Raw genomic sequence first — 230,686 nt, 5'->3', positions numbered from 1 at the left:
TTTCCTGCCTGCTGCTGTTGCATCGCTTCAAGTATCAACGGATGCACCAGCGCTGCGGCAATCGCCATGCTGACAAAGGGGTTACCGCCAAATTTTTTCCCGGCGCTGTAGCCGAGCAGAATCGGCAAGAAGTAAAAGAGTCCATCACTGGCAACAAACAGCACTTTGTAGCTGCCGCTGCTCGCGTCCATCACACCGAGCACCAGTGCCAACGCCAGCAGTCCCTTGATGATGCCTGTCGCAATCATCACACCAATAAAGGGTGTAAAAATGCCGGAAACCAGATCGATAAAACGGGCAAACAGGTTTTGTGGCGTAGTGTCCTCCACGTTATCGGCATGGTCGAGGGCATAGCGTGCCGTTAACGCGCGGTAGACCTCCGCAACCTGGTTGCCGATCACCACCTGATACTGTCCCCCGCTCTCCACCACCATGATCACACCAGGATTATTTTTCAACTCGGCGGTATGCGCTTTTTGGCTCTCTTTTAATTTGAAGCGCAGGCGCGTTGCGCAGTGCATCACGCTGATAATGTTGTCTTTTCCCCCCACGCCAGCCACAATGTCATCTGCCAGTTCCTGATATTGCATCTTCCTTTCTCCTGCAAAACGCCTCGAATTTCGCGCAAAAAAAAACCTGAGGCGCGCCCTCTGCTATCGAGAAAGGGCGTGCCTCAGGTTTTGCCTGCCGAACAGTAACAATCCTTAATGACGGTTATCTTGCTGAGCATTGCCAAAAAGTAGCAAGCAGTTTTCAAAAATCGCGCTGAAATGTGTGAAGCGCGTCAATTATTGTTCAGGAGTGCAGCGCATGCCCGGCACGTTGTAATGCTGACAAAGCGAGGGCAGATAGCATCACACCAATCAAAATTAACAGTTTATAGCTCAGCGCGTTCAGCAGCAGAATACCCAGCACGCCGCCGAACAGGAATGCCATCACCGTGAAGAAGTGCAGTTTTAAACGCTCGATATAGAGCGGCGCATCTTTCGGGGATTCTTTACGGCGTAGCACATCAAACAACATGGCCAACTCAATGCCAATGTCGGTAGCGGTACCGGAGACATGGGTGGTGCGCACGCGTGCGTTGGAAATCCGGGTCACCACGGCGTTTTGTAATCCCATCAAAAAACTCAAACTGAGCACCAGCAATACGCCCGATTCACTAAAGCTGAACCAACTCTCAATGACGCCCAGCGCGAATAATGCCACGCCTTCCAGCAGGATGTTGATGGCATAAATCCCGCGAATTTGTCGCCTGCGTCCGGAGTTGATAATCAGGGTCGAGACAGAAGAACCCGCTATAAAGAGCAGCACGATGAGCAGGAAGAACAATCCGACATGCAGATTTGCTTTCGCCAGATGATCGGAAAGTGACGAGACGTTGCCCGTCATGTTGGCAGAGAAAAAACCGACGGTTTCAAATGCAGCTGTGTTCAGCGCGCCCGCCACAGCCGCCAGCGTGCAGGCGAGTCGGGTATCCGTATTAAAAGTGCGCGTGTTTTCGGAGGTGATCAGCATGGCTATTCCCGACCCTGGCAAAGGGGAATATCTTCCTCCTGCGGGCCGGAATTCTCAAGCCTCAGGCAAAAGACACCCTTTACTAACCGGGCATAACAGGGAGTTATGAGCGAGGGATACAGTCAGTGTAGGTATTAATCGACATGGGTTCGATTAAACCCGTATTGCGTAAGCCGATGATGAAACTGAACATTATTCTCACAATTCAGTTTCGCGTAAATCGATCGCTTATAGTGACTGATGGTTTTGTTATTCAGTCTGACACGCAAGGCTATGTCCTGCTGACTGCTGTATCGGGCAAGCCATTTCAGCATGTGAAATTCTTGCAGCGAGAGCGAGGGAACACGGCTGCGTGTTGATGTATGCGGTCTCTTCTCAGCAAGTGTATTGACGTTTTGAACAATGCTGGCTAATGAGGATTTTTTTGTCAGAAATAAAACCGAGTGAAATTCATGGGCAAGAAAATTAAGCAGCGCAGCATCATTAATGTCGGTCAGTACCAACACGCGGATACTAGGATAAAGTGCCTGCAACAGGCGTAAAAACGCATAGGAAGATTCAATATCATCCGCTTCGGTTTTTAACTCAATAATCATTACTTCGATAGATTGATCGATTAATATTTTTTTTGCATCACTTAAAGATGAGCAGGATAAGAATTGATAACCTGCAGATATTAATAGCTTTTCTAAGCCAAGTGCGGCCCATAAATTGGCTTCAACATTTAATATTTTCATGTTTATTACTTAAACAATTAAAAAACCATTTAATCGTGATTAGTGGCTATTTTAAATCGGACAACATTTCTTTTTTTGTGCGATAAAGACTACAAAATATTAATTATCCCGTGCTGGCGAAGCCGCAATTGCGCACTAAAATTATGGAGTGACTAGCTAGTCCTTATCTCTCACGGAACATTGATATGAGGTCTTCCTATGAAACAACAGAGCTACAGAGGCGGTGCAGGGAATTTTGCTAACGATCCGGCACGCGCAAGAGAAGCTGGTAAAGCGGGAGGCAAAGCCAGTGGAGGCAACTTCAGAAACGATCCTGAACGCGCCGTTGAAGCGGGTCGGAAAGGAGGCAAGATAAGTCGCCGTCCTCCAACAAAGTCTGAGTAAAGCGCTTTAGGATTTGTTCTGCCAGGGACTGGCATCTTCTCTTAATTGATCCGCCCGATGCGACCTGGCCTCAGCCCTGTCGGCCACTGCCCTTCCTGTTTTTCCATACTAAATCCAATCGCCACCGCTTTGCCTACCAGATTACGCTCAGGGACAAAACCCCAATAGCGGCTGTCATAGCTGTTGTTACGATTATCCCCCATCATAAAATAGCTATCCGCCGGCACCACCCACTCTCCAGTCTGCTGACCTGGTTGATGGAAAAACGCCGATGATGAAACAGTCAATTCAGGCTTCTGCAAAATGCGATGCGTCACCCCCACCAGCGTTTCAGTGCCCATCAGTAGACGCTGTTCAGAAGGCTTTTCCTCGCCAATTGGTCTGGCATAAAAGCCCGGATGCATTCCGGCAGTCTCGACGAACTCGCCCGCTTTGAGCGCACTGTAATGAATGGCTAGCGCTGGTGCACAAGATTGATGGTCCTGGCAAAAAGAGAAAACAGTGAGCTGTTGTGAGGCTGGATTGAAGATGACTTTGTCACCGGGCAAACCGATCACTCTTTTAATGAACAACTGCGTTTCGTCCTGAGGAAACGTAAATATCGCAATATCACCACGTTTAGGGTGTCCGGTGGCAAGCAACGTTTTCTGATTGAATGGATTTCGCAGCCCGTATGAATATTTATCTGCCAGCACCCAGTCGCCGGTGAGTAGAGTTGGCATCATGGATCCAGAAGGAATGCGAAAAGGCTCCCAGCCAAAGGCCCGAACCAGTAACACGATGACCAGTAACGGAAAGAGCGATGCGGGCGTATCCAGCCAACTCGGGAGGCGCTGAGTTTTACCCTGCTGTATGAGCGAAGATTCTGCCTGGTTTTTCTCAACGGTGATGCGCGTCAAAGCCCAAAGCCTGTATGTCCAACTCAGGCCGCTAAAAACCACAGCAATGGCCAGTATCAGGGCGAAGATGTTCATCATAAGAGGGTTCCAGCGCTGCCGCGTTATTCATCCGCATCAATCATTGCGGCTCGTTAATTTGCGCCGTCAATATAAACCAAATGTTAGGTTATCGCTCTCCTATCTGTGCTTTACGGCTCGCTTAATATGATGCGAATGGTGAGGCTTGAGTTATAGGCTTTTCAATGCCATATTCTTTTCAATAATGTGGCTTGCTTAATCTACATAACTTAATAGGGAGTGATAATGTCCACCGAAGAGAGAATAAAGGAACTTGAAGAAACGGTTCAGCGTTTAAAAATCGAAACTGAGGTGTTACGTGAACTGATGATTAAACAGGTCGCGGTGAATAACATCACCTTCAAAGGGAAATATGATGAAGTCATTATTAATATGGCTAAAGAGTATGAAGAGCGCGGACTGGAAGTTGACCGTAACCGAGCCATGCATGAAGCGATACGGCAATACATTAAAGATGATGCATCATCCAATGATTGAAATGCTGTACCGCAATAATACCCTTGCAAATTACGCAAAAGAGCCGCTTACGCGGCTCTGAATTGAGAATCAGATCATCGGTTTTTGATCATCAGGTAGATCACGATCGTCAGTCTCATCACCCTCTTCATCGGGTAAGGGTAAATCGTCGCCAGGCAGCGGCTTAACATCATCTGGATCTGGACGTTCTGACATATATACCTCCATTCACCCTGATTGGGTATAAGTAGTTTAGTGGGGTGATGATTGATACGGTGTAGAAAATACGCGATTTTGTGAATCAAGCGTAGGATATTTTATAAAATATTTTAACCACTAGAAAATCTTACTTTATAAACTACATGCTTCGTTTATTTCGAAATTACAGGGTAATTAATCAAAAATTTCAATTGATTAACACACTCTATAATTAGAGAGATGTTTTTTAAATGTCGGGTGCGATTAATTGTCAGCGAGGCTATTTATCCTGATAAGGATCCTGCTTGTGATCTTTACTATCATCGCGCGTGCGCGGAATCTCTCCATGATCTTCAGGGTTGTCTTTTGCTGGATGGTCATCCTCTTCATACGCATTGCCGACATTGGGGGCGACTTCGGGAAGTCCCTTATGCACATCCCCTTCTTTATTACGTTGTTCATTCGTATGATGTTCTTTCATAATTAACCTCATATTTAATGTCTTTCTTATTGTAGTCTAATTTTAACGACAGGAAATGAATACTGAACCCCTAAGCCATTCATTATTAAAACTGGTAAATTTTTCCGCTCACCTACGGTTTCGCTTACTTCAGCTTTTTAGACAGATTAATCCGTAATTTCGAAAACACGCCTCTTATTCAAGTCACTAACCCAAATTCACATCGGATAGTGTGCCATACTCTCACTACCCAAATTAATTGGAAAATAACATGTTTCACTTTGTTATCGCCCTCTTCAAGAGCCCTGAGTCATTGCTACAAGTGATGAGCCAGCAAGATATGAAAGAATCCATTCAGGAGGGTGACAGGATCATTATTGATGAAGACGGCAACGCTTCGGTTAATCCGTTAAGTCCCAAAGTTCAGCGCGATTTTGCCCATCATGTCAAAACCTTGAAGGATATCTAAATGGGAACGGCAATATTTATGGTGCTGATGGTGTGTGGCTATTGGTACACCAGCCGGGACATGTCGAGTCGCTTAAAAATAAAGCGTTCCTTTGGCTGGGATGTTTACTTTTTAATTGCCCTTTATGGTTGTATTTTTGTCTTACAGGGCGTGTTTGCCACCGGGATTGTCTGGCTGATATTACTCGCCGCTTCCGCGATCAATAATACTTTTGCACTTACCCGCCTGGTGCATGCTCGTTGGCATGTGGATTTTATGACCTGGAGCTTCCTGGGTATTCAGGCACCGGTCGTGATTATGCTCGCCTTTGCCGTGCTGTTTTGTGTGTATCGCTCAAACTGGGCTGGCAGCGCGCGATTAACCGCCAGCAGCCGCCGCGACCTCTATCAGCGATTGTCACGTTCGAACGGTATTGAACAGATTTTGTTGCAGTGTATGGAAGAAGGTGAGTTAGCCTGGATAACGCTAAAATCCCGACGCATCTACATCGGCATGATTCATGCCGCCACCTTCGAATATGCCAGCACGGCTAATATTGTATTAATACCGATGCTCAGCGGTTATCGCGATTCACTTACGCTAAATCTCGCCGTTGAGCACAATTACAGCCGTTGGTATCATCAGCACCGGATTGATTTCATGTCGAAACCCAAAACAGCTTTAGCGTTTCGTAAAGTGATTATGGTGGAACAAATCGAGAGTCTGTCACTATTTGATCCCGCCAGCGCCAGTGCTCTGGCAATGGGTGAGGCAGGAACCGATGAAGTCAGGACAGACGCATCACCCTAACTTCCAGCGTAACCAATTATCCAGTTCGCTTTCAGGTAATGGGCGGGAATGAAAGAACCCCTGCGCCTGATCGCAACCGAACTCTTTTAACGCTTCGAGCGTCTCAATATTTTCCACGCCTTCCGCTAACACCACATAATCCAGTTCTTTGAGCATAGCGATAATGCTGCGGGTGATGATGCGTGACGCGGTATCTGTGGCAAGTCCGCCGACAATCGAACGGTCGAGTTTGACCACATCCAGAGGCATTTTTCGCAGATAACTGATATTGCTGTAACCGGTGCCGAAATCATCCAGCGCAATACCAAAACCGCGCAGTTTCAACATTTCCAGTCCCTTAATGGCCGCCGCGCTTTCGATGATGCGCTCAGTTTCCAGGCACTCAATGCCGAGCAGATTCGTCGGCAGACGTGCCTTGATCATCTTATTCTCGAGCCTGTCAGCAAAACTTTCCTGGCTAAAGTCGCGCACGCTAACGTTCACCGTGACAGGCAACTGGATACCTTGCCCGTTGAGCCGTTTCAATCGCTCAATGGTTTTATCAATGACCCATTCGGTGATCTCTTGCAGCAACGTGGTTTGTTCCGCGAGCGGGATGAAAACTGAAGGAGAAAGTTCACCTCGGGTGGGATGGCGCCATCGGATCAGCGCTTCGAGCCCAATCGGTAAACCGCTGCTCAGACAGATTTTCGGCTGGAACACCAGATACAAGCCATGATTGTGCCGTACAGCAGTGGCCAGGTCGTTGACGAGAGTAAAGTCATCCGTACGCCGCTCATCGTTTTCCTCACTGAAGTTCATACACGGGATCCCGCGACAAATGGCTTCATGCAAGGCACTAACGGCTCGACGCAGCGCTTCCTGAGCGGAAATTTCTGACGGCGAAAAGAGGGTTTCACCAGTATGTGTCGCTAAATCGACCGATAAACCTTCGCCAATCTCGGCGCGTACGCCTTCCATGCGTCGCGCAACCCACTCGGCGCACAATGGACTTTCTTGATGAGTTAATAGCGCAAACCGCCCGGTTGCCACGGTATAGAGCAGTTCATTTTTGCCGGGACGCAGACGTAGCGGCAGTAACGTTGCCATATCTTTGAGGAGCCCTTCGACAGGTGCCATGCCCAACGAACGCGCCAGCTCATAGGCTCGCGGCATATCGATGCAGTCGATCAACACCAGTCGATACCGCGTGTTATCACCCGCATTACGCAAGGCTTGCAGGTCTCTAATCAGTTGCTGTCGGTTAGGCAATCCTGTAACCAAATCGGTAAAACCGACAGAATGCCAGGCTTCAAGAAAGGAAATTACCAGCTGTGATAGCAACGTCATCGTCGCCAGCTTTTCAGCGCTAAAGGTATGTGGTTTGCTATCCACCACGCACAGCGTGCCTAAGACCAGCCCTTCCTGGCTCTTTAGTGGCACGCCCGCATAAAAGCGAACAAAAGGTTCACCTATAACAAAAGGATTGACGGAAAAACAGGCGTCCAGTTGAGTATCGGGCACCACCAGCGGTTGATCCCCCTCGACCACGTACTGACACAATGAATCGGCACGCAACGTTTCACCGACGTTAAAGTTGTGCGCAGCTTTGATGTATTGGAAATCATCGTCAAGGACAGAGATGAAACTGCTGGGAACATCCAGCGTTTTACTGACCAAGTCAGTGAATTTGCTCAGTACATCGTCACGGCAGATATCCGGATTCCGAAGTGCCTGGAGCGTGATGCAGCCTGGCTTCAATTCGTTAGTTATGCTCATTTGCACACGCCCATTCCATTGGCACGGATAGCAATGCTGAACTCAAAAGAATAACTTCATAATCATTAAGGAGAATATCCGCCATTTTGCGTCTATTTTGCTCATTATTAACCGGTGAATATCACCATATTATGCCCGCCATCACGGTTTGTCATGCTGAAATATCTTTACAAAAAGCTTACATGAAAACTGAGTAAAGGGATCCTTCACCCCATTCAAGCGAAGCGTAAATTGATAACAAGGATTACGGCTGCCCAGAGATCTTATCAATAGCGCACACATTAATAGGATTTAATGATTACCGCATAAAATTCAGTCTGTTGTCCGTAATTCAACAAGCACAGAAAACAATCAAATAAGCGATGCATCACGGCATATATATTCCTGTCATATCGCTAAGTCGGTCCAGGTTTTCTCTTGATGATGCGTTTCGCTTATTAGCTTCATCTCTCAATCGAGGGATTATTTTATTTTAGCTGAGCTTTCAAATGCCGAACTTTCAACACCCTGCTCTGGGGAAATCCAGAAATATTACTCTGCAACGATTATTAAGCCGCTTCGCAGGGTATTTTTTCTTTAGTCTATCTTTTCCTCAACACATCACGCCACCCTGTCACGCTGTAGCAGGCTTAAACGGCTAAGAGGTGGAGATGCTGTACAGGGTCACGGCAAACTTCCCAACATTTCCCCTTCCATCTTTTCCGGACGCAGCGTAATCTATATGCAAAACGACTACGTTTCATATACGGATCGCATAATGGGTATCGTAAAAATTTCTGATCTGATGCATGAGAATCTGCGTATCGCGAGCACGGCGTTAAGCCGTTCCATCAATGCGCAGGCAGAACACTGGATGAAGATTGGCATGCTGGCTGAGCTTTATCCTGACCTCAACCTTCAGGAACTGACGCGCCTGTTGATGCGTGTCGAACGTGACGGCGGCGCAGATTTAGCGCAGCTGCTTGACCAGCCTACATTAACCTCGCAGGGAATCGCGCAATGACCATCAAACTACATTCCGCTGAAGAAATCGAACTGGCACGCGCTGCCGGACACGCCGCGGCAAAAGTGCTGGAAATCATCACCCCTTACGTCAAACCCGGCGTGACCACAGATGAACTGGACGCCATTTGCCATGACTATATTGTCAATGAACTGAAGGTTGTTCCCGCGAATATTGGTTATCACGGCTATACACGCACCACCTGTACCTCGGTAAATCACGTGGTGTGCCATGGCATTCCAGGTGAGAAGAAGCTCAAGAATGGCGATATCGTCAACATCGACGTCGGCATCATCAAAGATGGCTGGTACGGTGATACCAGCCGCATGTATTACGTGGGTGAGCCATCGGTGCGCGCTAAACGTCTGGTCGATATCACCTACGAATCGATGGTGGCGGGCATTAAAGTCGTCAAACCCGGTGCGACATTGGGTGATATCGGCGCCGCGATCCAACAGGTGGCGGAGAAAGCCGGATTTTCAGTGGTGCGTGAATATTGCGGTCACAGTGTTGGTGAGATTTATCACGACGAGCCTCAGATTCTGCACTACGGTACGCCGGGCACAGGGATTGAGCTGCAGGCAGGCATGATCTTTACCATCGAGCCAATGATCAATGCCGGCAAAGCAGGCACCAGTGTTTTATCTGATGGCTGGACGGTGGTGACAAAAGATCGCTCGCTGTCGGCGCAGTGGGAACACACTCTTGCTGTGACCGAGACCGGCTTCGATTTGCTTACGCCATGGCCTGAAGGCACAGGCGATTACGCAGCAATAGAAGGCTGAGTGCGGCTTAGCGCGCTGACAGGCATTCAGGATGCGCCAATGCAGTAGCGTTACTTTTCACCGCCGTGTAAGGTAACGTCACTTTTTTTATCCGGAACTTAGACTGATGCGTGAACAAGCCATTTTTGCCGGCGGCTGCTTTTGGTGTACTGAAGCGATTTTCCAATCCATCCATGGTGTATTGAGCGTGGAAAGTGGTTATATCGGCGGCCATGTCTCGTCACCCACTTACGATCAAGTTTACAGCGACACCACCGGTCACGCCGAGGCGGTGAAAATCGAGTTCGATCCCGATCTCGTCAGTTACGACGATTTGCTCGACATCCACTTCGCGACACATGATGCCACGCAGGAAAACATCAAAGACGGCGTGGTGCGTTCACGTTATCGCTCCGCACTGTTTCCGACCAGCGATGCACAACGCATTGCCGCTGAACAAGGGATAGCGCGTGCCGCTGCCGAACTCAGCAAGCCGCTGGCGACAAAGCTGGAACCGTTAGCCGAGTGGTACGCAGCCGAAGACTATCATCAAAACTTCTGGGAGAAAGAAGGACAAGAAAACGCCTTCTGTATGATGAATATCCCGGCAAAACTGCAGAAACTGCGCAATAAATTTCCGAAACAGGCATCGGACGCTTAACGCGCCATCTCATCGATAACCTGTGTGATGCGCTGAATCACCCTCTGCGCCGCCCGCGATAACTGTCGGGATGGCGCAGTACAAAGTGCCAACGTCAGCGGACGCATCACGCTGTTTTTCAGCGGCACAAAGCACAGTTGCTGCTCCTGCACTTCAGTCATCACATCCAGCAAACTCAGCACGCATACGCCAGTGCCCTGAGCAACCAAACTGCGTATCAGGCGAATATCGTTACAGGCAATAATGTTATCCGGCGCCATGCCCTGCTTGCGGTATAGCGCATCGACCCGTTCATGGACCACCAGCGAATCACCAGGAATGATATGCCGCTCCTGGCTCAATTGACTGAGCGATAGCGCATCGCACTGGCTCAATGGATGATCGGGCGCCATGACTATACCCATATCCAGTTCAGCAAACGCCAACACATCCAGTCCACTCTGACCCGCCGGATCCAGGATTAAGCCAAAATCAATCGCAGACTGTCGAATCAATTGGCTGATGGCGTGGCTGTTGTCGACGGTAAGTTCCAGCCGCAGCCACTGATGTTCACGTGCAATATCCGCAATCGCATCAGCCACCGGTCCCTTAGTCAGTGATTGCACCAGACCCGCGCTGACGTTGCCGCGCTTCAAGCCCTGTATATCGTCGAAACGCTGGCACGTAACGCGAAACTCGCGCTGCCAGCGCATCACATCGTCGTACAACAACTCACCGGCGGTGGTCATCCGCAACCCATCCGGCAAACGCTCAAACAGCGGCGTACCAAAGCTCTCTTCCGCCTGCAGGATCTGCCGGTTAATGGCGGACGCGGAGACGTGCAGTTTCTCGGCGGCTTTACGTAAGCTGCCGCTGCGAGCCACTTCTGCAAAGTAAACGGAAAAGCGGGAAAACGGACTCATGCATCACCTGTACTGTTTTTTGCAACACTTGATTGAATTCTGTCGGATGGATTTATACAGAGCTAATTATTCACAATGTCCTGATAGAAATGAAGTCTTTCAGTCGCCCTCGTGAGCCAATGGCAGGAACATCACCATGAATACCCGCAACGTCGAGCTGCGGGTCCAGGTTGAAGATGTGCGCGCTTTCAATCTGCGGGTATTTGAAGAGGATTGCCTGAGGGTGGAAACCAAAAATCCAGCGCCAGCCGCTAAACAGTTTATCGCGCTGTGCTGCTCACGCATTTAATCACGCAATCGGGTGATCGACCTGTAACTTATTTAGTGCGCCACATGCGGTACTGTCCCCAGAAGCCTATTTCTGTGGCGTACTCCTGTGGCGTGCCGTCAGCCACAATATCCAGCGACTTGCGCATCCCCAGACTCATCACTGAACAGTCATTACTGACGCGCAACTTGTGCAGACCATTTTCCAGATAAGCAGTGACAAATTGGTTTTGACGCAACATAGCGACATCCTGACCATCCACGCTCACCACGAATTTGCAGGTTCCACCGCTGGCACTTCCAATAAACTGCTTGAGGCGCGTAACAGTCACCGGTGTCTGCTTCTTGCTGGCATCCGGTGTCACCATTTGCTGATTGATGATGGTATCGGCTGATCCATAAGGTCTGGCGCACCCTGCCAGGGTTAAAACCGCTAACGCTATCAATGCTTTTTTCATTATTTTCCCTTTAGTCTGCTGCTCCATGCAGCCATTCGCTATGCGTTATCGGCGTTATGGGTGAAATCTTCAATACCACGCTATAACAACAATTGCCTCAGGTTGTAGAACGCTCCCGCCAGCGCGATCAGCAACAACATCAGCATTGATATCCGCTCCAGGCGCTGCTGATGTGCTCCCGGCAGCCAGCGCTTTACGGTGATGATATAAAACGCCAGCACCGCAAAATCGAAGGCCATCCACACCAGCGCCAGGGTGATCAGGCTGCTGCTCAGATCGGGCGTGATGGCGATAAACTGTGGAAACAGCGCGGCAAAAAACAGAATATCTTTTGGATTAGAGATGCCCACCACAAAGCCTTTCAGCAATCCCCCCTGTGCTGCAGGCCGGTGGGCGGTTGCACTTGTCGCAGCACGTAAGCCTCGCCATGCAATCACGCCAATAAACAGGGAACCCAGCAACCCGGCGACTTGCAAACTCAAGGGATCGAGAGAGACCAATCCCGTCAACATCAGTGCAGCCAGCGCAATCAACACCAGTGATGCCGCGTTAGTGCCCACCGCTGTGGCAAAAGCGCGGCGATAACCGTGTCGCGCGGCCGTGCCCGTGATCAGCGCCACCACCGGGCCTGGCGTCATTAACAGCAATAAAATCGCCAGCATATACGCCAGCAGCAGTGAGAGGTTCATGGTAACGACCTGAAACGTATTAGAAGGTCGCCAGTATGGTTTTTCGTTTCCACATTGAAAAACGCTTTAAAATGCCGTTGAATGTGAGTTTTACTCAATATTGAGTTTACCTTATGACGCTTCCTCCACTTTATGCGTTGCGCGCCTTTGCCAGTGCGGCGCAATTAGGGTCTTTTAGCCAGGCCGCTGCGGCACTCAACGTCACCCCTGGGGCGATTAGCCGCCACATCCGCACCCTTGAAGCGTGGTTCAATTGCCAACTGTTTATCCGTAAAGGCCCCAGGGTCGAAATCAGCGCTGCCGGTAGCGTATTAGCGGCACAATTACAGGCCGGATTTGCCTCTTTAGAGCAAGCTTGCGCCGCCTTCACGCAGCATTGTCATCAACTCCGTCTCAAGGCCCCATCTACACTGACCATGCGGTGGCTGCTGGATGCACTTCAACTCTATCGCGAGCAAAACTCAACACCTGAAGTGCAGATTACCAGCGTTTGGATGGACACCGACAACGTCGATTTTGCCCGTGAACCTTTTGACTGCGCCATCTTGTTGGGCGACGGTCATTTTGGTGCAGACACTGAGTGCCATTTGCTGTTTCAGGAGTGGTTAATTCCGATTTGCGCCCCCGCACTGGAACGACAGGCACAAAAGCAACTGGCAAGTTGTGAATTGATTCACCCCTCACACGATCGCCGCGACTGGCTGAGGTGGTCACAGGGGGCAGCTGATGCACCGGCTATCAATCTGTGGCAAGGCAAACTGTTCGATACGCTGGAACAGGGCACGATGGCGGCGATCAGTGGACACGGCGTTTCAATTGGTGACTTGCTGCTCAGCCAGGAGGCGATCAACAACGGCTTACTGGTGCTGCCATTTAACCAGCCGGTGGCGACAGGGGACGGTTATTATCTGGTGTGGCCGAAAACCCGGCCGGAAGCGCCCAACATCAAGCTATTGCTTCAATGGTTGCTTGATCAGGTGCCCGTGTTAAATAGCAAGAATTTAGAGTAATGGCGGCCTTGACGCCGCCTGTCATCTGGTTATGCGCTCTGACGCAGGGTAAACACGCTGACGCTGTTCACCATGTTTGCCGCTTGCTCGCTGAGCATGGCGGAAGCAGCCAGGGATTGCTCCACCAGCGAGGCATTTTGTTGCGTCGTGATGTCAATTTGGCTGATAGCAGTGTTGATCTGACTGATCCCATCGGCCTGTTCGGTGCTGGCCTGATTAATCTGTGACAGCACCTCCTTCATGTTCACCACGTTGTTCATCATTTCCGACATCAGTTTGTTGGCATCCGCTACCATGTCACGGCCATCAACGATGCGCGTGGAAGACTCCTCAATCAGATGGCGAATCTCATGCGATGAGGTGGCGGTTTTTTGCGCCAGCGCGCGCACTTCCTGCGCGACTACCGCAAAACCGCGACCGTGCTCCCCTGCTCGTGCCGCCTCAACAGCCGCATTGAGCGCCAGGATATTGGTCTGGAAAGCAATCGAATCAATCAGATTGATAATGTCTGCCATGCGACCGGCTGAATCATGGATCTCAGCCATTTTGGTCGACACGTTGTTCATCATGGTGGCGTTCTGCCCCACGGCGCTTTCCGCCTTTTCAGACAGATCGGCAGCAAAGTGGGTGTTATTGCGCGTGTTGCTAATGGTGGCGGTGAATTCTTCAACCGATGCTGCTGTTTGTTCAACCGAACTGGCTTGTTCTTCAGTACGCGCGGCCAAATCATGTGTACCCGACATAATTTCGCTGGCACCTCCTGAGATTTGCTCTGCGCTGATACGAATATGACTGACAATGGTCGACATTTTATCCTGCATCTGCTGAATGGCGTTTATTAACTGGCCCATTTCGTCTTTACGTTTTTCATAGAAGCTCGTACTGAGATCGCCATCAGCAACACGGCCAAGAAACGCAATAACGTTTTTTAATGGCACAGTAATGGATTGGATAATAATCCAGCCAATCAACGCAGAGAGAATAAACGCCGCAATAAATATCACCACCATTGAAATTTTAGTGGTGTGATAGGAATCCATAAAGTGTGTGTAGGAACCATTCATCTGCTGCTCTTGCAGTGCAATAAAACGCTGCACTTCAACCGTATAATCCTTTTGTTTACTCGCCAATGTTGTCAGATAATAATCCAGCGCTTTATTAGGATCCTGACTAGTGAGTTGCAAAAATTCATTACGGCCTTCTAAATAAGCTTTGCGTTTATCATCCAAAATTTTGAGATAAGCAATGGAATCGTCATCTGTTGACAGTGCATGGAGTTGACGATAAATCTCCGTAATTTGCCCGGTTGCCCCCTGAAGCTCATTCATGATGGCGCTGCGGCGCTCCGCATTGATTGGGCTGAGCAGCAAAGCCTGTCGCTGAATGGTAGTGTTAATCTCATTGATTAACTGATTGCCCAACGCAATGGTTGGGTAATCATCTTTCATCATGCCGTTGACGCCGGTTTGTGCCATAAACAGCGAATTTAAACCCAGTACCGCGACCAAAAGCAGCATACCGATATTGATGAGCGAAGAAATAATGAGTTTGCTGCGTAATTTAATATTACGTGAAAATCCTTGAACTATGTCCATTTAGAAACCTCAATGATTTTTATTAGTGAGTCATGAAATCCAGGTGTTATTAAAACAAAGAAATGGAGACGCTCCGCGTTCTCATCGGCAGCGTCCCTGCTGTTATCGTCAGCATGCTCACTAACCTTAATGCTTTTACTTAAATATAACTTACTCGTGCAAAACAATTCACTTCCTTTGGAATTGCGCAATTAAACAATTTGATCAGTTATATTAAATTGTTGGCAATAATAGTCACCTGAGTGATCAGTGCGCTTTACTTATTAAACTGAGTTTGTAGCGCTTAATCCTCCGTTTAGATAAACGTAGCGGCTTTTTACTGCAGTTTATGCAATTGCCGTTAACGAGCAATCATTAATAATGTTGGCTATTTTCTCTGCGGGCAGCCAGCAAGCTGCCCGCAGAAAACACTACACCGCGCTTGATGCTTCACTTTCAGCCAGCGACTCTATCGATTGATTCGCTGCTTCAGGCAAGTCCGCAAGCAGTTTGGCCGCCATTTGCGCTTCCTGTTGCAAGATCCGCTGAAAAATGTCCGCGCCTTCACTGTCATCAGCCTGTCTGGCGGCGGCAATTAACGTGGTGTAAGTCGCAACTTTATAACTACAAAAGACATAGACGCTGACGGCCATCCGTGCGTCCTGCTCAACACGCAGCATATCGCTTGCTGCCTGCCCCACCACAGACAGGCGGCCTAATGCCTCTTTCAATGCCGACCAACTATCGTCATGGCATTTCAGAACCTCTTTCACCTGCAACTGCTGTGCGCGTGATTGCGCAAGATAATGCGCGATGTGACTCCCGATGGAAGAATCACTGTCGAGACGCTCCATCGCTTGTTTTAATAACGTTTCACCGTGCTTCTCCATCGCATGTGCATCACGTAGCCAATCCAGATAAACAGATTCCCTCGTCATTCATTCACTCCTGGTTGATGTGCTTTTAATGAACTACCTTTGGGGATGGTATGCAGTTGCTTAGCAAGCTAACCGCCTCAACGCCGTCGCTAATGGAATTATCTGGAAATAAGCGAAGCGTTAATTAACGGACTGACAATCATCTTAATTAAACGTAGCAAGTAAGCCCTTCTGCGCAAGCCAATCAACGCAGAACTGAGAGGGAGGATTAATATCACCACTTTGCCGCTTCGCTTATATTTAGCCTCACAACACTCTTTACTCAACATCTAAAGTGCGCTAACAATCATCATTCAAGTGAGTTTCATCCGCTTATAAACAAAAATCGACTTATCCTTAAACAAACAGTCCGCAAAATAATAAAACTTAAGATTAATCCTGACTTGATTATGGTAAAAACAACGCTACATTTATTTTTGCTTTATGTTGGTACAAATATAATGAGGAGAACGCATGACGGACCCTAACAAGCATCCTGAAGAGGAAGAGAAAAAGACGCAACGTCGTGGGGGCACAGGGAACTTCGCCGAGGACAAGGAGCGTGCAGCTGAAGCAGGCCGCAAAGGCGGTCAGGTAAGTGGCGGCAATTTTAAAAACGATCCGAACCGCGCCGTTGAAGCTGGCCGGAAGGGAGGAAAGATCAGCCGCCGGAAATAACACTATCAATAATTCAACATTGGGTTACGTTCGCTAGCCTTTATCACAACACTCTCCTGACGTGCATTAGCGCTTCGCTTAAATGCGAAATTCGCTACGTTAGGAGGGTTATTCCCATCGCTAACAATAAAAATCGATCATTTCTTGATCAATCGTTCGTCATTTGCCGCTTCGCTTATCCAGAACTTTTCCTATATATATTAATGATCAATTTAGATCCCAGAATAAATAACCAAACACGAATTAACCAACATATTTGTACACGGAGATTCAAGTTGTACACCTTAGTCAAAATTAAGGTTGGTGATGATTAACTTAATTACAAAAGTGGAGGGGAACTGACCTTCTTGTCGGTGAGGGGATGAAATAGCTATTCACTATAAAGACTTTTCCCTCCCCCCTCATTCATACTGACTGGTGTCTGCAAAGCCTTCCGATCAACGTCCTTTCCTTCGGGTCCTTCCAGCTATCGCAAGAATCGAATGACTTTTTTACAGGCTCTTTGATAAAAAGCGTTGACGTGGTAGAACGATAATTCTACTTTTAACCCATGATCAAAAAAACAACTGATACACGGGATAAAATCCTTAAAACCGCCGAAGAGCTCATCTACCAGAACGGTATCCACGCTATGGGCATGGACCTTTTGGTCAAGACCTCTGGTGTCGCCAGAAAGAGTATTTACCGTCATTTCGCGAACAAGGAAGACGTGGCATCCGCCGCGTTAACAGAGCGCGACGAACGGTGGATGCAATGGTTCAGAACAGAGTCTGACAAAGGCAAGACTCCTCAGGAGCGTATCCTGAACATGTTCACTGTTCTGAAGAGCTGGTTCGAGTCCGACGGATTCCGGGGTTGCGCGTTTATCAACACGGCGGGTGAGGTTGGCGATCCTGAAGACCCTGTGCGCCAGATAGCCAAGATGCATAAACAGAAGTTGCTGGATTACGCTCTGGAGCTTACCGAACAGCTGAACGTTGAGCATCCGGAGGATTTGGCTCGACAGTTACTGATCCTGCTGGAAGGCGCGATCACCCTGTCATACGTCATGGGCGACGGGAGTGCTGCCGACAACGCTCAGGACATCGCGAAACTCATGCTGGAACGAGCCTCCTCCGGGCCCTGAGGTTCGCGAACGCTTTTCCCTGCATGAAGATTTAAATGCGTTTTTGAATTCGATTTATCTTCAGACAGGCGGGACCGATAAACGGTCTCGCCTTCAATCTGTGCGCATACCCGCAGCCATCATCATACACAACAGCGATGTCACCACACCGCCTGCCCGGACGTTCGCGCCGCACATACAGTCAACAGTCAAAGTCATCTTCTGCAACGGGATAGTTAATTTTCTACGGATAACCCACAGCTCGATGGTCACTCTTCTTATCGCCGTTTGAGTATATCGGGCACTTCCCTGGCGCATTCATAAGCGACATTTTGTTCCCCTACCCTTCCCTGTTCAGACCTGAAACGGGCTAATCTCAGTTAATTTAAAACCAATTAAAAACAATATCTTATTTCGATTTTAATGCCAAATATTCTCTGCTCCCGGCATTCATTTCAGAAAAAATCATTGACTAGGTAGAACGATCGTTCTACCTTTAAATCACAGACAGGACGCCGCGCGATACCAAAGGGGAATCCCTGAATTTGTTGAAAGGTCTCCTATCAGAACGGTATTGATGCCACCGATGTGAGCCTTCTGGTCAAGGCATCAAAAGTAGCGAAGTTTTTGCTGGAACAGGTCTTTCACTGAGTCCTAAGTCACGAGAACGATCTTTAGACTGAAACTAAATTTACAGGAGTTTTACCATGACTGATTCACGAGTTCGTCCACCGCTCCCGCCTTTCACATTGGAAACGGCCATCGAGAAAGTCCGTCTGGCTGAAGACGGCTGGAATAGCCGCGATGCTGCAAAAGTAGCTCTGGCTTACTCACTGGACACCAAATGGCGTAACCGCGCCGAGTTCGCCAATAATCGTGAAGAAGCGCAGAGCTTCCTCGACCGAAAATGGAAGAAAGAGCACGAATACCGCCTGATTAAGGAACTATGGGCATTTGGCGGTAACCGCATCGCCGTCCGCTACGCTTACGAATGGCACGATGACTCCGGCAATTGGTTCCGCTCCTACGGAAACGAAAACTGGGAGTTTGGCGCTGATGGCCTGATGGAGCGTCGTTTCGCCTGCATCAACGACATGCCGATTAAAGAGAGCGACCGTAAATATTTCTGGCCGCTGGGCCGTCGTCCGGACGATCATCCTGGCTTGTCAGATCTGGGGCTGTAAGTCATTTCGAGAAAACGCTCCCGCTTGGATTAAGCGGGATATCGTCACCAAAAACGCCGATCCTGTGTTCATTCCTTACCAGAAATTTTGAGATAAGAGTTCTTATAACCAGATGCACCACGCTCAGGTTTAGATTTATTTCACACCCGTTCCGTTTACTTCCCAGGCGCTGTGCCAGGCTTACACCTGAAGACACATCAATGGAGAATGAAATGAATAAGGTCGCCTGGATTGCAGTGATGTTACCTCTGAGCGTCGGTGCATATGCCGAAACGGGAGGATATGAAGCCGGTAAGACGCCCCCACCTCAGAATAAGGAAGATGCCGGGTATAAGGGGTCGGAAGATACGGCAGAAACACCGGTTACGCTGATCAAAGATTTTCGTCAGGGGGGCTATGTCACGCTTGAGGGCTATATCGTCAAAAAGATCAAAGGCGACACTTATCAGTTCCGTGACAGCTCAGGCACGGTCAACATCGATGCTCCGGCCAGCACTTTCAAAGGCAAAACGTACAGTGCAGAAGACAAGGTCCGCGTAAGCGGGAAAGTCTACGGTAAAGGCGAAAGCGCGCATCTCAAAGTTTCCCGTATCGACGAACCTTAAGGTGCTGTTCAGGGCCCCCGCTAAAGTCACTGCAGGGGGCCGGAATGCTTTATCTTCAAAATCCAAAGGCTAAGCGTTAACTTCATCTCCTCCCGCCCTTAGCAACTTTGCGGCATCTAATGCAAACGCCTTTACCTGCAGGTCTGATGACCCCGCAGCGATGCGTTCAAGTTCAATGATGATACTCACCCTGCTAAGCGGTACTCCTTTTGCGGCCAGTTCGACTACAGCCGATCCGATGGCACATCCAATCATTCCTGCGCGATTTGAATTCATGTCGTTCATATCAAGTAAAGAAAACGCCGGTTTGGTTTAAGTACAAAGTTAGTCGGAAAATATGAACTTTCAAATATACCTAACGTCATAACTTATATGGAGATTATCCCATGTAACGAATTTCGCCCGCCGATGCGGGCCTTTTTTTGCCCGATGAAGTTCAAACGGGTGAAGAATCCGACACGTTCAAAGCGCTCACTTCATGCGTCACCAGCCCCACAACGATCACATCCTCAAGCAAATCATCCTCAAGAAGCAGCCCGTCTTCAGTCAGGATACGGTTTGGATGAAACATCGTCACTCCATTCCAGCCTCCCCGCCACCTTTAGAAGCACGGTGCTATCGTTACCCGGCCGCCGGAGTTCATCCACAATGCAGCATCGCCCTCTTAACTCGACCAGATACCGGCTTACCACGCAGATCAGGCCTGAACACTGTCTCGCAACTGGCTTAAAAAGAGTTCACATCCACCAGGGCAAACATTAACGGCCCATCGTCTTAATGGAGTGCCGGACCACGCCGAAGATTTCAAACTGATCGGCATCGGGGATCGGGATAATGGCGTGCGCGGCGTTCATCGGTTTCAGGTGCAGGAAAGGCCGGGTCATCAGTTGCTTCACGGTGAACTCGCCGGAAATCGCGGCCACGATGATATCCCCATGCTCCGCGGTGACGGAGCTGTCCACCACCAGCATGTCGCCATCATTAATACCACCCTCAATCATCGAATCTCCGCTGACCCGGATGAAGTAGGTTGAGCTGGGATGACTGACCAGCAGATTATTAAGATCCAGCCGCTGTTCGACATAGTCCTGAGCCGGAGACGGAAAGCCACACGGAACTCTGGCAATGAAAAGCGGTAACTCCAGAATGGCGCGGATTTCCGCAGGTCTGAAAAACTCCATGATGATAGCCCTGACAAATACTGTATATATAAACAGTAATCGTAAGCAGTGCAATCGATCAAATCGGGCATGAAGACTTTTTCCAAACGCGTTGTTGGCAAAGGGGATTTAATCTGAGGTGGACATGGCATTTCAGTATGACCGGGCCGGTTGCCATAAGCGCAGGCGTTTTAGATTTGAGCATTTTTAGGCCGACATAAACCAGAAATAATCAGAAGCATTCTCTTGCCGCTTCGGTTAACTCTCTGAAATTTAGTTTATAAATCGTTAATTAATATAACTTACTGGAAATTACTGGAATTTTATCGCTTTTGTTAACACATCCTACCACACAGTAATTATTGGTCTAAGGTATGGGGGTCAGTTGTTGACTGGCAGCACAGCACACAGGATGCGTTTCATACGAGAGAGACATTCCTTAGCCACTGCTTTTTTGCCCGCCTTGAGCGGGCTTTTTTTAGCTTACCTTTCCCCTGAAACGCGCGGTTGAAAACCAACTACTCGTTCGAGTGGCGTTTAGCTGTGAGGCTGCCCGTCAATTTCCGTACCTTATTAAAAACCCTCTGACTTCGCTATACGGCTACGCTTTTGGTCTGTGAAGACCTGCACTACGCTTAATGAGCAAAATGCCTGTGCGGTAACGCTGGGATACATGCTGCGTGCTCAGTAGGTGAATTATCAGCACGGCAGTGTCGGTGATTTCAGCGATGACCAACTGGCCACCAGCCCGATGTCGTGTTTTGCCTGATACCGCTCGTTTACCTGAGGTGACTTATGGATGTTTCACCAAAATTCGTTGTTGTACTGAATATCGTGGCCATTGCGGTGTTGGCGATAGGTTTACCGAAATATCTGAACTGGTTTTAAAGCGCTTAGCCCGGCGCTTTGCAGGCCATTACACGACGTAAGTATCCATCGCTAAACCGCCGATGTCATTGAACGGTCGGTGATGAATAAGGGCGGGTTTTTCATCGTTTCAAATTCTCGTGGTCAGACAGACAGGAGATTGAACATGCGATACCTGATCATACCGGCCGTCACCACTTTACTGGTTCTGGTGATTGTGTTTCTGGTACAAACCCAGTGGGGACCCACGCCCTGGTGACTCGACGCATCAGAGCGGGCAAATAAAAAGAAAACTGAGTAGTCAGCACTCTGCATGAACCGGACTCACGTCTGGTTCATGCTTTTTTTTTTGCTGGCGATGAACCGCTAGTCCCTACCGACAGTTATCAGGATGATTGCTCAGCACCCGTTGGGATTGAACACCTTGAGAGATTACTCATCCACACAGTAGCCATCCCTGAATGTTATCTGGTGCATCTCGATCTACTTTTCCTAAATACCTGCAACTCGTTTCATGTAGCCGAAAGCAGAACCTGAAACAAGTTAAAGCACTCGGGTTGCGTTGACAGGAGAGATACGTTCCTCGCTAACGCTTGTAGGCCGTCCTGCGCGGGCATTTCAAATGGCAATGTCTCGTTTCCATACGACTCCCTCTGCCAGGGTGGAGGTATGTCGTACAGGTGTTGTCATTATTCTGCCGGGGGTTCGAGGCGATCACTGATGACATTGTACCCCTGCTCGATAAAATCATCAGGGTGAACGGGCAGACTTCGGCTTGGCTTGAACCATCCTCCCCCTTCACCATCGGCGAAGTACCAGACTTCAGGTTGAGTCTCGCCCTTCTGGACCCAATAAAAACCCTGTTCCATTTGTTCACTCCCAACGAAATTAATGTTCGTCCAATCTCAGAAAAAACAGACAATATGTTTCGTCTACGAATAGGTGAATGATTCATGAATGAAGTACGGGAAGATGGAGGTGTCGGAAAGCGACATCAGATCAGAAGTGTCAGTCACCGCGCAATTCGGTGCGCAACAGGTTTTTGACCTTTGAGATTTCATATTTGCCCCTTGTCAGAGGGGGAATGCCCCAGGCATAGCACCGGGGAAGAGATTAAAGCATGCGCTAAAAGGACGTAAAAGGACAGGGCGTTGGGTGTTACTAAACAGAATTGTTATCTGAGCCGCTTAATAATCAGGCATCCACCAACTTATCTTACCGGTCGGTCACCTGAACGCTTTTTGTGTCTGACCTCTGGTGAATCCGTTGCTTTTACAGTGTCATCCTCTACACAGAGAATTTTATAGAGATTTACGCAAGTACTTTGAGGTGTGCCATGGGTGGCAACAGGATCTGCACAGTAACATGTTCCGCCACTTATGTTCGGGAAAGTATCAACCAGACCAGCTAAATGTGTGGATACAAAGATGGACGAGAAGATCATACTTCCTCCTGTTTATGTTTTTCAAAGCAAGGCCGGTATAACTCAACCCGGCCGGCTGTCTGGCTAATTAACTTTCCTCAGTTGCCGCTTTGCGCCTGCGGCTGATTTGTCCGCCCTTGCGACCGGCTTCAACAGCGCGATCTGGACAATTTTTGAAGTTTCCCCCGCTTGCACTTCCTCCTTTACGCCCGGCTTCACGCGCGCGGTCCGCATCCTCAGCAAAATTACCGGCCCCACCTCTTCTTGATGGCATGTATCCCCCTTATATATCAGTCGAATATTAAGCGTGCTAACGTTCCAATGAGAAATAATATGGCTCAATTTTTCGATAAAACCACATTTAAAATACATGTTTACCGCTTCGCTTGTTTATGTTTTAAAACAACGAGTTAACCGTTACGCTTATATTCAATTGCTTTTAAAAGGGAAATTTTTGAAGTTGTACAAAACCAAAACAAGCTGTACATAATTGTTGGATTTGCTTTTTTGTGACATATATCACGGTTTTAAATTTTATAATTATATTGATCTGGATTTTTCATTTATTTCAGCAAGATAGGGAAATTAATGTCTCGCTGTTCATGATTTAGTACCATTGAAAAACTCATAATCAATTGTCTGCTACGGGGTGTACCCAATTGAGCGTGGCACACGTTGCTCAATTCCTTCCGTTCGGATTAAAGACCTGAAACATGCGTTCTTCACCCTCACTTGTCGAAATATCCCTGAACGTTGTTGTGTGCATCTCGATCCATTTGTTGGCGGCGCGTAGCGAGTAGCGCCAGTTCAGGCGATCGAGTTCTTTCACAAAGTCGAGTGTGCTGACGGTGTAGCGACCAGCGGCATCGCGTTTTATCGCCTGCCTGAAGGCAATCATGATTTCATAGTCACGGGGCATATCGGTGCCCTCCCAAAACTAAACTGTATATATATACAGTAATTGCAATCTCTGAGAGTGAGCAAGTGCTTTAAGGGCGTTTTATCAGAACTCATTGGCAGTAAAAAGGATTTACTTTTCCGGCTTCGCTTTCATATGTGGACAGATGTGACCAGGCTTTGTAAGCAACGCTGGGTTGCCTGATTTCTGGAAAGGAATGTTATGAAGAGTTTTTTAGGTGGGATTTTTATCGTTGCAAGTCTGATGACTCTGGCAGGCTGTCAGGAACCCGGTCCTGCAGTAGGGCCGGATGGCCGTCCTCACGCACCAAGCCAGCAATCCGTGCCCGGAGGTCCTCAGGGCCAGGGTCCCATCGGTCAGCCACAGTCATAAAAAAGTCCGGCCGGTGTGCCGGACTGTATTAACTAAGTAACGACATCAACTGTTCAAATTAATGAAATCCACTTCCTTCCCTGTATTATCTCCTCCCACACATTCTATGTCGAATTAAGTCATTTAAGTGAACAACCATTCATTTAACTTGTCCTGCGTCTCTCATGAAAGAGACTTAACTAATTATCCTCATTTTTATTTTACGCCAAGATAAACAATGCCACTCAATCAAGGGGTAAGTTTTTATCCTATTAGTTGTAGAGGGGTGTGAATGGGTCGGCAGGTTTTTCGAATCAGTTTGCATTGAGCGCGGACGCAACTTTTTTATTTCTATCATGCTTCATGAACTGTTTAAGGTATAGAAGCGAACCGTTATAAAAATAAAATATTGTGAGCCATAATGAATAAACGAATCGCCAAATCATCACTTTAAAGGAGAAAACCTTCATTAATTTTTCACCTTTGATTTTAAAACCCAAAGCCCGTTTGAAACTTCCCACTCACTCCTATTCAAGTTAATCCCTTGATTGAAAGCTGTCCGGCTATAATTTATAGAGTACGTTTCTGAGAATCTGGACCGGCTGAACATTTCAGAAGATGAGTTTCTGATGGAGTTACGCCTTAAAGGGGCCGAACACCTTGGTCAGATACGGCTGGGGCTGGTAGAGGTCGATGGCCAGCTCAGCCTCTACTTTTATCCGGACGAAGAAGTGCGGGCCGGGTTATCTGTACTTCCTGAAGCACTTCGTCAATGTTTCACCCAAATCCCTGAAACAGGTTTATATGCCTGTAACCGCTGCGGCACTACTCGAGAGATACCTGGATATGAAGAACCTAGATGTCCTAAATGCGGACGCAATACCTGGTCACTCGCATTGAACAAAAAGCGGGTCTGAAGCCCAAGTGCAGCATATTTTTCGATATCTCATAACATTCTGAACCAGCGTCCAGCCACTCAGGAAACTTCTTTTTTCTGACGCTTTAACCTACCTACCACCATAAAAATTTTATGCATTTGCACCCAACTGAGTCGACTCCAGCTATATATCGGCTCTGCATGTGACTTTGACCGATAAAGAGCGTTGAGACTGTCAGGGACTAACATGGATGTATGCACTGAAGATGTACCTGATATCTTTTTCAAGGTGGTCAGGAAAGCGTCCTTGCATTGCATAACCGAACTCATACGCATTTTGAAGAATTGTTAGGGGAACGTTGATTGCTCCCCGTTTAGATATTAAGCCTGTTTGGGTTGGCCATTAGACGCCGTCAGCCCGCCGTCTACGGGCAGGTTCACTCCTGTGATATAACGCGCATCATCGCTGGCAATAAAGGCGATTGCACTGGCGATATCTTCAGCCTGGCCAGCCCGCTGGAGGGGAATGCGGTCATAGAACTTGTTTAACAGTTCATGATTGTCTTTCATATCTTCGGTAAGATCGGTCAGCGTAAATCCAGGGCAGATGGCATTCACGCGAACACCGTCCGCACCATAATCCATCGCCAGCGCGCGCGTAAAATTGGTCACGCCGCCCTTCGCAGCGTTATAAACGCTCATTCCCCAGTCTCCACCCAGTCCTGAAACCGAAGACGTGTTCACCACATTCCCTTGGGTTTTGAGCAATGAAGGCATGAAGTAATGAACACAATGAAATACCCCATCCAGATCAGCCCCCATCAGCTTTTTCCAGTCTTCAACGGCCACTTCATGTATTTTTCCCTGAACGACACTCCCCGCATTGTTCACCAGGACGTCGACTCTGCCATAGGTTTGTTCGACCAGTTCCGCCAGCTGTTTAACCTGGACGGAATCAGACACATCACAAGGCGCGATAAGATGCTCTCCCTTGGGAAGGGCATGAAGCGTGGTTTCGAGTTTTTCACGGGTTCTTCCCACCAGCACCACCGAAGCACCTTCAATGGCAAAACGCTTTGCTGAGGCCGCCCCAATTCCTGAACCCGCACCGGTGATCACGACAACTTTTTCCAAAAAACGTGACATCGTTATTCTCCTTTAGGCCTTTTTAATGAGTGATAAGCCTGGCAGCCATGAGAGGATGATCAAGCGAAGCAGGATCGCCAGGATGGGACATCAATGGAAGTGGATACCCGCGGGCATACCCGGTAAGCCCTTAACCTTTTGAACAAGGTAAGGGCTTATCGAAAACCTAAAGAGCTGGGTTTATGGTTTAAGAATAACTTTTGTTCAGCCGGGCGCTCGGCTGTCAAAATTTTTATAGCCTTCAGGAGCCTCATCGAGGCTCAGACGATGCGAGATAATCCGGCCAGGGTTGGCTTTATCATGGTGAATAAGCCGTGCGAGCTGCCGGTTGTAGGCCTTCACGTTTGCCTGACCAGTGCGGATGGACTGCCCCTTGAACCAGAAGCTGCCAAAATCAAACGGCATTTTCCCCTCTTTTGCCAGGTCGCTTTCCGCTGCAGGATCCTGGGGCACGAAGACCCCCACCACGCCTATTCCGCCTGTCGCCTTGGTGGAGGCGACCAGGCTTTTCATAGTTGCACTGTTGTCTTCATGGCCGTGTTTATTGCAGCACTGGTAACCAAAACATTCACAACCGCAGTCTGTACCCCTGCCGTCAGTCAGCTCAAGGATTTTCTGTACGGCTTCATCCCCGGCAGCATTAACCGGTGTGGCACCGAATTGCTCAGCAAGGGCCAGACGATCGCTGTGAGTATCAATAACAAAGACCTGGGAGGCCCCTTTGATGATGGCAGAATGCGCGGCCATCAGTCCCACCGGCCCCGCCCCGTAGATGGCGACGCTTTCTCCCGGACGCAGCCCCGCCAGTTCGGTTGCATGCCAGCCGGTCGGGAAGATATCTGAAAGCATGACGTAATCTTCTTCTTTCTCCGCCGCATCCTCTGGGAGGACCAGACAGTTGAAATCGGCAAAAGGAACCCGCAACAATTCCGCCTGACCACCGTCCCACGGCCCCATTTCAGTAAAACCATAAGCGGCGCCCGCACTCCCCGGGTTAGCTGTCAGACAAAATCCGGTCAGGCCTTTTTCACAGTTTTCACAGAAGCCGCAGCCTACATTGAAGGGCATACATACGCGGTCACCCACTTTGATACGCTCGACTCCCAGGCCAACTTCAACGACCTCGCCCATGTTTTCATGGCCAAAAATCCGTCCTTCTTCGAAGCTGGTACGTCCTTCATACATATGCAGATCCGAACCGCATATATTCGTGGTGGTTATCCGGCTTAATGCATCTTCGGGACGCTCAATTATTGCATCAGGAACATTTTTTACCGTTACGTTAAATGGGCCGTTGTAAATAATTGCTTTCATAAGATCGCCTTAGCCATTATCTGAGTAGTTACAAAGTTAACTGAAGTATTAAATCGTTGCGCTTATATCTTTTTACCTGTCAATTCTCCACAACAAATATGGCACATATTCCAGATTATGATTTAAATGGTGCCGACGCGCTTGCATGAAGTTGATTGTGAATTACGATTAAAATGCTATATGCATATTTTCACTTAATCATCACGATAACAGTTCATGTAGAGGAAATATTATGGCTCAACATAGAGGCGGTTCAGGAAACTTTGCAGAAGACCCCAAAAGAGCATCTGAAGCTGGAAGGAAAGGTGGTCAGGCAAGCGGTGGTAATTTCAAAAATGATCGTGAGAGAGCTTCCACAGCGGGTAAGAAAGGTGGCCAGAACAGACATAAAAGTTCGTGATAATCCTAATAATATCGTTAGGAATCAAAGAAGCCATTTTCAATAATTAAATATTTTAATCTTCGACTTATCAATTCAAACATATTTTGCCCTTTACCTCAGACGGAAATTTCCAATTCGTCAAGAACTCGCTGGAGTTTACCTTATGAAAGTTAAAACACTTCTCGATTTATTTATCCATGACCTGTCCGATGTTTATAGTGCTGAAAAACAAATCACCCGCGCCCTGCCAAAAATGATCCGTGCTGCATCCGAGCCAAAACTTAAAGAGGCCTTTCAGCATCACCTTGAAGAAACCCAGGGTCAGATTGAGCGTCTCGACCAACTTGTGGAAGCACATGAGGAGGTGCGCATAGTGCGTATGAAATGCCATGCGCTTGAAGGCCTGGTTGAAGAAGCGCAGGAATTGATCGAAGCGACTGAACCTGGTCCCGTCAGAGATGCAGGCCTCATTGGAGCCGCCCAGAAAGTGGAACATTACGAAATCGCGACGTACGGCACGCTGATTGCACTGGCCATCAAGCTTCAGCTTGGAGAAGCCTCCTCGCTTTTGAAAGAGACGCTGGATGAAGAAAAAAATACCGATCACAAACTGACATCTATCGCTGAAAGACAGTGATATGAGGTGGGGAGCTACACCAGTCTTATCTGCGCGACCAAGCGCGTCGGCGACACGGCAAGCGTCCCTGTACTGAAGCAAATATGCGAGCAGGAACTGGCGATGTCTGACTGGCTGATCAGTCATTTGCCGGAGTTAACCGAACAGTTCCTGACGCTGAGTGAGGATCCCGACTCAAACGCCAAGCGCTGAAATCCCTGACGTGATAAATGCCATATCTTTAAAGTGAAGCGGGTAAAAATATACCCGCTTTCATTTGGCCCAATCCCCCGTGTAAACGACTTCATCCGCCCCAAACCCAGTTGCGCACTTCAGGCACATCCTCGCCATGCTCTCTTACATAACGATGGTGCTCAGCGATTCGCTCCTGCAGGTCGTCGAGGAGTTCCGGATGACGATCAGCTAAGCCCGGCACATGCCAAATGGCCGACTGAGCCAGATGATAGCGATCCAGCTCATTCAGCACCGTCATATCAAATGGTGTGGTGGTAGTACCCTCTTCATTGAAGCCATGAACATGGAAGTTACCGTGATTGTTTCTCTGATAGGTCAGGCGATGCACCAGACTTGGATAACCATGGAAGGCAAAGATGACGGGTTTATCCGTGGTGAAAAGGGCATCGAACTCTTCTTCGGCTTTGCCATGCGGATGCTGCTCCTGCGTCTGCAACGCCAGTAAATCCACCACATTGACGACCCTGATACGCAATTCCGGCAGATAGCCCTTTAGCAAATCGACTGCCGCCAGGGTTTCCATGGTAGGCACGTCCCCCGCGCAGGCCATAACAACATCAGGTTCACCCTCACAACTCGCCCAGTTCCATATACCCATACCCGCCTGACAGTGAGAAATGGCACTCTCTATATCCAGCCACTGGGGTGAAGGTTGTTTACCTGCAACAATAACATTGATCCGGTCCCATGTTCGCAGGCAGTGGTCCCCGACCCACAGCAGCGTATTAGCATCGGGTGGCAGGTATATGCGCACTATGTCGGCTTTCTTGTTCGCGACATGATCAATAAATCCCGGATCCTGATGGCTGTAGCCATTGTGATCCTGACGCCAGACGTGGGACGACAACAGATAGTTCAGCGAGGAGATCGGCTGTCGCCAGCCCAGCTTGCGGGTGACCTTCAGCCATTTAGCGTGCTGGTTAAACATCGAATCGACGATATGAATAAAGGCTTCATAGCAGTTAAACAGCCCGTGACGCCCTGTTAGCAGATAGCCCTCCAGCCAGCCCTGACACTGATGCTCACTGAGGATCTCCATGACACGACCGTCACGTGACAGCTGTTCATCATAATCCTTGATGGGTTCCATCCAGGTGCGGGAGGTGACGTCAAACACGGGTGACAGACGGTTGGATGCCGTTTCATCCGGGCCAAACAGGCGGAAGTTATCAAGATTCTTTTGGAAGACTGCACTCAGGTAACGGCCAAACTGTTCGGTGGCCTGTCCCTGTGTGCTGCCGGGCTGACCGGTCTCGAGCGCAAAGTCGTGAATATCTGGCGTAATTAGTTTACGGCGCAGCCTTCCCCCGTTGGCATAGGGGGTTGCACCCATACGCTTATTACCCTTCGGGGCAAGCGCGCGCAATTCAGGTGCAAGCGCTCCGCTTGGCTCAAACAGTTCCTGCGGCTGATAGCTGCGCAGCCATTGTTCAAGGATCTGGCGATGGCCATCATCCTCACGGCAAGCGGAAACAGGTACCTGATGGGCTCGCCAGAATCCCTCCACTTTTTTGCCATCCACCTCACGCGGGCCGGTCCATCCTTTCGGGCTGCGCAGAATAATCATGGGCCAGCGTGGCACAGCATCAGTTGCATTACCGCTGCGCGCCTGGTGCTGGATATCAGCGATGATGTCAAACGCCGTGTCCAGCGCGGTGGCCATCTGCTGATGCATGGCAAGCGGCTCGTGGCCGCTGACAAAGAGCGGGGTATATCCATAGCCACTAAATAGCTGCTGAAGATCTTCATCACTGCTGCGTCCCAGCAACGTAGGGTTTGCGATTTTATAACCGTTGAGATGGAGAATTGGCAGCACCGCCCCATCTCGTTGGGCGTTCAGAAATTTAATCCCGTGCCAGCTGGCAGCCAGTGGACCCGTCTCCGCTTCACCGTCACCGATGACACAGGGCACCACCAGTTCAGGATTATCGAAGGCCGCGCCAAACGCATGCGACAGCGAATAGCCAAGTTCGCCTCCTTCATTAATCGAGCCCGGCGTTTCAGGGGCAGCGTGGCTCGGTATCCCGCCCGGGAAAGAAAACTGTTTAAAAAGCCTCTGCATTCCCTCTTCGTCTTCACTGACGTGAGGATAAATTTCGCTATAGCTGCCTTCCAGCCAGCTGTTAGCCACCATGCCGGGGCCACCATGTCCGGGCCCGCAGACGTAAAGGAGATCACGGTCGCGCTGGCGAATAATGCGGTTGAGGTGAGCATAGATAAAGTTCAGGCCCGGCGTGGTTCCCCAGTGCCCCAGTAAACGAGGTTTGATATGTTCTGGCTTCAGGGGTCCCCGCAGAAGCGGATTTTCCATGAGATAGATTTGTCCCACAGAGAGGTAATTTGCCGCGCGCCAGTATCTGTCTATCAGAGCAAGTTCATTGGTCCCGGTGACTGTCGTCATACCTGTTCCTCCGATGTTGCGTTCGTCGTTGAGTTGTAAAGATGCGGCCCTCCTTCAGGACCGCCTTTCGTTACCTTTTTTTAGAAAACAGCTGGCTAGCCGTGTCTTTGAGTATCTGCGAGGTGCCATGATCGCCTTTTGCCATCGATGACATAAAGGCTTTAGCCTGTTTAAAGGTGATATGCGGTGGGAGCGGAGCCACTTCCGGGTCAGTTTTGACCTCCAGCAATACGGGGCGATCTGCGCTTAACGCACGTTGCCAGGCGCTGGCCAGCTGTTCCGGGTTGTCGACATAAATGCCCACCAGCCCCAGTGATTCAGCAAACTCAGCATACTTCACATCAGGCAGTTGCTGCGTGGCTTCGAAGCGGGGATTGCCCTCCATGACGCGCTGCTCCCAGGTTACTTGATTCAGATCCTGATTATTGAACACGCAGACAATCAAACGGCCATCCGCCCACTGCTGCCAGTATTTCTGGATGGTTATCAGCTCTGCCATGTTGTTCATCTGCATGGCACCATCCCCCACCAGCGCAACAACCGGACGTTCAGGGTGCGCAAATTTGGCCGCGATCGCATAAGGAACGGCTGCGCCCATGCAGGCCAGCCCGCCTGACAGTGTGGCCCGTTGTCCCTGTTTCACGCGATAATCGCGCGCAAACCAGTTTGCACAGGATCCGGAGTCAGAAGTGACGATAGCGTTATCCGGCAGCTGCGGAGACATCTCCCACACCACTCGCTGGGGATTAACGGGATTGGCTGGTGCCAGCGCTCGCTCTTCCATCTGCTTCCACCAGTCCTGAACCTGCACGGCAATTTCTTCCTGCCAGCTGCGGTCCTCTTTGTGATCCAGCAATGGCAGGAGTGCACGCAGGGTTTCAGCAGCATCGCCGTGAAGATTCACCTCACAGGGATAGCGTAAGCCGAGCATGGCCGGGTCGATATCGATTTGCACGGCACGTGCCTGCCCCTCTTTTGGCAGGAACTCTGTCCAGGGAAAACCGCTGCCAATCATCAGCAGCGTGTCGCAGTTCTGCATCAACTCCCAGGAAGGTTTAGTGCCCAGCAGACCTATCGAGCCGGTTACAAAAGGGGCGTCATCGGGGAGCACATCTTTGCCCAGTAACGCTTTGGCGACGCCTGCACCCAGTTGATTTGCTGCCTGGACGACCTCAACCGCCGCACCGCGTGCGCCAGAGCCAATCAGGATTGCCACTTTACTACCCGCATTAAGCACATCGGCTGCGCGCTGCAAATCGGTTTCGTAGGGGATAATTTTGGGACGCTGATAGCCACTGCCTGAATGGGTAAACCCGTGCAAATGTGGCGGTGACTGCCACTCTTCATCCTGTATATCTTTTGGGATGATTAGCACGGCAACGCCGTTCTGCGCTTTGGCAATACGCACGCCACGATCGACGAGATGGCGAACCTGAGCCGGTGCAGCCGCTTCCTGTACAAAATTCGCCACATCCGCAAACACCCGATCGAGGTTCATTTCCTGCTGATAGCTTGCGCCTCTCGCCGTTACCTCTGCCTGCCCGGCAATGGCCAGTACAGGAGCATGATCCATTTTGGCATCATAGAGCCCGGTTAAAAGGTGGGTTGCCCCCGGCCCGCCCGTGGACAGGCAGACACCCAGCTCGCCGGTAAACTTAGCGTGACCGGCGGCCATAAAGGCCGCCATTTCCTCGTGGCGCACCTGAATAAATTCAATGCCATCGCCCTTTTCATTTGCGCGTTGTATGGCACCCAGCACCCCATTGATTCCGTCCCCCGGGTAACCGTAAATGCGCGTCACGCCCCACTCTTTCAGGCGCTGAACAAAAAAATCGCTGGTCTTGATGCTCATCGTTTTTATCCCTCTTTATTCATGCAATTCGTGAAGAGAGTTAGCAAAAAGTTGTTGGGTTTCCCCAACCCTTCAAAGCATTGGATTCGCATTGAAGCGCTAAACTCTGTGAAAGATTTATCTGGCAAACGTTGGCCGGTGTTAACCAGTCTGCTTCGGAAGGGATGTGACCGCTCTGTAAAGCGGCCACCTGACAAATAGAACGATGAAGATGTCTCTCAGGCCGCATTGAGAATGCGCAGCGCTTCCCGATTGAACGCAGGTAGATCATCCGGCGTGCGGCTGGTGACCAGTTTATCGTCATCCACAACGACTTCTTTATCATAAAAGTCAGCACCTGCATTACGCAGATCAATAGCGATGGCTTTTACACTGGTCATTTTGCGGCCGCGTACACCATTAGCGCTGATAAGCAACTGAGGTCCATGGCAGATGGCAAACACTGGTTTGCCACTGGCAACAAACTCTTTGGTGAAATTCACGAAACGATCATCACCGCGCAGTGAGTCAGGTGAGTGACCGCCAGGCAAAAGTAAGGCATCAAACTCTGCAGGGGTAACGTGATCGATGTCCCTGTCGATTTTGACTTCCGCATTACCCTGTTTACCTTTCACAACCTTCCCCGCCTGCATCTCAATGGTCACGACTTCGTGGCCGGCTTTGGCGTAGGCATCGGCGGGTGAGGTGAACTCTGAGTCTTCGAATTCATCGGTGATCAGGACAGCTATTTTCTTACCCATATGTTTCTCCTTGCGGTTAAAAAGGCTCAGCGTTTGGGGCTCAGTTAACCCAATAAGTCTGGTCGCCATGGCATAAAACACAAGCCAGGCGGTTGGTGCTAAGCAGAAGAAATTGAAGGAGAGGAAAATAACAGACACCTAAACACAACGAGTCATCAGATATTTATGCAGGATTTGACAACCCTTTGTATCTAAGGCGAAATTCATCACTAAAAATGTAAACAGCATTTTGATGAGCCGCCTTGTAAGGGTTAGCTCCATTTTCATGTTAAGAGTCGTCAAGGAAAAGAAATTCACGCTCTAGGTATCCCGCCTTGGCGAGATTTTGTTAGATGCGCCTTACAAGATTATTAACCGTCTCGTTTAATGCAGACTAATCCTAAAATAAATTTGGTGAGCTTTTTATTTAGTGACTACGCTAAATCATAACGTCTGTTTCGTGATGTTGGATAATTATCATAAATTACCGGAGAAATATCATGGCTGAGCCTTGGGTAAATGATGGTGCAATCGTCACAGATTCTTATGGTGGCCTGCCGCTAAAACGTATCTCATGGAGCGCGGTATTTGCGGGTGTTATCGCCGCGCTTATTGTTCATATTTTATTAGGATTACTCGGCACTGCGATTGGTGCTTCTGTCATTGACCCTCAACAGGAACGCAATCCACTTGAACATATAGGTACCGGTGCGCTGATATGGACGGGTGTCAGTATGCTTATCGCCATCATTGCCGGCGGTTACGTCGCTGGCAGGCTGGCACAACGCGAGGGCGCACTACACGGTTTACTGATGTTTGGCGTCAGTACGCTTATCACCCTCTGGCTGGCATTTTCACTGGCAACAGGGATTATCGGAGGTGCATTCAATATCCTGGGTGCCGGAGCCAGTGCGATCGGCAGTGGTGTTTCGGCCGTTGCCCCGTCTGTCGGGAACATGGCCAAAGAAAAACTTCAGGAGAATAATATTAATTTAGATTCGCTCCAGAATGAGTTACAGGCCACCCTCCGTCAGACGGGTAAGCCTGAACTTCAGCCGGATAAGCTTCAGCAGGATGTGAACAGTGAGGCAAATAGCGCACAAGATCAGGCTAAGCAAACGGCTCAGAATCCTCAAAATGCGGATAACGATATCGTGAACTGGATCCGTGGGGTTATTAATCGTCATTCTGACACCCTTCAGGCTGCCGACCGGGATGCTCTCAAAAACATCATCAAAGCCCGGACAGGTAAGAGTGATCAGGAAGCTGAGCAGATCGTTAACCAGACGGTTGAGAGTTATCAAAAAGCCGTGGCACAGTTTCAGCAACTGAAACAGCAGGCTGAGCAGAAAGCCCGTGAGGCCGCTGAAAAGGCCGCCGCTGCAACCGCCAGAGCAAGCTGGTTTACCTTCTTCGTATTGATTATTGAGGGCGTGCTGGCTGCTGTATTCGGACGCATTGGCAGACGCACTCAGCCTCATACCGTTCTGGTCGGTGAACGACCTCTCTGACATATTACGGTGAGAGAAATTCTGTTTCGATGATCAGACCCTCTCGCTAAACCCCATGCCGCCCTGTGCATTAAAATCACATGGCGGCAAGCGAGTAAGTTCTATCCCCCTTGAGGTTTAAGTTAAGGAATCTTTTCTAAGGGGTAGTTAAACAATAAAATCCTCGTTTCGGTTTATGTACAGACGAATTTGCAGCTGCTTCGGCCAGCAAGTGAGCATATAACACCGCTGGCTCATCACTTTATCCAAATACTCCAGCGTAAGCTCCAAAAGAACAAACACCACAAAGGATGACGGATAAGACTGCGGCTGACAGCGTGTAGTTCTTCATTTTCTAACCTCATATTTACGTTTAATCATTCAGCCTGGCAGGAAATTCAATGCTGTAAACCTAAAGGCATTTTCCAGGACAAATCTGTATCTTCTTGCGATTAAATTTAATCATTCATAACCCAGGCAGAAGCCTTCTGTCCGCAGTGTCATTAATGTAGGTGCTAACTTGTCTGAACCACCTGTACTTGAGTAGGATAGAAATAATTAACTGATAAATTCTCAATGTGACGAACAATGATGATTGTGACGTCAACAATCTGGATCCTAAGCAATATTCTGAAGTGAATTTTATATAACCTCATTCACTTAAATAAACGTTGAAAATTGTCACAAGTGAACCAGGCTTAAGTCTCAAATCACAGGAGGCCAACAATGCCGTATAAATCACGAGATTCCCTACCAGACAGCGTCAGGCATGTCCTCCCTGCTCATGCGCAGGATATTTATCTGGCAGCATTTAACAGTGCCTGGGATGAGTATAAGGACAAAAAGGACCGTCAGGATGACAGCTCTCGGGAGGAAGTGTCACATAAAGTGGCCTGGGCTGCAGTCAAGCATTCCTACGAAAAAGGCCGCGACGATAAATGGCATAAGAAGTCCTGATGAACTCCTCGCCGATACAGGAGGGAAACGCTCGTGCTTTAACAGAACGACGAGTGAATTTTGCCAGAATTTAAGAATTCATTTTGGGGAGGAGTTTTGGGGGAATGATTCAGGCCGCCCTTGCGGACGGCCTGTGATTCAGACCTGATTAATGCGCGGCCATCTGCGAAGGCAGGCGCAGCAGGGCTCGCTTGTCTGCCACCTCATCCGAGGTCACTGGTTTTGCCGCATTTCCCCAGCTGTTGCGCAGGTAGGTTGCCACGGCTGCCACCTGTTCGTCCGAAAGCTTCCAGGCAAATGAAGGCATCGCACCGCTTGTTGGGTTGCCTGCTGTGACCGCGCCGCGTCCCCCCTGCAGCACCGTCGTGATGATGGAAGAGGCATCATCCGCTAACAGGCCAGGGTTATTCGCCAGGCTCGCCGCGAGGTTGGGAATCCCTTTGCCGTCGCTGTTATGGCAAGCAGTGCAGTTGGCTGAATAGACATTTTCACCCATCTTCATTTGCGCATTGTCCATCGACAACGGTTGCGGCAACGTCGTGGTCGACGCAGGCACTTGCTTGAGATACACCGCAATCGCGCGCAAGTCAGCGTCGGTTAGATGCTGCGTGGAGTTAGTCACAGCTTCCGCCATCGGGCCTGAAGCGACCGCCACATGGTTACTGCCGAGCTTGAGGTAATCCTCCACCTGTTGCTCAGACCAACTTCCGATACCGGTGTGCGGGTTCGGTGTGATGTCGGGGGCATGCCATTCACCCAGATTACCGCCTTGCAGATAATCACTGCTGTCACCGCCAATCAGATTCTTAGCCGTGTGGCAGGCGGCACAGTGTTCTGGACCTTCCACCAAATAAGCACCTCGGTTCCATTCAGCACTTTTACTGCTGTCTGGCTGGAAACCTGCGTTGCGGAAAAACAGCAGGTTCCAGCCCATCATCGCCAGACGAATGTTATACGGGAAGCCCAGGTTGGTTTCCGGCACCTGATAGTGAATTGGCTTAACCGAGCGCAGGTACATCCACAGGTCGTGCATGTCCTGATCCGTCAGCTTCACATAAGCGTTGTAGGGCATCGCAGGATAAAGGTGCTCCCCTTCTTTGCCCTTACCGTGACGCACGGCGCGGAAGAAATCACGCTCTGTCCAGCTACCGATACCGGTTTCGCTATCCGGCGTGATGTTGCTCGCGTAAATACCGCCAAACGGCGTGCTGATGGAGTAGCCCCCGGCCAGCGGTAGTTTGCTTTCCGGCATGGTATGACAAGCCGTGCAGTCACTGGCAATCGCCACATAACGTCCGCGCTCAATTGCGGCACTGTCTGCCGCCGTTGGCGGTTGGCTGGTGAGTACGTTGTTGCTGGCGACATCATCCGCGGAGGTATCGCCGTTCATCCACAGCATGCCCGCTGCCACAGCCGCAGCAATCACCGCTACGCCCGCAATGAGTTTGGTTTTCTTCATCTCACACCTTCACCAACGGACCTGGGTTTTTCAGGTACTGTTCAATAATGGCTTTCGCCGTCCACAGACTCAGCGCGCCAATGGTGCCCGTCGGGTTGTATCCCGCATTGTTTGGGAAGGAAGACGCCCCCAGCACAAACACGTTGTGCGCATCCCAACACTGCTGATAACGGTTGAGCACCGACGTTTTCGGATCGTTGCCCATCACCGCACCGCCAATGGTGTGGTCGCTGGCAAAGTTATACGGCGAGTAAGCCCCCGAAGCAGAGTTGGTGCCGATGACGATTTCCGCGCCCATGGCTTTACCGATCTCGACGCTTTTCTCTTCGATAAATTTCGCTGAACGGCGATCGTTATCGTTGTAGTCGAAGGTGACGCGCAGCAGAGGATTGCCGTTGTCATCCTTGTACTCAGGATCAAGGTCAAGATAGTAATCTTCGTGTGAGAAGCTGGTGCCCTGGCCGAAAATGAAGGTGGTGTTCTGGAACGCGTGGGTATAAGCCTTCTTCCACTCTTTACCCCAGCGTGGCGAGCCCGGCGGCAGTGCATCGGCGTTGCCGATAGGACGCGCGCCACGCGCCACGACCAGAATCCCTGCGCCACCGATAAAGCCCAGACCGGTATGGTCAAAGTTATCGCCGTTCCAGTCGTCCACCTGCGAAGAAAGGGCTCCGGCACCGATATACTGATTCAGATTTTCATCTTTGAAGTGGATCGCTGCACCCGATACCGTCTGGAAGCTGTAGGCACGCCCTACCACGCCGGTTTTGGTCACCGGGTTGTAAGGCACCCCAATTTTGGACAGCAGCAGCAGACGGACGTTTTGCATTTGGAAGGCGGACAAGATCACGATGTCTGCGGGCTGTACCCACTCTTTCTTGTTCTTATCGAGATAGGTCACGCCGGTGGCGGTTTTTCCGTCTTCCGCTTTATTGACGCGAACCACTGCAGAGTCCGTTAACACCGTGAAGTTCTCACGTTGCATTAACGCTGGGATGACACAGGCGTTAGGGCTGGATTTTGAGAAGTTACCGCAGCCGTAATACAGGCAGTAGCCGCAATAGGTACAAGGCCCCATGCGCACACCCAGTGGGTTAACATAAGCGCGTGACGCCTGGCCAGCGGGAACCATGAAGGGTTTCAAGCCGATCTTCTTCGCGCCTTCGGCAAAAATATCCGTTAGACGCATACTCTCCAGCGCTGGCAAAGGGTATTCGCTTGAGCGATTGCCCTCGTAAGGGTTGCCGCCTTCAATGACTTCGCCGTTCAGCTTACCGGCCTTGCCTGACACACCGGCGATCTTTTCAAAGCGATCGTAAAACGGTTCCAGCTCGTCGTAAGTCACTCCCCAGTCTTGTAGAATCACCCCTTTGGCAATCTGCTGTTTTCCATAACGCTTCACGGTCTGGCTGTATGGCTCGAAATCGAACGGCGTAAAACGCCATGCCATCCCAGCCCAGTGGGTGCCCGAGCCTCCCACGTTGTAACCCAGCTCATTCAGGTTCCACTCACGAGTTGGCAGGGCCGTTTGCGTAGTGTTATTACGGAAAGTGGTGGTTTCGACGGCGGGCGGCAGCAGCATACTGCGGCGCGTATCCCAGCGCAGTTCATCGGTATCGACCGAGGGGGGAAAATCTGTCGCGGTTTCAAACCACGGGCCACGTTCAATGGCAACGACATTCAGACCTGCGCGGGTCAGCTCTTCGGCGATCAAAGAGCCGCACCAGCCCAGGCCGACGATGGCGACATCAGCTTTTGGACGGACGTTATTCATAGTTTATTGCTCAGCAAACAAATTAAAGGGTGTTATCAATCAGGCTGGTAGGAATGATGTTGAGCTTCTGTCCTTTTTTAGGCAGCAGATCGCGGAAGTCGTAGCGAGCGCCAGGGAAGCCAATCATTTTCCAGCTGGTCATGTCTTTGTTCCCCCCATAAATCGGGTCAGACAGGAAGCCCTCACGCACGTTCTGCAGCAACAGTTCAAAGAACACTTTGGTTTCGACCTCTTCCCCCAGATCGAGGCGATTATTTTCCATCGCCGTCAGAACCTGATCCTGCTGATCGCCACTCAGTGCGAGGAAGTTTTTGCCGAACTGCTGCTGGATAGCCTTATCCAGTGCGGCAATCCCTAAGCGATAACGTTGCGCCGGAGTGAGCGAGGATTGCGGTCCCTGCTCTGGCGTGCCCTTCACGAATTTGCCAAGGCGATAGATCGCCACTGCGTTGCCGTAATCACCCGCGAGTTGGCGGTCGATAAAGATGGCGCACCCTGCCTCTTTGCCACTGAGACTGGTTTCATCCGCTGGGATAAATCGCTCAGCGATGGCGCCTACCGTGTCAAATTCATGCTGAGTGAGATATTGCAGCCCCCCTTTTCTCGGCGGTGCGGGCGGCGTTTGGATTTTGCCGGGTTCCCAGGGCTGACCACCCTTCACCTCATCGGCCTGCGCCAATGTCGGGATCGTGGAAGCCACTCCCAATGCGGTGATGGAAGTGAGAAATTCTCTGCGTTTCATGTTTTCCCTGCTTTCACATTGCAAACCAGGTCAAATAACAGACGTATTTGTGCCTGGCATTGAGCCATATAAATAAGGTTTATTGGATAAATAATGACGCTGCCCGGTGGGCTTTTATTAGATAAATACTGAGGTAAGTTTTTACATTCAAATCACGTAATTAATTAAATATTAACAACGCAGCAAAGAGTAATGACTCCCCCTGCGCTTTGAAAGGTTTTTGTTGATGGTTTCCCATCATTGAAGTTTTTAATAAGCCGGACTGGACGATGTAGAGTGTGGTTTCGTCTCGCAACATTTAACATCTTGCCAGTCACGAAACGTTGCGCATAATACGGCGAAAATAGACGCCAGGCTGTGACCTGATGCGCACTCTGCGTAGTTGAAATAGTGAACATGAATTTTACTGGGGCTCAGAAACAAATGAAAAAACTCACCCTGATTAAAGTGGCTGAACTGGCCGGGGTTGGGATCGCCACGGTTGACCGGGTGCTGAATGAGCGTGGCGGGGTTCGTCCGGAAACGGTACGCAAAGTGCTGCGCGCCGCGCGTCAGGCTGGGTTGCAGCGTTTACTGCCGGATGACACGCAGCATCCCTGGCAGATTGAAGTTTTCCTCAGCAGTAATGGCACCTGGTTTTTTCAGCAGTTAGCCGATGAATTTGCCAACATTGCCGATCGACTGGGTTATCGTAAAATAAAATTATTTCGTACACTGGTGACGGAAAATCCACCGGAAAAACTGGCGGAAAAGATAAAAAAAAGCGGTGAGTTGCGCGACGGTATTATTGTTTATGGGCATGACTATCCTGTTATTCATGAAGCCTTATCCTGGTGTAAAGATAAAGGTGTCCCGGTGGTTTCGCTGGTTTCAGACTTACCCAATTCACATCGATTCTGCCATGTTGGAATAAATCAATATCAGGCTGGGCGTACCGCAGGCTTATTAATGAGCCAGACTATGCCCCACAAGGGTGACGTGATCATGGTTAGCGGGCGTTTTGATTTTAGCGCACATATTCAACGTATTTCAGGTTTTCGTGATGCCATCACCCAACGCGCCCCCTGGTTACAGTTGCGTGAAGTATTGGCGGGAGAAGATGAACGGCACAAAATCCGAACGCTGCTGAATCACTCGTTACAGCAATCAAGTAATGTGGTCGGTTTGTATAACTCTGGCGACAACAACAGCGATATCAGTGCTGTATTGCAGCAACACCAGTTGTTGGGCCGCTGCTGCTACATCACCCACGAATTGTATGATGTGACGAAAGATCTGCTGCAAAGTGGCACGCTCTCCTACACGCTGGATCAAAACGCCCGTCAGCACGCCGTGCTGGCCACTGACCTGCTGATACGACATCTGGAACAGGGCTTTGAACCCGATCTGTATCAGGACGGCCGCGTTGAGCTGCGCATTGTGACGGCGGAGAATCTGGATTAGTCAGTAGGTACAGCGTTACCCCACAAAATAAGAGGCTAAAGCGAAAGCAAGATAAGCGAACCGCAACAATTTAATATTCACTTGTTCAGCATGATTATTCTGCACATAAAGGACAGAGCGGTTTACACTGGCAGGCCACCATTCAGGAAGAAGAGGTCATTGTGCTGTCGAAGATCCCCGATTATGAAACCGATCGCGAAGGCTATCTGGAGTTCATGACCCGCAGTAACGCGCTGCGCATGGAGCTACTGATTTTGTCGGAAAAGTTTGTTGAGGTGCACGGCTCTTATGAAGCGGGCATGGCGGAACTCGGAGAATGGCTACTTAATTATGCCGATAATGCCATGATTCAGAAGTTAAGTTCCGGCCCCATCAGCAAAGAATGGTTGTTTGATGAGTTGAAAAGACGCCACAAATAGTCGTCTGGTTCTATAAGTTAACGCCAACATTAACGCAGGGTCTTCAACCTTAGATCTCATTAGCACGGTAATGATCTCCTGCTGTAAATATAATCTATAGTAATCAGTCAAACCATAATGTGACAAATTTATGGCAGAAATAAAACTCAAACTGGCGAATCCGCCGCTGCGAAAGAATCAAACAACCTATTGTTTTTAATGATAAAAAAAACAAATATCGATTTTATTGCATCTCAAAAATTTCATTTATATGACTAAATTTTGACAGTTCCGTCATAAAATTTTCATAAATTTTCTATATGTTAGCCGCACATATCGTTGTGCTTATGCTGCTTTAGCGATCTATAGGAAATTTTCACTAATGAGTGATTACGTTACGCCTCAGACTTTACATGTTGCCGCTTCACCGCTGTCTTCCGCGATTCAACTCCCTGCAAAAAACAGTAAGAAACCGCTTTTCCTGTTCGGCATGGTTTTACTCGCCGGCATTCTCTTTGCGGGAACGCAATTAATCGGTGATATCCAACAAACCGGGGTCACATTTAGCAGTGTGCTACCGCTGATGCTCCTGGGGTTTGCCTTGTTAGCGGCATTGGGTTTCGAGTTCGTCAATGGTTTCCATGACACGGCCAACGCGATACGACGGTGATCGCCGCGCTGGCTCAGGTCAGTGGCAACATCGGCGCCACGCTGAAGCAATATGGCGCGTTGCAGGCTATCCCGGCCGAGCAGAAACAAGCCGTGCGTAATGAGATGTATCTGGCAGCTGAAACCACCAAAAGTCTGCAAGCCGATCACTCGCTGATTTTGCCGTCTGCCACCCAGCAAAATCTGCAGGCGCTGAAAACCGCGCTGAACGGTGCAACGCAATTTATCCCGACCTGGGTCAAAGTCGCGGTGGCACTGGCTTTGGGATTAGGCACCATGGTGGGCTGGCGTCGCATTGTCACCACGCTGGGTGAGAAGATCGGCAAAAGCCAGCTCAACTATGCGCAAGGCATCAGTGCGCAGATGGTGGCGATGGGCACCATTGGCGCAGCGGATGCCTTTGGTCTTCCGGTCTCCACCACACACGTGCTCTCTTCGGGGATTGCGGGCACCATGGCCGCCAATCGCAGCGGCTTATAGTTCGGTACGCTGCGCAATATGGTCTTGGCCTGGGTGCTCACCTTGCCTGCCGCCACGCTGCTCTCTGCCGCCCTCTACTGGATCATGACTTCACTGTAACGCTCGCTTCGACAGGGATAAGACGATGTCTGCACACGAAATAAATAACAACAATATGTTTGATGCGCGCTTTTTACAGGAATTCTATGACAGCTATGACGAATCGCTGGAGATGGAGTTAGCTGATTTTGGTCTGGCGGCCAATAACGATCCGCAGGAGATGGCGTGGCGTCGCCGCTATTTTATGGAGTTACTGCATCTTCAGGGCGAATTGGTGAAGCTGCAAAACTGGGTGATTCGCAGCGGCCATCGACTGGTGGTGATTTTTGAAGGCCGCGACGCGGCAGGCAAAGGCGGCGTGATTAAACGCATCATGCAGCGACTCAATCCGCGCTATTGCCGCGTGGCGGCACTGCCCGCACCAAATGAACGTGAGCGCACGCAGTGGTATTTTCAACGTTACGTCTCTCATCTGCCGTCAGCGGGAGAGATCGTGTTGTTCGACCGCAGCTGGTACAACCGCGCGGGCGTCGAAAAGGTGATGGGATTTTGCAGCGATGCGGAGTACGAAGAGCTCTTCCACAGCACGCCAGAGTTTGAACGCATGCTGGTGCGCAGCGGCATTCAGATCGTGAAATACTGGATCTCCATCACCGATGAAGAGCAGGAAATGCGTTTCCTCAGCCGCATCCATGAACCGCTGAAGCAGTGGAAGCTGAGTCCGATGGATTTGGAAAGCCGTCGCCGCTGGGAGGATTACACCGCCGCCAAAGAGATGATGCTGGAGCGCACCAACATTTCTGAGGCGCCATGGTGGGTGGTGCAAGGCGTTGATAAGAAGAAAGCGCGTCTGAACTGTATTTCCCATCTCTTGCAACAGGTGCCGTATGAAGCCGCAGATGGCGAGCAGATTTCATTACCTTCCCGCATTCATCATGAAAATTATGCCCGTCACCCGGTGCCGCAGAGCATGATCGTGCCTGATAGCTACTGAACTATACTTTGACCAGTCGATGAATATCTGGAGGGATTATGGCAGGCGGCTGGTCTGAAGATGGTGCAGTGCAAAAGCAGATTGATGCGACCGTGGATGATGCGATTGCGCGCGCCAGGAGTCACCTCAACCACGGCGAAAGTGCAGCGTATTGCGACGAGTGCGGGGAACCGATTCCCGAAGCGCGTCGCAGCGCGTTGCCTGGGGTGCGTTACTGCGTGAAGTGCCAAACTGCGTTAGATAAACAAGAAGCCAGCCACAGCGGGTATAACCGCCGTGGCAGCAAAGATAGTCAGTTACGGTAGGTTTGATGCCTTGAGATAAATCTGCGCCTGGAAGTAATTGCAGACCTGATATTACAGGCGAAAAGAGACCCGTAACGCAGAACCAGACAAAGGCTACAGCTGTAGCCTTATAGAGTAAATAGCGGCTTAAATAGCTTCCGCAATCACCGACTTAAACTGGGCATGCCACATGGCATAGAATTTACCCTGAGTTTTGATCAGTGATTCAAACGTCCCGTCTTCAATGACTTTGCCTCCCGCCATGACAACGATTCTGTCAAATTCTTTAATATTACCCAGTCGGTGAGTCACAGCAATCACCGTGGTGGTTAGAGAAAGGATCTCATTAAACAGTCGGTGTTCTGTTTCCGGATCAAGTGAGGATGAGAACTCATCGAATATAAACAGGCTGGCTTTTCTGTAGAGCGCACGCGCTATCGCCAGTCTCTGCCACTGGCCAATCGACAACTCATCGCCACCAAATTGCTTGCCCAGCCGGGTGTCCTGCGGATAAGGGAATTCGACAGTGTTCAGTAACGCCTCAAGTTTCGCATGCTGGGTCTCCGCATCGTAATGGCTAAGTGCGATGTTTTCCCCGACTGAAAATTCATATTTACCGTAATCCTGAAATACAGTGGCAATTTGCGTACGGTATTGCTCAATATCCAGCGATTCAATCGATTTCCCAGATACGGATATCGATCCCTCGTTAAAGGCATACATGCGTAACATCAGTTTGATAAGGGTGGTTTTACCGCTACCGTTGTCTCCGAGAATAGCGACCTTTTCACCGGGTAAAATTCTCAGAGTGACATTATTGAGCGCGTTCTGCTCCCGGCCTTCATAACGGAAACTGAGATTATCGATATTGATTGAGAATGGGCTGTTACCGGCTAGCATCTCCTCGCCATTTTTTACCGACTCGATCTCATCCGTCATGAAAGCGTGGTAGCGATTAAAAAAACCGCTCATGGAGGTTAAATTTCCGCCGTAATTTGCTATCTCATCCAGGTGTGACTTCATCATCACAATCGACTGGAACACCATAACCAGCGCACCTACCGCGATCTCACTGCTGCGCAGGTTGCTCAGGAAAAGATAGACCCCGGCGAAAAGCATCATCAGGCTAAGTATCATTGCAGGCACTGGTTTAATCAGTGCGCGCAGGCGCTGTTGATGCATGCGTTTGTAGGTGTTGGTGGCTGAGTCCGTAAATTTTTTTAACAGATAGCGACCCAACCCATACAACCTGATTTCCTGCAGAAAACTTTTATCCATACTGACGCCATAGGCATAGCGCATCGCAATGGCATCTTTGGAATTTTTAAAAAGCTCCTTGAGGTATTTTCGCTGTATGCGGATATTAATAATTATCATGGGTATGGCGGAGAGTGCACAAATGGCAGCACCGATACCTGAATAAGTAATCAATACCAGCAACAGACTTGCGGCCATAACGGTCGCTCTGAAGGCGTAAATAATGCAGATAATAAAGTTCAGCGGACGATACGCCGCTTCGTTTTTAAGAAATTCCAGCTGCTCATATCGTTCTTTGTTATCAAAGATGCTTAGCGTGGTGGACTCATTCATACGCTGCATAATATTGGCGCTGAAATAATGGGTGGAAATTTCCGTCACATCTCCTCTGATAAGATTGACCAGCGGCTCCATGAGTTGCATGCCCAATAAGGACACACACCAAACACCAATACTTAGCATAAGCGCACTGTCGCTGATTTGTGGCGCGTGGAGCGTATTAATGATTTGCCCTGTCATGAACACGTTAAGTGCCGGAACTAATCCCTGGAGAAGTATGATTGCGGTAAGTGTGGAAATACGAATCGGACAAGATGCAAAGACGTACCTGATTGCCAATAACACTGACTGCCTCCCTTGTTGCAGTTGGAATGGATCATGTTTGTCGCAAGCAATCATAGTTGAGAATGACATTCATTTACAGTTGAGTTGCGCTTTGTTCTCCTTTCGTACATCTCGTCGCGACACATCACCCGAATAATTAGACTCTGTTCTGATTATTCGGGCGCTGAAAGTCTTCGTTAAATGAGTGGCCCCCATTAGCGGGGCCAGTAAACATCAGAAGCTGTAATTCACGCTGACCGAATAGTTTCGTGGCTCGTTGAATGCCACACCGCCTGACGGATTGGTGTTGTATTCACGATCGAACAGGTTTTTGATATTGCCCTGTACCGATAGCTCTTTCGTCACCTGATAACGGGCAAAGAGGTTCGCCAGCGGATAACTTCCCTGATAAATGCGCTCGGTTTCACCTGACGGATTGGTTGCTTCCTTGTAAGTGCGGTTCTGCCAGTTAATACCGCCACCCACAGTAAGAAGAGGCATAAACGGCAGGTTATAGCTGGTGAAGAGCTTCAGGCTGGTCTGCGGCATGTAAGGGTTGGTACGATCGCCATCGGCGTCCTTCGCCACATAGCGCGTGGCACCAAATGTCACCTTAAGGTTATCAGTCACCGCACCGTTGATTTCGAAATCAACCCCGCGGCTAACCACGCCTTTAGATGCTCTGTAAGCATTTTCGCTGCTGTTGTTCACATAGGTGTTGCTCTGGATCTGACCCAGGTTGTCCTGCTCAATGCGGAACACTGAAAGGCTCGCCGTGATGCGGCTGTTGTCCCAGTCCCCTTTGATCCCCGCTTCGTAATCTTTACCGGTCACGGGCTTCAGGTAGTTACCCTGCTGATCACGATAGGTCTGCGGCTGGAAGATCGAGGTATAGCTCGCAAACGCAGAGTAGTTTTCGTTGATGTCATAAACCAGACCGCCGTATGGCGTGAGGTTGTTTTTCTCCATGTCAGCCGACGTGCCGTGCGCGCTGTACTGGGTATAACGTGCGCCAACGATCAGGGATAGCGGATCGGCTAACGAGAATCGCGCCGCGGCATAGCCCGATTTCTGACGGATGGTATCTTCTGACGATAGCGCCCACGCTGGCCAGTCTGGTTCTGCCACATCACCGTTCCAACTGTTCAGATCACCGAGTTGAGCAGGCGACATAATTGAGGAAGAGTACAGATAGCGGTTGCGCTGACGGCTGTAATCTACCCCGGCAACCAGCTGATGCTGACGCCCGAATAGCTCAAAGGGTCCGCTGGCATAGGCGTCAACCGCAGTTTGGGTGCGCAGGCCTTTGTACCATCCCGCAAAGCCGTACCCGCTGCTGTCCAGAATGCCGGTGGTCTGGTCAGGATAGCCGGTGACGTAAAGCAGCTTGCTGTCAAAATCGGACTCCGTATGCGATCCGTTAACGCGGACCTGCCAGCCGTTGTCGAAGTTTGTCGTCAGGTTGGCGAACACCTTACGCGACAGAATGTTGTAATGCGTCCAGTCAGCTGACGGGTTCGCGCTGCGGTCGTATTGAATGCGGTTGCCGTTGCTATACCAGGTTGGCAAACCGCCCCACGTCGGGCCATCGGTGTCGCGAGATTGGTAATCGTATCCCAGATCCAGCGTGGTGTTATCGGTGATATCTGCCGCAACGGTGGCGTAAAGGAACTTCTTACGTTTGTGGTAGCGGTCAACCCAACTGTCCTGATCCTGATATCCCGTGACCACGCGTCCTCGCAGCGTGCCAGAGTCATTCAGCGGCCCGGACAGATCTGCAACATAGCGCTGGTTGTCCCAGCTTCCGTAGCTCGCGGAGAGATTACCGGCGAAGGTTTTGCTGTCTGCCTTTTTGCGGATCATGTTGATAGCCGCGCCCGGGTTACCCGTACCGGTCATCAATCCCGTTGAGCCGCGAACCACATCAATGCGCTCATAAATGGCAGAGTCGCCGTCGGTTTCACCGAAGTTCCAGGCACCTGTCTGAGTAGAAGGGATATCGTCGTAGGTGTAATTGTTGACGTAGAAACCACGGGAGTAGAAATCCACGCGTTCGGAGTCATTCTGTGATGCTGAGATGCCCGTGACATTCGCCAGAGCGTCACCCACGTTCTGAAGGTTCTGGTCTTTAATGCGCTGCTGGGTGAGCACGCTGACCGACTGCGGAATATCCCGCTGCGTCAGGTTCAGTTTAGTCCCGGCGCGCGTAGCCGGAACGGTATAGGACTGAGCCGGATCTGAACCCGTACCACCGCTGGTATCGGCGGTGACCACCAGCGACTGTTCTTTGCTGGTATTCACCGGTGCGGCAACGCTGTCTGCCGCGCTGGCAGCATTAATACTGACGGCATTCGCAATACAAAGCGTCAATAATGAAAAACAAAACGTCTTACTAACCCCTGACGCACCCGGTATGGCGCTGGCATGATGGCCCGCAACCCTCTTGAAAGACATGCAAATACCTCATCATTTTAATGTTTATGCTTTTAGCTGGCCTGTTATCAATGCGCCTCAAAAGAGAGCGGATAAACGCAGGTAAATCGGCAAATTGAATCCAGCATAGTAAATACAAATGAGATTGATTTCTATTATTATTATCTTTATTGGATTAGTAGATTTTCTTTGTTTCACCTTAAGCGGCCTGTTAAGCATGCTTCACGACCTGTTTTAATAAAGTTAGTAACGGACAGGTTTCCGTGCCGTTCGCCATAACATCCCAGCAGAAAGGTAAGAAATGTGCCCTTCGTGGTTAGACGAAGGTTTGAGAGGAGCAGGAGGGAGCAAAAAAAAGTTTTTAGTGGGAATGGCGGCTGCGTGCCAAAAGCGAACAAATTTACGCCATACGGTGACAAATAATTCCACACAGCTATCATGGCTATACAATGTCAATTTATGGACTATAAGATCATGATAAATATGGAAGTGGGTACCCCAATTGATTACCCGATCTTACTGAAGGTCTGGGAATCATCCGTACGTGCTACGCATGATTTTTTACAGGAGCAGGATATCCAGGCGCTACGCCCCCTTATACTGCATACGTATCTGCCTGGCCTGACTATTACGCTCGCGCGCCTGAGCTGTGACCATTCGATCGTGGGCTTTACTGGGGTAAGCGAAAATCGTATTGAAATGCTCTTTGTAGATGCAGATCAACGCGGTAAGGGCATCGGGAAACGACTTCTGCTGCAAGCTACCAACGAGCAGAGTGCTGATGAACTTGATGTAAACGAACAGAATATTCAGGCTATTAGCTTTTATAAAAAACGTGGTTTTGAAATTGTTGGTCGTTCTGAAGTTGACGGTCAGGGCAAGCCATATCCTTTGTTGCATATGAAGCTACGGGGAACATAATCTTCACATAAAAATCAAGTCTGCTCTTCGCTCACTGCTGTCCTTGGGCTTGACTAAGAATATGGTTTGCCAGAATCAGTCGTTCAACCAGCAATGCCTTAATTGCTAGATCAACCGCGTTTGTTTACGTCAGTTACATGCTCACTCCACAGCTAACCAAAGGACTTAGCCCAGGCAGGTTCATCACCGCAGCGCGCTTAAGCGACGTAAAAAACGTGGCTGCAGCTGAACGACGACTACGTTCCTGACGTGCCACTGGCTTCATTTTCCCGTTACGGGGTGCCAGCACGGTTGGCTGGCTGAGAGCTGACTCCGCAATAAATTCAATGGGACACGTTGAACGGAGACATATCGCTTGCGGGCCCGTTATGCGTGGAGGCCGTAAAGTCCAGATCAGCCGGTTTCGCCGCGCAGCCGGTGACGATAATGTTTCAGGACGACGTGTGTCACAATCTGACCGTACACAAAGCCGCCCAGCCCGGCCAAAACTACGATGCCGGCAATACCAAAAAAATACGATCCTACGTAGCCGAAGGCCCCACAGATGACGAGGCCCGCCCAAGTCTGCCAGTGACGGAAAGCTGATTTATATGCGCTCCGCCACCTTGTTCCGCGCTCCCACAGGGTTAGGCCGGCCAGTTCGGGAATGCTTTTAAGGGTCCAGTAGATTTTCACGTGCTCTCCTTTCACAATTGGTTAAATGATAATAATTATCACCTTCGTGTCAATTTTTACCCACCCACACCCATTCCTGCCCCAAAACCCAATTATTGCTATCACAAACGACGGAAGAATAGTTCCTGTGCGGACGATTGACGTGAATGGGATCTTAAATTGCACCCAGTGAGCAGTAAGGTTGGGAGTTCAAAGAATTTGGATAAAGAAGTGATCGTGAAAATTGGAAATTCAGCAGATACCTGAATCAAACAACGTTTTACTGCCTGACCTTTTATTTACCATCGGACCCACGCCCACTGGCCCGAAATGCATTCTTATACGGTTCAGCGAAGCTTAACGGAGGTTGACCCTGACCCCGAATATGATCCATGCATAATCAGGAATAACCGGCTTCAGGTTGGTTGCTTATTCTGGCAACCGGCAGATTTTTCGGCGAATTCGAATGGGGTCATCCAGCCCAGCGCAGAATGGGGACGACTCTGGTTATAGTGTATGCGCCAGGCCTCGATTTTGCACCGGGCATCCTCCATGGACATAAACCAGTTCTCGTTCAGGCACTCCTGACGCAACCTGCCGTTGAATGATTCCACCGTGGCATTATCCGTGAGCGTACCTGGCCGTGAGAAGTCAATCCGGATATCACGTTCGTACACCCACTTATCCAGCATTTTTCCCGCAAATTCAGAGCCATTGTCTGTTTTCAGGAGCTGTGGTAACGGACGTCTCAACGCGATGATATTCAGCATTTCAGCCACTTCTGAAGAGCGCAGGTTCTGGCCTACGCAGATCCCCAGACATTCGCGCGTGTAGAGATCGATTACCGTCAGAAGGCGAAGCCGGCGACCGTCAAACAGCGCATCGGAGACAAAGTCCATCCCCCATACGTGATTGGGATACAGCCCCTGCGGCTGTGGCTGACGTTTCAGCGCAGATTTATTGCGACGGGGGCGTTTCAGCCGCAGCGATAATCCCTGCTCGCGGTAAAGCCGGTAAATACGCTTGTGATTATCGCGCCAGCCTTCCCGTTTCAGCATGACCTGAACCCTGCGGTAGCCATAGTGGACGCGGGTTTCGGTTATTTCCCTGATGCGCAGCCGCAGTGCGCTGTCGTCAGCCGCAACTGAGCGGTAACGGTATGAACTGCGGCTGATCTTAAGCGCAAAGCAGACCTGTCTTTCACTGGCACCGTAGCGGGTCTGCAAGTCCCTGACCCATTCGCGCAGGCGTGCCAGCGTCAGCTCTTTTTTGCCAGAACGTCCTGCAGCATGGCCTTGTCGAGGCTCAGATCGGCAACCAGCTTCTTCAGGCGTAGGTTTTCCTCCTCGAGCTACCGCATATGCTTCAGTTCTGAAGGAGAAATCCCGCCGTAATTTTTTCGCCAGGTGTAGAACGTGGCATCGGAGATGCCCAGCTTGCAGCAGACTTCCGGTACGGGCGTACCCAGCTCAGCCTGCTTCAGGGCAAAGACAATCTGCTCTTCGGTGAATCGTGACTTTTTCATCGGCACAACCTCCGCTCAGGGGAGTCATTATCATGCCGGAATTCTGTTTCTGAATGGAGCAGGATTTCGGGTCAGGGTCAGGGTCAGCACTAACACACTAACTGTCATACAAGACAGTTAGGAAATCTTGTCAAATCGATCTTGATCGATCATAAAATTGCATAATCGAGCATAATATATCATTATCAGTCCTCATTTCATGCTGAGGAATTGCTAATGAGCCTTGAACTTCCTGCGACCAGTTTCCTGCACGAACTTGCTGACGCCGCTGAAAAAAGAACCCTTGAGGGTTATCTAAATAACCATGTCATTGATATTGAAACCAAGCCCAAGGACGGCTTTCGGTTTGATCCTGTCACCAGCGTTGACCGCGAAACTGAACGAGTTCTCAGGGACATTATCTCGGAGCGTTTCCCCGAGCACGCCATACTTGGCGAGGAATTTGGTGAAAGCGGCAGGAGTAACCTGCAATGGGTTATTGACCCTATTGATGGTACGCGGCCATTTCTGTGCGGCCTGCCTGTATGGGGCTGCCTGATTGGTTTACTCGAAAACGGCAGAGCCATTATGGGGATGATGAGTCAGCCTTATACTGGCGACAGATTCTGGTCTGACGGACAGCAGTCATGGTTCTCCGGGCGCTTCGGAAAAAAGGTCATTAAAACCCGCCAGACGCGTGAACTTCACCAGGCGATAGTACATACAACCTCTCCGGAGTCGGTAGCTCTGTATGAAAGGAATAATTTTAGTGAACTCTGCGATCAAGTGCTGATGACCCGATACGGGGGAGAATGCTATGCCATGGCGATGCTTGCTGCAGGCCATATCGACATCTGCGTTGAATATTCACTTCAACCTTACGATATCGTACCGCTAATCCCGGTTATTGAGCAGGCCGGTGGGGTTGTCACAACGCTTGACGGGAAAAGGGCAGAGAACGGCGGTGCTATTTTAGCCAGCGCAAATTCTGTCCTGCACGAAAAAACGCTGACGCTGCTTAACAACCGGCGATAAAGGAAAGCCAGAGATGAACGAAAGACTCGCGACACGGATGATATTTTTTATCGCAGGCCTTGTGACTGCTGCCTGGGCCGTGATTGTGCCCTTTGCACGATTTAATACCGGCGTAGATGAGGGAGTGCTGGGCACATTACTGTTATGCCTTGGCTTTGGCGCGATGATGGCTATGCCGGTAACGGGTGCGCTGACATCCCGCTTTGGCTGCAGGGCGGTCATAGTCGCCGCCGTTGCTGTTATTATCCTTTCATTGCCTTTTCTGGCTTTTGTAAGCACGCCCCTGCTGCTAGGCGTCGCCCTGTTCATTTTTGGCATTGGCATCGGGGTAACCGACTGCGCCATGAACGTCCAGGCAATCCTTGTGGAAAAAAACGCGGACAGGCCGTTGATGTCAGGCTTTCATGGCATGTACAGCGCAGGAGGAATAGCCGGCGCCGGTGCCATGACAGGCTTACTCTCTCTGGGACTCAGTATCGTTTCTTCCACGCTTTTAATCCTGGCGGCGGTCTTTATGATTTTCCTGCTCAGCTACAGAAAGCGGCTCCCCTACGCTAATCCTGCTGAAGGACCGGCTTTTGCCGTGCCTAAAGGAACCGTACTGATACTGGGGCTTATCTGCTTCATCATCTTTATGGCTGAGGGAACTGTACTGGACTGGAGTGCAGTTTATCTTGTGGACAGCCGGGGCATTTCTTCATCGTTGGGCGGGCTCGGTTTTGCGGCGTTTGCCACAGCCATGACCGCTGGGAGGCTAGGTGGAGACTACATCGTTCAGCGGGCAGGCGCGCTTGTGGTCGTGGTAGCTGGTGCAGCCGCGGCCGTAGCGGGATTTCTGATAATCATTTACAGCACTCCGCTGCCGCTGCTGCTCTCCGGATATCTGCTTATCGGCATCGGCTGCGCGAATATCGTTCCGGTCATGTTCTCGCAGATTGGTAAACAGGACAGCATGCCTCAGATGGTGGCGGTTCCGGCTGTCACGACGCTGGGTTACATTGGCGTTCTTGCCGGCCCCGCCGTAATCGGGTATATCGCACATCACGCTTCGCTATCTCACGGTTTTGTTTTTGTCATTGCGTTGCTGCTGATGGCGCTGCTGCTTTCATTCAGTATTCGTCACCTGTTAAGGCCCGAGCGGCAGGCCTGATATTGACCGCAGAATTATCACTACCCTGCATCCAGGCCGCATGGCTTCGTGCAGGGCTCCCACCCTTTGAAAATGAATTATCATGTATTAAGAATCTGGCACCCCACCAAGTCATCATAAATTAACACAATGTCGCACATTCGAGCATGAGATGCTAAAGTCTATTTCGCAGCGTAGCCGCTGCGTCGAAAGAATGCTGTCTGGTGTTGGCAGCGTAGTCATAATCTCTTGAATGAAGGTGGCATGATGATAAAGCTGGTTATCACTGATCTGGACGGCACTTTTCTCAACAGCCAGGGCGACTATGACAGAGCGTTATTTGCCGAAGTCAGGCAACTCATGGCAGACAAGAACGTGCAGTTTGCAGCCTGCACCGGCAAGCAGTGTGAGAGGGTCGAGGAACTGTTTGGCGAACTGAGTGAGGATATCTGGATCGTCGGCGACAGCGCAACGCGCATTAAATACAATGGCGGGTTTATGTTTCAGTTTTTAATCGCCAATGTCCTCGGACTTGCCATCATTAATACACTCAGAAACGTCAGCCAGAGCCATGTTGTTATTGCCTGTACGCCGGAAGGCGCGATCGTGCATGCTGACACGCCCCAGCGGCTGAAAGACAAAATAAGGCGATCCTACACGCGACTGACCGAAACCCACGACTTCAGTTCCGTGATAAGCGACTTTGTAAAAATCACGGTATTCGATGAAGAAGGAAACTGTCCCGCCACGCGCCCGCATCTCGCTCCCTTCGAAGAAGAAGTTTACATTGTGGTATCAGAGGCGGCATGGATTGATATTGCTGGTTACGGTATCCATAAAGGCACCACCGTCCGTAAGCTGCAGCAGATGCTGAACGTAACGGCAGAACAGACGATGGCTTTTGGGGACGGTTATAACGATATAGAGCTGCTAGAACAGGCCGGTTACAGCTTCGCCATGCGTAACGCTTTCGACGAGACCAAAGCGAAAGCGCGTTTTATCACCGGTACGAACGATGAGAACGCCGTTCTGGAAACGATAAAACGTATGCTCGCGCTTCAGAGTTAAGCCAGCATAGATTGTGTATTATTCTGCGACCAGCAGCTGCACGTTAATATGAGAAAATGACGACGGGTTCGTTGAGCTGCTGACCACAATAATATCGATGTCATCGCACGGTGCAACCTTGTAGCGCGCTACCTGAGGCATTTTATCTGCGATGACGGCCGCGACAATTTCATTACCCTGCTTCAGCAGTTCTTTTTTGAAACAGGCATCCTCATAGTACACTGCGGTCAGGCCGGCTTCAGGATCGAGGCCGCATACGCCAATGAAAATCTGGTCAAACAAAATGTCCCTGACCTGGCTAATCGGCTCAGCTCCCAGTACGCTTCCCGTCTGCGGATAAACCTTTCCTCCCAAAAGAATAAGCTCAATTTGATCACGGCCGCTAAGTGAAGCTGCAATCTGCGGCGAATTTGTGACAATGGTGAGAGACATCTGCGCCGGAATAAAATCAACCATTGAGAGGTACGTGGAACCCGCATCGATGAAAATGCATGTATCGGATCTGATTAGCCCGGCGCAGCACTGTGCAACATTTGCCTTCTCGTTAACGCTCTGCAGTACACGGGTATCGAAGCTGGCAGATTGTTTGAACTGGCTGACGGCACCGCCATAGACTTTTTTGCACACACCAAGCCTCGCCAGCTCCTGGAGATCCCTGCGTATGGTATGTTCAGACACACCTAACTGTCGGGCAATATCCGCCCCTACCACCCTGCCTGACTCTTCAAGTATGTTTCGGATCAATGCCTGCCGTTGCTCCGGAAATACATCGTAATCGCTCATGTTTTCGCCCTGAAATCGCATGATTTTCCATAAAGTAACATAATCATGCATTCATTGCTGGCAGCCCGCTGGAGTTTACACCTTGAGGTCATTGGTGTCAGGAACCACGCTGTTGATAAATCTAAGTACGGATTTGATAGCCTGTTTGGAAGAGAGCGAGTCTTTCAGATGCGCCTTGCGAATCCACAGTCCATCGATCAGCGCATGGACGTCAAAAGCCAGCCTGCCGGCATGCGCAATAGAATGCTGCTTCCGGTAGTCTCAGGCATGATTCTGGGATATTTAGTCATAACAATTGTCGTTGGGGCGGGCGTCGGAGCAATGGTATCCCGCGTGCCGTTATTCCTGACGGTGCTCACCTACGCCGGAGCGGCCTATCTACTGTGGCTAGGGGTGAGCGTAGTGTGTGATCGTCCGATTACTTCTTTGGCCATTTTATTAGGCATTAAACTGGTTTCGTACGCTGATTAAAGGGTTTGGCATAAGTGGGTTCAATCCGAATGCGCTATTATTTTTCCTGGGGCTTATGCCGCAGTTCACAAGCCGTTACGCGGGCTTCCTGCTGGTGCGCAAATTTTCTTTATGAGGCTAATACAGATATTCAACTGCGCAGTGATCTACAGTGATGTTGGGATCGGCTCGAAAGCGATTCTGCGCACGAGGCCTGCGGCGGCGCGAAGAGTCAGCCAGTTCTCGGACATAGTCATGATTGTCATTGCCTTCCTGCTCATCGATGATCAGGTCACTATCGCTATGAAATAACAACATCAGAAATTTAAGATTCAACAGAGGTCTGCTTCACGCCCTGAGACATTCGACAAGCTTTTATGGCTTCAGTCAGTCCGCTTTGTGCTGTGAGTTCAATGGCTCGATGCAACGCTATCCTTAATCAAGGGGGACGTTGCCTGAACTCGTTTCGAGTAACGTCGTCAACAGGCAAGCCGCGCAGCGGTACGACAGCAGAATTTAATAGTTACAATGAACTAATGCGATTAAATAACAGGCGCAAGATTAGGCCGGCGAGCCGGCCTGAGGCATTATCAGATGGCGCAATAAACGCGCGCTTCTCGTGGAGTGTAGATACCAAACGTCACCACACTCAGTAAGCCATTAACAAACGTCTGCTGAACTTCAACCCGACTAACTTTTTCCTGGCCGCCGCACACCTGCGCCGCATCAATGCTCTTACTCTGACCGATACCTGAAATAAAGAACGGCTGGCTGGTGGTTTTCGTCGCCGCGCCAACTTGATTCTGTTTCATTACGAAAGTCTGCTGCGCACAGCCGGTTAAACTCAGAGCCAACAACGCCGCAACACAAAGCTTGTTCATAAATATCCTTATCGCCTGAAATGAAAAAATAAATGCTGAGTGAAATCATCACTCAGCCAGCAATCAGGTTATCGACAACGAAAGCGGAAACATGAGAAAGAATTTCAAGTACGCCTAACGGATACGTTTTGCATAATAGTACAGCTATAAAAAAACCTGCACAGCAGGGGGCTTTTTATGTTTACCGCAGCGTTTCCGCTTAGCGAATCAAATGGTAGAAGAACTTTTTGACACCATCGAGAAAGCTTTTGAATGAGGACTGTTCTTCTCACCCGCCGCACCAACAAAGCTCTATTCCAGCTCACGAAGCAGCGACTTATGCTGCTCGCTCACAGCGGTTCTTTCCGTCTCATCCCCCCATCTCTTTCACATCAGACATGCATCCCGCGCAATATCTACGCCCTACGCTCTAATGCAGCGAAACAACGGCCTATTCCGGCCGTTTCTCCCCAAATCTCATTCAGTTTGCGACTTCATATGGCTTTCATCGCCATTCAAAAACGACTCAACCGCGTCGGAAAACCGCTCAGGCTGATCAAGCATCACAAAGTGAAAACTGTCATCGATCCGTGTGAAGTGGATATCGGGTGCAGCAGCATAGGCTCGACGGTACATCGCATCCACGCTGGCTGCTGGTACGCCGAATAGCGTGTCATATGCGTATACAACCTCAATCGGCGCTCTGATGCGGCCAAGTTCGGGACGCAAATCGGTGATCATCACTTCATACACGGCATCGGCAATGGTTTTACGGTCGGAATGGATTCCTGCCGCCACCAGTGCTGGCCTCACCGCCTCGGTCTTGGCTAAGCGGGCTATGGATGCCTTCTGAAACTCTGCAAATTGCACCGGCGACTGCCCCAAAATCAAATTTCGCGTCGCAGTGGCCTGCGGGGCGACCGTTTCGCTGGTCGCCGCTGGATTGAACATCAATGAATAGAACGGCAACGCATCAACGATCATCACGCGCCCCACCAGGTCAGGATGACGAGCAGCCAGCATCAATGCCATTTCTCCCCCAAGGGAATGGCCAATGATCGTCGGGGCTTTGATGTGCTGGACGTGAATATATGCAGCGATGGCGTCAACTGCCGGTGCCATGATTTTCCCGTCCGGGTTGGCAATGGCAGCCGTATTCGCGAAGCCTGCAAGCTCGATAAGATGAATGCGATGGTTCTTGCGTAATTTTGCAGATAAATCGGCCCAAACGTCGCGCGATGACGCCAGCCCCGGAATCAATATGACATCTGTTCCCGTTCCTTGCGTCTCCACGGAGATTCGCTGTGAGTTCGGATGTTCTGGAGGTACAGGCAATGGCTGAGCGGCAGACGCCGATACTAAGCTCGACGCCATTAAAAGCGTTCCACCGATGACGGCACGGATAGTTGCGGCATTCATTAAACCTCCCTGTTTATGTTAAGCGGCGTTAGCAAATTGATAAATCAGTGATCAGACTAACGCTAACCCATCGTGCTGCCAACAATATCAGCGTTCGGCCCCCGTCATCCCATCACCAACCCACCATCAACATACAGCGTTTGCCCGGTGACAAACTCGCTCCATTCTGAGGCTAAAAACATCACCGGACCGGCGACATCCACTGGCTCGGCAATTCGGCGCAGCGGCGTTTGTGCGGTGATAAAATCGCGCACGTCTTCTCGCGTCGCACTGCTGGCATCCGTGGGATAGACCAGACCCGGCGCAACACAGTTCACGCGAATCCCCAGCGGCCCCAGTTCAGCGGCGAGTGAACGGCTAAAGCCTATTAATGCGGATTTCGCCGTGACGTAATCGTGGTAAGGAACAGAGGGACGGGCCACCAGATCGCTGGAAAGATTGATAATGCTGCCGCGTGTGCGTGAGCGCATCAGCGGCAACGCAGCCTGGCAGACGTTGTAGGCCGCGCCGACGGCACCGTCAAACTGGCTTTGGTAGCCCTGCCATGAGGTTTCCCAAAAGCGCTGTCGATTATCAGTATCGAAAACATAGGGTGCGAAAGCATTGTTCACCACCGCATCCAGACGACCCGTGGTGTTAGCGATCTGCTCCATCATCACCGCTACCTGCTCTGCTGAGGTGACATCGGCTCGAATGGCGATGGCCGAACCGCCCAGTGCTTCACAGCTTTTTACCACTTCCATCGCTGCAGCTTCACTGCGCAGGTAGTTCACCACCACCAGCGCACCCTCAGCGGCGAAAGCCTGCGCGATAGCTGCACCAATACCCCGGCTCGCCCCCGTCACCAGAATCGTTTGATCAGCAAATTTCATCTCTTACCTCCTGTAAAAACGTGGATTCAATCCGCATAGGGCGCGAAGCGCTCAGCTGCAGTTTCAGCAGATGCCTCTATTTCCGTAAAAGTGACCAGATCCAGCAGGCTAAAGCGGCCATCGTGATGCCATCCGGCGGCAGGCGATGTCATGCTGCCAAAGGCAGTAATACGGCTGATACCGGCTTGCCCTAGCCGCGCGGCGAGAACAAACAGCTCGCGCGGAGTGGCCGCCACCGCCGCCGTTTGCAGATAAATTTTCTGCTGCGAAATCAATGCAATCGCATTCTCAATCTGATCAACGGCCACCACTTTAAGCGTGCGTCCGAGTGCCGACGGCATCAGAGCTTCGGGGCCATCTACTACCACCACCGACCAGCTGTCCGTCGACTCGCCGAACAGGATGCGATCCTCCTGCAACGCGCGAATCTCTTCACGGCTGCGCCAGGTTGCCACGCTGTTCACTTCAGCCGAAGAGAGCGCGCGACGCGGGTATTTGCGCGCCAGCGCACAGAGTTCATGGGCGATGTACTCCGCGAATTCCTGCGGCGTAATGCGTCCGCCGCGTTCAACGAACAGCATTTGCGGTGAGTAACAGCCCGCCTGGTCATAGCGTATGACATCATAGGCCACGCGCTGCGCCAGATCGACGCCCTGCCTTGTATCCAGTGCCGAACGCCCCACCAGCCCCACGCTGATTTTATGGCCGTGCGGCAGAAAACGCGTGGTCACAGGCAGTTGCTGTTTGATTGCAGCCAGCGCGGCATTACCACCGTAAGCCATCACCACGTCAGGCTGGGTTAACCAGTGTTTTTCTGCTTCGGCTTCGCCGCCTTTCCACCACACTACCGCCAGGCATTCGCCAAGTTGGGGATCGATCTCAGCCAGCAGTTGTGCGAACCAGCCCGCCATCAGCGGTTCAGCACCGGGCAATTTGCCCACGCTGCCCGCTTTTACCAGTAATCCACAAATCAGACTCCACAGAGGTAGACCTGGCACATTTCCTGCCCAGATATGCATGAGCAGATCTGGGCCAAATGCCCGTGCGAAGCCGCCATTAGGTCGCGGCTGAAAATCATCCAACAGCTGTGGATCGTTAAAGTCCTCGGCTAAAAAGCGCTTGAGCTGCGGCTGTCGAAAAGTTTTGAGGTATCCGGTAAGCCCAAGGCGAATCATCTCAGCATCATAACCGGTGACAATCGGCAGCAGCATTTCGGCCTTGCGGCGCAGTGGATGGTTTCGATCCAGCAATCGCGCAATGGCCTCATCAATAATTGCGACGATCTTCGCCACGCTCAGCGTTGTGAGATAAGCGCGAGCGTGATCGCGCAGATGTGCGCTGAGAAGTGTAATTTGTGCCGGATTCAGATCGGGCACGTCGACATCCAGATGCTGGCCGTGATGGCTAAAACTCAGCGTGCGCCACTGCACCTCTTCAGGTGATAAACATCCCGGTAGATAACCCGCGACCTCTTTCACACTGCACCCTGCGCAGCAGCCAGGAACTCTTCCATCGACAGCGAACAGCCCTTCGCATCCGCTCCGGTGACCCGGCCCAGCAGATGGAAGCCGCCCGCCACTGCCCGGCCAGCATCCTCGGTCAGTAAGGCAGAAACTGAATTGAAGTGGGCCAGATCATGGTGCACCAGCACGCCCATCTCACCTTCCGGCACCTCTTCGCCCGTCAGCGGATTGACCACGCGGGTGCGGATCCAGTGCGGGCCGGATTTCACCGAGGGACAGGCAACGTTGCCATCGTCATAAAACTGGCTGCTCAGTTCGGTCATGCCGTACATGTTGATGCAGTGCGTGCGCGGCACGCCCAACGACGCACTGAATTCGGCGTAAAACTGCTCGGCCTCAATCTCACGGGATTGTCCCTTAAATCCACCGGTATCCAAAATTCGGCTGCCAGCGGGTAATGCAAAATGTCGCCCCTGGCGCTGCAGTTCGTCGAGCAGATGGACAAAGCTGTAGCTCGCGCCCAGCAGCGCATAAGGTTCGCCCTGCGCTTCAGCCTGCTCCAACGCAGCAAACAGGCGATCCATCGCGATACCGCGGTCATCCAGCAGCACTTCGCTCTCGGCGGTGCCAAATTTTTCCACCGCTAACGTCAGGTAATGGGCCAGCGAAGAGTTGGGCAGCGCCCGATTATCAGGGAACAAAATGCCCATGCGAATCCGCTCTTCGCCCGCCATAAAGCGCTGGCGGAAATTCTGCATCATTGAGCATTTCCAGACATCGAGTGTCGGATGATAGCTGCGACCTTTCACCGTGCCGGTCGTACCGCTGGTCATAAACATCGCTTCGACGTCATCGGTGGCATGGCAGCTCAGCGTCAGATCCTTAAACGCAGTAATGGGAATCGCCGGGATGGCGCGCCAGTTTTTCACCGTAAAGGGTGTGCGGCCGCGTTGCATGGCGAAGCGGCGATAAGGGGTATTGTGTTCGAATTGATAAGCGAAGATGGCGAGCGCCAGGCGGTTAAAATCGTCGTCGGTTGTGTCCTGACGCTGAAGAAAGGTCAGCAAAGCGTCGATCAAAGCAGCTTCAGTCATATGCGGGTCCACCAGTTGCGATTGCGCGAAATTTCTCAGGCCGGGCCTGATGAGTAGAGTCTGTCCGCTACAAGCACAAAGATGGGATCAGGACGCAGTGTCGCCCTGTGTTCCGCTCCCTACGCCGGTATTAGCCGGATCAGGTTCGTAGGGTCACCACGTTGCCAACGCGAAAACGCTGGCGGGTAGAATCTCAGCCCGCTAACCGGGCACCCCCTGGAACAGGTCGCAGTCAATCAAAAGGCCGCTCAATAAAACCTCAATCAACTCACTGATTTTATTAAGCTTACTTTAAATCTACTGCAGACGGTCGTTAAAGGTTAAACCATTTGCTGTTTTAACACACTGATCTTTTTATCTGACCAGATGCACGACGAGCGTTTCAGCTTCGCGGTGATTCATTGATTAATGTGAATAGTCCTGCTGAATGAGTGAGCTGTGAGTTTTTATCATCAGATACTTCTGACCTCAGCATTAATGTAGGAAAAAATGTCATGAGAATGCCATAACTCTACCATTAACAAGTTATTAACCAGGATATTTGATGTACTTTGGCTTTAATGCCCGTTTTATTTGTTCGAGTCCCTCTTCAATAAATCTCACAGGATTTTTTTGTGATACGTAATATTCAGATTTTATCCCAACCATTATCAGATAATGACCAGGCGACATCGGCAATACACATCAATTCATTTCATCAAATAAACCAAAAATACTATTGATTTTCCGCCAGTTAGACCGGAGACTGTTTGTGAAGCACTTAAGGGAATTTAAAATGAAGACTTCCGCTAAGGTTGGAGCACTCAGTGCCCTGGGGATTATTTTGTCTGCGTCGGGTTATGAGGTATATTTGCGGAGCGTAGAAAACCAAAAAAGATGAAATAGCCTGTGTGACCGTTCACAGTCGTGATGCGGTTATTGCCGTAGAAAAAGATCTCCTCAATAAATCCGATACCGAGATGTTTGGGAAAAATAGAATCACCCTGGGCTCTCTTCTGGTCCACAATGAAGGCGTAGCAAAAAAATGGTACACGTATTATCGTTCCGTTTACTTTGGCGAGCCATCGTGGGCAAACTGAGTTTCAGGCCGTAGTGAGATGTTCAAATTTACAAGATATTGAATACGATAAACTTTAATGAGTCCATTGACTCACGCAGCAAACGGATAAAAACCATGTATAAGGCAACGAAATATTACGTCTGCGATCACGCCCGCAGGGGCTTGCTGTTGCATACCGCAGGATGTGAACAATTACCCGGTATCGATTCACGGGCGTTTATTGGCAGTATGTATAACCACAGCCAGGCATTAACCGTCGCCGCAGCGCAATATACGAATGTTCATTACTGCTCGTGCTGTATCACTTTGAATAAGACTACCGAGCCAGAAAAATCCAAGGCAGCTATGCCAGCACTGTGCAGGGCGACAAAACCAAAGAGAAAGAAACCGGTGAAGATTGTCGAACCCGTGCGACACTTTCCTCTCTGACTTGATGACAGCAAATGTCCTGCAACGTTTAAATCCCATCTTTTGGCTCGAAATCTACATGTATCGTCTTAAACACCGCCCGCCTCGCTGACACCAGCGTGACGGGCGGCAGCAGACTCAAGCCGTTCTGAATCGCCGGGTAAGTGGTTTCTCGACTTCAACAATTAGGAACATCACGAAACCGATGATGAAGGTAATGACCCAATAACGGAATGGCAGTCCAGTGGTACCGAATAGCAGCTGCATAAATGGCGCATAGATGATCAGCAGTTGCAGCACCAGCAGCACCGCGCTAACGATCCAAATACCTTTGTTCATCAGCAGCCCTTTACTCAGAGAGAAGCCGTCCGACACACGGCAATTGAGCATATAGAACCACTGCGCGGTAACCAGCGTCTGTAACAGCACGGTGCGGATAAACTCAGGGGAATAGCCACGCGGCTGCAGCCAGGCTTCCAGCACAAACGCACTTATCGCAATCATTGAACCAACAAACACCACGCGCCAGATGGCGAATCCATCCATCACATGCAATTTGGGATCGCGCGGCGGTCGGCGCATGATGTTTTTTTCACCCTCTTCAAATGCCAGACCAAACGACAGCGTGGCCGACGTCGCCATGTTCATCCACAGAATCAGTACCGGCGTGAGCGGAATGAGATTCCCTGCCAGCAGCGCGATGATGATCAACAATCCCTGCGCGAGGTTGGTGGGCATAATAAACAAGATGGTTTTTTTCAGATTGTCATAAACCCGGCGCCCTTCCCTTACTGCGCTGGCAATGGTGGCGAAGTTGTCATCCGTGAGCACCATATCGGCGGCTTCCTTGGTCACTTCGGTGCCTTTAATACCCATCGCGATACCGACATCGGCGCGCTTCAGGGCGGGCGCATCGTTCACGCCGTCCCCGGTCATACCGACCACCTCTTGCTTACTCTGCAACGCCTGAACCAGACGGAATTTATCCTCCGGACTGGTGCGGGCAAAGATGTCGTAGGCCTGCGCGGCATCACTCAATTGGTGATCGTCCATCACTTCCAGTTCACGCCCGGTGATGGCTGAGCCTGCATTGCCAATCCCCAGCATCTGCCCAATGCTCATCGCGGTTTGCGGGTGGTCTCCGGTGATCATTTTGACGCGTATGCCGGCTTGCAGACAGTCACGAATCGCGGTGATGGCTTCAGGGCGCGGCGGGTCCATCATTCCGGCAATGCCGAGCAGAATCACGCCCTGTTGCAGATCCTGATGGGTGAGTTCAGTTTGTCCCGGTAACGCCGGTTTCCAGGCTGCCGCCACCATGCGCAGCCCTTCGCGCGCATACTCTTCAATCTTGCCTTCCCACCAGCTGATATCGAGCGGTTGCAGGCCGTGCTCGGTTTGCTGCTGCTGACAAAGCCGGAACAGCACATCCGGCGCGCCGGTGATCAGCACGCGCTCTTCGTCACCAATGCGGTACAACGTCGACATGTATTTGTATTGCGAATCAAACGGAATTTTACTGCGTAACTCGGTGGTGACCACCGGCAACTGCCCTTTGGCGGCCAGTACCTTGAGTGCGCCTTCTGTCGGCCCTCCGGTGATCTTCCAGAAGCCGCTCTCATCCTTAATCAACTGACTGTCATTACACAGATCGATGGTGCGCAGATATTGTTCAAGCAAGGACCCGCCCGTGACGGTAATCGGCACGGCGTCATCCGCTTTATGAATGGCACCAACCGGTTCATAGCTGTCACCGTCTACCCGATAGATATGGTCGGCGGTGATCACCGCTTTGACCGTCATCTCATTCATGGTCAACGTGCCGGTTTTATCTGAGCAGATCACCGTCATCGCACCCAGCGTTTCCACCGTCGGCAGCTTGCGAATGATCGCCTGCTGCTTCGCCATGGTCTGCACGCCAAGTGAGAGGATGATGGAGATGATGGCGGGTAAACCTTCGGGCACCGACGCCACCGCCAGACTGATCAATGACAGCATCAGTTCAGAGACCGGCATATCGCGGAACAGCAGGCTGAAGACGAACAGTGCCGCCATCATCGCGAGAATAATCAGGAAGATGGCTTTCCCTAACTTGTCCATTTGCACCAGCAACGGCGTGCGGTGTTTTTCGATATCGGACATCATCTGGTTGATGTGCCCCAGTTCGGTCTCTCCACCTGTAGCCACCACCAGCCCTTTACCGCCACCAGAACTGACCGTTGTTCCCGAAAACAGTAAATTGGTGCGGTCGCCTAACGGAAGTTCGCCCGCAAGCGCATCGGTGGTTTTCTCTACCACCGTGGATTCCCCGGTGAGTATCGCCTCTTCGACGCGAAGATTGTGGGCTTCGATCACGCGCAGGTCGGCAGGAATACGATCCCCGGCGCGGATCACCACCACATCACCCGGCACCAGCGCGGTGGTCGGCAGGGTTTCATGGTTACCGGCGCGGATCACAACCGTTTCACTGGAGAGCATATTGCGTATGCTTTGCAGGGATTTTTCCGCGTTACTCTCCTGGATATGACCAATCAACGCGTTGACCACTGCCACACCGAGAATGACCAGTGTATCGACCCAATGGCCCATCACTGCCGTCAGCAGCGCGGCAGCGAGTAACACGTAAATCAGTACATCGTTAAAATGGGCGAGGAAGCGCAGCCATGCTGGCTTGCCCGGTTTTTGTGGCAGGGCATTTTCACCGTACTGTTGTAAGCGTGCTGTTGCTTCACTACCCGAGATACCTTCGAGTGAACTCTCTGTCTGGCTCAAGGTTTCATCGACAGAAAGCTGATAGTACGACCTTTCCGATTTAGCAGTATTCATCGCTTTCTCCTCAAATCCTGTTTCGGAAATCAAGGCGGTGACATCGCGTTATTAACAGATCCACTTCAAATACAAATACAAAGACAAACATCTACGCACTGCCTGAGGTGAGTCCCGTTTATAACTGAAAGACATGTCATTAATGGCTGCCCAACGAAATTGAGCAGGGAAATAATCTATACGACAAACTTTTGACAAGAGAAATGAACGTTATAAACGTAGCACAGGCTATTCAACTCACTCTGCTTTTATGAGGAAAGTCATCCGTAATCAAAAAACAATTTTTAGCGTAAATTTAAACCAAAGATAAATAAGCCGTTTTTAACGAAAATAAATTAACCAACCCCTATGTTAATGAAATGGCGAGAAAAGCCACACTTTGTGTTTATGTTGTTAATGTGGTTTAAAGCTCTATTTAAATCAAACAAATTAGATTTAAATTCCATGAGTTGCGATAAAGTTATTGCGTTTATCAAACTTTACATTTTTGGATATCCCCAGCTATGCTCATCCTTAACAAATAAACCTTAACCGTCACTCCTATCCGTCCGCAGTGAGATGACTCTATTTCGCCCACTGTTAATGGAGGTAACGATGCCGGACTATAGTCTGCTGCGCCTGAGTCTTTATGTGGTTATCGCTATTGTAACCTGTTCTGCCGTGGGGTTATTTACCTACGCCGTCGTTTCAATGCTCGGCGAATAAGAACCTCGCTAATAATAACGCCAATAATTAATTCAATATTGCTGATTGAGGACAAACTCGTGACGCGTTATTTTCCGCTGATCGCCATTGTTATATTGATAACAACAGGTTGCGATCAAAAAAAAACGGAAGTTGTCCCTTTGCCGCGCATGGTGAAAGTGGTTGAGGTAGTGGCTTCCGGTGAGGCTCAGCAACGCATCTTCCCCGCACGCATTGAATCGGGGGATTCCACCGACCTCTCCTTTAAACGAGGTGGACAGATCGACGCCCTGGAAATTCGCCAGGGAAACAATGTGACGCAGGGACAAGTGATCGCCAGACTGGTGGCACGAGAGGCGCAGCAGCGCGTTAACGAACGACAGACCGCCGCCATCCTCGCTCAGCGACAGTTTGCACGCTTCCAGACGCTGGCCGGTCGCCAGGCAATCTCACAGGCTGAAATGGACGTGCAGCGCGCGAACCGCGATGCTGCCAACGCGGCCTTGCAAATTGCCCGTGAAGAGTTAAGCCAGATGACCTTAACCGCGCCTTTTAGCGGCACCGCGGCGACGGTCAATGTGCGTAATCATCAGGTGATTGCGGCGGGCCAGACCATCGCCACGTTAACGCGCACCGACCTGCTTGATGTGGTGTTTAACGTGCCGGAAAACCTGTTCACCGCGCTGGATATCCGCAACATGACGTATCGCCCGGTAGTGAGGATTAACACGCTGCCGGATCGCGAATTTCAGGCTGAATACAAAGAGCACACCGGCAGCAGTAGCAGTAACACTCTGACCTGGCAGGTGATCTTAACCATGCCGCGCCCTGCCGATTTTCCGGCCGTGGGCGGTGTCAGTGGTACTGTCACCATCAATCTGGCCAATCTTCCCGCCAACGTTAATCATGCTGCGCTGGTCGTTCCGGTCGAAGCGGTGTTTAACCCCGACAGCCACCAGCGCAATGAGCCTCATGTCTGGGTGGTGCAAGGCAGCAGCGATCAGCTGAAGCTGGAAGATCGTAAGGTCGTCGTCGGCGATGTCACAAACCAGGGCGTGGTGATCACCGGTGGACTGAAAGCCGGTGAACGCGTGGTCGCAGCAGGCGTCAATGAGTTACATGCGCAACAGCCGGTACGCATCTGGACGCGTGAGCGAGGGCTGTAATGGACATCTCCAAACAGTTTATTGATAACCCGATTCGCGTCTGGCTGGCGATTTTGCTATTAGGGCTAGGGGGTATTTTTGCCCTGCTGAATATTGGTCGCCTGGAAGACCCCGCTTTTACCATTAAAACCGCCGTGGTGGTCACACAATACCCCGGCGCATCTGCGCAGCAGGTGGAAGAAGAGGTGACGCTGCCGCTGGAAAATGCCCTGCAGCAGTTGCCCTATCTGGACAGCGTCAGTTCCATCTCCTCCAACGGCCTGTCACAAATTACGGTGAATATTGCGTCACGCTATCACTCTAACGAACTGCCACAAATCTGGGATGAGCTGCGGCGGCGCGTCGGTGATGCATCACGCTTCTTCCCGCCCGGCGTGGCGGCGCCTTTCGTTAACGATGATTTTGGCGACGTGTTCGGCTTTTTCTTCGCCATTTCCGGTGACAACTTCAGCAATCCTGAATTAGTGCAATACGCTGAACAGCTGCGGCGAGAACTGGTTCTGGTGCCCGGCGTGGGCAAGGTGGCGATTGGCGGCGCGATTCCGCAGCAAATCAACGTTGATGTTTCGCTGACCAAAATGGCCGCGCGTGGGATTACTCCTGCGCAACTCTCCGCCGCACTCAGCCGTCTGAACGTGGTTTCCAGCGCGGGAGAGATCAAATCCGGCTCCGAATCGATTCGTCTGCATCCTACCGGGGAATTTAAAAATATCGATGAGCTGAGCGATCTGCTTATCAGCCCCGTTGGCGACACTGCCACCACCCGCTTGCGCGACATCGCCACGCTGTCTCGCGGGTTGAGCGAATCCCCTTCCAGCATCTATCACGCCAACGGACGCCCGGCGGTCACCATGGGCGTCTCCTTTATCCCTGGCGTCAACGTGATTGACGTAGGTCGTGCACTGGAAGCCAAACTGCAGCAGATGTCGGCAGAAAAACCAGCCGGTATCCAAATCAATACGTTTTACGATCAGGCTGCGGAAGTGGCGCACTCCGTCAACGGCTTTATCACCAACTTCCTGATGGCGCTGGCGATTGTGGTGGGTGTACTGCTGATCTTTATGGGCGTACGCAGCGGCATCATTATTGCGCTCTCGCTGGCGCTGAACGTGCTGGGCACCCTGCTAATCATGTATTTGTGGGGCATTGAGCTACAGCGTATTTCACTTGGAGCGCTGATTATCGCCCTCAGTATGCTGGTGGATAACGCGATTGTGATCGTCGAAGGGGTACTGATTGCGCGTCAGCAAGGCTCATCGCGTACCTCGGCGATCAACTTTGTTATCCGGCGCTCGGCCTTCCCGCTTCTGGGAGCCACGGTAATCGCAATACTGGCGTTTGCACCGATTGGGTTGTCGCAGGATTCCACCGGTGAGTACTGCAAATCGCTGTTCCAGGTGTTGCTGATATCGCTGATGTTGAGTTGGTTCTCGGCGCTCACCATCACGCCGGTGTTGATCAAATGGTGGCTGTTTAAAACGAGTAGCACGGCAACACCCGCCGCTGAAGCCTCGCCCTATGATGGCGGTTTTTATCGACTCTACCAACGCACGCTCAACGCGCTGCTACAGCAGAAAACCCTCACGCTTTCAGTGATGGCCGTTCTGCTGGCACTGGCGATTTGGGGCTTTGGTGGCGTGCGGCAAAACTTCTTCCCCTCGTCTAATACGCCGATCTTCTTTGTCGATTTGTGGTTGCCATACGGCACGGACATCAAAGCCACCGAGCAAATGGCCAGCGATATTGAAAAGTCGATCACCGGGCAGCAAGGCGTGGTGTCTACGGTCACCACCGTCGGCCAGGGCAGCATGCGCTTTATCCTCACTTACAATGGACAGCGCCAATACAGCAACTATGCGCAAATCATGGTGCGCATGGACGATCAGCGCAATATCGCCGCGCTGTCACGCCGTGTGGATAACTATATTGCCCACCAGTATCCGCAGGTGAATGCCAGCACCAAACGGGTGATGTTTGGTCCTTCCGGCGGCAGCGCCATTGAAGTACGCATCAAAGGCCCCGATCCCGACCGCATGCGACTGATTGCCAGTGAAGTGGGTGATATCCTCGCGCAGGATCCCGCCACCGACAGCGTGCGCAATGACTGGCAAAACCGCAGCAAGGTTATCCGTCCACAGTTTAATCCGGCGCTGGGCCGCGAGCTGGGGGTGGATAAACAGGAAATCGATAACGCGCTGCAAATGAATTTCACCGGCAGCCGCGTGGGCTTATATCGTGAAGGTGCAGATTTGCTGCCGGTGGTGGTGCGTCCGCCCGCCAGTGAACGCCAGGATGCCAATCATCTGAACAACGTGCTGGTGTGGAGCCAAAGCCAGCAGCACTATATTCCACTCAGCAATGTGGTGAGTGGCTTCAATCTCGAATGGGAAGATCCATTAATTCTGCGGCGCGATCGCAGTCGCGTGCTGACGGTGATGACCGATCCCAGCCCGCTCAGCAGCGATACCTCCGGTGATATTCTGTCACGCGTGCGGCCGCAAATTGATCAGCTCCCACTGCCGCACGGCTACAGCATTGAATGGGGCGGCGATGCCGAAAACTCCAGCGAAGCGCAGCAAGGCGTGTTCACCACGTTGCCGTTGGGCTATCTGGTGATGTTTGTCATTACCGTGCTGATGTTTAGCTCCGTAAAAAATGCCGTGGCAATCTGGCTCACGGTGCCATTGGCGCTAATCGGCGTGACGCCGGGCTTTTTGCTCACCGGTATTCCGTTTGGCTTTATGGCACTGATCGGCTTGCTGAGCCTGAGCGGCATGCTGATCCGCAATGGCATTGTGTTGGTGGAAGAGATTGAACAGCAAAAACAGGACAAAACGCAGCACGACGCGATTCTGTATGCCGCGACGTCGCGCTTGCGCCCCATCCTGCTGACCGCGTTCACCACAGTGTTAGGCCTGGCACCGCTGCTGCGCGATGTGTTTTTCCAGAGCATGGCGGTGGTGATTATGTTTGGACTGGGCTTCGCAACGATACTGACGCTGCTGGTTCTGCCGGTGATTTATGCCTGCTTCCACCGCGCTGAGAAAGCGACGTCAACATGAACGCCACCGGGCTGAATGTCATTAAGACACTCGGCTGCATGGCGGCAGTGACCTTTTTTACGTTGTATAACACCTGGGATCGCTACGATTATGATTACCACTGGATTCTGGCGTTCCTGACGTTTATCTCCACCATCGCCACCCCACTGTTTTTTGTGGTGGCGGGCATTATGGATAGCCACGCCGAGCAGGATTTACGCTGGCAGCTCAACAAGATACGCAATGTGGTGATCGTGTTTCTGTTCTGGATGACGATTTACTATCTCTGGGAACCTTACCAGCGCGGCTATCTGATTCAGCCGTGGTTTGTGTTCTCGTTTATCGTGATCTACAGCTTCAATCCGCTGCTCAGCTGGCTCAGCCTTCATCGCCTGGCGTTTTGCGCGCTGGTCGGCGCCCTGTTGCTGTTTTCCTATGGCTACGATTTGCTGTCGGTGCTCTATCCCGAGGTGAGGGTGCTCAGTCTCGCGCCGCAATACCGTATCTGGACCTGGTTACTGTTTTACCTCACCGGCCAGCTATTGTGTGAACCGGTGATTGCCGACTGGCTGAGTCGGAGAAGAGTCGCCCTTTTCGCTACCTGCGCCCTGCCGTTTATTTATCTGTTCACCTGGTTGTACGAGCAGCACTTCTTCTTCGCGCTGTTTAAAGCCGATCGCAATGCTTTCCTCCTCACCGGCTCACAAATCTACCTGCTGGTGGTCGCACTGGTGTTAGCCGCCAGCGGCGTGCGCTTTCGCCGCCATGTCGCCCTCAAAGAGACGCTGCTGGCCACCGTGAGTAAAACCATGACCGGGGTGTACATCATGCACTACTCGGTGTTTCATATCGTCACCGCGTTGATCCCGATTAACTCGCTGGCCACTAAACTCACGCTGATTGTGCTGACCTTTGTGCTCTCAGTTTTGCTGGCCCGACTGATTCTTGCCAACGGGCTGCTGAAAAAAGTCATCACTCTTTAAGGCACTGTTGCAGATCCGACTGCTGGCCGCAGGCAATCCGTCCATTAATTTGCGCCATCATATAAGTGAAAAACGGATTGGAGGTATTACGCATCAGCGTGTCGAGCCCCACGGTGAGGCTGGAAGTTTCTCCGCGTAGTGAAATGGTGCCGAGGCTGATGCCATAACGATTTTTCTCGGTGGGTTCGCGACCATACAGCGAATCGGTGAGAGGGAATGGGACAGCGATATGCGACAAGGAATACATATCCTGCGGCCACGCCAGATGCAGCGGACGCGTCACTTCGTTGGTTTGATCGGCATGCGTGATGCGGGCAACCACCTCATAAGTGGTGGGCGACGCGTTAGTGATCACCGTTGTGGCGTAATGACGCGGCGCGGCAGGCAGTAAGTCGTTGACCGCTGAATACAGTGCAGGCCGGAACAGCGCGCGCAAATTGGCTGCCTGATTAATATCGAAAATCATTAACTGGCTGCCGTTGTCCGGCAGGTAACGGTACAGCGCATTGACCACTGCTCGAGTGCTGACCGTAGAATCGAGGATCGACTGGAAAGTCAGTACCGGTGGTAAGCCACGTATTTCGCCATCGCGGGCGAGTTGAACAATCTGTTCCTGCAACGCCTGGGTTAACAGCCAGGACTGGCGCGCCGCCCGCACCGGGAATGAATTGTATTTAAACGGGTTGTATTCCGGCACGATATTCAGCCACGCCGCTTTAGCAAACACCGGGAACACCGCTGGCCATCCCGCTAACCCCGCAAAACGGGCGTATGCCGTCACACCAATCATCGGTGACAACAACACCACCTGTTGTGGTTTGCGCAGATTTTGATTCTGCTGAGAATCGAGCACATATTTCATCGCCAGCGCGCCGCCGTTGGAGTAGCCCACCAGATGCAACGGGACCTGGGTTCCCGCTATCCGGGTGGCTTCACGCTCGGCCAGACGCGTCGCGGCCAGCCACATTTTCCAGTCAACTTTGGTTAACGATCCCGGCGCAGTGCCATGGCCGGGCAGCCTGGGTACTACCGCAACATAGCCTTGTTGCTGATAGGCCTGTGCCAGATAACGCATGCTGTAAGGTGAATCCGTTAAACCGTGCAACAGCACCACCGCGCCTTTAATTTCACCAGCGGGTTTGAGTACAAACGAACGGTTCCAGTCGGTGGCAAATCCTGCCGGATAGACCGGGCTTTGCGCATAATAGCGGTTAAGCGAGGTTTTCTCTTCAACGCTAAGTTGATCCGTGACGTTGTGTTTCATCTGCTTGAAGATCACATTTTCCTGCGCCAGATAATCGTCGAAGGTGGCGTGATCTATTTGCTCCACCGTCATTTCATCAGCCGCCCAGGTGTGCCAGCGATGCAGCGGCGGCCCCTGCTCAGACTGATATCCACGAATCAGCAAAAACATGATCAGCAAAGAAACCACGCCCAGGGCGATTATCTTCAGCCACTTAAGCACGGGAGAACGCTGCACCCTGTCAGAAACCATAGCGGAACCAGGCAAACAGCACGTTGCCGTTGTTGTAGCTACCCGGAATATAGGTGAACTGCACGTTAAGATTTTTATAACCTGCGGAGAACAGCGGCAGGACAATCGGCAGTGGCACATAGTTGGCAAAATCATCACGCGCGGTGATGCCAGCGGTTAACCCTAGCCCTAAGCGTACATCGCGTGCCTCATCGAGATACCAGCCTTTCTCCCAGCCGTAACCGATAATCGGCTGCCACATGTTGTGCGAATCCTTAAACGCCATCGCATACAGCGCGCTCCAGTCACCGTCCTCGTTGTAGCGCGACACACCAAAACCCCCGCCCCACGGCGATTCGTTGTAGTTGTCGGTTTTGTCTTTGTCGTAGGCGAAACGCGCATGCCAGCTGATAAACGGTAGGTAGATATCGTAATACTGAGGCTGTTCCCAGGTTTGCGAGACATCCTGCTTCAGCCATTCCCAGCCATCACTCAATGTGCCCGCCGCCAGAGCCGGGAAGGTCAGAACACTCAACGAGATGCACAACGCCACCAGAAAATTACGCATGGGTTATCCTTCTGCAAAAGCACCGATGATAGTGAGCAAGGGAAACATCCAGCATGATCTGTGTGCCCATACCGGGCAGACCATCAGGGAATATTATAGTTGTTGAGTCGGGGTTGAGGTGCTGCGCAAAGCATACTGTTGCGTGGCACCTTCCATAAGAACGAGGTCGATTTGACTGGCGGTGAAGACTTGCGCAAACTATGCTCTTTTGTATTAACAGTTAATACACGGTGAGTTCAATGAGAAAAATAACGTCGGTTAGCGTGGGTGAACAACTCGATAACTTCATCTCGCGCATGGTTGATTCAGGGCGATATGGATCAGCCAGTGAAGTGATGCGTTCGGCTTTACGCCTGCTGGAACAACAGGAATTACATGATCAAGTTGTCCGAAATGCCGTAGTTGATGGGTTGGAAAGTGGCGAAAGCCCGCGTTCACTGCGTGAAATCGCTGCTGAAAGGAAGAAGCTTAATCGTGTATAAACTGTCCGAACTTGCCGATAGTGACTTTGCCAATATCTATGATTATACCTTGCTCAAATTTGGTGAAGCCCAAGCCGATCGCTACACCGATGCATTGGATGAGTTCCTTGAAACATTGTCAAAGATGCCTGAGATGGGACAGGATTACCCGCGCGTGCAGGATGTGAAACGTATTGTTTTCCAGTCACATACCATTTTTTATACTGCCAATCCTTCCGGAATATTTATTGCCCGAATTTTACATCAACAGATGGATACGGCTCGTCACCTACCCGACTTTTAATTCCACACTCAGCACCCTATCGCGCCCAAAATCTTCCTCAACAACGCTTTTTTTACCTTTTCCAATCACCCCATCTTGATAACGATAACGATTTTCATTCAAATACAGCCTGCCACTCTTTTTTGTGCAGCACTGTGCGGTTGTTGGGAAGCTATCTTGCCAGCGTTACTATACGGAACTGTTCCGATATTTAAGCGGTAAACTGCGAGCTAAGCATCTCGCGAAAGAACTGACTCAGAAAACATTTAGCCGCGAGCATGGGAATTTCAACCAATATGTTTGCTGGCACCGCAATGCGCCAAAGCAATGGGCGCCAATCTACTAAGTCATCAACTGTGCGCCGCCGCGTTGATGGGAGGATTATTGATGGTGCTTGCCGACTGGTTGGGGCGCAACATCGCCTGGCCATGGCCGATCTCCGCTGGGCTGTTGACTGCATTTATCGGTGCACCGTGGTTTTTATGGCAGCTGCGCAGAACGTCAGGCTGAAGAACACTCAGCCCATCACAAACCGCTCATTGAACGCCTTGCGCCATTTGGTCGGCGTCGTGTTAAAGCGTTGTCTGAAGTGATGGCGCAACGCTTCGGGAGAACCAAACCCCGCCTGCTCGGCAACCTGATCAATACTGAGCGCGTTGTTTTCCAGCATCGCGCAGGCCTTTTCCAGCCGAATACCGAGCAACCATTCACCCGGCGAGGTACCAGTGGCATCATGAAAGCGACGAATAAAGGTCCGACGGCTCATGCCGACTTGTCGCGCCAACTGCTCGATCACCAACGGCGCGTTCAGATTATTGCGCAAATCGTCCAGCAAGGGCGCGAGGCTATTGCTGCGGCGTTGTGGAACAGGTTGTTGGATCAACTGCGCCTGGCTGCCTTCTCGTAGCGGCGGCGTCACCATTCTGCGTGCGGTGCGATTGGCGACATCAATGCCGTAATCGCGTCGAATCAGATGCAAACATAAATCGACGCCTGCTGCACCGCCCGCCGAAGTGATGATGCTGCCTTCATCCACGTAAATCATGCCGTGTTCCACCTGCACCTGCGGAAATCTTTCAGCCAGGATCTCGGTGCTGTTCCAGTGGGCGGTGGCACGTTTCCCGTTTAATAGCCCCGCTTCACCCAGTACAAAGCTTCCGGCACAAATGGAGACAATCCGTGTGCCATTTTGATGGGCTTTTTGTAACGCTGTGATTAACGCCTCAGAGGCCGGTGCGGTCACGCTGCGCCAGCCGGGGATGACGATGGTTCCGGCGTCTTCCAGTAACTCAAGCCCGCCATCCACCACCAGGCGCACACCGCCCTGCGCACCAAACACACCCTCTTCCACCGACGCCACGCTCAGGTCATACAGCGGATGGCCGAAGACGTCATCTGCTCGGCCAAACGCTTCAACGGCAGTACCAAATTCAAAGGTACAGAGGCATTCATACGCCAAAAGCACCAGCCGCCGATTTTTCGGCGCTGCAGGAGGGGAACGCAGAGAAGAAATGATTTGCATGTCAGCCTTATCCATGATGTTGGCACGATCTTGACGATATCTGGCATCGGCATGGATTTCCACCGTTGCGTCAATCTTCCATGCTGGCACGCTCTTAACGTTACGCAGGAATTCAGGATGAAGAACATGTTGGCGCTGATGGCGGTGTGCTTAGCCGCGTTGATGTCGGGGCTGGAAATCTCCAGCGTGCCGGTGATTTTGCCGGTACTGGAACAGGAGATGCAGGCGAATTTTCGCGATCTGCAGTGGATCATGAATGCCTATACGCTGGCCTGCACCGCCGTTTTAATGGCGACCGGCACGCTGGCGGATAACTATGGCCGCAAGCGCATCTTTCTCATCACCATTGTCGGTTTTGGTTTGACCTCGGTGATGTGCGGGCTGGTCGGGAGTGCACTCTGGCTCATCATCGGGCGCTTCCTGCAAGGGCTGAGCGGCGGTGCGATGTTAACCTGCCTGATCGCCATACTCTCGCACCAGTTCCCGCAGGGAAAACCCCGCAGCCAGGCCTTTGCCGCATGGGGGATAACCTTTGGCTTTGGTCTGGGTTTCGGTCCTATCATCGGCGGGATGCTGGTGGCGGTTTTAAGCTGGCAATGGGTGTTTCTGGTGCACGGCTTTATCGCGCTGCTGACATTCGTGCTCGCACTGAAAAATGTGGATGAATCCCACCCTGGACAGGGCAACAAACTCGATCGGGTTGGGTTGATCACCCTCACCCTATGCGTGGTTGGCGTGACCTATCTCATTACTCAGGGTGCCAGCATCGGTTGGCGAAGTCTTGAAGCCCGGCTAATTATGCTGGTGATCCTGATCAGCGCGGTGGTGTTTATTCGCACGGAGAAGCGCCATCCTCACCCGATGTTTGATTTCTCGGTGTTTCGCATTCGCTCCTTCTCGGGGGCTTTGATGGGTTCGATTGGCATGAACTTCAGTTTCTGGCCGCTGATGATCTACCTGCCGGTTTATTACCAGAGCGGGCTTGGGTTCAGCAGTATGGATACCGGTTTTGCCCTGCTTGCCTATACCTTGCCCACCTTATTGATGCCGCCGATAGGGGAAAAACTGGTGCTGCGTTTTGGCGCTGCCCGTGTCATTCCCCTCGGATTATTTTCGATCGGTGCTGGGTTCGTGCTGATGAAACTGGCCATCACCTACCAACTGAGTTTGCTGCCGGGTGCCCTGCTGGCGGGAACCGCGCTCGGACTCACCAATACGCCGGTGACCAACACCACCACCGGTTCCGTTGCCGCTAATCGGGTTGGCATGGCTTCCGGGATTGATATCAGTGCACGTTTAATCACGCTGGCGATCAACATCGCCTTGATGGGCAGCCTGCTGGTGGCAGTGATCGCCGCCAGTCTGCGGCAACGGCTTCCTGCCTCCAGCGATGTGGTTGCGCTCGCAGAACGCATAGCGGCTGGCGCTGAAGTTTCGCTTAGCCGCGCTATCGCCTCGCAAGTGCTGGCTGACGGTTTTTCCGCCGTGCTGACCTATGGCGCGCTGGGTGTAAGCGGTCTGGCACTGGCGAGTTATCTGCTGTTCAGGCCCAAAAGTCTCAGAGTGGCTGAGCGGACGACCCATCCCTGCCGACGAGAGTGAGGGTTATCGCGCCACGCAGCCAAAGCGGTCTTCCAGCAACGGATAGCGCTGCGCATCCGGTAACTCAAAATGCCACCACTCGGTTGGCATACCGACAAAACCGCCTGCCAGCATAATGGCATTGAGCATCAAACGATGGCGCTGTGCCTGTGGCGGTACAGCGGGATGGAACGGATGCGACAGATCTTCCATCGCATCAAAGGCCGTCCCCATATCCAGCAACTTGCCCGCGCCATCCATTAACGTCAGATCAATCGCCACGCCACGGCTGTGATTCGAACCCGTGGCGGGCGGCACCACGTAGTCGGCATCCGGGCAGGCATCCCATAGATGCCACTGCGCCTGCTGGGGGCGATAAGCATCAAAAATCAGTAAGGTGAAGCCAGCCAGTCGGGCGACCTCAACACTTTTTTGCAACGCGTGCGCCGCTGCTGGATGCAGCAGGGCCCGCGCTTCGCGATAAATGGCGTAACCGGTGATGTTATCGGTCGTGGCGTATTTCAGGTCGAAAGCCAACGTTGGAAAGCTAGCGGCTAAATCAGTGAGTAAAATGTCCTGCGTCATCCTTCATCCTGTTGATCAATGTTCCGGCAATGATAATAGCTGGCGCGGCAGCGTTGTCAGCCGCTCTGCACCCTGCGGCGTCACGCGAACGGTTTCGCTGAACGCCAGACTTTGCGCGGAAGTATACATATGGAACACCATATCCTCCTCCAGTAACCACTCCGCTTTGGCATGGAAGCTACAGGAAAAATCACTCGGGCGCGGCGTGCGCGTATACAGCCCCAGCGCATAGCCGGTGATGTTGGGATAATCCGCACGAAGTCCATTGCGCAATAACCCCTCGCGCACAATCGCATCCACTTCCCGTGCGCTGACGCCGGGTTTCATGGCCTTGAACTGTTCATCCTGTATTGCGATAAGTTGCAGCGCCAGCTCAGCGCGCTGGGTGGAGATCTCCCCCACAATAAACGGACGCATCAGACGCGCGCTGTAGTGTTTCACTTTAGGAATCAGCTCTACGTGCAGCACATCGCCACGCTGTAAACGCTGTTCGTGGCCGCTGGCATGGAGAAAACCGTTGTCGCCGCTGGCGATGACGATAGGCCCGGTTTCCCCGGTATCCGCACCCAGACGCAAAAATTCGCCTGCCGCCAGCGCAGCGACATCGCGTACACGCCAGCGGCCCTGCACGGCTTTGCCCATCGCGTCCAGCGTGGTATCGGCAATGGCGGAGGCCTGACGCAACGCCTCCAGCTCTGCCGGGAATTTCACGCTGCGCAGCCGATCGCTCACACCGGTTAAATCGCACCACTGCACGTCCGGCAAATGGCGCGACAGCTGCTGCCAGCTGTGCACCGTCATGCCATAAGAGGTGTAATCCGCGCCCAACCGCGCCCGTTGAAAACCGCGTCGGAGCAGACTGTGCGCCACCACAAACCACGGGTCCTGATCGTCACGATAGCTTTCTACTGTCAGCGCAGGAGATTGCGCCCGGCACGGCGCTTCATCTAACTGGCGCAGCACCATCCAGGGATCGCCGTTAAGCGGCACCAGGCAAGCGCGATACAAGGTTTCTGACACGGTATAACCGGTCAGCCAGGCCAGCAGTTCACCATGATCGATGATCATTACGTCCACATTGGCCCGCTGCATCGTGGCACGCAGGCGACTCAGCGCCGCAGCGTTCATTATGCGCCCTCGACCGGCTGGCAGATCTCCAGAATCGCGAGCAGATAAATGCGCACCATATCAAGGAATTCGGTTATCTCGACGCGCTCATCCGGCATGGTGTTGTATTTACCGCCCGGACCACACACGATGCCTTCCATGCCTGCATGCTGATACAGGTGTGCAGCATCCGTACCAAAGAAGGCTGGCGGCGTGATAACGCCAGTAGGTTGTTCAGTGCCACGCACGGTTTTCCAGCCGCGATTCACCGCTTTGACAATCGGTGACTCTGGCGACACTTCGAAAGGCAGCATGGTGGGCTTATCGCGGATACCGTCATCAAACAGCACGGCTTTCAGGCCGGGGAAGCGCTGGCACAGCGTATCGAGCAGCGCTTGCAGATCCGCTAACACGCCCTCGACAGTTTGGCCCGGCGCGAAGCGAGCCGATCCTTTCAGACGCACAAAGTCGGCCACCTGGGGCGGACGCCACTCTTCCAGATCGCGTCCCAGCGCACCGTGCACGGTGCCGATGTGCCCACGGTTAATTTTCAGATGTTCATCGCTTTTTGCGCCGCTGAACACCATGCCGTTAATCTGCGGAATCAGCTCCACGGCGGCGTTAATCGCATCCACGGCTTCTTCGCGTTTCGACAGATGGCGGGTATCTCCGGTGAGTTCAATGGTGAACATCAGCGAACCGGCGTGCATGGTCAGCGCCTGGAGATCAGTGGGTTCCGCATTGATAAAGTAATCGGCGCGCACGCCCTGTTCAATTGCCGCCAGCGTGCCGATACCGCCCTGCAATTCGCCCACCACGTAGGTCAGAATCACATCACCTTTCAGTTTCACACCGGCATCAATCAGCGTTTTCAGCGCACAGAAGTAGGCCGCATCGCCCGCTTTCATATTGGAGACGCCAATGCCGTAAATAAACTGATCGTCAATTTTTCCTGCCCAGGGATCCACCGTCCAGCCTTCGGTTACCGGATTGGTGTCCAGATGGCCGTTGAACAGCAGGCTGTTGCCGCAGCCGCTGCCCGCCAGGCGGCCGATGGCATTGAGACGGTCGCCCGGGACTTTTTGCAGTTCGGTTTCCAGGCCCAACTGTGCCATTTGTTCTGCCATATAGCGGGCTAACTCACGCTCGCCGTCGGTGGCGCTGTAGCTTTTGTGCTGCACCATTTTTGCCAGGAAAGAGAGACAAAACTCGCGATCGATATGATGAATTAACTGTTCAGGATTCATGCGTTTCTCGTTAAGCAACGGATTGGTTTAACTCGGGAACGTGCACCGCGTCAAGCAGTGCGCGGGTATAAGAATGCTGCGCTAGCGCGCTCATATTCTCGCCGGGCAGCACTTCCACCACATCGCCGCGATACATTACCGCCACGCGATGGGCGATTTGACGTATCAGGTTGAGATCGTGGGTAATAAACAGATAGGCCGTGCCGTAGCGGCGACGCAGTTCCAGCAAAAGCTCAATGATGGTGGCCTGCACGGACACATCCAGCGCAGCGGTGATTTCATCGCAAATCACTAAATCTGGTGGATTGGCAAAAGCACGTGCGATAGCAACACGCTGTTTCTGACCACCGGACAGCGCGTGCGGATAGCGCATGGCAAACTCTGCGGGCAACCGCACTTCCTCTAACAGGCGAGCCACGGCTTGCGCTTCCGTTTCTCCCGGCGGCAAACCGTATAAGCGCAGCGGACGCGCAATGATTTCACCGATGGTCATGCGTGGATTCAGCGAGGCGTCCGGATGCTGAAAGATCATCTGCACCCGGCGGCGATACTCTTTATCCATCTGCGCGCGGCCTTGCAGCGCATAGCCGCAGAAGTCGAGCTCACCGCTAAACGGCACCAGTCCGGTGATCGCTTTGCCCAGCGAGGATTTCCCCGAACCTGACTCGCCCACCACGCCAAGGATCTCGCCCTGATGCACGGTGAGCGAAACCGCGTTGGCGGCACGCGTGGTATTGGCTTCACGTTTAAGCAAGCGGTCGACAAAACCTTGCTGGCCGTAATCGATGGTGAGCGCGTCCAGCGTCAGCAGCGGCTGCGATCCGGCGGCATCCTGTACCAGACGCTGCTGCGGATTTGGCACTGCTGAGATCAATTTGCGGGTATAGCTGTTCTGCGGTGCACTAAACAAATTCTGCGTATCGGCCTGTTCAACAATACGGCCCTTCTCCAGCACGCAAACGCGATCGGCGACTTTCGCCACCAGCGCCAGATCGTGGGAAATATACAGTGAGGCCACCCCCGTCTCTTCGCGCAGACGTTCATAGAGATCGAGGATCTGCGCCGAGCTGATCACATCCAGCGCGGTGGTCGGTTCATCGAAGATCATGCAGTCCGGCTGACAGGCGAACGCCGTGGCGATTAAGATGCGCTGCTTCTCACCTCCGGAAACCTGATGCGGATAACGGCGCATCATGCGTGCCGGATGTTTGAGCTCGACGTCATGTAACAGCGACTCGCCCAATTCCTGCGCTTCACGTGCCGTTAAGCCGCGATGGCGCCGCAGCACTTCTGTCACCTGCTCGCCCAGCGTGAGGGTGGGATTGAGCGAAGCGCTCGGATCCTGAAAAATCATCCCCAGCTTCGCGCCGCGCAAGGCCATCAGTTTTGGGGCGGGCAAACTCAGCAGGCTCTCTCCGTTGAGGCGGATGTCGCCCCACTTCTCGCGCGCATTGCCCGCCAGCCAACGCATGATCGCCCAGCCGAGCGTGGTTTTGCCGGACCCGGATTCCCCCACTAACCCCAGCACTTCGCCGGGCATCACGTTTAACGTAATATCGCGCAACACCGGCAGTGACTCACCGCTTTGTAACGCGTAATCAAGGCTGTAATTTTCCACCGACAGCACCGGTTCAGGCTTCACACTCATCAGTGGCTCCTTGGGTTGAGCACGTCTCGCAGCCCGTCACCCAGTAAGTTAAAACCAATCGCCACCAGCGCGATCGCCAGGCCCGGAATCATCATCATCCACGGCGCGGTGAAGAAATAGGTGCGGGCTTCGGAGACCATCAGCCCCCACTCTGGCTCGGGAGGCTGTGCGCCTAAACCGAGGAAACTCAGGGTGGCGAACAGCATGATGGCGAAGGCCACGCGGATGGTGGCTTCCACGATGATCGGTGCGAGGATGTTCGGCAGCATTTCACGCAGGATGATGTAGTGCCCGGCTTCACCACGGGCAATCGCCGCGTTGATGTAATCCTGCTGCCGCGCCGCCAGCGCCACGCTGCGTGAAATACGCACCATGCCCGGCACAAACGCAATGGTGATCGCCAGCACCGCATTCATGCTGCTCTGACCCAAAGTGCTGACAATCAGCAAAGCAAACAGCAGGCTGGGGATCGCCATCACGGCATCCATAGTGCGCATCATAAATTCATCGATCTTGCCGCCCAGATAGGCGCTGGCGGTGCCCAGTACTGAACCAATCACCATGGCTAACGCGGTTGCCAGCAGTGAAAGCACGATGGTAGAGCGTGCGCCCACCATTACCCGGCTGAAGATGTCTCGCCCCATTTGATCGGTGCCAAACCAGTGCTCGGCACTCGGCGGTTTGTAACGCGTCAGAATCGAGATCGACTCGGGATCAAAAGGTGCGACATGCGCGCCACCGACCACCATCAGCAGCGACAGCAGGATAATCAGTACCCCGACCGCGCCCTGCGGTGAACGCAGTAAACGTTTTAAAATATCAGGCATAGGAAATTCGCTTATCCAGAACCACATAGGCCAAATCGGCGAGGAAATTCACCACCGAATAGGTCGCGGCGAGAATCATCACACCGGCCTGAATGGTGGGCAGATCGCGTGCCTGCACGGCAACAATCAGCTCACGACCAATACCGGGAATGGCGAAGATCTCCTCGACTACCACAATGCCGCCCAGCAGGTAACCGACATCCAACGCCACAATGGTGATGGTCGGCAACAAGCCATTGCGCAGCGCGTGACGCCAGAGAATGCGGCGGCGCGACAGGCCTTTCAGCCAGGCGGCGCGGATGTAGTCGGTATGCAGCACATCCACCATCTCCGAACGCACCATGCGCGAGACGTGCGCCACCAGGATCAGCGCCACGGTGATTGACGGCAGGATCAGGTGCTGGACGCCGCTGATGAAGTTTTCACTCAACGGCACATAACCGGTGGCGGGCAGAATCTGCCAGACATCAGCAAACAGCAGCAGCACCAGCGTGGCGGTGACAAACTCCGGGAAAGAGATACCGATGTAGGAGATGACGCTGACCAGCACATCGGCGGTTTTACCGCGACGTACCGCCGCCCAGATACCGAGCGGAATAGCGATCACCAGCATCAGCAACAGTGCACACACCGCCAGCAACAGCGATCGCGACAGCGCGGTCAACAACGTCGGCCCCACTTCGAGCCCATTGCGCATCGACACACCAAAATTGCCCTGCAACGCCTGGCTTAACCAATGCCAATACTGCAACCAGGCGGGCGCATCCAATCCCAGTCTCTCACGCACCGCGGCGAGTGCCTCTGGCGTGGCATTTTGGCCCAGCAAGGTGACAGCGGCGTCCGCTGGCAACAGCTGCGTGATGCCAAAGACCAGCAATGACACCACCAGCAAGGTGTAGATCATTAGCAGCAGGCGTTTAAGCAGATAACTGGCTGTCACGGTCGCTCCTTACACTGCACGCTTAGGCGCTTTGTCAGTTAACCAGGTATGGTCGAGACGGAACACGGCACCACGCGGATGCAGATGATATCCGCCGACGTAATCACGGCTGGCAGCCAGCAAATCGAAGAAGGTCGGAATCAGCGAAGGCACTTCGTCATGCATCAGCTGTTGTGCTTTACCGTACAGCGTGGTGCGCTGCGCATCATCGTTGGTTTCACGGGCGGCATTGACCGCACTATCGAAATCGGCGTTGTTCCAGCGTGTTTCGTTCCATGACGCGGTCGAGGTGTAGAGCAGTGAGAACACCGCATCCGGCGTCGGTTGCATGTTGTAGAAACCGACGTAGAAATTGCCTTTTTTCCATACCTGATCGAGGTAAGTGCTGTGTGCCATGGTCTGCACGTCAATGCGGAAACCGCCCTGCTTAGCCATCTCACGCAGCGCGATACCCAACTGGGTGCGAGTCGCCGGTTTATCCGAGGCAATCAACGTTAAATCGAGGCCGTTGGGATAACCCGCGTCCGCCAATAAGGCTTTGGCTTTGCTGTAATCCACCGCTTTTTTCGCCAGGTTAGCGAAGTAAGGGTAAGAGGCGTTGATTGGCGTATCGTTGCCTGGCGAACCGAGGCCATCGGCAACAAAGTCCACCGATGCCGGGCGATCAACGCACAGTGCCAGCGCCTGACGCACGCGCACATCGTTAAACGGCTTTTGATCGCAGCCCATGTTCACATTGAGGAACTGACCGGATGCCACCCGCAGTGGCAGCACACCTGACGATTTGGAGAGACGCGCAAATTCGCTCGACTGCGCACTCAGCATCAAATCGGTATCACCGGAGATCAGCGCCGAGCTTTCTGCGATACCATCGGGATAGACCACCACTTCCACGCCATCCAGATAAGGACGCGCCGGGTCGTAATAATGCGGGTTGCGCTTTACCACGATTTTGCGTTCGGGATCGTAGGAAACCAGCTGGAACGGCCCCGCGCCCAGCGAGGCTTTGGTGAGCTTGTCGTACTGACCCTGCGCAATGCTGGCGGGAATGATTTTGGCATCGGGATAGGCCAGCATCACCGGCAGGTCAGCGTAAGGGGCATCGGTTTCGATCAACACGGTGTTGGCATCTTTGGCGCTCACCGCTTTGATCGGACCGATGTTGTGCAGTGCCGGAGAAGCATTTTTCGGATCCAGCAACGCCTGCAAACTGGCTACCACATCTGCCGAGGTCAATGCGCTGCCGTCACTGAACTTGAGGTTCGGACGCAGGGTGAAAGTCCACTGCTTGAGATCGGCACTCGCCTGCCAGGATTGGGCCAGGTCTGCTTCGGCTTTCATCTCCTGCGTCAGGCGCGTCAGGCCGCTGTAGAGCAACTCCGCGACCAGATATTCCGGGTTGACGCGCACCTGATGCGGATTCAGCACGCTGACCGCCTGATCGACACTAATACGCAGTACGCCGCCTTTACGTGGCGTACCGCCCGGCGTCGCGCTGGTTACCGCTGCGGCATGGGCCGAGAACGACCAGGGTAACATGGCTGCACCGGTCAGAGCGGTAGAGCTGGTGATAAACTGTCTGCGGTTTAACCCTTTCATCGCGCACATCTTCTCTTCCTCGTTAGTTTGTTAAATACCCTGGGTTGGCTGAAACTCATCGGCGAGATACGCCAGAATGGACTGCGAAAGTGCGATAACATCTGCCATCGTTGTGAACTCATCGGCGGCATGAATGCGGTTGTCGGGGCGGGCTAAACCACCCAGTAAAATTTCCTGCATACCGGCCTGCTGAACCCAACCCATATCCGAACTGGTTGAGGATCCCCAGGGTTTAAACTCCTCCGCTTTAAAACCAAACCCCTGACTCAGTGCGGCCTGCCAGCGTGGCCAGTGCGGGCCATCAGGATTGGCCACCGGGGCCAGATGACCAATCATTTGCACGCTGACATCAAGCGCTGGGCTGACTTGCATCGCTTGTTGGATGCAGTGGGTCAACTCCTGCCAGACGTTGTCAAACGCCTCTTCCGGGGCATAACGTCGATTGATCAGCAGTTCGAAACGTTCGGGGATGGTTGAGCCTTTGCTGCCACCCTGTGCGGCAGCCAGCGTCAACAGTGAGGTCAGCGGTTTGCCCTGATAATGCGGCGGCGCAGGCATTGCCGAGGTGCGCTGTTCCACTTCGCCTTTCAGTTGATAAAGCGCGTTCATCAGCGGCAGCGCGGCTTCGATGGCGTTGATGCCATGCAGCGGATCGCCAGAATGCGCGGAACGCCCGGTAATAATGATTTTGAGTTCGATACTGCCAAAGCAGCCCGCCCAGATGCGTGGCACTGCGCCACCGTTGAAGCTCAACAGATGCCCAGCGAAGCGCTGCTGTTCCGCGAGGTAACGAATACCGGGATACAACCCGCCCTCTTCATCGGTACAAAGCAGAAAGACCGGATTGAAACGCAGCGGCAGATTGCAGGCCTGCGCTGCACGGATCGCCGCCATCGCCGCCACGATCGTCCCTTTCATGTCCGCCGCGCCGCGCCCAAACAACTTACCTTCGGCCACCGTCAGTGCCAGCGGAGGAAATCGCCAGCCATCTCCCGCAGGCACCGTATCGGTGTGAAAGTAGAGATTGCAGTTTTCGGCCGCGCCACAGTTAAGCGTTGCCAGCAAATTCACTCGCTCGCCGTATGCGCTGCCATCGGGCGCTTGCCAGAGATCTTCCGGCACTGAAACGCGCTCAAAGCTGAAGTGCATTGGCGTTAACAGCTGCGTCATCAGGTCGGAAAATTGCGCATAGCCATTGCCTGGTGGAAAGCAAGTATCCACGGCCAGCATGCGCTGCATGTCGTCAGTAATCTGCGCGGTGTCATCCGCAATTTTCTCTAACGCACTGTTAAGGCGAGAATTCTGCAACATAGGATTATCGTCTGTTGTATTTCTATATAGTTTATAGATAATGCAATTCATGGATGCAGGTCAATCGGTAATCAGAAACATGCAAAAAAACTATGACGCAGACGACACGCCCCAATTCTCTCGTTTAAGTGAGGGAGAAGGCGCGCCGCTGTATGAAGTGGTGAAACGCCATATCAGCGAATCGATCCTGCAAGGTGAGCTGCCGGCGGGCACCATTTTGCCGAGCGAAAACAGCCTGGCGGCAAAGTTTGGCGTGTCGGTGGGAACAATACGTAAAGCGCTGGCGGCGTTGACCACCGAAGGGATGTTGATGCGCCGTCGCAAAACCGGCACGGTGGTGACCGGCTGGGCACCGCTGCACAACCTGAGCCACTTTTTCCAGTATTTTCGCCTGCACGATAAAAGCGGCGGATTGCTACATTCAGACACGACACTGCTGGATTATCAGTTGAGTCAAGCTAACGAGCGGGAAGCAGAAAAACTGCAGATCGCTGCCGGAGATGACGTGATACGCCTGAAGCGCACGCGTCGGGTGAAAGGCATTGCCGCCATGCATGAAACGCTGATATTGCCTGCTGCGCGTCTGCCTGATTTCCCTACGGCAGAACACTTGCCGCCGCTGCTCTATCGCTTTCTGTTCGAACATTACGATGTGCGAGTGGCAGCGGTACGTGAGCAGATCACGGCACAGTTGGCGAACGAAGAAGATGCGACGTTGCTGGAGCTGGCATTGCCGCACGCGGTGATGGTGATAGATGAAGTGTCTTTTGACCAGAGTGCGATCCCCGTGATCCTGGCGCATCATCGTTTCAGCACCGAGCACTTCATGTATGTGAATGAAGTACGGTAAAACGGTTTCCCGCCCTGCGATTCTGCAGGGCGGGAAGCGGATCCCTGGGGACGCTAACGCCGTTATTGCGCTGCGGCGGCGGCCTGCTTCACCCAGCCATCAAACGTGGCCTGGTGCGCATGAATCCAGCCATTCACGTGGCGCTGAATATCTTCGCTGGACGATTCTCCCTGATGCATCCGCTGGTTCTGCGCATTAACATCATTAAGCGGCAGTTTGACGATCTCGAACAGTTTCGCCGCGGCAGGATTCTTTTCTGCCCAGGCTTTATTTGCCACCACATGTTCATTGTTTGGTTTGAAGCCATAATTCTTGCCATTTGGCAGCGCGGTATCTTCATTCTTCTGCGAGCCCGGCGTGACAGAATGCGGCACCGTCAACCAGACCACATCTTTGCCCGGTTTTAATTCATCGCTCACCCAATAAGGTGTCCAGGTAAAATAGAGCACCGGATTACCCGCTTTATAGCGGGTCAACGTATCGGCAATAATCGCAGAATAATTACCCTGATTCTGCTGCACCGTATTACTCAGGCCATAAGCATCAATTTGTGCATTAATCACCTGACCACAGACCCAGCCCGGATTACATCCCGCCAGATCGGCTTTGCCATCTCCATTAGCATCAAAGAGTTTAGCCAGTTTCGGATCTTTCAGCTGAGAGAGATCGGTAATGTGATATTTGTCAGCGGTCTTTTTATCGATAAGATAACCCTGCGCGGCACCACTGATATAGGTGCCTTTGCGATAGAATTTTGTATCCCCGCCTGCGGCGTTGTACATATCCTTTTGCAGCGGTTCCCAGTTAACCGCCATGTAAGTGGCATCGCCCGCAGCAATCGCCGTGTAAGCCACGTTGTAGTCCACTTCTTCAGTGGGTTTGACCTCGTAGCCCAGTTTTTCCAGCGCTCTGTTAATCAGCTCCGTCTGGAATGACTCTTCCGGCAAGGTACTTTGCACCGGGGAGACCGTCACACCTTTGCCCGGCAAGTCGGCAGCAAACAGTGTCGGTGAACTGATTAACGCAGTGAGGGAAATCGCGAGTAGATTCTTCCTGGTCATAATTTAAAACCTTATTATTTTGGTCGATGCCAGCAAATGGCGTGAGAATATCCCTCTGCAGTGAAGAGAGATGAAATGCAGCTGTCAGTAAAAGTTTAAAAGCAGAATATTACTGTTGCAGATAGTGACGTGCGTAACGAAGGCGGGTGTTGTAGGTGGAGAAAAAAGATAAGTCAGAATTCATCATTATGATATCTGGTGACAGACCCTGGTTCCTGTTATCAGGTCCGCGACATTCACTCCGGTAAATTAATCGTGCAGTTACCATAACACATTATTTTCTCACTGCAACCGCTAATCATTTCCCCATTACCAGCAGAGAAATCAGGGCTGAAAAATATAGCGTTTTTTAACTACGCTAAAGCCATGAAATTTATCTCCACTCACCTCTCATCAAATAGACATCGGTAACCACGGGAAAACGGTTACCGATGCTCCGTGATGTAAAGCGTTTATCGGCGCAGGCGCGCCGCTATAGGATTGCCCTGCGCGGCGCTGCTCGCAAGCTGATAAGCGTTATGCGAGGCGCGCTGCGGATAGCGGAAAAACAGCGCAATCGAAATGAATGAGACGATAGCCACGGCGGCAACATAGTACACCAGCGTAAACGCACTGCCCGACCAGCCAATCAACGCCGCGCCAATCAGCGGTGCTGTGCCACCGAACAACGCGGTACCGGTGTTGTACGCCATTGCACCCGCAGAGGCACGCATCTCGGCCGGGAACATATCGACCAGACTGATGGTCATTCCACTGGTGACCATCGGGAAAACCATCACTGGCACAACCGCTGCGATAATGGCACTGCCTAACGTGCCATGCTCAGCATAGGTGAAAGCAAAAAACATCGCCGGGATCACCAGCACACACCCCAACAGTAACCAGCGTTTTCTGCCTACCACATCACTGAGATAGCCATGCAATAGCGTGCTAAAAATCAGTACAAACTGAGAAACTAACACCGCCATTGCCGCATCGGTTTTGGCTAGCCCGACAAACGTGGTGAGATACGTGGCGAAGAAGCCCAGAATCAGATAGTTGGGCAGCGTATGACTCATCAGTATCGACATGAACACCAGGATATTTTTCCACTGCGAGCGAATGACCTGAGTCACCGTTGGTGGATTCAAACGCTGCTCCACCCGCGCCCGTTCAACCGCGCGGAATTCCGGGCTCTCATCAAGTTTGCGGCGAATCAGCAACCCAACCAGCCCCAACGGAAGGCCGATGGCGAACAGTACACGCCAGCCCCACTCCTCCATTTGTGCCGCCGTGATCAACGAAGACAACAAGGTGTAGAGACCAATAGCGATCACCGTGCCGATATAGGCACCTATGGGTGAGAATGACGCACGAAAGGCGCGGCGTTTTTGATCGCTGTTCTCGACAATGTAATCCGTGGCTGTCGCGTATTCGCCGCCAGCAAAAAAGCCCTGAATCAGTCGGCAAATCACCAGCAATACGGTGGCGCTGGTGCCTGCCTGCGCGTAAGTGGGGAGAAGAGCGGTCAAACCGGTCACCACACTCATGCCGGTGATGGTGATCATCAACACCGAGCGCCTGCCCCAGCGATCGCCCGCCAATCCCAACACGATGCCACCAATCGGACGCACCAGAAAACTCGATGCATACAGCAGTAATACCGAGAGCAGTGCCGTCAATGGCGCATCCTGCGGGAAAAAGATCCGTGAAATCACACTGGCCAGTAGGCCGTAGAGGGCAAAGTCGAGAAACTCGACCAGGTTGCCGGCAACAGCACCGATCAGCGTTTTGCGCTGCATTTCAGGTGTCACCTGAGGAAGCGTGGCAGAAGTTGTCATGGTTAACCCCATCTTCACCGCATAACAGCACGGTCAGTGAACGTGACTCAGAATGAATTAATCATTCCACATTACGGCATGGCATTCCGTTAATTACGTTAGTTGAGTGAAAATTAGACGTCAATATGCGGGTGAGAGGATTTCGCTATAGGTCACACGGAGATTGAGCTGGAGGGCGCGAAGGGAGATGAGTCGATTAATGTCATACAAAAACAGGATCTTAGGATGAAATGACCACACCGCTGTGTGGCCATTACGTCATGCCGTTAACCTCTGGCATTTCTCTGGAAGCCGATTGCCTGGGCAGCCTGAACAGTTAGCGCGCCCCACTCAGCGATTTTTTCTTCATGGTAACGAGAGTCCGGCATCGAGATGCAGATACTGGCGACCGGCTGGTGGGCTGCATCAAAAATGGGTGCCCCGATGGCGAAAATACCAGAGCGATAATAGCCTCGGTTGATTGCGTACCCGCGCTCACGCACCTGCTTCAGTTCTGCGCGAAGTTTATCGGCATCGGTGATGGTGGCCGGGTTAAAGGCACTCAGCTCGCCGGTAAGGATATTTTCAAGCTGACTTTCCGGTAAGAACGCCAAAATCGCCATGCCATTTGCCGTGGAGTGAATGGGCGCAATATCCCCAATCGGACTAACCGCGCGCACGGGATGCGGACTTTCCAGCCTGTCGATCACCACCACCGCGCCATTGCCGTCATACACCGACACATACACCGTCTCCTGTGTGCTATTGCGCAACTCTGCCATCGGATCCTGGACGGCAGCAGACAGTCCGCCGCCCGCCAGCTCGATCGGCCGCACGCTGAGCACACGAGGGCTGACGGTCCAGCGCGGCATGTCGCCTTCAATCAATCGTAACCAGCCCGCCTCATGAAAGGTCCAGAGAATGCGCTGCACGGTGGTTTTTGGCATCGACATCATCTTAGCCAACTCGCCCACGCTGATTGGCTGTTTCTCGGCTACCCTCTCCAGCACTTTCAGGCTTTTAATCAGGCTCTGCATCGCTCCAATCTCCCTACTTTCTGACGTCATTGTCTCCACTTGCTGTGCCGTAATATGGCACAGCCTGCCCTCTGCCGCTCGGCGTTTTGCCCGTAAGCCGATCACAATTTCCTCCGAATGCTTAATTTTTGTGCTTGCAGGAAAGATAAAATCATGTCACGTTAAATTTATGGAATGGCATTCCTTATTGTGGAACGGCTAGGTTTCAGCCGCTGGATTTCATGAATGATGTTTAGCGAGGCAGAGTGATGAGAAGTCATCAGTCGATATTTACCGAAGATTATAAGGCGGCGCCCTATTGGTGGGAGCATTGGCAGCCGCAGGATGCGTCGCCCAGTGACGTTCCGCCCGAAACGGAATACGTGATTATTGGCGCTGGCTATGCCGGGCTGTGCTGTGCATTGACGCTGGCGCAACACGGTAATCAGGTGGTGATTCTGGAAGCCGGCTTACCGGGCAGTGGCGCGAGTACGTTGAGCGGTGGTCAGGTCACTGGCGGCATCAACGTGGGCAAAACCATGTCGGCCAAAAAGGGGCTGCGGCAGAGCGATGAGCAGCTAAAACGCGACCTGCTGCTGGAGGCGGCTGACGGCTATCGCTATCTGGAAAGCCTGATCGCACAGCACGCTATCAATTGCGATTATCGACAAACCGGTCGCCTCGCCGCCGCGTGGATCCCGGAACATCTGGAGAACTGGAAAAAGCGGTTGCCACTTCTCAATAGCGTGAGTCAGGTGCAGGCGCGCATGCTAACGCGCGATGAACTGCGCGTCGAACTGGATAGCCCGGCTTATCACGGCGGCGTACTGATTGAGCGTGCTGGTCTGCTCAATCCCGCGCTTTATTATGCAGGTTTGCTGGATACGGTGCGCAAAGCTGGCGTGCTCGTGTGCAGTGGTTCTGCGGTGAGTCGCATTGAGAAACATGCGGCGCATTACCAGGTTGATTCTCTGCGCGGCACGCTCAATGCGCGTCAGGTGATTATCGCCACCAATGGCTATACCGGGCCAGAAATGGCCCATTTGCGCGCACGTGTGGTACCAGTCACCAGCCATCAGATTGCCACTGAACCGTTATCCGCAGATCTGCGACGCACGCTGATTCCGCACCAGCGCGGCATCGCGGAAACCCAGCGCGTCACGCACTATTTTCGTTATTCGCCCGATGGCTCTCGTCTGCTCTTTGGGGGCCGCGCACGCTTCTACGCCCTTGATCGCCAGCAGTCTGCGCGTGTGCTGCATCAACATCTGACGCAACGTTTTCCTCAGTTACGTGACATCAAAATCAGCCATAGCTGGGGCGGTAAAGTCGCCGTCACGCTCGACTACCTGCCGCATATCGGCCAGACACCGCAAGGCTGTTTTTATGCCGTGGGCTGTAACGGCAGCGGTGTCACCATGATGAGTTGGCTCGGCCATCGTTTAGCCCGTCACCTGATCGAAAATACACCGCTCAACGCAAGTCCTTATGGGGTATCGCCGCTGCCCGGCCACCCGCTCTACACCGGCAACACCTGGTTTATGCCGCTGCTTGGCAGCTATTACCAGGTGCGCGACCGCCTGGATAAATCCGCTCATTCGCAAACCAATTAGGGGGAAGTATGGGATTACGCATTGGTGTCGATATCGGCGGCTCGTTTACTGACTTCGCCGTTTTCAACGAAGCATCGGGGCAGTTGCACAGCCTGAAAGTGTTTTCTCGTCCCGATGATCCGGGCCAGGAAGTGCTGCACGGCGTTCAGGAGTTAGTGAAGCGCTATGGGATCGATCCCGCCGATATTGAATATTTTACCCACGGCACCACCGTTGGCGTGAATGCCGTGGTGCAGAAAAAAGGGGCGAAGCTGGGGCTGATCACCAATCGCTATTTTGAGGATGTCCTGGCACTTGGCAGGCTGAAGACGCCGGATATGTACAGCCTGCATTCGCTGCGTCCGGAACCCCTGGTGTCGCGCGAAAATGTGTTTGGCATCGACGGTCGAATGGATGCGACCGGAAAAGAACTTACGCCGATTGCAGAACAGAGTGTGCTGGCCGCTGTCGCGGGCTTGCGCGATGCGGGCTGTGAAGGAGTCGTGATTGCCCTGCTGCATGCCTATCGCAATCCCCAACATGAGAAGCAGGTCCAGGCCCTGATTGAAGCGGCCGTGCCAGGCTTTTTTGTCTGCTGCTCTAGCGATGTCTGGCCGACTATTCGCGAATTCGAGCGTACGCAAACCGCCGTGATTGGTGCCTATGTTCAGCCACGCGTCGCGCATTATCTCGGTGCTTTGCAGCAGGCACTGACGCAAGCGGGCGTAACGGCTGAGCTGAAAGTCACCAAGTCCAATGGCGGCGTGATGAGCGCAGAGCGCGGCAAAGCCGAGTGCGTGCAGATGATCTTGTCGGGAACCGCATCAGGTGTGATGGGCGCAGCCTGGGTGGCACGCCAGTGCGGTCGTGAGAACGTCATGAGTCTGGATATTGGCGGCACCACCGCCGATGTGGCGCTGATCGTCAACGGAGAAGCGCAATATGACACCGGTGAGTATATCGGTGACTACCAGATTCACATTCCGTCCGTGTCCGTCACATCGATTGGTGATGGCGGCGGTTCTGTGGCGCGCGTTGATGAGTTTGGCGTGCTCAAAGTCGGGCCAGAAAGCGCAGGCTCAACGCCTGGGCCAGTGTGTTATGGACGTGGCGGCACGCAGCCCACGATTACCGATGCTTTCGTGTCATTGGGCATTCTTGGCCAGGCAACGTTGGGCTACAACGCGGTGAATGTGGATGTCGCCGCCGCGAAAGCCGCCATAGGATCGCTGGCCGATCGGCTGGGTCAATCCATCGAAGCCACGGCGGAAGCGATCATTAACGTTTCCGTGTCCGGCATGTACGCAGGGATTAGCCGACTGGTTTCCCGTTTCGGTATCGACCCGCGCGCCTTTTCCCTGATGCCTTTTGGCGGTGCAGGCCCGATGATGGCCTGTTATCTGGCGCGCGCCATGCACATGCGTGAAGTGCTGGTGCCGCTGACGCCCGGCGTGCTGAGCGCATTAGGCGGTCTGGTTGCCGATGTGAAAAACGATTTTGTTCGCATCATTTATGGTGATTTAAGCGCAGATAGCTTGCCACACCTCGAAGCTGAATATCAGCAACTCGAACAGCAAGCCCGCGAATGGCTGAGCCACGAAGTCAGTGATGCCAGCCAGGGCCAGTTTAGCCTCTCGGCAGAGATGCGTTACAAGGGGCAGTCGTTTGAGATCGCCACACCGTTACAGCGTGAGGATTTGGCGAGCGGCAATCTCTCAACGCTGCGTGAAGCCTTCCATGCGCAACACCATCATTTATATGCTTACAGCGACCGTGATGCACAGATTCAGGTGGTGTCGCTACGTCTGGTGGTCAGCATGCCCACGCCGAAGCCGCAACTCGAACCTTTGCCGCACTCTGACGCAGCACCGATCCCCGCCGAACATATTGATGTGTGGATGTCGGGCCGTTACCTCACCGTGCCACTTTACCAGCGCGAGCAGCTTGCGGGTGGTCAGTCATTTACCGGACCCGCGGTGATTACCCAGTCCGACACCACTGTCGCCGTATTACCCGATTTCCGCGCCCGGGTGGATGCGCTCGGCAATCTGATCCTCACTGACCTCACCCACACGGCTTAATAAAGGAGTCGCGATATGGCTTTTGATACTTCAGGTCTGCAGATTCTGGCTAACTACTGTGTGGCGGCAGCAGAAAGCATGGCCCATACGCTGGTGCGTACCGCCCATTCGACTTTTGTCAAAGAGACGGAAGACTTCTCATGCGCCCTGCTCACCCCCGAAGGTCTGGCATTTGCTTCGCCGAAAACCTTAGGCGCCACCTGGTATATCGGTCTCGATTACGGGCCGGTACTCGGCATGATCGCGGACTATCGCCCCGGCGATGTGGCGATGACCAACGATGCTTACAGCGGTAACGTTGCGACACACAGCCCGGATATGGTGATGTGGAAACCGGTGTTCTGGCAAGGCAAGCTGGTGTGTTTTGTTGGCGGGCATATTCATAACACCGATGTGGGCGGGGCCGTGCCCGCCTCGCTGTCGCGCACGCTGACAGAGATCCATCAGGAAGGAATACGTATCCCGCCGACTAAGATCGTGCGTGAAGGCGTGCTGGATGAAGCGTTGCTCACGTTGATCAAAACCAATGTGCGTGCGCCGGAACAGAATATGGGTGACCTGCATGCCCAACTGGCGATGCTGGCCAATGGCGAAAAACGCGTGCTGGAGATGATCGCGCATTTTGGTGTGGAAGATTTTCAGCAAGGTATGGTGGCCCTGCTCGATTATGCGGCGCAGCAGGCACAACGCATCCTCGAGAGCGTGCCGGATGGCGATTATTTCTTTGCGGAATACGCTGACGAAGACAGCGTGAACGGCAAACCGATGCGCGTGGCGATGACGCTGAAAATTCGCGGCGGCCGCGCCATCCTTGATTACACCGGCAGCGATCCGCAATTGCTTTCATCATTGAATATGCCGACCGGCGGCATGACGCGTCACGCGCTGGCGCTGGTCGGCTATCACTATGTGCTCTATACCCTGAATCCCGATATTTTGCTCAACGCGGGACTGGATCGCGTCGTCGAATGTGTGTTGCCCGAAGGCAGCGTGATGAATGCCGTTTACCCAGCTGCCGTCGGCATGCGCAGTCTGACCTGTAAGTTAACGCATGTATTGACCTTTGGCGCGTTTTCACAAGCGATCCCTGACCGTTTGCCTGCCTGCGCGGCCTGTGGACTGGCGATTTTGAACGTGAAAACCACCAACACCTCGGGTCGCCCGGTGATTGCTTCCATCGGCCCGGTGGGCGGCGGGGCGGGCGGCATGCCATTCGGTGACGGAGAAGAAGGATCGGGCGCTAACGTGGCATTTCTTCGCAATACGCCAGTGGAGATTAACGAAGCGGAAGTGCCGATTCGTATCACACGCTATTGTCTGGTACCCGACTCCGGCGGTGCAGGAAAATATCGCGGTGGTTCCGGTCTAATGATGGAATTTCAGGTGTTTGCACCTGATACCACCGTCACGGCGCGCAATCGCGATCGCACCCATTTCGCTTCCTGGGGTGTCCTTGGCGGGAAAGCGGGCAGCAATGCCATTTTTGTGAAAAACCCGGAGAGTGAAGCACCTGAAATGCTCGGCAATAGCGATGTGATCCGTTGCCAGGCAGGAGATGTGATTCGATTAACCGGGGCCGGTGGAGGCGGATATGGTTCACCGCTGGAGCGTGATCCCCAGCAGGTGTTATCAGACGTGAAAAGAGGCTACGTTTCTTCGGCGCGTGCCGAGCAGGATTATGGTGTGGTGATCCGCGAGGGTGAGCTGGATGTGGAAGCCACGCAGATGAAACGCAATCAACGCTCTGCGACAGCCGCCAGCGTGGCACATTTTGACTTTGGCCCATGGCGCACTCGCTTTGAGCAAAGCTGGACGCCGGAGCGCTATCGGGCATTGACTGATATCTTATCTCGCGTGCCGGTCATATGGCGTTTTCATATCAAACATCGCCTGTTTGATGCGCTTGCCGCTGCGGAAGCCCGGGGGCAAACCGCTCAGGGGGGGCAGGTGATCTATCAACTCTTTGACGAATTGAGTGAGGAGTTCCGGGATTTCCTGCAGGCGTAACGTTGCCCTGAAGCAGCTATAAAAAAGGGATGCTATCGTCAGCATCCCTTCTCATTTTCACTGGGTCAGAACGGACCCCAGTTTATCGCCACGCCAATCAGCAGCGTCACCACGCAAATCGCAAACCAGATGGCGACGACCGGTGCCACGAATTTGAGCCATTTGCCGAACGAGATATTGGCGGTGGCCAGCGCGGCCATCAGCACGCCCGAGGTTGGGCTGATGGAATTCACTATCCCTTCGCCCAGCAGCACGGTTTGCACCGTGACCTGACGTGTCAGGCCGAGGTTATCGCCCAGCGGGGAGAAAATCGGGATCAACAACGCTGACTCGCCCGAACCGGATGAAATGCCGAAGTGCATCAGTGCGGCGCTGATAAACATGCCCACAGCGGCAATCGCAGGCGGAACCGGTGCCAGCAAGTCTGACAGGAAGCCAACAATCGGATCGAGGATATTGCCCTGCTGCAGCACCACCGAAATCGCACCTGCCATCCCGACGATAAATCCGCCTTTGACCAGTTGAGAACAGCCGCTCAGGAAGGTGTTAGCAATAGCAGAACCGGAAAGGCCACCAATCAAACCGACCATGATCGACAGGATGATAAACATCGCCGACATCTCATTGGTGGCCCAATGCAGCTGCACCGTGCCGACCATAAACAGAATCAGCGTCACCGCGCAGGTCAGCAGAATCAGTTTATGACGGCCGGTAATCGCCAGCGGTTCAGCGCTTTCCACCGCAGTGTCCACACGCACCTGACCATTTTTGCGCATGCGCTTCACGGTAATAATCAGGTAAATCGCCACCGTTAACACAAACAGCAGGTTGGTGATGCCGCGCAGTAACATGCCCGAGAACAGCGGCAACTGCGCCAGATGCTGTGTCAGACCGGTGGTGGCTGGGCCGAGGAATGCTACGTTGAAGCCTGCCGCGCAGGTTAGATAGATCAGCGCCATGCCGATCACCGGCGGCAAGCCTAACGAACGTGCCACCAGCAGACCAATCGGCACAAAGGCCACCACCGAGTTTTGCACCACGCCGGTACTGCCGAGGATGGCGAAGATCACCGCGAAAATCAGGATCAGACGGGTATCGCTGATTTTGGTGCTGCGTGACAGCGAATTCAGCGCGGTGGCAATCGCGCCTGTGGCTTCAATTACCGCCAGCAATCCGCCGGTAAACAGAATCAGGAAAATGATCGGTGCCGCTTTGATCACGCCCTGCACGATCGCCATGAAAATCTCGCCGGGATAGACGCCCGAGCGCGCCACTTCATGCAGACTGCCTTTGATGGCAAAGGTCACGCCATTACGGGTTTCGTGATCAAATTTACCCGCCGGAATAATCCAGGTGGCGACCGCTGCCAGCACCAGGATGATAAACAGCAGCAGATAAGGGCTCTGCTCACTCTTCTTGCCTGCGGGCTGCATCGCACTATTTTTTTCAACATTAACCTGCGACATGGTTTTCCCCCAGCATCAAACCCGCTACCAGCGCGGTGCGTGAGGCAATATCGGCAATGATGATATGTTCATGACGCGCATGAATACCTGCGCCGGTCGCGCCCAATCCATCTAAGGTTGGGATACCCAACGCTGCAGTGAAGTTACCATCGCTGCCGCCGCCAACCGATTGCCCTTCCACGCTGAAACCGATCTGTTGTGCCACCGCTTGCGCACGCTGCATGATCACCAAAGACTCTGCGCTCTGGCGCATCGGCGGACGTGATTGTGCACCGGTAATCTTCAGCTTAATGCCCGGTAAGTGCGGCTGAATCTGGGTGATTTCGGCGTGAATGCGCTGGGCTTCCTCTTCGCTGGTGACGCGCGTGTCGATGCCCAGCACCGCTTTATCCGCCACCACGTTGATGCGATTACCGCCCTGCGCAATCCCGACGTTGACGGTGGTGCCACGATCCGGTGCGTTCAACCCATGCAGGAACAGCACCTGATGTGCCATCTCCTGCACCGCGCTGATACCTTCTTCAGGGTTGTTACCTGCATGCGCGGCCTGGCCGGTGATCACGATTTGATATTGGCCCGTGCCTTTGCGCGCAACCTTCAGCGCACCGGTGCCAGCCACGGCGGGTTCCACCACCAGCACTTGCGATGACCCTAACGCATGGCGGGAGAGCCACTCGCTGGAGCTTGGGCTGCCCACCTCTTCGTCGCTGCCACAGAGGAAAACGATGCGTTTCCCTGCCAGCAAGTCGTGTTCTTTTAACGCGCGCGCCGCCCAAATCGACTGCACCAGGCCCGCTTTCATGTCCAGAATGCCGGGGCCATAAAACTTGCCGTCTTCCTCGCCCATCGGCAGTTCGCCTTCATCCCAGACTGTGTCAAAATGGCCGAGCACCACGGTTTGATCGTCGCCTGAGCCCAGCGTGAACTTGAGGTGGTTCCCATAGTGTTCCTGTACATCGATTTCAGCATCAATACCCAGACGCTCGGCGAACAGGGCTTGCAGCACGTTGCCACAGCGATCCACCGCTGCCTTGTTCATGGAGGGTGACTCTGCTGCCACCAGGGTTTTGATATCTGAGAGAATGTCGTCTGAATGCTGTTGCAAATAACTTATTATATTTTTCATTACTTCTGTCCTCACCAAGTGAATCCCGAGTATGAGGATAAAATTGCGCTTAAAAAATGGGTATAAAACGTTATTATTGTTGACCTGAGAACAACAGATAATGAAAACCTATGGCAATGCTGCTCTATCCTGACAAGTCCATAAGATACTTGTATGAAGTCGGTGTCCATGGCGGCATTCGTCGTGCGGCGGAAGCACTGGATGTCGATCCCGCGGCCATCAGTCGTCAGCTTTCGCAGCTGGCGCGTGATATGCAACTGCCACTGCTGGAGCGGCGCGGACGCAATGTGGTGCTCACCGAAGCGGGGAAATTGCTGGCTGAGGATTACGCGCAAACGCATCAACGCAGAAGCCACCTGGAAAGACGTCTGCGCGATTTGCGCCATAAACGCGGCGGCTCGATCCGTATGCGTGTCGGCCAGGGGATGGTCGATGAGGTGGTGAAGTATGTCTTGCGACCTTTTTCGCAAAGCTATCCTGAAGTGTTCATCGATATTTTATCGGGCGATATGCAAACCACGGTGAGCCTGATCACTCGTGGCGAAGTGGATATGGCCGTGGGTTTTGGCCCCCTGGGTCCGCCCGGCGTGAAGTGTCACAGTTATCTGCGCGGCCCCATCTGCGCCATTGTGCATCGTGATCACCCCATCGGATTGTATCAGCAGGTAGATGTCAGCGATCTCGCCGCTTATCCGCTGATTGGCATGGATAAAGACTTTGGTATTCAAAGCTATATGAACGTCATGTTTAATCAGGAAGGATTGGTGTTCACGCCCGCCTACAGCTGCAACCTGTTTTCCAGTGCGATTGCGCTGAGCCAGGCGGGAATGGGCATTGCGTTTATGACCACCAAAGTCGTTGAAGACGCGTTGACGTCGCGTAATCTGATCGCGGTGCCGATCAATCATCGCATCGCCCGCGAGAGCCAATGCCATCTGTTACGCAGCGCCGACCACCGCTTTACCCCAGCGGCACAGCACCTTTGGCAGCTGCTGTGCCAGTTTTTTGAGGGCAGTTCACATGCTGCATCATAACGGATTTCACGTTGTCGGCGACTTAGATGCAGCTGACCGCAGCGTGTAGTCGGCCATGATCGACCAGTCACGATCGCCGCCTCCGGCGTTTACCGCCCGATGCATTTGCTGATGCACCGCCTGCAACATCGGCAGTTCGGCTTTAGCGTGGGCGGCAGCGGCCTGCGCCAAACGAAGATCTTTTAACCCGAGGCTGGCCTTGAAGCCGGGTTCATACACCTCCTGCATGATGTTGGCGGAATAGACCTGATAGCTCCGGCTACCAAATAAGGTATTGAGGATCAGATCAAAGAAGCGTTCACGTTCCAGCCCGTTGGCTTCGGTGAGCACCACGGCTTCCGCCATTGCTTCAATCGCCATGGTGATCATCATGTTACAAGCAATTTTCGCCGCATGAGCCGCGGCCGGTGTTTCGCCCATATTCCAGATGCGTTTACCAATCAATGCTAATACCGGTTCCACTCGGCTAAGCGCTGACGATTCTCCGGCTACCAGCACATTTAACTCGCCGCGCGCGGCAACGTCCGGCCTTCCCAACACCGGTGCTGCGATATAAGCAATACTCGCCGCCTGATGGCGCTGCGCCAGCTCATGAGAATAAGCCACCGAAATCGTCGACATCACGATGTGCACCAGATGCGGGTTGGCCTGGCTGAGCAGATCATCATTGATGATCACATCCTCAATCGCCCCATCATCAGAGAGCAACGTGAGCACTATATCAGCCTGAAAAGCTTCAACGGCGGTGGTGAGTGCTGTGACTCCCGGCACTTCACGAGCGGATCGACTCCATCCTGAAACCTGATGCCCTGCGGCGATAAAATGTTGTGCGATAGCACTGCCCATCGCACCAAGACCGATAATTGCAATATTCATCTTGTTACCCTGTTGATAGCGCTGAACGCAGCCAGCGCAGGAGGCGTGATTAATGGCCGGTGCGCGCGCCGGAACTGAAGCCGTGATTGCGAGCCCGCAAAGTGATGAGAAAAGCGATTGCCAGCAGCACAAGCAAAACAGGTGGGAATGATTGTGCGCCCCAGTGATTCAACAAAATACCGCCCGTGATGCCACCCGCTGCAATTGCGCCGTTCCACGCCACCACGTTCATGGAAAGTGCGATATCTGCGCCCTCTCCAGCGGTATCCGCGAGCGCCGTTTGCAACAGCGTTGCTGCCCCGCCGAAGGTCAATCCCCACACGGCCACGCCGAGATACAGCACAGCTGGAATGTGCGAAAAGCCCATAAATCCCAATGAAACCAGGGCAAAAACCGCCAGACTCACCAAAACGCTGTTGCGTAAGTGGTGATCGATCAGCCGCCCGATCACAGCAATCGCCAGCAGCGCGGAAAGCCCGAACACCAGCAGCACGACATCCACTTGTGAACCCAATCCGGCCAACTGCAGAAACGGAGCGATATAGGTATAGAGAATGTTGTGAGCCAGCATCCAGGCGATCACCACACTGAGCACGGGTCTCACGCCTGGCGTGGTGAGCACCTTTAACAGCGGCATGCGTTCATGGCGCGATTGCCCCGGATAATCAGGCACTTTGGTCAGCACCCATACCACCAGCACAAGGGTTAAGGCAGAGATAACCGCGAAGGCGCTGCGCCAACCCAGCAGGCCACCCAGCCAGGTGCCGAGCGGCAAGCCCAGTGACAAGGCGATAGGCGTGCCCACCATGGCGATGGCCATCGCTTTGCCCTGCTGGTGAATCGCCACCATCCTGCGGGCATAGCCCGCCAGCAGACTCCATGACAATCCCGCGGCTACGCCAGCAAAAAAGCGTGCCGTTAGCGTGAGCCAGTAGTTCGCGGACAGCGCCGTAATAGAATTGAAAATCAGGAACCCGGCGATAGCCAGTAGCAATACGTTTCTGCGCCGCCAACCCTGTGTCGCGATGGTCAATGGGATCGCGGCGATCAGCGAGCCCAGCGCATAAGCCGTGACCGTCTGCCCCGCCAGCGCATTAGAGATGTTCAGTCCCGCCGCCATTTGCGGCAACAGCCCGGCAGGCAAGGTCTCGGTGATGATGCAAATAAAGCCCGTCATCGCCAGCGCCAGCAGAGCAGATATCGGCAGCGATTCTGTTGCTGCATCTTCCCCGGTGAGTGCGAGTTCTTTTTCCATAATTCCTTCTGAAATCATTTATGTATCGATTGGTATATAATTAGGCGTGCAATCTCGCCTTGTTAAAGTTAAAGAGAGCGACCTGAACTAATGTAACGATCGATACACTAGTAAGGCAGGTTCGCTTTGTCAATGAGTTATGTATCGTTTAGTATAGTAATCCACTGCACGCATTAAACAGGAGGACGCGATGGCAACGATGGGACGCCCGAGAACATTTGATCGAGACCAGGCGATCGAACAGGCGATGTATCTGTTTTGGCAGCAGGGCTACGAATCGACTTCGCTTACCCAGCTCAAAGCCAGCATCAACAACGGCATTTCCGCACCCAGTTTTTATGCCGCATTCGGTTCGAAAGAGGCATTATTCCGTGAGTGCGTGCAGCGCTATCTCGCGACCTTTGGTCAGGTAACGGAATTCCTGTGGGATACCAATCTGACGGGACGCGAAGCCGTGGAAACCTCATTGCGTCGTTCTGCGCAGATGCAGTGCGAGTCAGGCCATCCCACCGGATGTATGGTGGGGCTTGGTGCCATGAGCGCCACCTCCACCGAACATGCAGCCGTGACCGAACCGCTGACACGTTCACGCGATCGTACCCGAGCCGGAATCAAGGCCTCGATCGCGCGTGCTGTGGCCGCGGGCGAACTGAAGCAGGATGTTGATGTCCGCGCGCTGGCGGCATCCTTCAGCACTTTTATGTTTGGTTTATCGATTCAGGCACGCGACGGCGCCAGCATTGAGGAACTCAACAAGGCGATTTCGCAGATGATGTGGATGTGGGATGCGAATAGATAAGGTGAGATCAGAGTGTTCTGCTTAAACAAACGGATTCGGTGCGACCAACATACGGGCCATAGTTTTCAATCTGCTTAAAGCCGTGTTTAAGATAAAAATCCACGGCGCGAGTGTTGATGGCGCGTGTTGAAAGCTGAATTTCTTCGAAGCCTACACTCACGGCCCACCGCTGCAAATGTTCTAACAGCGCCGCCCCCACGCCGTATACGCTGCGATCCGAATACATGCGTTTTAGTTCTGCGATGTCATGCGATAGCGGCCGCAGTGAAGCACATCCTACCGCTCTCCCCTGCTGATCTTTTGCTAACACCCAGATGGAGCGTCTTTCATTCAAGGCTTCAGCATTAAAGTGGCTCTTTCCGTTGTTCCCGGTGATGGCCGCCAACTCTGTGGAGAGTTGTTCAATCAGACGTTGGGATTCAGGGGCGAGGGGGTCAGCGGACTCGATAGTGATCATAATGGGGGATCTATTCCTGATGTGCGGCGATGATGCTCATCGCCTCCGGATTAATCTGCAGTCAGCACGTTAAACCGGAAGCGCTTATCTGCCAATTACTTTTGTTGCTGCTGTTTGGCCTCAGCTTCCTTTTGCTTCTTACTGGCCATGTGGTGACCCACGACACAGCCCCCTACCGCGCCCATCACGGCATGGTGCGCAACATGCCCCGCTGCGGCACCAATCATCGCGCCTTTCAGGCATCCTTGTGCTTCAGCCTGAGCGCTGACGGCTAAAAACAGGCCTAAAGTGATAACTAGCTTTGACAAAGTTTTCATACAACTGTGGTTCCGAAAAGGGATGAAGCTGAGTACGTTACCGATAAATTTGTTTGAATTCGTGCACTATTCGCTGAGGCGCACCACTGATTAAGGGCTGTTGATGAATGGTTGTTGATTGGGTGCTGCTATGGGGTTTCGTCAATCACCCATTCATCAACCACACACGGCACATCGTCATGCTGTTCGATGCCTGGAAGGGCTCTGATTAAGACTGTGAGTACTGCTACAGCAGATGATAGCGCCGCGCGAAGTCAATGAGTTCCACTAATGAGGTGATGTTCAGCTTTGTTTTGAGGCGATGTTTATAGGTGCTGACGGTTTTTTCACTGAGCGACAGTTGCGCACCAATCTGTTTATTGCCCATGCCTTTTGCCAGCAAAATCAACACCGTCATTTCGCGCGCGGAGAGCATGCGTAGGCGTTGCTCATCACTGGCCCCATGGCGACGATGGGCTGCCGTCGGAAAATCCTGCGCTGGGGCGAAACTGTAACCACGCATCACCATGCGCACCGCCTCTTTGAATTCGCTGAGTTGATCCGAGGCGATGACATAACCATCGGCGCCCGCTTCCAGACAACGCTGCGCGAAATGCCCACTGTGCGGTGCCGCTATCACCAAAATTTTCATGGCACCACTCAGTGCGCGAAATGCGGACAGCAGCGTTAATCCTTCAAGGTTGTTGATGAGATTAACCACCAGCAAGTCCGGACACAGTCGTTGAACCTGATCCAGCGCTTCAACCACAGGCAAGCATTCAGCTAAGACGGCGATGCCGCTGTTTTTCAGCACCATCACGCGTTCGCGGCAGTGGTCTGGGTGGTTCATCGATGATAATGGCGGTTTTCATGGCGTTCTGATGTTCCTTTCAGAGGATGAATAAACGTCCTTGCATGCTTATCACCTTAGCCCGCGAACGCTGTATCGGCTGTAGGAGATTACTTATTTGTTGAGTAAAATTCCGGCGACAAGATGCCGCCGGATATCTGTGATTACCAGCTCCAGCGCACACCGAAAGCCGCATTCCACGGGCTGTCCATATGCCGTCCTTTGCTGGTCGCTGCTTCGGTATAAAGCTGTAGATCAGGTTGAAGCTGAGCAGACATCCCCAATGTCATCTCTGCGCGCGTACCGGCCAGATCATTGCTGAAACGCTGATCGTTAAGGGTCATGCGATTGTTGTTTTCCAGCTCCTGAATCGCTGATAACCGTACCCACGGCGTTAACTGCGCCCCCTGGGATAAGGTCAGTGACTTGCCCACGACGCCGTGCAGCGCAACTTGTTGCGAGCGAGCCGAACCGCTACGGGCAGCCAAACTATCACTCTTCGTCCACAGCGTGCTCAACTGTGCCGACGCCTCAACGAACCCGCCACCGCTGCCATCAATACTGAAGCTGTCTAAACCGGTCATCGTACCTGCAAGCGAGGAACCACTGTTCAATGCCAGTGCGATGCGGCTAGTGGTGTCAGTGCGGTTGTTACCGGTGAGTACCGAGTCATGGCTGGCGGTGACTGCGGCTAAGGCATTGCTGTTGCCCTGTAATACATTGCCACTGCTTTGACATACGCACTTGATTCTCACCTTTGTTTTGCGGCGGTACACCTTTAAAGGTGACGCGCCCAAGGTGTTCATAAGGTGTATACTTCCTGATTGACGTAAAACCATCCAGTCTCTGCTGAATGGAATAAAAAATTGAATGTTAGAAAAGATGGTCGCGGTATTTAAACAATTCTAAATCGGTGGTCAGCCCCAGTTTTTTCATCCCCGATTGCTTGTGCCCGCTGATGGTTTTACGGCTGCGTTTTAATTTTTCTGCGATCTCAATTACCTGCATGCCATCAAGGAAACAACGGATCACTTCCGCTTCACGCGGCGATAACAGCGTATCCAGTCGCGAAAGCTTCTCGCCGTTGGCGTGATACAGCGGCCCATCTAATACCGCGCCATCGCGCTTTCGCACCGGTATTTTGCTTAATTCACTTTCAATGTTATCTGGAATAAAGCGCAGCCCTCTGTCAATCACACGGATGGCTTCAAAATACGTCTGCGCCTCTTCACGTTTAGAAATATAGCCTTTGATTCCACTCATAAAGGCGGCACGTATTACCGCCAGGCTTTCCATGGAGGACGAGAGTAAAATCTTTAATGTTGGATGGCGTGATAAGATCTGTTTTATTAACGACAAACCATCAAGCTCATCGCCACCCAAAATATAATCCAGCACCAGCACATCAGCAGCGTTCTTTTGCAACCATGATAAGAGTTCGTGGCTATGGGAAAAGCTGCCGGTGATCTGCATATCGGGATAGTGGCTGGCTGCCATTTCCAGTGATAATCGAATCATCGGGTGGTCATCCAGTAATACTACCGTTATCTTTTCACCCGCGTAACGAATCATCAATGTCAACCTCATCAGTCAGCCAGAATAAACAACAAAATACGTTTTATTGCGTGCTGATCGAAACGCAAGGTGAGACCATTCTGAGTCAACAGTTACTGATTAAACGGTAGGGATTTACTTACACAGCCATGGCAAATAGTAGTGCCATCAAACTTCTCTGACAGGCGTTACATCAGGGTGACATCGACATGCTGGCCATCTGGCGTCCCGCTCTGGAGAACAACCGTACCGTTGCCGCCTCCTTGCCCTGGCTGCACGGTCAGGCCGTGGTGTTACATTCCGATCAGCCTCTACTTCAGCAAACGGAAATTGAGAACGGGTTATTGGCGTTAATGCAGGACAAACAGCATCAATGGGACCCCTATGGTGCCTCACCAAATAGTTTTTTGGATTGTTACCATGCAGTACAGCGACTGGCTACCGCTAAACGTCAAACGGCATCCGCTTATTTGAAACAGCTTGTGGGAATCGGCGTATTAGAAGAGAAAAGTTATGGGCGCGAGAAGCTGTACATGAATACACGCCTGTTGCAGGAACTGAATCAATAAATGAAAAGGGATTGAGTGCTTCATTATGCCGCCCTCAATCCCCGAACCGCTATTCATCAACTGCCAGAGTTAACTCTACTCTGTCTGGGGCGCTCCATGCACACCAATCACAACCTCAGTTGCCCACCCAAAATGGCATCCGCTTCCTGAAGGGAGACATCCAGACCTGCTGAAGGCGTAAATGTCAGTTCACCAAAAATGACTTCGCCATTGAGAAGATAGAAATCAGCGCGCACGAATTTAAAATCGCTCGCCAGTTTCATTGCATACTGCTTCATTTTCACAAAGCCATCAGGCATCTCTGGCAGGTCATACTTATTAATCAACTTCACCGTATCCTCAAAGGGTAGCGGATTCCAGTTCATGTCAAAGTAATAGAATTTAGGTGTGCCTTTTTCGCGACCGACACAAACCATGACGGCGTAGGGTTTACCGTTAAAGCAGTAGAACTTATAGTCGTCTGGAAAACCACCGCGTTCATTCTCGATGAATTTTTCGCAGAGAATCTTTCTCTCAATCTTTCGGTACTGTGGCTCAATAAAATGTGATGAGAAATCCTCACTTAACCACTTGCTCAATTGCCGGTTGGTTTTATCAACATCTAGTGAAGATTTATCACTACAAATGATGTTGTAGCCTGCACCATGATTGCACTTGAGCGCAAACCTTTCAGGCAGTGCAGCATAGTCAATGTCTTGAGGACTATCGTAGACGCCATAAAGCTCATTCAGAATTTCACCGCAGCCTTTGGATGAAATATATTCTCTGACTTTATACTTATCAGCGCAACGGGTGTAAATATCATTGCTTAGCTCATTGAACTTGAGCCACTGAATCTTTTCATTAAAATTGGTAGGATTGGTTAAATTAAGTTTCTTCTTGAATTTTATGTAGTAGTGGGCTTTAGCACAGAATTCTGGTGAAATATTAGCGCTAATTTTCAGAGCTGACTTAACTGTGTGTTTTATCATTCTCATTGAAATTATCTCGTTTTAAAAATGTTGAGGTGCATTTTGATGATTGTTCTATTCTTGAAAAAGTAATTCAGTAACGTGCAAGACAAAATTTCAACAATCAAAAAACAGTATGCAGCGCCATTAATTCCGAAGGAACGGATCATGACCCAGGAAAATGGCACGGTTAATACACAACATAAAAACATCTTCTTAGCCAGGTAGTTGTATCCGGACTCTTTAATCATATACCGGTAGCAGATCGTTCCCAGTGACGAGAACATCGTGCCAATAATGATGATGGGTATAATTTCGGCAGATTCCATATACTTATTGCCATAAAGCAAATGGATAAAGTCATCACCAAACAGATAGAACCCACCTAGCACAACTAAAGACAGCAGGATAACAATCCTGTTGATTTTACTTAGTAATTCATCTACAGCAGGTTGATTCTTTTCATTGTAAATCTTTGAGAAGAAACTCGTTATTAATGCCAATACGATAAATGACCAGGCGCCTCCTATGGTTAATGCAACGCTATAGATTCCCAGATTTGAGTAAGAGATCATTTTAGCCAGAAAAATACTCGAAATCTGCGTGTAGATATCCGCTGATATGCTCGACAGAATTAAGGCTCCGCCGGTATACAACATATGACGGTTATACATCACAGCACCTTTACTACTTTCATTGACTGCTGTGGTCTGCCTAAAGTACACAAGGCGCATGACGTAAGGGACCAGAGGGATAATGATGATAGGTATCGTGAAATAGTAAATCGGCAGTTCAAAGTGAGATATGTAAAATCTGGCCATCAGTGCCAAAGACAATCCGATGACATTGGTAATCGTATTGATCTTTGATTTTAATTGAGTGTTGTTATAGATCGAAAAGAAGTCCATCACGATGTAATACGTCGCGATGCAGTTGGCAACGCCAAAGATAAAGACCGTGAGATCCGTAAAGAAGTAGAGATACGTGAGTACTGCACTTGAGGAGATGAGAAAGAAAAAACGTCTTTGATTCTGCGTATGCATCGCCAAAGAGATACCTGAACGGGCTCTCTCACTCATGCGTTTAAAAATAATATTCTGGCCACCAAACCATGACAACGTCTGTACAAAGATAAACAGCGAGGTGGCGATGTTTATCTTGCCAAAGTTATCCGGGCCAATGTATTTAGCCATTAATGAATTGATATATATCAGCCCGGTGATATTGACTGACTTCTCCAGCATGATCCATATCGCGTTAGAATACATGTCACGTCTCACATACACTTATGTTGAGTTGCAGTTGTTTATGCTTGATTGATGTTCTACGCTCAAAAGCAACGGGGTTTATATGCATTACTGGTATATTTATTTGTCAAAAGGTTATATAGTCAAATAACCTTCATATTCTCTCTTTACTTTACGCTTTCATTTTAATTGGTCGATACTGTGACTGTTTACACAAAAATAGTGAAGGGTTTTCTGTTCGAATCAGATTAATAGCAGTCATTTATAAATATTAGTGCCAGACATTAATAAAGCGTTGTATTGAGGGAGTTAATTAAATAGGAGAGTAATAATCAGGAAGATAGGGGAATTAACTCGCGGTTTTGAGGCGACGTGCGCGCCTTACATGCCGCATAGCAGGTTTGAGTGATATGCCGATATAACCCTCTTACATAAAGAGTTCTGGGCATTCCGGCTGAAAAATCCCAATTACACGACCACCCTCTTCTTCATGACTGTGCCTCGTACCACTGCCAGCAATATCCCTCCTACAATCAGCAGCGTGCCGATCACTTTGCTGTGATCCAGCGATTCATGCAGAATTGCCACGCCCATCAGTAATGCCAGCGCCGGGCTGAGCAGTGACCAGGGCAGAATCTGGCTGGCGGGATAGCGTTTCAGCAGGCCGTACCACAATGAATAAGCGAGGATGGACGAACCCAGCGCGCTGTAGATGACCCCGAGCCAACCGCGCCAACCCGCTGCGAGTAGTAAAGTGAACTGGTGCTGCTCGGTGAGTAGCGAACTCACCCCCACCAATGGAATGGCAAACAGTGACAGCCATCCCGTCATCGCCAGCGGTGCAATCGGCGGCAAACGCTTGATCAGCACCGTGCTGCATGCCCAACCACAGGCGCTCATCAATAACCACATAATGCTTTGCCAGTGCGACAGCGCCGGACTGCCCGCAAGAATCATCACGCCCAAAAACGCCACCACTACGCCGCCGATTTGCTGATAGCGCAGCCGCTCTTTGAGCCAGAATGCTGCCAGCAGCATGGCGATCGGCGTGCCCATCTGGATAAATACGGCGGTGGTGCCCGCATCGGTGGTTTGCATGCCAATCACCATTAACCCGAAATGCACAAAGCCAAAGGTGAATCCCAGCAGCATCATGCCAGGTAACTGACGCCACGTCAGGCGATGAAACGGCAGCAGCAGGGCCGCCACCAACACAAAACGCAGCGTCAGCATGAAAAGCGGCGGCAGTTCCATCAGGCCAAACTTCATGGCGATAACGTTAAAAGCCCAGCCGTTGACCACCAGCAGCAGGATTAACAGGTCGCGCAGCGGAATGGGTTTCACGCACGTAGCCGGGTTGGCGTTTGCAGATGATAATCGTGCTCCTGTTGGAATCGACGCGCGAAAGCGAGCAGTTTGCGCTCAGCGCCATCACGTCCGATGAGCTGCATGCCAATGGGCATCCCTGCATGATCAAACCCGGCCGGCAGACTGATAGCGGGCAGTGCTGACAGACTTGCCAGCGCGTTGTAACGCATGTTGCCGGTCAACACGCTCTCTTCGCGGTCTCCCATTTGAATCGCTTCCAGTCCTTTATGCGGTGCGGTAAACGGCAGCGTCGGCACCAGAATCACATCCACCTGATTCAAATGCTGCAACAACTGCTGGCGTAACCCGGTGCGGAAACGTTGTGCCTGCAGATACTCCACTGCGGTAATGGCGAGTCCCGCTTGCAGCAGCTTACGCACATCCGCACCGTATTCTTGCGGACGGTCAGCAAGCCAGGCGGCGTGCAATGAAGCCGGTTCCGCAAGGTTGATTAGCACCAGCGCATTCACCGCCTGCTCAAGCCCGGTCAAACTCAGCGTCTGGCAGCGTGCACCCGCCGCACTCAACCACTGCACCATTTGATCATAGGCAGTCGCGACATCAGGCTGCACCTGCTGTTGCACATCCGGCAGTAAGCCAATACGCAATCCGGCCAGTTCCGGTAATGCTGTCAGCGGCTGTGTTTTGCCGTCGAGCACATTAAACAGCACTTCACACTCTTCGGCATAACGAGCCAGCGGCCCAACGGTATCAAGACTGGTGGCGAGAGGAAAAATGCCCTCCGTGGAGAGTCGCCCCACGCCCGGGCGCAAGCCGGTGATCCCGTTCATCGAAGCCGGTAAACGAATCGATCCCCCGGTATCGGTGCCCAACGTTGCCAGCGCACTGCGCACCGAGGCGGCGACACCCGAACCCCCGCTGGAACCGGCAGGAATGAGGGCATCATCCCAGGGATTGCTGCTGGCACCGTAGTGCGGATTGTTGGTGGTGCCGCCCCATGCGAATTCATGCATGTTGGTGCTGCCGATGATTAACGCGCCCGCCTGCTTCAGACGTTGCACCACCACCGCATCACGCTGGGCGATATTGCCACTGAGTATCTGACTGCCCGCGTGCATCTCCTCACCGGCCAAATCGATATTGGCTTTGATGGCAATCGGCATGCCATGCAGCGGGCCCAAATCATAACCCTGTTCCAGCAAGCGCTGGCTGGCTTTGGCTGCCTGGCGTACCTGATACACATAGACTTCATTGAACGCATTGAGATCGCGCGTGGTTTCTTCACGCGCCAGACAGGCTTCGACCAGCTCTGGCACGCTGGTCTGCCGTGTGCGCAACTGCTGTGCCAGCGTCAGCATTGAGGCATCGATTAACTCACTCATGAGGCAACTCCAGCGGCGGATGCAGCGATGAAACCCACGCGTTTGCCGGCAGCAGCGTTGGCGCGAAATGTTGCGCAGCAAAGGCGCTAACGCCCGCCGCACGCGCTTCACAATCGGTAAGCAGGTGTTCCAGCTCAACCGCATCAGCCGCGCAATGGCGCTGTATCAATGCCAGTCGAAGTGTCAGTGCATCCATAATCAATCCTCTTTTATTGCGGGCGCACAGCGGTGCGCCCATCACTTTTCGAAGGTAGGTGAGGACTTACTTATCGCCCATCGCATCGACCGCTTCTTTGGCCTTAGTCGCCAGCGTCGTGTTCACGTTGTTCTGATATGACGTGGCTTCAGAGGGATAGGCTTTGATGTTTTTGGCATACAGCGCGATGTTCATGTTGTTATCCCAGGCCTTCTGCGACACCAGCACGTTCTCCGGATAGCCTTTGGCATCGATTTCACGCTGCACTGCGGTTTTCACCACCTCCTCGGGCAACGCCGGGAAGTATTTACGTGCAATGGTCACCGACTCAGCCGGATGCTTGTAGATAAAGCGTGAGGCCTGTTCAAAGGCGGTCACGACGGCCTGCGCGGCCTGTGGATTCTTATCAATATATTGTTGTGTGGTCGTCAGGCTAGAGAAGGCAAACGGATACCAGGATTGCGCGGCTGAGAACGAGTAAGCCACATGCAAGCCGTTCTGCTTTTCGGCCATGGTGACCTGTGGCTCCGCCGCTAACGCGTAATCTGCGCGACCTGCCGCCACCGCCGGGATCTCATTGCCAATCGCCACATGCACCAGCTTCACGTCTTTGAGGTTGTTCTGTTTGATCAGATAACTCATAAACGCCCAGGTGGTATCAGGTTGCGGGCTGGTCACCACACGTTTGCCCGCGAGCAGTGACAAATTGTCCTGCAAAGAAGCCGCTTCTTTGCCGAAGATGAAGATGGTTGGCGCGTTCTGTACCCCGGCCACCACCACCCCCTTGCCGCCGTTTTCACGGGTTTTCGGCACAAACACCGGATCCTGAATCGAGAAATCTGCCGAGCCGCCAATCACCGCCGCCCAGGATTGCGCCCCGCCGCCACCGGTGCTGATTTTCACATCAACGCCCTGCTGTTTAAAAAAGCCCTGCTCTTGTGCCACATACAGCGGCAGATAGAGCAGCGATTGAAACGCCTGGTTGATGCGCACTGGCGTGTCAGCCGCGTGCGCACTCACCAGAGAAGCCAGACAAACTGCGGCAGAGATCGTAGCTAAACGGAATTTTTTCATGATTATTTCCTGTCCCAGGAGAGAATGAGGCGTTCAATAAATGCCACCAGCGCGTTGAAACACAGCATCATCAGCATGACCAGCACGATGCCAGCCAGCACAATGTTCATACCGAAATTGGAACTCCCCAGCAGGATCATGTGACCCACGCCGCTATCCGAAGAGATGTATTCACCGACGATGGCACCGACCAGCGCGAAGCCAACGTTAAGCCTTAAGCCTGACAGCACCCACAACATCGCGGATGGCACCACCAGCTTGAAGAAAATGGTGCCGCGTCCGGCATTGAAGGATCGCAGGAGGTTGATGAGATCGGGATCGGTGCGCATCGCGCCTTTATATGAGGTGGTCAGTGACACCACCACGCAGGAAAACGCCACAATCACCACTTTGGAAAGCATCTCCGTGCCGAACCAGATGATGGTCATCGGCGCAATCGCCAGCACCGGGATTGAGCCAATCGCGGCGATAAACGGCGCGGCAAGGTCAGAGATAAAGCGCGAGTACCACAGCAGCAACCCCAGGATAGAGCCGCCAATCGCGCCCACGGCAAACCCCACCAGGGTTTCAACGGCGGTGACGCGCACATCAGTCACCATTTCACCGGACTGAAAGCGCTGGACCAGCACCTCCCATACCTGCGAGGGGCTGGAGAACAGGAAGGCGTTGATGTTGCCACTGCGCACACCGAGCTCCCACCCTCCCAACAGCAGCACCACAATCGCCATCTGTAAGAACAGCAGCGTGTAGCGACGTGCGTTAGCTGAGCGGAAAAAGGTTTCTCGCGAACTGCGATTTGCCGTCGCCGCAACCGTAGGGCGTGTAGACACTGAGTTCATTGTCATGTCGTCCTCTCGTTAGTTAACCGGCTCAGGCTGAATGCCGATGCTGCGCCAGATATGCTCGTAATACTCATTGAAACGCGGCGACAGGCGGCGTTCGGGTATCGACAGGCTATCCGTGCCGAGATCGACCTCAATCTCCTGCACAATTTCACCGGGGCGCGCTTTCATCACATAAACACGATCCGACAGCGTGACCGCCTCTTCGATATCATGCGTAATGAAGATCACCGTCTTGTGCTGCTCTTTCACCACACTCAGCAATTCACTTTCCAGCGAGATTTTGAGCGGGTAGTCCAGCGCCTTATAAGCCTCATCCATCAGGATGATTTCCGGGTTGGTGACCATGGTGCGCATCAATGCCACACGCTGTTTCATGCCGCCGGAAAGCTGCGACGGATACTTCTGCTCGTAACCGGTCATTTTGTAGAGTTCGAACAGTTCACGCGCTTTGGCTCGCGCCTGTGCTTTGGGCATGCCGCGCACTTCCAGACCGAGGATCACGTTGTCGATCACCGTACGCCACGGGAACAGCAGGTCTTTTTGCAGCACATAACCGAGTTCCGGTGACGGCGTGCCGGTGGTTTCGCGATTCTTCAGCAAAATGCTGCCGCTGTCGGGCATCAGCAGCCCGGTGATGATGTTGAACAGCGTCGATTTTCCGCAGCCGCTGGGCCCGACAAATGAGACGAATTCATTGCGATTGGCATGGAAGTTGAGGTTGCGCAGCACCGTCACCTCACCCTCCGGCGTGGGATAGCTTTTGTGGATGCCAGCGGCTTCCAGAACTTTACTCATGGTTTTCCCCCAAAGGTCGCGCGTGGCGATTGTGAACCGTCAACGGCGAAGGCGGGGCCTGCACCGCAACGTAATCTTTCAGGAAGTGATAGCCGAGATAGTCGCTGCTGCGGGCGCGCAGGATGGCGGACTGCACCTCGACGCGGGCAATCGCCATGCCTTCCGTGGTGCCACTGTCAGCCACGATATTTCCCAGCGGATCGATAATGCGGCTGTGGCCGTGATAGTGAAGATTGCCGTGCTGGCCGCACAGATTGGATTCGATCATCCAGCATTGATTTTCCAGTGCGCGCACACGGCCAAACAGCGTGTAGCTGTCCACCATCGGATCGGCATCGCCTGCACTGCCGTCTCCGGCATAGCCCCATGCGGTGGGCATGATCATGATGTCCGCGCCTTTCAGCGCCAGCTCGCGAGTGCTTTCCGGGAACACTTTGTCGTAGCAGATCAACATACCAATACGACCAATTGGCGTGCTGAACACCGGAAAATCGCTACCGGGATAGTAGACGTGCTTCTCATCGCCCGGCTGATGCACTTTGCGATACACGCCGAGCAAACCGTCTGGCCCCAACAGCACCGCGCTGTTAAACAGCACTTCGGCACGTTCAGGATGGCGCTCGGTCATGCCGAAAACCACATGCAAGCCCAGTTGCGTGGCGAGCTTTTGCATGGCCTGCACGCTCTCACCTTCGGTCACCACTTCGGCTTGCGCCATTTGCCACGCCACCGCTTCGCCGTTCCAGTTGAGCGTATCCGGCAGATAGCCTTGTAAAACCTGCTCCGGAAACACCACCAGGTCGGCACCTTCCTGTGCTGCCTGTTCCATCCAACTCAGCAGGTTGTTGAGGTTGCGGGCTTTATCGTAAAACGCGGGCAGTGTAATGCTGGCGATGGTGGTTATGTTCATAGCAGCTCCCAGAAGTTTTCTTTTAAACTGCTACTCTGCTCACATTTAGACCAATACAATTTTCTTATGTGATAATTTTTATCATATGTGAGAAATTAACTGTCCAGTTCACTTAGCAGAAGAATCATTGCCAATGAAAACCACCCGACAGCATGAAGCCTCCGGGCTGGGCGCCGCCTTAACCGGCGAACAAGATTTTGGACTGCGAATCAAAACGATACGTCAGGCGCGAGAATTGACGCTGGAGCAGGTCGCCGAGTTGAGTGGCGTGTCGATTTCGACACTTTCGAAGATTGAAAAAGGCCAGGTGTCCGCTTCATTCGATACCATTGCCAAGATTGCCAGCGCGTTTGATTACTCTCTGGCCGAACTGTTCGCCGAAGAGTTGCCCCTGCCTTCGGTGGCGAGCACCGCCATTCAGGGCCGCCGCACTTACACACTGGCCGGTAAAGGATTGGCCTTTACCAACCCCTATTTTCGTTATGAAGTGCATGCCGCTGAACTGCTGGTGAAAGGGATGATTCCGGTGGTGATGGGAATTGAGACGCGCGAGTTGCCGCCGCCGGAAGCCTGGTCTCAGCATGCCGGTGAAGAGTTCATTTATGTTTTGTCAGGCGAAGTGATGTTGCATACGCAGCTCTATGCACCGCTGCGGCTGGCACAAGGTGACAGCGCTTACATCGACAGTACGATGCGCCATACCTTTGTACGGCTAAGTGATGAAGCCGCCAGCCTGATCTCTATTTGTCAGACTGAAACGCTGGATATTGAGGATTTGACGCGCGGTGGCTGATCAGAGCCTTCCCGCCACGCCAGCAAACACAGTAAACTGACCGCCGATTACCCCACAAAAGGAACTTCAGCTATGGCACGGGAACACCACTATCAGGTCACGGTCCGCTGGACCGGCAATCGCGGCACCGGCACCTCCTCTTACACCGCTTACGATCGTAACAGTGAGATGCTGGCAGACGGCAAACCCATAATGCCTTTGAGCGCCGATCCGGCATTTCGTGGCGATGCCACGCGCTGGAATCCTGAAGAGTTATTGCTGGCTTCGGCCTCCGCCTGTCACAAACTGTGGTATTTGCACCTGTGCGCGGACGCGGGAATTGTGGTGGAAGCTTATGAGGATGCCGCGGAAGGCACCATGGTAGAAGGGGCTCGGGGTCGTTTTACGCAAATCACGCTGAAACCGCGCATTACGCTGCGCGATCCGGCAGATGCGGATCGCGCGCTTGAGTTACATCACCAGGCACATGAGGCCTGTTATGTGGCCAATTCACTCAACTTCCCGGTGAACTGCGAACCGACGTTTGCCTGATCAGGCGGCGCCGGCCAACGGTGGTTGCGGCGGGACCCACAGCCGCACACCATTTCGTCCGGCGCGTTTTACCTCGTATAACGCTTCATCTGCATGGCGTAACCAATGGCGCAAGGACTCGGCGTTGGCGGCTGAAGCAATGCCGATACTCACCGAGCAGCGAAACTCCGCCGACGCTGGCAGGCGCACCTGAGCGATTTTTTCCTTTAAGCGATTTGCCAATGCGACCACCGTCTCATCGGTCGCATGGTGCACGATCACGCCCAGCTCATCACCGCCGAACCGCGCGGGAATATCCTGCAATCCCACATGATTACGAAGCAGTGCCGAAATCTCTGCCAGTAAAAAATCCCCGGCTTCGTGGCCCCAGGTATCATTCACCGACTTGAAGTAATCAAGATCCATCAGCAGCAGATAGCCCGCGCTGTCGCCACGACGCGTACTCAGGAATTCGCTCTCAAGACGACGTTCAAACAGACGCCGGTTAGGGATCTCCAGACCGGGGTCCATCAGCGCAATACGCTCCAGTTCCCGGTTGCGTTTACGCAGTTGCCAGGTGAGGTTGTAAGAGGTCACGCTCAATACCAGCATGTAGCAGGTTGCCAGCGGCAATGTCAGCCAGACGGTTTGCGGGCTGAATGTGAGATTGACACCCGCGCCATCCACCAGCCAGACCATAACGAAAGCGCAGAGGAAAGCCTGCATGGCAGCGATTAACTGCGCTGCGCCTCCTGCCGCATAACGATCCGAGGCCAGCACCGCCATAATGATAAATGACGGCAATGGGCTAAGCGCCATCAGCGCTACCCAAATACCGCCAAATGCCGCGTCCAGCGTTAAGTTATGCCGTTCGGTGCCGGTGGCGTCTTCGGCACGCAATGCCCGGCGATAAGCAACCCACGGCCAGATAAATGCATTGGTAAATAACAGGGCGCTGAACGCCAGACCGCGATCCATCTCCATCAATACCGAGAGAATCGGGAAGAAACATAAAATTGTGCCAAGCTGGCGCATGATAAACATACGACGAACGAAGCGCTGTGAACGCCGCTTCAGATGGCTATCATCAGGTGAGTAATAATTCATTCACTGGAAAAGTCTGATCGACAAGAAAAGCAGTTTAACGGGAAAAGGGGATAGCAGGTCGGAATATTTTAAGAATATTTACCTTGTGCTGAGGCAATAGTGCAAAAACCCTTCGTTATGCTGAAAAGTCCGGCAAACATCAGCATGGAATAGCGCCCTTTCACATCAAAACTTTGAACCCACAGCGATTTTCAGCAGCAGATTAGCGCCAGCGGTTGTCACACCAACGGCTTGCCCGCAGGATGTTCACTGCCCCTCTGTTCATAGGAAAACGTCATGTCTCTTTCTGCGGCACACAAGCGCGTGCTCATTGCCGGATCCGTTGGCAATTTTATTGAGTGGTATGAATTCGCCGTTTACGGTTTTATGGCCACGCTGATGGCTAAAAACTTCTTCCAGCTTGAGGGCGAAAGTGCCCTCACCAGTCTCATCCTGACCTATGCGGCATTTGCCGTGGCCTTCTTTTTCCGTCCTTTAGGCGCGGTAGTGTTCGGCAGGCTGGGCGATCGTTATGGGCGCAAACCGGTATTGATCGCTGTGTTGATATTGATGACGCTCGCCACCGCTGTGATCGGTCTGGTGCCGGTTTATGCCTCCATTGGCGTTGCTGCACCGCTGCTGATTACCGCGTTACGCATCCTGCAAGGGTTGTTTGCCGGGGGAGAGTACGGCGGCGCAGTGTCACTGATGACGGAATTTGCACCTCCGGGCAAGCGCGGCTTTTACGGAGCATGGCAGTCTCTGACCGTGGCGTTTGGATTACTGGCGGGCGTGGCCGTGGTGGCGGTTTTGCCGTTGCTCATCGGAGACGCAGCGATGATGGCCTGGGGCTGGCGTATCCCTTTCCTGCTCGCACTGCCACTAGGCGCTATCGCACTTTGGCTACGGTCGGGCTTAGAAGAGTCTCCACAGTTTGAGCAAGCAACAAATGCAGAAAGCGCGTCGGTCAGTGCCACTGTACGCGCCATTGTGCTGGGGATCGGACGACTGATGGTGTGGTCCGCAGCGGGCTATACCTATCTGGTGATCATGCCTACCTATTTGCAGGCAGCGCTGCATACCGGCTTCAATCAGGCGCTGCTGATTGCGGTGATCTCGAATCTCGGCTTTGCGGCGACTATCCTGCCTGCGGGTATCCTGAGCGATCGCGTAGGACGACGCACAGTGATGTTACTGGCGACCTTCTTGCTGCTGGTGCTGGCATTTCCGCTGCTGAAAGTATTGCAGGACCCACTAAACGGTTTGCTGATCAAAGCGGCGGTGGTGTTTGTGGCCGGGGCATTGGTCGGCATGCTTGCAGGGCCGGGGCCCGCGATGCTGGCGGAGATGTTCCCGACGCGCGTGCGCTACACCGGGCTTGGGTTAGCCTACTCGCTGTCGAATGCGCTGTTTTCTGGCTGTGCGGGGCTGATTATTACCGGTTTGATGAAACAGACCGGTAATGCGGATATTCCGGCCTGGTATGTGATGGGCACAGCGCTGGTGAGCTTTGCCGCACTGTGGACATTGAATAAAGACGATCACCGCAGGCCGTTATAAAAAGAAGGCGGCCATCAGGCCGCCCCATCCTTGAACAAACTTAACGCCCCGCTCCCTGCAAGCGGAACTGCGCGACCAACCGCTCTAACATCATCGCTTGTTCTTCCAGCGAGTTTGCCGAATGCGAGGATGCGCTCACCAGCGTGGCGTTTTGCTGGGTAGTGGTATCAAGTTCACCTACCGCGCGAGCAATTTGCTCAATGCCACGGCTCTGCTCATCGGAAGCAGCAGAAATTTCCTCCATGATCTCATTCACGCGCGCAATGCTACCGAGAATTTGATCCATGGTTTCGCCAGCACGCGCTACCTGCTGATGCCCGTTGCTGATGCGGCTCACCGACTCACTGATCAACTGTTCGATGTCTTTCGCTGCACCGGCGCTACGCTGTGCCAGGTTGCGCACTTCACTGGCGACCACGGCAAAACCACGCCCCTGCTCACCGGCTCGGGCCGCTTCGACCGCCGCGTTCAATGCGAGAATATTGGTCTGGAAAGCGATGCTGTTAATGACGGCAGTAATGTCGGCAATTTTCTTCGAGCTGTCGGAGATTTCCCCCATGGTGCTGACCACATCGCGCACCGCTTTACCGCCCTGATTCGCATTGTGTGAAGCTTCTGCGGCAATCTGGCTGGCCTGCCGCGCGTTCTCGGCGTTATTTTTAACGGTAGCCGTTAACTGCTCCATGCTGGCAGCCGTTTCCACCACCGCCGCCGCCTGCTGCTCGGTACGTGATGACAAATCGAGGTTGCCCTGATTGATCTCGCTAGCGGCTTGCGACACGCTGCTGACGCTATGCAACACATCGCCAATCATACTGCGCAGACGGTCGTTCATCCGCCCCATCGCCGAGGTCAGCTTGCCGAGTTCATCATGACGATCGGTGGTAAACTGCGAGCTTAAATCGCCGCTGGCAATGCGCTCCGCCAGCTCAAGATTGTGGAATACCGGACGCGTAATCTGACGGATGATGTACCACGCTACCAGTACGCCAAACAGAATCGCCAGCCCCCCAATCAACAGGGATAGCGTTGCTGAACCGTTCGCCAGTTCATCATTGCGCTCCTTGACGATAGCAATGATCTTTTTGATCGCCGCACTGCTCTTATCACCCGCGACTTTTACCGTGTCTTCTGACGCACGCAGCTGACCATAGCTGTCCGCCGCTTGCAGGCTGAGATCTTTAAAGCGTTCGGTATCCTGCCACAGCGCGGTAAATCCGCCCTGCTGTTCTGGTGGCAGCTGAGCCAACAAGGCTTTCATACCCTGATCGGCCTGCTGGAAATGAGTTTGCAAGGTATTGCGCAGGGTATCGGAGACATTGAAGCGCAGCGCCCAGGCTTCTTCACGCACGTTGCTGATGGCGAAGAGCTGTTCATAGATCTGATTGGTCAGTTCTGGATTGGTCACTGGCGTGCGGATCAACTGCATATAGCGCGAAGTCATGTCTTGCTGGCTCAGGGAATCGAGCTGTGCTCGCTGGCTATTTAGCTGCTGCGTGGCTTGCGTCATCGCGCCAATACTGTTTTGGAAGCTGGCGAGATGAGTATCCAGTTCATCCACCAGCGCGCGGGCATTGTCTGTCCAGGAGAGTTGTTTAGCCTCGCGATTCAGTTGCTGTGCATGAGCGACGTATTCGGCCATCACCTTGCCGGATTTATCATCACCATACAGGTATTTGAGGCGGTTAATTTTGGCCTGGAACACCTCAATGTTGATGTCGTAGATCAGATTGGTTTTCTGATAGATGTCATGAATCGCATTGAAACGCTGCACGCTGATGCCGGTGGCTAATGCCACTAACAGCAACACGATGCCAAATCCTGCTGACAATTTTCGGGTGATGCGTACATTACGTAAACGGGATACCAGCCCCATGTTCCCTCTCCTGCGAATGTTGTTTTTGTAAATTCTGGTAAGGGAGTTATCGGAGCGAGGCGGGATTTGTTTATCGCGGAGATCACAAATAAACGATTACAGGATGTTATGCGCCGCCGGGCAGCGGCGCGAGCAGGTTATCGCGCGGATTGCGGGGCTAACTGGCTGATAAACAGGCCTGCCGCACTCACCGCATCCACCGCCACTTTCCCTAACTGCTGGCGAATGCTGTCGCCTAGCGCGATGGTGGAAAAACCGGTGCATGAGAAGGCGATGACTTCAATGCCATCGCGATAAAGACTATCCGCACAGGCCAGGGCGCTGGCGCGACCTTCTGCGCTCAGCAAGTCCGTGGTGTTCAGCACCCCTTCCGGACGCGCGTAGCGCACGGATTCACCCAGCAACTGACGGAAAGGCGCCGGGGCCGCCGCGCCAATCCCCATCACCGCGACAGGACGCTTGAGCATACGCGCAATGCTTGCCGATGCCGAACCGGCGCTGATGACGGGAATCGATACGGCATCGCGCAATGCCGCAAGGCCAGGATCGGCGGCGCAGCTGAGAAACAGCGCATTGCAGCCGTCGGACTCTAATTGCCGCCCGAGCGTAACGATCTTAGGCACCGCCAGCGCTTCACTGGCATCATCAAAAATCCCTTTGTGCTGATCGGGGATCGCCCGGCTAATTGAGTTGATAGCGTACTCCTGATAAATCAGCCGACCATGTTCTTCGACAAAGTGCTGATCTGGATGGGTTAATACGCGGATTATCCCCAGCATGGCTGTTACTCCTGGTCTGATGTTAAACAGGTTTGCAAAGTGGCCTGGTTTTTATTGTGTCGAGTAACATGGCAGGTTTATGCAAAAGCGGCAACACGTACCCGCCGCTGGTTTGATCTACAATGCTGCTCCTACTTCCGCGATCACACCGCGTAACCACTGATGCGCCGCACTGTCCTGCGTCCTGCGATGCCAAAGCAGATCAAATGGAATCGAGGGCAGCGCCAACGGCGGTTCAAACATGATGATGTCGCCCTGGCTGGCTGAAGTGGTGCCCACGCGGCGCAGTACCGTTGCCACATAATCCGTTCCCGGCAAGAGCGCGGGCACGGTAAACATGGTGGGCAGCGTCAGACTGATGGTGCGAGCCAGACCTTGCTCACGCAATTGTTGGTCCACCAAGCCGTAATGGTTGCCTTCCGGTGACACCAGGATGTGGCGCATTGAGAGAAACGCTTGCAGGTTCATGCCTTTACGCGCGGCTTCGTGGTCGCGCCCGACTAAGGTGACAAAGTCATCACGTAGCAATGGCTCGGAAAGAATTCGGTTTTCTGCTTTGGTTGGCGGTACGCCTACGGCAATATCAATCTTGCCCGCATCGAGTAGCGCCACAACCTCATCACGATCAATAAAATACCGCACATGAATCGTGCAATGAGGTGCCACTGCCGCCAGCTTTTTGGTTAACGCGGGCAGCAGCACATGCATCGGATACTCCGTCAATCCCAGGGTAAAACTGCGCTGTTTGGCTGTGGGATCAAAGACCTCTGCGGGCTTCATTAAATGACGCACCTGCCCTAACGCATCGGCCACCGGTATCGCAATCTCCTGCGCTTTCGCCGTGGGCAACAAGCCTTCTGCGCTGCGGATAAAAAGCGGATCGTCAAAGACACGGCGCAAGCGAGAAAGCGCGGCACTCATCGCCGGTTGGCTTACGCCAGCCAGTGCCGCCGCTTTAGTGACGTTGCGCTCCAGCATTAAGGCATTGAATGCCACCAGCAAGTTGAGATCGAATCCTTCAAAATTCATATTTTGTATAATGCTCTATATCAATCATTTGTTAGATGGATAGTGTCAGATTCAGGAATACTGCACAAGCCGGTGAGATGCACCGCTAACTAATCCAATAAGGTTTCCAACATGTCTGCGACACAACCACTGAACCAACGCCTGCAAGCTGAACGTACTGCGGTAGAAAACCTCTATCGCGCTTTTAGTGACAAAAATCCCGATCTGCTGGATCTGGCGGTCACACAAGATTGGGATGACATCCCACTGGCGCCAGGTCAGGGGCCGGGACCAGAAGGATTTAAGCCACTGCTGGCAGGTTTTATCGCCGCGTTCCCGGATATCAACATCACCGTGCACGACATGCTTCAGGAGCCTGGAAAGATTGCTGTGCGTGCAGAAATTACCGGTACGCACCAGGGTGAGTTTATGGGCATTGCGCCAACCGGTCGTCGCATTAGCGTGCGCCTGCACGAATTCCACTTGCTTAACGGCGAGCGCGTGACCACCACCTGGCATATGGAAGATTGGTTTGCCATGTTCCAGCAGATTGGGCAATTCCCAACTCCCTAAAAGAAGCACTGCAGATAGCGTATAACTCATGGCAGAAGTCCTCGGCATTGTTAGTCACTAATGACGCAGCGGAGAGTTAAGGACATAAACAAGCCTTTGACGAATTAACAGCGATCAACTGCATGGTTTAAGCCAGGCATAATCTTCCCCTACTATGCTAAGCACCAAACGTTAATCAGTGTTCACAGGCGGAAGAATGAAAGTCGTGTTATGTGCGTATCATGAGATGGGATGCGCGGCGCTGGAAAGTTTGCAGGAAGTGGGATTTGAAGTGGTGTGCGTGTTCACCCACGCGGGAGCCCATCAGGAAAATAGCTTCTTTGACTCGGTTGAAGCCATGGCGCTGCAGCAACAGATCCCGGTGTTTTGTCCGGACGATATCAATACGCCAGAATGGATTGCCAAAGTAGCGTCGCTGCAACCCGATGCGATTTTGACCCTGTCTTATCGACAAGCGCTCTCTCCTGCCATGATTGCCACCGCCAAAAAAGGCGCATTCAATGTGCATGCTTCGCTGCTGCCCGCCTATCGCGGACGTGCGCATCTCAACTGGGTGATTATCCGCAATGAGCGTGAAACCGGGGTGACGCTACATCGCATTAATGACGTGCCAGACGGCGGGCCAATTTTGGCGCAAAGCCGTGTCGCTATCACTGATGAAGATGAGGCGCTTTCATTACATCGCAAACTGGTACGCACCACGCGTGAACAGTTGCCAAACTGGCTGCGCGCTCTGCGGGCGGGTAGTTTGATTGAACGCGTGCAGGATGAAAGTCTCGCCAGCGAACCGGGACAACGAAAGCCTGAGGATGGGCAGATTCACTGGCATCAGTCTGCCGATGAGATTCATGCTCTGATTCGCGGCGTCGCTTATCCGTGGCCAGGGGCGTATAGCCTGATGGGAGAACAGCGTTTTATCGTGTGGAAAAGCCGCGTGATTACCCAGTCGCATCAGCACGCAGCGGGCAGCATTATTTCCATCGATCCGCTGTATATCGCCTGTGGCGAAAATGTGCTGGAAATTGTCGCAGCGGGGTTATCGCATCACGACAATCTTAGTGCGGCGCAGCTCGTGCAGCACTTCTCACTGTGCGTGGGGATGCAACTGAAGTCATGTTGAGCTGGCGATTTCAGGCTGAAATCGCCAACTTTTATCACCAGCGGGTCGCTGCCATATCAATCACAAAGCGATATTTCACATCACCTTTCAGCATGCGCGCGAATGCATCTTCGACTGCTTCACCCGCAATCAATTCGATATCTGCCGTGATGTTGTGTTCGCCGCAGAAATCCAGCATCTCCTGCGTCTCTTTGATGCTGCCGATGGATGAGCCGCTGATGCTCAGGCGACGGAAGACCATCGGCGTGACGTCAGGTGCCTGATGCGGTTGTTCCGGAATGCCTACCAGCACCAAACGACCATTGGTTTTGAGCGTGGCGAGGTAGGGATCGAGATCGTGAGGCGCGGACACGCAGTCGATAATGAAATCGAGAGAGGTTCGCGCCGCTGCCATCTGTTCCGCATCGCGTGAGACCACCACGCGACTGGCCCCCAGGCGTCGCGCATCGGCACCTTTTTCCGGAGAGGTAGTGAACAGCGTCACTTCCGCACCCATCGCACTCGCCAGTTTTACCGCCATATGCCCAAGCCCGCCTAAGCCCACTACGCCGACTTTGTCGCCGGCCTGCACCTTGAAGTGACGCAGCGGTGACCAAACGGTGACGCCCGCACACAGCAACGGCGCAACGCCTGCCAGCGGCAGGTTCTGCGGCACTGACACCACAAAATGCTGATCGACCACCACATTCTGTGCATAGCCGCCCCAGGTGCTGTCGCCTGTGTGTTTGTCGATACCGTTATAGGTCGCGGTAAATCCGGCTTCGCAGTACTGCTCTTCCTGCTGCTGGCAGAAATGGCATTCACGACAGGAATCGACCATCACGCCGACACCCACCACATCACCGACCTTGAAGTTTGTGACCGCTGCGCCGGTTTCCCGCACGCGACCGATGATTTCGTGGCCCGGCACCAGCGGATAACGACTCACCGCCCATTCGTTACGTGCCATATGCAGATCGGAGTGGCACACGCCGCAGTACAGAATATCGATTTTAACGTCCTGCGGTTGCAGTGGACGCAGCGCGATCTGGCTGGATACTAAAGGTTTTGCCGCGTCGTGTGCGACTAATGCGTTGATTTTCATGGTGCCTCCGCAAGGTGCTGGCGTTATTGAGTTGAAGGCGGCAGACTATAGTCAACGTGGTGCAGAAATGATAGTAGTTACCTTTTGGTGACCATAGAGGAGTGACACTGATGCCAGCCTGGGTTGACGGCAAGCTGTTTTTTTATGCGGATTCCCCGCCGCGTCGCTTGATGGATTTGTTCTCGCTGAAGTGGAGCAGCATGGTGCTGCACGCGCTTTATCACTGGCCGGGACAGCGTGCGCGCACCGGCGAGTTGCAGCGCAGCCTGCAGGGAATTTCGAAGAAGATGCTGTTTCAAACATTAAAAGAGCTGGAGCAGCGCGGATTGATTGCCCGCCATGTGTATGACGTGATTCCACCGAAAGTGGATTACCGTTTGACGCCGCTGGGACAGACCTTTGCAGCCCCAATCGAACAGATGTACCAGTGGGGACTGGAGAATCAGGCGGCGCTGGATGCAATGGACGCCAACCTGCGCGCGGCTACGGACGTGCCATCAGACGCGCCACCGTCTCACGACCTCTCGGCAAGCGAGGATTAAACACCACCAGGCTCAGGCCGGGCTTACCCTCAACGGCGAAGGTGCTGTATTCGAGTTCCAGCACGCCTTCGTCCGGTAGCCACAGTTGCTTTATCCCTTCGCCATGCTGGCTCACTTCCTGCGATTGCCACAGTTGACGGAAGGTTTCGCTCATCGCGCTGAGTTCTTCCACCAGCGTGCGCACATGCTCGCTGGCACCGGTACGTGCTACGTCGGCACGGAAATTCGCCACCATGTTACGCGTGACCTGATGCCAATCCGGCAGGCGTTTTTTCATCTCTTCGTTGCTGAACATCATTAATAGAATATTGCGCTGTTCCGGCGGCAGTTGGGCGTAATCCACAAATACTTTGGTCGCCGCATGGTTCCACGCCACCACCTGCCATTCAGCGGTTTTCACCAGCGCGGGCGTGTGCGTCATGCTATCCAGGACGCGTTGCAACGAGGGTGAAACATCCACGCCCGCCTGCCAGGTGACGCCCGGCAAACGATTCTGCGCCAGCAGAAAAAGGTGGTCGCGCTCGGCGGCACTTAGCTCCAACGCTTTGGATAACCGTTCCAATACCTCTTCGGAGGGCGCACCACCTCTGCCCTGCTCCAGCCAGGTGTACCAGGTGGTGCTGACGCAGGCGCGCACCGCCACTTCTTCCCGACGCAATCCGGGCGTACGACGCCGCAGCAACGGATAGCCGAGTTTGCCAGCATCCAGTCGCTGACGTCGTTCACGCAGGTAGTTGCCGAGCAGATTGTCGTCTTGTTGGGTCATGGCGTTATCCTGTTAGTGCCTATACCTGTATAAGCTCACGACTTTTCGCCGCGCCGCAGACTTTTATCATAGTGCTTCAACAGCCAGAAATAGGAGTACGAATATGCGACTTTTTGTGACCGGCGCAAGCGGCTTTATCGGTTCGGCCATTGTGAAAAAACTGCAGGCACGCGGCGTGGACGTGCTTGGACTGGCACGCAGTGACGCGTCAGCAGAGAAACTGCACCAGCAGGGAGTCCAGGTGATGCGCGGCGATTTAGAAGATATTGCCAGCCTGCGTAGCGCCGTTGAACAGAGTGACGGTGTGATCCATGCCGGCTATATCCATGATTTCAGCCGCATGGATCACGCAACGACTATCGATCAGCAGGCAATTCTGGCGATGGGTGAAGTACTTGCCGGGTCAAACCGTCCGCTAGTGGTGACCACCGGTACTGCATTGGTCTCGCCAGGACGTCTCGCGGTTGAGCAGACTCAACCGGTTTCCGGCGGCCATCCTCGTTCCGACTCCAACATCGCCGCACTCGCGCTGGCGGATAAAGGGGTGCGCGTCTCGCTAGTGCGTCTTCCGCCCACGGTACACGGCGCAGGCGACCACGGCTTTGTGCCGATGATCATTAATATGGCGAAAGAGAAGGGTGCGGCGGTGTATATCGGGGATGGTGCGAATCGCTGGCCTGCGGTGCATCGTGATGATGCGGCGGAGTTATTCTGCCTCGCCGCAGAGCACGCCGAAGCCGGCACGATTTTGCATGCGATTCAGGAAGGAGGCATCCCATTTCGTCAGATCGCCGAAACCATTGGTGCAGGTTTGTCTCTGCCGGTAAAAAGCCTGAGCATGGAAGAAGCGAAAGAGTGGCTGGGCTGGATGGCGTTCTTTGCTTCCATTGATAATCCGGCTTCCAGTGAATGGACACGTCAAACATTTAACTGGCAGCTCACCGGACCGGGACTGCTGCAGGATATGCGTGAGGCGGGCTATTTTTCGCGTTGATTCCGCACCGCCTCTTGCAGGAAATCAATAAACGCGCGGCTTCTTGCGGGAAGAAAACTCCGTTCCTGGTAGAGCAGCGCAATCTCAAGGGGTGCGGGAGCGAGTTCAAGCTCAATCACTTCTAACTGCCCACTTCGAATATAAGGCTCACAAGCCTGCGCTGAAAGGATGGCAAACCCGATGCCTTTCAGTGCAGCTTGCATCGCCATCTCACCACTGTCGACACGGAAAGGACTCAGCACATTGATGTGTCGAAATCCTTTGCCAGTGGTTATAAATTGCCACGCTTGCCCCTGAAGTGCACTTACGGTGGTGATGCAGGGCAGAGCCAGCAATTGTTCTGTATGCGTTGGTCTGGTGTATTTTTGCAGTAAAGTCGGCGCCGCAACAATCTGGCAGGGCAATGAAGCCAGCGGCCGGGCTATGACATCACTGCTGGCGCGCGTGCCGCGACTGATATCAATGACAACATCGCAGTCATCCCACAGTGCCTCTGCTCCCTGCAGGCTGGTAGTACAATGGAGTTCAATTCTGGGATATCGCAGTGCAAAGTCAGCCAAAAGATTGCCGAAAATCACCGGCCCGACTCCATTTGGTAAACATACGCGTAGCAGCCCTTCCGGCTCAGTTTGTGCGTGGCTTAATCTGGCTTCCGTCTCATTCACCGAGTCCAGCAGTGGTCGCATGCTGTCAAAAAACATCTGCCCTGCTTCAGTAAGCTTCATTTGACGCGTACTTCGCTGTATGAGTCGCATCCCTAATCGTTCTTCCAGCTGCGAAATCTGGCGACTCACATTCGATGCAGGCATTTTCAAGGCACGCGCGCCGCCGATAAAACTGCCCTTCTCTGCAACGGTGACGAATACCCGCAAAACATTTAAATCGATTCTACTGCGCATCGATTATCCCATTTTTGATAATTAATCCTCTCACTTTATCGCTCTAATCATAATGATGCACGGGCAATAGACTAGGCCTCCTGTAACTTAATGGAGCAAACTATGCCTGTCCTCACTCCGCAATCAGGTTCATTCGCTGTGATCCGCATCGCTGTGATTATCGCTTTTGTTCAATTCACGAATGCCCTCGAATACATGATGTTTAATCCGCTGTTTGCCTACATGGCGTCTCAATTTTCAGTGCCTGTCACTTATGCAGGTTATGTCACGGGGACTTACACCCTGGGTTCAGTGCTATCCGGGTTATGTATTTGGAAATGGATTGACCGCGTTAACGCCAAACGGTTTTTACTGTGGAATATGGCGCTTTTAGGCGCTCTGACGGTGCTGATCACCTTCACGAGCGATTATACCCTGCTGCTGGTTCTACGATTTATGGCGGGCTTAGTGGGAGGAACAACCATGGGTGTGGGGATGAGTTTATTAATCAGCCTCGCGCCAGCGGCATTACGAGCACGGATGATTGCCACCGTCATTGCCGCTTTCTCTGTGGTCAGCATTGCAGGGATGCCGACCATGCTGTTTTTGAGCACACATTTCGGCTGGTATAGCGCAACGAGACTCATTGGTTTGCTGTGCCTGATAGCTTTGCTTCTTATTGCCGGGTTTATTCCTGATGCCCCGCGCAAAATCGCCCCTAAATCATCGATAACAATGACGCCAGAATGGTTGTTTTTCGCCAGCGGGAACGCCATCGCGCAATTCACTCCTATGCTCATCATTCCTGCTTTAGTGCCTTTATTGACCCAACACATGCAGGCTGTGAGCGCCTCGCTGCCCATGCTGTTCTTCATCGGTGGCATCGCTGGGTTGATGGCGACAAAGCTTACCGGAAAACTATTGGCTCACTGGTCCAGCTACACCTTAGCCGTTGTCTCAACGCTGATATTACTGGTCAGCATGCTGCTTCCCATGACAGGTTTGCATGCCAGCGCATTATTCATGGGGCTGTTTCTGAGCGGGGCTTACGGACGATTGGTGGTGGTGTCGTGTGTGACGACGAGATTTCCAAATGAGGCCAGTCGGGCTGGTTTCCTGTCCCTGCAAACGGCGCTGATGTCATTGAGTACCACCCTCGCCTTTTTTGTTTCGGCCATGACTTTTGAGATAGCAGCCCCACTACCCATCATATTCTGGGTGCTGGTTGCCGGCAGCGCATTACTCTTGCCACCGCTGATTAAGAGGATGGAAAAAAGGTTAGCGAGACGTGAGGCCTGAGGTGATAAAGGTAGCGGCAGAATCGATCGCCCAGCTAAAAGTTTAGCTCTGGCTCGATAAACTCTGCCGCGAGGGATTAGCCAAACGGCTCTTCGCGTGCCAGCAAGCGTGCTATCACGTTAAGCGCACCTTCGTCGTTATTGCTGTCGGTTTTATAACGCGCAACAGCGGCCACGGGCGCGGCGGCATTGGCCATCGCAAAGCTGTAGCAGGCCTGACGCAGCATTTCGAGGTCGTTAGCGCTGTCGCCAATGGCCAGCACTTCGCAATCGTCGATGCCCCATTTTTCCTGCAGCAGCGCGATGCCGTGCGCTTTGTGGCAGCCAGGAATGATCAGATCGACAAAACCAAAGCCGCTGGAGACCGGATGCATAATGTTTTCAATCGCGCCCAGTTCTTTGTGCAGACGATCCATCAGGGCATCCACCCCTTCGTGGGCCAGATTCAGCGAAAACTTAAAGATGGTGTCATCGATATCGTACAGATTGTCGCGCTTTTCCAGCCGATGATAGTGATTCGCCAGCATCGCAATCACTTCCTCCGGCATTGAGGTGTGCACATAAGCGCCATTGCGACCGCACACCACGGTGCTGATATCCGGCTCTTTAGCCAGAATATCCAAAATTTGATGGACGCGTTCTGGTGCCAGTTCGCCGCAGAAGATCTCTTCATTGCTGTCTGACACCCAGGCACCGTTCTCGGCGACAAAGGCGATTTCATCTTTGATATCCGGGAAGTAGCGTTGTAACTGGTAATACTGATTGCCACTGGCGACCACAAAACGAACGCCTTTCTCTTTCAACAAGGCGTACTGGCGCGCGAATCGTTGAGCGTTGTACTGTTTGTTGTCATCGAGAAAAGTCCCATCCATATCCACCGCAATCATTTTTACTGCCATCTTACTCTCCCGTATCGTTTCACCAGCATTCCATCCAGCTGTGAAAAGGTTTTCATAGAGCTTACTCGCGGTGTGGATTAATGAGAATGGTAATAATGAGATTGTTAACCGCTTTCAGAGATTTCCAGTGCCATCTTTTACTGCAAATCCGCCCCTTTTTCCCTGATCCAGACACAGAACATCTCTGCCATGTCCTTTGCGTAGTCGAGAATCTCCGCCTCAGTGCGCGGCGTTTCGGAAAAATGTTTGCCCACGTTACCCAGTGTGCTGTTGATCAGGTCCGCAGCGCGCAGACGTTGATTCTCTTCCAACTGGGGCAATAACTCATACAGGAAGTCACTCATCACGTTTTCACCCGCCGCGCGCGCGGCTGCCACTTCCGGTGCATCACGGTATAACGGCGCTGCATCGTTAAGTGCGGTCCGCATTGCCGCTTCTTCACACTCTGAGTGCAAGAAAGCCAGCGTGAGTTGGTGCAGACGTTCACCCGCAGGCACATCCTGATTGCGCAGGATCGATCCTAAAAGATCGCCGGTACGTTGCCATTCCTCACTTTGTAAGCGGAAAAGGATAGCCGCTTTATTGGGAAAGTATTGATACAGCGATCCAATACTGACACCCGCCCGTTCCGCCACACGTGCGGTGGTAAACCGCGTGGCGCCTTCCTGTTCCAAAACCTGAGTAGCCGCTTGCAATATCGCGGAAACCAGCTCGCTGGAGCGGGCTTGCTTCGGCCTTTTTCTCTCTGAAATCTTAGCGTTACGGGGTTCAGCCACCTGATGCTCCTGAACACGAATAGTGAAATGCGAATGATTCATCGTATTCTGTTCGCACAGATTAATCCACGGAGAATCATCATGACGACCTTAACTTCCGCGCCATTGGCGCCGCTGCTTAACTACCTGTTCGAACTGGCCGACAATATGGCGCATCCGACCAATGAAGCCTTCCGCGTGATGTCCGATGAAGAGCAAAATCGCCTGTTGCAGAGCAAAACAGATTATCTCGAACTCTATGGTCATCTGAAAAATGTGCCACTAGCGGTGTCGCGTGAAACCGGCAAGTTGCTGTACATGCTGGCACGCAGCAGCAAGGCGCAGTCGATAGTGGAGTTTGGCACCTCCTTTGGGATTTCAACGCTGCATCTCGCGGCAGCGTTACGCGATAACGGCGGCGGAAAGATCATCACCAGTGAATTTGAGCCGGGAAAGGTGGCGCTGGCGCGCAATCATTTTGCCGATGCGGGCGTAAGTGATTTGATTGAAGTGCGCGTGGGTGACGCGCTGCATACGTTGAGCCGCGACCTGCCTGCTGCCATCGATATGCTGGTGCTCGATGGCGCCAAGGCAATTTACCCTGAGATACTGGCGCTGGTTGAACCACATTTGCGCCCTGGTGCGCTGATCGTCGCCGATGATGCGGATTTCAGCCCCGAATATCTCGAACATGTGCACAGCGGGCGTGGCTATCTGTCGCTGCCTTTTAACGACGGCGTTGAAGTGTCAATGTGGCTCGGACGTTCACAGTAATCAGCACCCAGAGCCTGTGCTCTGGGTGATTTTTATTTCCGATACTGCGCTTCGACCCGTTCCTGCTTGATCTTGGCATCAATGGAGAGTTCTGCGGTGGGGCGGAGCAACAGACGAGCCAGGCCAATGGGATCGCCCGTATCACGACAGTAGCCATATTCGCCTTGATGGATGCGCTGCACTGCCGCATCAATTTTTGGTAGCAGCCGACTTTCACGATCGATCTGGCGAAACAACAAGCGCAGTTCTTCTTCGCGTATCGCTTTGTCCGCTTCATCCCCTTGCTGTTCACTGCGTTGCAGCTGCGTTTTCAGGTAGTCGATATGTTCGAGCAGTTCCTGCCGCTCAAAACGCAATAAGCGCAAAAAATACTCACTCTGGTGAGGATTCATATACTCTTCTGGCGGCATACTGAGAAGGTTTTGCTGCTCGGCTGCTGTGGGTTTGGTCATGTTGAAATTCCTTAACAGCTTCGTGTTAATGTTATATCGTCACATTTCAAATCATTCATTGAGGTTGCTGCGATGAAGACTACTGTTCCTCTGTTGCTTATCGCCATAGCATCGGCAAAAGCAGGTGCCTTTCAGGCAAAGATTGATACGTTAAAACTGGCGCAAAAGCCGGATACCGCAGTGGCCAACGTCGATTTGACGCAGCCTCTGGCGACGGCGGAAGTGCATGCGGCGCTGTTAAAGCCCGTATTCGGCTGCCAGTGTCCGTTCTGTACGCAAATGCGTGCGCTGGCGGGCTAACTCAGGCGGATACGCGCGCCACGCGCTGCGGCCAGGGATCGGCAAATTCGCCGCCACTTTGCCACCATGCAAGCTCCTCTTCATTAAGAAAGCAGCGTTTCAGGGCGACGGTAAAGGCTTTCACTTCATCCGGTTCACCAATTACCGTTAAACTGCAGCGCCGATCGCCAAATCGCCCCGGCATTTTTGCCACTGCCTGTTCGACCGCCGCGCGCTCCTCTGCAGTGAGCGGACTATCACGATGATTCAGAATTCCCGCTTTCCAGTAACTGATAAATTCCAGACTGATGCTGCCCGTGGCCTGATTCCACAACAGCGCTAGATCATCGCGCGTCGGCAACCAGAAAAAGCCTTTACTGCGATAGATGCCCGCGCCCATAAAGTGGTGGCAGGTATCCCACAATCGCTGCGGATGGAATGGACGATCGTCGTGAATCACTTCGGAAGTCATTTGCCACGCACCGGGATCAATGGCATCCACCTCATCCGCTAATTCTTCAATTAACTGCGCGACCCGCCCGAAATCGTAGGACGGCATCGCCATGAGTTCACTCAGAGAGAGATTTCCCCGCGATACCGCCATCACTGCCACATAGGGATTGAGTGGATGAATGGCCTGGGCAATGCGGGTAATGCTGGAAGACGGCAGCCGATCATTTTTAGTGAGCAGCAGATGGCTGCAAAACATGATTTGTTCTGCCAGCAGATTCTCGATGCGCCGCTCGTGACGAGTCAGATTGGCCTGCAAACGAGGAATCAGCGCTTCGCCCTGCTGGTAATCATCATTCAGCATCACGCTGTCGACCAGCGATAAGAATCCATTGAGTTGCACTTCAGCATGGTCGCGGAAATAACGCACCAGCGGCAACGGATGGCTGCTGCCCGAGGTTTCCAGCAGGATCAGATCCGGACGATGTGCGTTGAGCATCGACTCAAGTGCGGCATCGAGTTTTTCGATACCCGTTCGGCTGCTAATACTGTCGGCCGAGAGCGTAATGAAATTGTGTTTACTGGCGTTGACGATTTCAGTGTTGGCAATCAGCACGCCATCGACGTCCAGTTCGCTCATATCATTGACGATGACGCAGACTGCAAGTTGCTGTTTATGCGCCTGAACCAACAGACTTTTTAATAGCGTTGTTTTGCCTGCACCAAGAAAACCGTTGAGAATGGTGAGGGGGATTTTTTGCATCGTGACCTCTTGCTGCCGCACGTTGCGGCTGGGTTTGCCATCCATGGCGTCATGCCGTTCCGTTAAACCAGGTTCTGCCTAAGTACCCGCTGGGGAACTGCGCTTCGCTCAGGCAGAAATATGTGGCCGGGCGCTCAGTTCATTGCACCGTCAACGATCTGCCTGGTTCCTCGCGTTTATCTTCCTCAGTGAAACCAGGGTTCAAACGGGTCCGGATATTCGGCCCAGTTTTCCGGGCCCTGCGCCATCTCTTCGTCAGTCAGCAGCGCATTTTCCAGCTGGCTGCGCAGACGGGCTTCATCCATCTCAATACCAATAAACACGATTTCCTGACGCGCATCGCCAGTGCCCTCGACCCAGTTCTGCATGATGTATTCCAGCGTCTCGGGATCTTCCGGCCAGCGCTCTTTTGGCGCGCTTGCCCACCACATGCCTGCTAAGCCCTGACGCGTCACGCCACCGGCCTGTGACCAGGAACCGGCATAGCGTGGGCGGCTGGCGAGCCAGAAGAAGCCCTTAGACCGCACCACGCCTTTAAGATCGCCTTCAATGACGCTGGCGAAGCGGGTGGGATGGAAAGGACGGCGCGCGCGGAACACAAAGTTGCGGATGCCATACTCTTCGGTTTCTGGCGTATGTGAGCCGCGCAGTTCTTGCAACCAGCCGGGGGCTTGTGAGGCCGCATCAAAATCAAATAAACCGGTATTCAGCACTTCCTTCAGTGCAACCTTGCCAAACTCAGAGGTCACCACGCGTGCGCGCGGGTTGAGAGAATGCAATATCGCCAGCAAGCGGGCTTTTTCCGCTTCATCAATCAAATCGGTTTTGTTCAGAATCAGCACGTCGCAGAACTCAATCTGATCCACCAGCAGATCCACTACCGTGCGTTCATCTTCTTCACCCAGCGATTCACCGCGGGATTTGATGCTCTCGTTGGATTCGTAATCGCGCAGGAAATTGAAGCCGTCCACGACGGTCACCATGGTGTCCAGCGCAGCGACTTCTGACAGGCTCTGACCATCTTCATCGGCAAAGGTAAAGGTTTCCGCCACCGGCAGCGGTTCGGAAATACCGGTAGACTCGATCACCAGGTTATCGAAACGGCCATCTTTTGCGAGGCGATCAACCTCCAGCAGCAGATCTTCACGCAGCGTGCAGCAGATGCAGCCGTTACTCATCTCGACTAACTTCTCATCGGTGCGCGACAACTCCGCCCCGCCCTCACGCACCAGAGCGGCATCGATATTCACTTCCGACATATCGTTGACGATCACTGCCACGCGGCGACCTTCACGATTGTTGAGAATATGGTTAAGCAGCGTGGTTTTGCCCGCGCCGAGAAAGCCGGAGAGGACAGTAACCGGCAACTTTTTAAAATTCGGGGATAATGATGACATTGCAACTCCTTCAACATGACAAGTGCAGGTGCGGTGACATGCCACACCAAACGTTATAATTGATATGTTATAACATAACAATTACGGTTGTCATTGCGTCGAAGAAAGATTGTTGTTTAAGGCAAATAAAAAGCGGGCCGTTTCGGCCCGCTACAAAGCATTACTTGTTATCGGGATAGCTTAGATTGATCGCTTCATCCGGTAACTTAGTGAATTTTTGCACGATGGTGCGGAAGTCGGCGTTAGGCGTCAAATCGGCAAACTGTTGCGGATAAAGGTCTTTTGCCAAAATTTCCATCCCCACGATGTTGTAAGGGTGGTTATAGAAATGATGGTAAACGCCATAAACACGGCCATTTTTCACCGGCTCGATCTGTGCCAGACCGGTACGTTTCAACAGTGTCTGGAAAGTGGCATTCACCTCTTTCGGCTGCACGCCGTAGCCGAATGGCAGCACGTTGGTGTTAGGCCGCTTTGAACCGGTCATGATGTAAACGTCCGGTTTCATCGCAATAATTTTTTCCAGCGCGATAAAGCCCACGTTGCCCGGCAACAGCTCGGAACCAATATTCTTACCCCCTACGGCTTCGACTAGTCCGCCCCAGCCATTGTGACTGTGAGTGAAGCAGCAGTTATCGCTGTTACCGGCAATCGGCTCAATAAACACAGTCGGTTTGTTCTTCACCTCAGCCACGCCTTTGGTGATGCGATCAAACCTCTGCTGATAGAAGTCGGTATAGGCCTTAGCCTGGCTCTCACGGTTCAACACTTTGCCCAACAGCGTGACGCTGGGTGCCGTGTTTTGCGCGGGGTGCAGTTCATAATCTACAAACACCACGGGAATATGCAGATTATTCAGCGTACTCAATACACCTGACTGTTGCAGCGCCGGTTTCGCGCGCAGTTGGGCAATCATCATGTCGGGCTTTTGCGCCAGCACGCTTTCCAGATTGACCTGGCCCTGGTCGCTGAAGCCCATATCGACAATTTTGGTCGCTTCAGGCCATTTGCCTTTCAGCAGATCCCAGGTTTGGGTGTCTTGTTTCTTCGGCAGGTTATTCCACGCCACCACACGCTTGAACGGGTCATCACGATCCAGCAGCGCCAGCGTCAAAATATCGCGGCCATCCTGCAGGATGATGTGTTGTGGTTCTTTAGTGATGGTTTGCGTGTTGCCGTCCATATCGGTGACGGTTAACGGGTAAGTGGTAGCCGAAGCCGCCGTGGAAGCCAGTAATCCCATTGCCAGTAGCAGGCGCGTTTTCATCCTAAAACTCCGTGGTAAAAAGAATAGTTATTATTATCAATTACCTTAACACAACCTTAAGGGCCGAAAATAAACGCCAGGACAATGGGTTGTAACCGAGTGTTAATGTTGAATGATGAAGGTTGGATGGCAGATGGCAGATGGCAGATGGCAGATGGCAGATGGCAGATGGCAGATGGCAGATGGCAGATGGCAGATGGATTATCCGTTCCCTGCAGGCAGCCCGCAAGCCGCCGCAGCAGGGAAATGCGCGTCAGGTGAAATCGGACAGCTTCTGCCCGGAGGTAATCAACTCCTGCAACAGCATCTGCCGACGCTCTTGCGACGTATCACGGCTGACCATAAAGCAGATCGCCGCCACCGCCTGGCCGCTGCGTGAGCGAATCGGCGCGGCCATACAGCAGGTAAAGCTTTCGGAGAGCCCTTCCGTCATGCAATAGCCCAGCCTACCGGCATGATGGATTTCATCGAGAAACGCCTGCTTATCGAGAATCTGCCCGCTGGCCAGACGGTAATCTTCTTCTGGAATCAAATCGAGGATCGCGCTATCAGACCAGTTACTCAGCAGTAAACGCCCGGTAGCGGTCCAGGTGATGGGCACGCGTACGCCGATATCTGAGGTGATCTTGAAGGGGTGCGCGTTGCTGCTCTCGGACAGCACCACCGTGTACTTGTTGCCCTCCAGCATACAAAGCTGCACTGTTTCGCCATGGCGCGCCACAATCTCGACCATCAACTGATGCGCGCGCCGGATCAGATCGTTGTGCGCCATGTAATCCGCACCGTAATAGTGCATCTCGCGACCGAAAAACACCGCACCATCTGCATCTAATTCCACCAGCCCGGCTTCACTGAGCAAACTGACCAACTCATAAACGCTGGATCGGGGTGCGCCAGTGGCATCGATCAAATCGCGCATCGCCATCGGCTGACGGGCAATATGCAACTGACGGAAAATATCAATAACCCGGTCAACACCGCGCGCCCGTGACGGTTTTTCATCCGGCATACGCTTACTCCCCTGTTGCATTGGTGCGATTGGAATACATGAAAAAAGAAAAGCATCATACACCCCAACGCAACAATTACCCATCCCCGTAAAAATAAAAATTAGTCACTGACGTTATATTATGGCGATCTATTTTGGGGCCTCATTTTGGCGCAACGATTTTTTGCTGACATTAAAAATGTTCGACGAAGGTCACATTCTTATTAAACGAACAACTCCGCAGTAAATTTATTTTGCGATCCCGACTACATCACAAAAAATTAAATAGCCGCTCACATATTGCAAAAGCAAATCCACTGTGCAAATCTTGCCCTATCCGGTATTGCAGATTTGAGTCTGATATACCGGACATGCTAACAACTCCAGAAATGAGGCAATTTGCATGACGATAAAACGTTATGGCATTGAAGGCGGGACCGGCACTGGCGGGCAAATGTTGCCCTTCGCCCGTGCGGTAGAGGCCGATGGCTGGCTGTATATCTCAGGCCAGACGCCGATGCGCGACGGTGAAGTGGTGGAAGGCGGTATCATTGAACAGACCCAGTTAGCATTTGATAACTGCCTGACCATCATGCGCGAGGCAGGTTATCGCGTGGAAGATGTGGTACACGTCACAGCCGTGCTGACCGACGCACGCTACTTCAGTTCCTTTAATAAAGTATTCAGTGAGATATTCAGTGGAAATCCACCGGCACGCATTTGCAGCGTGCAGGATTTAGTGGTCGACTGCAAAGTGGAAGTGGATATGAAATGCTTCCGCGCCGATCGTAAATAATTATTACGGTTAAAACAGGCTGACGATTTATTATTTTCTTCGCCAACACCAGGACAGCCTGTTATTAATTGATGCTTTTCATTTTGCTGTGAAATATCGGTGTTACGCCGACTCATAACCATTTTATAGAGAGCATAAAATGAACACAACATCGCTTAAGTTCGGCGCCGCTGCGCTGGCGTTACTGGTTTTAGCTGGCTGCACACCCACCGAAGAAAAAAAAGAGGCTGGCGCCGCACCGCAATCGGCCCTGCAGAACGTACTGCAACGCGGCACGCTGCGTGTCGGTGACTGCCTGAGCTTTGCCCCCTTTGGTTTTTATGACAAAGACGGCAACCCGGATGGTTATGACGTTGATTTGGCTAAAGCACTGGCCAAGGAGATGGGCGTGAAACTGGAGATGGTGAATACCACCAGCGCCAACCGTATTCCTAACCTGCAAACCAATAAAGTGGATGTGGTGTTCTGTAACTTTACTCGCAATCTGGAACGTGCCAAAGAGATTGGCTTCACCAACCCGTATGTGGTGGCCAGTGAAGCGATGCTGGTGCGCAAGAACAGCGGTATCCAATCTGCGCATGATATGGCAGGCAAAACCATCGCCACAGTGAAGGGTTCAACCAATGGGGATGAAGTCCGTAACCTCGGTATTGATGTGAAAATTCAGGAATACGACTCATCGCAAGCCGCGATCCTCGCCGTGAAGCAAGGTCAGGCCGATGCGATGATCGAAGACAACAACTTCCTCGCCTATCAGGCCAAGCTCGATCCGACGTTGACCGTGACCAACGAAGCGCTTGTACCACTGGAATATAACGCCTTCGGTGTGAAACAGGGGGATCAGGTGTGGACCAACTATCTGAATGAATTCCTGTTTGAGATTAATGCATCGGGTGAAAACGCCCAGCTGTATCAGAAATGGTTCGGTAGCAAGCCACGTTACCCGCTGAATCCGCAATATTGATTGATGTGCGGCGCGGCAGTTGATGCCGCGCCGTTCGAAGGAGTCAAACCATGAGTTATCAATGGCTAACCCTCTGGCGCTATGCCGACACCTTTCTTGAGGCCGCATGGCTGACACTGCAGGTGACATTGCTGGCCTTCGTGCTGGCGGTAGCATTGGGTTTATTGTCGGCATTAGCGAAATCATCGCCTGTTGCTCCCCTGCGCTGGATCAGTCACTGCTACGTCGAGTTTATTCGCAACACGCCGGTGCTGCTGCAAATTTTCATCATCTTCTTTGGCCTGCCCTCGCTGGGCATCACCATGAGTGCCTTTACCGCCGGTGTGCTGGCGCTGGGCATCAACGTTGGCGCTTACTTGTCTGAAACCTTTCGTGCCGGGATTCAATCGGTGCCAAAAGGTCAGCTCGAAGCCGCTTATATTCTCGGCATCCCGCGTCGGCAAATCTTTCTCAGCGTGGTGCTGCCGCAGGCGGCACGCGCCGTATGGCCGGCGATCATCAACAACCTGATTCAGCTGCTGCTCGGTACTTCGCTGCTTTCTGCGATTGCCCTGCCAGAACTGACCGGTACCGCCACGGTGATTAACGCCCGCACTCTGCTGTATATCCAGACCTTTAGCGTGGTCGCGCTGGTCTATCTGGTGTTGAGCAATCTGTTCTCCTGGCTGGGCACGGTGGCAGGACGGCGCATGTTCCACCCGCCGCTGGTGACCCCGGTAAAAAAGTCCGCCTGGTGGTGGGCAAAAAAATGGCTGACTAATCCAGTGAAACAGGAGAATGCGCTATGAGCGAGCTTATCATTAGCTCTTTCCCCATCCTGCTGAAAGGACTGGGTATCACGCTGTTGCTGTCCATCGCCGCCATTATCGGCAGCACGTTACTGGGCTTACTGGCGGCCGTGTTGCGCACCAGCCGATTGCCGGTCGCCAAACAGATCGCCGTACTCTATACCGAGCTGTTTCGCGGTACGCCGGTGCTGATCACGCTGATGTTCATCTACTTCGGCGTGGCCTACTTCGGTTATGAGATCAACCTGTTTGCCGCCGGGATCCTCGGTTTGAGCATCTATCAAGGTGCCTATATCGCCGAAGTGTTCCGCGCCGGGATTGAAGCGGTACCGAAAGGACAGTGGGAAGTGTCCTGGATTCTCGGCCTTTCCAAACGTCAAACCTTCATGAGCGTGGTATTGCCCCAAACCCGTGGCATCGTGTTGCCGCCGCTGGCCGGTCAGTATCTTTCGCTGATTAAAGACACCTCGATCGTCAGCATGATCGGCATGTCCGAACTGATGCATCAGGGCCAGGCGATTGTCGATCGCATCGGCCAACCGGTGGTGATTTACGGCCTGGTTGCCCTGCTCTACTTCGCCATCTGCTTCCCACTTTCACGTTGGGTTCAACATCATCAAACCAGGAGCCAGATATCATGAGCCAATCTGCGATTACGCTGAGCCGCATTACTAAATCCTTTGGCTCCACTCAGGTGCTGAAAGAGATCAGTCTGGATGTTTCACCCGGCGAAGTGCTGGTGTTAATTGGTGCATCCGGCTCAGGAAAAAGCACTGTGCTGCGCATCATGAGCGGCCTGGAAACCGCTGATGGCGGCGAAATATGGGTTAACAAAGTGCCATTGCACGACCGTAAGCGCAGCAGCGAAATTTGCGGCCATGTCGGCATGGTGTTCCAGCAGTTCAACCTGTTCCCGCACAAAACCGCGCTGGGTAACGTCACCCTGGCGCTGATTAAAGCGCAAAAACTGTCGGAAGCGGAAGCCAACAAACGCGGCATGGCGGCACTGACCCGTGTTGGGCTGGCGGAGCGCGCGCATCACTATCCGGCACAGCTTTCCGGTGGTCAGCAGCAGCGTGTCGCCATTGCGCGCGCGCTGGCGGTGGAACCGAAAATTATGTTCTTTGATGAAGCCACCTCCGCACTTGACCCAGAGCTGGTTGGCGAAGTGATGGAAGTGATGCGCAGCCTGGCACGTGAAGGGATGACCATGGTGGTGGTGACGCACGAAATGGGCTTTGCCCGTAAAACGGCCGATCGCGTGGTGTTTATGGATCAGGGCGTTATCGCTGAGCAGGGTTCGCCGGAGCAAATCTTTGTTAATCCGCAGAACCCGCGCACTCAACAATTCTTATCGCGCGTGCTTGAGCACTAACAGGAGCCACTATGTCGATTCGTTTTCCACTGCAGGCAGACGGTTTGCTGGATGCCCAACAACCTGCGCCACGGTTTAAATCGGTAGCGGGATCTGGCGATCAACCGTTAACGCCGGGCAGTAACGTTTTTACCAGTGATGAAGTGTTCTCGCCGTTGATGGTGATGAAGCAATCAGCGCTGCAGAACAACCTCCACCAGCTTGCCACGTTTTGCCAGGAGAACGGCATCATGCTGGCAGCACACGGGAAAACCTCAATGTCGCCCGCGATCTTGCGCCGCGCCATTAGCGAAGGTGGCGCGTGGGGATTGGGTGCTGCCACGCCAGCACAGGTGCGTGCGCTGCGTCAGTTTGGCATCCGCAATGTGTTTCTCGCCAATCAGCTAGTCGATCCGGCGGGCATTCGCTGGATTGGCCAATGGCAGCAGCAGCATCCCGACCACGGTTTCCTCTGCTATGTGGATTCACTGCAGGGCGTAAAATTGCTGGAACAGCATCTCGGCGATGCACAGATTTCTGTACTGCTGGAGATGTCGGTGAGTGGCGGTCGTACCGGCTGCCGTTCACAACAGGAAGCGCTAAAGATTGCCGAAGCGATTAAAGACAGCCCTTCACTGCAGCTGGTGGGCGTGGCCGGTTATGAAGGTGCGCTGGGGGCGGGTCGCGATGAAGCCGGTATTCAGCGCGTGAAAGCGTATTGTCAGATGATGATCAGCACCACTGCACTGCTGGCAGATCATCAACTCTTCAGCAGCGATCACATCATCCTCAGCGCTGGCGGTGGCGCCTGGTTTGACGTGGTGACCGAATGCTTTACTGCCGCGACGTTACCGCTGCCGATGACACCCTTGATTCGGTCCGGTGCCTATATGGCGCATGACAGCGGCTTGTATGCGCGCATTGCACCCTTCGCGCAACCGGGTTCGAGCCATCACTTCGATGCAGCGCTGGAGATTTGGGGGCGGGTATTGTCTCGCCCTGAACCGGGATTGGCCTTTGTCGATTTTGGTCGGCGTGATGTGCCGTTCGACCAGGATCTGCCCAATCCATTGTGGATCCGCAACGCAGATGGCAGTGAACCGCGCGCGGCAACCCATCTGCGTATCAGTGACGTCAACGATCAACATGCGTATCTGCTGCTGCCCGATGATGAAACGTTGCAGCCGGGTGATTGGGTAGGATGCGGTATCTCTCATCCCTGCACCGCTTTTGATAAATGGCGCTATCTGCCACTGGTGGACGACGATTATTGCGTCACAGATTCACTGGAAACAGCATTCTGACCACAAAAAAGGCTGCCAACGTATTGGCAGCCAGTTCTGGCACATCCCTGTACGACCATGTGGGGTCAGACGTTGTGCCTTCAATGAGCATATAATAACACACAAAATAATTAGCAGGATAATTATTTTATTGCCAGAGCCAGTTTCACCGCATCCTCGGCATGAATCAACGTGGTATCAAACAGCGGCACGCTGGCATCTTCGGGCTTCACCAGCAGGGTAATTTCGGTGCAACCCAAAATGATCGCTTCGGCGCCCTGCGCCACCAGCTCAGCAATCACCTCACGATAACGCGCTCGCGACGACTCACGAATAATGCCAAGACACAACTCCTGATAGATGATGTCATGCACCGTCTTCCGGCCCGATGCATCCGGTACCAGCACATCAATGCCGGACTGCGCCAGACGGCCTTTGTAGAATTCCTGCTCCATGGTAAATGCCGTCGCCAGTAAGCCCACACGCTTCACGCCAGCGGATTGAATACGCTGAGCTGTCGCATCAGCGATATGGAGCAGCGGGATAGCCACGGCACCGGTAATCTGGTCAGCGACTTTGTGCATGGTATTAGTACAGAGCACAATGAAGTCCGCCCCGCCCTTTTCCAGACTGTGCGCGGCTTCTGCCAGAATCTCGCCAGCTCGCTGCCATTCCCCCGCCACTTGCAGCTTCTCAATTTCCTGAAAGTCGACGCTATACATCAGGCTGCGAGCTGAGTGCAATCCGCCAAGTTGCTGCTTCACCTGTTCATTGATGATGCGGTAGTAGAGCGCCGTCGATTCCCAACTCATTCCACCGATCAAACCGATCATCTTCATCTGCGATTTTCCTTTATCAAGCCTGTTCAGCACTGTACGGGATTTGTCAGTCTGGTGCATGCCCCCCAGCTTAAATACAGGGTTTGCGGCACACTTATGCGCGATCAACCTCAAGTGACGCGTTTTCCGGCCAGCGCGCTGAGGGAAACAGCGATAAGCGGATATTGAACAGATGGAACATCGGCGTAAACAACGCCTGTTCCTGTAATGTTCGCGCTTCTAAACCCAACAGCAGGCGATTAAGTTCATGCAACAACGCCGAATGAGGCTGTGTCTGCAGGGATTTCAGCCTGCGTTTGAGGAACACACTCAGCTCATGGAACATCGCCGCACTCTCAATGCCATTCTCGGTCAGCAGCGCTTTGTGCCGCGTGTAATAGTCGTAACAGTTGGCACCAAGCCAGGCCTCGGCAATCAGATTGCCGCCGGAAACCAGATCGGGCGAGGGATCGACGCGCTTACGTGGCAAGATAATGTTCACCTTATCCAGCGTACGCGCCACAAATTGCTGGCGCGCCGTCATCGTTACCGTGTTGAGACGCAGCGCAGCGATAAACTGCAGCAAATCGCGAATCCCTTTACGCACCGCGCGTTTCGCCGTCCACGATGGACGCTTGTTGCGAATAAGCAATGTCAGCACCAGGGCGATGACAATGCCCACCAGCGTCGAAATCATGGCGTTCACTATAAGCAGAAGATCGGGCTTGAAATGGTGGCTCATACCAATCAAGCCCGGAATCTGCGTGGCGACAATCAGGCCAATCAAATTGGTTGCCGGGTTGGCAATCACCAATCCCAGCGCAAATAATCCGGGCGCAAGGCAGATGATCATCGCTTCAAACGTTACCGCTTGTGGTATCAACACGGTGACGTAGAGCAGACTGATCGCCATTGAGATCAATACGCCCTTCAGGAATAGCTTCATTGGCGCGATGGGGCTATCCAACCCGGCAAAGAATGAGCAGAGTACCGCCGCCATCATCGGCGCAGTCGAGCCATCTTTCCAGCCGCTGCCGATCCAGAACAAGCAGGTGGCGAAGGTGGCAAGAAACGCAGTAAAGCAGGAAAGCAACAGCAAACCTTTATCGACATGCTTATGCGCACGCACGGTTTTTCCCGGCTTGACGGTCGGTGTCCACTCACTCACGCGCTCGCTGACACTGTGATAGGCATTAGCGATACGCACGAAGTTGAGCAGGCGCTCCAGCAATCCAATCAACAAAATACTCTCTTCACTGTTGAGCCGCCCCTCCTGCCAGGCCTGCTTCAACTGCGCCTGTGCAACGGTCAAAACATCGTGAATCTGAACCTGATCATCGCCGTTCAGCCATAACAAAAACTGCTGGAATGCCTCTGCAACATAGTCCGGAAAACGGATTTCCTGCTGCGCCAGCAAATTAAGCCGCGACTCAATCGCTGTCAGCGTCGGAATCAAATAGGAAAGATGTTGATACTGCACGCTAACCAACCGCACCAGACGTCGCGCGGCATCGCCTTCATAAACACAGTGCGTAATCAGGGTTTCGACGTTGAGAGGATAGTTCGCCATCTGCACCAGAATATCTTCTCGTTCCACCGATTTATCAGCTGGCATCACCGTGACTAACTCGCTGCACAGCTTGCGCGCATTCTGGTACCACAGGCTGACGCTTTGCTCCAACAGACTGCGCATTGACACCGGCATGATTAAGCGGTGCACCAGGCTGCTGCAGATTATCGCCACCGTGATCTCTTCAATACGCGAAATCACCGTGTAGGTGATGGCCGAGGGTGACGTGACGTCGGGAAAGCCCATGATCGCCGCACTGTAACCAGCGAGCATAAACACATAGCTTTTCGGCGTGCGGTCATGCAGCGACAGATAGAGACATACCGCCACCCATAAAGAGATGCACAGGCTGAACAGCATCGGTGACTCTACGGTAGTGGGATAGATTAGCAGCGTAAACAGCCCACCCAGCAAGGTGCCGAAAAAGCGAAACACCGATTTCGATACGGTCGAACCCGAATAGAGTTGTGAGGCAACGTACACTGTAGTCAGTGACCAGGCCGGTTTATCGAGATTGAGTTCCAGAGCAATATAAAAAGCCAGAAAGGCGGCAAGACAAGTTTTGGCAGAAAACAGCACTGCGCTTTGTGAAAACCACTTCATAGAGCGAAGGAAACCCATAGCAGGCAACGTAAGCGTCTATCCTGACAGAAGCATATCGAGATGACATTTTGATTTGTTATACAAATTATTACCGTGCTAATTATCTGGGCATCTATGCAAATCAAGATGACATGCTGATTACAGTGAATGATCTTGATCACAAAAAATTAGGTTATAAGCGATCGAAATTCGTTATTTATTGGTTATATAAGCGCTTTGCTATGGTGAGAAAAAATCCACGAGAGACTCATCATGCAAACAAAAATTCCTGCTCTGAGCGCGTTGGCGCTTAGCTTTGGCCTGCTCTCTGCGCACGCCTTTGCCGCTAAACCAGAAACCGTGACCATCGGCTATCAGAAAGCCAATATTTTTGCACTGCTGAAGTATCGCGGCACGCTGGATGAAACCTTCAAGAAGGAAGGCATCAATGTCCGCTGGGTAGAATTTCCGGCCGGGCCGCAGATGCTGGAAGGGCTAAACGTGGGCAGCATCGATTTAGCCGCCACCGGCGATGCTCCACCCGCTTTCGCGCAGGCTGCCAAAGCGGATTTGATTTACCTCGGTCACTCCCCTGCTAACCCCAAAACCGAAGCCATCGTGGTACCTAAAGATTCGCCGATCAAAAGCGTGGCGGATTTGAAAGGTAAGCGCATTGGATTGAACAAGGGTTCTGACGTGAATTATTTGCTGGTGAAAGCGCTGGAAGATGCCGGACTGAATTATAAGGACGTGAAACCCGTTTACCTGCCACCAGCTGATGCGCGCGCCGCCTTCCAGAAAGGCGCGATTGATGCGTGGGTGATTTGGGATCCGTTCCTCGCAGAAGTGGAAGCGAACGCCGACGCGCGTGAAATCCGTAATGCAGAAGGTTTGGTGCCGCATTACACCTTCTATCTCGCCAGCCGCCCCTTTGCCGAAGGCCATCCTGACACCGCGAAACAGGTGGTGGATGAATTGAGCAAATTGAGTGACTGGGCGAACGCCAATCAGGATGAGGCTGCCGCGATTCTGTCCAAATCGACCGGGTTAGATAAGGCAATCTGGCAGACCACGTTGAAACGCCTGCCGTATGGCGCTACGCGTATGACGCCGCAGGTGTTCGATGAACAGCAGGCGTTAGCGGATACGTTTACCCGTGTCGGACTGCTGCCGGTGAAAGTGGATGTGCGCAGTGCGACCTGGTCACTGGATACGCAGTGAGCAGATAGTGTGCGGCCTTACGGCCGCACACTGTTAAACAGTCATAAACACTCTGCCTAAACGCCCACGCGTTTCTGCTCGTTTATGCGCTTCAACCACCTTTTCCAGCGGGAAAGTACTATCGATAGGCACGATCAGTTCGCCTTTCGCCGCCATCACCATCAGTTCATTCACCAAATCGCGGGCAATCTGTTTTTCACCCCATTCTGGTCCCAGCAAGCATCCGATCAACGTAATACGGTGCAACAGCAGATATTCCGCATCGACCATCTGATTACGTCCAGCGAGAATGCCGATCAGAACCGCCGACCCGCCGTCTTTTAATACTTCAATGCCATCTGACAATGCTGCGCCGCCGATGGTATCGATCAGCAAATCCACTTTATTGCCGCCCAGCAATTCCCGCACCTGCTCGCCAGCCTGCTTGTCACCCACCACAATGGCGTCATTGAGGCCAAATTCACGTAATTTTTCCAGTGATTCGGGACGCGTACCGGTTCCGATCACCCGGGCACCCATGCGGGATGCCAGTTGGACGGCAGCCATGCCCACCCCGCCCGCCGCGCCGAGAATGAGTACGGTTTGGCCTGGCTGCAGCTGACCTAAATGAAACGCCCATGCAGCGGTGCCTGGCCCCACCGGAATGGCGGCAGCAATGCGCGCATCCAGGCCATCTGGAACAGGAAAACAGTTATAGGCAGCGACAGCGCGACGTTCTGCATAGGCACCTCGCCAGTTAAACGTTGCCACTTTCTGACCGATCTTAAATCCCGTCACGTTTGAACCGATGGCAAGAATGGTTCCTGCCGCCGCATAACCAAGTGACTCGCCCGCTTGTAAGTGCTGACTATTGCGCGAAATGATATCGCCACCCTCAACACTAATGGCTTCCACCGCCACCAGCAGCTCATCCTGAGTAATCGAAGGTTCAACGACATCCACCAGTTGTAAAACCTCTGGACCTCCTGGTTGGGGGTAAGTGACTGCTTTCATCTCTGGTCTCCACAATGCTGAATACGAATAATGATCGGTAGATAAAGCGTAGCGAAGCTGATGATATGTTGGTAGGCTGCATTCACATGTATCAGACATAACCCCATCATGATATCGGACAATTTTGAACCCGCGCTGCTTCGTACTTTCGTTGCCGTTTGTCATCACCGCAGCCTGACACGCGCCGCCGAACAGGCCGGACGCGCCCAATCCGCACTCAGTGCACAGATTCGTCGACTAGAGGAACATACAGGCCAGCGTTTGCTGCGTCGTACAGGACGCGGCGTCGTCCCCACCAAAGAGGGAGAAGTGCTGCTCAGTTTTGCGGTGCGAATTCTCGCGTTGGGGGAAATGGCGGTCGCGCAACTGAGTGAAAGTACGCCCGCCGGCACGCTTCGCATCGGTATGTCCGAAGATGTGGCATCGAGTTTGCTCCCCTTTGCACTTGGCAGGCTGAGAAGATTGTGTCCGGGTCTGCACATCGAGCTTTCCATTGAGAGCGATCACATCCTCGCCAGACGTTGGCAGGAGAGCGCGTTTGATATGGTCTTGGGTCTGACCGCCGGTTTCAGTGAAGACCCGTTAACCAGTTGGGAGATCGACCTGCATTGGGTGTGCGGAATTGACTATCCCTGGGATAGCGCGCTGACGGTCGATGCTATTGTTTGCGGTGAACCTTGTTCATGGCGACGCTTGATGTTTGATGCGCTGATTGAAGCAGGCAAGGAGTTTAGGATCGCGGTAACCAGCTCTAACCTGGGTGCGATCATCCCCGCTGTTGAAGGCGGATTGGGTGTGGCCATGCTGCCAGCGGAACTCATTCGTCATGACAGTATGCGTCTGGTGAATGTCGCGCAGGCTCCGGTAAAAGTGACATATGGTTTGTTTGTCACGCGGCGGCCAAATTCCAATGTCACCACGGCGCTGAATGTGATTCAGGACAGTTTAAAAACGTTGTATTAGAAGTGGGCGGCTCAAGCCGCCCGGCATGAAATGTTTTACCCTTCCCCGCGCCCAATTTGCCAGATCCCTGTCGGCGGCGTCCCGTTAACCTTCCAGCCACCTATGTCACGTGCTTTATAGATCACCGGATTATGTGACGACACCGTGCGCGCATTGCGCCAGTGACGATCCAGCGCTTTACTGATGCGCGTATCCGATGCGCCGAGCGCATTAAACAACTCGGTGGCGGCACGTGGTACCAGCTCACTGGCAATCACCTGCGCCTGACCCGCTTCAGCTTCGGCCAGCGCATTCACTGCCAGAAGTTGCGCTTCGTCGCTGCTTAAGTGCGCTTCATACGCTGATTGCAGTGAATGTGCGGCGCGGATCACCGTCGCTTCGACGGCAAACGCCAGGCTGGTGATCTCACCGATGACCTGTAGCACCTGCACATCCTGACGTGATGAATCGCCGTTGCTGTGGCTGTAAATACGATTGCGAGCGGCCACCGCTTTTGCACCATCGCGTGCGACTGCCCTCCCAATCCCGGCTAGTGTTGCCAATAGCACATGTTGATAGAACGCGGTTTGATAGCGGAAACGCGTGGCGAAATCGAAGACGTGTTGCTGCTCGACGTGCGCATTTTCAAAGCGTGTGGTGCCGCTACCCGTTAAGCGTTGGCCAAAACCATCCCAATCGTCATCACGCGTTACACCGGGTTGGTGAGTGCTTACCAGAGCGATGACATCGCCCTGATTGTCATTGCGTCGAGCATACACATCAATCCAGTCTGCAAATAACGTGCCCGTGCTGTAAAACTTCTCGCCGTTGAGCGTCCAGCCATTTGCGACGGGCGTGACACGGGTAATCACATCGCCGAGTTTCACCGCGCCAATTTCAGTCCAGCCGCTGCCCACCAGCTCGCCGTCGATAAAACGGCGGAACCAGCGATCGCGCTCAGCGCTGTTGGGCTGGTTGAGGCGGTCCTCGACAAAGGCAAAGTGCGCACGTAATGCCTGCGGCAGATTGGAATCCGCTTCCGCCAGTTCGGTGAGCAATTGGAACAGCTGCGGTAGCGATGCGCCCCACCCGCCCTGCTCTTTCGGGATGCGTACCGTGCCGAAGCCCGCCTCTTTTAACCAGGTGATTGCTTCATGGGGCAAGGTGCGGCTGCGTTCGCGCTCCACTGCGCCCTCAGCAATACGATCAAACAGAGGACGGAATTGCGCCGCCAGCGCAGCGTAATCGGTGCCTGTAGAAAGTTGGCTCATAATCACTCCTGATGAGAAAGATCGTCGATGTCGTGGCGCGTCGGTTCGTGGCGCACCGCGAGCAGGAAAAAGATCGGGATGATGGCGGCAAGCGACACCACCCAGAACATATTGGTGCCCAGCGCCGCTTGCAGAATCGGCAGAATAAACAGCGCCAGCGCGCTGCCAATCCCTGACAGCGCACGACTGAAGCCCACGCCAGTAGCGCGAATGGAAGTTGGATAAGAGAGCGCCGGATAGACCATCAGCTGCGCACCCGGACCAAAGCCTTCAGCAAACAACCACAAGCCAAGCATCAGCACCGCAAACACAATCCCCGTAATCGCTTCAGGGTGCCCAATCAATGCCAATGCAATCAGTGCGAAGAATTGCAGTGCAAATCCGGCCATTGCCACATGGCGAGACGGATATTTCCAGGCCAGACGCATGCCCAGCAGACCGCCGGTGAAAGCAAACAGCGCGTTCAGGCCGAGCGATGCGGAGATCGTTTCAAACACGCCCGCGCCGAGGAACTGCGCGAGGATCGAAGGCAGGAAGAAGGCGATCGCGGTGTATTCAAACGAGATGCAGATGTTCATCACGCCTGCCACGATGGTGCGTTCACGCCAGGGTTTCTGGAACAGCACGCGGAAACTTACTTTGGGTGCCGCTTCTGCTGGTGGTGCTTCGGGTTCCGCTTCATGCGCATGAATACCGTAAGAGTCACGCAAAATGCGCACCGCAGACTTCAGATCGCCCTGATTGGCTGCCCACAGCGGTGATTCGTTCATAAATTTGCTGCGCACTGCGATGATCAACAACGCGGGAACGGCCCCGAACAGCAGCGATGCGCGCCACAACCAGTCAAGATGCTCTTCCGGTAACAGGAAGTAGAGCGCGAAGATCAGCAGGAAACACACCGTTGACGCGGCGTACCACATCGGGCACCAGGCGGCGAGTCGCGCGGCTTTGTTGCCTTTGCCTGCGAATTTAGAAAATTCCGCCAGGTAGGACATCGCCACGGGTAAATCGATACCCACGCCAATCCCCATCAGGAAACGTGCGCCAATCAGTACCCAGACATTGGGCGCTAATCCCGCTGCGATGGCCGAGACCACGAAGAACAGCATATCGGCCATAAACACCGAGTAACGGCCATATTTGTCGGTCAGCCAGCCACCAATGAGATTACCGACGATGGTGCCGACCATGATTGAGGACGTCACCAATCCGGTGAGAAGAGGAGAAAGCTGGAATTCGCGTACCACATCGTCAATTCCATAAGAGAGCGTGGTGAGATCGTAGGCATCGAGGAAGACGCCGCCGAGCGCGAGGAACACAATCATGCGCGCATAATTGTTTTTGTCACTGCGGGTGTTGATCAGCCTTGCCACATCACTGACCGAACGAACCGGCTCAGACGTCGGTAAGGTGTTTTCGAAAGAAACGGTACTCATAATGCCTCACGTTGTTTTTAGTTGTGCAGGTGAGGTTGTTATAAGCGCTTACCCTTCAGGTCCAAAGCAACAAATAGTGATATTAAATTGTTTAAAATCAATAATATAAAAAACTTTCAAACACAAAATCCCGGACGCGCATCGCGAGCCCGGGTGAAGGATAACACCAGCAAATTAGTCTGCAGAGACCGGCACTAATACGCCTTTAACTAACGGATCATCCGTCGTTTTCAGCCACTGCTGAACGCGAGGATCGGAGAACGCCTGTTTTAGCTTTACGATGTTCTCCTGCTCCAGATAGGGCGTACCAATCACCAGCTGCGAGGCAAAAGTACGCGGTGCCGGAGGGAACAGAATGCCTTTATCACGCGGCACTTTTCCGGCATCAAACTGAGAAACATAGCCAATCGCCGCATCCACCGAATTCAACGCGCGTGGCATGGTTAGCAAATCGAGTTCTTTGAAGACGAAGCCATGCGGATTACCGATAATGTTTTTTAATTTGGCGGTACGCGGTTCAACGTTGGAATCGAGTGTGATCAAACCCTGACGTGCCAGCAGCCACAAGGCCTGGCCCTGGTTGGCTCCATCATCCGGCACCACAATGGTGGCCCCCTGCGGCAGGTCGGCTATGGATTTATAGCGATCGGAGTAGACGCCAAATGCCCACTGGAACAGCGGTAAGGCAGAGGTGAGCTGGAAACCGTTGGCATCCACCACCTGCTTCAACCACCACTGGTGCTGATAGACGGTTGCCGCATATTGTCCTTGCGCCACGGCGCGATCCGCCTGCACCGGATCCTGCACGCCCACCGCTTCCAGCTTCAGACCATAATCCGGCGCGATGTGCTCGCCAACATACTCAATCAACTTCTGTTCTCCCGCCATTGCCGGTTCAAAGTGGATTTGTAGCGTGGTGCCAAAGACCACCGCTTGCGGTTGCTGACTGCGCCAGAACCCTGCGGCGGCGGCCAATGCAATGACCACTATAATCAGTAGCAGCCACGGCCAGCGGCGCGTCTTACGTAACTCAAATTCTTGTGTTGTCATCGTGATATCCCCTGAGGATGCCGTAGAATTGCGACTAAACGGTCACCGATAAATTGAATGGTTTGTATCAAAGCGATCAGCACCACAATGGTGGCGATCATGATGTGGTTGTCGAAGCGCTGATAGCCGTACACCACGGCTAAATAACCGATACCGCCCGCGCCGATGGTGCCGGCGATGGCGGAGTACTCGATCATGGAAATCAGGTTGAGGGTGATGGCGGCAACAACAGCAGGTAATGCCTCACTGAGCTGCGCCGAACGGATGATCTGCCAGCGCGACCCGCCGCATACCAAACCCACCGAGGTCACTTCGCCTGGCAGTTCACGCAACGCGTTATCCACCAGACGACCAAAGAACGGAATGCCCGCCGCAATCATCGGCACCACCGCCGCAGGGATACCGATGGTGGTGCCGGTCAGCCAGAAGGTGAACGGGATGATCGCCGCCATTAACACCAGAAACGGCAACGAGCGTCCCATATTCACTATCCAGCTCAGCACCCGATGCACGCCGCGATGGGGAAACAGTCCACGTGCTGAGGTGTTAAACAACACCACGCCAACGATACCGCCGAGGCTCACCACGAACAGCATCACGATGCCGACCATCAGCGCGGTCTCACCTATCGCAGGTAACATCAATGCCGGAATTTCCAGCCACGGCGTGTCCTGACTTATCACGGAAACGCTCATACCGCCTCCCGCAGCTGATGTACGCTGCCCGAGACGCTGGCAACCAGTCCAAACTGTTCGAGCTGCGCCAGCAATCGCGCCAGTGGCACACGCTCTTGCTGGAAGTGAATGCCCACCTGCAAGCGTCCGGCTTGGATACCATTGACCTGCTCAACGTGCGCGCCAAGCAGATCGATGCGCAGATTGAACTGCACACTCAGACGCGAGATCCAGTCGCTGATGACCGGTACATCTGTGCGATAACTCAGTTGCAGAATCAATTCCGCCACGCCAGGTTGCGCCACCAGTGGGAATAGACGTTGCCCCAGCGAGGAATCGGGCTGCGCCAGTAACTGTTTCAGCACGCCATACTGCACAATCTGCCCATCGCGAATTTCGGCAACCGCATCCGCCGCCTGACGCACTGCATCCATCTCGTGGGTAATCAGCACGATTGCCAGCTTATAGTCGTCACGCAGTTTCTTTAGCAAATCCAGCACCGCAACCGTGGCTTCAGGATCGAGACCAGAAGTCGCTTCGTCGGCCAGCAGCACGGAAGGCTTTAGTGCCAAGGCTCGCGCGATGCCAATCCGTTGACGCTGTCCCCCCGAAAGCTGGTCGGGATACGCTTTGGCTTTATGGCTCAGACCAACACTCTCCAGCAACTCACCCACGCGTGCGGAAATATCCCGCTCGACCACGCCGAGATAACGCAACGGCAGCGCGATGTTTTCCCAGGCGCTTTTGCGCTGCAATAGGGCAGAAGATTGAAAAACGGTGCCAATCGAACGGCGCGCGCGACGCAGTGCTTCGCCATTCAGCCGCGAGAGATCGCTGCCATTGATGCGAATACTGCCCGCGCTGGGCTGCTCCAGTAAACTGATGCACTTCGCCAGCGTGGATTTGCCCGCGCCGCTGGGCCCAACGACAGCAGTGATGTTGGCCTGTGGTACCTGCAAGTTGATGGCTTTCAGCACCTCGGTGATGCGTCCATCCGCGGTGCGGTAATGCTTACTCAACTGGTCAATTTCAATCATATGACCTCCGGCAGTACCGAATTTTTCACCCGATAGCCCACGCCGGGATGCGGTGCGGTTAACTGTGGTCCGGCGTTAAACAGCTTCTCGCGCAGCGTACCTTCCGCATACGCCTTCTTATAAACACCGCGCTTTTGCAGCTCTGGGATCAGCAGTTCAACCACATCTTGAAAGGTTTCATGCGTTAAAGCGTAGGCGAGGTTGAAACCATCAACGTCAGTGTCTTCCACCCAGCTTTGCAGTTCGTCGGCCACAGTTGCTGCACTGCCGACAATCAGCGGGCCAAAGCCGCCAATGCCCACCCAATCCGCCAGCGCTTTTACCGTCCACTGACGATCAGGGTCGGCGGTGGAGAAGGTTTCGACGGCTGATTGGATGGCATTGGTGTGAAGGTACTTCAGCACCTGGTCAGGTTGATATTGACCGAAGTCGATACCGGTCCAGCCGGATACCAGTGCCAGCGCCCCCTCGTAACTGACATAGCTTTGGTATTCTTTCCACTTCGCCTGCGCGGCGGCATCGGTCTCCCCGATGATCACCGTTTGCAGATTGAAGATCAGGATGCTGCGCGGATCGCGCCCTGCTTCTGCTGCACGACGACGGATATCCGCGACGGTTTTCTTCAGCAGCACTTTCGACGGCGCAGCAACAAACACGCATTCCGCGTGCTCAGCGGCAAACTGTTTGCCGCGACTCGATGCACCCGCCTGATACAACACCGGCGTGCGCTGCGGTGACGGCTCACACAGGTGAATGCCCGGTACGTTGAAGAAGGTGCCCTGGTGATTGATGGGGTGAATTTTGCGGGGATCGCTGAAGATACGCCGTTCACGATCGCGCAATACCGCATCCTGTTCCCAACTGCCTTCCAGCAGCTTGTACACCACCTGCAAATATTCATCGGCATAGTCGTAGCGGCTGTCGTGATCGCTCTGCGCCTGATGACCAATATTGCGCGCCCCGCTCTCCAGATACGAGGTCACAATATTCCAGCCGATGCGCCCTTTGGTCAGGTGATCGAGCGTCGATAAACGGCGCGCAAAGGGATAAGGATGCTCAAACGATAGCGATGCGGTGAGACCAAAGCCGAGATGCTCGGTCACCAGCGCCATTGGGGTAATCAACGCCAGCGGATCGTTGACCGGTACCTGCGTCGCCTGACGAATCGCGGCATCGCCATTCCCGTTCAGCACATCGTAAATACCCAACACATCGGCGATAAACAAACCGTCAAATTTGCCACGCTCCAGCAGGCGCGCCAAATCGACCCAGTACTCCAGATCTTTGTATTGCCAGGAACGGTCGCGCGGGTGCGCCCACAGGCCCGGTGATTGATGTCCGACACAGTTCATATCAAAAGCATTCAGGCGAATTTCACGTTGCGATGGCATAGCAATCTCCATAGCGAGGCCGTGATCGTGCGACGACCCGGCGTTCGTTAGTGTGTTTTTAGGATGTTTGAGAGATTAAGAAGCGTAAGGGGGACATCGCTCGTCTTGAGCGATGTGAAGTTCTCTGAGAATTTGCTGAGCAACGGCAGCGGCGTGATCGGCAACCTGTGGCAGGCCCATCAACTCACCGAAACGCGCGCGGGCGGCGGGTCCGACTACGAGCAGGCGGGCGTTGGGCAACCCTTGGTGATTCAGTGCGTGTGACTGCGCATCAACGTCGAGGCCAAAGCCAAGCTGATCACCGCGAATCAGGCCTTGATCACTCAGCGAACGTAGCAGCGGCTGGCTTTGTGTCAGCGCATCATGGCCCGGTCCGGTGGTGACGATCAGATGGTCGAACACGCGAGTTTCAATTTCACCGTTGCGCGTGTGCAGAGTGATTGCCAGCTGGTGGCCCTGCGCTGTAATGGCCTGCAGTCTGGCTGCAAGCACCTGCAAACTCCCCTGCTGCTGTCGTCTGATGATTTCCGCTGACACCTGCGGCGCGATACGATAACGATGTACATCCCACCACGCGCGCAGATGGCGTACAAAGCGCTTTTGCTCGCGTAGCGGCAAAGTTTGCCAGATGGTTTGGCCCTGTGCGCGTACATCGTCTAGCACGCGTTGCCAGGGTAATTGCTGCCGTGCCGCTCGGGCAACCTCAACCCTGATGTGATGCAGCCACAGACGCGCGCTGGGGACGTTCTGAGGTGCTATCGTCCATTCAGGCCACTCACCCTGCAGATTGGCGCGTGAGAGTTGTCCACGGCGTGAGAAAGCGGTTAACGGGCCTCGATGATGCCGAGTGCCTAATGAAGCAACCACATCCGCCATACTCAGGCCGGTTCCGATAATGGCCACGGTGGCGTCAGGATCTATCGCATCCAGCACGCCGGCTTGCCATGGATTGGCAATGAGCGCTGGGTGATGGGCAAAGGGCTGCAGCGAGCGAGGCAAGGATGGCGGTGGGTGACTGATCGCTAACGCCAGCACATCGCCCTGTAGCGTCACGCCATTGCTGAGTAACAGTTGCTGCCCTTCCCATGCCATGGCACTGGCCTGAACGTGCCGTAACTCAATCTGCGGATGCCGTTCTGCCGCAAGGGCAAACTGCTCTGCCAGATAGCGACCAAACATCGCGCGCTGCGGATAGACTGATCCGTCATCACAATGGGCTACTGAATCCAGTGAACACTCAGGCTGCTGACGATACCAGCGGTCAAAGGCGCCCTGCTCATCGCCGCTGAGTTGCATGCGCGAGGCAGGTACATTGATGCGATGCGCCGGTTCCTGCGTGGAGTAGGCCACCCCACCGCCCAGTTGCTCACGCGGTTCGACCACTGTAATCAGTAACGGAGAGGACGATTGCCGCGCGAGATGAATCGCCAGCGCCGTTCCGCTGAACCCGCCACCTGTGATGATAATGTGAGGTCGTGCCATCGTCTTCTCCTGCATTAGCTGGCGCTCGCCTGTTTTGAAGGACGTTTATCGCCACCAATGGTTTCGCCAAACGGGCCGGTGTTAATGGTGCGCGCACGCTGCTGCTGACCATTTGCCAGCGGTAATAGCGGCAGCAGCAATTCTGCCACACGATGCGCCTCTTCAAGATGCGGATATCCCGACAGGATGAAGTTGGTCACACCCAGTGCCTGATATTCCCGTATGCGTTCGGCAACCTGCTCAGGACTTCCTACCAATGCCGTTCCGGCTCCGCCGCGCACCAGACCAACGCCTGCCCATAAGTTTGGTGAGATGTAGAGATTATCGCGCGAGCCTTTGTGCAGCGCGCTCATCCGTGCCTGACCTGCAGAGTCCATACGCGCAAAAATCTTCTGCGCCTGCGCGATGGTGTCTTCATCCAAATGACCGATTAATTTCTCTGCCGCCGCTTTCGCTTCCTGTTCCGTTTCACGCACGATGACATGCAGGCGGATGCCGTATTCCAGTTTGCGCCCGCGCGCTGTAGCACGTTCACGGACGACTGCCAGCTTTTCTGCGACCTGCTCCGGGGGCTCACCCCAGGTCAGATAGGTATCGATTTGCTCAGCGGCGACATCAATCGCGGCCTCCGACGAGCCGCCAAAATAGAGTGGTGGGCCATTTTCCTGCACTGGCGGGAACAACACCTCTGCTCCTTCAACGTGAATATGCTGCCCTTCATAGTCAACCTTCTCTCCACGCATTAAACGGCTATACACATCGAGAAACTCTTTGGTGACTTCATAGCGTTCACTGTGATTGAGAAAGATGCCGTCGCCTTTGTTCTCAACCGGGTCACCGCCCGTCACCACGTTAATCAGCAAACGTCCTTCAGAGAGGCGATCCAGGGTTGTGGCCATACGCGCGGCCAGTGTCGGCGGTTGAAGTCCAGGGCGAACGGCAACCAGGTAACGCAGTCTTTTAGTGATGGGTGCCAGTGCAGAAGCAACCAGCCATGAATCTTCGCAACTTTTGCCGGTGGGAATCAGCACACCGTAGTAACCGAGATTGTCGGCGGCCAATGCCACCTGCTGTAAGTAAGCTAAATCAACCGGGCGCCCACCTTCTGTGGTGCCGAGATAGCGACCGTCACCGTGCGTCGGGAGAAACCAGAAGACATTGATGTTCTTGTTTGCGGATTCGGCCATTATGCTTTTCCTATATAACTTTATTAAAAAATGATCATTTTGAGATGTTTTTTTAGTTATATAGCTGTTAGCGAAAAACGTGCCAGCTTTGATTCTCCTGATAATGACGCTATTTCAGCGGGTTAGGCCCCTACTGCTGTTTGTGTTTGTTGCATCGGCAACTTACCGCCTACAGCTATTGCTGCATATGCAACTGCTTATGCTTTTTTCCTGCTGTTCACAGTGAATAGCAACGATTAGCGTGTGCTGATACTCCTTAATGGACATCAAAAGATGCTGACCAACTATAGCAATTACGCTGATTCACCGCGTTTAGTCGACCCGGCTTCTCTCGCTTTTCAATCATTGCTCGACAAATTCGCCCCCACTGACGCCACGGTATTGATTGTCGGCGAGACCGGCACGGGTAAGGAAGTTGTCGCACGCTATCTCCATCATCATAGCCAACGCCGCCATGGCCCCTTTCTCGCCGTTAACTGCGGTGCTTTAACTGAAAGTCTTGCCGAAGCCGAACTCTTTGGTCATGAGAAAGGGGCATTTACCGGCGCGACCCAGGCGCATCCCGGTTGGTTTGAATCTGCGCAGGGCGGCACTCTGCTGCTGGATGAGATTGGAGAGCTGAGTTTGTCGCTACAGGTCAAGTTACTACGCGTATTACAGGAGCGCGAGATTACGCGCGTGGGTTCGCGCAAGCCGATTAAAGTCGATGTGCGTGTTATTGCGGCCACCCATGTTGATTTGGCACAGGCGATCCGCGAACGGCGATTTAGGGAAGACCTTTACTATCGCCTCAATATTGCGGTGGTGCCGCTGCCTCCGTTGCGACAGCGTCGTGATGATATCCCGCTGCTGGCGCAGCATTTCCTTTCGCTGTATGCACGTCGTTTAGGTCGACCGGTGCGTCGTTTGTCACCGGATGCTTTAGAAGTGCTACTGGAGTACAGTTGGCCGGGCAATATTCGCGAGCTGGAAAATACGCTTCACAACGCAGTACTTTTGAGTCGGGAGGAGACGCTAACGCCAGCTCATTTGCGACTGACAAGATACAATGAACAGGGATTTAACAACGCGGAAGCATCAACGCTTGATAACTTCCTGCGTCAACAACTCTCCACTAAGCCCAATCAACTGTTTGATCGCGTCATCACCAGCCTGATTACTCACGCGCTGGATTTCACTGAACACAATCAGACACAGGCCGCGGCGTTGCTTGGCATCAGCCGCCACACGCTGCGTACTCATCTTGCTCACCAGGGAATGATAAAAGGACGGCGTAAGGCGGCGAGTTGCATTGCAACTGCCTCTGCTGATGAGCCTCATCAGGAACGCGAATTACGTATCGGTTATCAAAAATTCGGTAATCTTGGGGTATTAAAAGCACGGCAAAGTCTTGAGCAGTGCTTTGCACAGCAGGGCGTCAGCGTGTTGTGGAGCGAATTTCCTGCCGGGCCTCAACTGCTTTATGCCTTACAAAATAACGAGATCGATTTCGGTACCACCGGCGAGGTGCCGCCTATTTTCGCCCAGGCGAATGGCAATGCAGTGACCTACATCGCCTGGGAACCCCCTGCGCCCAGTAGCGTGGGGATAGTTGTCCCAATCGATAGCGATATCCGTAGCATTGCTGATTTACGTGGTAAACGTATTTCGGTCAATAAAGGTTCTAACGTTCACTGGTTATTGCTGCAGCTGCTGGAAGAAGCAGGTATCGCCCTTGATGAACTCAAAGTGGTGTATGCGCCGCCGAAATATCCTCTGACGGCCAGTGATTATCTGGCGGTCGATGCATGGATGATGTGGGACCCCTTACTCAGTGCGGCGGAGAGCAATCCTGAGTTGCGCGTGCTGGCCAACGGTGAGGGGCGTGTGCGCAACCACCAATTTTATCTGGCACGTCGCGATTATGTGGAAAAACATCACGACGTGGCCCATCAGCTAGTGGAGAGTTTACAGCAGACCGGCATTTTTATTGATAATCATCGGCAGGAAGCTGCTGGTCTGCTTGCGCAGGAATTGGGTCTTGACCTTTTGGCCGTTGAAAGAGCTTTAACACGACGCAGTCATAGAACCCGTTCAATGGTATTTGAAGTGATTAAAGAGCAACAAATCATCGCCGATCGTTTTTATGCATTGGGTCTGATAAACAAGCCTGTACGTGTTCGGGAAGCGGTTTGGCAATCGCCCAGCGTTTTGTAACTTACAGCCTAACGGCCCGAATAAAGTTATCCACCTTTTCTGTGGATAAATCATTGAATATCATCTGGCTAAACCGGGTTAGTACCCTCGATGCAGCGCTGAAATTTGCTGAAATGCTGGCGATTTCAGCCTGAAATTAAATTAAAAAACACTTTTAATTCAATTCATTAGATGTGAAATCCTGATGGCGAATGAAGAAAATTTCAGGGCATTCGCCATCTGAGTTCCTCTCCTGGATAGCCTTTGTTGCTTTCCTATCCAGCTGGTTATTTTGCCTTCACCACAGATTCACTAAACTCTACGGCGCAAGATTGTTATGCATATAGACGGTGAAAAAGTTGGCGATTTCAGCCTGAAATTTCTACACAGGTTAGTTATTTTTCATACAGTTAGCGATGAAATAGCACTGGCGAAAAGCTGAAATTCAGGCAAAAAAAAACCGCCCGAAGGCGGCATTTCGCTACTGATTGAGATATTTATTGAGTGTCTCGTTTATCACCCGATCCAGCTCATCTTGTAATTCTTTCGACTGGCGATTGAATTCGTAGCTGAACATGCGGCCGCGTGTCTTCTTGCGGGCATAACGATCTTTATCAGCAAACGTCCAGAGAGGCGTGGCGACCGCTTTTTCCTTTGCTGGCGACTGGATTAGTGTTTGGCTCCCATTACGCACCAGACGCAAAATCCCATTTTTTACTTCATCTTCAGCCAGACCATCACGTGCGCAGACCGTATCGACATCCATGCCAATGGTATCAATTAAGGCTTCAACCGACTGACCAATCTCCTGAAGCTTCTCATACGCCTGCAGCAGCGTTTTGTAATCCGGGTATGTTAACTCCGAATGATTTGGGAACAGGGTAACCAACTCCAGTGGTACGCTCGCGGCTTGCAACGCACGCGTAACTTTTGCCTGCGAGAGGCCTTCGCTCTGAGCAATCTCTTTCTGTGACAGGCCGCTCTCTTTTAATGACAGCAGGCGCATCCCCACTTCACGCAGATTATGTTCGCGTGCGGTTTGGATGTCCTGCGCCAGGCGACGTGCTTCATCTGCCGTGATGGCAACCTCAGTGACCAGCACATCCAGCCCAGTTTTGCAGTGCAGAGCGGCGGCACGGCGGCGGGAACCATCCAAAATTTCGATACGGTCGCCGCGTTTCACACCAATAGCAGGGAAGAACTGCTGCAATTTAATGGTGCGGATAATGTCGCGCAGCGATTCAGGCGTCAAGCCTGACTGGTCGCGGCCATTCGTTTCCATTACCACATAGGTTTTTTCTTCAATTTCCTTCGCCGTAATGTGTTCAAGCGTGAACAGGGCACGTTTACCGGTCGAAAGGATAAAGGTTTGAGAATGTCCGTCTGAGGCATCCTCAGTCTGCAAAGGTGTCTGGCTGAAGGTACGGCCAATCGTAATTCGTTTTGCGCTCATAGTAACCTCAGTTCAGGCGAATAAATTCAATGCGATCAAATACGGCTTTAGCGAAATCTTCCGCTGCCGAACGCGCATTCTTTAAGGCTTCGGTGCTGCCCACATAGGTCGATGGGTTCGCAGAGATCACCGTATCAAACGACTCTCCACAGCGCTCAAAGCCGTCCAGGCGCGGTAAAGCAGCATCCAGCATGTCGCCGCCAAAGATCTCCTTCGCCAGGCTGTGACAAAGCTTGTGGTCCGCTTTATTCGATAGCTTGGACATAAAGCCGATGTTGCCTTGCAAGCGGCAGGATGCGCCTGATTCCTCAATGATGCCAATCAGTTCCGGCAGGCGCGTCAAATACTTCAACGTCGAGTGGAAATCAACTTGTGCTGGTGGAACTGGCGTCATCAGTAAATCAGATGCGGCGATAGCGTTCTTCAGGAAGGCATCCAGATGTGGGCCACTGTCGATGAAAATGAAGTCATAGTCTTTCTTCAGTTTTGCTACGACGTTGTCATACAGAACCGCATGCACATTCTGCGTAGGCAGATGCTCAGCACACAGTTCTTCCCAACGTGATGCAATGAAGGCGTCGTCAATGGAGGCCGGCAGTACGTCGACACCAGGAATAATCGATGGCACGATGAATTCATTAAGCAACTCTTCGCGGCCCACGTTTTGCAGCATCGCTTGCGCAGCTGTGGCTTCTACCAGTCCGACCGAACGCTCATGATTGAGGAACATGGTGGCAGAGGATTGCGGATCGAGGTCGATAACCAGAATGCGCAGATCTTCATACAACAGATGTGGGTGCGCACGCAGCGCATGGGCCAGTGAGACCGTTGAGACGGTTTTCGATACGCCACCTTTGAGATTACCAACAAACAGCGTGAATGCCTCTGCGTGACGATCGCGATACTTTGGCACGCCGCGATGATGGTAGATATCAATGATGTTTTGGATGGACATTGCGTACTTGGTAGAGCTGCCCGCCGCGCGTTTATCGAATGGATAGCCGTTCTCTTCCATTTCATTTACGGCGTAATCAACGCTCGCACGCGTTAATTTAGGGAGTTTGGCTAACGCCGCTTTGGCGTAAACCTGATAAAAAGTGTTTTCCTGCAACTCTTCTTTCTGCGCCTGAATCTGTTCCGTCAGGCTCATTAGCATTTTTTCTGAACGTTGTGCGACTTTCAGAACTTGCTTCTCATCGTTAGCCATACTTGCTCCACACATGTAGGATTTATGACTTTATACCGAAATCCTGCACATGAGGCAAATCTATCTCATCTAATGCGAAACATTTAGCGCTGTGAAAATACCTTGAGTAAGAGCGTGTTAGTGCAAACGTTCACTGTAATCAGCGGAGATGTTTTAATCAGGGCGGAATAATGGATGAAAGTGTGAGCAACGCCTCATTCGCGTATTTGTTCCAGCATTCACTGTAATCAGAGATTTGATCGTCCGTTGCACGAGATTTGCGGGCAGGGTGATATGGCCGAAATCACAGCCTGTATTCACTATATTCGGCATAAGATTCACTGTAATCAGTAAACGTTCACTGTAAGTGGCAATAGGTTCACTGTAATCAGTAAACAATTGCGCTACGTTCACTGTAATCAGTGATATTGATTTTCACGCTGAGCAGTTGAAAGCCAGGGCTCTCCATGACGAAATCGGCTGCAGGCGTTTTCGGTTAGTAGAGACAGCTTAGTCCTAATATAAGCATTCACTATAATCAGTAGACTGCATGTGGGGAGCATTGATTTAATCCGAGTGTTCACTGTAATCAGTAATTAACAGCTCGTATGGCTAGCTGGCATTCACTGTAATCAGCAATTTGTCTAAGCCTCATTCAGACGTTCACTGTAATCAGTAACCCAAATCGTTCTCTCAGCGTAGCGTTCACTATAATCAGCAGTTTTGTCTTAAATGGATACGCCATAATCGGCGGAAAGGGTAGGGCGTACGTGAGAACGTTCACTGTAATCAGTAAAGGAGTCAGGAGTCAGGAGTCAGGAGTCAGGAGTCAGGAGTCAGGAGTCAGGAGTCAGGAGTCAGGAGTCAGGGATGTGAATACGGGCTAAAATGACTGTCAACATTCACTGTAATCAGTAACCCAATTTGCGTTTTCAGTTGTGATTCGTGGTTCGCGAATGCGGGTTTGTTGTGAGTGAGTGAGTGAGTGAGTGAGTGAGTGAAGCTAAATCATCGGTGGCTTATGGCTGCCTGTACGTGAGTGAAATGGGTAGATGCTCAGCGTTGAGCCATTGCAAGTGCGGGATAGCGGGTAAGCTATAACTGGCGGGTCCTGACCGGTTCACCATGCTCTACTGGCGATATTGAAGATAAGCAATGGCCAGAGAATGAACGACTGAAGAGGCATGCCCGGTGGGATATGACCGATGGCAAATGACCGATTAAAGAGAAGAGAGAAGAGAGAAGAGATAAGAGAGAAGAGAGAAGAGAGAAGAGCATTTTAGCTGCTCTTTCTGGTGAAGTATCCGTTTTAACCGGTGGCTATTACATGCACCCATTGCCGGATCAACCAGAAACGGAATGTTTGTCTTTGTACTCCAACGTTCACTGTAATCAGCAAAACAGGTGAAGACCGTTTTTTCCTACCTCCCGAATCCCTGGTTGTAACATTCACTGTAATCAGTAATTGCTCCTCGCTGGCAAAGTTATTTACGTTCACTGTAATCAGTAAAGCGATCTTCTGAGGCCACAACGATAAGGTATAAAAATGTTTCGGAAGAGGGAAGGGCTGCAGAGCATTCACTGAAATCAGTGACAGCGTGACGCGCACGATTGAGGCCTTAAATCCAATCCCGACCGCACTGGCATAACGTTCACTGCAATCTGCAATAAAGGGAAAAATTCACTGTAATCAGTGAAGGTGTCCAACCCTGTCACTTTTACTGTTTATTTGTACAGACAATAAGCTGATTACAATGAATGAATGCCAACAATTCAATATTACATAGAATATTCAAACACTTAAATTTAATCATTCACTATAATCTGTTTTCACTACATCACCACCATTCACTGTAATCAGCAACCAAATACGCTATGGCTGATGTTCACTGTAATCAGCAAACCCGCTGCAAAAGAGGGCGCTCGAGTGTTGAAAACCCACCTAGTAAGTACTCACTATCACAATTAAACCCAATGATTCGTCGATTTTGATAACTCTGCAGGAGGATGTAAGACTAACGTGTCGCTGAATACTGTTTACAGTGAACGTTACTGATTACAGTGAACGAATGAAGGGATGCTGATTACAGTGAACAGTGCGTAGAAGAAGTGTGTCACTTTTGGCGATTAAGTGACACACTCAAGGGCAGGGAGCTGATTACAGTGAACGTAAAAAAAATCAGTCTTCAAACTCAATATCATCGAGGGAATCAATGCTCTCAAGATTGCTGATACCGTCCAGCTTCGGCGTTCTGCTATGGATAATAAAGAACACAGAACGTCCACGCTTCACCTCTGAATAGTCGAGGTAACCAATCTCCTTAAGCTGCTCCATCGCGCGTCGAACCACGTGGTTTTGCGTGGTCGTCTTAGAGCCTAAGTTTAAACGCATGCGCAGACGCGCCAGCGATATCGGTGCAGGATTGGTTGGCAAACTTTCCAGGTAGGTATATAACGCCTGAGCCGATTCCTTACGTTTGAGCCGTGAAATAGCACGCAGCTGCAGCAAGACTTTATGGTCAAAGTTATACAGCTCAAACAGTTTGGGATCGGCCTGAATGCGCACCAGATCCTTTTCACGATCGTAATACGCCGACTGCACAAGGTGGGTATGATACGCTTTGCCATTACCTTCAAAGGACAACGTATTGGTTGCGATGCGTCGTAAAGAGGCATCTAAACGCTTACGTAAGGCCGCTGAAGAGTTTGCCGATGGGATCCCGCACATTTTCACGAAATCAATAAACGGCAGCGTCACGGTGTCGCCCTTTGAGGGATAACGCGAAAAAGACTGAATGATGCCAGCCCAGGTTTTGAAATCATTATCCATGTCCAGCCTTGCGCCAGTAATGGTAATCTTTTCATAGCCTTCCGCTTTAACTAACGAAAGGTTCTTGAGCTCTTTGGTGGCGTCCGTTGAAGCCATCGCGCCCGATTTCCCACGCGCAGTAGACTTTAGTGTCGGAACGAACAGACCCAGGCGCATCAACGCGACCGGTTGTACGGTGTTATTTTTATTAGGATGAAGCTGGATAACCTCACCGCTGTTTTTTGTCACCGACAGAAAAGGTTCTAGTAACGCTTTGTTTTCACTCTCTTTATCTGCCATAGCCTGAGATCTTCATTCTGTGGATGAAAAGGATCGATTTCTGATTACAGTGAACATTAACACTGTTTATAGTGAACATTCTACAGTCTATAGTGAATATTATGCTGATTGTAGTGAACGTTTTTCTGATTATAGTGAACGCGATCACCTTCTCAGGCCTTGTGGGGTGCGGCTTGCAGCGATCAGGGATCTCTTAGGATCTCTTTTAGATCTCTCTATGATCTTTCTTTAAGATCTATTCACTGTATAACTGCATAACCCTATGAAGAATCAGCCTCTAACATCAAAAACTGTCAGAATATGCAGGTCAGTAAGATTGATCCCACCAATGGCGAAAAAACATTAATTCTCTGTAAAGAAGATCCGCTTCTTTCATCAGAAGAGAACAACTTCCTCATTATTATTCATTTTTCATCAATCTTCACCGAGCGTAAGGTGAAACTCATATTCATCCCCTACAACTCATGACGAAGGCATCTTATGACTGACAACGTTATTTCACGTAACCCTACCACTGGCGAAATCATCGCATCATATCCATTGCAGAATGCCGCTGAACTCGAAGCTGCGTTGCAGACCAGCGCGGATGCTTTTGCACAATGGCGAGCCACCAGCATGGCACAGCGTGTCATCGTGTTACGCCAGTTAGCAGAACAGATCCGCCAGCGTCAGGATCAACTCGCTACCATGGCAACCCTGGAGATGGGTAAACCCATTGCACAGGCTCGTGCTGAAGTCCTCAAATGTGCAAATCTCTGCGACTGGTATGCAGAACAGGGCCCAGCGATGCTGGCTGACAAGCCAACGCTGGTAGAAAATCAGCAAGCCTGGCAATCGTTTCGTCCATTAGGCGTGATTCTTGCGGTAATGCCGTGGAACTTTCCTTACTGGCAGGTGCTGCGCGGTGCAGTCAGCATGTTGCTGGCAGGCAACACGTATGTGCTCAAACACGCGCCAAGCGTAATGGGTGCAGCCAATCTGATGACAGAACTGTTTGACGCGACAGATCTGCCAAAAGGTGGCTTCACCGTGATTAACGTGGATAACGATGGCGTTTCGGCTGCAATTAAAGATCCGCGTATTGCGGCAGTTGCGGTGACAGGAAGTGTGCGGGCGGGCGGTGCTATTGCAGCACAAGCCGGTGCCGTATTGAAGAAAACGGTACTGGAGCTGGGTGGTGCAGATCCGTTTATCGTACTTGCCGATGCGGATCTGGATGCGGCAGTGGCTTCTGCGGTCACAGGACGCTACCAGAACACCGGACAGGTGTGCATGGCAGCCAAACGGTTCATCATTGAGGAAAGTGTTGCAGAAGCGTTTGAGGCGCGTTTTAGCGCGGCTGTGCAGGCATTGAAAATTGGCGATCCGCTGAATGAAGAAACTTATATCGGACCGATGGCGCGTTATGATCTGCGTGATGAGTTAGACCAGCAGGTACAGCAGACCCTGAAACAAGGTGCGCGCCTGGTTATCGGTGGTCATAAGATCGATGGCGTTGGCAACTACTACGCACCAACGATCCTTGCTGATGTGACACCCGACATGATCGCCTTCCAGCAGGAGATCTTTGGCCCCGTGGCAGCGATTACCGTGGCACGCAATGCACAGCATGCTTTAGAGCTGGCGAATAACAGCGAATTTGGTTTGAGCGCTACCGTGTGGAGCGGTAATGAAGCGATAGCCAATGAGCTGGCAGAGAAACTGGAAACCGGCGCCGTGTTCATCAATGGCAACGGTGCTTCCGATCCCCGCGTGGCGATTGGTGGTGTGAAGAAGAGCGGCTATGGTCGTGAACTTTCCAGTTTTGGCGTTCACGAATTCTGTAATATCCAGACCGTCTGGAAAAACCGTCGTTAAGACTTTCAGGGCGTGCACTGCACGCCCTTATTCCTCGCTCTATCTCCTGCCTTACTGTTAATCCTCGGTTAAAATTGTTGTGGAGTAGCTCAAAGAATCCGCTAATGGTATTACAAAGGTATTGTTATTGGTGTTAGATTGGCCTCACCTACACCGGGGAGTCCTATTTTAATGAAAACAACAATCCCAAAATTATCCTTCATGATGTTTCTCGAGTGGTTTATCTGGGGGGCATGGTTTGTGCCGCTCTGGGCTTTCCTCAGCAAAAACGGCTTTTCGCCGGTTGAGATTGCCTGGTGCTATGCCTGTACTTCGATTGCCGCTATCCTGTCGCCGATCCTCGTTGGATCGTTGGCAGACCGCTTCTTCCAGGCACAGAAAGTGTTGTCGCTGCTGATGATCGTCGGTTCCATTCTGATGTATTTCGCGGCCCAGCAGACGCACTTCAGTGGTTTCTTCCCACTGCTGCTGTTGTATGCGCTCACTTACATGCCGACCATTGCGCTGACTAACAGTATTGCTTTCTCGCATGTCAAAGATGTCGAACGCGATTATCCACGCGTGCGGGTCATGGGCACTTTAGGCTGGATTGCGTCAGGCATTGCCTGTGGTTTCCTGCCGCCGCTGATGGGCTATGGCGACATTTCAGCCAGTAATGTGCCGCTGCTGATCACTGCTGCCAGTTCACTGGTGTTGGGGATCTTTTCGCTGATGCTGCCGGCAACCGAGCCGAAAAGCACCGGCAAATTCAGCCTGCGTGTGGCACTGGGTCTGGATGCGCTGCATCTCCTGAAAGATCGCAGTTTCCTTGTGTTCTTCGTCTGCTCATTCCTGTTCAGCATGCCGCTGGCTTTTTACTACATCTTTGCCGAAGGCTACCTGACGGAGGTGGGCCTGCCGCACGCCACCGGTTGGATGACGCTGGGTCAGGTATCGGAGATCTTCTTCCTGCTGGCACTGCCGTTCTTTATCAAGCGCTTTGGCATTGGCAAAGTGTTGCTGCTTGGCTTAACCACCGCAGCGCTGCGCTACATATTCTTCGTGTTCGGCGGCGATCAAAATGCCCTGACGATTGGCCTGTTGTTTATGGGCATCCTGCTGCACGGCGTCAGCTATGACTTCTACTTCATCACGGCTTACATCTACGTTGATAAAAAAGCACCGGTCGCGATGCGCAACGCAGCACAGGGCCTGATCACGCTCGCATGCCAGGGGATTGGCAGCTTGCTGGGCTATCGTCTCGGCGGATATTTGATGCAAGAGATGTTCGCTTACGACCAGCCTCGCAATGGCCAAACGTTCAACTGGGCGGGCATGTGGATGTTTGGCAGCGTGATGATCATCATTATCACCATCGCCTTCATCGTGCTGTTCCGCGATGGCAAAAAACGCAGTGAAGAATTAACTGCTTTCGAGCAATCAGCCACCGCTGATAGCCATAAATAAGAGATGTAATGATGACAATGACACTCCAGGAAAAACGGATTTTGGGCGCTTTCTATGGTCAGGCGCTGGGCGATGCGATGGGCATGCCATCGGAATTGTGGCCGCGCAGTCGCGTTAAGCAGCATTTTGGCTGGATTGATGGTTTTCTGCCGGGGCCTGCTGAAAACAATGCCGCCTGTTATTTTGGCCGCGCGGCATTTACTGACGACACTTCGATGGCGCTGGCTTTGGCAGATGCGATAGTCACGCATGGTGGCGATATCAACGCGGAGACCATTGGTGCCAATATCCTGCACTGGGCAGAGGAGTTTGATGCCTTCAACAAAAACGTATTGGGACCCACATCCAAAATAGCCCTGAATGCACTGAAAACGGGAACGCCAGTGGCGCAGCTGGAGAACAACGGCATGACCAATGGCGCGGCGATGCGCGTTTCACCGCTTGGTTGTCTGTTGCCAGCCAAAGATCTGGATGCCTTTATTGACGCTGTCGCACTGGCATCCAGTCCTACGCATAAATCTGATGTCGCCATCGCGGGGGCAACGGTGATTGCCTGGGCAGTGTCACGTGCCATTGACGGCGCAAGCTGGGCATACATCCGCGATGAGCTGCCTGCGATTGCGCGCGCTGCGCAGGAAAAACGCGTCACGACCTTTAGCGCGTCCATGGCCGCGCGTGTTGAGCTGGCGTTGAGCGTTGTGGCGCAGGGCAGAGGTGTGGAGTCAACGATGCAACAGATTTATGATTTGGTGGGGACCGGGACGGCCACTATCGAATCGGTTCCAGCTGCTATTGCAATGGTTGAGTTGGCCAACACCGATCCGAATCGCTGCGCTATTCTTTGTGCCAATCTGGGTGGCGATACCGATACCATCGGCGCGATGGCGGTGGCCATTTGCGGAGCGCTGCATGGCATTGATGGGATTGATTCACAGTTAAAAGCCGAACTGGATGCTGCCAACGCGCTGGATTTCACTCGCTATAGCAACGCATTCATGCGTTTCCGTCAGCAGCGTGAGGCCGTTTATGCTGACGCCTGATGACCTGAACCGGCTGGAAGGACGTCTGCCGGTGTGCGTGATTGGTGCCGCTGTGGTGGACGTGATTGCCGATGCCTATTCGTTACCGCATCGGGGAAGTGATATTGAACTCCACCAGCAGGGCGTCAACGTGGGCGGTTGTGCGTTGAATGTAGCGATCGCGTTGCATCGGTTGGGCATTCCATCCATCAACGCGCTGCCGCTGGGTAACGGCATTTGGGCCAGTATTCTGCGGCAGAAGCTGATGGAATATGGCATTCAAAGCGTGCTGGAAACCAGTAAAGGAGACAATGGCTGGTGTCTGGCACTGGTGGAGCCGGATGGTGAGCGCACGTTTCTGTCGGTTAGCGGTGTCGAAAATCTGTGGGATGCTGAACTGCTGCGCACATTGCCACAACCCCCACACCGTTGGATCTACCTGTCTGGCTATCAACTGACCAGCAAAAGCGGCGATGTGCTGATCGACTGGCTCGAACAGCAGGCGCATAACTATCAATTGCTGGTGGATTTCGGTCCGCGTTTGGCTGACATCGGGGAGCGTCAATTTGCCCGTATTATGGCGCTAAAACCACTGATTACAGTGAACAGACAGGAAGCAGAGTTACTGTGGCTGGAGCGTTTGAACCAGCATCAAGCCTTTGATGCCCGTCAGTTAATGGCTCAATGGCAACAACACTATGGCGCTGCGTTGGTGGTGCGTCTAGACAGTGATGGCGCAGGTTATATCGATGCAGAGTCGCAGGGTTGGATCCCTGCTCTGGGAACGCAAGTAGTCGATACGATTGGCGCCGGTGACAGCCATGCGGGGGGAGTGTTAGCCGGGCTCGCGTCAGGTTGGTCGCTGGCGGAAAGTGTGGCATTGGGTAATGCCGTGGCGTCTTATGTGGTGTCACAACGCGGTGGTGATTGTGCACCTGATCGCGCCACGCTGCAGAGCTATTGGCAGCAAAGACTTACTCAGCAATAAACACGTACATGTCGCTGCGGCAGTAGCTGATGCTGTACTCCAGAGGATTGCCTTGCGCGTCAAGTGCCAGCTGTTTAATCACTAACACAGGGACATTGGCGGGCAGGGCAATCTGCTGCTGGAGCGCTTCATCAGGCATGCGGGCACTCACTCTGCTTTGGGACTTAACCGGCAAAATCTGTTGCTTGTTAAAGTAATCATACAAAGAAATTCCAATGTCATCGGCATCTGCAATAAAGTGTGCCGGCACCCAGGATTCTTCAACTGACACCGCTTGCTGATCGACATAACGAATACGCTTCAGCAAGTAGACTTCGCTACCTTTGCTTAATCCCAGTTTTTCACCGATTTCCGCACTGCACTGAATTTTGCTCTTATTGATCCACACCGTATCAGGTTTTTTACCGCGTAAAACCGCCTGATGCGACAAACCTTTGGGCTCTTTCAGCGAATACTCAAACTGGCTGCAAATCTGTGTGCCGTAACCGCGCGAACGAAACACCACCCCCTCTTTTTCCAGCTCATCCATCGCTTTACGCACCGTAATACGCGAGATGCTGAGCGACTGGCTGAATTCTCGCTCACCGGGCAGGATCTCTTCATGCATCAGGATGCCATCGCGCACCGCCTCTTTGATGGCGGCGGCAAAGCGCTTGTACAACGGCGTACGGCTCTCTTCAGCCAGCGTGGTGGTAAGCCGCGAAAACAGCGGATTCTGTTCAGTCATAGCGGGCTGAGCACTCAATTGGGTTAGCCAGGGGTGAGATATGATACTGAATTTTCACCGTTCGCGTAGCGACTTTAACCACATGTTATTGCGGTTATTAGCGCTTAGATTCAACCAATCCTTTCGCTTGTAATTTGACCTAACCCGTAACGAAGACTATAGTTACGCTTACGGATATTTTAAGGCAAGGAGGGGTAAATGGGCATTTACCTGACGCCAGAATTTCAGGAAGAGAAATGTAATGCACGCATCAATGATAAAATTTTGTGTAAAGCTGCAAAGTCGATTTTTGCGGGATTACATGGAGACCCATTAGGACGTTACACGTTCAAAAAACGACTCGGGTTGCCTGGTGTGGGGGCATCTGACGGCGCGCGTAGCATTGTTTTCTTCAATTATGGCAACAACATTTATTTCTTTGATATGTACTTGAAAAGTCAGCTATCAAAGAAGAAAGGCAAAGAACTTGAAGATGATGAAATTGATGCTTATTGCCGTATCGCTCGGGATTTTATTGCGATGTCAGATGAGAAGGTCCGGGAGTTGATTAAGTTAAAAGAACTAATCGAGGTAACTTGTGATGACTGAACGCTTAAAGAAAATCCACGATATGGCGCAGCGCTATAACCAATTGGGCGTTGTTCAGGGCGAGACGGTTGCGGAAATCAGTGCGGCGATCGAAGCTCGTAATATCCCTCCAGTACGCGCTATGTCTGGGATTGAGATTAAAGCGGTACGCTTAAGATGGAAGATGTCGCAGGCGGCGCTGGCAATGACTACAGGCATGTCAGTTGAGAGTGTTTCAAAGTGGGAACGTAACGAGAGTAAACCCAATAAAGCGGCTTTGCGTATCCTCAACACCATTGAAGACAAAGGCCCAGCGGTTTTCATTCTATAAAACATAAAAGCCCTGTTGGGCTTTTATGCATCAAATAACCTATCACCGCTCATCAAACGGCACGCCGCCTTTAGATTTATGATGCTTAGGCGTTTCAATGATTGAGACCGTCACCGAATTGGCATCAATCTCAAACGAGTCCGCGACTGCGGCAGTCACCGCTTTCAGCAACTTCTTCTTCTGCTCAACCGTGCGGCCTTCCGCAGCATAGACAACGATTTCTGGCATTTCCGTTTCTCCTTGAGGGTTCAGATTCGGTTTCAGCATAACCCAGTCATGCCCGAGCATGCAGTGTCAATTTGTCATAAACACCCGCGCAAACCGTTTATACCCGCAGGCGATCTGTGTTTAAATGTGTATTGTTATGTTATAACATAATTTCTCTGGGATTTTTGTAGCGGTATTTTTCGGAAACCATAATGAAATCAATGAAAAAATTGCTGATCGCCACGGCGCTCGGCCTGGCTTCGTGCGCCTCATTCGCGGCGCAGCATCAGGAAAACACGGTGCGCATTGCCGCTCCGTTTGAAATTAAAGGTGCCGATCCGGCGCTTTCCGGTGACATCCTTCTGCGCATGGATGTGGTGGAAACGCTGGTGGAAGTGAACCAACGCGGTGAACCGATCCCGGCTTTGGCGAAGAGTTGGCAGGTCTCGGAAAACGGTTTGCGCTGGCAATTACAGCTGCGCGATAACGTGCATTTCCATGATGGTTCGCCACTGGATGCGGCAGCGGTAGTGAAATCACTCAATACTGCGCGGAGTAAAGCGGGATTACTGGATAAAACACCGATCACTGAGATCAGCGGAGAAGGGCTGGTGGTGACCATTACGCTGCGCGAGCCTTTCACACCTCTGCTTTCCGTCCTGGCGGAAAGTCGCTCGCAAATTCTGGCGTTATCCAGCTGGGATGCACAGGGCAACATCACGCGCATCATCGGCTCCGGGCCGTTTATGCTGACCGCCTTTAAGCCGCCGCAGTCGTTAGCGGTAAAACGCTTTGAAGGTTACTGGGGAGAAAAACCATACATCGCCGCAGCCAGCTATCTCTCTTCTGGCCGGGCAGAGACCCGCGCGCTATTAGCAGAAAGCGGTGATGCGGATTATGTGTTCAATCTGGATGCCGCCAGCCGTCAGCGTCTGGCACACAAACCTGCGCTGCAACTTCCCGCAATCCCCGTGCCGCGCACGCTTATGCTGAAGCTCAATCTGGGCGATCCGCTGTTAGCGGAACAGCCGGTGCGTGAAGCGATCAGCATGGCCATTGATCGCAATGCGCTAGCGATGGCGGTGTTGCGCTATCCGGGTGCTGCCAGCCAGTTGTTCCCGCCGAACATGGGCGAGTGGCACAATGCGGCGCTGCCTCCACTCTCCTATCAGCCCGATTCGGCGGTCACGCTGTTGCAGAAAGCCGGCTGGCAACCGGGATCAGATGGTGTGCTGACCCGCAACGGCCAGCGATTCAGCCTGACGCTGCTGACCTTCCCGGATCGCCCTGAACTGCCGTTGATGGCGATGGTTATCCAGCAGCAACTGCGTAAAATCGGTATTGAAGTGAAGATTAACTCAACCAATGCCAGTGAAATTCCTGCCCAGCACCACAGCGGGAGACTGCAACTGGCGCTGTTCTCACGCAACTTTGCACTCACGCCCGATCCAACCGGCACCTTATTGCAGGATTATGCCGAGAAAGGTGGCGACTGGGGGGCGATGAACTGGCATCCGACAGGATTCAGTGGCGCACTGCATACCCTGACGCAATCCACCGATGCCTCCGCGCGTGCCAAAGCTCGAACACTCATCACTTCGGCACTGCAACAGGATCTCCCGATGATTCCAATCGCCTGGTATCAACAATCTGCAGCGATCAACAGTAAGTTGCAAAACGTCGCGCTCGATCCGTTTGAGCGTCACTTCGGCCTGCGCCAACTGCGTTGGGAGCCGTGATGATCAAACAACTTTGCTGGCGGCTGATGCAGGCATTTTTTGTCGTGCTCTCGGTGGGATTACTCACCTGGTTTTTGGTCCGGTCGCTGCCGGGCGATATGGCGTGGCGCATTGCCAGCGGTCGCTACGGCTATGATCGGGTTGATGCGGATGCCGTCGCGCGCGTGCAGCAGGAGTTAAGTGGGGCTGCTGAGCAAGGCAGTGCGTTACTGCACTGGTTGTTGGACCTGCTGCAATTTAACTTTGGCCGTTCACTGGTCTCCGGCGAACCGGTGATGGATGAATTGCGCTGGCAACTGAGTCAGACGCTGGCGTTAGCCGGGGTATCTTTACTGCTGGCGCTGGCTATCACGCTGCCGTTGGGTATCTGGGCCGGTTGCCATGCCAATGGCAAACTGGATCGGCTGCTGTTTTGGCTGACATCGATGCTTAAGTCTGTGCCGCATTTTGCACTGGGTATGCTGCTGATCGTGCTGTTCGCGCTGCAACTCGACTGGCTGCCGAGTGCGGGACACGGTGAGCTGCGTCATTTCCTGTTACCCGCTTTGACGCTGGCCTTGTCGCTAAGCGCGGTGGGCGTGCGTGTGGTGCGCGAAGCCACCTGGCAGGTAGTGAACGCGGGTTATTACCAATGGGGGGAGCAAAAAGGTCTGGCGACCGTCACTTTGCTGCGTCGTCATGGTTTACGCAATCTGGGAACACCGGTACTCACCTGGTTCGGCATGCAGTTTGTCTGGCTGGTGGAAGGCGTGGTGGTAGTGGAAACGTTGTTTGCCTGGCCGGGCATTGGGCATGCGTTGGTTCATGCCATTTTCGCCCGCGATGTGCCAGTAATTCAGGCCAGTGCCATGACGCTCGGCCTGCTGTTTGTCCTGCTAAATATGCTGGTGGATGCGGGTTGCCATCTGCTTGATCCGCGAGGGACGCGCCCATGAAATTAACTTCACGTCATGTCGGTTTACTGCTGCTAGCTCTGCTACTGAGCTACGCCTTTATACTGCCTCTGTTTCATCATGGTGATCCTCTGCAACAAGAACTGCTCAACATGTTGCAGCCGCCCAGCCAGGCCAATCTGTTAGGTTTTGATCACCTGGGACGTGACATGCTGCCGCGCCTGAGTGCGGCGCTGCGCCTGTCACTGGGTCTGGCTGCACTGTGCGTGATCAGTGCGATGCTGGTCGGTGTGCTGGCTGGCGTACTCAGCGCGCTTTATGGTGGAGTGCTCGACCGTGTGGTCAGCATGCTGGGGGATATGTGCCTCGCGCTGCCCGGCCTGCTGCTGGTGCTGTTACTGGCGGCGATTGCCCCGGACTCACCGGAGATGCTGTGGTTAGGCATTTCGTTGGTGCTGTGGGTGGAATTCTTCCGTGTGACACGCGCCACCTTACGTCCGATTGTGCATTCGCCGGGTATGCAGGCGTCGAAACTGCTGGGTTTTAACGCGATCTACCGCTTTCATCGTCACCTTTGGCCGGCACTCGCACCTGTTTTGCTTACCGTTGCACTGTTCTCGTTTAGCAGCGCCATCATGGCGGTATCGGCACTAGGATTTATCAGCGTCGGTGTCCGTCCACCGACACCGGAATTGGGCTTGATGATGACCGAACTGCTGCCCTTTGCCTGGGAAGCCCCCTGGTTGCTGCTACAGCCTGTGGTCGCACTGTTTTTATTGCTGATTAGCCTTAACCTGATGATGAAAAAGGAGCGTGCATGAAAGGATTACAGGCCATCGGCATAACCATCGCAACAGCAGAAGCCACGCTGGTGGAGCCGGTTGATTTCCACCCGCAACCTGGCCAACCGCTCACTTTATTGGGTGAGACTGGCTCCGGAAAAAGCCTGTTGGCGCAGGCGGTAATGGGAATTTTGCCGGAGACACTTCAGGCCAGCGGAACCCTGATCATCAACGGTCAACGCTATCAGTTACCGCAGGATCGTGATGCGTTACGCAGCTTGTGGGGAAGGACTATGGCCTCGCTGCCACAAGAACCCTGGCTGGCGCTCGATCCCACCATGGCGATTCAGCAGCAGGTCGCGGAAGGCTATCGCTATATTCGAGGGCATTCCGCGCCGCGAAGCGTGGCGGCTGCGCAGGATGACCTTGCGCAACTGGGCTTACAGGCAGCGGCACAAAAATTCCCGTGGCAACTGTCCGGTGGCATGGCGCAGCGTGCGGCATTTGCGGCGGCGCGCGCGGGCGGTGCGGAGATTTTGATAGCAGATGAACCGACTAAGGGTTTGGATGTGTCCCGACGCGATGACGTTGCTACTTTGCTGGGTCGTGAAGTGGCTGAAGGTGGGACTTTAATGACCATCACGCACGATATTGCGCTGGCGCGTCAGTTGGGCGGAGACGTTATCGTCATGCATAAGGGCAAAGTGATCGAGCAAGGCGCAGCGCAGCAAGTGTTATACACCCCGCGGCAGGGTTATACGCGTGAATTGCTGGCCGCCGATCCCGTTGCCTGGCCGCAACGGCAAAGCACGGTGATCCGCAGCAAACCCGTGGTAAGTGCGCAAGGATTAAAACTGCAGCGCGGCGGAAATACGTTGGGTGTACCAGAAAATTTCACCCTGCATGCTGGGGAAATTGTCGGCTTACATGGCGCCAGCGGCAGTGGAAAAAGCAGCTTTGGCGACGTATTGCTGGGATTACTCGCGCCACAGCAGGGCAGCATTACACGTCACGTCGCGGCGAGCGCGCTGAAGTATCAGAAGATCTATCAGGATCCCTCGGCATTGTTTCCCCCCACGCGCACACTGTCACAAAGCCTGGAGGAGGTGCTGCGTCGTCATCGCATTGAACGGTCAAAACGCGACTCGCTAATGGAGCAATTAGCGTTAGATCCTTCATTACTCACGCGCTGCCCCGATTCGCTCTCGGGCGGCGAGTTACAGCGCTTCTCTCTGTTACGCGTCATGCTGCTTGAGCCGGTTTTCCTGTTCGCCGATGAGCCTACATCGCGACTCGATCCGCTGGTACAGCAGCAAACTCTGCAGCTGATAACGCAGATGGCGCGTCAGCTGCAGTGCGGCGTGCTGCTGGTGAGCCACGATCGCGAACTGCTGGACAAGGGGACAGATCGCGTGATTGCGATGCAGGCGGCTTAACGTTCTGGCGGCTGGCTATCACCGACACCCAGTGAGCGCTGCATCACGACGGTGTCGAGCCAGCGGCCATGTTTGAATCCCACCGATTTCATCACACCGGTGTGCTCGAAGCCGAGCGCCCGGTGTAATCCCAGCGAACCCTGATTGGCGCTATCTCCCACGATGGCGATGATCTGGCGAAAGCCTGATGCTTCTGCCAGCGCAATCGCTTTTTGCAATAACGCCCGCCCGACGCCACGCCCGGTCTGTTCATGATCGAGATAAATCGAATCTTCCAGCGTGAAGCGATAGGCATAGCGCGGTCGATAAGGTGCCAGATAACAATAACCCAATACCTGTTCATCCTCTTGCGCCACCAGCCAGAAGCCTCCGCGCTGCTGCACATCTTTGACGCGGTTGAGCATTTCGCTTTCGCTGGGCGGTTCGGTTTCAAAGGTGGCGGTGCCGTGGAGGACGTGCCACGCATAGATTTTCTGAATGGCAGCGGCGTGATGGGGTCGGGCGGGAATAATATCCATATGTTCCTGATAATCGGCTAGCGAAAAACACAGGATGCCACTGTGTCACGCGCCAATCATCGGGTTTGAACATAGGAAATTATTATGACTAATTTTGCTCCGACAGCTGCACTGCCATGGTATTCGCTTCCAGCGCTTCGAAGATGTGCGGTTCGTCGGCGGGGTAGCAGATGTAGTCACCGGGATGAAGTTCGACCGGGGCATCGGTAGGCCCAACAAGTGCGCGACCCTGCGCAATAATAATGTGTTCTACGGAACCGGGCGGATGCGGATGAGAGGCGCGCGGTGCGCCCGGCTGGCTGGTGATTAGATATAAATCACGACGTCCGCCCGGCGGACAGCTGGCCAGTAGCGCGGCCTGGTAATCCGCGAGTTCAGCCGACACCATCATGCCCTCACCACGACGGATCACCTGCAAACGCTTCACTTCCGGCTCCATCAGGCGGGCAAACGGAATATTGAGTGCCACGCACAGTGACCATAACGTCTCAATGCTGGGATTGCCGTTGCCCGCTTCCAGTTGTGAAAGCGTAGATTTCGCAATGCCAGCGCGGCGGGCGACTTCGGTTAACGAGAGTCCGGCACGCTGGCGTTCGCGCACTAATCCAGCAGAGATAAGATCGATCGGTGGTGTCACAATTACTCCTGTTCTTTATATCGAACGTTTTGTTCATCTTGTAAAACAATTCGGGCGCGTTCATTATAACGGCTTTCCTGTTCGATATGAGATCAAATTGTGATGCGTCTGGGTGCAGTTCCGCTTGATCGCGGCGTATTAAAAGCGATTTTCCTGGTTTGTCTGGCCGACGGTATTGTCGGGCTCTCTTACGGTTCGCTGGCGGCGGCGGATGGTTTTCCACTGTGGGTGCCCATCGCGCTTTCGACGATGGTGCTGGCAGGCGCATCCGAGTTTCTGTTCATCGGCATTGTGGCCGGTGGTGGCAGCCCATTAACAGCAGCGGCGGCGGGTTTGCTGGTCAACGCGCGCCACTTGCCCTTTGGTATTGCAGTGAAAGATCTGGTCGGCCAGGGCGGACGCAGTTTGCTGGGTTGCCATATCATGAATGACGAAAGCGTGGTGTTTGGCATTTCGCAAAAGACGCTTTCCCAGCGACGCGCCGCATATTGGGTATGTGGTTTGGGCATTTTTGCTATCTGGCCACTCAGTGTGGTGTGCGGCGCATTTATCGGGCGCTTCATTCCCGATGTCTCGGCGATTGGTCTCGATGCGGTTTTCCCTGCCATCTTGATCGCGCTGATATTTCCCGCTTTGCGTCAACGTCGCACGCGGATTCCGGCCACGCTCGGTACGGCATTGTCAGTACTCGCCACGCCGTTTGTTCCGGCGGGAATGCCAGTATTGTTTTCATTGTTGGGCTTATTAAGCTGGCGGGAGCGCAAAAATGCACAATAACCTCGTGATTGCCGGGATCGCGCTGCTCGCCGTCGGCACTTATGTGATGCGCTTCGCGGGTTACCGACTAGGAAGCCGTATGCCGATGTCGGAATCGGTGCGCAATATGCTCTCGGATGCTGCTACGGTGCTGTTACTGGCGGTTGCCGTCACCACCGCACTATTTGAAGGCAGCCACTTCGCAGGTGTCGCGCGGATAGCGGGCGTGTTGTTTGCCGTGTTTCTCGCCTGGCGCCGTACGCCATTGATTTTAGTGATTGTTGGCGCGGCCGTGATGACGGCATTGCTGCGTTATTTTGGGGTGCCTTAAGCCAAAAAGAACAAACTTGCGGCAAGGGTTTTGCTACTGTGGGACTTCCGTATTCATCGCACAGAGAAGAATCCATGACACCGCGCTTAGCGCTTCCACATGAAGCCGCCAACTTGTGGCGTATTCGCAATCTCGCGATTCGCGATGGCTGCCAGTCAGTTTATCCGCCTGAAGTGATTGCCGCATGGACGCCTGACGCGTTGCCGTCAGGTTACTTTGAGGCGATTAAGGGCAATCCTTTCTACGTGATCGACGATCCTGAGTTGGGCGCTGCCGCTACGGGCTTTCTCGATCTCGAAAGCGGCAGTGTGGAAGCGATATTTACCCTGCCAGCGTGTAACGGCAAAGGCTATGCCAGCGCCATTATGAACGCGATTATCGCGGAAGCCCGCCAGCGCGGTTTTCGGCAGTTGACCCTGGCCGCAACACCCAATGCCAGCGGTTTCTATCTGCGCCATGGCTTTAGCACTGTGCGTGAAGCCTTGTATCCTTCCGCTCTGGCCAAAGCCGATCTCCCCTGCGTCGAAATGATACTGACACTATGATTGAGTAAGTGAAAACAACATGGACAGCGCCAAAATGGTGATTAACTGTGTGGCTTATCGCCACGGCAAACGTGAAGAGCATGTCGATGTCGCCGACATCAGCGAAGTACTCAAAGACGAAAGTGCGTTTATCTGGCTGGGTTTGAATCAGCCTGAACCGGCTTTTATGCAGACGTTGCAGGAAGAATTTGGCCTGCATGAGTTAGCAATTGAGGATGCGCTGGTGGCCCATCAGCGCCCGAAGATTGAGCAATATGGCGAGTCGGTATTTATCGTGGTGAAAACGGCACATCTCGACGATCAGCAGCGCATCAGCTTTGGTGAAACCCACTTTTTCCTCGGTAAAAACTTCCTGATCACCGTCCGCCACGGTTCATCGGAGGGCTATGCGGCAATTCGCGCCAGGGCAGAAAAAAACCACACTATGTTGTGTCAGGGACCGGGTTACGCGTTTTACTGCATCCTCGATTTTATCGTTGACCACTACAGTAAAATAATCGAATCACTCAGTGAACGTATCGGTACGCTGGAAGAGGGCATGTTTACCACCCGCTTTGACAGCAAAACGCTGGAGGATGTCTATCATCTGCGGCGCGAACTGCTGGCGCTGCGCAATGCCGCGATGCCGGTGACTGAAATTTGCGCCCAGCTGGCGCGTTTTCACGAAGACATTATTCCGAAGAACCTGCGTGCCTACCTGCGTGACGTTCAGGATCATGCTCATCACGTGATGATCGATGCCGAGGATATGCGTGAAATGCTCACCAGCGCGATGCAGGTCAATCTGGCGCTGGTGTCGGTTCAGCAGAGCGAAGTGAATAAAAAGTTGGCGGGCTGGGGTGCGGTGCTGATCGTCCCGACCATTGTCTTCAGTATGTACGGCATGAACTTCTCTGATATGCCCGAACTGAAAACCCACTTTGGTTATCCCGCGGTACTGGTGGTGACGCTGGCGATCTGTGGTGTGATGTGGTCACGACTGAAAAAAGCAGGCTGGTTGTAATCTTTTTATCAGATGACTTTATTATCACTGTGCTGATGATAGCGGCGCAGTGAATTAATATCTCCATCCACACATTTCCCTGAACGATTTAACTGCAACTGAGTGATTGAGCGGCCTGTCGCGCAAAACCTTCATCCAATTGCCACGGTTTTGTCATTTCGCTGTTTTTTTCATCATCATCTTTTCCTATAACAACGCCAGATTAAATACAACATATCCCACATTAACCACATGACCCGGTCTTGCTTCATTCGCCAACTGTTGCCACTATCGCTACATAGTGATGCCAGAAATGCAGGGTGTAACCATGGCGGTGGACCAGAATTTATTTAACTCGATGCCTGATGTTATTGGCGCGGCGCAGCAGATTCGTCGCGGTGATATCAGCAGTGAAAAGCTGGTGGGGAATTGCCTTCAGCAAATAAAATCCCACAATCCCACATTGAATGCCTTTGGTGATGTTTACGATGAGCAGGCGATGGAAGAGGCTAAAAGCTGCGATCGCGAACGTCAGTCGGGCAAGAGTCGGGGTCCATTGCACGGTGTGCCATTCGGCGTCAAAGATCTGTTCTCAACGGCTGGGTTGCGCACCACCAAAGGTTCACTCACCTCACTGGATAACGTACCAGAACATGACGCGCCGATTATTGAGCGACTGAAGGCGGCGGGAGCGATCATTGTCGGCAAAACCGCGACCACCGAGTTTGGCTGGACCGGATCAAGCTATTCACGGGTATTTGGTCATGGGCGCAATCCGTGGGATCCGGCGTTAACCAGCGGCGGTTCCAGTTCGGGATCGGCAATCAGCGTGGCGGCGCGCATGGTGCCCGCCGCGCTGGGCTCCGACGGTGGCGGATCGGTGCGTATCCCCGGTGCTTTTTGTGGCATTTTCGCCCTTAAAGCCTCGCTGGGACGCATCCCAACCTGGCCGTGGTCTGCCACTGAAATGCTCAGTCATGCCGGGCCGATGACGCGCACGGTTCGTGATAGCGCACTGCTGTTTGATCTGCTTTCTGGACCGGATGCGCGCGACCATCAGGCGCTACCAGCGAAAAATGAATCCTGGCTGGCACGCTGCGACCAGCCATTGCCCGCGCTGCGTGTGCATTACAGTCCCACGCTGTTTAACACACCGGTCGACGAGCAGATTGCGCGTTGCGTCGAACAGGCGGTGGAGCAGATTGCCCATACGTTACCGGTGACGCTCACGGCACGCCCGCTGGATTGGTCATCACCGTTTGAGACATTTGACACTTTATGGAGCGGCGGGCGCGGTGTGGCGTATGGTGCCGCACTGCAGCAGCAGCTCGACCAGCTCGATCCGGGCTTTGCCGCGCTGATTGAACACGCGCAGCGCCTGAATCTGGCCGACTACCTGGCGGCGCAAAAACAACGAGCGGCGTTTGCCGGACAAGTGCACGCCTTGTTTGACAGCGTGGATTTACTGATCACGCCTACGCTGCCAGTGCTGCCGTTCTCGGCCGATCGCCATGTGCCGGAAAATCAGTCGCCGGGCGACAGCGGAGTAGAGTGGGCGCGCTGGACACCTTTCACCTGGCCATTCAATTTGAGTGGTAATCCGGCGGCGACGATTCCCTGTGGTTTTACCGCGCAAGGTTTACCGGTGGGTTTGCAGGTGATCGGCCGACGTTATGCGGAAGGCGACGTATTGCAGTTCTGCGCGGCGCTCGAAGCCCTGATGCCGTGGGATCAACATCAACCTTCTCTGTAAGGCGCGGCCTTGAGACCGCCCGATAGGTATACTGCGGTTTTGGCCACTAAAAACAGAAGGTAAGCATGATTAATCAGCCACGTCTGGATGAGATAAAACGGATTTTACACCACGACAAACGGGTGCGCGTCACGGAACTGGCGCAGAAATTCGTGGTGTCAGAAGAGACGATTCGCCGCGATCTTAAATATCTGGAAGAGCAGAGCGTATTACGACGCGTGCACGGCGGTGCCATTTTACCGGTGCCCAGCGAAGAGCAGCCGTTACAGATACGCAGCCGTATCAAGCCGCGTGCTAAAGCGCGTATTGGTCAGCTGGCAAGCGAATTAGTGGAAGAGGGGATGGCGCTGTTTCTGGATACCGGCACTTCAACGCTGGCACTGGCGCAGCAGTTGACCCGCTTCTCGCGTTTGAAGGTTATCACGAACTCAATGGATATCGCCGCGCTGCTCACGCAGCAAAGCGACAACGCTGTCACGCTAACACCAGGGCGCGTTCGGCGAAATGATAACGCACTCATTGGCCCCCATACGCTGGAGTTCGCGCGTCAATTCCACTACGACATTGCCTTTATGGGCATTGGTGCAGTGGATCGGGACAACGGTTTTATGGATTACGAAGAGCCTGAGGCGTTATTAAGGCGCGTGCTGAGCACGCACTGTCGCCAGAGTGTGATTCTGGCAGATGAAGGCAAATTTGGACTGCGAACCTTTGTGAATACGCTGCCGTTTAGCGCGGTTGACACCTTAGTGACCAATGCGCGACCCGCGGCAGCTTTTGTAGCGAGTCTGGAGAGTGCCCATGTCAACATCCTCCATCCCGGCAATGCCGAGGATGACACCGCAAGATTATCAGGCGTTTGATGCGCTGTTCGCCCTCAGCAGCAGCATTGGTGCGACACCCGCAGGCGGCTTACATCGCCTGACGGCATCCGCTGCGGATAAGCAAATGCGCGATGCCTTTTGTACCTGGCTGACGCAACAGGGTTTTCACGTTCACGTGGATGAAATTGGCAACATCTTTGGCTTGATGACGCTTTGCGAAGGCGCGCCGTGGGTGCTGTGCGGTTCGCACCTGGACAGCCAACCGCTGGGTGGACGTTTCGACGGTGCCTACGGCGTCACCGGCGCTGCAGTGACCATGGCAACATTGGCTCGCCAGCTGCGCGACCATTCGCAAACCGCGCAACGTAATCTGGCGGTGGTGAACTGGACCAATGAAGAGGGTGCGCGCTTTCAACCCAGCCTGACCGGCAGTTCAGTGTTCACAGGCGCACTCTCGCTGGAGCAGGCTCTGGCGTGTTGTGATGGCGAAGGTATCTCGTTGCAAACAGCTTTGCAAAATATTGGTTATCGCGGAACGGCGTTACCCGATCTGACGGTGGCGGCCTACTGCGAACTGCACGTTGAGCAGGGTCCACATCTTGAATTGCAGCAGAAACAGATAGGCGTAGTGACGGAAACCTGGGCGGCACTGAAATGGCAGGTGACGTTTCGCGGAGAGCAAAACCATACCGGCCCGGCATTGATGGATCGCCGGCGGGATGCGCTGCTGGCAGCCGCGCACACCATTGTGGCGGTGCGTGCAGAGGCTGAACGCTATGGCGAAGCACTGCATACCTCGGTGGGCCGTCTGGAAACCGTGCCTAATTCGCCGAACGTAGTGACTTCTGAAGCCACGTTATTTATTGAGTTTCGTTCTGCTGATGAAGCGCTATTGCGCCAGTTGCGCGACAGCTTCGGCCAGCAGATGCAATCGATTGCGCAGAACACGGCCACCGATGTCAGTCTCGACCGTGCACAGTATCGTCCACGACAGCAGTTACATTCGGCATTGAGTGATCTGGCTTTAGCGCAGGCGGAAAAATTGGGGCTGAAAGCGATGCCGATGCGTTCAGTAGCAGGTCACGATGCGATAAGCATGAGCTATCACTGCCCGAGTGCATTGCTGTTTGTGCCCAGCGTAGACGGCCTTTCGCACAATGAACGTGAATACACCGCCACCGCCGAATTGCATCGCGGTCTCGACATGTTGATGGCGATGCTCACTGAGCTCTGCCTGAAAGGGGAGGACGCCTTATGTTGATGCGTTTACAGCAAGCGCTGGCGAGTTGGCAACCCGCGCAATCCTTTGATATTCAGCCAGGCACGGCAGGTGTGGCGTCACCGCATCGTTTAGCGACGGAATGGGCCGGATTTCGCCTGCAGTCAGCGGGGCAAGGCTATTATGCCAAGGTGCTGTTCGATGATCAGAAAGCGTTGATTGATTTCCAGCGCAGCGCCGAAATTAGCCGCCAGGCGGGCGAGTTGGGCATCGCCCCGGCGCTATGCCACGCCGATCCTCGCAATGGCGTTCTGATCTTCGCGGCGCTGGATGACAGCTTCCGCTGGGCGCGACTAGATGCGTTACGCGATCCGCATCACTTTGCCAGCCTGACGCGTACGCTGGATAAATTACATCACTCAGGATTGCCGCTTCCCTTACACAGCCGCCAGCAGGATATGTTGCGGCTACGTCTTCAACTGGAAACACAGGGTGTGCAACAGCCAGATGAGCTGCAATGGATGGGGGAATGTGTCGATTTGGCGTGGGAAGCACTCAACGCCGTGTCCTATACACCCGTTTTGATCCACGGCGATAACATCGCCAGCAACTGGATGGTCAACCCTCAGGGTGAATGGCGCTTGCTGGACTTTGACTATGCCGCGCGCGGGGATGCCTGGCACGATATCGCGACGCTTATCCACGAACAACTGCCTACTGACGATCGCTGGCGTGATGCGATTCGTGCGTGCCGTGGTGACAGCAGCGAGGCTGATGTAGCGCGTTGTCGCTTATATGCGCTGGTGGATGATTATCACTGGACGCTATGGGGCATGCTGAACGGTGTCACCAGCACGCGCGGTCTGGAGTTTGCCAAGCTCGGCCAGTGGATGCTGTTGCGCTGCCGTCAGAGCCTGAGCGATCCCCGTTTTGAACGTTGGTTAAACCTGACAGCGGAGCAGGCAAAATGAGCAAATCTCTGGGTGAAGCGCAAAGCTGGCAGGAACAGCGGGTGGAACAAGCCATTACGGCGATGCCGGAATGGCAGGGCAGGGCGGTGCAGTATCGTCCGGTAAGCGGCGGTATTTCCAACGCCAACTGGCACGTGGCAGTCGAGGGCGCGCCTTGTGCTTATTTCGTCAAAATTCCCGGCGAAGGCACCGAGCGCTTTATTAATCGTGACACCGCACATGAAGCGAGCCTGAAAGCCGCGCAAACCGGCTATGGCGTGCCGGTGGTGGCCTATCTGCGCGATCTTGGCGTGGAAGTGTTTGAGTTCATCGATGGCTGGCGCGCCTCGTCAAACCTCGATTTCCAGCAATCCGCGATTCGTCATCGTGCGTTGCAGGGCTTGAAAAGTTTCAACGATCAGCCGTTGCTCAGGCAGAACAAAACCGTATTCGACATGCTTAATGAGCATATTGAGCAGGTCAGTGCACTCAATGTCGCGCTCTCTGCTGATGCTGCCTGGTTGCACAAACAGGCACAGCGCGCGCAGCAGGCGTTAGAAGCGGCGGGATTAGATTTGGTGCCGTGCATGAATGACACGCTGGCGGGTAACTTCATGCTCAATGCGCAGAACGATATTCGCCTGGTCGATTTTGAATATGCATCAAATAACGATCGCTGTTATGAACTGGCGCTGTGGTTTGGCGAAATGTTTTTCACACCGAAAATAGAACAGGAATTGCTGGAGGACTATTTCGGTAAAGTGGATGCAGCATTATTCGCTCGCGTGCAAATTCATAAGTATCTGGCGGATATGAAGTGGTCAACCTGGGCCATTATTCAACATCATGTGGCCGATATTGATTTTGATTTTTCAAAATATGGTGCCTGGAAGCATTTGCGGGCGCGCAGCGTGTTAAATCATCCCGACTGGGAAAACTGGCTACGCGCGGTGTAAGCGGAACGCGCCGGGATTAAGTCCTTGTAAGATCGTCTGTAACATTATCCGTCCGTCGTATTTTCGGACAGCGCTCTTTGCTGTCTGATGTTGAGGTTACACCAAAGGGGAAATGCTGATATTCAGCAGGTAAAGGAGTGCGCACACCGTCAATTAATATTGAGGAGGTTATTATGAGTTCGATGGTCATGGCGCAGCAATTACGCGCCCGCATAAGTATTAAAAATAAAATCTTCGCCCTATACCTGTTGGCATTATTACTGCTGGCACTTTGCCCACCGCTTTATTTAAGCGTCAGCGGAAGTAGTGCGTTATTACTGGGGATACCTCTGCCGATCGTTTATTGGCTCGCGATTGCGGTATTCCTGGGTGTGGGATTATGGGTTATGTATCTGGCGGAATGCGCGTTTGGTGAAATTCCGGATGATGAGGAAGTCGCATGAAAATCACTGCAGCAGAACCCCATTATTTAATTACCTTTGGCATGATTGGCCTGTTTCTGGCGATCATGATTGCCGTGCTGTATGCCACCAACCGTAAAAGCACCTCCTTTTCTGATTACGCCGTCGGCGGCCGATCGTATGGGCCGTGGTATATCGCCATGAGCTATACCAACTCGTGGTGGCCGGGAGCGACTTTTACCGCTTTCTTCTCACTATCGGTGAGCGGAGTGATCGGCTTCTATGGCGCGGTCTACTCAACGCTCGGCGTGACAGCCATGTATCTGATGGCGCGCCGCGCGTGGAAATGGGGCCAGCACTTCAATCTGACGACACAACCCGATCTGCTCGGCATGCGTTTCAACAGCCCGGCGGTGAAGCGAGTGGCGTCGATTATCGGCATCATCTGCGTCTTCCCGTGGGTGGTGATGGGGATACAGGCACTGGCGTTGTTGGTGGAGTTTGCCAGTTTTGGCCGTTGGGGTGTCACCACCTGCCTGATTGCTGGCGTGTTGCTGATTCTGGTGCGTCAGTACTGGACCGTCAGCATGGGCATGCGTGGGTTGATCATGACGGATATGTATCAAGGCATCATCGCCTATGGGTTGGGTGCGCTGGTGTGCGTGGTGCTGTTGTTTGGTGGCGATCATGGCTTCGGCCAACTGGCAACGTTACCACCCGCAATGCTGCAGATTCCGGGCGCGGAGGGTTCGCACTATGGTCCCTGGTATATGTTCAGCCTGATTTTCACCGGTGTGATTGGGTCAATGTGCTGGCCGATGAGCTTCCAGCGCATTTATACCGCCAGCGGCATCCGTGCCGTCAAGAAAGGCACTTTGCTGACGATTCTGCTGGTGGGCGGTTTTTACGCCATCCTGATGCTGTTCGCCACGGCGGTCAGTCAGGATCCTAACGTGCAGGCCAATCCACAAAATGGCTTCTTCACGGCGCTGTTTGATCAGGGCGGTCCGTGGTTACTGGCACTGGCGCTGGTGATTGTTCTTGCTGCCAGTATTGGTCACGTTGATGGATGCGTGCAGGTATGTGGTACGCAGTTTGCCAACGATCTGGCGACCTGGAATAAACCGCGTAGCGATCGTCAACTGACGGTGCTGGCGAAGTCGGGCATGGTGGTATTTATTGTCGCTGCCGCGCTGTTGGCCTACTTCACCTTCAACTATTCCCGTTTGCAGCTGCTGGCGCAGATCTCCTATCAGGGGATTATTCAGCTGGCGGTGCCGTTGTTCTTTGGTATCTTTAGCCGCTTTGGTAACAAACAGGGTGCGCTACTGGGCATGATGACCGGGATTATTATCGCTATCGTGCTCACCGTGTTCTTCCCGGATGACATCCCGGCGCTTGGCTCGCTGACCAGCGGCATCGTTGGCCTGGCGGGTAACGTGGCGGTGTTTATGGTGTGTGGCTTGCTGATCCCAGTTGACGACAAAGAGAAAGCCCGTGTCGAAGCTTTGTTCGCGCTGGCTGATGGCGTGAAAGCACCGGTGGCAAAACCGCTGATGAATTAACCCGTTGCAATCCTTTTCGTATCAAGGCCATGATAACGCTCTGACCCCTTATCGGAGCCTATCATGGCCGCCTCTTCGCCGTTCAATATTGGTCTGCTGCTGTTCCCGCATCTCACTCAACTCGATCTCACTGGCCCGTGGGAAGTCTTTGCTCGCATGCCCGGCGTGAACAATTATCTCATCTGGAAGGATCGGCAACCGGTGATGTCCGATCGTGGTTTAGCCATCGTGCCGACGACAACGTTTTCTGAGTGTCCGCCCCTCGATCTAATCTGCATTCCTGGCGGTCCGGGACAAATTGCGCTGATGGAGGATGAAGAGACGCTGGATTTTGTGCGGCAAAAGGCCGAACAAGCCCAATGGGTGACATCGGTATGTACCGGTTCACTGGTGCTGGGGGCCGCCGGTTTGTTGCAGGGATATCGTGCCACTTCGCATTGGGGGTCATTGGATCAGCTCAGCCTGCTGGGCGCCACGCCGGTAGCCGAACGTGTGGTGCGCGATGGTAATCGGATTACCGGCGCGGGTGTTACGTCAGGTATCGATTTTGCACTCACTGTGGCAGAAGAACTGTTTGGCCGCGACGTGGCGGAAAACATTCAACTGCAGATGGAGTACGATCCCGCGCCACCGTTTCATGCAGGTTCACCACGCAGCGCCTCGCCGGAACGACTGGCGCAGGCGCAAAACCAGATGCATGACTTTATTGCTCGCCGCCGCGAGGCCACAGAAGCTGCCGCCGCCAGGCTCAAGCGCTAACTAACTGGCCCAGCTCCAGCTTCAAACAGCGATCGGCGAGGTGGAAATAGCGATCGTCATGGGTGATCACCAGAACGGTTTTCCCTCGTGCTTTCAGCGCGGGGAGCAGTTGGTGGTAAAACACCTCGCGAAACGTCGGATCCTGATCGGCTGCCCATTCATCAAACAGATAGAACGGGCGGTCTTCCAGCCAGGCCACCAGCAGCGCCAGGCGCTTACGCTGTCCGGTGGAGAGCGCCAGCGTCGAGAAAGTGCCCTCCACCAGCGTGACTTTTCGGGTTAATTGCAGGGCATCCAGCAGGGCGTGCGCTTCGTCATTCCAGCGTGTGCTGTCGATGCCTTGCAAATCCTCAAACAGATGAAAATCATTAAACACGGCAGAAAACAGCTGACGATAACCGGCGCGGTTGCTCTCATTGATGACTTCACCGTCCAGCAGCAGTTGACCACTATCCGCCTGATATAAGCCGGTAAGCAGTCGAGCCAGCGTGGTTTTACCGCTACCGTTGCCGCCCGTCAGATACACCAACTCACCGGGACGAAACTGCAATGAGAGTGGGCCGAGCTGAAATGCCTCATGCTGATAGGTGATGTCGCGCAGTGCCAGCTGATGGAAACTGAGCGGCGGTGCACCAAAGGTTGTTTGCTCAGGTGGCAGCTGCTGCTGCATGGCTTGAATGCGTTTGAGTGCAACCTGCGTGAGTGTCAGGCCGGGCAGGGCGGCGAGCGCTGTCTCAATCGGCACGATCATATAAAGAAACACCATCGCGAAACCAGACATCACCGCGCCGTGCAGATCCAGCATGTTGGCGAGTAAAAACATCACCACGCCGATAAAGGCAAAAAAGAAGACGCTGGCCCAAATGTTGGCCAGAGCATACAGCACATAACCGCGCGTACGTTCCACACGCACCTGCTCGATGGTATTGAAAAGTTTGTTATGCAGAAACGCCTGTTTGCGCGGGGCGTGTAAGCGCAGTTCTTTCGCACCGCTGAACAGCGCGCTCACTTCACCAGTCAGCGTCTCTTCACGCTGACGTGACTGGCGCATCAGTTGTAAGGCGCGCCGATGCACGCCACTGTAGCCGAGTGAGCCTATCAACACTGTGCTAAGCGCAATCATCATCACGGTCAGCGACAGATAACCGAGATAGCCCATGCAGCCGATGATCACTGCCAGCGACATCACGAAACCCGGCAAGGCAATAAAGAACACCACCACCTGGTCGAGGTCCTGCGTCAAAACGCTAAGGGCACGCGGCATGCCGTGCTGTTCAAGATCGGCATAACCGGCATCCGCTACCTGCTGGACCAGCTTACGGCGCAACTCGGCTTTGCAGCGCTGACCCATTGCCATAAACAGGGACTGACTCAGGGTGCGCGTGCCCAGCATCAGCAGTGCCAGCAGGGCAAACTGCCACGCCAGTTGCCAGCGCTGTGCCTCCGTGGCGCTCAATCCCTGATTGATGAGTGCCAGCAGCGCCGCGTTGCTTAAGCCACCGATCACGCTGCAGGCCAGCGCGACGAAAAACAGCACACCGGTGGTGCGCAGTAACATCAAATAAATCGACACCTCATCTCCTATGAGTTTGTACTATCCAACGGCCGCCACAGCAGCAATGCCAGCCATGGTCCGCCCATCAGGGTTGCCATCAGGCCCGCAGGAATTTGCCGTGGATACAGCAGGTTGCTGCCGGCCCAATCAGCCAGCATCATTAAAATGGCGGCGATCACGGCGGCAAACAGCATCTGTTCCATGGGTTTACGCGCGCCCAGCTGGCGGGCCAGTTGCGGGCCAAGTAAGCCGATAAATGACAGCGGCCCAACAATTAAGGTGGCAACGCCTGTCATCGCCGCAGCCAGCAGCATCAGCAAAAGCCGGGATTGAGTCACGTTCAGCCCAAGCGAGGAGGGAATTCCCTGCAGTGGCAAAAGCAACATCGCTCGCCGCAGCAGGGGAGTGAGTGCCAGCAGTAACAGGGCCAGGGTGAAAGCTATCACGGCGATGGGTGTGCTGACGTAATAGGTGGATCCGGTCATCAACTGGCGCAGCATCGCGGCGGCCATACCGTTGTTGCTGATAACAATGGCGGCAACCGACTGGAACAGTGCAGTAATGGCCAGACCGCTCAGCAACATGCGTTGTGGATTTAGGGCATAGTGGCGCGCCTGCCACAACGTTATCCCCAGTGTGATCAGCGCACCTGCCGCACTACTGGCAATCATCACCGGCATCGCTGCCATCGGCCAAAGTAACAGTTGCACCGTAATACCCAATGAGGCACCGGCACCGATGCCGAGCAACTCTGGGCTGGCCATCGGATTGCGGCTGATGCGTTGCAAAATAACGCCCGCAGCTGCCAGCAGCACGCCGGCGGCGATGGCGGCCAGTAAGCGTGGCAGACGAAATGGCAACATCACCTGAATCTCAGCAAAGGAGTTCCAGCGCCAGCCGTTGACCCCATGAGCAAAGGCAAGCGCGACAACCAGCATTACCACAAAGAGAGCAAGTACCGGCAGGCGTGTAAAGCGTCGCGCCGGGCAGGGAGCAGGTTGAGGCTCGTTCACATCGGGCTGAAAAAGATGGCGCAGGCGCGGCAAAAACCACAGTAACAGCGGCGCACCTGCCAGCGCGGTCATCATGCCGGTGGGGAGCAGCAAGCCATCAATACCATTGAGGCGACTGACCCACTGATCGGTGAGCCACAGTAAACCGGCGGCCAGCAGCGGTGACCAGAGAAGCTTCTGGCGCAGGCTTTTCGCGCCCGCCAGTGCGGCCAGGTGTGGCGCAGCAAGCGCGATAAAACCGATGACGCCCACCACACTGATCACCAGGCTGCTTATCAGCAACGCGGAACTTATCGCAATCCCTCGCACCCATCCAGCAGGCAAACCGATTGAGTGAGCAACCCGTTCATCCAGCGCCAGCAGGCGTAAAGGGCGTAAAATCAGCAGCACGGGGAATGCCGCGATGAGCAAGCGCGGTAGTAACCACCACAATGCATGCGCATTCTCCTGCGCCAGCGAGCCGCCACACCAGATAAACACGGCGGACAGCGAACGATCGTAAATGATCGACAACAGCAGATTGGCGGCACCGCAATACAGGTTCACCAGCATACCCGCGAGCGTTAACGCCAGCGGGGTAAACCCCTGACGTACACTAAGCAGAAAGACCAGCGCAAAGGCGACGATCGCTCCACTGAGCGCAATCCATTCTCGCCCCAGCAGCAGCCATGCAGGTGCCATCAAGGTGGTGAGGGAAAGCGCTAAGGTTGCGCCGGAAGCAATGCCCAGCGTCATCGGTTCGGCTAACGGATTGCGCAGCGCCTGCTGCATTACCACGCCGGTAAAGCCCAACGCCAGACCACATAAAATCGCCATACCCTGACGAGGTAACCACATCAGCGTGAAGACCTGTTGTGCCAGCGTGGGCATTGCGGTGTGGTGCAGCGCTTGCCAGGCATCGTGCCACGGCAATTGGTGCGCCAGCTGCTCAAGACATAGCATCAGCGCAACTGCAAACAGTAAAAGCGTCAGTGAGGCGGGATGGCGATTCATGGATTTGCCTCGTTTAACGCCTTGACCAGCGCTTCGGCGAAACGCACGGCGGTGAGCACGCCTCCTTCCGTTGAAAGTCCATCCGGTAACTCCAGCAACCGATGCCCATCCGATCGCGTCAGGGTATGCCACAACGGAGATTGCAATACGGGTTTGAGATCAATTTCCGGCCTGGAAGGCAGCAGCGCCAGCCAGCCGGGCGGCAACTGCGTGAGTTGCTCCAGTTCCAGCGTGGCATAGCCCTGAGCGCCCACCGCAAACGGCGTGTGGTGGGGCAGGTCAAGTAAACCCAGCACGTCAGTAAACAGACTTCCCGCGCCCAAAGCCAGCACATGCAGGGTATCCAGTGGATGCAGTAAATAGATGGGTTTGTCTTTGAAGTGAACGGCTTGCTGTCGCGCTTTTTCCAGGCGTTGCAGCAAACCTGCCATGACTTGGTCAGCGCGTGTGCGGAGACCGGCCAGCTGTGCCAGCGCATGCAGATTCTGCTGCGCCTGTTGCCACGGATGGGGGCCACTTGTCGAAAAGTAGGATAACGGGGCAATGCGGGATAGTTGTGCTTCAGCCATACGGTGTGCTGGCGTGACTAGCAATGTGTCAGGTCGCAATTCAAACAAGGTTTCGTAATTGGGTTGAAATAACAAACCCACGTCGGCGACCTGCTCGGGGAGCGGAGGCTGGCTAAACAGGCGGCGATACCAGTCGGGGGCGGCAATGCCAACCGGCGTGATGCCCAACAGCAGAGCCATTTCGGTGATCCCCCAATCGAGGATCACCCAGCGCGGCGTCGTTTTTGCCTGCAGCGGAAACGAAAAAAGGGCCGTGCCTGCCAGCGCGCCCTTAATCAGTGTTCGACGTCGGATTACCACTGATAACTCACCGTGGCGATCAATTGACGGCGTAAGCCAAAGTGACAACCCAGATCGTTACAGTTGCTGAGGTACTGTTTATCGGTCAGGTTTTGCAGATTCAGACCAAGCTGCCAATCCTGCCAGCGATAGCGCATCATCGCGTCGTAGATCATCGCAGCCGGCACTTTCAGGCTGTTGTCGCTGGTGGCATAGCTGGTGCCCACGTATCGACCGCCGCCGCCAATCGTCAGGCCATCCAATACACCCGGCAGAGCATATTCGGTCCAGAGCGCAGCAGTCTGGCGGGCAATCGATACCGGTTGCTTACCTTGCGTATCATCATTGGCTGACAACACTTTCGGGTTGGTCAGCGCATAAGAGGCATTCACCAGCCAGCGAGAGGTGATATTGGCTTTCGCTTCCAGTTCTAATCCCTGTGAACGAATTTCGCCGGTCTGTACCGAGTAGTTGGCGTGATCCGGATCGGCGGTCAACACGTTGGCTTGGCGCAGGTCATACAGGGCCGCACTGAACAGCGCATTAAAGCCGTTTGGCTGATACTTAATCCCGACTTCCGACTGTTTGCCTTTGGTCGGTTTAAACGGATCGCCGCCAAACGAGGTACCCGCCTGCGGCTGGAACGACGTACCGTAGCTGATGTAAGGCGCAATGCCGTTATTAAAGTGATACAGCAAACCGGCACGGCCGGTGGTGGCGTAATCATTCAGCTCAGTGCGCGTGCCACTGACCCAGTTCTGGCTTCGCGTTTGCGCTTTGTCATAACGGCCACCCAGATTTAGCACCCAGTTGTTCCACTTCATGCTGTCCTGCAGATAGATACCTTGCTGGGTCATGAAAGAGCGACTGTGATAATCGATCGATGGCGATTCTACTGGGGTACTGTAGTCCGGATTGAGATAGCTGATATCTGACGCGCTGCCGTAACCGCTGTTCTGCCGCAAATCGTCATGCACAAAATCGACACCCAACGTCAGCGCGTGATTGATGGCGCCGGTAGCGAGATTGCCTTGCAGGTTGGTATCCACATCAAAGGCGTTAAATGACTCGATCACCCGCATGCTGTCGCGACTCACCGTGGCTGATCCATCGGTGATGGTCGCGGTGGGATAGACCATCTGATAATCGCTGCTGGTATGCAGATAGCGCAGGTTTTGATGTACGCTCCAGACGTCATCGAACTTGTGCATGAAGTCATAGCCGATGCTGGCCTGCTCACGACGGTAATAGTCGAAGCCGGGCTGACCGCCGTAGAATTTGTCAGAGAAATTGCCCTGCGCAAGTTTTACAAGGCTGCCTTCCAGTGGCAGCTGATTGTAAAAACCGGTGTAAGGATCTTTGCGGAATTGGCCAAGTAACGTCAGGCGCGTGTCGTCATTCGGCTGCCAGGTCAACGCGGGCGCGATATCGTAATGCTTGTATTTGGTGTAATCGACTTGCGTGTCATTACGCGTCCAGGTCCCGGTGATGCGGCCCAGCCAGTGTTCATCGTTATCCAGTGCGCCAGAGAGATCGAGTCCCGTTTCGAACAGATTATGACTGCCGGTGCTGACAAAAATCTGGTGAATGGGCTCCGCGGTCGGGCGCTTACTCATCAGATTAATCACGCCGCCGGGACTCGCCTGGCCGAATGTCACTGAACTCGGGCCTTTGACCACCTCAACGCGATCCAGCAGGAAAGTGTCGTAATTCGGACGCGACCAGTAAGTCACCGTTGGCAGGCGTAAGCCATCCAGGTATTCATCGGCGGCAAAACCACGGATATAGATGTCGTCAAAACGATAATCAGCACCGCCGCCTTCGGCACCAATTCCCGCGTTGTAACGCAGTGCTTGTGGCACATTCAATGCCGCCTGCGAAGCCATTTGCGCCTGGGTGATCACCGAGATGCTTTGTGGCGTTTCGATAATCGGCCGCGTGCTTTTTGTGACAGAATCTGCTTTCTTCGCCACCTGATTCCAGCTGTCGGCATCTGCGCTATCGCTATCGACACTGTTGGCTGTCACGGTGAGTGTGGCGTTCGAATTGTTATTATTATCAGCAGCCCAACCTGATGTGCTGCTGATCAGCATCAGCAGTAATACGCTCAGTGGCTTGCGCTTAAAGGTGCAATGACCCGGCATTTATTTTCCCCGATATGTTCCAATGGCCCCAAATAGTGATACAAATGATAATCATTACTATCTTATTTGATAGCGTCCTGCTGGCGGGTTTGCACCTTCTCAATTGCAAATAACGCAGAGCAGACATCAATCGGCAATTTAACGGGATTGGGTGAAAGGGTGTTGCAGAAACCACTTGCGGCGGAAATGACGCCAGCACTGCCATTACTCGCCACGCGCGAAATGCATTATCAGGCTGGTCGTGAAGAGCGCTGGCACGCGCATGGAGTGGCGCAACTGGTGCTCTGTTTGCAGGGTGTGATGCGCGTGCAGACGCAAACCGCTTCCTGGACATTGACACCCGGTCGTGCGCTTTGGCTGCCAGGCAGTGTACCGCACGCGTTGACCGCGCTGAGCGATATCCGCAGTGCGAGTTTGTATCTCGATCCCAAACTGGCGCGGGCGTTTTGGCCGCAGGCGCGTAGCATGTTGATCTCGCCGCTATTACAGGTGTTGATGCAAACGCTGGTGGAGATCGAGTTGCAACCGCAGACCGACCTCGCGCGTGTAGATCTGATCTCACCGCTGTTACTGGATGAGATTCGCCGTGCCTCGGACGGTCCGGTGTGTAATTTGCCGTTGCCCAGCGACCGCCGTTTACTCAACATTTGCCAGCAGCTACTGGCGACCCCGGCCAGCGGCGATACGCTGGAAGAGTGGGGCCAGCGCGTCGGCGCCAGTTCGCGCACGCTGGCCCGCTTGTTCCGCGAGCAAACCGGTATCACCTTTACTCAATGGCGCCAGCAGTTACGTCTCTCAGAGGCACTGGTGCAATTGGCGCAAGGGCAGACGGTTTTGCGCACCGCCAACCAACTTGGCTACCAAAGCCCCAGCGCCTTTATCTCGATGTTCCGCCGTTTGATGGGTGAAACACCACAGCGATTTCTGCGAATTTCAGCCTGAAATCGCCAGGGATATTTTACCTCAATGTCCACTGGCAGTAGGGCGCACGGTGATTTCGTTAACGTCGACTTCGCCAGGCTGATCGATGGCCCAACTGACTGCTCTGGCGATAGCCTCGGGCTTGAGTGCAATCTGTCGATAGCTTTTCATCGCCTCGCGCGCCACGTTGTCGCTGATGCTGTCTGCCAGTTCAGATTCCACCACCCCGGGGTTGATTACCGTGACGCGCAGCTCACGCGATTCCTGGCGCAAACCATCGGAAATGGCGCGAACTGCATATTTGGTTGCGCAGTAAACGGCGGCGGTGGGGGAAACCGTCAATGCACCCACGGATGCGATATTAATTATGTGCCCCATGCGCTGTGCCTGCATGGTGGGTAGCACCGCAGCGATCCCGTACAACACGCCGCGAACATTGACGTCCAGCATTAAATCCCACTCTTCAACTTTCATTGAACTCATAGGGGAGAGTGGCATAACGCCAGCGTTGTTGATCATCACATCAATGCGTCCGTATTTTTCCAGCGCGAAATCCGCCAGTTTTTGTGTGTCACTTCGCTGTGTCACATCCGTTGCGAGAAAATCCATGCTGGCACCTTCACGGCGTAATTCATCGCACAAGTTTGCCAGTCGATCGGTACGGCGCGCACCCAGCACCAGTTTATGCCCTTGCTCGGCCAGATGACGGGCAATGCCTTCACCGATCCCGCTGCTGGCACCGGTCAACAAAATAACTTTTTGATTGGAGTTCATGGTGAGTTCCTCGTGTAATTGACGAGGCTATTGTTGAAAAATTCAGCCGGGCGCAACAGACCGGATTGTGGCGAATATTTGCCTGATTCTCTCGCCGCCATTGTGCATCACTGAATGAAATGGCTATGCTTTGCCTGAACCTCTCTCTGGAACGCTATCTATGTCGAACACGGTAAAACAGCAAACCTGCCACCTGTTACGTCAGTTGGCACGTCAGGAAGGCTATACCGAATCCTTACTGGAGAGCGTGCGCTTTATGCGTGCGGACCAACAGTGGGCGCGCACGCCGGTGCTGTATGAGCCCAGCATCATCATTATTTGCCAGGGATCGAAACGCGCCTTTCTCGCCGATAAAATGTATCGCTATGACGCACAGCATTATCTGGTGCTGTCAGTGCCGTTGCCCTTTTCCGCCGAAACTGAAGCAACTTCTGAAGAGCCACTGCTAGGTATAGCAATCCGTCTGGATGCTACGATGGTCGCGCGGTTAGTGGCACAACTTGCCGAAGCTGAGACGGCGGTCACGGTACCACCAGCAGGGATTATCTCTACGCCGATTAATGATGTGCTGGCAGAAAGCACGTTGCGATTACTGGAGGCGCTCAGTGATCCTCTGGAGGCTAAAGTGCTGGGACCCGCGCGCGTAGAGGAGGTCTGCTTTCGTATATTAATGGGCGAACAAGGCGGGGCGGTGCGCGCGGCGCTGACCTGTCAGGGCCATTTTGGCCGTATAGCCCGTGCACTGCAGCGTATTCATGCTGACTGGCAGCAGCCATTGGATGTACCGCACCTGGCGAACGAAGCGGGGATGAGCGTGCCGCGTTTCCATCTGCATTTTAAAACGGTGACGCAAACGTCTCCGATTCAATACCTTAAATCGCTACGTTTGCATCAGGCTCGTTTGATGATGATTCGCGATAATCTGACCGCTGCCGGTGCGGCAGCGCGAGTGGGATATGAAAGTGATTCCCAGTTTAATCGCGAGTTTAAACGCCTGTTTGGTCGCAGCCCGGCAGAAGAAGCGAGGGTGATGAAAAGGGCATTTGAACTGCTGCCCCCTGAGCAATTAACCGGGAGACTACAGGCACATTAATTTAACGAATGCCCATCACGGCAATCACCGCCACAATCCAAAACATCGCACAGCCTGCCAGCATCCACTGCCAGATCTGATGGCGTTCAGGATTGATAAGCGCATTGATGCGCGCACGTAAAATCGTTTGCATAGAAACCTCGGGTCAGAATGTTTAATCGGATATGGAGTGGCTGCGTTCAGAAAGGTCTGGCAGCGGATAGGAATATTCTGACTATTTCTTACACAACGATCGACGAGACCAGTCTTGTTTGTGCGAGGGACGAAAGTGGGAGAGGGGCCTCCAGCCGCGAAGATTGGAACTTCACGCGGCTGGAGACAACGGTTTTACACGCTGTGGGTGACGCCTCCATCAACACGAATGTTCTGAGCGGTGATGTAGGCCGCGCCGGGTGAGGCGAGGAACGCGATGGTGGCGGCGACTTCTTCTGCCGTGCCATAGCGTTTAAGTGGCACACTCTCACGACGCTCATCACTTTTCGGCAGACTGTCGATCCAGCCCGGTAACACGTTGTTGATGCGAATGTTATCCGCTGCGTAAGCGTCAGCGAAAATTTTGGTGAATGAGGCGAGTCCGGCGCGGAAAACCGCTGAGGTTGGGAACATGTCTGTGGGTTCGAACGTCCAGGCCGAAGAGATATTGATAATGCTGCCGCCGCCCTGTTTCTGCATGATAGGCGTCACCAGACGTGATGCGCGCACAACGTTCAGGAAATAAGTCTCCATGCCGCGCTGCCAGTCATCATCACTCAGTTCCAGTATCGGCGCACGTGGCCCATGTCCGGCGCTATTGACCAGCACATCAATGCGACCCCACCGCGCCATCGTCGCCTCAACCAGTTTTTGTAAGTCATCTACTGACTGGTTGGATCCGGTGATACCTAATCCGCCTAAACGGTCAGCCAGCGCTTCCCCTTTGCCAGAGGAGGAAAGGATCGCAACCTTATAGCCATCCGCTGCCAGTTTTTCTGCTGCTGCGGCACCCATGCCACTACCGCCTGCCACAATCACTGCGACTTTTTCTACTGTCATAATTCGTATCCTTTTTAAGATTAGAAGTCGATTTATTGCAGTATAGGGGCTAAATTCGGTTGCAGAGAGTCAGTCTGATTCGCAATTGATGATAGGAAAACTACAGGATGGGTCAGGGGTTTCCCACGCTACCGCCGCTTAATGCGTTGAAAGTATTCGAAGCGGTGACACGTCATCTCAATTTTCGCCTCGCTGCTGAAGAGCTTGGCGTCACTCAGGGCGCGGTGGCACAGCAAATTCGTGGGCTGGAGAGCAGCCTGGGGCTGAAACTGTTCGAACGGCTGCCACGGACTTTGGCGTTAACCGCAGCGGGTGCAGGTTATGCGGTGAGTGTCCGCCAGGCGTTTGAGTTGATCGATGAGGCCACACGTGCTTTGCGACCCGAACCGGATCATCTGACCTTGAGTGTCACGCCAACTTTTGCCAGCCGCTGGATGCTGCCTCGCTTACCGGCCTTTACCGCCGCGTGGCCGGATATTGACCTTCGTGTACTGGCCTCAGAAAGATTGGTGCAGTTTCATCACGAAGGGGTTGATCTGGCGGTGCGTTATGGTCGTCCTCCCTTTGGGGCAGGACTGGATGCCACGCTGCTGTTCAGTCAAAGCGTATTGGCAGTGGTGAGTCCGGATTTATTGGCTGGGTTGGGCGATCCGCAGGATCGGGATAGCTTTGAGCGCTATGCTTTGCTGCATGACGGGCACCATCTTTGGCCAGTGTTTCTCTCTTATCTTTTCCCGCACAACAGGCTACACCATCAGCATCATTTGCGTTTTAACCAGACTGCACTGGCCTTAGAGGCGGCGGTCAGCGGGCAGGGCATTGCCCTTACCAGTCCGCACTTTGTCGAAAACGATCTTGCTCGCGGTCGTCTGGTGCCCGCGTTTCCTCAGCAAATGAACGTTGACGCGGGCTGGTATCTGGTCTCTCCCCATCGTCCACGTGAACACACGAGCGTACAGGCCGTGCGTGCGTGGTTGCTTGAGCAAATAAAATAGCTGTATGTGGCCGAAAAATTGCTCCGTTTTTGTTCAATCACAAAATCAGTAATTCTGATGATCTCATGTGGATTATGAATGTTATAACTGACTGAAGATGCAAATCCGGGCTTTTATCCTGCAAACGCAGTGGATTAGCAAAATATCACGATATTTCAGCAAGTAACCATTAGCAATGCGCGTTGCAATCCTGCTATGGCTGTGAATAAATACAAGGTCAATCATCATAAAAATGCCATAAAGGCCAGGTATCAGCCTGAAAAGATCAATGCAATTATGACCGACCTTAAAGATGTTTTAGCCAGGGACATCAGCGCCAAAAGCGAAAGTATGGAAGCGCACCTGATTGCCATCCGCCGTGATATTCACGCGCACCCCGAACTCGGATTTGACACAATTCGTACCGCGCATATCGTCGAGCATGAACTGCTGCGCCTGGGGCTTTCGCCACAAACAGGCGTCGGACAAACCGGCGTGGTGGTGGATATTGTGGGCGAACAGCCCGGCAAAACCATCCTCATCCGCGCCGATATGGACGCGCTGCCGATTCAGGAACAGACCGGTTTACCTTTTAGCAGCACCTACCCCGGTAAAATGCATGCCTGCGGCCACGATATCCACACGGCGACGCTGCTGGGTGTGGCGGCGATTGTTGCGCAATACCGCAGCCAGTTAAAAGGCACGGCGCGGCTGATTTTCCAGCCAGCCGAAGAGACGCCTGAGAGTGGCGCCGAGGCGATGATTGCTGATGGCGTGGCTGAGGGCGTGGATCTGGCGATCACTCTGCATAATAAGCCCGAGCTGGCGGCAGGTGAAATTGCGCTGACGCGCGGTGCCAGTACGGCTTCCAGCGACGAATTTGATGTCGTCGTCCACGGCAAATCCACTCATGCTGCGCGCCCACATATGGGAACCGACCCGATTATTGCGGCGGCGAACCTCATCAGCCAACTGCAAACCATCATTTCACGTGAACTCGATCCGGCGCATTCTGCGGTGTTAACCATTGGCCATATTCATGGTGGCTCGACGCACAACATCATTTCCGATAGCTGCCTGATTCAGGGCACTGTGCGGGCGAAATCACCTGAGTCACGCGCGCACATTGAGCACGCTTTTAAGCGTATCTGTGCCGGTGTGGCGCTTTCGCTGAATACACGCATTGATGTCAACTATCAGCGCGGCGTGCCCCCGTTAATGAATGATGATGCGCTGATCGATGTGCTCGAACCCATTTTGTCGCACCAGTTTGGTAAGCCGATTGTGGCGAAACCAAGTGCCAGTTTTGGCGCGGAGGACTTCTCCCTGTTTACCGAGCGGGCGCCAGGTTGCCAGATTCATATTGGATCCGGTGCGCCGGGACGCGACGATCATCTGCATAATTCGGATTATCAACCCGACGAACGCAGCATTCATGCAGGCACTCAGGCATTAGCCCGTTTAGCCATCGATTTACTCTCCTAAAATAATGAACTCAGAGGTTTTATGATGATGCGTAAAGGGCTGTTTACCGCTTCCGCTGGCCTGTTGCTGCTGGCAACTTCTGCACTGGTGCAGGCAAAAGATTTTGGCACACTGAAATTCGCAACCGAAGCGGCTTATCCTCCGTTCAACCAGTCTACGCCGAGCGGCAAGATTGTTGGCTATGAGCCCGATATGGTGGCGGAACTGGCGAAACGTGCCGGTTTTAAATATGAAATCGTGGCGCAGAAATGGTCCGGCATGATCCCGGGCCTGGTCGATGGCAAATATGATGCTGTCATTGATGCGGTTACCGTGACACCTAAACGTGAAGAAGTGGTGGATTTCACCCATCAGTACACCGTGAGCGTGTCTGGTTTTGTGACCCTGAAAGGTAGCGCTGTAGATACTTTGCCGGGTAACGGTGAAGTCGTTCAGGCGGGTGATGAGGCGGGCATGACGAAAGCCATCGATGCGCTGAAAGCGAAATTCAAAGGTAAAACCATCGCGGTGCAGGTCGCGACTATTCAGGCTGATTTCCTCAACAAATATCTGGCTGACGTTGCCACCATCCGCACCTATCAGGCTGGCCCGGAAACTTTTGCTGACCTGCTTAACGGTCGCGTTGATGCGGTAATGGCGTCACGCACCAACCTTAATGCCTATGTGAAAAAACACACCGATACCGTGAACAGCACCGGTTACGGCTTCTCCGGCGGCGTGTTAGGGCAGGGTTCAGCGATTGCCATTCAGAAGAACAACCCGGAGCTCAAAGCGGCGCTGGATACGGCTTTAGTTTCAATGATCAAAGATGGCACGCTGAAACAGCTATCAGAAAAATGGTTCGGCGAGAACGTCGCGCCTGCGGAGTAATGCTAAGCGCTTATGACTATTGACTGGCAATTGTTAGGTTTTGGTGACGAAGGCTGGGGCGGCGTGTTGCTTGACGCCGCCACGGTGACCGTCACCGTTTCTTTGTGTGCATGGCTGCTGGGCGCAGTGCTCGGCAGCCTACTCTGTTGGATGCAAATTGGTGGTGCGCGCTGGCAACAGCGCCTCGCTAATGGCTATATCACGCTGTTTCGCGGCGTCCCTGAGCTGCTGGTGATCTATTTGTTTTACTTCGGCGGACGTCAGGTGGTCTCCTTCGTCGGGAAAACATTAGGCATGCAGGGGCCGTTTGATGTTAACGGTTTTGTCGCCGGGGCTATCGCCATCGGATTGATCTCTGGTGCTTACCAGAGTGGTGTGTTTCGTGGCGCATTTTACGCCATCCCGAAAGGCACGCTGGAAGCGGCTACGGTGACAGGTATGGGACGACTGATGTTGTTTCGCCGCATGATTGTGCCGCAGGCGTTGCGCACGGCTCTTCCGGGAATGGGCAATCAGTGGCAGTCGGTGATTAAAGAATCGGCTTTGGTTTCCGTGACGGGCTTGGTGGAAACCATGAACCAGATTTCCACCGCATCCAACTCCACGCAAATGCCATTTTTCTTTTACAGCGTCGGCGCGGTGATCTACCTGATCATCACCACCTGTTCCGATTTTGTTTTCCGCTATGTGGAAAAAGTGGCCATGCGCGGGCAACAACGCGCGCGGTTGTAAGGAGCCACGATGGATTTCACGTTCTTACAGCATACGCTTGCCGCGTTGCTACGCGGTTTACCACTGACCCTTAATCTGGCCGTTTTATCACTGCTGGGTGGGGGGATTTTAGCGTTATTGCTCAACCTGTTGCGCCAGAATCGCTATGGTAGCGTCTTTGCCCGCTTTTACGTTTGGCTGTTCCGCGGCACACCCTTGTTAATCCAGATTTTTATGATCTATTACGGATTGGGGAGTTTACCGGCAGTGCGCGAGAGCGTGCTGTGGCCGCTGTTGCGCGATCCCTACTGGTGCGGGTTGATTGCGCTGGTGCTCAACGATGCGGCTTACACCTCGGAGATTCTTCGTGGTGGTCTTAATGCCGTTAGCGTGCAGTCGCTTGAGGCAGCCAAAGTCAGCGGTATGTCGCGCTTCACGACGTTGCGCCGCATCACCTTGCCGCTCGCCGTGCGTCAGGCGTTGCCTGCTTACAGCAATGAAATTATCTCGATGATCAAATCCACTTCACTGGTCAGCACTATCAGCCTGATGGAAATGACCGGTATCGCGGACTCGATTGTGTCAGAGACATTCCGCGCGCTGGAGGTGTTTATCAGTGCGGCGATCATTTATCTGCTGCTGACTGTGCTGGTCAGTAAAGCGGTGGCGCTGCTGGAGCGCCGTTTGTCACCTTATCATGTTGGAGCACGTCAATGAGTAAACCCACTATCGCCCTGAGTCATCTCAGAAAAAGTTATAGCGGGCATGAGGTGCTTCATGACATCAGCCTGACGGCGCAGGATGGCGACGTGATATCACTGATTGGCGCCAGTGGTTCCGGAAAAAGTACGCTATTACGCTGTATTCCGTTTCTTGAAGTGCCGCAAGGCGGGGAAATCGCGGTCGGGGATGAGGTGGTCACCATTGACAATCCCCACGAGAAACTCAGCCGTGAGCAGCAGCGTCGTATCAAACTGATGCGCATGCAACTGGGTTTTGTCTTCCAGAGTTTCAATCTGTGGCCGCACAAAACGGTGCTGCAGAACATTATTGAAGCGCCGGTACATGTGCAGAAACGCAGTCAAAAAGAGGTGATTGAAGAAGCCGAAGCTCTGTTGCATAAAGTCGGGCTGTATGAAAAGCGCAACGCGTGGCCATCGCAGCTGTCAGGTGGGCAGCAGCAGCGTGTGGCGATAGCGCGTGCGTTGGCACAGCAGCCCAAAGCGCTTCTTTTCGATGAGCCCACCTCCGCTCTCGACCCTGAACTGGTGGGCGAAGTGTTACGGGTGATCCGCAGCCTGGCTGAAGAGGGACGCACGATGATCATCGTCACCCACGAAATGGGCTTCGCGCGTGATGTCTCCAACAAAGCGGTGTTTCTGCATCAGGGCAAAATCGAAGAGTCGGGGCCGCCACAGCAAGTGTTTAGCGATCCGCTCTCTGATCGCTGCCGGGCTTTTGTCAGTAGTCACTTGCAGCGTAATAGTTAACCTCCTTTCAAACCCGCTTCGGCGGGTTTTTTCATATCCAAACCCGCCAATAAGTAATTTTTTTGGTTAACAATCACACCCTGAAATACATTAATTTTTAGGATATTTCTTGCGATTTATCTTAACGATTTCAGTTAATAAAACAGTGTATATACCATAAATTTTCAGACCCTTCCTGGGCCTTAACCACGCTCAACTTCAACGACTTACAATAAAAAGCAAGAAATTTCCTATATAAATCAGATCACAAAGATCATCTTACCCTGTTGCTATCCGCATTGAGCCTAAGATATATTCGCGCAGAATCACACAAGGAAAGTGTGCTTAAAGCGTGCTTTCCGCGCTTCACTTACAGGAGTAAATATGAGTAATTCTTATCAAAATGAAATACCCAAAGCGCGCGTTAACATCAAACTCGACGTTCATACAGGCGGCGCTGCACGCAAAATGGAGCTGCCGCTCAAACTGCTGGTGACCGGTGATTTCAGTAATGGTCAGGAAGATCGCGTGCTGAGCGAACGCGAAAAGGTCAACGTCAATAAAAACAACTTCGACAGCGTGCTCGCTGACTTCTCGCCATCAGTACGGCTCACCGTACCGGATACCTTGTCAGCGGATGGCAGTGAACAGGCCATCAATCTGACCTTCAGCAACATCAAAGACTTCGAACCTGAACAGGTCGCTCGTCAGATCCCGCAACTCAAAGCGATGCTCGCGATGCGTAATCTGCTGCGCGATCTCAAATCCAATCTGCTTGATAACGTCACTTTCCGCAAAGAGCTGGAGATCATCCTGAAAGACCCGGCACTGAGTGACGAACTGCGTGCGGAACTTTCTGCGCTTGCCAGCGATAACGGCTGAACCCCTTTTAACGGACTAAATGAGAGACGATGCTGATGTCAGTTCAGAATGAAACCCTGTCTTCCGGTGGCACCACCGTGCTTGAAAACTCTGCAGCGGAAGGTGTGTACGCCTCGCTGTTCGACAAAATTAATCTCCATCCGGTTAGCTCACTGAGTGACCTGAATGTCTGGCAAGACAATCAGGCGATGTCAGATGCCACTGCTGACGAGCGCGTCACGGCGGCGATGCAGGTGTTTCTTCATCGCTTAAAAATCAGCGGTGAGAAAGTCGAAAAACTGGATAAAAACCTTCTGGATCAACACATTGCCGAGCTGGATTATCAGATCAGCCGCCAGTTAGATGCGGTGATGCACCATGACGAATTCCAGAAGGTGGAATCGGTGTGGCGTGGATTGAAATCACTGGTGGATAAAACTGATTTCCGTCAGAACGTGAAGTTGGAAGTGCTTGATGTGTCGAAAGAGGATCTGCGTCAGGACTTCGAAGACGCACCGGAAATTATCCAGAGCGGCCTGTACCTGCAGACTTACGTTGCCGAGTACGACACGCCGGGCGGCGAACCGATTGGCGCGGTGATCTCTGCCTATGAATTCGATGCCTCTGCGCAGGATATCGCGCTGCTGCGTAATATCTCGAAAGTTGCTGCATCGGCCCATATGCCGTTTATCGGTTCTGCAGGGCCGGCATTCTTCCTCAAAGAAACCATGGAAGAAGTGGCTGCCATCAAGGACATCGGCAACTACTTCGATCGTGCGGAATACATCAAGTGGAAATCCTTCCGCGACACCGATGATTCTCGCTATATCGGCCTGACCATGCCGCGTGTGCTGGGCCGTTTGCCGTACGGACCAGATACTGTGCCGGTGCGCAGTTTTAACTATGTTGAAGAGGTGAAAGGGCCGGACCACGATAAGTATCTCTGGACCAATTCGTCTTTCGCTTTCGCCGCCAACATGGTGAAAAGCTTTATCAACAACGGCTGGTGCGTGCAGATTCGTGGCCCACAGGCGGGTGGTGCGGTGCAGGATCTGCCGATTCACCTCTATGACCTCGGCACCGGCAATCAGGTAAAAATCCCTTCTGAAGTGATGATCCCTGAAACCCGCGAGTTTGAATTTGCGAACCTCGGTTTTATCCCGCTTTCGTACTACAAGAACCGTGATTACGCCTGCTTCTTCTCCGCAAACTCCGCGCAAAAACCGGCGCTGTATGACACCGCAGATGCCACCGCCAACAGTCGCATCAATGCGCGCCTGCCTTACATCTTCCTGCTATCACGCATCGCGCATTATCTGAAGCTGATTCAGCGCGAAAACATCGGCACCACCAAAGATCGCCGCTTGCTGGAACTGGAGCTGAATACCTGGGTGCGTGGATTGGTGACTGAAATGACCGATCCGGGTGATGAGTTGCAGGCTTCACATCCGCTGCGCGATGCCAAAGTGATTGTGGAAGATATCGAAGATAACCCGGGCTTCTTCCGCGTGAAACTCTTCGCAGTGCCGCATTTCCAGGTGGAAGGCATGGACGTCAATCTGTCGCTGGTATCTCAGATGCCAAAAGCGAAAGCGTAAGGCGGCTATCCGGAATGAAAATTTACCGTCCGTTATGGGAAGACGGCGCGTTTCTGACGCCGCAACAGTTCCAGCAGCAGGCTATGTGGGACGCGCATGTGGCAGGTACTGTCGCTGGCATGACGCTGGCACACCCCTGGGGCGTTCTATGTGCGGAGTTCGATGATAGCGCGCTGGCGCTGTCAAAACTGAATGCAACGCACATTGCCGTCCGCTTTGCGGATGGCTCACTGGTCGATACCCATCTGGCTGACACACTGCCACCGGTGTGTGAGCTGACTGATGTGATGGATCGGGACAGCGTAGAGGTGGTACTGGCGCTGCCGCTGATCAATGCCAACGGCGGTAATCTGGAGAACGGGGCGGACAGCGAACGTCCGCGCCGCTGGGTCGCCACCCGGGAGCGCGTGCAGGAGCTGGCCGGTCACGAGCGTACCGAGATTGCGGTACAGCGTTATGCGCTGCGCCTGCGGCTGGCGCATCAGGAAAACGTGTCGTACCTGACTTGTCCGGTTGCCCGTCTGGTGCGCAACGCTCAGGGGCAGTGGATGCGCGACACCACGTTTATTCCCCCCATGTTGTCACTGGCTGCGAGCCCGGGGCTGGTCGCGGCGCTGGGTGACCTGCTTCATCGCCTGCAGGCACGCCGTCAACGTCTGATGCAACTGCGCCGCGAAAGTAACGAACGCATGGCGGATTTTGCCGTGTCCGACGTTTCCCTGTTCTGGCTGCTCAATGCGCTGAACAGCGCTGAGCCGGTGCTGACTGAGCTGTACCAGTCACCGTCGCGCCATCCTGAACTGCTTTATCGTGAGCTGGTGCGCCTTGCGGGGAGTCTGCTGACGTTTTCCCTCGAGAACGCGCCGGACGATATCCCAGCCTACCGACACAACGCGCCAGAGCAGGTTTTCCCGCCGCTGTTCACGCTGCTGGATACGCTGCTGGAGGCAAGCCTGCCTTCCCGCGTGATCGCCATCGACCTGGAAAAACAGGGGGTGCTGTGGAAGGGCAGGCTGCACGATGCGCGCCTGCGCGAAGGGGCGGATTTCTATCTGTCCGTGCGCTCTTCGCTGCCAAATCATGAACTTCAGGCGCGTTTCCCGCTGCTGTGCAAGGCAGGCAGCCAGGACGATGTGTCAGAGGTAGTGAATATCGCGCTGAGCGGTATGGTCATCCGCCCGCTGCCGCATGTCCCGGCGGCCATCCCGTTACGCCTGGAAAATCAGTATTTCGCGCTGGATCTCTCAACGGACGCGGCCCGGGCAATGCTGTCCTCCGGTGGCTGTACCTTCTACACGCCGGAATCGCTCGGTGAGCTGAAACTGGAACTCTACGCGGTGCTGCGCTCATGAATAATCCCAACAAACTGACAGAGCGTCTTTTTTTTCAGGGCTGGCTGATGGTCAGCCAGCTGCGCTGCGGACAGCAAATTGAAAACGGCGACGCGCTATACCGACGCGCGGCGGGCTGGGTGAAATCAGCCCGCGAGGCGCTGACTGAGGCCGGGTTCAGCGAGGCCAGCCGTGACCACATGCTTTATGCCTTCTGCGTGCTGCTGGATGAGGCAGTGCTAAACAGAGGGAGTCAGGACGATGGCTGGCTGCGCTGGACCCGTGATCCGTTGCAGGTGCGCTTTTTTGGTTCACTGAACGGCGGTGAAGCGCTCTGGGATCGTATCCGCACCGTGCTGAACGAACCCGCAGCGGACATTACGGTGCTGACCTGCTTTTACCGCACCCTGCAGCTGGGGTTCGTCGGGCATTACCGTGCGCAGGATGACGAACGTCGTGAAGACGTGGTGAGTGCGCTGGCTGCCCGCGTGCCGCCTTTTGCGCTGCCGGAAGATGCGCCGCTGGTGGTACGCCCCGCAGGTCTGCGCAGCGGACGCCGCTTTTACTGGCTGAGCTGGGCGATGGCCGTCGTGCTGCTTGGCGGGCTCTGGTTCGTGCTGGAGTCAAGGCTGGCAGAGATGGTGTCGCGCATGGCAGGTGCACAGTAATGGTCCGACCCGATTCACGTCAGGGCCTGACGCTGCTGGCAGCCGTGCTCGCTATCCTGCTGGTAGTGGGCTTTTCGGGACTGAAGCCGTTGAACACGGTGGCGCTCTGTGTGCTGGTGCTGCTAGTGGCCGGTTTTCTTCTGTGGCATTTGCAGCGTAATGCCACTGATCACCAACCGGACATTGATGCCAGCCTGCCGCCGGAAACCTATTGCGGGCCGGTAATTCTGGTTATCGGGGATACGGCACCGTTGTTTGGTGATCTGACACACCGGGAGACCCGGCTGGGGTGGTATCTGAACGTGCGCAAGCCTGGCGAACTGCCCGCGCTGGCGGAGCGGCTGGCACAGCAGTATTCGGCGCTGCTACCTCAGCTTTCAGTGATGCTGGCGATCATCCCCGGGCAGCACACCTCCGCTGACATATTGACACAGCAGCAGAGTGGATGGCTGCGGGCCTATTCACAGTGCCGGGTTGTGCTGAAAGGGTTGCCGCCATTGTGGGCCGTGATATGGGGCTCGTCAGTGGATGAGCGCACGCACTGGTTCAGCTATACGCCAGAACAATTACAGTTTCATCCTGAAAATGACGCCCGCCTTTCGCTGGCGGAGTGGATCACCCGGGATCCCCTGCATTTTCATCACGCACTCAGACTGCAAAGCCTGATGCAATGGTATGCGGGGCAGTTCGCGGCTTCGCGCACCGCGAGCCCCTGCCAGATCGGCGTTTGCCTGACACCAGTGCCGTCGCTGTCGGGCAACCTGTGGCAGCAGCATACCGTCGGGCTGACCACACTGTCGCCTGAAAACTATGCGTCTCCGCCTTCACTGCCGCTGCCGGATGTGCTGCTGTCCGGTATGCCGCAGCGGCAGGGTATCAGCCGCTCGCTGCGAACGGCGCGCAGGGTCGGAATGATGCTGGGCCTGTTTCTGGCGCTGGCCATGCTTGCTTCCTTTATTCATAACCAGCGCCTTGTGCGCAGCGTGGCCGATCACCTTGCGCTGTGGCACAGCCTGCCGGAGGGGGCTGTTGCAGCGAAAACACTTGCGCGCGATGTGCTTATCCATGACCGCACGCAGCTGGATGCCTGGCAGCGCAGCGGTGAACCACTGCGATATGGCGTGGGACTTTATCAGGGCCTGCGGCTCATTGCGCCGGCAAACGCAGCCATCCATCGCTGGGCACCGCCCCCCGCGCCAGCACCCGTGATTCAGCAGGTAGTGGAGGGACCGCAGACGGTGCTGCTTGACAGCTTGTCGCTGTTTGAATCGGGCAAAGCGGCGCTGAGGGCGGGGTCCGACAAAGTACTCATCAATGCACTGGTGGGCATCAAGGCACGACCCGGCTGGCTGATTGTCGTCGCTGGCCATACCGACAGCACCGGCAATCCCCGGCTCAACCAGGCGCTTTCACTACAGCGCGCCGGAGCGGTGCGCGACTGGATGCGTGACACCGGCGATGTGCCGGAGAGCTGCTTCGCGGTACAGGGCTACGGTCAGGATCGTCCGGTTGCAACAAACGAGTCGGCGGAGGGGCGTGCGCTCAACCGCCGGGTCGAAATCAGTCTGGTGCCACAGGCGGACGCCTGCCGCGTGCCGGACGCACACACCCGGTCATCACAGGATGATGGCCATTCTCAGTCTGAAAAGGAGTAACAACATGGCAATTCCAGTTTATCTGTGGCTGAAGGACGACGGCGGCGCGGACATCAAGGGTTCAGTAGACGTGCAGGACCGCGAGGGCAGCATTGAGGTGGTGGCACAGGAGCATAACCTGTACATCCCGACCGACAACAACACCGGCAAGCTGACCGGCACCCGCATTCACACGCCGTTCCTGTTCACCAAGGAAATCGACTCGTCGAGCCCGTACCTCTACAAGGCCGTGACTACCGGTCAGACCTTAAAGTCGGCGGAGTTCAAGTGGTATCGCATCAGCGATGCAGGACAGGAAGTCGAGTACTTCAACACCAGGCTTGAGAACGTGAAGGTGGTGAAGGTGAATCCTGTCATGCACGACATTAAAGATCCTTCCAAAGAGAAGCACAACCATCTGGAGATGATTGAGCTGCGCTACGAAAAAATCACCTGGACCTACAAGGACGGCAACATCATTCATTCCGATTCCTGGAACGAACGCGCCACCGCGTAAGTCCGTGCGGACGGTTCGCCGTCCGCTTTTTCAGGCGTGCGCCTGCGCGCGGGTGCACGCCTGAAAAACACACAGATGTGCAGATACTACAGACCTTATGGGCCTCGGTTTACGGCCAGGGGCGGTAGCGTGCCAGCAACGGAGAGAATACCAATGGAACACCAGTCTGCAGCGCTGCTGCGCCGTCTTAACCCCTTCTGCGCCCGCGCGCTGGAGGCCGCCGCCTCACTGTGCCAGACCCGCGTGCACGCGGAAATCTTCCCCGAGCACTGGCTGCTGAAGCTGCTGGAGCAGGGTGAGGGCGATATCACAGTCATGGCCAGGCGCTATGAGTGGGACATGGACGGCGTCTGGCAGGGGCTGCTGAGCTTTCTGGATGGTCAGCCTCGCCTGGTGCGCAGCCGCCCGGATCTTTCGGCTCGCCTGCACCACCTGCTGAAGGAGGCCTGGCTGGCGGCCTCGGTGGACGGTGAGGAGCGCATCCGTAGCGTACACCTGCTGACAGCCATCATTGGCAACCACTCGCTGACTCGCTGTGACGCACTCTGGCCAATCCTCACGCTGAGCCCGCGCCAGATGACGGCGCTGCGCCCGCTGCTGGACGAGCAGTCGGACGAACGCCCGGACGCGCTGCAGCCGAACGAACCTCTGGGGAGCCTGAACGCAGAGGAGGGCGAGCCACCTGCGCTGGCGGGCGCTGCGCCTGCTACCACCGCTGAGGCGCTGTCCCGCTTCACCCGCGACGTTACCGCCGACGCGCGGGGCGGGAAGATTGACCCGGTGTATGGGCGCGATAATGAAATCCGCCAGATGGTGGACATCCTCTCGCGTCGCCGCAAGAACAACCCGATTCTGGTGGGCGAACCAGGCGTGGGCAAAACCGCGCTGGTCGAGGGGCTGGCGCTGCGCATTGCGGAAGGCAACGTGCCAGCCAGCCTGAGCACGGTCAGCGTGCGCACCCTGGAGCTTGGCATGTTGCAGGCGGGCGCGGGCGTGAAGGGTGAGTTTGAGCAGCGCCTGAAGAAAATTATTACGGAGGTGCAGCAGGCTGAGCAGCCGGTGCTGCTGTTCATCGACGAGGCGCACACTATCATCGGTGCGGGCAATCAGGCAGGCGGCGCGGATGCAGCTAACCTGCTGAAGCCCGTACTGGCGCGCGGTGAACTGCGCACCATCGCCGCCACGACCTGGAGCGAGTACAAGCAGTACTTCGAGAAGGATGCCGCACTTGAGCGCCGTTTCCAGATGGTGAAAGTCGATGAGCCGGACGACGAGACCGCCTGCCTGATGCTGCGTGGCCTGAAGTCTCGCTACGCGCAGCACCACGGCGTGCACATCACCGATGAAGCCGTGCGCGCCGCCGTGACGCTGTCCCGTCGCTACCTGACCGGACGCCAGCTGCCGGACAAGGCGGTAGACCTGCTCGACACCGCGAGCGCGCGCGTTCGCATGAGCCAGGACACGGTGCCGGAAGCAATCACGCAGCTGCGTGCCCGCACCGATGCTCTGAATATTGAGAAGCACGCCATCCTGGATGATGAAGCGCTGGGCGGCACCGTTCAGGAGGCGCGCATGCATGACATTCTGAAAGAACTGGCCAGCGCTGATGAACGTCTCGAACAGCTGGAGCTGAGCTGGGTGGCCGAGCGCGAGCTGACGGAAACGCTGCTGCTCAGCCGGCAGGATGCTTCTCAGCAGGCGCGCCGCGCTGAACTTCAGTCTGCCCTGCACGCGCTGCAGCAGGGCGAGCCGCTGATGACGCTGGACGTGGACGCGCGCACGGTGGCGGGGGTTATTGCCGACTGGACCGGCGTGCCGCTCTCCTCATTGATGAAGGACGAGCAGACGGAACTGCTGACGCTGGAGAAGGCGCTGGAAGCGCGTGTGGTCGGCCAGCCGGTGGCGCTGAACGCCATTGCACAGCGCCTGCGAGCGTCGAAAACCGGCCTGACTGCGGAAAACGGGCCACAGGGTGTGTTCCTGCTGGTGGGCACCAGCGGTACGGGTAAAACGGAAACCGCGCTGGCACTGGCCGACACTCTGTACGGCGGCGAGAAATCGCTGATTACCATCAACCTCTCTGAGTATCAGGAGGCGCATACCGTGAGCCAGCTGAAGGGATCGCCGCCGGGATACGTGGGCTACGGGCAGGGCGGCGTGCTGACCGAAGCGGTGCGTAAACGCCCGTACAGCGTGGTACTGCTTGACGAGGTGGAGAAGGCGCACCGCGACGTGATTAACCTGTTTTATCAGGTTTTTGACCGGGGCCTCATGCGCGACGGCGAGGGGCGGGAGATTGACTTCCGCAACACCGTTATCCTGATGACCTCTAACCTCGGCAGCGACGCGTTGATGCAGAAACTGGACGAACAGCCGGACGCCAGTGAAGCTGACCTGCAGGAACTGCTGCGCCCGGTTATCCGCGACCATTTCCAGCCCGCACTCCTGGCGCGCTTCCAGACGGTGATTTACCGCCCACTGGCTGCTGAGGCGATGCGCACCATCGTCGAAATGAAGCTCGGCCAGGTCAGCCAGCGGCTACAACGCCACTACGGTCTGCGCACGGAGATTTCGGACGCGCTGTACGATGCTCTGACCGTCGCATGCCTGCTGCCAGACACTGGCGCACGCAACGTCGATAACCTGCTCAACCAGCAGATTCTACCGGTGCTGAGTCAGCAGCTTTTGCAGTCTCAGGCCAGCGGGCAGTTGCCTGGCACTCTCAGCCTGGACTGGAACGATGAGGACGGTGTGCTGATGACATTTGAGAATCTCATTCATGAACAAAACTGAAAGAGATGCGGCAGCCAAAGAAGGTAGCCTGCGGCTGATGAGTAAAGGGGAAATCGTGCTTGCCAGGACGGTGTTCCGGGACAAAATTGATTATCACAAGGTATGGATCCATAAAGACAGCTATCTCCCGTTTGGTTTGCAAAATGAAGCTGTTGCCATGACGCCAACGGGAGAAATATATTACCGTCCGCCACTTTACCGGAACGATTTTGCTGACCTGGCTCAGAGCGACCTTGCGGACAGACATACTTTTATACACGAGCTCAGCCATATATGGCAGCGCCAAAAGGGAATGTGCGTAATATGCAGGGGGCTCATAAGCTGGCTGGCGAGCTATCGCTATGAACTGGATGGACGGCTACTGAGTGAGTATCAGATGGAGCAACAGGCACAAATTATTGCAGATAATTTTCTACTGGCGAGTGAGGGGTATAATACATTTCTGGAGTATCGGCGTCGAAGTTATGTCACGCTGGACGGCAACCTGGATGAGTCTCTTATTTCGCAGAAATATAAACATGCGTTGAGAGGATTCCCTTGGTGAATATACCTCAGAGAAGAATTAGTTGCAGGTTGGATTTGTTAGTAATCGTATTTCTCCTGGCAGGATGTCTAGGAGACAGGTTCACGCTTTCAGATACTGCTCCTCTCAGCATAGATGCTGACCGCATCTGCTTCACTGTATTAAAACCTGATGACTATTCACTTTCATATTTTGACCTCTTTGAAAGAGGAAATCGGAACTCTGTTAAGCAGCCAGAAATAGTAGAATACAGAACAGATAACAGCCTGCTTCTCTGCTTGGCTGAGGACACAGCAAGCGATTCAGAAATTGTTTATGTTGCGCAGTTTGGTCTGACGACACAGACCAAACATAAACCGATTCGGAAATTCTCTGTGGCTTTCAAAGCTGACAAAACGGGATTTGTCAGTGTTCAGCTGCTGCAAAACGAAATCAGTTATTACATGGGGCGGGGATATTAGCGGTTCAGTTTATCAACGGACTGACCAGCACTAATTTCATACATAGGGCGTTTCTTCGTCTTATGAGTAATCAGGCTATGTGCGTTATCTATCGCGGTATGCTCAGTTGTATGGCTACTTATGCTTATGATCTTGACGGCCGACTATTGAGTGAATACTCGCTGGAGCAACAGGCTCAAATAATTGCTGATAACTATATTCTTACTGAGTGGGGATTTGGTCGATGGAATGAGTTAAGGTTGTATGACCATGTCAAATCTGTTAGAGCATTGAGTGAGCCTGAAGCCTGTTTAGCTTATATGAAAGCATTAAGAGGTTTTCCATGGTGAAATCTATGAAATTATATTTCATTGTCATATTCACATGCTTCGCTATAGTCGGGTGTACTTTGGGAGAAGATCCTGTCGGGTTTGAACGCGATGCCGATATGAGCGTTATTGATGATATGCTATGTATGAATATAGCCCAGAACAAAGCGTATTATTTCAGTATTTTTTCAATAAAAAATAAAGATGGCTCAGGGCTTAGGAAAACAATCGATGGCAGCGAGTTAATAGCATTAAATAATAAACGTTGCATGCCATTATCCTGGTTGCCTGCATCAGAAAAAAAGAGTATATTATTCATTATGGTCTATTGTACAGACTGGAAACACTTCCATCCTTTAGAAAAGTAGCGGCCATAAGGTTGAAGAATAGTCGGGTCTATAATTTCCCATTAAAAAGAGAAGATTATTTCCCTAGCTTCATCTCTGAGTGAGATTATGTTGACGGAAAAACGGAATTTTAAATATCGTTAGCAAACGAACGTAACCAGCTTGTTCTCGATGAAAGGTATAGATGTGTTCTCTGAGGTTTTCCATGTTGAAGGATTATTTCATCCCAAAAGTAAATTGGTTGCCTGTGATTGTTGCATTTATCACAACTGGTTGTGTTGGAGACAAGGTTACGTTTTCTGAAGTCGCTGAAGTTGAAGGTAAAGGAAATAAAGTATGTTTTAAAGTCAGGCGCGCCGATGATGTTACTGTAGGAAATGTAACAATTTTTAAGCGGGGGCAAAGCGAAAATAGAGAGTTTGTGGGGAGGGATGCTGTGGAGGTGGTCAATAATGAGTGTATATGCTTAAGCGATTTTACTTCCATGAATTTAATTAAGGGGAAATATATTGTAAGGTTTGTTCTAAAACCGAGTAAAAATCGTCAGAACCTAAGGGTTTTCTCCACTGCGATGGAATTTAAAGATGGAGATTTTGTGAATATTCCATTGCAACAGGATGAGGTTGTACATTATCTTGGTAGAAGAATTTGATTTATTGTAAATACTTAACCCCATCAAGTTTCTATAATGCATTAAGAGAAAGGCAATTATTTTCAGGTGTGTCATCGATATTAAAAAACGCCCCTTTACTCATGGTGTTTGTATTGTCAGGTTGTATTGGCGATAAATTTACACCTTCTCAGCAAACGTTGGTCAGCAAAGTTGATGGCCGCATATGCTTCACTGTATTAAAACCTGATAATTATTCATTTTCATATTTTTACCTCTTTGAAAGAGAAAATCGGAACTCTGTTAAGCAGCCAGGAATAGCAGAATATAGAACCGATAACAGTCTGCTTCTCTGCCTGACTGAGGACATTATCAACAGTTCAGAAATTGTTTATGTTGCTCAGTTTGGTCTGACAACTCAGACCAAGCGTAAACCGATCAGGAACTTTTCCGTGGCTTTTAAAGTTTACAACACGGGCGTTATCAGCGTTCCCCTTCAGCGAAACGAAATCACCTATTACATAGGCCGCGGATATTAGCGTTTAATTTTATTAAATGCCTGACCGTTTCAACTCAATACACTGAATTCTTATCTAACCCGCATTCCTGAAAGGGATTGAACCATCCGTCATCACGGAGCGAATGACAATGACCCCAAGTGAAATGTTACTTAGCGCAGCATCGGTTTTATCGTCTACCCAGAATCGCTACTCTCTTCACATTCCCGCCTGCAATGCTGTTATTGATGTTGAGAGTCTGAACGGTACGGAAGTGCTGAGCGCGAATTACCAATATGACGTGCTTTTCACCAGCCCCGATAAAGACATCTCGCCAGAGAAGATGCTGCGCAAAGCGGTAACGCTGATTATGGGCATTGGACCTCTGCAGAAATTCGAATCGCAGAAGATTGTTCACGGTTATATCACCGATTTCCGCCGTCTGACGGGTTCCGCAGACCAGGTTAGTTATCTCATTATTATTGAACCCCGCTTTGCGCTTCTGGATAAACAATTCCGCTCACACCGTTTCTTTGTGAATAAATCCGTTCCGGAAGTCGTCAGTCAGATACTGGATGAGCATGGTTTTCAGGGGTGGGAATATGAATTCAGCCTGAAGCATGACTACCCCAAAAGAGAGCAGATTAACCAGTATCAGGAGAGTGACCTGAAGTTTGTACAGCGTCTGTTGTCTGAAATCGGCATTTTCTATTACTTCACACTTCAGCCAGACACTCAGACTGAGGTCATCCGTTTTGGTGACGCGCAGAGCGCTTATTCCGATCAGAAGTCGCTGCCGCTGAACAGTCCCTCGGGTCTGGAAGACAATGCTCAGGAATCCGTCTGGAACCTGAATCTGACCCATAACGTAGTTGAAGCGGGTGTGACAGCAAAGGATTACAACCATCGCGAGGCACAGCGCGTGCTGCGGTCGGTGAAGGCCGATATGACGCGGGGTGATGGCGACAACATCTCTTACGGGGAGGTTTATCACTATCGTCCCCGCCATCCTTACAGCGGCGATAAGTTTGCTCCGGAGAGCGAGACAGCAAACTTTTATGCCCGTCTCGATCATGAACGTTTTCTTGCCCGGCAGACGCTGATATCCGGTATTTGCAACGATGCTTTCATCAGCCCCGGACATGTTTTATCTGTTACCGAAACAGGCATACCCACGCTGCCTGCACAGCTGCAGAGTCCCGTTTTAATCACCCAGATCAATGTGAGTGCGAGCCGACGTTCAGCCTTCCAGGCCACGCTGAATGCCGTGCCTTACAGTGAGACGCTTTGCTGGCGTCCCGCACTGCCTGCCCGTCCTAAAGTCAGCGGCACCATGACGGCGCGCGTGACCAGTGCGAAAGACAACGACATCTATGCCTGGCAGGATGCATCCGGGTTATACCGTGTAGTGTTTGATGCGGACGAGGAGGGTAGAGCGCGCGGCCTGGAAAGCATGCCCGTTCGCCTCGCGAAACCTTACGGTGGAGATATGTACGGCTTCCACTTCCCGCTGATACAGGGGACGGAGGTGGCAATAGCGTTTCGTGAGGGAGACCCGGATCAGCCGTATATTGCTCATGCGCTGCATGATTCACGGCATGTGGATCACGTTACCGAAAAAAACAGTACTCGCAACGTTATACGCACCGCGGGCCTGAACAAACTGCGGATGGAGGATAAGCGTGGTGAGGAACATATCAAACTCAGCACGGAGTATGGGGGTAAGACGCAGCTTAATTTGGGGCACAATGTCGATGCGCGGCGTGAGCTTCGTGGCGAAGGAGCAGAGCTACGGACTGATAATCATATCGCTATCCGTGGTGGCAAAGGCGTGTTTATCACTGCGGATATTCAGCCTCAGGCACATGGGAAGATGTTGTCGATGCAAGATGCTCTTAGCGAACTTCAAAAGGCGCAGCAATTAACTGAGTCCTTGCGAAGTGCAGCAGAGATGGCAAAAGCCGAATTGGCGGATTTACAAACCCAGAAGTCGCTTTTGAGTGATGCCATCACCGAGCTTAGGCAGTCTGCGTTACTACTCTCAGCGCCTGGTGGCATCGCGCAGGCCACGAGTAAAAGTCTGCAACTGTCAGCAGGTGAAAACCTCATTGCAACCAGCGGTAAAAACACTGACTTCAGCGTAATGAAAGCTTTTACGGTGGCAGCGGGCGAAAGAATCAGCCTGTTTGCACAAAAGCTGGGACTGAAGTTACTAGCAGCTAAGGGGAAAGTCGAAATTCAGTCTCAGAGTGATGAGATGTTGCTGGACGCATTCCAGGATGTACGTATCAGTAGTAGCGAAGGTAAAGTTATCATACGTGCAAAACAGGATATTTTGCTGGTAGGTAGCGGTGGTGCTTATCTGAGAATAGGAGACGGTGAAGTAGAGAGCGGTGCCCCGGATAAAATTATTCAGCGCGCAGCGGTATGGCAAAAATTCGGTGGTCAAAGCGCAAGCGAAATGTTTAATACCTGGCAACAGGGTAATTATGAACTCAACACGCAACTCATCCGGGCAGGAACCAAAGAAGCGGTAAAAAGTCATCAGGGGAATGTGATTAGTGATCTTGGGAAGACATTGGCGACTTCAGATGCTGCAGGGAAAATAGCCCCTCAAAGCTTTCCTGACATTGCCAGCATCAATTTAAACTTGAACAAGGAGCGTTAGTCATGTCTGAGGAAAAAACGACACCAAAAATTGAGCCGACATTTGATGAGGATGGTAATGCTTGTTATCAGTTGTTTACCACGCCTAAAGAAAAAAACATTTTACAGCGATGTGTCGTGTATCCAGACCGGGTTATTCCAGTCATTTTTATACCGGGTGTAATGGGCAGCAATTTGAGAAATAACGATAAGCAAGCAAGAAATATCTGGCGGCTAGATAGTAAAAAAGAACTTGTTTTGTACTGGTTTGGTGAAAATGCGAAAACGCGAAGAAAAAAGTTGGATCCCAAAAAGACAACTGTGGATGACGGTGGAAAAATAGATGATAAAAAAGAACCCTTTTTACTTAAAACTCGCCGGGAACGTGGGTGGGGAACAGTAGGTTATGAAAGTTATGGTACTTTTCTTGACTGGCTGCAAAACACTCTCAATGACTTTGAAAATGGTCATTCTAATGAGCGCACTAATCTGCTTAAAACCGCGCTTGAACTAGAAGTGGGTGATACATCAGTTAGTAAGGAAGAGGTAGATTTGACTTTCCGTTACCTCTTCCCTGTCTTTGCTATGGGGTATAATTGGCTCCAGTCTAACGCCGTTTCAGCTGTTGCGTTGAACAAATACATTGATGAAAAAATCCAGTTCTATCGGCTAAAAGGACGGCAGTGCGAGAAGGTTATTTTGATTACCCACTCTATGGGGGGGCTTGTTGCTCGGCACTATACACAAATCCTCGGAGGAGAAAATAAGGTACTTGGCGTGATACATGGCGTGATGCCAGCATTGGGAGCCGCAGCCACTTATCGCAGAATGAAGGCTGGGACAGAAAACGGTGCAGGTAACGTTAAAGGCTGGGGAGTTGCGAAAGTATTGGGCTCAGATGCTGAAACTATGACCGCTGTACTCTCTCAGGCTCCCGGACCTCTGCAATTGTTGCCGGGGAGAGAATATGGCCTAGGCTGGTTAAAGATAATAGACGACAAAACAATATATGCACTTCCAAACGAATGTCCCTATAGCGAAATTTATCTTAAACAGGACCAGTGGTGGGGACTGTGCGAGGATCAGTTTATTAATCCCGGTAAAAGCTTCAGTCAGGCAGACCGGGATAGGGACTGGAGAACGTTTGAAAAAATATTACAACGTGAAGTTATGCCTTTTATTGAGGATCTCTCTGGAAAGTTTCACCATAACACCTGGTCCTTCTACAGTGCAGATGAGTCATACAAATCCTATGGAGATGTTAGCTGGCAGGCAAGTACTCCACAGATTGAAGCATGGCTTAATAGGAACCGCCAGCGTGATGGGCTGACTGGTCGTGCTGTGAATAAAACAGAAATGTCAGACAAGAGAAATGTTGCCTCTTCCCTGTCCGGTAGCGGCTGGGCAAAAGGTATTCATCAGACTTACAAGTTGTTGCCTGCAGAAGAGGCGGGAGACGGTACTGTACCCGTGCGCTCAGGGCGCATCAATGAACACTCATTACAAGCACGGTTTCAGGTTTCAGTCGAACATGAACCAGCCTTCCAGAACTTACTGGCACAACAGTTTACACTACGTGCTCTAGTGAAAATCGTTCAGAAAATACAATAAATCACACTGAGGCAAGAATGAGAATCAAAATGGTCACCGCCACTTTGCTTGTATTGGGTGTTGGTATTATTGGATGGTACGGATATAGCTGGTGCTCACCAAGAGTAAATTTAACCTCAGAGGAGCGTAAGAACGTGATACATTTTTTACAGGAAGGAACTACCCGATGTATCGGGCGTTATTTGATTGACCTGCCGGAAACATTCATTATTAAGCCTGACGATGTATTGGTGTTTATTGATGGATCACAATTAGTATACAAACGGATCTATCGTCCAGCGTTCGAAAACAAAATCCGCTTAAGAGAGGCTGAACTATCAGCCACGAAAACCTTGAAGCCAGTGGATATGCCTTATCTCAAGGAAGTTTATTCTTTACCTGATGGTATGGAGGGGGTGATATTTGAACGAAATGAGAGTACCCAAATTGTTGACGCTTCACATATCCTTGAAGCTCACCTTTACACTAATGGTGTTGCTGTTGAAATCACCATTGAAGCTGATAATGGATTATCGTCGCGTTATGATGAAGAACGTAAACAAACACCTGAAATCTATGGAAATACTGTTCCTAATAAACTGGTTGAGCTAACTGATTTGCTAAGGCGTATTTCCGGTAAGCAGGAGAATGAAATACCAAATGAACCTGGATTCTGTCTGCCAGAATTGTTTATAAAGGATGGAATAACTAAGCCAAATGAGGAGATTAGTGCTAACTACATCTCTCAAAAATACCCTGAAGTTACATTTTATTTTGATAGCGATAACTACAGTGACTCTGACGATTCCCTGCTGGAGAGAGGCGCTATGATGGAGCGCAATATCAAGCAAGCCGAAGGTAATACCATCTCCAATGGACGCCGTAGCATCAATGGATTGTATGCAGAACAGTGGCTGGCAAAGGGATTGCTTAGTGACACCTACGGTGAAAAAGCCCTCCGATTTGTCATTAATATCAATGAAAAAACGGCATCGCCCAAGCATCCAATGTTATCTCTGACGTTCCTGCAGCAGGGCCTTGAGGGCGAGGGACGTCTTACAGAGGCCGAAGCTGTAAGTATCTGGCAGCAGGTTACCGACACTATCCGTATCCGCCCAAATGCGATAGCAAAATAGCCTGCTTTACCTAATCATTAGTACAACCGCATGACATATATGTTTTTTTGCACTGAATGTCGCCTGTCTATTGCCAGACATTCTCCCATGCAATGTCAACCACCTATTCAATCCGAATATTTTTACTGTTTTTAGTCAACGGCTGTTTGAAAAATGCGCACAGGGCGCAATGCCCTGGTGCATTGGTCTGAATTTAATTCCGGCGGCAGGTCTTTTTAACATTTTAACTTATTTTTAATAAATTAAAGGAAATCCTATGAAAACGCAGAATATCCTTGTTTCACCCGCATTTATCGCTATTTCCTGGATTGCCATGATCGGCGGCAGTGTGGTTTATTTGGCCGGTTTGTGGCAGGCAGGGATGGAGCTAAATGAAAAAGGCTACTATTTTTCTGTGCTGATTCTTGCGCTGTTTGCTGCGGTTTCATTGCAAAAAACGGTTCGCGATCGCCAGGAAAATCTCCCCACAACTCGCCTTTACTACGGAGTGTGCCTACTGGCATTTGGTCTTTCAGTTGCGCTGCTGGTTATCGGATTGGTGAATGCAACACTGCTGCCTAGCGAAAAAGGGTTTTACGGTGTGTCATTCTTCATGGCGCTATTTGGTGCAGTAGCCGTGCAGAAGAATACCCGTGATAACCAATTCACAGAACAAGGGATACCGGTTAATAATAACGTTGAGAATACTTTGGAGTAATGGCTGTCGGGCGGTGATGCGCCCGATTCGAATTATACAATTAAAGATTGTTCATGTTTATTTTTATTTGGCCATTACACCTTTTGTTGAGAGTATGCAATTATGATTGACAGGAATGCCGTGGTTCAACTTTTATGCGATCACGTTTTTGTATACTATCGATATAGTGAATAAATAAGTTTAAACTAGTCAACTCTTAGTCGTAATCATGCAACAAAGTATATTTTTCTATTATTTAATATTTTAAACCATTCACTTTTATATTTCATGGTTTATTCATTTCCGTTAATGCTTTATCTCACCATTTAAAATAGGAGGAAAAGTATATGCCAGCACTGACTTGCTTAGGCGATGCAACAACACACGGCGGTAAGGTTATATCAGCCACATCAACCATGTATGTCGAAGGTGTACAAGTGGCATTAGTAGGAGATAGCGTTTCATGCCCACTGCATGGTTCTAACCACATTCAGCAAGGCGATCCTACAGTGTTTGATAATGGCGTTCAGGTGGTTGTTCACGACTGCGTATGTGAATGTGGTTGCAAAGTTATCAGCTTTCGAAATGAGATGGTTGAATAAAAATGAATTGGCCGATTCCAGACATCCCACATAAGAAAAGCTTAAAGAAACCATCCATTAAATTCTTGACGATTGTTTTTATTCTTTTGATTTGCTTAGGTGCATTAACTTCAATTTTTCTGCTGAAAGTTCATGATTACAGAGATATAATAATCAATGGTTTGCTACCTTCAGGGTTGATATGGCTATGTCTCGTGGGAATTATTTGGTTTCGCTATGATCAATCTTCCAATGCCGCTATATTATGGGGTATTCAGACTCAACTTACCAAATCTCATTGGCAGCGTTGGGCTATGTGGCAAAGGCCGATTATAGCAAATATAATCTTGTGTCCTGAAAAAAATGGAAGCGAAGCTTTAATTGGAGATCCTTCTAATATTCCAGCATATCCGGTTAAATGCAGGCATCTACACCACGATTTTTTAAATTTAAGCTCTAAGTTTATTTTTTTAGTTGAAAATCTGGAAAGACAATGCCCTGGTTATCGAAATAGTCTTTATGACATCATTTTACTCAAAACAGAAAAGCATGATGCATCTCACATTTCTGAGGCTGTATTTAAACAATGGGATATTGTCCCTAATATTGTGTCTGTGACTGACCAATACTTTTCAGGTTCTGAATTCTGTTCGATTAAAGAAATGGCACTGATTATTACCTTGCAGGATTGGCCTAACTCTGTTGAATGTGGATATAGTGAATTCATTAACGCAAGTCTTATATGTTCATCAGAAATGATCAAGAGTGATTCATTTCTTGTCAAAGCAGGTGTAGGGAGATTTTTGCATTCAAACTCTCTGACGAAATCACTTGATATTCTCACAGAGTATAACAGGTTGGAGGCTTCAGAAATGAAGCATGTATGGCTTTCGGGAGTTGAGGAGGCTGATAAGATTACAATCGTACGCTATGCTGAAGAAAAAAAATGGGCACTTCCTTCTCGATATCCATTTTTGGTTGTTAATCATTCATTTGGCCCGCCAGGACCACTATCCTTTCCTGTTTCTATTTCACTATTAGTTGATGCTGCAATTAGAACGGGAGAAACTCAATTATTAATATCAGGTGGCAAGGATAAAGCCTATTCATTTTGTCTGATTACAAGGAAGTTGTTTTTATGACATCAGCAGCTTCGCCGGTCATTCGGCGTTTTAGTGTAACAGGATATTCAATATTAGTCGTGGCGCTTGCATGCGTAAGTGCATTCCTGATCACTACTTTCAGAAGTGGTATGGATATCTTAGGCGTAAATGTTGAATATTTTTGGTTAATCTGGGGGATGTGTGTAATAGCTTTAATAATAGCTGTCTTTACTCTTCATTTTTCTCAGAAAAAGTCAATTGGCGAAAAGCAAGAGCAATATTTACCTCAAAAAATAATTGGGCACGACAAGCAATTAGATAAGAAAAAAACCACTTCAACTGAAAATCACCGGATTATTCTTCAGCATCTCCATTATGCTCTCCGCCAACAACACGGCCGTCTTTGGAATTTCAAAGTTCACATCCTTCTCATCACGGGCAGCGTGTCAGACGTTGAACGCTTGGCACCTGGCCTGACCAATCAACTCTGGCAAGAGGACAGTGGTACGCTGTTGTTGTGGGGCGGCGATCCCGCCTCTCAAACTGATGAAAACTGGCTGATTGCTTTAAAGCGTCTGCGTCGCCGTCCTGCAGACGCGATAATTTGGGTGACTTCTGCTGCCGACCAGCTTAACGACATTGGCGGGTTGCCCACTACTGCGCAACCTTCCAGTGCCGCGATGGATGCCACCGCACATGCCTTATCGGCTCGTTGCAATATGCTCGGCTGGCGACTGCCGCTGTTCGTCTGGTCATTGCATACACGGGCTGGAAGGCAATCTGGCCGTATAACTCAGGCCGTTGGGTTCCAGACTTCCACAACCAATAATCACGATGCATTGCTCGCGGCACTGGCGGCGGATCTCATCGCGCAGGGGACCCAGCAGGTGGCGGGCTCGCCGCAGCATCACTTTTTGCTGAGCCTCGCGGACCAGCTGGCGCGTGTGCCTGAATCGATAACTACGCTGCTTTCTCCGCTGCAGAGTGTTCATCGCTCTCTGCCGCTGGCGGGGATGGTGTTCAGCCCGCAATCGGAAGGTACGGCACTTACGGTGCCACACCATTGGATACGCGATAACCGCTGGGATGCGCTGCCTGCGTCTTCAAATGAACTCCCTGCTCATCTTCGCCCGTCTCGCTATGGCATGCAGTGGAATCGCATTCTCGCCGCAGCCGCCTGTGTGCTGGTGGTACTGTGGGGAGCAGGAATGCTGGTCTCTTTCGCCGCCAATCGCAGCATTATCGGTGATGCCGTACAGGTGACTGAAAACGCTTCTGACAGCAGTCAGTCTTTAAAACAACGGCTTGCTGCGATGGGCGTGCTTCAGGATACGATCGGGCAATTACAGTATCGCCAGGAGCATGGTACGCCTTGGTACAGCCGCCTCGGACTGAATCAGAACGAAGAACTGCTGTCTGCCCTGTGGCCTCGTTACCGTCAGGCGGCGCTGCCCCTGCTACGCGACGCCGCAGCCTTGCAGCTTACTGACGCGCTGAAAGCCTATGCCGCACTCCCACCTGACAGCCCATTGCGGGAAACGCAGTCAAAGCAGGCCTACACACAGCTCAGACTGTATCTGATGCTGACGCGCCCTGAACGTATAGATCCCAGTTGGTTCAGCCAGACGCTGATGCAGAACTGGACGCAGCGACAGGGTGTGGACAAGGCATACTGGCAGGGCGCCGGGAGTCCGCTGTTGGCCTTCTATGCAGATAATCTCAATGCTCATCCTGAGTGGGCGCTGAAAGCAGACCCGGAGTTGGTCGGGCAGGTGCGCGCCCTGCTGGTTCGCCTGATGGGGGTGACCAACAGCGAGTCCCGCCAGTATCAGAGGGTGCTGTCAGATGTAACGCACCAGTACGCCGATTTGCGACTGGCCGATATGACCGGCGATACGGATGCCGGTCGGCTGTTTACCACCGATGAAGTTGTTCCCGGCATGTTCACCCGTCAGGCCTGGGAAGATGGCGTTAAACCCGCGATTGAAAAGGTGGCGCGGGAGCGGCGTGAGGAGATGGACTGGGTACTCAGTGATGCGCCGCCCCCCGCTGGTGATGCTTCCTCACCCGAAGCGCTGGAGGCGCGGCTCACCAGCCGATACTTTGCCGACTACAGCGCAGCCTGGCTGAACTTCCTCAACAGCCTGCGCCTGCAGCCTGCACCGACGCTTTCAGACGCTATCGACCAGCTCACGCTGATGGCAGACGTCAGACAGTCGCCGCTGGT

General features: G+C 52.9%; 217 protein-coding genes, 4 pseudogenes and 1 riboswitch (1 of these 222 cut by a window edge). Of the genes and pseudogenes, 114 read left to right on the top strand and 107 right to left on the bottom strand.

The genetic code is table 11. The features are described from left to right. The 3 genes from bglF to CRO33_RS08130 all read right to left on the bottom strand — a co-directional run. Positions 1–590, bottom strand: partial view of a PTS beta-glucoside transporter subunit IIABC gene (bglF, locus tag CRO33_RS08140; protein WP_097117756.1) — the beginning only. The gene continues 1,279 nt to the left of window position 1, outside the view; 590 of the gene's 1,869 nt are visible here — the first part of the coding sequence; the start codon lies at positions 588–590; its stop codon lies beyond the left edge, outside the window. Positions 591–795: 205 nt separating this feature from the next. Then, complete coding sequence (locus CRO33_RS08135; RefSeq protein WP_058961215.1) at positions 796–1,518, bottom strand: YoaK family protein; 723 nt, start codon at positions 1,516–1,518, stop codon at positions 796–798. Between the two features lie 134 nt (positions 1,519–1,652). Further along, positions 1,653–2,255 carry a LuxR C-terminal-related transcriptional regulator gene (locus CRO33_RS08130; RefSeq protein ID WP_097117755.1) on the bottom strand — a complete coding sequence of 201 codons (603 nt, stop codon included), beginning with the start codon at positions 2,253–2,255 and terminating at the stop codon, positions 1,653–1,655. Positions 2,256–2,453: 198 nt separating this feature from the next. Between CRO33_RS08130 and CRO33_RS08125 the strand changes: the two genes are divergently transcribed. After that, positions 2,454–2,639, top strand: coding sequence for a general stress protein (locus CRO33_RS08125; protein ID WP_072016973.1), 186 nt, complete (start codon positions 2,454–2,456; stop codon positions 2,637–2,639). Positions 2,640–2,680: 41 nt separating this feature from the next. Here the strand turns inward: CRO33_RS08125 and lepB are convergent, their stop codons facing one another. Continuing rightward, entirely contained in the window at positions 2,681–3,616 is a 936-nt protein-coding gene (gene lepB, locus CRO33_RS08120; protein ID WP_097117754.1) for a signal peptidase I, read from the bottom strand. Between the two features lie 225 nt (positions 3,617–3,841). On the opposite strand from lepB, the gene CRO33_RS08115 reads away from it, so the two are divergent. After that, positions 3,842–4,093 carry a hypothetical protein gene (locus CRO33_RS08115; RefSeq protein WP_034822671.1) on the top strand — a complete coding sequence of 84 codons (252 nt, stop codon included), beginning with the start codon at positions 3,842–3,844 and terminating at the stop codon, positions 4,091–4,093. Positions 4,094–4,162: 69 nt separating this feature from the next. On the opposite strand, the gene CRO33_RS24755 is transcribed toward CRO33_RS08115, so the two are convergent. Both CRO33_RS24755 and CRO33_RS08110 read right to left on the bottom strand, forming a co-directional pair. After that, a complete protein-coding gene (locus tag CRO33_RS24755) occupies positions 4,163–4,288 on the bottom strand; it encodes a hypothetical protein (RefSeq protein ID WP_255253253.1) in 126 nt (41 codons plus the stop codon). A gap of 262 nt (positions 4,289–4,550) precedes the next feature. Beyond that, entirely contained in the window at positions 4,551–4,751 is a 201-nt protein-coding gene (locus tag CRO33_RS08110) for a hypothetical protein (protein WP_097117753.1), read from the bottom strand. 250 nt (positions 4,752–5,001) lie between these two features. Between CRO33_RS08110 and CRO33_RS08105 the strand changes: the two genes are divergently transcribed. Further along, a complete protein-coding gene (locus CRO33_RS08105) occupies positions 5,002–5,199 on the top strand; it encodes a hypothetical protein (protein ID WP_034822666.1) in 198 nt (65 codons plus the stop codon). Next, positions 5,200–5,988 carry a hypothetical protein gene (locus tag CRO33_RS08100; RefSeq protein ID WP_097117752.1) on the top strand — a complete coding sequence of 263 codons (789 nt, stop codon included), beginning with the start codon at positions 5,200–5,202 and terminating at the stop codon, positions 5,986–5,988. It begins immediately after the preceding gene. Here CRO33_RS08100 and CRO33_RS08095 read toward each other — a convergent pair. Further along, a complete protein-coding gene (locus CRO33_RS08095) occupies positions 5,980–7,752 on the bottom strand; it encodes a sensor domain-containing phosphodiesterase (protein ID WP_441339534.1) in 1,773 nt (590 codons plus the stop codon). The two genes, CRO33_RS08100 and CRO33_RS08095, sit on opposite strands and share 9 nt — an antisense overlap. Before the next feature lie 751 nt (positions 7,753–8,503). Between CRO33_RS08095 and CRO33_RS08090 the strand changes: the two genes are divergently transcribed. The 3 genes from CRO33_RS08090 (at position 8,504) to msrA (ending at position 10,174) form a co-directional block, all read left to right on the top strand. After that, complete coding sequence (locus CRO33_RS08090; RefSeq protein WP_034822655.1) at positions 8,504–8,749, top strand: ParD-like family protein; 246 nt, start codon at positions 8,504–8,506, stop codon at positions 8,747–8,749. Continuing rightward, positions 8,746–9,534 carry a type I methionyl aminopeptidase gene (gene map, locus CRO33_RS08085; protein ID WP_097117750.1) on the top strand — a complete coding sequence of 263 codons (789 nt, stop codon included), beginning with the start codon at positions 8,746–8,748 and terminating at the stop codon, positions 9,532–9,534. The genes CRO33_RS08090 and map overlap by 4 nt, the downstream gene beginning before the upstream one ends. 103 nt (positions 9,535–9,637) lie before the next feature. After that, complete coding sequence (gene msrA / locus CRO33_RS08080) at positions 9,638–10,174, top strand: peptide-methionine (S)-S-oxide reductase MsrA (protein WP_097117749.1); 537 nt, start codon at positions 9,638–9,640, stop codon at positions 10,172–10,174. Here the strand turns inward: msrA and CRO33_RS08075 are convergent. Beyond that, entirely contained in the window at positions 10,171–11,076 is a 906-nt protein-coding gene (locus CRO33_RS08075; RefSeq protein ID WP_034822648.1) for a LysR family transcriptional regulator, read from the bottom strand. The two genes, msrA and CRO33_RS08075, sit on opposite strands and share 4 nt — an antisense overlap. Before the next feature lie 145 nt (positions 11,077–11,221). Here CRO33_RS08075 and CRO33_RS24750 point away from each other — a divergent pair. Further along, positions 11,222–11,317: pseudogene (locus CRO33_RS24750) on the top strand (hypothetical protein); the annotation flags it as partial. A 76-nt stretch (positions 11,318–11,393) separates the two neighbouring features. Here the strand turns inward: CRO33_RS24750 and CRO33_RS08070 are convergent. Beyond that, complete coding sequence (locus CRO33_RS08070) at positions 11,394–11,801, bottom strand: hypothetical protein (protein WP_176505744.1); 408 nt, start codon at positions 11,799–11,801, stop codon at positions 11,394–11,396. Positions 11,802–11,881: 80 nt separating this feature from the next. Continuing rightward, on the bottom strand, positions 11,882–12,490 hold the full coding sequence (locus CRO33_RS08065; RefSeq protein WP_097117748.1) for a LysE family translocator: 609 nt from the start codon (positions 12,488–12,490) through the stop codon (positions 11,882–11,884). A 113-nt stretch (positions 12,491–12,603) separates the two neighbouring features. Between CRO33_RS08065 and CRO33_RS08060 the strand changes: the two genes are divergently transcribed. Next, positions 12,604–13,500: a LysR substrate-binding domain-containing protein gene (locus CRO33_RS08060; protein ID WP_097117747.1), complete on the top strand. Its 897-nt coding sequence runs from the start codon at positions 12,604–12,606 to the stop codon at positions 13,498–13,500. 29 nt (positions 13,501–13,529) lie between these two features. Here CRO33_RS08060 and CRO33_RS08055 read toward each other — a convergent pair whose 3' ends face one another. Beyond that, a complete protein-coding gene (locus tag CRO33_RS08055; RefSeq protein ID WP_097117746.1) occupies positions 13,530–15,095 on the bottom strand; it encodes a methyl-accepting chemotaxis protein in 1,566 nt (521 codons plus the stop codon). Between the two features lie 410 nt (positions 15,096–15,505). Continuing rightward, complete coding sequence (locus CRO33_RS08050; protein ID WP_097117745.1) at positions 15,506–16,012, bottom strand: YciE/YciF ferroxidase family protein; 507 nt, start codon at positions 16,010–16,012, stop codon at positions 15,506–15,508. Positions 16,013–16,465: 453 nt separating this feature from the next. Here CRO33_RS08050 and CRO33_RS08045 point away from each other — a divergent pair, with 453 nt between their 5' ends. The 4 genes from CRO33_RS08045 to CRO33_RS08030 all read left to right on the top strand — a co-directional run bounded on the left by CRO33_RS08045 (position 16,466) and on the right by CRO33_RS08030 (position 19,563). After that, on the top strand, positions 16,466–16,669 hold the full coding sequence (locus CRO33_RS08045) for a general stress protein (RefSeq protein WP_034822638.1): 204 nt from the start codon (positions 16,466–16,468) through the stop codon (positions 16,667–16,669). 550 nt (positions 16,670–17,219) lie between these two features. Then, a complete protein-coding gene (locus CRO33_RS08040) occupies positions 17,220–17,795 on the top strand; it encodes a TetR/AcrR family transcriptional regulator (RefSeq protein WP_097117744.1) in 576 nt (191 codons plus the stop codon). Positions 17,796–18,481: 686 nt separating this feature from the next. Beyond that, positions 18,482–18,958, top strand: a complete 477-nt coding sequence (locus CRO33_RS08035; protein ID WP_097117743.1) for a nuclear transport factor 2 family protein — start codon at positions 18,482–18,484, stop codon at positions 18,956–18,958. 212 nt (positions 18,959–19,170) lie between these two features. Continuing rightward, on the top strand, positions 19,171–19,563 hold the full coding sequence (locus CRO33_RS08030) for a YgiW/YdeI family stress tolerance OB fold protein (protein WP_097117742.1): 393 nt from the start codon (positions 19,171–19,173) through the stop codon (positions 19,561–19,563). 436 nt (positions 19,564–19,999) lie between these two features. Here CRO33_RS08030 and CRO33_RS24745 read toward each other — a convergent pair whose 3' ends face one another. The 5 genes from CRO33_RS24745 to CRO33_RS08005 all read right to left on the bottom strand — a co-directional run bounded on the left by CRO33_RS24745 (position 20,000) and on the right by CRO33_RS08005 (position 23,932). Further along, positions 20,000–20,134, bottom strand: coding sequence for a hypothetical protein (locus CRO33_RS24745; RefSeq protein ID WP_255253252.1), 135 nt, complete (start codon positions 20,132–20,134; stop codon positions 20,000–20,002). A 187-nt stretch (positions 20,135–20,321) separates the two neighbouring features. Continuing rightward, entirely contained in the window at positions 20,322–20,744 is a 423-nt protein-coding gene (gene umuD / locus CRO33_RS08020; protein ID WP_058961188.1) for a translesion error-prone DNA polymerase V autoproteolytic subunit, read from the bottom strand. Positions 20,745–22,279: 1,535 nt separating this feature from the next. Next, the gene (locus CRO33_RS08015; RefSeq protein WP_097117740.1) at positions 22,280–22,459 is read right to left on the bottom strand and encodes a hypothetical protein; all 180 of its coding nucleotides are present in this window, start codon (positions 22,457–22,459) and stop codon (positions 22,280–22,282) included. A 642-nt stretch (positions 22,460–23,101) separates the two neighbouring features. Then, complete coding sequence (locus CRO33_RS08010) at positions 23,102–23,287, bottom strand: general stress protein (RefSeq protein WP_097117739.1); 186 nt, start codon at positions 23,285–23,287, stop codon at positions 23,102–23,104. A 405-nt stretch (positions 23,288–23,692) separates the two neighbouring features. Next, entirely contained in the window at positions 23,693–23,932 is a 240-nt protein-coding gene (locus CRO33_RS08005) for a DNA polymerase V (protein WP_097117738.1), read from the bottom strand. Positions 23,933–24,855: 923 nt separating this feature from the next. On the opposite strand from CRO33_RS08005, the gene CRO33_RS08000 reads away from it, so the two are divergent. Next, on the top strand, positions 24,856–25,200 hold the full coding sequence (locus CRO33_RS08000; protein WP_349291523.1) for a YetF domain-containing protein: 345 nt from the start codon (positions 24,856–24,858) through the stop codon (positions 25,198–25,200). Positions 25,201–25,541: 341 nt separating this feature from the next. Here CRO33_RS08000 and CRO33_RS07995 read toward each other — a convergent pair whose 3' ends face one another. Both CRO33_RS07995 and CRO33_RS07990 read right to left on the bottom strand, forming a co-directional pair. After that, entirely contained in the window at positions 25,542–26,306 is a 765-nt protein-coding gene (locus CRO33_RS07995) for an SDR family NAD(P)-dependent oxidoreductase (protein WP_097117736.1), read from the bottom strand. A gap of 204 nt (positions 26,307–26,510) precedes the next feature. After that, positions 26,511–27,620, bottom strand: coding sequence for a glutathione-independent formaldehyde dehydrogenase (locus tag CRO33_RS07990; protein ID WP_097117735.1), 1,110 nt, complete (start codon positions 27,618–27,620; stop codon positions 26,511–26,513). A gap of 232 nt (positions 27,621–27,852) precedes the next feature. Here CRO33_RS07990 and CRO33_RS07985 point away from each other — a divergent pair, with 232 nt between their 5' ends. The 3 genes from CRO33_RS07985 to CRO33_RS07975 all read left to right on the top strand — a co-directional run bounded on the left by CRO33_RS07985 (position 27,853) and on the right by CRO33_RS07975 (position 28,831). Beyond that, positions 27,853–28,020: a general stress protein gene (locus tag CRO33_RS07985; RefSeq protein WP_097117734.1), complete on the top strand. Its 168-nt coding sequence runs from the start codon at positions 27,853–27,855 to the stop codon at positions 28,018–28,020. A 145-nt stretch (positions 28,021–28,165) separates the two neighbouring features. After that, positions 28,166–28,639, top strand: a complete 474-nt coding sequence (locus CRO33_RS07980; RefSeq protein ID WP_097117733.1) for a YciE/YciF ferroxidase family protein — start codon at positions 28,166–28,168, stop codon at positions 28,637–28,639. A 6-nt stretch (positions 28,640–28,645) separates the two neighbouring features. After that, entirely contained in the window at positions 28,646–28,831 is a 186-nt protein-coding gene (locus tag CRO33_RS07975; RefSeq protein WP_097117732.1) for a DUF892 family protein, read from the top strand. Between the two features lie 91 nt (positions 28,832–28,922). Here CRO33_RS07975 and CRO33_RS07970 read toward each other — a convergent pair whose 3' ends face one another. The 3 genes from CRO33_RS07970 to CRO33_RS07960 all read right to left on the bottom strand — a co-directional run bounded on the left by CRO33_RS07970 (position 28,923) and on the right by CRO33_RS07960 (position 33,866). Continuing rightward, positions 28,923–31,274 carry a phosphoketolase family protein gene (locus CRO33_RS07970; protein WP_097117731.1) on the bottom strand — a complete coding sequence of 784 codons (2,352 nt, stop codon included), beginning with the start codon at positions 31,272–31,274 and terminating at the stop codon, positions 28,923–28,925. 70 nt (positions 31,275–31,344) lie between these two features. Next, a complete protein-coding gene (locus CRO33_RS07965; protein WP_097117730.1) occupies positions 31,345–33,126 on the bottom strand; it encodes a thiamine pyrophosphate-requiring protein in 1,782 nt (593 codons plus the stop codon). A 218-nt stretch (positions 33,127–33,344) separates the two neighbouring features. Next, entirely contained in the window at positions 33,345–33,866 is a 522-nt protein-coding gene (locus CRO33_RS07960) for a type 1 glutamine amidotransferase domain-containing protein (protein WP_034822610.1), read from the bottom strand. 479 nt (positions 33,867–34,345) lie between these two features. On the opposite strand from CRO33_RS07960, the gene CRO33_RS07955 reads away from it, so the two are divergent. Together CRO33_RS07955 and chaB are read left to right on the top strand one after the other, a co-directional pair. Further along, positions 34,346–35,356 (top strand): TIGR04086 family membrane protein, encoded by a 1,011-nt coding sequence (locus tag CRO33_RS07955; protein WP_097117729.1) that lies wholly within the window; start codon positions 34,346–34,348, stop codon positions 35,354–35,356. 705 nt (positions 35,357–36,061) lie between these two features. Then, on the top strand, positions 36,062–36,292 hold the full coding sequence (gene chaB / locus CRO33_RS07950; RefSeq protein WP_097117728.1) for a putative cation transport regulator ChaB: 231 nt from the start codon (positions 36,062–36,064) through the stop codon (positions 36,290–36,292). A gap of 148 nt (positions 36,293–36,440) precedes the next feature. Here chaB and CRO33_RS07945 read toward each other — a convergent pair whose 3' ends face one another. Genes CRO33_RS07945 through CRO33_RS07935 form a run of 3 tightly spaced genes read right to left on the bottom strand, consistent with a single transcriptional unit; the run spans position 36,441 to position 40,267 of the window. Further along, positions 36,441–37,751 carry a c-type cytochrome gene (locus tag CRO33_RS07945; protein ID WP_097117727.1) on the bottom strand — a complete coding sequence of 437 codons (1,311 nt, stop codon included), beginning with the start codon at positions 37,749–37,751 and terminating at the stop codon, positions 36,441–36,443. Position 37,752: 1 nt separating this feature from the next. Beyond that, on the bottom strand, positions 37,753–39,525 hold the full coding sequence (locus tag CRO33_RS07940) for a GMC family oxidoreductase (protein ID WP_034822602.1): 1,773 nt from the start codon (positions 39,523–39,525) through the stop codon (positions 37,753–37,755). A 22-nt stretch (positions 39,526–39,547) separates the two neighbouring features. Further along, the gene (locus tag CRO33_RS07935; RefSeq protein ID WP_097117726.1) at positions 39,548–40,267 is read right to left on the bottom strand and encodes a gluconate 2-dehydrogenase subunit 3 family protein; all 720 of its coding nucleotides are present in this window, start codon (positions 40,265–40,267) and stop codon (positions 39,548–39,550) included. Between the two features lie 423 nt (positions 40,268–40,690). On the opposite strand from CRO33_RS07935, the gene CRO33_RS07930 reads away from it, so the two are divergent. The 6 genes and pseudogenes from CRO33_RS07930 (at position 40,691) to CRO33_RS07905 (ending at position 44,595) form a co-directional block, all read left to right on the top strand. Then, the gene (locus CRO33_RS07930) at positions 40,691–41,710 is read left to right on the top strand and encodes a LacI family DNA-binding transcriptional regulator (RefSeq protein WP_097117725.1); all 1,020 of its coding nucleotides are present in this window, start codon (positions 40,691–40,693) and stop codon (positions 41,708–41,710) included. Between the two features lie 161 nt (positions 41,711–41,871). Further along, positions 41,872–42,129: a hypothetical protein gene (locus CRO33_RS07925; RefSeq protein ID WP_034822590.1), complete on the top strand. Its 258-nt coding sequence runs from the start codon at positions 41,872–41,874 to the stop codon at positions 42,127–42,129. Between the two features lie 361 nt (positions 42,130–42,490). Beyond that, positions 42,491–42,778 (top strand): hypothetical protein, encoded by a 288-nt coding sequence (locus tag CRO33_RS07920; protein WP_097117724.1) that lies wholly within the window; start codon positions 42,491–42,493, stop codon positions 42,776–42,778. Beyond that, positions 42,775–43,356: pseudogene (locus CRO33_RS07915) on the top strand (inorganic phosphate transporter); the annotation flags it as partial. The gene CRO33_RS07920 and the pseudogene CRO33_RS07915, both read left to right, overlap by 4 nt. A gap of 25 nt (positions 43,357–43,381) precedes the next feature. Then, positions 43,382–44,290 (top strand): polyphosphate kinase 2, encoded by a 909-nt coding sequence (ppk2, locus tag CRO33_RS07910; protein ID WP_097117723.1) that lies wholly within the window; start codon positions 43,382–43,384, stop codon positions 44,288–44,290. 38 nt (positions 44,291–44,328) lie between these two features. Next, on the top strand, positions 44,329–44,595 hold the full coding sequence (locus CRO33_RS07905; RefSeq protein ID WP_097117722.1) for a DksA/TraR family C4-type zinc finger protein: 267 nt from the start codon (positions 44,329–44,331) through the stop codon (positions 44,593–44,595). Positions 44,596–44,721: 126 nt separating this feature from the next. On the opposite strand, the gene CRO33_RS07900 is transcribed toward CRO33_RS07905, so the two are convergent. Then, positions 44,722–46,455 carry an ABC transporter ATP-binding protein gene (locus CRO33_RS07900; RefSeq protein WP_176505743.1) on the bottom strand — a complete coding sequence of 578 codons (1,734 nt, stop codon included), beginning with the start codon at positions 46,453–46,455 and terminating at the stop codon, positions 44,722–44,724. Positions 46,456–46,668: 213 nt separating this feature from the next. Beyond that, the gene (gene fhuE, locus CRO33_RS07895; protein WP_097117720.1) at positions 46,669–48,888 is read right to left on the bottom strand and encodes a ferric-rhodotorulic acid/ferric-coprogen receptor FhuE; all 2,220 of its coding nucleotides are present in this window, start codon (positions 48,886–48,888) and stop codon (positions 46,669–46,671) included. Positions 48,889–49,344: 456 nt separating this feature from the next. Here fhuE and CRO33_RS07890 point away from each other — a divergent pair, with 456 nt between their 5' ends. Beyond that, entirely contained in the window at positions 49,345–49,788 is a 444-nt protein-coding gene (locus CRO33_RS07890) for a GNAT family N-acetyltransferase (RefSeq protein WP_370523042.1), read from the top strand. 393 nt (positions 49,789–50,181) lie between these two features. On the opposite strand, the gene CRO33_RS07885 is transcribed toward CRO33_RS07890, so the two are convergent. Next, entirely contained in the window at positions 50,182–50,463 is a 282-nt protein-coding gene (locus CRO33_RS07885; protein ID WP_097117719.1) for a hypothetical protein, read from the bottom strand. A 395-nt stretch (positions 50,464–50,858) separates the two neighbouring features. Beyond that, positions 50,859–51,967 (bottom strand): annotated as a pseudogene (locus CRO33_RS07880) (IS3 family transposase). 216 nt (positions 51,968–52,183) lie between these two features. Here CRO33_RS07880 and hisN point away from each other — a divergent pair. The 3 genes from hisN (at position 52,184) to CRO33_RS07865 (ending at position 55,178) form a co-directional block, all read left to right on the top strand. Further along, complete coding sequence (hisN, locus tag CRO33_RS07875; protein ID WP_097117718.1) at positions 52,184–52,981, top strand: histidinol-phosphatase; 798 nt, start codon at positions 52,184–52,186, stop codon at positions 52,979–52,981. A 13-nt stretch (positions 52,982–52,994) separates the two neighbouring features. Next, positions 52,995–54,131 carry an MFS transporter gene (locus CRO33_RS07870; protein WP_097117717.1) on the top strand — a complete coding sequence of 379 codons (1,137 nt, stop codon included), beginning with the start codon at positions 52,995–52,997 and terminating at the stop codon, positions 54,129–54,131. A gap of 246 nt (positions 54,132–54,377) precedes the next feature. After that, entirely contained in the window at positions 54,378–55,178 is an 801-nt protein-coding gene (locus CRO33_RS07865; RefSeq protein WP_097117934.1) for an HAD-IIB family hydrolase, read from the top strand. A gap of 18 nt (positions 55,179–55,196) precedes the next feature. Here the strand turns inward: CRO33_RS07865 and CRO33_RS07860 are convergent, their stop codons facing one another. Beyond that, entirely contained in the window at positions 55,197–55,961 is a 765-nt protein-coding gene (locus CRO33_RS07860) for a DeoR/GlpR family DNA-binding transcription regulator (RefSeq protein ID WP_097117933.1), read from the bottom strand. 45 nt (positions 55,962–56,006) lie between these two features. On the opposite strand from CRO33_RS07860, the gene CRO33_RS07855 reads away from it, so the two are divergent. Further along, positions 56,007–56,432, top strand: coding sequence for a LysE family transporter (locus CRO33_RS07855; protein WP_097117716.1), 426 nt, complete (start codon positions 56,007–56,009; stop codon positions 56,430–56,432). A gap of 569 nt (positions 56,433–57,001) precedes the next feature. Here CRO33_RS07855 and CRO33_RS07845 read toward each other — a convergent pair. The 5 genes from CRO33_RS07845 to CRO33_RS07825 all read right to left on the bottom strand — a co-directional run bounded on the left by CRO33_RS07845 (position 57,002) and on the right by CRO33_RS07825 (position 62,119). Beyond that, positions 57,002–57,292: a Bor family protein gene (locus CRO33_RS07845; RefSeq protein ID WP_097117714.1), complete on the bottom strand. Its 291-nt coding sequence runs from the start codon at positions 57,290–57,292 to the stop codon at positions 57,002–57,004. A 456-nt stretch (positions 57,293–57,748) separates the two neighbouring features. Next, entirely contained in the window at positions 57,749–58,690 is a 942-nt protein-coding gene (locus CRO33_RS07840) for an alpha/beta fold hydrolase (protein WP_097117713.1), read from the bottom strand. 104 nt (positions 58,691–58,794) lie between these two features. Beyond that, positions 58,795–59,562, bottom strand: a complete 768-nt coding sequence (locus CRO33_RS07835) for a 3-oxoacyl-ACP reductase (protein ID WP_097117712.1) — start codon at positions 59,560–59,562, stop codon at positions 58,795–58,797. 26 nt (positions 59,563–59,588) lie between these two features. Next, entirely contained in the window at positions 59,589–61,040 is a 1,452-nt protein-coding gene (locus CRO33_RS07830; RefSeq protein WP_097117711.1) for an acyl-CoA reductase, read from the bottom strand. Further along, positions 61,037–62,119, bottom strand: a complete 1,083-nt coding sequence (locus CRO33_RS07825) for a LuxE/PaaK family acyltransferase (protein WP_097117710.1) — start codon at positions 62,117–62,119, stop codon at positions 61,037–61,039. The genes CRO33_RS07830 and CRO33_RS07825 overlap by 4 nt, the downstream gene beginning before the upstream one ends. A 98-nt stretch (positions 62,120–62,217) precedes the next feature. Continuing rightward, a riboswitch (TPP riboswitch) is annotated at positions 62,218–62,346 on the bottom strand. 947 nt (positions 62,347–63,293) lie between these two features. On the opposite strand from CRO33_RS07825, the gene CRO33_RS24400 reads away from it, so the two are divergent. After that, on the top strand, positions 63,294–63,608 hold the full coding sequence (locus CRO33_RS24400; RefSeq protein ID WP_141399009.1) for a hypothetical protein: 315 nt from the start codon (positions 63,294–63,296) through the stop codon (positions 63,606–63,608). A gap of 117 nt (positions 63,609–63,725) precedes the next feature. On the opposite strand, the gene CRO33_RS07820 is transcribed toward CRO33_RS24400, so the two are convergent. Next, positions 63,726–66,413, bottom strand: coding sequence for a cation-transporting P-type ATPase (locus CRO33_RS07820; RefSeq protein ID WP_097117709.1), 2,688 nt, complete (start codon positions 66,411–66,413; stop codon positions 63,726–63,728). Between the two features lie 764 nt (positions 66,414–67,177). Here CRO33_RS07820 and CRO33_RS07815 point away from each other — a divergent pair. Genes CRO33_RS07815 through CRO33_RS07805 form a run of 3 tightly spaced genes read left to right on the top strand, consistent with a single transcriptional unit; the run spans position 67,178 to position 72,287 of the window. Further along, positions 67,178–68,263 carry an efflux RND transporter periplasmic adaptor subunit gene (locus CRO33_RS07815; RefSeq protein ID WP_097117708.1) on the top strand — a complete coding sequence of 362 codons (1,086 nt, stop codon included), beginning with the start codon at positions 67,178–67,180 and terminating at the stop codon, positions 68,261–68,263. Further along, positions 68,263–71,325 carry an efflux RND transporter permease subunit gene (locus tag CRO33_RS07810; protein ID WP_097117707.1) on the top strand — a complete coding sequence of 1,021 codons (3,063 nt, stop codon included), beginning with the start codon at positions 68,263–68,265 and terminating at the stop codon, positions 71,323–71,325. The genes CRO33_RS07815 and CRO33_RS07810 overlap by 1 nt, the downstream gene beginning before the upstream one ends. Beyond that, positions 71,322–72,287 (top strand): acyltransferase, encoded by a 966-nt coding sequence (locus CRO33_RS07805; protein WP_097117706.1) that lies wholly within the window; start codon positions 71,322–71,324, stop codon positions 72,285–72,287. The genes CRO33_RS07810 and CRO33_RS07805 overlap by 4 nt, the downstream gene beginning before the upstream one ends. On the opposite strand, the gene CRO33_RS07800 is transcribed toward CRO33_RS07805, so the two are convergent. Both CRO33_RS07800 and pagP read right to left on the bottom strand, forming a co-directional pair. Then, positions 72,277–73,782 (bottom strand): alpha/beta hydrolase, encoded by a 1,506-nt coding sequence (locus tag CRO33_RS07800; protein ID WP_097117705.1) that lies wholly within the window; start codon positions 73,780–73,782, stop codon positions 72,277–72,279. The two genes, CRO33_RS07805 and CRO33_RS07800, sit on opposite strands and share 11 nt — an antisense overlap. Beyond that, positions 73,772–74,329, bottom strand: a complete 558-nt coding sequence (pagP, locus tag CRO33_RS07795) for a lipid IV(A) palmitoyltransferase PagP (protein ID WP_097117704.1) — start codon at positions 74,327–74,329, stop codon at positions 73,772–73,774. Before pagP ends, CRO33_RS07800 begins: the two co-directional genes overlap by 11 nt. A 239-nt stretch (positions 74,330–74,568) precedes the next feature. On the opposite strand from pagP, the gene CRO33_RS07790 reads away from it, so the two are divergent. The 3 genes from CRO33_RS07790 (at position 74,569) to CRO33_RS07780 (ending at position 75,583) form a co-directional block, all read left to right on the top strand. Further along, positions 74,569–74,811, top strand: a complete 243-nt coding sequence (locus CRO33_RS07790; RefSeq protein WP_097117703.1) for a type II toxin-antitoxin system ParD family antitoxin — start codon at positions 74,569–74,571, stop codon at positions 74,809–74,811. Further along, positions 74,804–75,094 (top strand): type II toxin-antitoxin system RelE/ParE family toxin, encoded by a 291-nt coding sequence (locus CRO33_RS07785; protein ID WP_097117702.1) that lies wholly within the window; start codon positions 74,804–74,806, stop codon positions 75,092–75,094. The genes CRO33_RS07790 and CRO33_RS07785 overlap by 8 nt, the downstream gene beginning before the upstream one ends. 279 nt (positions 75,095–75,373) lie before the next feature. Then, a complete protein-coding gene (locus CRO33_RS07780) occupies positions 75,374–75,583 on the top strand; it encodes an iron chelate uptake ABC transporter family permease subunit (protein ID WP_255253250.1) in 210 nt (69 codons plus the stop codon). Positions 75,584–75,590: 7 nt separating this feature from the next. On the opposite strand, the gene CRO33_RS07775 is transcribed toward CRO33_RS07780, so the two are convergent. After that, entirely contained in the window at positions 75,591–76,595 is a 1,005-nt protein-coding gene (locus CRO33_RS07775) for a helix-turn-helix domain-containing protein (RefSeq protein ID WP_255253249.1), read from the bottom strand. Between the two features lie 117 nt (positions 76,596–76,712). On the opposite strand from CRO33_RS07775, the gene CRO33_RS07770 reads away from it, so the two are divergent. Continuing rightward, positions 76,713–78,197, top strand: a complete 1,485-nt coding sequence (locus tag CRO33_RS07770) for an MFS transporter (protein ID WP_097117700.1) — start codon at positions 76,713–76,715, stop codon at positions 78,195–78,197. A 3-nt stretch (positions 78,198–78,200) separates the two neighbouring features. Here CRO33_RS07770 and ddpX read toward each other — a convergent pair whose 3' ends face one another. The 8 genes from ddpX to CRO33_RS07730 are packed head-to-tail and all read right to left on the bottom strand — an operon-like array spanning position 78,201 to position 87,440. Continuing rightward, positions 78,201–78,761 carry a D-alanyl-D-alanine dipeptidase gene (gene ddpX / locus CRO33_RS07765; protein WP_097117699.1) on the bottom strand — a complete coding sequence of 187 codons (561 nt, stop codon included), beginning with the start codon at positions 78,759–78,761 and terminating at the stop codon, positions 78,201–78,203. Between the two features lie 15 nt (positions 78,762–78,776). Next, on the bottom strand, positions 78,777–79,889 hold the full coding sequence (locus CRO33_RS07760) for a M24 family metallopeptidase (protein ID WP_097117698.1): 1,113 nt from the start codon (positions 79,887–79,889) through the stop codon (positions 78,777–78,779). After that, positions 79,889–81,115, bottom strand: a complete 1,227-nt coding sequence (locus CRO33_RS07755) for a M20 family metallopeptidase (protein WP_097117697.1) — start codon at positions 81,113–81,115, stop codon at positions 79,889–79,891. The genes CRO33_RS07760 and CRO33_RS07755 overlap by 1 nt, the downstream gene beginning before the upstream one ends. A gap of 10 nt (positions 81,116–81,125) precedes the next feature. Next, on the bottom strand, positions 81,126–82,763 hold the full coding sequence (nikE, locus tag CRO33_RS07750) for a nickel ABC transporter ATP-binding protein NikE (protein WP_097117696.1): 1,638 nt from the start codon (positions 82,761–82,763) through the stop codon (positions 81,126–81,128). Further along, on the bottom strand, positions 82,763–83,590 hold the full coding sequence (locus CRO33_RS07745) for an ABC transporter permease (protein ID WP_058960763.1): 828 nt from the start codon (positions 83,588–83,590) through the stop codon (positions 82,763–82,765). The genes nikE and CRO33_RS07745 overlap by 1 nt, the downstream gene beginning before the upstream one ends. Then, positions 83,583–84,530, bottom strand: a complete 948-nt coding sequence (locus tag CRO33_RS07740; protein WP_084932348.1) for an ABC transporter permease — start codon at positions 84,528–84,530, stop codon at positions 83,583–83,585. The genes CRO33_RS07745 and CRO33_RS07740 overlap by 8 nt, the downstream gene beginning before the upstream one ends. A 9-nt stretch (positions 84,531–84,539) precedes the next feature. Beyond that, positions 84,540–86,138, bottom strand: a complete 1,599-nt coding sequence (locus CRO33_RS07735) for an ABC transporter substrate-binding protein (protein WP_058960765.1) — start codon at positions 86,136–86,138, stop codon at positions 84,540–84,542. 21 nt (positions 86,139–86,159) lie between these two features. Then, the gene (locus tag CRO33_RS07730; protein WP_097117695.1) at positions 86,160–87,440 is read right to left on the bottom strand and encodes a M20 family metallopeptidase; all 1,281 of its coding nucleotides are present in this window, start codon (positions 87,438–87,440) and stop codon (positions 86,160–86,162) included. Between the two features lie 79 nt (positions 87,441–87,519). Between CRO33_RS07730 and CRO33_RS07725 the strand changes: the two genes are divergently transcribed. Next, entirely contained in the window at positions 87,520–88,290 is a 771-nt protein-coding gene (locus CRO33_RS07725; RefSeq protein WP_097117694.1) for a GntR family transcriptional regulator, read from the top strand. Between the two features lie 62 nt (positions 88,291–88,352). Here CRO33_RS07725 and proX read toward each other — a convergent pair whose 3' ends face one another. From proX to CRO33_RS07710, 3 genes are all read right to left on the bottom strand, one after another. Next, positions 88,353–89,351 (bottom strand): glycine betaine/L-proline ABC transporter substrate-binding protein ProX, encoded by a 999-nt coding sequence (proX, locus tag CRO33_RS07720; RefSeq protein WP_097117693.1) that lies wholly within the window; start codon positions 89,349–89,351, stop codon positions 88,353–88,355. 452 nt (positions 89,352–89,803) lie between these two features. Beyond that, complete coding sequence (locus CRO33_RS07715) at positions 89,804–91,171, bottom strand: MFS transporter (RefSeq protein WP_176505742.1); 1,368 nt, start codon at positions 91,169–91,171, stop codon at positions 89,804–89,806. Positions 91,172–91,437: 266 nt separating this feature from the next. Next, complete coding sequence (locus CRO33_RS07710; RefSeq protein WP_034822481.1) at positions 91,438–92,187, bottom strand: IclR family transcriptional regulator; 750 nt, start codon at positions 92,185–92,187, stop codon at positions 91,438–91,440. Between the two features lie 248 nt (positions 92,188–92,435). Between CRO33_RS07710 and CRO33_RS07705 the strand changes: the two genes are divergently transcribed. The 3 genes from CRO33_RS07705 to CRO33_RS07695 are packed head-to-tail and all read left to right on the top strand — an operon-like array spanning position 92,436 to position 97,846. Next, a complete protein-coding gene (locus CRO33_RS07705) occupies positions 92,436–93,779 on the top strand; it encodes an NAD(P)/FAD-dependent oxidoreductase (protein ID WP_097117691.1) in 1,344 nt (447 codons plus the stop codon). A gap of 8 nt (positions 93,780–93,787) precedes the next feature. Then, entirely contained in the window at positions 93,788–95,839 is a 2,052-nt protein-coding gene (locus CRO33_RS07700) for a hydantoinase/oxoprolinase family protein (RefSeq protein WP_097117690.1), read from the top strand. Positions 95,840–95,854: 15 nt separating this feature from the next. Continuing rightward, complete coding sequence (locus CRO33_RS07695; protein ID WP_097117689.1) at positions 95,855–97,846, top strand: hydantoinase B/oxoprolinase family protein; 1,992 nt, start codon at positions 95,855–95,857, stop codon at positions 97,844–97,846. 65 nt (positions 97,847–97,911) lie between these two features. Here the strand turns inward: CRO33_RS07695 and CRO33_RS07690 are convergent, their stop codons facing one another. Beyond that, positions 97,912–99,312, bottom strand: a complete 1,401-nt coding sequence (locus tag CRO33_RS07690; RefSeq protein WP_097117688.1) for a YfcC family protein — start codon at positions 99,310–99,312, stop codon at positions 97,912–97,914. Further along, positions 99,299–100,438: a M20 family metallopeptidase gene (locus CRO33_RS07685; protein WP_097117687.1), complete on the bottom strand. Its 1,140-nt coding sequence runs from the start codon at positions 100,436–100,438 to the stop codon at positions 99,299–99,301. Before CRO33_RS07685 ends, CRO33_RS07690 begins: the two co-directional genes overlap by 14 nt. A gap of 110 nt (positions 100,439–100,548) precedes the next feature. Between CRO33_RS07685 and CRO33_RS07680 the strand changes: the two genes are divergently transcribed. Then, the gene (locus tag CRO33_RS07680) at positions 100,549–101,472 is read left to right on the top strand and encodes a LysR family transcriptional regulator (RefSeq protein ID WP_097117686.1); all 924 of its coding nucleotides are present in this window, start codon (positions 100,549–100,551) and stop codon (positions 101,470–101,472) included. A 6-nt stretch (positions 101,473–101,478) separates the two neighbouring features. Here the strand turns inward: CRO33_RS07680 and CRO33_RS07675 are convergent, their stop codons facing one another. Both CRO33_RS07675 and CRO33_RS07670 read right to left on the bottom strand, forming a co-directional pair. Beyond that, the gene (locus CRO33_RS07675) at positions 101,479–102,480 is read right to left on the bottom strand and encodes an NAD(P)-dependent oxidoreductase (RefSeq protein ID WP_369682970.1); all 1,002 of its coding nucleotides are present in this window, start codon (positions 102,478–102,480) and stop codon (positions 101,479–101,481) included. Then, positions 102,398–103,603, bottom strand: coding sequence for an MFS transporter (locus CRO33_RS07670; RefSeq protein ID WP_097117684.1), 1,206 nt, complete (start codon positions 103,601–103,603; stop codon positions 102,398–102,400). Before CRO33_RS07670 ends, CRO33_RS07675 begins: the two co-directional genes overlap by 83 nt. A gap of 190 nt (positions 103,604–103,793) precedes the next feature. Between CRO33_RS07670 and CRO33_RS07665 the strand changes: the two genes are divergently transcribed. Then, positions 103,794–104,402 (top strand): TetR/AcrR family transcriptional regulator, encoded by a 609-nt coding sequence (locus CRO33_RS07665; protein ID WP_097117683.1) that lies wholly within the window; start codon positions 103,794–103,796, stop codon positions 104,400–104,402. A 7-nt stretch (positions 104,403–104,409) separates the two neighbouring features. Here the strand turns inward: CRO33_RS07665 and CRO33_RS07660 are convergent, their stop codons facing one another. The 5 genes from CRO33_RS07660 to CRO33_RS07640 all read right to left on the bottom strand — a co-directional run bounded on the left by CRO33_RS07660 (position 104,410) and on the right by CRO33_RS07640 (position 107,523). Next, positions 104,410–104,859, bottom strand: a complete 450-nt coding sequence (locus CRO33_RS07660; protein ID WP_058960780.1) for a GNAT family N-acetyltransferase — start codon at positions 104,857–104,859, stop codon at positions 104,410–104,412. Positions 104,860–104,954: 95 nt separating this feature from the next. Then, entirely contained in the window at positions 104,955–105,176 is a 222-nt protein-coding gene (locus tag CRO33_RS07655; RefSeq protein ID WP_097117682.1) for a hypothetical protein, read from the bottom strand. A 226-nt stretch (positions 105,177–105,402) separates the two neighbouring features. After that, positions 105,403–106,005 (bottom strand): response regulator transcription factor, encoded by a 603-nt coding sequence (locus CRO33_RS07650; RefSeq protein ID WP_097117681.1) that lies wholly within the window; start codon positions 106,003–106,005, stop codon positions 105,403–105,405. A gap of 164 nt (positions 106,006–106,169) precedes the next feature. Next, positions 106,170–106,811, bottom strand: a complete 642-nt coding sequence (locus CRO33_RS07645; protein ID WP_176505741.1) for an autotransporter outer membrane beta-barrel domain-containing protein — start codon at positions 106,809–106,811, stop codon at positions 106,170–106,172. A 67-nt stretch (positions 106,812–106,878) separates the two neighbouring features. After that, positions 106,879–107,523, bottom strand: a complete 645-nt coding sequence (locus CRO33_RS07640) for a response regulator (RefSeq protein ID WP_237448766.1) — start codon at positions 107,521–107,523, stop codon at positions 106,879–106,881. 479 nt (positions 107,524–108,002) lie between these two features. On the opposite strand from CRO33_RS07640, the pseudogene CRO33_RS07635 reads away from it, so the two are divergent. Further along, positions 108,003–108,128, top strand: a pseudogene (locus CRO33_RS07635) (Fic family protein); the annotation flags it as partial. A gap of 107 nt (positions 108,129–108,235) precedes the next feature. Here CRO33_RS07635 and CRO33_RS07630 read toward each other — a convergent pair. The 9 genes from CRO33_RS07630 to CRO33_RS07590 form a co-directional block, all read right to left on the bottom strand. Further along, positions 108,236–109,105 carry an ATP-grasp fold amidoligase family protein gene (locus CRO33_RS07630; RefSeq protein WP_097117678.1) on the bottom strand — a complete coding sequence of 290 codons (870 nt, stop codon included), beginning with the start codon at positions 109,103–109,105 and terminating at the stop codon, positions 108,236–108,238. Positions 109,106–109,110: 5 nt separating this feature from the next. Beyond that, the gene (locus CRO33_RS07625) at positions 109,111–110,322 is read right to left on the bottom strand and encodes an oligosaccharide flippase family protein (protein ID WP_255253248.1); all 1,212 of its coding nucleotides are present in this window, start codon (positions 110,320–110,322) and stop codon (positions 109,111–109,113) included. Between the two features lie 471 nt (positions 110,323–110,793). Beyond that, the gene (locus CRO33_RS07620) at positions 110,794–111,660 is read right to left on the bottom strand and encodes a DMT family transporter (RefSeq protein ID WP_176505746.1); all 867 of its coding nucleotides are present in this window, start codon (positions 111,658–111,660) and stop codon (positions 110,794–110,796) included. 5 nt (positions 111,661–111,665) lie between these two features. Continuing rightward, entirely contained in the window at positions 111,666–113,036 is a 1,371-nt protein-coding gene (locus tag CRO33_RS07615; protein ID WP_097117675.1) for an amidase, read from the bottom strand. Continuing rightward, positions 113,029–113,232 (bottom strand): hypothetical protein, encoded by a 204-nt coding sequence (locus tag CRO33_RS07610; RefSeq protein ID WP_097117674.1) that lies wholly within the window; start codon positions 113,230–113,232, stop codon positions 113,029–113,031. Before CRO33_RS07610 ends, CRO33_RS07615 begins: the two co-directional genes overlap by 8 nt. A gap of 66 nt (positions 113,233–113,298) precedes the next feature. Then, positions 113,299–114,306 (bottom strand): ABC transporter substrate-binding protein, encoded by a 1,008-nt coding sequence (locus CRO33_RS07605; RefSeq protein ID WP_034822438.1) that lies wholly within the window; start codon positions 114,304–114,306, stop codon positions 113,299–113,301. A 2-nt stretch (positions 114,307–114,308) separates the two neighbouring features. Further along, positions 114,309–115,151, bottom strand: coding sequence for an ABC transporter permease (locus tag CRO33_RS07600; protein WP_097117673.1), 843 nt, complete (start codon positions 115,149–115,151; stop codon positions 114,309–114,311). 12 nt (positions 115,152–115,163) lie between these two features. Next, on the bottom strand, positions 115,164–115,946 hold the full coding sequence (locus CRO33_RS07595; protein WP_034822435.1) for an ABC transporter ATP-binding protein: 783 nt from the start codon (positions 115,944–115,946) through the stop codon (positions 115,164–115,166). After that, entirely contained in the window at positions 115,939–116,856 is a 918-nt protein-coding gene (locus tag CRO33_RS07590) for a carbon-nitrogen hydrolase family protein (protein WP_097117672.1), read from the bottom strand. The genes CRO33_RS07595 and CRO33_RS07590 overlap by 8 nt, the downstream gene beginning before the upstream one ends. 133 nt (positions 116,857–116,989) lie before the next feature. On the opposite strand from CRO33_RS07590, the gene CRO33_RS07585 reads away from it, so the two are divergent. Continuing rightward, a complete protein-coding gene (locus CRO33_RS07585) occupies positions 116,990–117,649 on the top strand; it encodes a helix-turn-helix domain-containing protein (protein ID WP_034822430.1) in 660 nt (219 codons plus the stop codon). 72 nt (positions 117,650–117,721) lie between these two features. Beyond that, complete coding sequence (locus CRO33_RS07580) at positions 117,722–118,180, top strand: OsmC family protein (protein ID WP_097117671.1); 459 nt, start codon at positions 117,722–117,724, stop codon at positions 118,178–118,180. Here CRO33_RS07580 and CRO33_RS07575 read toward each other — a convergent pair whose 3' ends face one another. Beyond that, positions 118,181–119,266 carry a diguanylate cyclase gene (locus CRO33_RS07575; RefSeq protein WP_097117670.1) on the bottom strand — a complete coding sequence of 362 codons (1,086 nt, stop codon included), beginning with the start codon at positions 119,264–119,266 and terminating at the stop codon, positions 118,181–118,183. It lies immediately after the preceding gene. A gap of 276 nt (positions 119,267–119,542) precedes the next feature. On the opposite strand from CRO33_RS07575, the gene CRO33_RS07570 reads away from it, so the two are divergent. Beyond that, the gene (locus CRO33_RS07570; protein WP_097117669.1) at positions 119,543–120,805 is read left to right on the top strand and encodes an MFS transporter; all 1,263 of its coding nucleotides are present in this window, start codon (positions 119,543–119,545) and stop codon (positions 120,803–120,805) included. Between the two features lie 40 nt (positions 120,806–120,845). Here the strand turns inward: CRO33_RS07570 and CRO33_RS07565 are convergent, their stop codons facing one another. The 3 genes from CRO33_RS07565 to CRO33_RS07555 all read right to left on the bottom strand — a co-directional run bounded on the left by CRO33_RS07565 (position 120,846) and on the right by CRO33_RS07555 (position 124,489). Then, positions 120,846–122,681, bottom strand: a complete 1,836-nt coding sequence (locus CRO33_RS07565) for a methyl-accepting chemotaxis protein (RefSeq protein WP_097117668.1) — start codon at positions 122,679–122,681, stop codon at positions 120,846–120,848. Positions 122,682–122,818: 137 nt separating this feature from the next. Further along, on the bottom strand, positions 122,819–123,460 hold the full coding sequence (locus CRO33_RS07560) for an aspartate/glutamate racemase family protein (RefSeq protein ID WP_058960425.1): 642 nt from the start codon (positions 123,458–123,460) through the stop codon (positions 122,819–122,821). A gap of 117 nt (positions 123,461–123,577) precedes the next feature. Beyond that, the gene (locus CRO33_RS07555) at positions 123,578–124,489 is read right to left on the bottom strand and encodes a LysR family transcriptional regulator (protein ID WP_097117667.1); all 912 of its coding nucleotides are present in this window, start codon (positions 124,487–124,489) and stop codon (positions 123,578–123,580) included. Between the two features lie 111 nt (positions 124,490–124,600). On the opposite strand from CRO33_RS07555, the gene CRO33_RS07550 reads away from it, so the two are divergent. After that, the gene (locus tag CRO33_RS07550) at positions 124,601–125,041 is read left to right on the top strand and encodes an ester cyclase (RefSeq protein WP_097117666.1); all 441 of its coding nucleotides are present in this window, start codon (positions 124,601–124,603) and stop codon (positions 125,039–125,041) included. Between the two features lie 196 nt (positions 125,042–125,237). Beyond that, positions 125,238–126,161 carry a formyltransferase family protein gene (locus tag CRO33_RS07545; protein ID WP_097117665.1) on the top strand — a complete coding sequence of 308 codons (924 nt, stop codon included), beginning with the start codon at positions 125,238–125,240 and terminating at the stop codon, positions 126,159–126,161. A gap of 34 nt (positions 126,162–126,195) precedes the next feature. Here the strand turns inward: CRO33_RS07545 and CRO33_RS07540 are convergent, their stop codons facing one another. Next, positions 126,196–127,245 (bottom strand): NAD(P)-dependent alcohol dehydrogenase, encoded by a 1,050-nt coding sequence (locus tag CRO33_RS07540; RefSeq protein WP_097117664.1) that lies wholly within the window; start codon positions 127,243–127,245, stop codon positions 126,196–126,198. A 110-nt stretch (positions 127,246–127,355) separates the two neighbouring features. Here CRO33_RS07540 and CRO33_RS07535 point away from each other — a divergent pair, with 110 nt between their 5' ends. Then, positions 127,356–127,787: a winged helix-turn-helix transcriptional regulator gene (locus tag CRO33_RS07535; protein ID WP_097117663.1), complete on the top strand. Its 432-nt coding sequence runs from the start codon at positions 127,356–127,358 to the stop codon at positions 127,785–127,787. Here CRO33_RS07535 and CRO33_RS07530 read toward each other — a convergent pair. Beyond that, positions 127,729–128,553, bottom strand: a complete 825-nt coding sequence (locus CRO33_RS07530; protein WP_097117662.1) for a helix-turn-helix transcriptional regulator — start codon at positions 128,551–128,553, stop codon at positions 127,729–127,731. The genes CRO33_RS07535 and CRO33_RS07530 overlap by 59 nt on opposite strands. Before the next feature lie 103 nt (positions 128,554–128,656). Between CRO33_RS07530 and CRO33_RS07525 the strand changes: the two genes are divergently transcribed. Then, the gene (locus CRO33_RS07525) at positions 128,657–129,547 is read left to right on the top strand and encodes an SDR family oxidoreductase (protein ID WP_097117661.1); all 891 of its coding nucleotides are present in this window, start codon (positions 128,657–128,659) and stop codon (positions 129,545–129,547) included. On the opposite strand, the gene CRO33_RS07520 is transcribed toward CRO33_RS07525, so the two are convergent. Continuing rightward, positions 129,532–130,446, bottom strand: a complete 915-nt coding sequence (locus CRO33_RS07520) for a LysR family transcriptional regulator (protein WP_097117660.1) — start codon at positions 130,444–130,446, stop codon at positions 129,532–129,534. The two genes, CRO33_RS07525 and CRO33_RS07520, sit on opposite strands and share 16 nt — an antisense overlap. 102 nt (positions 130,447–130,548) lie before the next feature. Between CRO33_RS07520 and CRO33_RS07515 the strand changes: the two genes are divergently transcribed. Further along, complete coding sequence (locus CRO33_RS07515) at positions 130,549–131,724, top strand: MFS transporter (protein WP_097117659.1); 1,176 nt, start codon at positions 130,549–130,551, stop codon at positions 131,722–131,724. A 76-nt stretch (positions 131,725–131,800) separates the two neighbouring features. Here CRO33_RS07515 and CRO33_RS07510 read toward each other — a convergent pair whose 3' ends face one another. Together CRO33_RS07510 and CRO33_RS07505 are read right to left on the bottom strand one after the other, a co-directional pair. Next, positions 131,801–132,622: a Cof-type HAD-IIB family hydrolase gene (locus tag CRO33_RS07510; protein WP_097117658.1), complete on the bottom strand. Its 822-nt coding sequence runs from the start codon at positions 132,620–132,622 to the stop codon at positions 131,801–131,803. A gap of 137 nt (positions 132,623–132,759) precedes the next feature. After that, on the bottom strand, positions 132,760–133,398 hold the full coding sequence (locus tag CRO33_RS07505) for a TetR family transcriptional regulator (protein ID WP_217992807.1): 639 nt from the start codon (positions 133,396–133,398) through the stop codon (positions 132,760–132,762). An 81-nt stretch (positions 133,399–133,479) separates the two neighbouring features. Between CRO33_RS07505 and CRO33_RS07500 the strand changes: the two genes are divergently transcribed. After that, positions 133,480–134,151: an O-methyltransferase gene (locus CRO33_RS07500; protein ID WP_097117656.1), complete on the top strand. Its 672-nt coding sequence runs from the start codon at positions 133,480–133,482 to the stop codon at positions 134,149–134,151. 32 nt (positions 134,152–134,183) lie between these two features. On the opposite strand, the gene dksA is transcribed toward CRO33_RS07500, so the two are convergent. Further along, entirely contained in the window at positions 134,184–134,603 is a 420-nt protein-coding gene (gene dksA / locus CRO33_RS07495; protein WP_097117655.1) for an RNA polymerase-binding protein DksA, read from the bottom strand. Between the two features lie 72 nt (positions 134,604–134,675). Between dksA and CRO33_RS07490 the strand changes: the two genes are divergently transcribed. Beyond that, positions 134,676–134,903 (top strand): hypothetical protein, encoded by a 228-nt coding sequence (locus CRO33_RS07490; protein ID WP_097117654.1) that lies wholly within the window; start codon positions 134,676–134,678, stop codon positions 134,901–134,903. A gap of 1 nt (position 134,904) precedes the next feature. On the opposite strand, the gene CRO33_RS07485 is transcribed toward CRO33_RS07490, so the two are convergent. From CRO33_RS07485 to CRO33_RS07465, 4 genes are all read right to left on the bottom strand, one after another. Beyond that, complete coding sequence (locus CRO33_RS07485; protein WP_097117931.1) at positions 134,905–136,095, bottom strand: CobW family GTP-binding protein; 1,191 nt, start codon at positions 136,093–136,095, stop codon at positions 134,905–134,907. A 185-nt stretch (positions 136,096–136,280) separates the two neighbouring features. After that, positions 136,281–137,492 carry a zinc metallochaperone GTPase ZigA gene (gene zigA / locus CRO33_RS07480; protein WP_097117653.1) on the bottom strand — a complete coding sequence of 404 codons (1,212 nt, stop codon included), beginning with the start codon at positions 137,490–137,492 and terminating at the stop codon, positions 136,281–136,283. A gap of 160 nt (positions 137,493–137,652) precedes the next feature. Further along, positions 137,653–138,759 carry an ABC transporter substrate-binding protein gene (locus tag CRO33_RS07475; RefSeq protein WP_097117652.1) on the bottom strand — a complete coding sequence of 369 codons (1,107 nt, stop codon included), beginning with the start codon at positions 138,757–138,759 and terminating at the stop codon, positions 137,653–137,655. A gap of 253 nt (positions 138,760–139,012) precedes the next feature. Further along, complete coding sequence (locus tag CRO33_RS07465) at positions 139,013–139,768, bottom strand: IclR family transcriptional regulator (protein WP_097117651.1); 756 nt, start codon at positions 139,766–139,768, stop codon at positions 139,013–139,015. A 382-nt stretch (positions 139,769–140,150) separates the two neighbouring features. Between CRO33_RS07465 and CRO33_RS07460 the strand changes: the two genes are divergently transcribed. The 6 genes from CRO33_RS07460 (at position 140,151) to CRO33_RS07435 (ending at position 144,953) form a co-directional block, all read left to right on the top strand. Then, a complete protein-coding gene (locus CRO33_RS07460) occupies positions 140,151–140,543 on the top strand; it encodes a RidA family protein (protein WP_058960439.1) in 393 nt (130 codons plus the stop codon). A 139-nt stretch (positions 140,544–140,682) separates the two neighbouring features. After that, positions 140,683–141,507 carry an ABC transporter substrate-binding protein gene (locus CRO33_RS07455; protein ID WP_034822375.1) on the top strand — a complete coding sequence of 275 codons (825 nt, stop codon included), beginning with the start codon at positions 140,683–140,685 and terminating at the stop codon, positions 141,505–141,507. A gap of 50 nt (positions 141,508–141,557) precedes the next feature. Continuing rightward, positions 141,558–142,295 carry an amino acid ABC transporter permease gene (locus tag CRO33_RS07450; protein WP_045833600.1) on the top strand — a complete coding sequence of 246 codons (738 nt, stop codon included), beginning with the start codon at positions 141,558–141,560 and terminating at the stop codon, positions 142,293–142,295. Next, positions 142,292–142,936: an amino acid ABC transporter permease gene (locus CRO33_RS07445; RefSeq protein WP_045815500.1), complete on the top strand. Its 645-nt coding sequence runs from the start codon at positions 142,292–142,294 to the stop codon at positions 142,934–142,936. Before CRO33_RS07450 ends, CRO33_RS07445 begins: the two co-directional genes overlap by 4 nt. Continuing rightward, a complete protein-coding gene (locus tag CRO33_RS07440; RefSeq protein ID WP_034822369.1) occupies positions 142,933–143,670 on the top strand; it encodes an amino acid ABC transporter ATP-binding protein in 738 nt (245 codons plus the stop codon). Before CRO33_RS07445 ends, CRO33_RS07440 begins: the two co-directional genes overlap by 4 nt. Before the next feature lie 11 nt (positions 143,671–143,681). After that, positions 143,682–144,953, top strand: coding sequence for an alanine racemase (locus CRO33_RS07435; protein ID WP_097117650.1), 1,272 nt, complete (start codon positions 143,682–143,684; stop codon positions 144,951–144,953). Between the two features lie 122 nt (positions 144,954–145,075). On the opposite strand, the gene CRO33_RS07430 is transcribed toward CRO33_RS07435, so the two are convergent. Together CRO33_RS07430 and CRO33_RS07425 are read right to left on the bottom strand one after the other, a co-directional pair. Next, positions 145,076–145,771 (bottom strand): aspartate/glutamate racemase family protein, encoded by a 696-nt coding sequence (locus CRO33_RS07430; protein WP_097117649.1) that lies wholly within the window; start codon positions 145,769–145,771, stop codon positions 145,076–145,078. Between the two features lie 94 nt (positions 145,772–145,865). Then, positions 145,866–147,923: an FUSC family protein gene (locus CRO33_RS07425; RefSeq protein ID WP_097117930.1), complete on the bottom strand. Its 2,058-nt coding sequence runs from the start codon at positions 147,921–147,923 to the stop codon at positions 145,866–145,868. A gap of 252 nt (positions 147,924–148,175) precedes the next feature. On the opposite strand from CRO33_RS07425, the gene CRO33_RS07420 reads away from it, so the two are divergent. After that, positions 148,176–149,123, top strand: coding sequence for a sulfonate ABC transporter substrate-binding protein (locus CRO33_RS07420; protein WP_097117648.1), 948 nt, complete (start codon positions 148,176–148,178; stop codon positions 149,121–149,123). Between the two features lie 33 nt (positions 149,124–149,156). On the opposite strand, the gene CRO33_RS07415 is transcribed toward CRO33_RS07420, so the two are convergent. Continuing rightward, positions 149,157–150,116, bottom strand: coding sequence for a quinone oxidoreductase family protein (locus CRO33_RS07415; protein WP_097117647.1), 960 nt, complete (start codon positions 150,114–150,116; stop codon positions 149,157–149,159). A gap of 108 nt (positions 150,117–150,224) precedes the next feature. On the opposite strand from CRO33_RS07415, the gene CRO33_RS07410 reads away from it, so the two are divergent. Continuing rightward, positions 150,225–151,079, top strand: coding sequence for a LysR family transcriptional regulator (locus CRO33_RS07410; RefSeq protein WP_072226533.1), 855 nt, complete (start codon positions 150,225–150,227; stop codon positions 151,077–151,079). A gap of 35 nt (positions 151,080–151,114) precedes the next feature. Here the strand turns inward: CRO33_RS07410 and CRO33_RS07405 are convergent, their stop codons facing one another. The 8 genes from CRO33_RS07405 to ssuD form a co-directional block, all read right to left on the bottom strand. Next, the gene (locus tag CRO33_RS07405; RefSeq protein WP_097117646.1) at positions 151,115–152,329 is read right to left on the bottom strand and encodes an acyl-CoA dehydrogenase family protein; all 1,215 of its coding nucleotides are present in this window, start codon (positions 152,327–152,329) and stop codon (positions 151,115–151,117) included. Positions 152,330–152,331: 2 nt separating this feature from the next. After that, on the bottom strand, positions 152,332–153,765 hold the full coding sequence (locus CRO33_RS07400) for an MFS transporter (RefSeq protein ID WP_097117645.1): 1,434 nt from the start codon (positions 153,763–153,765) through the stop codon (positions 152,332–152,334). 174 nt (positions 153,766–153,939) lie between these two features. Continuing rightward, on the bottom strand, positions 153,940–154,815 hold the full coding sequence (locus CRO33_RS07395) for a MetQ/NlpA family ABC transporter substrate-binding protein (RefSeq protein ID WP_097117644.1): 876 nt from the start codon (positions 154,813–154,815) through the stop codon (positions 153,940–153,942). Continuing rightward, positions 154,812–155,510, bottom strand: a complete 699-nt coding sequence (locus CRO33_RS07390; RefSeq protein ID WP_097117643.1) for a methionine ABC transporter permease — start codon at positions 155,508–155,510, stop codon at positions 154,812–154,814. The genes CRO33_RS07395 and CRO33_RS07390 overlap by 4 nt, the downstream gene beginning before the upstream one ends. Continuing rightward, positions 155,507–156,526 (bottom strand): methionine ABC transporter ATP-binding protein, encoded by a 1,020-nt coding sequence (locus CRO33_RS07385; RefSeq protein WP_097117642.1) that lies wholly within the window; start codon positions 156,524–156,526, stop codon positions 155,507–155,509. Before CRO33_RS07385 ends, CRO33_RS07390 begins: the two co-directional genes overlap by 4 nt. Next, a complete protein-coding gene (locus CRO33_RS07380) occupies positions 156,523–157,917 on the bottom strand; it encodes an LLM class flavin-dependent oxidoreductase (RefSeq protein ID WP_097117641.1) in 1,395 nt (464 codons plus the stop codon). The genes CRO33_RS07385 and CRO33_RS07380 overlap by 4 nt, the downstream gene beginning before the upstream one ends. A 75-nt stretch (positions 157,918–157,992) precedes the next feature. After that, positions 157,993–159,399, bottom strand: coding sequence for an FAD/NAD(P)-binding protein (locus tag CRO33_RS07375; RefSeq protein ID WP_097117640.1), 1,407 nt, complete (start codon positions 159,397–159,399; stop codon positions 157,993–157,995). A 14-nt stretch (positions 159,400–159,413) separates the two neighbouring features. Next, on the bottom strand, positions 159,414–160,586 hold the full coding sequence (ssuD, locus tag CRO33_RS07370; RefSeq protein WP_097117639.1) for an FMNH2-dependent alkanesulfonate monooxygenase: 1,173 nt from the start codon (positions 160,584–160,586) through the stop codon (positions 159,414–159,416). A 276-nt stretch (positions 160,587–160,862) separates the two neighbouring features. On the opposite strand from ssuD, the gene CRO33_RS07365 reads away from it, so the two are divergent. Then, positions 160,863–162,782 (top strand): aliphatic sulfonate ABC transporter substrate-binding protein, encoded by a 1,920-nt coding sequence (locus CRO33_RS07365; RefSeq protein ID WP_441339536.1) that lies wholly within the window; start codon positions 160,863–160,865, stop codon positions 162,780–162,782. A 460-nt stretch (positions 162,783–163,242) separates the two neighbouring features. On the opposite strand, the gene CRO33_RS07360 is transcribed toward CRO33_RS07365, so the two are convergent. The 3 genes from CRO33_RS07360 to CRO33_RS07350 all read right to left on the bottom strand — a co-directional run bounded on the left by CRO33_RS07360 (position 163,243) and on the right by CRO33_RS07350 (position 168,509). Then, positions 163,243–164,214 carry a ParB family protein gene (locus tag CRO33_RS07360; protein WP_097117637.1) on the bottom strand — a complete coding sequence of 324 codons (972 nt, stop codon included), beginning with the start codon at positions 164,212–164,214 and terminating at the stop codon, positions 163,243–163,245. 7 nt (positions 164,215–164,221) lie between these two features. After that, positions 164,222–165,421: an AAA family ATPase gene (locus CRO33_RS07355; protein ID WP_058960453.1), complete on the bottom strand. Its 1,200-nt coding sequence runs from the start codon at positions 165,419–165,421 to the stop codon at positions 164,222–164,224. A 2,158-nt stretch (positions 165,422–167,579) separates the two neighbouring features. Further along, complete coding sequence (locus tag CRO33_RS07350) at positions 167,580–168,509, bottom strand: RepB family plasmid replication initiator protein (protein WP_034822338.1); 930 nt, start codon at positions 168,507–168,509, stop codon at positions 167,580–167,582. A gap of 480 nt (positions 168,510–168,989) precedes the next feature. Between CRO33_RS07350 and CRO33_RS07345 the strand changes: the two genes are divergently transcribed. The 4 genes from CRO33_RS07345 (at position 168,990) to CRO33_RS07330 (ending at position 173,819) form a co-directional block, all read left to right on the top strand. Beyond that, complete coding sequence (locus CRO33_RS07345) at positions 168,990–170,366, top strand: aldehyde dehydrogenase family protein (RefSeq protein ID WP_097117636.1); 1,377 nt, start codon at positions 168,990–168,992, stop codon at positions 170,364–170,366. Between the two features lie 171 nt (positions 170,367–170,537). Further along, positions 170,538–171,812: a nucleoside permease gene (locus CRO33_RS07340; RefSeq protein WP_097117635.1), complete on the top strand. Its 1,275-nt coding sequence runs from the start codon at positions 170,538–170,540 to the stop codon at positions 171,810–171,812. Positions 171,813–171,823: 11 nt separating this feature from the next. Further along, on the top strand, positions 171,824–172,852 hold the full coding sequence (locus CRO33_RS07335; protein WP_097117929.1) for an ADP-ribosylglycohydrolase family protein: 1,029 nt from the start codon (positions 171,824–171,826) through the stop codon (positions 172,850–172,852). Then, positions 172,839–173,819, top strand: a complete 981-nt coding sequence (locus tag CRO33_RS07330; RefSeq protein ID WP_097117634.1) for a PfkB family carbohydrate kinase — start codon at positions 172,839–172,841, stop codon at positions 173,817–173,819. The genes CRO33_RS07335 and CRO33_RS07330 overlap by 14 nt, the downstream gene beginning before the upstream one ends. On the opposite strand, the gene CRO33_RS07325 is transcribed toward CRO33_RS07330, so the two are convergent. Then, positions 173,806–174,546 carry a GntR family transcriptional regulator gene (locus CRO33_RS07325; protein ID WP_097117633.1) on the bottom strand — a complete coding sequence of 247 codons (741 nt, stop codon included), beginning with the start codon at positions 174,544–174,546 and terminating at the stop codon, positions 173,806–173,808. The genes CRO33_RS07330 and CRO33_RS07325 overlap by 14 nt on opposite strands. Positions 174,547–174,744: 198 nt before the next feature. Between CRO33_RS07325 and CRO33_RS07320 the strand changes: the two genes are divergently transcribed. Then, a complete protein-coding gene (locus CRO33_RS07320; RefSeq protein ID WP_097117632.1) occupies positions 174,745–175,134 on the top strand; it encodes a type II toxin-antitoxin system RelE/ParE family toxin in 390 nt (129 codons plus the stop codon). Then, on the top strand, positions 175,127–175,444 hold the full coding sequence (locus CRO33_RS07315) for a helix-turn-helix domain-containing protein (protein ID WP_097117631.1): 318 nt from the start codon (positions 175,127–175,129) through the stop codon (positions 175,442–175,444). The genes CRO33_RS07320 and CRO33_RS07315 overlap by 8 nt, the downstream gene beginning before the upstream one ends. Positions 175,445–175,486: 42 nt before the next feature. Here the strand turns inward: CRO33_RS07315 and CRO33_RS07310 are convergent, their stop codons facing one another. Further along, complete coding sequence (locus tag CRO33_RS07310) at positions 175,487–175,672, bottom strand: tautomerase family protein (protein WP_034822328.1); 186 nt, start codon at positions 175,670–175,672, stop codon at positions 175,487–175,489. Positions 175,673–175,863: 191 nt separating this feature from the next. Between CRO33_RS07310 and CRO33_RS07305 the strand changes: the two genes are divergently transcribed. Genes CRO33_RS07305 through CRO33_RS07290 form a run of 4 tightly spaced genes read left to right on the top strand, consistent with a single transcriptional unit; the run spans position 175,864 to position 180,501 of the window. Then, entirely contained in the window at positions 175,864–177,390 is a 1,527-nt protein-coding gene (locus CRO33_RS07305) for an ABC transporter substrate-binding protein (RefSeq protein WP_097117630.1), read from the top strand. Beyond that, positions 177,390–178,325 (top strand): ABC transporter permease, encoded by a 936-nt coding sequence (locus CRO33_RS07300; RefSeq protein ID WP_097117629.1) that lies wholly within the window; start codon positions 177,390–177,392, stop codon positions 178,323–178,325. The genes CRO33_RS07305 and CRO33_RS07300 overlap by 1 nt, the downstream gene beginning before the upstream one ends. After that, a complete protein-coding gene (locus tag CRO33_RS07295) occupies positions 178,322–179,104 on the top strand; it encodes an ABC transporter permease (RefSeq protein ID WP_097117628.1) in 783 nt (260 codons plus the stop codon). Before CRO33_RS07300 ends, CRO33_RS07295 begins: the two co-directional genes overlap by 4 nt. Next, positions 179,101–180,501, top strand: coding sequence for an ABC transporter ATP-binding protein (locus CRO33_RS07290; protein ID WP_097117627.1), 1,401 nt, complete (start codon positions 179,101–179,103; stop codon positions 180,499–180,501). The genes CRO33_RS07295 and CRO33_RS07290 overlap by 4 nt, the downstream gene beginning before the upstream one ends. Here CRO33_RS07290 and CRO33_RS07285 read toward each other — a convergent pair. Beyond that, a complete protein-coding gene (locus tag CRO33_RS07285) occupies positions 180,498–181,019 on the bottom strand; it encodes a GNAT family N-acetyltransferase (RefSeq protein ID WP_097117626.1) in 522 nt (173 codons plus the stop codon). The two genes, CRO33_RS07290 and CRO33_RS07285, sit on opposite strands and share 4 nt — an antisense overlap. 88 nt (positions 181,020–181,107) lie before the next feature. Beyond that, positions 181,108–181,656 carry a helix-turn-helix domain-containing protein gene (locus tag CRO33_RS07280; RefSeq protein WP_045831923.1) on the bottom strand — a complete coding sequence of 183 codons (549 nt, stop codon included), beginning with the start codon at positions 181,654–181,656 and terminating at the stop codon, positions 181,108–181,110. Between the two features lie 102 nt (positions 181,657–181,758). Between CRO33_RS07280 and CRO33_RS07275 the strand changes: the two genes are divergently transcribed. From CRO33_RS07275 to CRO33_RS07220, 12 genes are all read left to right on the top strand, one after another. After that, complete coding sequence (locus CRO33_RS07275) at positions 181,759–182,433, top strand: AzlC family ABC transporter permease (protein WP_097117625.1); 675 nt, start codon at positions 181,759–181,761, stop codon at positions 182,431–182,433. Beyond that, complete coding sequence (locus CRO33_RS07270) at positions 182,423–182,743, top strand: AzlD domain-containing protein (protein WP_034822312.1); 321 nt, start codon at positions 182,423–182,425, stop codon at positions 182,741–182,743. The genes CRO33_RS07275 and CRO33_RS07270 overlap by 11 nt, the downstream gene beginning before the upstream one ends. Before the next feature lie 74 nt (positions 182,744–182,817). Continuing rightward, positions 182,818–183,288 (top strand): GNAT family N-acetyltransferase, encoded by a 471-nt coding sequence (locus CRO33_RS07265; RefSeq protein ID WP_097117624.1) that lies wholly within the window; start codon positions 182,818–182,820, stop codon positions 183,286–183,288. A 34-nt stretch (positions 183,289–183,322) separates the two neighbouring features. Beyond that, positions 183,323–184,291, top strand: a complete 969-nt coding sequence (corA, locus tag CRO33_RS07260) for a magnesium/cobalt transporter CorA (RefSeq protein ID WP_097117928.1) — start codon at positions 183,323–183,325, stop codon at positions 184,289–184,291. 292 nt (positions 184,292–184,583) lie between these two features. Beyond that, entirely contained in the window at positions 184,584–186,023 is a 1,440-nt protein-coding gene (locus tag CRO33_RS07255) for an amidase (protein ID WP_237448842.1), read from the top strand. Between the two features lie 65 nt (positions 186,024–186,088). Continuing rightward, positions 186,089–186,886 (top strand): DeoR/GlpR family DNA-binding transcription regulator, encoded by a 798-nt coding sequence (locus CRO33_RS07250; protein ID WP_097117623.1) that lies wholly within the window; start codon positions 186,089–186,091, stop codon positions 186,884–186,886. Next, on the top strand, positions 186,825–188,108 hold the full coding sequence (locus CRO33_RS07245) for a Zn-dependent hydrolase (protein WP_097117622.1): 1,284 nt from the start codon (positions 186,825–186,827) through the stop codon (positions 188,106–188,108). The genes CRO33_RS07250 and CRO33_RS07245 overlap by 62 nt, the downstream gene beginning before the upstream one ends. Next, a complete protein-coding gene (locus tag CRO33_RS07240) occupies positions 188,102–189,037 on the top strand; it encodes a phosphotransferase (RefSeq protein WP_097117621.1) in 936 nt (311 codons plus the stop codon). The genes CRO33_RS07245 and CRO33_RS07240 overlap by 7 nt, the downstream gene beginning before the upstream one ends. Beyond that, the gene (locus CRO33_RS07235; protein ID WP_097117620.1) at positions 189,034–189,972 is read left to right on the top strand and encodes a choline kinase family protein; all 939 of its coding nucleotides are present in this window, start codon (positions 189,034–189,036) and stop codon (positions 189,970–189,972) included. Before CRO33_RS07240 ends, CRO33_RS07235 begins: the two co-directional genes overlap by 4 nt. Positions 189,973–190,145: 173 nt before the next feature. Continuing rightward, positions 190,146–190,415, top strand: coding sequence for a hypothetical protein (locus tag CRO33_RS07230; RefSeq protein ID WP_034822302.1), 270 nt, complete (start codon positions 190,146–190,148; stop codon positions 190,413–190,415). Next, on the top strand, positions 190,412–191,938 hold the full coding sequence (locus CRO33_RS07225) for a sodium:solute symporter family protein (protein WP_097117619.1): 1,527 nt from the start codon (positions 190,412–190,414) through the stop codon (positions 191,936–191,938). The genes CRO33_RS07230 and CRO33_RS07225 overlap by 4 nt, the downstream gene beginning before the upstream one ends. Positions 191,939–192,001: 63 nt before the next feature. Continuing rightward, complete coding sequence (locus tag CRO33_RS07220) at positions 192,002–192,697, top strand: DJ-1/PfpI family protein (protein ID WP_097117618.1); 696 nt, start codon at positions 192,002–192,004, stop codon at positions 192,695–192,697. On the opposite strand, the gene CRO33_RS07215 is transcribed toward CRO33_RS07220, so the two are convergent. From CRO33_RS07215 to CRO33_RS07200, 4 genes are read right to left on the bottom strand one after another with little or no spacing between them, the layout of a single operon-like run. After that, positions 192,687–194,270: a cyclic peptide export ABC transporter gene (locus tag CRO33_RS07215; protein ID WP_097117617.1), complete on the bottom strand. Its 1,584-nt coding sequence runs from the start codon at positions 194,268–194,270 to the stop codon at positions 192,687–192,689. The two genes, CRO33_RS07220 and CRO33_RS07215, sit on opposite strands and share 11 nt — an antisense overlap. An 8-nt stretch (positions 194,271–194,278) precedes the next feature. After that, positions 194,279–196,258, bottom strand: coding sequence for a Fe(3+)-hydroxamate ABC transporter permease FhuB (gene fhuB, locus CRO33_RS07210; protein WP_097117616.1), 1,980 nt, complete (start codon positions 196,256–196,258; stop codon positions 194,279–194,281). Then, positions 196,255–197,127 (bottom strand): ABC transporter substrate-binding protein, encoded by an 873-nt coding sequence (locus CRO33_RS07205; protein ID WP_097117615.1) that lies wholly within the window; start codon positions 197,125–197,127, stop codon positions 196,255–196,257. Before CRO33_RS07205 ends, fhuB begins: the two co-directional genes overlap by 4 nt. Then, positions 197,121–199,250 (bottom strand): TonB-dependent siderophore receptor, encoded by a 2,130-nt coding sequence (locus CRO33_RS07200; RefSeq protein ID WP_097117614.1) that lies wholly within the window; start codon positions 199,248–199,250, stop codon positions 197,121–197,123. Before CRO33_RS07200 ends, CRO33_RS07205 begins: the two co-directional genes overlap by 7 nt. 159 nt (positions 199,251–199,409) lie before the next feature. On the opposite strand from CRO33_RS07200, the gene CRO33_RS07195 reads away from it, so the two are divergent. Further along, the gene (locus CRO33_RS07195) at positions 199,410–200,192 is read left to right on the top strand and encodes an AraC family transcriptional regulator (protein WP_255253247.1); all 783 of its coding nucleotides are present in this window, start codon (positions 199,410–199,412) and stop codon (positions 200,190–200,192) included. A gap of 21 nt (positions 200,193–200,213) precedes the next feature. Here CRO33_RS07195 and CRO33_RS07190 read toward each other — a convergent pair whose 3' ends face one another. Then, a complete protein-coding gene (locus CRO33_RS07190) occupies positions 200,214–200,945 on the bottom strand; it encodes an SDR family oxidoreductase (RefSeq protein WP_097117613.1) in 732 nt (243 codons plus the stop codon). 160 nt (positions 200,946–201,105) lie between these two features. Here CRO33_RS07190 and CRO33_RS07185 point away from each other — a divergent pair, with 160 nt between their 5' ends. After that, the gene (locus CRO33_RS07185) at positions 201,106–202,038 is read left to right on the top strand and encodes an AraC family transcriptional regulator (protein WP_097117612.1); all 933 of its coding nucleotides are present in this window, start codon (positions 201,106–201,108) and stop codon (positions 202,036–202,038) included. A gap of 1 nt (position 202,039) precedes the next feature. Here CRO33_RS07185 and CRO33_RS24740 read toward each other — a convergent pair whose 3' ends face one another. Next, positions 202,040–202,171, bottom strand: coding sequence for a hypothetical protein (locus CRO33_RS24740; protein WP_255253246.1), 132 nt, complete (start codon positions 202,169–202,171; stop codon positions 202,040–202,042). Between the two features lie 194 nt (positions 202,172–202,365). Further along, the gene (locus CRO33_RS07180) at positions 202,366–203,070 is read right to left on the bottom strand and encodes an SDR family oxidoreductase (RefSeq protein WP_097117611.1); all 705 of its coding nucleotides are present in this window, start codon (positions 203,068–203,070) and stop codon (positions 202,366–202,368) included. 107 nt (positions 203,071–203,177) lie between these two features. Here CRO33_RS07180 and CRO33_RS07175 point away from each other — a divergent pair, with 107 nt between their 5' ends. From CRO33_RS07175 to CRO33_RS07055, 26 genes are all read left to right on the top strand, one after another. Continuing rightward, positions 203,178–204,065, top strand: coding sequence for a LysR substrate-binding domain-containing protein (locus tag CRO33_RS07175; protein ID WP_097117610.1), 888 nt, complete (start codon positions 203,178–203,180; stop codon positions 204,063–204,065). A gap of 276 nt (positions 204,066–204,341) precedes the next feature. After that, positions 204,342–205,529 carry a M20 metallopeptidase family protein gene (locus tag CRO33_RS07170; protein ID WP_097117925.1) on the top strand — a complete coding sequence of 396 codons (1,188 nt, stop codon included), beginning with the start codon at positions 204,342–204,344 and terminating at the stop codon, positions 205,527–205,529. A gap of 21 nt (positions 205,530–205,550) precedes the next feature. Beyond that, positions 205,551–206,399, top strand: coding sequence for a transporter substrate-binding domain-containing protein (locus tag CRO33_RS07165; RefSeq protein WP_230599012.1), 849 nt, complete (start codon positions 205,551–205,553; stop codon positions 206,397–206,399). A gap of 12 nt (positions 206,400–206,411) precedes the next feature. Next, positions 206,412–207,131 carry an ABC transporter permease gene (locus tag CRO33_RS07160; RefSeq protein ID WP_097117609.1) on the top strand — a complete coding sequence of 240 codons (720 nt, stop codon included), beginning with the start codon at positions 206,412–206,414 and terminating at the stop codon, positions 207,129–207,131. Positions 207,132–207,140: 9 nt separating this feature from the next. Continuing rightward, positions 207,141–207,827, top strand: coding sequence for an ABC transporter permease (locus CRO33_RS07155; RefSeq protein ID WP_045816765.1), 687 nt, complete (start codon positions 207,141–207,143; stop codon positions 207,825–207,827). Continuing rightward, entirely contained in the window at positions 207,824–208,600 is a 777-nt protein-coding gene (locus CRO33_RS07150) for an ABC transporter ATP-binding protein (RefSeq protein ID WP_034822286.1), read from the top strand. The genes CRO33_RS07155 and CRO33_RS07150 overlap by 4 nt, the downstream gene beginning before the upstream one ends. Positions 208,601–208,963: 363 nt before the next feature. Further along, positions 208,964–209,461 carry a type VI secretion system contractile sheath small subunit gene (gene tssB, locus CRO33_RS07145; protein ID WP_045831911.1) on the top strand — a complete coding sequence of 166 codons (498 nt, stop codon included), beginning with the start codon at positions 208,964–208,966 and terminating at the stop codon, positions 209,459–209,461. Between the two features lie 29 nt (positions 209,462–209,490). Next, positions 209,491–211,038: a type VI secretion system contractile sheath large subunit gene (gene tssC / locus CRO33_RS07140; protein ID WP_097117608.1), complete on the top strand. Its 1,548-nt coding sequence runs from the start codon at positions 209,491–209,493 to the stop codon at positions 211,036–211,038. 14 nt (positions 211,039–211,052) lie between these two features. Continuing rightward, positions 211,053–212,390, top strand: coding sequence for a type VI secretion system baseplate subunit TssK (gene tssK, locus CRO33_RS07135; RefSeq protein ID WP_097117607.1), 1,338 nt, complete (start codon positions 211,053–211,055; stop codon positions 212,388–212,390). Next, positions 212,387–213,037 (top strand): type VI secretion system protein TssL, short form, encoded by a 651-nt coding sequence (tssL, locus tag CRO33_RS07130; protein ID WP_097117606.1) that lies wholly within the window; start codon positions 212,387–212,389, stop codon positions 213,035–213,037. Before tssK ends, tssL begins: the two co-directional genes overlap by 4 nt. Then, the gene (locus tag CRO33_RS07125; protein ID WP_176505740.1) at positions 213,037–214,692 is read left to right on the top strand and encodes an OmpA family protein; all 1,656 of its coding nucleotides are present in this window, start codon (positions 213,037–213,039) and stop codon (positions 214,690–214,692) included. The genes tssL and CRO33_RS07125 overlap by 1 nt, the downstream gene beginning before the upstream one ends. Positions 214,693–214,696: 4 nt before the next feature. Beyond that, positions 214,697–215,188, top strand: coding sequence for a type VI secretion system effector Hcp (gene hcp, locus CRO33_RS07120; RefSeq protein ID WP_058960474.1), 492 nt, complete (start codon positions 214,697–214,699; stop codon positions 215,186–215,188). A 153-nt stretch (positions 215,189–215,341) separates the two neighbouring features. Continuing rightward, on the top strand, positions 215,342–217,981 hold the full coding sequence (gene tssH / locus CRO33_RS07115) for a type VI secretion system ATPase TssH (RefSeq protein ID WP_097117605.1): 2,640 nt from the start codon (positions 215,342–215,344) through the stop codon (positions 217,979–217,981). Further along, positions 217,968–218,525 (top strand): ImmA/IrrE family metallo-endopeptidase, encoded by a 558-nt coding sequence (locus tag CRO33_RS07110; RefSeq protein WP_097117604.1) that lies wholly within the window; start codon positions 217,968–217,970, stop codon positions 218,523–218,525. The genes tssH and CRO33_RS07110 overlap by 14 nt, the downstream gene beginning before the upstream one ends. Before the next feature lie 35 nt (positions 218,526–218,560). Continuing rightward, a complete protein-coding gene (locus CRO33_RS07105) occupies positions 218,561–218,965 on the top strand; it encodes a putative T6SS immunity periplasmic lipoprotein (protein ID WP_141399008.1) in 405 nt (134 codons plus the stop codon). Positions 218,966–219,027: 62 nt separating this feature from the next. After that, positions 219,028–219,294: a hypothetical protein gene (locus CRO33_RS24565; protein WP_176505739.1), complete on the top strand. Its 267-nt coding sequence runs from the start codon at positions 219,028–219,030 to the stop codon at positions 219,292–219,294. Positions 219,295–219,299: 5 nt separating this feature from the next. Next, positions 219,300–219,641: a hypothetical protein gene (locus CRO33_RS07095; RefSeq protein ID WP_097117602.1), complete on the top strand. Its 342-nt coding sequence runs from the start codon at positions 219,300–219,302 to the stop codon at positions 219,639–219,641. Between the two features lie 184 nt (positions 219,642–219,825). Beyond that, complete coding sequence (locus tag CRO33_RS07090) at positions 219,826–220,272, top strand: putative T6SS immunity periplasmic lipoprotein (protein ID WP_141399007.1); 447 nt, start codon at positions 219,826–219,828, stop codon at positions 220,270–220,272. A 101-nt stretch (positions 220,273–220,373) separates the two neighbouring features. Then, positions 220,374–220,769: a putative T6SS immunity periplasmic lipoprotein gene (locus tag CRO33_RS24940; protein ID WP_097117600.1), complete on the top strand. Its 396-nt coding sequence runs from the start codon at positions 220,374–220,376 to the stop codon at positions 220,767–220,769. A 109-nt stretch (positions 220,770–220,878) separates the two neighbouring features. Continuing rightward, on the top strand, positions 220,879–223,395 hold the full coding sequence (locus CRO33_RS07080; protein WP_441339530.1) for a type VI secretion system Vgr family protein: 2,517 nt from the start codon (positions 220,879–220,881) through the stop codon (positions 223,393–223,395). Positions 223,396–223,397: 2 nt separating this feature from the next. Beyond that, entirely contained in the window at positions 223,398–224,984 is a 1,587-nt protein-coding gene (locus tag CRO33_RS07075; RefSeq protein ID WP_097117598.1) for an esterase/lipase family protein, read from the top strand. 29 nt (positions 224,985–225,013) lie between these two features. After that, positions 225,014–226,099 (top strand): T6SS immunity protein Tli4 family protein, encoded by a 1,086-nt coding sequence (locus CRO33_RS07070; protein ID WP_097117597.1) that lies wholly within the window; start codon positions 225,014–225,016, stop codon positions 226,097–226,099. Positions 226,100–226,355: 256 nt separating this feature from the next. After that, positions 226,356–226,796, top strand: a complete 441-nt coding sequence (yiaA, locus tag CRO33_RS07065; protein WP_097117596.1) for an inner membrane protein YiaA — start codon at positions 226,356–226,358, stop codon at positions 226,794–226,796. Positions 226,797–227,122: 326 nt separating this feature from the next. Continuing rightward, the gene (locus CRO33_RS07060; RefSeq protein WP_097117595.1) at positions 227,123–227,377 is read left to right on the top strand and encodes a PAAR domain-containing protein; all 255 of its coding nucleotides are present in this window, start codon (positions 227,123–227,125) and stop codon (positions 227,375–227,377) included. Between the two features lie 2 nt (positions 227,378–227,379). Then, on the top strand, positions 227,380–228,498 hold the full coding sequence (locus CRO33_RS24395; RefSeq protein WP_141399006.1) for a hypothetical protein: 1,119 nt from the start codon (positions 227,380–227,382) through the stop codon (positions 228,496–228,498). 404 nt (positions 228,499–228,902) lie between these two features. Then, a partial coding sequence (locus tag CRO33_RS07055) for an ImcF-related family protein (RefSeq protein WP_217992806.1) occupies positions 228,903–230,686 on the top strand: 1,784 nt, incomplete at its 3' end.

The sequence above is a fragment of the Pantoea sp. GL120224-02 genome, assembly GCF_900215395.1.
Classification (GTDB): Bacteria; Pseudomonadota; Gammaproteobacteria; order Enterobacterales; family Enterobacteriaceae; genus Pantoea; species Pantoea communis.
The sequence above is the reverse complement of the archived record's forward strand: the minus strand, read 5'-3'. Positions and strand labels throughout refer to the sequence as shown.

Excerpts from the sequence above, each read along its gene's own strand:
- CRO33_RS08135 (WP_058961215.1), bottom strand. The coding sequence starts at position 1,518 with ATGCTGATCACCTCCGAAAACACGCGCACTTTTAATACGGATACCCGA.
- CRO33_RS08130 (WP_097117755.1), bottom strand. The coding sequence starts at position 2,255 with ATGAAAATATTAAATGTTGAAGCCAATTTATGGGCCGCACTTGGCTTA.
- CRO33_RS08125 (WP_072016973.1), top strand. The coding sequence starts at position 2,454 with ATGAAACAACAGAGCTACAGAGGCGGTGCAGGGAATTTTGCTAACGAT.
- lepB (WP_097117754.1), bottom strand. The coding sequence starts at position 3,616 with ATGATGAACATCTTCGCCCTGATACTGGCCATTGCTGTGGTTTTTAGC.
- CRO33_RS08115 (WP_034822671.1), top strand. The coding sequence starts at position 3,842 with ATGTCCACCGAAGAGAGAATAAAGGAACTTGAAGAAACGGTTCAGCGT.
- CRO33_RS24755 (WP_255253253.1), bottom strand. The coding sequence starts at position 4,288 with ATGTCAGAACGTCCAGATCCAGATGATGTTAAGCCGCTGCCTGGCGAC.
- CRO33_RS08110 (WP_097117753.1), bottom strand. The coding sequence starts at position 4,751 with ATGAAAGAACATCATACGAATGAACAACGTAATAAAGAAGGGGATGTG.
- CRO33_RS08105 (WP_034822666.1), top strand. The coding sequence starts at position 5,002 with ATGTTTCACTTTGTTATCGCCCTCTTCAAGAGCCCTGAGTCATTGCTA.
- CRO33_RS08100 (WP_097117752.1), top strand. The coding sequence starts at position 5,200 with ATGGGAACGGCAATATTTATGGTGCTGATGGTGTGTGGCTATTGGTAC.
- CRO33_RS08090 (WP_034822655.1), top strand. The coding sequence starts at position 8,504 with ATGGGTATCGTAAAAATTTCTGATCTGATGCATGAGAATCTGCGTATC.
- map (WP_097117750.1), top strand. The coding sequence starts at position 8,746 with ATGACCATCAAACTACATTCCGCTGAAGAAATCGAACTGGCACGCGCT.
- CRO33_RS08075 (WP_034822648.1), bottom strand. The coding sequence starts at position 11,076 with ATGAGTCCGTTTTCCCGCTTTTCCGTTTACTTTGCAGAAGTGGCTCGC.
- CRO33_RS08070 (WP_176505744.1), bottom strand. The coding sequence starts at position 11,801 with ATGAAAAAAGCATTGATAGCGTTAGCGGTTTTAACCCTGGCAGGGTGC.
- CRO33_RS08065 (WP_097117748.1), bottom strand. The coding sequence starts at position 12,490 with ATGAACCTCTCACTGCTGCTGGCGTATATGCTGGCGATTTTATTGCTG.
- CRO33_RS08060 (WP_097117747.1), top strand. The coding sequence starts at position 12,604 with ATGACGCTTCCTCCACTTTATGCGTTGCGCGCCTTTGCCAGTGCGGCG.
- CRO33_RS08055 (WP_097117746.1), bottom strand. The coding sequence starts at position 15,095 with ATGGACATAGTTCAAGGATTTTCACGTAATATTAAATTACGCAGCAAA.
- CRO33_RS08050 (WP_097117745.1), bottom strand. The coding sequence starts at position 16,012 with ATGACGAGGGAATCTGTTTATCTGGATTGGCTACGTGATGCACATGCG.
- CRO33_RS08045 (WP_034822638.1), top strand. The coding sequence starts at position 16,466 with ATGACGGACCCTAACAAGCATCCTGAAGAGGAAGAGAAAAAGACGCAA.
- CRO33_RS08040 (WP_097117744.1), top strand. The coding sequence starts at position 17,220 with ATGATCAAAAAAACAACTGATACACGGGATAAAATCCTTAAAACCGCC.
- CRO33_RS08035 (WP_097117743.1), top strand. The coding sequence starts at position 18,482 with ATGACTGATTCACGAGTTCGTCCACCGCTCCCGCCTTTCACATTGGAA.
- CRO33_RS08030 (WP_097117742.1), top strand. The coding sequence starts at position 19,171 with ATGAATAAGGTCGCCTGGATTGCAGTGATGTTACCTCTGAGCGTCGGT.
- CRO33_RS24745 (WP_255253252.1), bottom strand. The coding sequence starts at position 20,134 with ATGTTTCATCCAAACCGTATCCTGACTGAAGACGGGCTGCTTCTTGAG.
- umuD (WP_058961188.1), bottom strand. The coding sequence starts at position 20,744 with ATGGAGTTTTTCAGACCTGCGGAAATCCGCGCCATTCTGGAGTTACCG.
- CRO33_RS08015 (WP_097117740.1), bottom strand. The coding sequence starts at position 22,459 with ATGGAACAGGGTTTTTATTGGGTCCAGAAGGGCGAGACTCAACCTGAA.
- CRO33_RS08010 (WP_097117739.1), bottom strand. The coding sequence starts at position 23,287 with ATGCCATCAAGAAGAGGTGGGGCCGGTAATTTTGCTGAGGATGCGGAC.
- CRO33_RS08005 (WP_097117738.1), bottom strand. The coding sequence starts at position 23,932 with ATGCCCCGTGACTATGAAATCATGATTGCCTTCAGGCAGGCGATAAAA.
- CRO33_RS07995 (WP_097117736.1), bottom strand. The coding sequence starts at position 26,306 with ATGTCACGTTTTTTGGAAAAAGTTGTCGTGATCACCGGTGCGGGTTCA.
- CRO33_RS07990 (WP_097117735.1), bottom strand. The coding sequence starts at position 27,620 with ATGAAAGCAATTATTTACAACGGCCCATTTAACGTAACGGTAAAAAAT.
- CRO33_RS07985 (WP_097117734.1), top strand. The coding sequence starts at position 27,853 with ATGGCTCAACATAGAGGCGGTTCAGGAAACTTTGCAGAAGACCCCAAA.
- CRO33_RS07980 (WP_097117733.1), top strand. The coding sequence starts at position 28,166 with ATGAAAGTTAAAACACTTCTCGATTTATTTATCCATGACCTGTCCGAT.
- CRO33_RS07970 (WP_097117731.1), bottom strand. The coding sequence starts at position 31,274 with ATGACGACAGTCACCGGGACCAATGAACTTGCTCTGATAGACAGATAC.
- CRO33_RS07965 (WP_097117730.1), bottom strand. The coding sequence starts at position 33,126 with ATGAGCATCAAGACCAGCGATTTTTTTGTTCAGCGCCTGAAAGAGTGG.
- CRO33_RS07960 (WP_034822610.1), bottom strand. The coding sequence starts at position 33,866 with ATGGGTAAGAAAATAGCTGTCCTGATCACCGATGAATTCGAAGACTCA.
- CRO33_RS07955 (WP_097117729.1), top strand. The coding sequence starts at position 34,346 with ATGGCTGAGCCTTGGGTAAATGATGGTGCAATCGTCACAGATTCTTAT.
- chaB (WP_097117728.1), top strand. The coding sequence starts at position 36,062 with ATGCCGTATAAATCACGAGATTCCCTACCAGACAGCGTCAGGCATGTC.
- CRO33_RS07945 (WP_097117727.1), bottom strand. The coding sequence starts at position 37,751 with ATGAAGAAAACCAAACTCATTGCGGGCGTAGCGGTGATTGCTGCGGCT.
- CRO33_RS07940 (WP_034822602.1), bottom strand. The coding sequence starts at position 39,525 with ATGAATAACGTCCGTCCAAAAGCTGATGTCGCCATCGTCGGCCTGGGC.
- CRO33_RS07935 (WP_097117726.1), bottom strand. The coding sequence starts at position 40,267 with ATGAAACGCAGAGAATTTCTCACTTCCATCACCGCATTGGGAGTGGCT.
- CRO33_RS07930 (WP_097117725.1), top strand. The coding sequence starts at position 40,691 with ATGAAAAAACTCACCCTGATTAAAGTGGCTGAACTGGCCGGGGTTGGG.
- CRO33_RS07920 (WP_097117724.1), top strand. The coding sequence starts at position 42,491 with ATGAGTGATTACGTTACGCCTCAGACTTTACATGTTGCCGCTTCACCG.
- ppk2 (WP_097117723.1), top strand. The coding sequence starts at position 43,382 with ATGTCTGCACACGAAATAAATAACAACAATATGTTTGATGCGCGCTTT.
- CRO33_RS07905 (WP_097117722.1), top strand. The coding sequence starts at position 44,329 with ATGGCAGGCGGCTGGTCTGAAGATGGTGCAGTGCAAAAGCAGATTGAT.
- fhuE (WP_097117720.1), bottom strand. The coding sequence starts at position 48,888 with ATGTCTTTCAAGAGGGTTGCGGGCCATCATGCCAGCGCCATACCGGGT.
- hisN (WP_097117718.1), top strand. The coding sequence starts at position 52,184 with ATGAGCCTTGAACTTCCTGCGACCAGTTTCCTGCACGAACTTGCTGAC.
- CRO33_RS07870 (WP_097117717.1), top strand. The coding sequence starts at position 52,995 with ATGAACGAAAGACTCGCGACACGGATGATATTTTTTATCGCAGGCCTT.
- CRO33_RS07865 (WP_097117934.1), top strand. The coding sequence starts at position 54,378 with ATGATAAAGCTGGTTATCACTGATCTGGACGGCACTTTTCTCAACAGC.
- CRO33_RS07860 (WP_097117933.1), bottom strand. The coding sequence starts at position 55,961 with ATGAGCGATTACGATGTATTTCCGGAGCAACGGCAGGCATTGATCCGA.
- CRO33_RS07855 (WP_097117716.1), top strand. The coding sequence starts at position 56,007 with ATGCATTCATTGCTGGCAGCCCGCTGGAGTTTACACCTTGAGGTCATT.
- CRO33_RS07845 (WP_097117714.1), bottom strand. The coding sequence starts at position 57,292 with ATGAACAAGCTTTGTGTTGCGGCGTTGTTGGCTCTGAGTTTAACCGGC.
- CRO33_RS07840 (WP_097117713.1), bottom strand. The coding sequence starts at position 58,690 with ATGAATGCCGCAACTATCCGTGCCGTCATCGGTGGAACGCTTTTAATG.
- CRO33_RS07835 (WP_097117712.1), bottom strand. The coding sequence starts at position 59,562 with ATGAAATTTGCTGATCAAACGATTCTGGTGACGGGGGCGAGCCGGGGT.
- CRO33_RS07825 (WP_097117710.1), bottom strand. The coding sequence starts at position 62,119 with ATGACTGAAGCTGCTTTGATCGACGCTTTGCTGACCTTTCTTCAGCGT.
- CRO33_RS24400 (WP_141399009.1), top strand. The coding sequence starts at position 63,294 with ATGTATAAGGCAACGAAATATTACGTCTGCGATCACGCCCGCAGGGGC.
- CRO33_RS07820 (WP_097117709.1), bottom strand. The coding sequence starts at position 66,413 with ATGAATACTGCTAAATCGGAAAGGTCGTACTATCAGCTTTCTGTCGAT.
- CRO33_RS07810 (WP_097117707.1), top strand. The coding sequence starts at position 68,263 with ATGGACATCTCCAAACAGTTTATTGATAACCCGATTCGCGTCTGGCTG.
- CRO33_RS07805 (WP_097117706.1), top strand. The coding sequence starts at position 71,322 with ATGAACGCCACCGGGCTGAATGTCATTAAGACACTCGGCTGCATGGCG.
- CRO33_RS07800 (WP_097117705.1), bottom strand. The coding sequence starts at position 73,782 with ATGGTTTCTGACAGGGTGCAGCGTTCTCCCGTGCTTAAGTGGCTGAAG.
- pagP (WP_097117704.1), bottom strand. The coding sequence starts at position 74,329 with ATGCGTAATTTTCTGGTGGCGTTGTGCATCTCGTTGAGTGTTCTGACC.
- CRO33_RS07790 (WP_097117703.1), top strand. The coding sequence starts at position 74,569 with ATGAGAAAAATAACGTCGGTTAGCGTGGGTGAACAACTCGATAACTTC.
- CRO33_RS07775 (WP_255253249.1), bottom strand. The coding sequence starts at position 76,595 with ATGCAAATCATTTCTTCTCTGCGTTCCCCTCCTGCAGCGCCGAAAAAT.
- CRO33_RS07770 (WP_097117700.1), top strand. The coding sequence starts at position 76,713 with ATGAAGAACATGTTGGCGCTGATGGCGGTGTGCTTAGCCGCGTTGATG.
- ddpX (WP_097117699.1), bottom strand. The coding sequence starts at position 78,761 with ATGACGCAGGACATTTTACTCACTGATTTAGCCGCTAGCTTTCCAACG.
- CRO33_RS07760 (WP_097117698.1), bottom strand. The coding sequence starts at position 79,889 with ATGAACGCTGCGGCGCTGAGTCGCCTGCGTGCCACGATGCAGCGGGCC.
- CRO33_RS07755 (WP_097117697.1), bottom strand. The coding sequence starts at position 81,115 with ATGAATCCTGAACAGTTAATTCATCATATCGATCGCGAGTTTTGTCTC.
- nikE (WP_097117696.1), bottom strand. The coding sequence starts at position 82,763 with ATGAGTGTGAAGCCTGAACCGGTGCTGTCGGTGGAAAATTACAGCCTT.
- CRO33_RS07745 (WP_058960763.1), bottom strand. The coding sequence starts at position 83,590 with ATGCCTGATATTTTAAAACGTTTACTGCGTTCACCGCAGGGCGCGGTC.
- CRO33_RS07735 (WP_058960765.1), bottom strand. The coding sequence starts at position 86,138 with ATGTGCGCGATGAAAGGGTTAAACCGCAGACAGTTTATCACCAGCTCT.
- CRO33_RS07730 (WP_097117695.1), bottom strand. The coding sequence starts at position 87,440 with ATGTTGCAGAATTCTCGCCTTAACAGTGCGTTAGAGAAAATTGCGGAT.
- CRO33_RS07725 (WP_097117694.1), top strand. The coding sequence starts at position 87,520 with ATGCAAAAAAACTATGACGCAGACGACACGCCCCAATTCTCTCGTTTA.
- proX (WP_097117693.1), bottom strand. The coding sequence starts at position 89,351 with ATGACCAGGAAGAATCTACTCGCGATTTCCCTCACTGCGTTAATCAGT.
- CRO33_RS07715 (WP_176505742.1), bottom strand. The coding sequence starts at position 91,171 with ATGACAACTTCTGCCACGCTTCCTCAGGTGACACCTGAAATGCAGCGC.
- CRO33_RS07710 (WP_034822481.1), bottom strand. The coding sequence starts at position 92,187 with ATGCAGAGCCTGATTAAAAGCCTGAAAGTGCTGGAGAGGGTAGCCGAG.
- CRO33_RS07705 (WP_097117691.1), top strand. The coding sequence starts at position 92,436 with ATGAGAAGTCATCAGTCGATATTTACCGAAGATTATAAGGCGGCGCCC.
- CRO33_RS07700 (WP_097117690.1), top strand. The coding sequence starts at position 93,788 with ATGGGATTACGCATTGGTGTCGATATCGGCGGCTCGTTTACTGACTTC.
- CRO33_RS07695 (WP_097117689.1), top strand. The coding sequence starts at position 95,855 with ATGGCTTTTGATACTTCAGGTCTGCAGATTCTGGCTAACTACTGTGTG.
- CRO33_RS07690 (WP_097117688.1), bottom strand. The coding sequence starts at position 99,312 with ATGTCGCAGGTTAATGTTGAAAAAAATAGTGCGATGCAGCCCGCAGGC.
- CRO33_RS07685 (WP_097117687.1), bottom strand. The coding sequence starts at position 100,438 with ATGAAAAATATAATAAGTTATTTGCAACAGCATTCAGACGACATTCTC.
- CRO33_RS07680 (WP_097117686.1), top strand. The coding sequence starts at position 100,549 with ATGGCAATGCTGCTCTATCCTGACAAGTCCATAAGATACTTGTATGAA.
- CRO33_RS07670 (WP_097117684.1), bottom strand. The coding sequence starts at position 103,603 with ATGGAAAAAGAACTCGCACTCACCGGGGAAGATGCAGCAACAGAATCG.
- CRO33_RS07665 (WP_097117683.1), top strand. The coding sequence starts at position 103,794 with ATGGCAACGATGGGACGCCCGAGAACATTTGATCGAGACCAGGCGATC.
- CRO33_RS07660 (WP_058960780.1), bottom strand. The coding sequence starts at position 104,859 with ATGATCACTATCGAGTCCGCTGACCCCCTCGCCCCTGAATCCCAACGT.
- CRO33_RS07655 (WP_097117682.1), bottom strand. The coding sequence starts at position 105,176 with ATGAAAACTTTGTCAAAGCTAGTTATCACTTTAGGCCTGTTTTTAGCC.
- CRO33_RS07650 (WP_097117681.1), bottom strand. The coding sequence starts at position 106,005 with ATGAACCACCCAGACCACTGCCGCGAACGCGTGATGGTGCTGAAAAAC.
- CRO33_RS07645 (WP_176505741.1), bottom strand. The coding sequence starts at position 106,811 with ATGAACACCTTGGGCGCGTCACCTTTAAAGGTGTACCGCCGCAAAACA.
- CRO33_RS07640 (WP_237448766.1), bottom strand. The coding sequence starts at position 107,523 with ATGATTCGATTATCACTGGAAATGGCAGCCAGCCACTATCCCGATATG.
- CRO33_RS07630 (WP_097117678.1), bottom strand. The coding sequence starts at position 109,105 with ATGAGAATGATAAAACACACAGTTAAGTCAGCTCTGAAAATTAGCGCT.
- CRO33_RS07625 (WP_255253248.1), bottom strand. The coding sequence starts at position 110,322 with ATGCTGGAGAAGTCAGTCAATATCACCGGGCTGATATATATCAATTCA.
- CRO33_RS07615 (WP_097117675.1), bottom strand. The coding sequence starts at position 113,036 with ATGAGTGAGTTAATCGATGCCTCAATGCTGACGCTGGCACAGCAGTTG.
- CRO33_RS07610 (WP_097117674.1), bottom strand. The coding sequence starts at position 113,232 with ATGGATGCACTGACACTTCGACTGGCATTGATACAGCGCCATTGCGCG.
- CRO33_RS07605 (WP_034822438.1), bottom strand. The coding sequence starts at position 114,306 with ATGAAAAAATTCCGTTTAGCTACGATCTCTGCCGCAGTTTGTCTGGCT.
- CRO33_RS07600 (WP_097117673.1), bottom strand. The coding sequence starts at position 115,151 with ATGACAATGAACTCAGTGTCTACACGCCCTACGGTTGCGGCGACGGCA.
- CRO33_RS07595 (WP_034822435.1), bottom strand. The coding sequence starts at position 115,946 with ATGAGTAAAGTTCTGGAAGCCGCTGGCATCCACAAAAGCTATCCCACG.
- CRO33_RS07590 (WP_097117672.1), bottom strand. The coding sequence starts at position 116,856 with ATGAACATAACCACCATCGCCAGCATTACACTGCCCGCGTTTTACGAT.
- CRO33_RS07585 (WP_034822430.1), top strand. The coding sequence starts at position 116,990 with ATGAAAACCACCCGACAGCATGAAGCCTCCGGGCTGGGCGCCGCCTTA.
- CRO33_RS07580 (WP_097117671.1), top strand. The coding sequence starts at position 117,722 with ATGGCACGGGAACACCACTATCAGGTCACGGTCCGCTGGACCGGCAAT.
- CRO33_RS07575 (WP_097117670.1), bottom strand. The coding sequence starts at position 119,266 with ATGAATTATTACTCACCTGATGATAGCCATCTGAAGCGGCGTTCACAG.
- CRO33_RS07570 (WP_097117669.1), top strand. The coding sequence starts at position 119,543 with ATGTCTCTTTCTGCGGCACACAAGCGCGTGCTCATTGCCGGATCCGTT.
- CRO33_RS07565 (WP_097117668.1), bottom strand. The coding sequence starts at position 122,681 with ATGGGGCTGGTATCCCGTTTACGTAATGTACGCATCACCCGAAAATTG.
- CRO33_RS07560 (WP_058960425.1), bottom strand. The coding sequence starts at position 123,460 with ATGCTGGGGATAATCCGCGTATTAACCCATCCAGATCAGCACTTTGTC.
- CRO33_RS07555 (WP_097117667.1), bottom strand. The coding sequence starts at position 124,489 with ATGAATTTTGAAGGATTCGATCTCAACTTGCTGGTGGCATTCAATGCC.
- CRO33_RS07550 (WP_097117666.1), top strand. The coding sequence starts at position 124,601 with ATGTCTGCGACACAACCACTGAACCAACGCCTGCAAGCTGAACGTACT.
- CRO33_RS07545 (WP_097117665.1), top strand. The coding sequence starts at position 125,238 with ATGAAAGTCGTGTTATGTGCGTATCATGAGATGGGATGCGCGGCGCTG.
- CRO33_RS07540 (WP_097117664.1), bottom strand. The coding sequence starts at position 127,245 with ATGAAAATCAACGCATTAGTCGCACACGACGCGGCAAAACCTTTAGTA.
- CRO33_RS07535 (WP_097117663.1), top strand. The coding sequence starts at position 127,356 with ATGCCAGCCTGGGTTGACGGCAAGCTGTTTTTTTATGCGGATTCCCCG.
- CRO33_RS07530 (WP_097117662.1), bottom strand. The coding sequence starts at position 128,553 with ATGACCCAACAAGACGACAATCTGCTCGGCAACTACCTGCGTGAACGA.
- CRO33_RS07525 (WP_097117661.1), top strand. The coding sequence starts at position 128,657 with ATGCGACTTTTTGTGACCGGCGCAAGCGGCTTTATCGGTTCGGCCATT.
- CRO33_RS07520 (WP_097117660.1), bottom strand. The coding sequence starts at position 130,446 with ATGCGCAGTAGAATCGATTTAAATGTTTTGCGGGTATTCGTCACCGTT.
- CRO33_RS07515 (WP_097117659.1), top strand. The coding sequence starts at position 130,549 with ATGCCTGTCCTCACTCCGCAATCAGGTTCATTCGCTGTGATCCGCATC.
- CRO33_RS07510 (WP_097117658.1), bottom strand. The coding sequence starts at position 132,622 with ATGGCAGTAAAAATGATTGCGGTGGATATGGATGGGACTTTTCTCGAT.
- CRO33_RS07500 (WP_097117656.1), top strand. The coding sequence starts at position 133,480 with ATGACGACCTTAACTTCCGCGCCATTGGCGCCGCTGCTTAACTACCTG.
- dksA (WP_097117655.1), bottom strand. The coding sequence starts at position 134,603 with ATGACCAAACCCACAGCAGCCGAGCAGCAAAACCTTCTCAGTATGCCG.
- CRO33_RS07490 (WP_097117654.1), top strand. The coding sequence starts at position 134,676 with ATGAAGACTACTGTTCCTCTGTTGCTTATCGCCATAGCATCGGCAAAA.
- CRO33_RS07485 (WP_097117931.1), bottom strand. The coding sequence starts at position 136,095 with ATGCAAAAAATCCCCCTCACCATTCTCAACGGTTTTCTTGGTGCAGGC.
- zigA (WP_097117653.1), bottom strand. The coding sequence starts at position 137,492 with ATGTCATCATTATCCCCGAATTTTAAAAAGTTGCCGGTTACTGTCCTC.
- CRO33_RS07475 (WP_097117652.1), bottom strand. The coding sequence starts at position 138,759 with ATGAAAACGCGCCTGCTACTGGCAATGGGATTACTGGCTTCCACGGCG.
- CRO33_RS07465 (WP_097117651.1), bottom strand. The coding sequence starts at position 139,768 with ATGCCGGATGAAAAACCGTCACGGGCGCGCGGTGTTGACCGGGTTATT.
- CRO33_RS07460 (WP_058960439.1), top strand. The coding sequence starts at position 140,151 with ATGACGATAAAACGTTATGGCATTGAAGGCGGGACCGGCACTGGCGGG.
- CRO33_RS07455 (WP_034822375.1), top strand. The coding sequence starts at position 140,683 with ATGAACACAACATCGCTTAAGTTCGGCGCCGCTGCGCTGGCGTTACTG.
- CRO33_RS07450 (WP_045833600.1), top strand. The coding sequence starts at position 141,558 with ATGAGTTATCAATGGCTAACCCTCTGGCGCTATGCCGACACCTTTCTT.
- CRO33_RS07445 (WP_045815500.1), top strand. The coding sequence starts at position 142,292 with ATGAGCGAGCTTATCATTAGCTCTTTCCCCATCCTGCTGAAAGGACTG.
- CRO33_RS07440 (WP_034822369.1), top strand. The coding sequence starts at position 142,933 with ATGAGCCAATCTGCGATTACGCTGAGCCGCATTACTAAATCCTTTGGC.
- CRO33_RS07435 (WP_097117650.1), top strand. The coding sequence starts at position 143,682 with ATGTCGATTCGTTTTCCACTGCAGGCAGACGGTTTGCTGGATGCCCAA.
- CRO33_RS07430 (WP_097117649.1), bottom strand. The coding sequence starts at position 145,771 with ATGAAGATGATCGGTTTGATCGGTGGAATGAGTTGGGAATCGACGGCG.
- CRO33_RS07425 (WP_097117930.1), bottom strand. The coding sequence starts at position 147,923 with ATGAAGTGGTTTTCACAAAGCGCAGTGCTGTTTTCTGCCAAAACTTGT.
- CRO33_RS07420 (WP_097117648.1), top strand. The coding sequence starts at position 148,176 with ATGCAAACAAAAATTCCTGCTCTGAGCGCGTTGGCGCTTAGCTTTGGC.
- CRO33_RS07415 (WP_097117647.1), bottom strand. The coding sequence starts at position 150,116 with ATGAAAGCAGTCACTTACCCCCAACCAGGAGGTCCAGAGGTTTTACAA.
- CRO33_RS07410 (WP_072226533.1), top strand. The coding sequence starts at position 150,225 with ATGATATCGGACAATTTTGAACCCGCGCTGCTTCGTACTTTCGTTGCC.
- CRO33_RS07405 (WP_097117646.1), bottom strand. The coding sequence starts at position 152,329 with ATGAGCCAACTTTCTACAGGCACCGATTACGCTGCGCTGGCGGCGCAA.
- CRO33_RS07400 (WP_097117645.1), bottom strand. The coding sequence starts at position 153,765 with ATGAGTACCGTTTCTTTCGAAAACACCTTACCGACGTCTGAGCCGGTT.
- CRO33_RS07395 (WP_097117644.1), bottom strand. The coding sequence starts at position 154,815 with ATGACAACACAAGAATTTGAGTTACGTAAGACGCGCCGCTGGCCGTGG.
- CRO33_RS07390 (WP_097117643.1), bottom strand. The coding sequence starts at position 155,510 with ATGAGCGTTTCCGTGATAAGTCAGGACACGCCGTGGCTGGAAATTCCG.
- CRO33_RS07385 (WP_097117642.1), bottom strand. The coding sequence starts at position 156,526 with ATGATTGAAATTGACCAGTTGAGTAAGCATTACCGCACCGCGGATGGA.
- CRO33_RS07380 (WP_097117641.1), bottom strand. The coding sequence starts at position 157,917 with ATGCCATCGCAACGTGAAATTCGCCTGAATGCTTTTGATATGAACTGT.
- CRO33_RS07375 (WP_097117640.1), bottom strand. The coding sequence starts at position 159,399 with ATGGCACGACCTCACATTATCATCACAGGTGGCGGGTTCAGCGGAACG.
- ssuD (WP_097117639.1), bottom strand. The coding sequence starts at position 160,586 with ATGGCCGAATCCGCAAACAAGAACATCAATGTCTTCTGGTTTCTCCCG.
- CRO33_RS07360 (WP_097117637.1), bottom strand. The coding sequence starts at position 164,214 with ATGAGCGCAAAACGAATTACGATTGGCCGTACCTTCAGCCAGACACCT.
- CRO33_RS07355 (WP_058960453.1), bottom strand. The coding sequence starts at position 165,421 with ATGGCTAACGATGAGAAGCAAGTTCTGAAAGTCGCACAACGTTCAGAA.
- CRO33_RS07350 (WP_034822338.1), bottom strand. The coding sequence starts at position 168,509 with ATGGCAGATAAAGAGAGTGAAAACAAAGCGTTACTAGAACCTTTTCTG.
- CRO33_RS07345 (WP_097117636.1), top strand. The coding sequence starts at position 168,990 with ATGACTGACAACGTTATTTCACGTAACCCTACCACTGGCGAAATCATC.
- CRO33_RS07340 (WP_097117635.1), top strand. The coding sequence starts at position 170,538 with ATGAAAACAACAATCCCAAAATTATCCTTCATGATGTTTCTCGAGTGG.
- CRO33_RS07335 (WP_097117929.1), top strand. The coding sequence starts at position 171,824 with ATGACAATGACACTCCAGGAAAAACGGATTTTGGGCGCTTTCTATGGT.
- CRO33_RS07330 (WP_097117634.1), top strand. The coding sequence starts at position 172,839 with ATGCTGACGCCTGATGACCTGAACCGGCTGGAAGGACGTCTGCCGGTG.
- CRO33_RS07325 (WP_097117633.1), bottom strand. The coding sequence starts at position 174,546 with ATGACTGAACAGAATCCGCTGTTTTCGCGGCTTACCACCACGCTGGCT.
- CRO33_RS07320 (WP_097117632.1), top strand. The coding sequence starts at position 174,745 with ATGGGCATTTACCTGACGCCAGAATTTCAGGAAGAGAAATGTAATGCA.
- CRO33_RS07315 (WP_097117631.1), top strand. The coding sequence starts at position 175,127 with ATGACTGAACGCTTAAAGAAAATCCACGATATGGCGCAGCGCTATAAC.
- CRO33_RS07310 (WP_034822328.1), bottom strand. The coding sequence starts at position 175,672 with ATGCCAGAAATCGTTGTCTATGCTGCGGAAGGCCGCACGGTTGAGCAG.
- CRO33_RS07305 (WP_097117630.1), top strand. The coding sequence starts at position 175,864 with ATGAAATCAATGAAAAAATTGCTGATCGCCACGGCGCTCGGCCTGGCT.
- CRO33_RS07300 (WP_097117629.1), top strand. The coding sequence starts at position 177,390 with ATGATCAAACAACTTTGCTGGCGGCTGATGCAGGCATTTTTTGTCGTG.
- CRO33_RS07295 (WP_097117628.1), top strand. The coding sequence starts at position 178,322 with ATGAAATTAACTTCACGTCATGTCGGTTTACTGCTGCTAGCTCTGCTA.
- CRO33_RS07290 (WP_097117627.1), top strand. The coding sequence starts at position 179,101 with ATGAAAGGATTACAGGCCATCGGCATAACCATCGCAACAGCAGAAGCC.
- CRO33_RS07285 (WP_097117626.1), bottom strand. The coding sequence starts at position 181,019 with ATGGATATTATTCCCGCCCGACCCCATCACGCCGCTGCCATTCAGAAA.
- CRO33_RS07275 (WP_097117625.1), top strand. The coding sequence starts at position 181,759 with ATGCGTCTGGGTGCAGTTCCGCTTGATCGCGGCGTATTAAAAGCGATT.
- CRO33_RS07270 (WP_034822312.1), top strand. The coding sequence starts at position 182,423 with ATGCACAATAACCTCGTGATTGCCGGGATCGCGCTGCTCGCCGTCGGC.
- CRO33_RS07265 (WP_097117624.1), top strand. The coding sequence starts at position 182,818 with ATGACACCGCGCTTAGCGCTTCCACATGAAGCCGCCAACTTGTGGCGT.
- corA (WP_097117928.1), top strand. The coding sequence starts at position 183,323 with ATGGTGATTAACTGTGTGGCTTATCGCCACGGCAAACGTGAAGAGCAT.
- CRO33_RS07255 (WP_237448842.1), top strand. The coding sequence starts at position 184,584 with ATGCAGGGTGTAACCATGGCGGTGGACCAGAATTTATTTAACTCGATG.
- CRO33_RS07250 (WP_097117623.1), top strand. The coding sequence starts at position 186,089 with ATGATTAATCAGCCACGTCTGGATGAGATAAAACGGATTTTACACCAC.
- CRO33_RS07245 (WP_097117622.1), top strand. The coding sequence starts at position 186,825 with ATGTCAACATCCTCCATCCCGGCAATGCCGAGGATGACACCGCAAGAT.
- CRO33_RS07240 (WP_097117621.1), top strand. The coding sequence starts at position 188,102 with ATGTTGATGCGTTTACAGCAAGCGCTGGCGAGTTGGCAACCCGCGCAA.
- CRO33_RS07235 (WP_097117620.1), top strand. The coding sequence starts at position 189,034 with ATGAGCAAATCTCTGGGTGAAGCGCAAAGCTGGCAGGAACAGCGGGTG.
- CRO33_RS07230 (WP_034822302.1), top strand. The coding sequence starts at position 190,146 with ATGAGTTCGATGGTCATGGCGCAGCAATTACGCGCCCGCATAAGTATT.
- CRO33_RS07225 (WP_097117619.1), top strand. The coding sequence starts at position 190,412 with ATGAAAATCACTGCAGCAGAACCCCATTATTTAATTACCTTTGGCATG.
- CRO33_RS07220 (WP_097117618.1), top strand. The coding sequence starts at position 192,002 with ATGGCCGCCTCTTCGCCGTTCAATATTGGTCTGCTGCTGTTCCCGCAT.
- fhuB (WP_097117616.1), bottom strand. The coding sequence starts at position 196,258 with ATGAATCGCCATCCCGCCTCACTGACGCTTTTACTGTTTGCAGTTGCG.
- CRO33_RS07200 (WP_097117614.1), bottom strand. The coding sequence starts at position 199,250 with ATGCCGGGTCATTGCACCTTTAAGCGCAAGCCACTGAGCGTATTACTG.
- CRO33_RS07190 (WP_097117613.1), bottom strand. The coding sequence starts at position 200,945 with ATGAACTCCAATCAAAAAGTTATTTTGTTGACCGGTGCCAGCAGCGGG.
- CRO33_RS07185 (WP_097117612.1), top strand. The coding sequence starts at position 201,106 with ATGTCGAACACGGTAAAACAGCAAACCTGCCACCTGTTACGTCAGTTG.
- CRO33_RS24740 (WP_255253246.1), bottom strand. The coding sequence starts at position 202,171 with ATGCAAACGATTTTACGTGCGCGCATCAATGCGCTTATCAATCCTGAA.
- CRO33_RS07180 (WP_097117611.1), bottom strand. The coding sequence starts at position 203,070 with ATGACAGTAGAAAAAGTCGCAGTGATTGTGGCAGGCGGTAGTGGCATG.
- CRO33_RS07175 (WP_097117610.1), top strand. The coding sequence starts at position 203,178 with ATGGGTCAGGGGTTTCCCACGCTACCGCCGCTTAATGCGTTGAAAGTA.
- CRO33_RS07170 (WP_097117925.1), top strand. The coding sequence starts at position 204,342 with ATGACCGACCTTAAAGATGTTTTAGCCAGGGACATCAGCGCCAAAAGC.
- CRO33_RS07165 (WP_230599012.1), top strand. The coding sequence starts at position 205,551 with ATGATGATGCGTAAAGGGCTGTTTACCGCTTCCGCTGGCCTGTTGCTG.
- CRO33_RS07160 (WP_097117609.1), top strand. The coding sequence starts at position 206,412 with ATGACTATTGACTGGCAATTGTTAGGTTTTGGTGACGAAGGCTGGGGC.
- CRO33_RS07155 (WP_045816765.1), top strand. The coding sequence starts at position 207,141 with ATGGATTTCACGTTCTTACAGCATACGCTTGCCGCGTTGCTACGCGGT.
- CRO33_RS07150 (WP_034822286.1), top strand. The coding sequence starts at position 207,824 with ATGAGTAAACCCACTATCGCCCTGAGTCATCTCAGAAAAAGTTATAGC.
- tssB (WP_045831911.1), top strand. The coding sequence starts at position 208,964 with ATGAGTAATTCTTATCAAAATGAAATACCCAAAGCGCGCGTTAACATC.
- tssC (WP_097117608.1), top strand. The coding sequence starts at position 209,491 with ATGCTGATGTCAGTTCAGAATGAAACCCTGTCTTCCGGTGGCACCACC.
- tssK (WP_097117607.1), top strand. The coding sequence starts at position 211,053 with ATGAAAATTTACCGTCCGTTATGGGAAGACGGCGCGTTTCTGACGCCG.
- tssL (WP_097117606.1), top strand. The coding sequence starts at position 212,387 with ATGAATAATCCCAACAAACTGACAGAGCGTCTTTTTTTTCAGGGCTGG.
- CRO33_RS07125 (WP_176505740.1), top strand. The coding sequence starts at position 213,037 with ATGGTCCGACCCGATTCACGTCAGGGCCTGACGCTGCTGGCAGCCGTG.
- hcp (WP_058960474.1), top strand. The coding sequence starts at position 214,697 with ATGGCAATTCCAGTTTATCTGTGGCTGAAGGACGACGGCGGCGCGGAC.
- tssH (WP_097117605.1), top strand. The coding sequence starts at position 215,342 with ATGGAACACCAGTCTGCAGCGCTGCTGCGCCGTCTTAACCCCTTCTGC.
- CRO33_RS07110 (WP_097117604.1), top strand. The coding sequence starts at position 217,968 with ATGAACAAAACTGAAAGAGATGCGGCAGCCAAAGAAGGTAGCCTGCGG.
- CRO33_RS24565 (WP_176505739.1), top strand. The coding sequence starts at position 219,028 with ATGAGTAATCAGGCTATGTGCGTTATCTATCGCGGTATGCTCAGTTGT.
- CRO33_RS07095 (WP_097117602.1), top strand. The coding sequence starts at position 219,300 with ATGAAATTATATTTCATTGTCATATTCACATGCTTCGCTATAGTCGGG.
- CRO33_RS07090 (WP_141399007.1), top strand. The coding sequence starts at position 219,826 with ATGTTGAAGGATTATTTCATCCCAAAAGTAAATTGGTTGCCTGTGATT.
- CRO33_RS24940 (WP_097117600.1), top strand. The coding sequence starts at position 220,374 with ATGGTGTTTGTATTGTCAGGTTGTATTGGCGATAAATTTACACCTTCT.
- CRO33_RS07080 (WP_441339530.1), top strand. The coding sequence starts at position 220,879 with ATGACCCCAAGTGAAATGTTACTTAGCGCAGCATCGGTTTTATCGTCT.
- CRO33_RS07075 (WP_097117598.1), top strand. The coding sequence starts at position 223,398 with ATGTCTGAGGAAAAAACGACACCAAAAATTGAGCCGACATTTGATGAG.
- CRO33_RS07070 (WP_097117597.1), top strand. The coding sequence starts at position 225,014 with ATGGTCACCGCCACTTTGCTTGTATTGGGTGTTGGTATTATTGGATGG.
- yiaA (WP_097117596.1), top strand. The coding sequence starts at position 226,356 with ATGAAAACGCAGAATATCCTTGTTTCACCCGCATTTATCGCTATTTCC.
- CRO33_RS07060 (WP_097117595.1), top strand. The coding sequence starts at position 227,123 with ATGCCAGCACTGACTTGCTTAGGCGATGCAACAACACACGGCGGTAAG.
- CRO33_RS24395 (WP_141399006.1), top strand. The coding sequence starts at position 227,380 with ATGAATTGGCCGATTCCAGACATCCCACATAAGAAAAGCTTAAAGAAA.